The 229012-nt window shown below is 42.4% G+C and carries 238 protein-coding genes, 18 tRNA genes, 15 rRNA genes, 1 other RNA gene, 2 pseudogenes, 1 riboswitch and 3 other annotated features (1 of these 278 cut by a window edge); of the genes and pseudogenes, 19 read left to right on the top strand and 255 right to left on the bottom strand.

Annotated features, from left to right (window positions below; all coding sequences use genetic code 11):
• The 11 genes in view from NSQ64_RS01375 to NSQ64_RS01325 are tightly spaced (at most 29 nt apart) and all read right to left on the bottom strand, a layout consistent with a single transcriptional unit that may run on beyond the window.
• Positions 1 to 1010, bottom strand: partial view of a hypothetical protein gene (locus NSQ64_RS01375; protein ID WP_286108688.1) — the 5' portion only. The gene continues 115 nt to the left of window position 1, outside the view; 1010 of the gene's 1125 nt are visible here — the first part of the coding sequence; the start codon lies at positions 1008 to 1010; the stop codon falls past the left edge of the window.
• A gap of 17 nt (positions 1011 to 1027) precedes the next feature.
• Positions 1028 to 1411 carry a phage tail-collar fiber domain-containing protein gene (locus NSQ64_RS01370; protein WP_286108687.1) on the bottom strand — a complete coding sequence of 128 codons (384 nt, stop codon included), beginning with the start codon at positions 1409 to 1411 and terminating at the stop codon, positions 1028 to 1030.
• A 12-nt stretch (positions 1412 to 1423) separates the two neighbouring features.
• Entirely contained in the window at positions 1424 to 2347 is a 924-nt protein-coding gene (locus tag NSQ64_RS01365; protein ID WP_286108686.1) for a YmfQ family protein, read from the bottom strand.
• Complete coding sequence (locus tag NSQ64_RS01360; RefSeq protein ID WP_286108685.1) at positions 2334 to 3380, bottom strand: baseplate J/gp47 family protein; 1047 nt, start codon at positions 3378 to 3380, stop codon at positions 2334 to 2336. The genes NSQ64_RS01365 and NSQ64_RS01360 overlap by 14 nt, the downstream gene beginning before the upstream one ends.
• Positions 3373 to 3798, bottom strand: a complete 426-nt coding sequence (locus NSQ64_RS01355) for a DUF2634 domain-containing protein (protein ID WP_144484817.1) — start codon at positions 3796 to 3798, stop codon at positions 3373 to 3375. Before NSQ64_RS01355 ends, NSQ64_RS01360 begins: the two co-directional genes overlap by 8 nt.
• Positions 3798 to 4079 carry a DUF2577 family protein gene (locus NSQ64_RS01350; protein WP_144483247.1) on the bottom strand — a complete coding sequence of 94 codons (282 nt, stop codon included), beginning with the start codon at positions 4077 to 4079 and terminating at the stop codon, positions 3798 to 3800. Before NSQ64_RS01350 ends, NSQ64_RS01355 begins: the two co-directional genes overlap by 1 nt.
• Positions 4076 to 5167, bottom strand: a complete 1092-nt coding sequence (locus NSQ64_RS01345; RefSeq protein WP_286108684.1) for an XkdQ/YqbQ family protein — start codon at positions 5165 to 5167, stop codon at positions 4076 to 4078. Before NSQ64_RS01345 ends, NSQ64_RS01350 begins: the two co-directional genes overlap by 4 nt.
• 11 nt (positions 5168 to 5178) lie before the next feature.
• On the bottom strand, positions 5179 to 5841 hold the full coding sequence (locus NSQ64_RS01340) for a LysM peptidoglycan-binding domain-containing protein (protein ID WP_144491118.1): 663 nt from the start codon (positions 5839 to 5841) through the stop codon (positions 5179 to 5181).
• Positions 5834 to 10798, bottom strand: a complete 4965-nt coding sequence (locus tag NSQ64_RS01335; RefSeq protein ID WP_286108683.1) for a transglycosylase SLT domain-containing protein — start codon at positions 10796 to 10798, stop codon at positions 5834 to 5836. Before NSQ64_RS01335 ends, NSQ64_RS01340 begins: the two co-directional genes overlap by 8 nt.
• A gap of 3 nt (positions 10799 to 10801) precedes the next feature.
• Complete coding sequence (locus NSQ64_RS01330) at positions 10802 to 10948, bottom strand: hypothetical protein (protein ID WP_191098159.1); 147 nt, start codon at positions 10946 to 10948, stop codon at positions 10802 to 10804.
• A 29-nt stretch (positions 10949 to 10977) separates the two neighbouring features.
• Positions 10978 to 11427, bottom strand: coding sequence for a phage tail assembly chaperone (locus tag NSQ64_RS01325; protein ID WP_286108682.1), 450 nt, complete (start codon positions 11425 to 11427; stop codon positions 10978 to 10980).
• Between the two features lie 100 nt (positions 11428 to 11527).
• Here NSQ64_RS01325 and NSQ64_RS01320 point away from each other — a divergent pair, with 100 nt between their 5' ends.
• Positions 11528 to 11668, top strand: coding sequence for a putative holin-like toxin (locus NSQ64_RS01320; protein WP_341014652.1), 141 nt, complete (start codon positions 11528 to 11530; stop codon positions 11666 to 11668).
• A 264-nt stretch (positions 11669 to 11932) separates the two neighbouring features.
• On the opposite strand, the gene NSQ64_RS01315 is transcribed toward NSQ64_RS01320, so the two are convergent.
• The 20 genes from NSQ64_RS01315 to NSQ64_RS01220 all read right to left on the bottom strand — a co-directional run bounded on the left by NSQ64_RS01315 (position 11933) and on the right by NSQ64_RS01220 (position 26376).
• Complete coding sequence (locus NSQ64_RS01315) at positions 11933 to 12376, bottom strand: phage tail tube protein (protein ID WP_044139480.1); 444 nt, start codon at positions 12374 to 12376, stop codon at positions 11933 to 11935.
• A gap of 1 nt (position 12377) precedes the next feature.
• Positions 12378 to 13724, bottom strand: a complete 1347-nt coding sequence (locus NSQ64_RS01310) for a phage tail sheath family protein (protein WP_286108681.1) — start codon at positions 13722 to 13724, stop codon at positions 12378 to 12380.
• A 2-nt stretch (positions 13725 to 13726) separates the two neighbouring features.
• Positions 13727 to 13924: a hypothetical protein gene (locus tag NSQ64_RS01305; protein ID WP_187704580.1), complete on the bottom strand. Its 198-nt coding sequence runs from the start codon at positions 13922 to 13924 to the stop codon at positions 13727 to 13729.
• Between the two features lie 10 nt (positions 13925 to 13934).
• On the bottom strand, positions 13935 to 14390 hold the full coding sequence (locus NSQ64_RS01300) for a phage tail terminator family protein (RefSeq protein WP_286108680.1): 456 nt from the start codon (positions 14388 to 14390) through the stop codon (positions 13935 to 13937).
• A 4-nt stretch (positions 14391 to 14394) separates the two neighbouring features.
• Positions 14395 to 14901, bottom strand: a complete 507-nt coding sequence (locus NSQ64_RS01295; RefSeq protein WP_144469008.1) for an HK97 gp10 family phage protein — start codon at positions 14899 to 14901, stop codon at positions 14395 to 14397.
• Positions 14898 to 15254 carry a DUF3599 family protein gene (locus NSQ64_RS01290; protein ID WP_286108679.1) on the bottom strand — a complete coding sequence of 119 codons (357 nt, stop codon included), beginning with the start codon at positions 15252 to 15254 and terminating at the stop codon, positions 14898 to 14900. Before NSQ64_RS01290 ends, NSQ64_RS01295 begins: the two co-directional genes overlap by 4 nt.
• Complete coding sequence (gene yqbG / locus NSQ64_RS01285; protein WP_286108678.1) at positions 15251 to 15643, bottom strand: protein YqbG; 393 nt, start codon at positions 15641 to 15643, stop codon at positions 15251 to 15253. The genes NSQ64_RS01290 and yqbG overlap by 4 nt, the downstream gene beginning before the upstream one ends.
• A 5-nt stretch (positions 15644 to 15648) precedes the next feature.
• Positions 15649 to 16008: a YqbF domain-containing protein gene (locus NSQ64_RS01280; RefSeq protein WP_286108677.1), complete on the bottom strand. Its 360-nt coding sequence runs from the start codon at positions 16006 to 16008 to the stop codon at positions 15649 to 15651.
• Positions 16009 to 16013: 5 nt separating this feature from the next.
• Positions 16014 to 16937 carry a phage major capsid protein gene (locus NSQ64_RS01275; protein ID WP_008361939.1) on the bottom strand — a complete coding sequence of 308 codons (924 nt, stop codon included), beginning with the start codon at positions 16935 to 16937 and terminating at the stop codon, positions 16014 to 16016.
• A gap of 23 nt (positions 16938 to 16960) precedes the next feature.
• A complete protein-coding gene (locus tag NSQ64_RS01270; protein WP_286108676.1) occupies positions 16961 to 18118 on the bottom strand; it encodes an XkdF-like putative serine protease domain-containing protein in 1158 nt (385 codons plus the stop codon).
• A gap of 35 nt (positions 18119 to 18153) precedes the next feature.
• A complete protein-coding gene (locus NSQ64_RS01265; protein ID WP_034623542.1) occupies positions 18154 to 18783 on the bottom strand; it encodes a hypothetical protein in 630 nt (209 codons plus the stop codon).
• A gap of 41 nt (positions 18784 to 18824) precedes the next feature.
• Positions 18825 to 19742: a phage minor head protein gene (locus NSQ64_RS01260; protein WP_286108675.1), complete on the bottom strand. Its 918-nt coding sequence runs from the start codon at positions 19740 to 19742 to the stop codon at positions 18825 to 18827.
• Positions 19739 to 21268, bottom strand: a complete 1530-nt coding sequence (locus NSQ64_RS01255; protein ID WP_286108674.1) for a phage portal protein — start codon at positions 21266 to 21268, stop codon at positions 19739 to 19741. Before NSQ64_RS01255 ends, NSQ64_RS01260 begins: the two co-directional genes overlap by 4 nt.
• Complete coding sequence (locus NSQ64_RS01250) at positions 21265 to 22569, bottom strand: PBSX family phage terminase large subunit (RefSeq protein WP_286108897.1); 1305 nt, start codon at positions 22567 to 22569, stop codon at positions 21265 to 21267. Before NSQ64_RS01250 ends, NSQ64_RS01255 begins: the two co-directional genes overlap by 4 nt.
• A gap of 11 nt (positions 22570 to 22580) precedes the next feature.
• The gene (gene terS / locus NSQ64_RS01245; RefSeq protein ID WP_286108673.1) at positions 22581 to 23453 is read right to left on the bottom strand and encodes a phage terminase small subunit; all 873 of its coding nucleotides are present in this window, start codon (positions 23451 to 23453) and stop codon (positions 22581 to 22583) included.
• 47 nt (positions 23454 to 23500) lie between these two features.
• Complete coding sequence (locus NSQ64_RS01240; protein WP_286108672.1) at positions 23501 to 23749, bottom strand: hypothetical protein; 249 nt, start codon at positions 23747 to 23749, stop codon at positions 23501 to 23503.
• Positions 23750 to 23889: 140 nt separating this feature from the next.
• Positions 23890 to 25167, bottom strand: coding sequence for a site-specific DNA-methyltransferase (locus NSQ64_RS01235; protein WP_286108671.1), 1278 nt, complete (start codon positions 25165 to 25167; stop codon positions 23890 to 23892).
• Between the two features lie 52 nt (positions 25168 to 25219).
• On the bottom strand, positions 25220 to 25693 hold the full coding sequence (locus NSQ64_RS01230; RefSeq protein WP_286108670.1) for a hypothetical protein: 474 nt from the start codon (positions 25691 to 25693) through the stop codon (positions 25220 to 25222).
• Between the two features lie 67 nt (positions 25694 to 25760).
• Positions 25761 to 26105 (bottom strand): structural protein, encoded by a 345-nt coding sequence (locus NSQ64_RS01225; protein WP_286108669.1) that lies wholly within the window; start codon positions 26103 to 26105, stop codon positions 25761 to 25763.
• A gap of 91 nt (positions 26106 to 26196) precedes the next feature.
• Positions 26197 to 26376 (bottom strand): hypothetical protein, encoded by a 180-nt coding sequence (locus NSQ64_RS01220; protein ID WP_056702470.1) that lies wholly within the window; start codon positions 26374 to 26376, stop codon positions 26197 to 26199.
• A 513-nt stretch (positions 26377 to 26889) separates the two neighbouring features.
• Here NSQ64_RS01220 and NSQ64_RS01215 point away from each other — a divergent pair.
• On the top strand, positions 26890 to 28017 hold the full coding sequence (locus NSQ64_RS01215; RefSeq protein WP_341014639.1) for a collagen-like protein: 1128 nt from the start codon (positions 26890 to 26892) through the stop codon (positions 28015 to 28017).
• A 33-nt stretch (positions 28018 to 28050) separates the two neighbouring features.
• Complete coding sequence (locus NSQ64_RS01210; RefSeq protein ID WP_056702476.1) at positions 28051 to 28395, top strand: hypothetical protein; 345 nt, start codon at positions 28051 to 28053, stop codon at positions 28393 to 28395.
• 114 nt (positions 28396 to 28509) lie between these two features.
• On the opposite strand, the gene NSQ64_RS01205 is transcribed toward NSQ64_RS01210, so the two are convergent.
• The 27 genes from NSQ64_RS01205 to NSQ64_RS01075 all read right to left on the bottom strand — a co-directional run bounded on the left by NSQ64_RS01205 (position 28510) and on the right by NSQ64_RS01075 (position 42733).
• Complete coding sequence (locus NSQ64_RS01205) at positions 28510 to 28893, bottom strand: ArpU family phage packaging/lysis transcriptional regulator (RefSeq protein ID WP_056702479.1); 384 nt, start codon at positions 28891 to 28893, stop codon at positions 28510 to 28512.
• A 74-nt stretch (positions 28894 to 28967) separates the two neighbouring features.
• The gene (locus tag NSQ64_RS01200) at positions 28968 to 29312 is read right to left on the bottom strand and encodes a hypothetical protein (RefSeq protein ID WP_056702482.1); all 345 of its coding nucleotides are present in this window, start codon (positions 29310 to 29312) and stop codon (positions 28968 to 28970) included.
• Positions 29309 to 29719: a hypothetical protein gene (locus NSQ64_RS01195; RefSeq protein ID WP_056702485.1), complete on the bottom strand. Its 411-nt coding sequence runs from the start codon at positions 29717 to 29719 to the stop codon at positions 29309 to 29311. The genes NSQ64_RS01200 and NSQ64_RS01195 overlap by 4 nt, the downstream gene beginning before the upstream one ends.
• Entirely contained in the window at positions 29716 to 30321 is a 606-nt protein-coding gene (locus NSQ64_RS01190) for an HNH endonuclease signature motif containing protein (RefSeq protein WP_226650602.1), read from the bottom strand. The genes NSQ64_RS01195 and NSQ64_RS01190 overlap by 4 nt, the downstream gene beginning before the upstream one ends.
• Positions 30322 to 30323: 2 nt before the next feature.
• On the bottom strand, positions 30324 to 30554 hold the full coding sequence (locus NSQ64_RS01185) for a hypothetical protein (protein WP_008360821.1): 231 nt from the start codon (positions 30552 to 30554) through the stop codon (positions 30324 to 30326).
• Positions 30555 to 30556: 2 nt separating this feature from the next.
• Entirely contained in the window at positions 30557 to 30865 is a 309-nt protein-coding gene (locus tag NSQ64_RS01180) for a hypothetical protein (RefSeq protein ID WP_056702490.1), read from the bottom strand.
• Between the two features lie 234 nt (positions 30866 to 31099).
• Complete coding sequence (locus NSQ64_RS01175; protein WP_056702496.1) at positions 31100 to 31300, bottom strand: DUF6877 family protein; 201 nt, start codon at positions 31298 to 31300, stop codon at positions 31100 to 31102.
• Between the two features lie 208 nt (positions 31301 to 31508).
• Positions 31509 to 31733 carry a hypothetical protein gene (locus NSQ64_RS01170; RefSeq protein WP_286108667.1) on the bottom strand — a complete coding sequence of 75 codons (225 nt, stop codon included), beginning with the start codon at positions 31731 to 31733 and terminating at the stop codon, positions 31509 to 31511.
• A 32-nt stretch (positions 31734 to 31765) separates the two neighbouring features.
• Complete coding sequence (locus NSQ64_RS01165) at positions 31766 to 31969, bottom strand: XtrA/YqaO family protein (RefSeq protein WP_034282417.1); 204 nt, start codon at positions 31967 to 31969, stop codon at positions 31766 to 31768.
• Between the two features lie 73 nt (positions 31970 to 32042).
• Positions 32043 to 32324 (bottom strand): hypothetical protein, encoded by a 282-nt coding sequence (locus NSQ64_RS01160; RefSeq protein ID WP_286108666.1) that lies wholly within the window; start codon positions 32322 to 32324, stop codon positions 32043 to 32045.
• 285 nt (positions 32325 to 32609) lie between these two features.
• Positions 32610 to 33317, bottom strand: coding sequence for a hypothetical protein (locus NSQ64_RS01155; RefSeq protein ID WP_264432436.1), 708 nt, complete (start codon positions 33315 to 33317; stop codon positions 32610 to 32612).
• 31 nt (positions 33318 to 33348) lie between these two features.
• Complete coding sequence (locus tag NSQ64_RS01150) at positions 33349 to 33729, bottom strand: hypothetical protein (protein WP_046343227.1); 381 nt, start codon at positions 33727 to 33729, stop codon at positions 33349 to 33351.
• Positions 33708 to 34166, bottom strand: a complete 459-nt coding sequence (locus tag NSQ64_RS01145) for a RusA family crossover junction endodeoxyribonuclease (RefSeq protein WP_286108665.1) — start codon at positions 34164 to 34166, stop codon at positions 33708 to 33710. Before NSQ64_RS01145 ends, NSQ64_RS01150 begins: the two co-directional genes overlap by 22 nt.
• A 202-nt stretch (positions 34167 to 34368) precedes the next feature.
• Positions 34369 to 35661, bottom strand: a complete 1293-nt coding sequence (dnaB, locus tag NSQ64_RS01140; protein WP_286108664.1) for a replicative DNA helicase — start codon at positions 35659 to 35661, stop codon at positions 34369 to 34371.
• Positions 35633 to 35920 (bottom strand): replicative helicase loader/inhibitor, encoded by a 288-nt coding sequence (locus NSQ64_RS01135; RefSeq protein WP_286108663.1) that lies wholly within the window; start codon positions 35918 to 35920, stop codon positions 35633 to 35635. The genes dnaB and NSQ64_RS01135 overlap by 29 nt, the downstream gene beginning before the upstream one ends.
• On the bottom strand, positions 35917 to 36819 hold the full coding sequence (locus NSQ64_RS01130; RefSeq protein ID WP_286108662.1) for a hypothetical protein: 903 nt from the start codon (positions 36817 to 36819) through the stop codon (positions 35917 to 35919). The genes NSQ64_RS01135 and NSQ64_RS01130 overlap by 4 nt, the downstream gene beginning before the upstream one ends.
• 141 nt (positions 36820 to 36960) lie before the next feature.
• The gene (locus NSQ64_RS01125; protein ID WP_286108661.1) at positions 36961 to 37665 is read right to left on the bottom strand and encodes an MBL fold metallo-hydrolase; all 705 of its coding nucleotides are present in this window, start codon (positions 37663 to 37665) and stop codon (positions 36961 to 36963) included.
• Entirely contained in the window at positions 37662 to 38582 is a 921-nt protein-coding gene (locus NSQ64_RS01120; protein WP_286108660.1) for a recombinase RecT, read from the bottom strand. Before NSQ64_RS01120 ends, NSQ64_RS01125 begins: the two co-directional genes overlap by 4 nt.
• Entirely contained in the window at positions 38575 to 38820 is a 246-nt protein-coding gene (locus tag NSQ64_RS01115; protein WP_286108659.1) for a hypothetical protein, read from the bottom strand. Before NSQ64_RS01115 ends, NSQ64_RS01120 begins: the two co-directional genes overlap by 8 nt.
• A complete protein-coding gene (locus tag NSQ64_RS01110) occupies positions 38817 to 40799 on the bottom strand; it encodes an AAA family ATPase (protein ID WP_286108658.1) in 1983 nt (660 codons plus the stop codon). The genes NSQ64_RS01115 and NSQ64_RS01110 overlap by 4 nt, the downstream gene beginning before the upstream one ends.
• A 101-nt stretch (positions 40800 to 40900) precedes the next feature.
• Positions 40901 to 41119: a YqaI family protein gene (locus NSQ64_RS01105; RefSeq protein WP_286108657.1), complete on the bottom strand. Its 219-nt coding sequence runs from the start codon at positions 41117 to 41119 to the stop codon at positions 40901 to 40903.
• The gene (locus NSQ64_RS01100; RefSeq protein ID WP_277687309.1) at positions 41116 to 41313 is read right to left on the bottom strand and encodes a hypothetical protein; all 198 of its coding nucleotides are present in this window, start codon (positions 41311 to 41313) and stop codon (positions 41116 to 41118) included. Before NSQ64_RS01100 ends, NSQ64_RS01105 begins: the two co-directional genes overlap by 4 nt.
• Positions 41314 to 41491: 178 nt before the next feature.
• Positions 41492 to 41614, bottom strand: a complete 123-nt coding sequence (locus NSQ64_RS01095) for a hypothetical protein (protein ID WP_286108656.1) — start codon at positions 41612 to 41614, stop codon at positions 41492 to 41494.
• Between the two features lie 54 nt (positions 41615 to 41668).
• Positions 41669 to 41938 (bottom strand): hypothetical protein, encoded by a 270-nt coding sequence (locus tag NSQ64_RS01090; RefSeq protein WP_286108655.1) that lies wholly within the window; start codon positions 41936 to 41938, stop codon positions 41669 to 41671.
• 2 nt (positions 41939 to 41940) lie between these two features.
• Positions 41941 to 42186: a helix-turn-helix domain-containing protein gene (locus NSQ64_RS01085; protein ID WP_226650616.1), complete on the bottom strand. Its 246-nt coding sequence runs from the start codon at positions 42184 to 42186 to the stop codon at positions 41941 to 41943.
• Between the two features lie 103 nt (positions 42187 to 42289).
• Positions 42290 to 42493: a helix-turn-helix domain-containing protein gene (locus NSQ64_RS01080; protein WP_286108654.1), complete on the bottom strand. Its 204-nt coding sequence runs from the start codon at positions 42491 to 42493 to the stop codon at positions 42290 to 42292.
• Positions 42494 to 42535: 42 nt separating this feature from the next.
• Positions 42536 to 42733, bottom strand: coding sequence for a helix-turn-helix transcriptional regulator (locus tag NSQ64_RS01075; RefSeq protein WP_148942664.1), 198 nt, complete (start codon positions 42731 to 42733; stop codon positions 42536 to 42538).
• A gap of 133 nt (positions 42734 to 42866) precedes the next feature.
• Here NSQ64_RS01075 and NSQ64_RS01070 point away from each other — a divergent pair, with 133 nt between their 5' ends.
• The 5 genes from NSQ64_RS01070 (at position 42867) to NSQ64_RS01050 (ending at position 46137) form a co-directional block, all read left to right on the top strand.
• A complete protein-coding gene (locus NSQ64_RS01070; RefSeq protein ID WP_148942665.1) occupies positions 42867 to 43229 on the top strand; it encodes a helix-turn-helix domain-containing protein in 363 nt (120 codons plus the stop codon).
• 57 nt (positions 43230 to 43286) lie between these two features.
• On the top strand, positions 43287 to 43901 hold the full coding sequence (locus tag NSQ64_RS01065) for a DUF4352 domain-containing protein (protein ID WP_286108653.1): 615 nt from the start codon (positions 43287 to 43289) through the stop codon (positions 43899 to 43901).
• Between the two features lie 98 nt (positions 43902 to 43999).
• Complete coding sequence (locus NSQ64_RS01060; RefSeq protein ID WP_286108652.1) at positions 44000 to 44503, top strand: ImmA/IrrE family metallo-endopeptidase; 504 nt, start codon at positions 44000 to 44002, stop codon at positions 44501 to 44503.
• Positions 44504 to 44557: 54 nt separating this feature from the next.
• Positions 44558 to 44881 carry a helix-turn-helix domain-containing protein gene (locus NSQ64_RS01055; protein WP_286108651.1) on the top strand — a complete coding sequence of 108 codons (324 nt, stop codon included), beginning with the start codon at positions 44558 to 44560 and terminating at the stop codon, positions 44879 to 44881.
• A 62-nt stretch (positions 44882 to 44943) separates the two neighbouring features.
• On the top strand, positions 44944 to 46137 hold the full coding sequence (locus tag NSQ64_RS01050) for a tyrosine-type recombinase/integrase (RefSeq protein WP_047946018.1): 1194 nt from the start codon (positions 44944 to 44946) through the stop codon (positions 46135 to 46137).
• A gap of 93 nt (positions 46138 to 46230) precedes the next feature.
• Here NSQ64_RS01050 and NSQ64_RS01045 read toward each other — a convergent pair.
• The 5 genes from NSQ64_RS01045 to NSQ64_RS01025 all read right to left on the bottom strand — a co-directional run bounded on the left by NSQ64_RS01045 (position 46231) and on the right by NSQ64_RS01025 (position 51260).
• Positions 46231 to 46303, bottom strand: a tRNA-Thr gene (locus NSQ64_RS01045).
• A gap of 1 nt (position 46304) precedes the next feature.
• Positions 46305 to 46379 (bottom strand) — tRNA-Asn (locus NSQ64_RS01040).
• A 43-nt stretch (positions 46380 to 46422) separates the two neighbouring features.
• Positions 46423 to 46538: ribosomal RNA gene (gene rrf, locus NSQ64_RS01035) — 5S ribosomal RNA — on the bottom strand.
• 61 nt (positions 46539 to 46599) lie between these two features.
• Positions 46600 to 49530 (bottom strand): 23S ribosomal RNA (locus NSQ64_RS01030).
• Positions 49531 to 49711: 181 nt separating this feature from the next.
• Positions 49712 to 51260 (bottom strand): 16S ribosomal RNA (locus NSQ64_RS01025).
• Together the 16S, 23S and 5S rRNA genes with 2 tRNA genes alongside form the textbook arrangement of a ribosomal RNA operon.
• 376 nt (positions 51261 to 51636) lie before the next feature.
• Between NSQ64_RS01025 and pdaB the strand changes: the two genes are divergently transcribed.
• Positions 51637 to 52401 carry a polysaccharide deacetylase family sporulation protein PdaB gene (pdaB, locus tag NSQ64_RS01020; RefSeq protein WP_341014611.1) on the top strand — a complete coding sequence of 255 codons (765 nt, stop codon included), beginning with the start codon at positions 51637 to 51639 and terminating at the stop codon, positions 52399 to 52401.
• Here the strand turns inward: pdaB and NSQ64_RS01015 are convergent.
• Positions 52394 to 52996 (bottom strand): KinB-signaling pathway activation protein, encoded by a 603-nt coding sequence (locus tag NSQ64_RS01015; RefSeq protein ID WP_282746381.1) that lies wholly within the window; start codon positions 52994 to 52996, stop codon positions 52394 to 52396. The genes pdaB and NSQ64_RS01015 overlap by 8 nt on opposite strands.
• 90 nt (positions 52997 to 53086) lie before the next feature.
• On the opposite strand from NSQ64_RS01015, the gene gerD reads away from it, so the two are divergent.
• Positions 53087 to 53665 carry a spore germination lipoprotein GerD gene (gerD, locus tag NSQ64_RS01010; RefSeq protein WP_007496366.1) on the top strand — a complete coding sequence of 193 codons (579 nt, stop codon included), beginning with the start codon at positions 53087 to 53089 and terminating at the stop codon, positions 53663 to 53665.
• 38 nt (positions 53666 to 53703) lie between these two features.
• Here the strand turns inward: gerD and NSQ64_RS01005 are convergent, their stop codons facing one another.
• The 3 genes from NSQ64_RS01005 to NSQ64_RS00995 all read right to left on the bottom strand — a co-directional run bounded on the left by NSQ64_RS01005 (position 53704) and on the right by NSQ64_RS00995 (position 56081).
• The gene (locus NSQ64_RS01005; RefSeq protein ID WP_341014607.1) at positions 53704 to 54762 is read right to left on the bottom strand and encodes an Mrp/NBP35 family ATP-binding protein; all 1059 of its coding nucleotides are present in this window, start codon (positions 54760 to 54762) and stop codon (positions 53704 to 53706) included.
• Positions 54763 to 54865: 103 nt separating this feature from the next.
• Positions 54866 to 55579: an N-acetylmuramoyl-L-alanine amidase CwlD gene (gene cwlD, locus NSQ64_RS01000; protein WP_058337237.1), complete on the bottom strand. Its 714-nt coding sequence runs from the start codon at positions 55577 to 55579 to the stop codon at positions 54866 to 54868.
• Between the two features lie 58 nt (positions 55580 to 55637).
• Positions 55638 to 56081: a YbaK family protein gene (locus NSQ64_RS00995; protein ID WP_341014604.1), complete on the bottom strand. Its 444-nt coding sequence runs from the start codon at positions 56079 to 56081 to the stop codon at positions 55638 to 55640.
• 148 nt (positions 56082 to 56229) lie between these two features.
• Here NSQ64_RS00995 and NSQ64_RS00990 point away from each other — a divergent pair, with 148 nt between their 5' ends.
• Complete coding sequence (locus NSQ64_RS00990) at positions 56230 to 56799, top strand: DUF4825 domain-containing protein (protein ID WP_341014601.1); 570 nt, start codon at positions 56230 to 56232, stop codon at positions 56797 to 56799.
• Between the two features lie 57 nt (positions 56800 to 56856).
• Here NSQ64_RS00990 and NSQ64_RS00985 read toward each other — a convergent pair whose 3' ends face one another.
• From NSQ64_RS00985 to NSQ64_RS00970, 4 genes are all read right to left on the bottom strand, one after another.
• Complete coding sequence (locus NSQ64_RS00985; RefSeq protein ID WP_341014600.1) at positions 56857 to 57855, bottom strand: serine hydrolase; 999 nt, start codon at positions 57853 to 57855, stop codon at positions 56857 to 56859.
• Between the two features lie 110 nt (positions 57856 to 57965).
• Positions 57966 to 58439 carry a GNAT family N-acetyltransferase gene (locus NSQ64_RS00980; protein WP_268383196.1) on the bottom strand — a complete coding sequence of 158 codons (474 nt, stop codon included), beginning with the start codon at positions 58437 to 58439 and terminating at the stop codon, positions 57966 to 57968.
• A gap of 36 nt (positions 58440 to 58475) precedes the next feature.
• Complete coding sequence (locus NSQ64_RS00975) at positions 58476 to 59222, bottom strand: amidohydrolase family protein (RefSeq protein ID WP_268383199.1); 747 nt, start codon at positions 59220 to 59222, stop codon at positions 58476 to 58478.
• Positions 59223 to 59319: 97 nt separating this feature from the next.
• Positions 59320 to 59835, bottom strand: coding sequence for a GNAT family N-acetyltransferase (locus NSQ64_RS00970; RefSeq protein WP_159160141.1), 516 nt, complete (start codon positions 59833 to 59835; stop codon positions 59320 to 59322).
• A gap of 248 nt (positions 59836 to 60083) precedes the next feature.
• On the opposite strand from NSQ64_RS00970, the gene NSQ64_RS00965 reads away from it, so the two are divergent.
• On the top strand, positions 60084 to 60680 hold the full coding sequence (locus NSQ64_RS00965; RefSeq protein WP_268383200.1) for a restriction endonuclease: 597 nt from the start codon (positions 60084 to 60086) through the stop codon (positions 60678 to 60680).
• 440 nt (positions 60681 to 61120) lie between these two features.
• Here the strand turns inward: NSQ64_RS00965 and rpsI are convergent, their stop codons facing one another.
• The 130 genes and pseudogenes from rpsI to metG form a co-directional block, all read right to left on the bottom strand.
• Positions 61121 to 61513, bottom strand: a complete 393-nt coding sequence (gene rpsI / locus NSQ64_RS00955; RefSeq protein WP_007496354.1) for a 30S ribosomal protein S9 — start codon at positions 61511 to 61513, stop codon at positions 61121 to 61123.
• A 20-nt stretch (positions 61514 to 61533) separates the two neighbouring features.
• Positions 61534 to 61971, bottom strand: a complete 438-nt coding sequence (gene rplM, locus NSQ64_RS00950) for a 50S ribosomal protein L13 (protein ID WP_003217042.1) — start codon at positions 61969 to 61971, stop codon at positions 61534 to 61536.
• A gap of 164 nt (positions 61972 to 62135) precedes the next feature.
• Entirely contained in the window at positions 62136 to 62879 is a 744-nt protein-coding gene (gene truA / locus NSQ64_RS00945; RefSeq protein ID WP_341014593.1) for a tRNA pseudouridine(38-40) synthase TruA, read from the bottom strand.
• A gap of 11 nt (positions 62880 to 62890) precedes the next feature.
• The gene (locus NSQ64_RS00940) at positions 62891 to 63688 is read right to left on the bottom strand and encodes an energy-coupling factor transporter transmembrane component T family protein (protein ID WP_008345215.1); all 798 of its coding nucleotides are present in this window, start codon (positions 63686 to 63688) and stop codon (positions 62891 to 62893) included.
• The gene (locus tag NSQ64_RS00935) at positions 63685 to 64554 is read right to left on the bottom strand and encodes an energy-coupling factor ABC transporter ATP-binding protein (protein ID WP_341014591.1); all 870 of its coding nucleotides are present in this window, start codon (positions 64552 to 64554) and stop codon (positions 63685 to 63687) included. Before NSQ64_RS00935 ends, NSQ64_RS00940 begins: the two co-directional genes overlap by 4 nt.
• The gene (locus tag NSQ64_RS00930; protein WP_008345218.1) at positions 64530 to 65372 is read right to left on the bottom strand and encodes an energy-coupling factor ABC transporter ATP-binding protein; all 843 of its coding nucleotides are present in this window, start codon (positions 65370 to 65372) and stop codon (positions 64530 to 64532) included. Before NSQ64_RS00930 ends, NSQ64_RS00935 begins: the two co-directional genes overlap by 25 nt.
• Positions 65373 to 65496: 124 nt before the next feature.
• Complete coding sequence (gene rplQ / locus NSQ64_RS00925; protein ID WP_003216944.1) at positions 65497 to 65859, bottom strand: 50S ribosomal protein L17; 363 nt, start codon at positions 65857 to 65859, stop codon at positions 65497 to 65499.
• Positions 65860 to 65934: 75 nt separating this feature from the next.
• Positions 65935 to 66879, bottom strand: coding sequence for a DNA-directed RNA polymerase subunit alpha (locus NSQ64_RS00920; protein WP_003217009.1), 945 nt, complete (start codon positions 66877 to 66879; stop codon positions 65935 to 65937).
• A gap of 175 nt (positions 66880 to 67054) precedes the next feature.
• Positions 67055 to 67450, bottom strand: coding sequence for a 30S ribosomal protein S11 (rpsK, locus tag NSQ64_RS00915; protein WP_003217231.1), 396 nt, complete (start codon positions 67448 to 67450; stop codon positions 67055 to 67057).
• Between the two features lie 20 nt (positions 67451 to 67470).
• Positions 67471 to 67836, bottom strand: a complete 366-nt coding sequence (rpsM, locus tag NSQ64_RS00910) for a 30S ribosomal protein S13 (RefSeq protein ID WP_003217023.1) — start codon at positions 67834 to 67836, stop codon at positions 67471 to 67473.
• 21 nt (positions 67837 to 67857) lie between these two features.
• Complete coding sequence (rpmJ, locus tag NSQ64_RS00905) at positions 67858 to 67971, bottom strand: 50S ribosomal protein L36 (RefSeq protein ID WP_003156543.1); 114 nt, start codon at positions 67969 to 67971, stop codon at positions 67858 to 67860.
• A gap of 31 nt (positions 67972 to 68002) precedes the next feature.
• Positions 68003 to 68221: a translation initiation factor IF-1 gene (gene infA, locus NSQ64_RS00900; protein ID WP_003217190.1), complete on the bottom strand. Its 219-nt coding sequence runs from the start codon at positions 68219 to 68221 to the stop codon at positions 68003 to 68005.
• A gap of 310 nt (positions 68222 to 68531) precedes the next feature.
• The gene (gene map, locus NSQ64_RS00895; RefSeq protein ID WP_017359166.1) at positions 68532 to 69278 is read right to left on the bottom strand and encodes a type I methionyl aminopeptidase; all 747 of its coding nucleotides are present in this window, start codon (positions 69276 to 69278) and stop codon (positions 68532 to 68534) included.
• A complete protein-coding gene (locus tag NSQ64_RS00890; RefSeq protein ID WP_007496336.1) occupies positions 69275 to 69928 on the bottom strand; it encodes an adenylate kinase in 654 nt (217 codons plus the stop codon). The genes map and NSQ64_RS00890 overlap by 4 nt, the downstream gene beginning before the upstream one ends.
• 55 nt (positions 69929 to 69983) lie before the next feature.
• The gene (gene secY / locus NSQ64_RS00885) at positions 69984 to 71276 is read right to left on the bottom strand and encodes a preprotein translocase subunit SecY (RefSeq protein ID WP_007496334.1); all 1293 of its coding nucleotides are present in this window, start codon (positions 71274 to 71276) and stop codon (positions 69984 to 69986) included.
• Position 71277: 1 nt separating this feature from the next.
• Positions 71278 to 71718 (bottom strand): 50S ribosomal protein L15, encoded by a 441-nt coding sequence (rplO, locus tag NSQ64_RS00880; protein WP_003216888.1) that lies wholly within the window; start codon positions 71716 to 71718, stop codon positions 71278 to 71280.
• 30 nt (positions 71719 to 71748) lie between these two features.
• On the bottom strand, positions 71749 to 71931 hold the full coding sequence (rpmD, locus tag NSQ64_RS00875; RefSeq protein WP_003217067.1) for a 50S ribosomal protein L30: 183 nt from the start codon (positions 71929 to 71931) through the stop codon (positions 71749 to 71751).
• A 13-nt stretch (positions 71932 to 71944) separates the two neighbouring features.
• The gene (gene rpsE, locus NSQ64_RS00870) at positions 71945 to 72445 is read right to left on the bottom strand and encodes a 30S ribosomal protein S5 (RefSeq protein ID WP_007496332.1); all 501 of its coding nucleotides are present in this window, start codon (positions 72443 to 72445) and stop codon (positions 71945 to 71947) included.
• 24 nt (positions 72446 to 72469) lie between these two features.
• Positions 72470 to 72832 (bottom strand): 50S ribosomal protein L18, encoded by a 363-nt coding sequence (gene rplR / locus NSQ64_RS00865; RefSeq protein WP_003216951.1) that lies wholly within the window; start codon positions 72830 to 72832, stop codon positions 72470 to 72472.
• Positions 72833 to 72864: 32 nt separating this feature from the next.
• Positions 72865 to 73401, bottom strand: coding sequence for a 50S ribosomal protein L6 (gene rplF, locus NSQ64_RS00860; protein ID WP_268383247.1), 537 nt, complete (start codon positions 73399 to 73401; stop codon positions 72865 to 72867).
• A 31-nt stretch (positions 73402 to 73432) separates the two neighbouring features.
• On the bottom strand, positions 73433 to 73831 hold the full coding sequence (gene rpsH, locus NSQ64_RS00855; RefSeq protein ID WP_007496327.1) for a 30S ribosomal protein S8: 399 nt from the start codon (positions 73829 to 73831) through the stop codon (positions 73433 to 73435).
• Positions 73832 to 73862: 31 nt separating this feature from the next.
• A complete protein-coding gene (rpsN, locus tag NSQ64_RS00850) occupies positions 73863 to 74048 on the bottom strand; it encodes a 30S ribosomal protein S14 (protein ID WP_008356542.1) in 186 nt (61 codons plus the stop codon).
• A gap of 22 nt (positions 74049 to 74070) precedes the next feature.
• Positions 74071 to 74610: a 50S ribosomal protein L5 gene (gene rplE / locus NSQ64_RS00845; RefSeq protein ID WP_003217159.1), complete on the bottom strand. Its 540-nt coding sequence runs from the start codon at positions 74608 to 74610 to the stop codon at positions 74071 to 74073.
• Positions 74611 to 74635: 25 nt separating this feature from the next.
• Positions 74636 to 74947 carry a 50S ribosomal protein L24 gene (gene rplX, locus NSQ64_RS00840; RefSeq protein ID WP_007496325.1) on the bottom strand — a complete coding sequence of 104 codons (312 nt, stop codon included), beginning with the start codon at positions 74945 to 74947 and terminating at the stop codon, positions 74636 to 74638.
• A gap of 35 nt (positions 74948 to 74982) precedes the next feature.
• A complete protein-coding gene (rplN, locus tag NSQ64_RS00835) occupies positions 74983 to 75351 on the bottom strand; it encodes a 50S ribosomal protein L14 (protein ID WP_003216882.1) in 369 nt (122 codons plus the stop codon).
• Between the two features lie 39 nt (positions 75352 to 75390).
• Entirely contained in the window at positions 75391 to 75654 is a 264-nt protein-coding gene (gene rpsQ, locus NSQ64_RS00830) for a 30S ribosomal protein S17 (protein WP_003216906.1), read from the bottom strand.
• A 25-nt stretch (positions 75655 to 75679) separates the two neighbouring features.
• Entirely contained in the window at positions 75680 to 75880 is a 201-nt protein-coding gene (gene rpmC, locus NSQ64_RS00825; RefSeq protein ID WP_003217155.1) for a 50S ribosomal protein L29, read from the bottom strand.
• Positions 75870 to 76304, bottom strand: coding sequence for a 50S ribosomal protein L16 (gene rplP, locus NSQ64_RS00820; RefSeq protein WP_003225801.1), 435 nt, complete (start codon positions 76302 to 76304; stop codon positions 75870 to 75872). Before rplP ends, rpmC begins: the two co-directional genes overlap by 11 nt.
• Position 76305: 1 nt before the next feature.
• A complete protein-coding gene (gene rpsC / locus NSQ64_RS00815) occupies positions 76306 to 76962 on the bottom strand; it encodes a 30S ribosomal protein S3 (protein WP_003217241.1) in 657 nt (218 codons plus the stop codon).
• Positions 76963 to 76965: 3 nt separating this feature from the next.
• Complete coding sequence (gene rplV, locus NSQ64_RS00810) at positions 76966 to 77307, bottom strand: 50S ribosomal protein L22 (protein WP_007496316.1); 342 nt, start codon at positions 77305 to 77307, stop codon at positions 76966 to 76968.
• A gap of 17 nt (positions 77308 to 77324) precedes the next feature.
• A complete protein-coding gene (gene rpsS, locus NSQ64_RS00805) occupies positions 77325 to 77603 on the bottom strand; it encodes a 30S ribosomal protein S19 (protein ID WP_003216920.1) in 279 nt (92 codons plus the stop codon).
• A 57-nt stretch (positions 77604 to 77660) separates the two neighbouring features.
• Entirely contained in the window at positions 77661 to 78494 is an 834-nt protein-coding gene (gene rplB, locus NSQ64_RS00800) for a 50S ribosomal protein L2 (RefSeq protein ID WP_007496314.1), read from the bottom strand.
• A 28-nt stretch (positions 78495 to 78522) separates the two neighbouring features.
• Entirely contained in the window at positions 78523 to 78810 is a 288-nt protein-coding gene (gene rplW, locus NSQ64_RS00795; RefSeq protein WP_003217016.1) for a 50S ribosomal protein L23, read from the bottom strand.
• The gene (gene rplD, locus NSQ64_RS00790) at positions 78810 to 79433 is read right to left on the bottom strand and encodes a 50S ribosomal protein L4 (RefSeq protein ID WP_007496312.1); all 624 of its coding nucleotides are present in this window, start codon (positions 79431 to 79433) and stop codon (positions 78810 to 78812) included. Before rplD ends, rplW begins: the two co-directional genes overlap by 1 nt.
• A 27-nt stretch (positions 79434 to 79460) precedes the next feature.
• The gene (gene rplC / locus NSQ64_RS00785; RefSeq protein ID WP_007496311.1) at positions 79461 to 80090 is read right to left on the bottom strand and encodes a 50S ribosomal protein L3; all 630 of its coding nucleotides are present in this window, start codon (positions 80088 to 80090) and stop codon (positions 79461 to 79463) included.
• Between the two features lie 37 nt (positions 80091 to 80127).
• The gene (rpsJ, locus tag NSQ64_RS00780; RefSeq protein WP_003156464.1) at positions 80128 to 80436 is read right to left on the bottom strand and encodes a 30S ribosomal protein S10; all 309 of its coding nucleotides are present in this window, start codon (positions 80434 to 80436) and stop codon (positions 80128 to 80130) included.
• A gap of 218 nt (positions 80437 to 80654) precedes the next feature.
• Entirely contained in the window at positions 80655 to 81614 is a 960-nt protein-coding gene (locus NSQ64_RS00775) for an alpha/beta fold hydrolase (RefSeq protein WP_341014577.1), read from the bottom strand.
• Positions 81615 to 81722: 108 nt separating this feature from the next.
• Complete coding sequence (tuf, locus tag NSQ64_RS00770; RefSeq protein WP_007496302.1) at positions 81723 to 82913, bottom strand: elongation factor Tu; 1191 nt, start codon at positions 82911 to 82913, stop codon at positions 81723 to 81725.
• A 117-nt stretch (positions 82914 to 83030) separates the two neighbouring features.
• A complete protein-coding gene (fusA, locus tag NSQ64_RS00765) occupies positions 83031 to 85109 on the bottom strand; it encodes an elongation factor G (RefSeq protein WP_007496301.1) in 2079 nt (692 codons plus the stop codon).
• A 54-nt stretch (positions 85110 to 85163) separates the two neighbouring features.
• Entirely contained in the window at positions 85164 to 85634 is a 471-nt protein-coding gene (rpsG, locus tag NSQ64_RS00760) for a 30S ribosomal protein S7 (protein WP_003216884.1), read from the bottom strand.
• 121 nt (positions 85635 to 85755) lie between these two features.
• Positions 85756 to 86175 (bottom strand): 30S ribosomal protein S12, encoded by a 420-nt coding sequence (gene rpsL / locus NSQ64_RS00755; protein ID WP_003216962.1) that lies wholly within the window; start codon positions 86173 to 86175, stop codon positions 85756 to 85758.
• Positions 86176 to 86288: 113 nt separating this feature from the next.
• Positions 86289 to 86537 (bottom strand): 50S ribosomal protein L7ae-like protein, encoded by a 249-nt coding sequence (locus tag NSQ64_RS00750; protein ID WP_008345416.1) that lies wholly within the window; start codon positions 86535 to 86537, stop codon positions 86289 to 86291.
• Between the two features lie 146 nt (positions 86538 to 86683).
• Entirely contained in the window at positions 86684 to 90283 is a 3600-nt protein-coding gene (rpoC, locus tag NSQ64_RS00745) for a DNA-directed RNA polymerase subunit beta' (protein WP_007496298.1), read from the bottom strand.
• A gap of 61 nt (positions 90284 to 90344) precedes the next feature.
• Positions 90345 to 93926: a DNA-directed RNA polymerase subunit beta gene (gene rpoB / locus NSQ64_RS00740; protein ID WP_024718298.1), complete on the bottom strand. Its 3582-nt coding sequence runs from the start codon at positions 93924 to 93926 to the stop codon at positions 90345 to 90347.
• Between the two features lie 255 nt (positions 93927 to 94181).
• Positions 94182 to 94787 carry a class I SAM-dependent methyltransferase gene (locus NSQ64_RS00735; protein ID WP_007496296.1) on the bottom strand — a complete coding sequence of 202 codons (606 nt, stop codon included), beginning with the start codon at positions 94785 to 94787 and terminating at the stop codon, positions 94182 to 94184.
• Between the two features lie 96 nt (positions 94788 to 94883).
• Entirely contained in the window at positions 94884 to 95249 is a 366-nt protein-coding gene (rplL, locus tag NSQ64_RS00730; protein ID WP_008345418.1) for a 50S ribosomal protein L7/L12, read from the bottom strand.
• A 42-nt stretch (positions 95250 to 95291) separates the two neighbouring features.
• A complete protein-coding gene (gene rplJ, locus NSQ64_RS00725) occupies positions 95292 to 95792 on the bottom strand; it encodes a 50S ribosomal protein L10 (protein WP_003217048.1) in 501 nt (166 codons plus the stop codon).
• Positions 95793 to 95861: 69 nt separating this feature from the next.
• Positions 95862 to 96002, bottom strand: a sequence feature (ribosomal protein L10 leader region).
• 46 nt (positions 96003 to 96048) lie between these two features.
• Complete coding sequence (gene rplA, locus NSQ64_RS00720; protein ID WP_017359164.1) at positions 96049 to 96747, bottom strand: 50S ribosomal protein L1; 699 nt, start codon at positions 96745 to 96747, stop codon at positions 96049 to 96051.
• Between the two features lie 99 nt (positions 96748 to 96846).
• Positions 96847 to 97272, bottom strand: a complete 426-nt coding sequence (gene rplK, locus NSQ64_RS00715) for a 50S ribosomal protein L11 (RefSeq protein WP_003216956.1) — start codon at positions 97270 to 97272, stop codon at positions 96847 to 96849.
• 171 nt (positions 97273 to 97443) lie between these two features.
• Positions 97444 to 97977: a transcription termination/antitermination protein NusG gene (gene nusG, locus NSQ64_RS00710; protein WP_003217197.1), complete on the bottom strand. Its 534-nt coding sequence runs from the start codon at positions 97975 to 97977 to the stop codon at positions 97444 to 97446.
• A gap of 171 nt (positions 97978 to 98148) precedes the next feature.
• On the bottom strand, positions 98149 to 98325 hold the full coding sequence (gene secE / locus NSQ64_RS00705) for a preprotein translocase subunit SecE (RefSeq protein ID WP_008345422.1): 177 nt from the start codon (positions 98323 to 98325) through the stop codon (positions 98149 to 98151).
• A 34-nt stretch (positions 98326 to 98359) separates the two neighbouring features.
• Complete coding sequence (gene rpmG, locus NSQ64_RS00700) at positions 98360 to 98509, bottom strand: 50S ribosomal protein L33 (RefSeq protein ID WP_008356502.1); 150 nt, start codon at positions 98507 to 98509, stop codon at positions 98360 to 98362.
• Positions 98510 to 98585: 76 nt separating this feature from the next.
• Positions 98586 to 99242, bottom strand: coding sequence for an RNA polymerase sporulation sigma factor SigH (gene sigH / locus NSQ64_RS00695; protein WP_008345424.1), 657 nt, complete (start codon positions 99240 to 99242; stop codon positions 98586 to 98588).
• A gap of 63 nt (positions 99243 to 99305) precedes the next feature.
• Positions 99306 to 99818: a ribosome-dependent mRNA decay endonuclease Rae1/YacP gene (rae1, locus tag NSQ64_RS00690; RefSeq protein ID WP_007496285.1), complete on the bottom strand. Its 513-nt coding sequence runs from the start codon at positions 99816 to 99818 to the stop codon at positions 99306 to 99308.
• Positions 99819 to 99820: 2 nt separating this feature from the next.
• The gene (gene rlmB, locus NSQ64_RS00685) at positions 99821 to 100570 is read right to left on the bottom strand and encodes a 23S rRNA (guanosine(2251)-2'-O)-methyltransferase RlmB (protein WP_017359163.1); all 750 of its coding nucleotides are present in this window, start codon (positions 100568 to 100570) and stop codon (positions 99821 to 99823) included.
• Positions 100554 to 100985 (bottom strand): Mini-ribonuclease 3, encoded by a 432-nt coding sequence (locus tag NSQ64_RS00680; RefSeq protein WP_341014569.1) that lies wholly within the window; start codon positions 100983 to 100985, stop codon positions 100554 to 100556. Before NSQ64_RS00680 ends, rlmB begins: the two co-directional genes overlap by 17 nt.
• Before the next feature lie 3 nt (positions 100986 to 100988).
• Positions 100989 to 102389 carry a cysteine--tRNA ligase gene (gene cysS / locus NSQ64_RS00675; protein ID WP_024718297.1) on the bottom strand — a complete coding sequence of 467 codons (1401 nt, stop codon included), beginning with the start codon at positions 102387 to 102389 and terminating at the stop codon, positions 100989 to 100991.
• Positions 102386 to 103039 (bottom strand): serine O-acetyltransferase, encoded by a 654-nt coding sequence (cysE, locus tag NSQ64_RS00670; RefSeq protein WP_017366453.1) that lies wholly within the window; start codon positions 103037 to 103039, stop codon positions 102386 to 102388. The genes cysS and cysE overlap by 4 nt, the downstream gene beginning before the upstream one ends.
• An 81-nt stretch (positions 103040 to 103120) precedes the next feature.
• Positions 103121 to 103350 (bottom strand) — a binding site (T-box leader).
• Positions 103351 to 104802 carry a glutamate--tRNA ligase gene (gene gltX, locus NSQ64_RS00665; RefSeq protein ID WP_007496275.1) on the bottom strand — a complete coding sequence of 484 codons (1452 nt, stop codon included), beginning with the start codon at positions 104800 to 104802 and terminating at the stop codon, positions 103351 to 103353.
• Between the two features lie 94 nt (positions 104803 to 104896).
• The gene (gene ispF, locus NSQ64_RS00660) at positions 104897 to 105373 is read right to left on the bottom strand and encodes a 2-C-methyl-D-erythritol 2,4-cyclodiphosphate synthase (protein ID WP_007496273.1); all 477 of its coding nucleotides are present in this window, start codon (positions 105371 to 105373) and stop codon (positions 104897 to 104899) included.
• A gap of 3 nt (positions 105374 to 105376) precedes the next feature.
• Entirely contained in the window at positions 105377 to 106066 is a 690-nt protein-coding gene (gene ispD / locus NSQ64_RS00655) for a 2-C-methyl-D-erythritol 4-phosphate cytidylyltransferase (RefSeq protein ID WP_008345432.1), read from the bottom strand.
• A 13-nt stretch (positions 106067 to 106079) separates the two neighbouring features.
• On the bottom strand, positions 106080 to 107180 hold the full coding sequence (locus NSQ64_RS00650) for a PIN/TRAM domain-containing protein (protein ID WP_047946821.1): 1101 nt from the start codon (positions 107178 to 107180) through the stop codon (positions 106080 to 106082).
• 153 nt (positions 107181 to 107333) lie between these two features.
• Positions 107334 to 108413: a DNA integrity scanning diadenylate cyclase DisA gene (disA, locus tag NSQ64_RS00645; protein WP_007496267.1), complete on the bottom strand. Its 1080-nt coding sequence runs from the start codon at positions 108411 to 108413 to the stop codon at positions 107334 to 107336.
• A gap of 2 nt (positions 108414 to 108415) precedes the next feature.
• A complete protein-coding gene (gene radA, locus NSQ64_RS00640) occupies positions 108416 to 109795 on the bottom strand; it encodes a DNA repair protein RadA (RefSeq protein WP_017359160.1) in 1380 nt (459 codons plus the stop codon).
• A gap of 93 nt (positions 109796 to 109888) precedes the next feature.
• A complete protein-coding gene (gene clpC / locus NSQ64_RS00635) occupies positions 109889 to 112324 on the bottom strand; it encodes an ATP-dependent protease ATP-binding subunit ClpC (RefSeq protein WP_058337230.1) in 2436 nt (811 codons plus the stop codon).
• Positions 112321 to 113412 (bottom strand): protein arginine kinase, encoded by a 1092-nt coding sequence (locus tag NSQ64_RS00630; RefSeq protein ID WP_065459669.1) that lies wholly within the window; start codon positions 113410 to 113412, stop codon positions 112321 to 112323. The genes clpC and NSQ64_RS00630 overlap by 4 nt, the downstream gene beginning before the upstream one ends.
• A 4-nt stretch (positions 113413 to 113416) precedes the next feature.
• On the bottom strand, positions 113417 to 113974 hold the full coding sequence (locus tag NSQ64_RS00625) for a UvrB/UvrC motif-containing protein (protein ID WP_007496258.1): 558 nt from the start codon (positions 113972 to 113974) through the stop codon (positions 113417 to 113419).
• A gap of 14 nt (positions 113975 to 113988) precedes the next feature.
• Complete coding sequence (locus tag NSQ64_RS00620; protein WP_003217184.1) at positions 113989 to 114453, bottom strand: CtsR family transcriptional regulator; 465 nt, start codon at positions 114451 to 114453, stop codon at positions 113989 to 113991.
• A 177-nt stretch (positions 114454 to 114630) separates the two neighbouring features.
• Positions 114631 to 114746 (bottom strand): 5S ribosomal RNA (gene rrf / locus NSQ64_RS00615).
• 61 nt (positions 114747 to 114807) lie between these two features.
• A 23S ribosomal RNA gene (locus tag NSQ64_RS00610) occupies positions 114808 to 117738 on the bottom strand.
• 181 nt (positions 117739 to 117919) lie between these two features.
• Positions 117920 to 119468: ribosomal RNA gene (locus NSQ64_RS00605) — 16S ribosomal RNA — on the bottom strand.
• A gap of 126 nt (positions 119469 to 119594) precedes the next feature.
• Positions 119595 to 119670: transfer RNA gene (locus NSQ64_RS00600), tRNA-Ala, on the bottom strand.
• Between the two features lie 8 nt (positions 119671 to 119678).
• Positions 119679 to 119755, bottom strand: a tRNA-Pro gene (locus NSQ64_RS00595).
• A 7-nt stretch (positions 119756 to 119762) separates the two neighbouring features.
• Positions 119763 to 119839 (bottom strand) — tRNA-Arg (locus NSQ64_RS00590).
• An 11-nt stretch (positions 119840 to 119850) separates the two neighbouring features.
• Positions 119851 to 119936 (bottom strand) — tRNA-Leu (locus NSQ64_RS00585).
• A gap of 12 nt (positions 119937 to 119948) precedes the next feature.
• Positions 119949 to 120020 (bottom strand) — tRNA-Gly (locus NSQ64_RS00580).
• A gap of 30 nt (positions 120021 to 120050) precedes the next feature.
• Positions 120051 to 120133, bottom strand: a tRNA-Leu gene (locus tag NSQ64_RS00575).
• Positions 120134 to 120140: 7 nt separating this feature from the next.
• A tRNA-Lys gene (locus tag NSQ64_RS00570) sits at positions 120141 to 120216 on the bottom strand.
• Positions 120217 to 120253: 37 nt separating this feature from the next.
• A tRNA-Thr gene (locus NSQ64_RS00565) sits at positions 120254 to 120329 on the bottom strand.
• Between the two features lie 33 nt (positions 120330 to 120362).
• Positions 120363 to 120438: transfer RNA gene (locus NSQ64_RS00560), tRNA-Val, on the bottom strand.
• 782 nt (positions 120439 to 121220) lie between these two features.
• Positions 121221 to 121336, bottom strand: a 5S ribosomal RNA gene (rrf, locus tag NSQ64_RS00555).
• 61 nt (positions 121337 to 121397) lie between these two features.
• Positions 121398 to 124328: ribosomal RNA gene (locus NSQ64_RS00550) — 23S ribosomal RNA — on the bottom strand.
• A gap of 181 nt (positions 124329 to 124509) precedes the next feature.
• Positions 124510 to 126058 (bottom strand): 16S ribosomal RNA (locus NSQ64_RS00545).
• A 342-nt stretch (positions 126059 to 126400) separates the two neighbouring features.
• A complete protein-coding gene (gene lysS / locus NSQ64_RS00540; RefSeq protein ID WP_024719373.1) occupies positions 126401 to 127900 on the bottom strand; it encodes a lysine--tRNA ligase in 1500 nt (499 codons plus the stop codon).
• A gap of 90 nt (positions 127901 to 127990) precedes the next feature.
• Positions 127991 to 128992, bottom strand: a complete 1002-nt coding sequence (gene dusB / locus NSQ64_RS00535; protein WP_341014560.1) for a tRNA dihydrouridine synthase DusB — start codon at positions 128990 to 128992, stop codon at positions 127991 to 127993.
• On the bottom strand, positions 128985 to 129218 hold the full coding sequence (locus NSQ64_RS00530; RefSeq protein WP_008341798.1) for a helix-turn-helix domain-containing protein: 234 nt from the start codon (positions 129216 to 129218) through the stop codon (positions 128985 to 128987). Before NSQ64_RS00530 ends, dusB begins: the two co-directional genes overlap by 8 nt.
• Complete coding sequence (gene folK / locus NSQ64_RS00525; protein WP_007496156.1) at positions 129170 to 129673, bottom strand: 2-amino-4-hydroxy-6-hydroxymethyldihydropteridine diphosphokinase; 504 nt, start codon at positions 129671 to 129673, stop codon at positions 129170 to 129172. Before folK ends, NSQ64_RS00530 begins: the two co-directional genes overlap by 49 nt.
• Positions 129670 to 130032: a dihydroneopterin aldolase gene (folB, locus tag NSQ64_RS00520; RefSeq protein WP_024719372.1), complete on the bottom strand. Its 363-nt coding sequence runs from the start codon at positions 130030 to 130032 to the stop codon at positions 129670 to 129672. Before folB ends, folK begins: the two co-directional genes overlap by 4 nt.
• Positions 130025 to 130882: a dihydropteroate synthase gene (gene folP, locus NSQ64_RS00515; RefSeq protein ID WP_024719371.1), complete on the bottom strand. Its 858-nt coding sequence runs from the start codon at positions 130880 to 130882 to the stop codon at positions 130025 to 130027. The genes folB and folP overlap by 8 nt, the downstream gene beginning before the upstream one ends.
• A gap of 9 nt (positions 130883 to 130891) precedes the next feature.
• A complete protein-coding gene (gene pabC / locus NSQ64_RS00510) occupies positions 130892 to 131740 on the bottom strand; it encodes an aminodeoxychorismate lyase (RefSeq protein WP_125590996.1) in 849 nt (282 codons plus the stop codon).
• On the bottom strand, positions 131737 to 132330 hold the full coding sequence (gene pabA, locus NSQ64_RS00505; protein ID WP_008341810.1) for an aminodeoxychorismate/anthranilate synthase component II: 594 nt from the start codon (positions 132328 to 132330) through the stop codon (positions 131737 to 131739). The genes pabC and pabA overlap by 4 nt, the downstream gene beginning before the upstream one ends.
• A 13-nt stretch (positions 132331 to 132343) precedes the next feature.
• Positions 132344 to 133762 carry an anthranilate synthase component I family protein gene (locus tag NSQ64_RS00500; protein ID WP_024719369.1) on the bottom strand — a complete coding sequence of 473 codons (1419 nt, stop codon included), beginning with the start codon at positions 133760 to 133762 and terminating at the stop codon, positions 132344 to 132346.
• A 124-nt stretch (positions 133763 to 133886) separates the two neighbouring features.
• The gene (gene cysK / locus NSQ64_RS00495) at positions 133887 to 134810 is read right to left on the bottom strand and encodes a cysteine synthase A (RefSeq protein WP_008341814.1); all 924 of its coding nucleotides are present in this window, start codon (positions 134808 to 134810) and stop codon (positions 133887 to 133889) included.
• A gap of 77 nt (positions 134811 to 134887) precedes the next feature.
• Entirely contained in the window at positions 134888 to 135790 is a 903-nt protein-coding gene (locus NSQ64_RS00490) for a peptidyl-prolyl cis-trans isomerase (protein ID WP_025206605.1), read from the bottom strand.
• A 52-nt stretch (positions 135791 to 135842) separates the two neighbouring features.
• Positions 135843 to 136718, bottom strand: coding sequence for an Hsp33 family molecular chaperone HslO (gene hslO / locus NSQ64_RS00485; RefSeq protein WP_007496169.1), 876 nt, complete (start codon positions 136716 to 136718; stop codon positions 135843 to 135845).
• 15 nt (positions 136719 to 136733) lie between these two features.
• On the bottom strand, positions 136734 to 137510 hold the full coding sequence (locus NSQ64_RS00480) for a type III pantothenate kinase (protein ID WP_008341820.1): 777 nt from the start codon (positions 137508 to 137510) through the stop codon (positions 136734 to 136736).
• A 164-nt stretch (positions 137511 to 137674) separates the two neighbouring features.
• Positions 137675 to 139579: an ATP-dependent zinc metalloprotease FtsH gene (gene ftsH, locus NSQ64_RS00475; protein ID WP_024719367.1), complete on the bottom strand. Its 1905-nt coding sequence runs from the start codon at positions 139577 to 139579 to the stop codon at positions 137675 to 137677.
• A 95-nt stretch (positions 139580 to 139674) separates the two neighbouring features.
• Positions 139675 to 140214: a hypoxanthine phosphoribosyltransferase gene (hpt, locus tag NSQ64_RS00470; RefSeq protein WP_007496175.1), complete on the bottom strand. Its 540-nt coding sequence runs from the start codon at positions 140212 to 140214 to the stop codon at positions 139675 to 139677.
• A pseudogene (gene tilS / locus NSQ64_RS00465) lies at positions 140211 to 141633 on the bottom strand (tRNA lysidine(34) synthetase TilS). The gene hpt and the pseudogene tilS overlap by 4 nt, the downstream one beginning before the upstream one ends.
• A 96-nt stretch (positions 141634 to 141729) precedes the next feature.
• A complete protein-coding gene (locus tag NSQ64_RS00460) occupies positions 141730 to 142740 on the bottom strand; it encodes a protein kinase domain-containing protein (protein ID WP_341014550.1) in 1011 nt (336 codons plus the stop codon).
• The gene (locus NSQ64_RS00455; protein WP_341014547.1) at positions 142724 to 143458 is read right to left on the bottom strand and encodes a vWA domain-containing protein; all 735 of its coding nucleotides are present in this window, start codon (positions 143456 to 143458) and stop codon (positions 142724 to 142726) included. Before NSQ64_RS00455 ends, NSQ64_RS00460 begins: the two co-directional genes overlap by 17 nt.
• A 76-nt stretch (positions 143459 to 143534) precedes the next feature.
• Positions 143535 to 146018: a stage II sporulation protein E gene (spoIIE, locus tag NSQ64_RS00450; RefSeq protein ID WP_035391551.1), complete on the bottom strand. Its 2484-nt coding sequence runs from the start codon at positions 146016 to 146018 to the stop codon at positions 143535 to 143537.
• Between the two features lie 203 nt (positions 146019 to 146221).
• Positions 146222 to 146293: transfer RNA gene (locus tag NSQ64_RS00445), tRNA-Glu, on the bottom strand.
• A gap of 25 nt (positions 146294 to 146318) precedes the next feature.
• Positions 146319 to 146392, bottom strand: a tRNA-Met gene (locus NSQ64_RS00440).
• A gap of 179 nt (positions 146393 to 146571) precedes the next feature.
• Positions 146572 to 146967: a S1 domain-containing RNA-binding protein gene (locus NSQ64_RS00435; RefSeq protein WP_008357409.1), complete on the bottom strand. Its 396-nt coding sequence runs from the start codon at positions 146965 to 146967 to the stop codon at positions 146572 to 146574.
• An 82-nt stretch (positions 146968 to 147049) separates the two neighbouring features.
• Entirely contained in the window at positions 147050 to 147424 is a 375-nt protein-coding gene (locus NSQ64_RS00430; protein ID WP_007496186.1) for an FtsB family cell division protein, read from the bottom strand.
• An 18-nt stretch (positions 147425 to 147442) separates the two neighbouring features.
• The gene (gene yabQ, locus NSQ64_RS00425) at positions 147443 to 148081 is read right to left on the bottom strand and encodes a spore cortex biosynthesis protein YabQ (RefSeq protein WP_341014541.1); all 639 of its coding nucleotides are present in this window, start codon (positions 148079 to 148081) and stop codon (positions 147443 to 147445) included.
• A complete protein-coding gene (gene yabP, locus NSQ64_RS00420; RefSeq protein ID WP_007496190.1) occupies positions 148078 to 148386 on the bottom strand; it encodes a sporulation protein YabP in 309 nt (102 codons plus the stop codon). The genes yabQ and yabP overlap by 4 nt, the downstream gene beginning before the upstream one ends.
• A 74-nt stretch (positions 148387 to 148460) precedes the next feature.
• The gene (locus NSQ64_RS00415) at positions 148461 to 148721 is read right to left on the bottom strand and encodes an RNA-binding S4 domain-containing protein (RefSeq protein WP_008341839.1); all 261 of its coding nucleotides are present in this window, start codon (positions 148719 to 148721) and stop codon (positions 148461 to 148463) included.
• The gene (gene mazG, locus NSQ64_RS00410) at positions 148718 to 150202 is read right to left on the bottom strand and encodes a nucleoside triphosphate pyrophosphohydrolase (RefSeq protein WP_058337196.1); all 1485 of its coding nucleotides are present in this window, start codon (positions 150200 to 150202) and stop codon (positions 148718 to 148720) included. Before mazG ends, NSQ64_RS00415 begins: the two co-directional genes overlap by 4 nt.
• A gap of 1 nt (position 150203) precedes the next feature.
• Positions 150204 to 151796, bottom strand: coding sequence for a putative polysaccharide biosynthesis protein (locus NSQ64_RS00405; protein WP_341014536.1), 1593 nt, complete (start codon positions 151794 to 151796; stop codon positions 150204 to 150206).
• 204 nt (positions 151797 to 152000) lie between these two features.
• Positions 152001 to 152537, bottom strand: coding sequence for a stage V sporulation protein T (gene spoVT / locus NSQ64_RS00400; RefSeq protein WP_007496196.1), 537 nt, complete (start codon positions 152535 to 152537; stop codon positions 152001 to 152003).
• A gap of 139 nt (positions 152538 to 152676) precedes the next feature.
• A complete protein-coding gene (gene mfd, locus NSQ64_RS00395; RefSeq protein WP_019743557.1) occupies positions 152677 to 156210 on the bottom strand; it encodes a transcription-repair coupling factor in 3534 nt (1177 codons plus the stop codon).
• Positions 156211 to 156277: 67 nt separating this feature from the next.
• The gene (locus NSQ64_RS00390; protein WP_003217967.1) at positions 156278 to 156508 is read right to left on the bottom strand and encodes an anti-sigma-F factor Fin family protein; all 231 of its coding nucleotides are present in this window, start codon (positions 156506 to 156508) and stop codon (positions 156278 to 156280) included.
• Positions 156509 to 156563: 55 nt separating this feature from the next.
• Positions 156564 to 157130, bottom strand: a complete 567-nt coding sequence (pth, locus tag NSQ64_RS00385) for an aminoacyl-tRNA hydrolase (protein ID WP_007496201.1) — start codon at positions 157128 to 157130, stop codon at positions 156564 to 156566.
• A 140-nt stretch (positions 157131 to 157270) separates the two neighbouring features.
• A complete protein-coding gene (locus NSQ64_RS00380; RefSeq protein WP_008341853.1) occupies positions 157271 to 157897 on the bottom strand; it encodes a 50S ribosomal protein L25/general stress protein Ctc in 627 nt (208 codons plus the stop codon).
• Positions 157898 to 158035: 138 nt separating this feature from the next.
• Positions 158036 to 158989 (bottom strand): ribose-phosphate diphosphokinase, encoded by a 954-nt coding sequence (locus NSQ64_RS00375; RefSeq protein WP_003217907.1) that lies wholly within the window; start codon positions 158987 to 158989, stop codon positions 158036 to 158038.
• Positions 158990 to 159011: 22 nt separating this feature from the next.
• Positions 159012 to 160382, bottom strand: coding sequence for a bifunctional UDP-N-acetylglucosamine diphosphorylase/glucosamine-1-phosphate N-acetyltransferase GlmU (gene glmU / locus NSQ64_RS00370; RefSeq protein ID WP_045035090.1), 1371 nt, complete (start codon positions 160380 to 160382; stop codon positions 159012 to 159014).
• Between the two features lie 198 nt (positions 160383 to 160580).
• Positions 160581 to 160877 carry a septation regulator SpoVG gene (gene spoVG, locus NSQ64_RS00365; protein ID WP_008357439.1) on the bottom strand — a complete coding sequence of 99 codons (297 nt, stop codon included), beginning with the start codon at positions 160875 to 160877 and terminating at the stop codon, positions 160581 to 160583.
• A 224-nt stretch (positions 160878 to 161101) separates the two neighbouring features.
• Positions 161102 to 161479, bottom strand: coding sequence for a 2-iminobutanoate/2-iminopropanoate deaminase (gene ridA, locus NSQ64_RS00360; RefSeq protein WP_008341860.1), 378 nt, complete (start codon positions 161477 to 161479; stop codon positions 161102 to 161104).
• A gap of 38 nt (positions 161480 to 161517) precedes the next feature.
• Positions 161518 to 162351 carry a pur operon repressor gene (gene purR / locus NSQ64_RS00355; RefSeq protein WP_007496210.1) on the bottom strand — a complete coding sequence of 278 codons (834 nt, stop codon included), beginning with the start codon at positions 162349 to 162351 and terminating at the stop codon, positions 161518 to 161520.
• Between the two features lie 55 nt (positions 162352 to 162406).
• Positions 162407 to 163276: a 4-(cytidine 5'-diphospho)-2-C-methyl-D-erythritol kinase gene (ispE, locus tag NSQ64_RS00350; protein ID WP_017359321.1), complete on the bottom strand. Its 870-nt coding sequence runs from the start codon at positions 163274 to 163276 to the stop codon at positions 162407 to 162409.
• A 147-nt stretch (positions 163277 to 163423) separates the two neighbouring features.
• The gene (locus NSQ64_RS00345; protein ID WP_017366434.1) at positions 163424 to 163609 is read right to left on the bottom strand and encodes a small, acid-soluble spore protein, alpha/beta type; all 186 of its coding nucleotides are present in this window, start codon (positions 163607 to 163609) and stop codon (positions 163424 to 163426) included.
• A gap of 161 nt (positions 163610 to 163770) precedes the next feature.
• A complete protein-coding gene (gene veg, locus NSQ64_RS00340; RefSeq protein WP_003217979.1) occupies positions 163771 to 164028 on the bottom strand; it encodes a biofilm formation stimulator Veg in 258 nt (85 codons plus the stop codon).
• Between the two features lie 213 nt (positions 164029 to 164241).
• A complete protein-coding gene (yabG, locus tag NSQ64_RS00335; protein ID WP_007496216.1) occupies positions 164242 to 165126 on the bottom strand; it encodes a sporulation peptidase YabG in 885 nt (294 codons plus the stop codon).
• 134 nt (positions 165127 to 165260) lie between these two features.
• Positions 165261 to 166139: a 16S rRNA (adenine(1518)-N(6)/adenine(1519)-N(6))-dimethyltransferase RsmA gene (gene rsmA / locus NSQ64_RS00330; protein WP_024719357.1), complete on the bottom strand. Its 879-nt coding sequence runs from the start codon at positions 166137 to 166139 to the stop codon at positions 165261 to 165263.
• Positions 166132 to 166692 (bottom strand): ribonuclease M5, encoded by a 561-nt coding sequence (rnmV, locus tag NSQ64_RS00325; RefSeq protein ID WP_008341876.1) that lies wholly within the window; start codon positions 166690 to 166692, stop codon positions 166132 to 166134. The genes rsmA and rnmV overlap by 8 nt, the downstream gene beginning before the upstream one ends.
• A 160-nt stretch (positions 166693 to 166852) precedes the next feature.
• Positions 166853 to 168055, bottom strand: a complete 1203-nt coding sequence (locus tag NSQ64_RS00320; RefSeq protein WP_144668539.1) for a G5 and 3D domain-containing protein — start codon at positions 168053 to 168055, stop codon at positions 166853 to 166855.
• A gap of 244 nt (positions 168056 to 168299) precedes the next feature.
• Complete coding sequence (locus NSQ64_RS00315) at positions 168300 to 169067, bottom strand: TatD family hydrolase (RefSeq protein ID WP_017359325.1); 768 nt, start codon at positions 169065 to 169067, stop codon at positions 168300 to 168302.
• A gap of 81 nt (positions 169068 to 169148) precedes the next feature.
• Positions 169149 to 171149, bottom strand: a complete 2001-nt coding sequence (gene metG / locus NSQ64_RS00310; RefSeq protein ID WP_341014527.1) for a methionine--tRNA ligase — start codon at positions 171147 to 171149, stop codon at positions 169149 to 169151.
• Positions 171150 to 171668: 519 nt separating this feature from the next.
• On the opposite strand from metG, the gene NSQ64_RS00305 reads away from it, so the two are divergent.
• On the top strand, positions 171669 to 171959 hold the full coding sequence (locus NSQ64_RS00305) for an AbrB/MazE/SpoVT family DNA-binding domain-containing protein (RefSeq protein ID WP_087975202.1): 291 nt from the start codon (positions 171669 to 171671) through the stop codon (positions 171957 to 171959).
• Positions 171960 to 172003: 44 nt separating this feature from the next.
• Here NSQ64_RS00305 and rsmI read toward each other — a convergent pair whose 3' ends face one another.
• The 25 genes from rsmI to tadA form a co-directional block, all read right to left on the bottom strand.
• Complete coding sequence (gene rsmI, locus NSQ64_RS00300; protein ID WP_039170319.1) at positions 172004 to 172885, bottom strand: 16S rRNA (cytidine(1402)-2'-O)-methyltransferase; 882 nt, start codon at positions 172883 to 172885, stop codon at positions 172004 to 172006.
• Positions 172860 to 173159, bottom strand: coding sequence for a GIY-YIG nuclease family protein (locus NSQ64_RS00295; protein WP_019744059.1), 300 nt, complete (start codon positions 173157 to 173159; stop codon positions 172860 to 172862). The genes rsmI and NSQ64_RS00295 overlap by 26 nt, the downstream gene beginning before the upstream one ends.
• Positions 173146 to 173889, bottom strand: coding sequence for a tRNA1(Val) (adenine(37)-N6)-methyltransferase (locus NSQ64_RS00290; protein WP_341014524.1), 744 nt, complete (start codon positions 173887 to 173889; stop codon positions 173146 to 173148). The genes NSQ64_RS00295 and NSQ64_RS00290 overlap by 14 nt, the downstream gene beginning before the upstream one ends.
• A 55-nt stretch (positions 173890 to 173944) precedes the next feature.
• Complete coding sequence (yabA, locus tag NSQ64_RS00285) at positions 173945 to 174298, bottom strand: DNA replication initiation control protein YabA (protein WP_007496228.1); 354 nt, start codon at positions 174296 to 174298, stop codon at positions 173945 to 173947.
• Positions 174299 to 174312: 14 nt separating this feature from the next.
• Positions 174313 to 175140 carry a PSP1 domain-containing protein gene (locus tag NSQ64_RS00280; RefSeq protein WP_024719352.1) on the bottom strand — a complete coding sequence of 276 codons (828 nt, stop codon included), beginning with the start codon at positions 175138 to 175140 and terminating at the stop codon, positions 174313 to 174315.
• 2 nt (positions 175141 to 175142) lie between these two features.
• Positions 175143 to 176132: a DNA polymerase III subunit delta' gene (holB, locus tag NSQ64_RS00275; protein WP_041506542.1), complete on the bottom strand. Its 990-nt coding sequence runs from the start codon at positions 176130 to 176132 to the stop codon at positions 175143 to 175145.
• A gap of 11 nt (positions 176133 to 176143) precedes the next feature.
• On the bottom strand, positions 176144 to 176584 hold the full coding sequence (locus NSQ64_RS00270; protein ID WP_008341898.1) for a YaaR family protein: 441 nt from the start codon (positions 176582 to 176584) through the stop codon (positions 176144 to 176146).
• 12 nt (positions 176585 to 176596) lie between these two features.
• Complete coding sequence (locus NSQ64_RS00265) at positions 176597 to 176926, bottom strand: cyclic-di-AMP receptor (protein ID WP_012008640.1); 330 nt, start codon at positions 176924 to 176926, stop codon at positions 176597 to 176599.
• Positions 176927 to 177005: 79 nt separating this feature from the next.
• Positions 177006 to 177644, bottom strand: a complete 639-nt coding sequence (gene tmk, locus NSQ64_RS00260; RefSeq protein ID WP_007496237.1) for a dTMP kinase — start codon at positions 177642 to 177644, stop codon at positions 177006 to 177008.
• Entirely contained in the window at positions 177641 to 179047 is a 1407-nt protein-coding gene (locus tag NSQ64_RS00255; protein ID WP_341014520.1) for an aminotransferase class I/II-fold pyridoxal phosphate-dependent enzyme, read from the bottom strand. The genes tmk and NSQ64_RS00255 overlap by 4 nt, the downstream gene beginning before the upstream one ends.
• 77 nt (positions 179048 to 179124) lie before the next feature.
• Complete coding sequence (locus NSQ64_RS00250) at positions 179125 to 180186, bottom strand: toxic anion resistance protein (RefSeq protein ID WP_341014518.1); 1062 nt, start codon at positions 180184 to 180186, stop codon at positions 179125 to 179127.
• A 21-nt stretch (positions 180187 to 180207) separates the two neighbouring features.
• Positions 180208 to 180822, bottom strand: a complete 615-nt coding sequence (locus tag NSQ64_RS00245; protein ID WP_327862460.1) for a 5-bromo-4-chloroindolyl phosphate hydrolysis family protein — start codon at positions 180820 to 180822, stop codon at positions 180208 to 180210.
• Positions 180823 to 180950: 128 nt separating this feature from the next.
• Positions 180951 to 181142 (bottom strand): sigma factor G inhibitor Gin, encoded by a 192-nt coding sequence (locus tag NSQ64_RS00240; RefSeq protein ID WP_017359334.1) that lies wholly within the window; start codon positions 181140 to 181142, stop codon positions 180951 to 180953.
• A 170-nt stretch (positions 181143 to 181312) separates the two neighbouring features.
• Positions 181313 to 181428: ribosomal RNA gene (gene rrf / locus NSQ64_RS00235) — 5S ribosomal RNA — on the bottom strand.
• Between the two features lie 61 nt (positions 181429 to 181489).
• Positions 181490 to 184420, bottom strand: a 23S ribosomal RNA gene (locus tag NSQ64_RS00230).
• Between the two features lie 98 nt (positions 184421 to 184518).
• A tRNA-Ala gene (locus NSQ64_RS00225) sits at positions 184519 to 184594 on the bottom strand.
• A gap of 14 nt (positions 184595 to 184608) precedes the next feature.
• Positions 184609 to 184685, bottom strand: a tRNA-Ile gene (locus NSQ64_RS00220).
• Between the two features lie 96 nt (positions 184686 to 184781).
• Positions 184782 to 186330: ribosomal RNA gene (locus NSQ64_RS00215) — 16S ribosomal RNA — on the bottom strand.
• Positions 186331 to 186606: 276 nt separating this feature from the next.
• A complete protein-coding gene (locus NSQ64_RS00210; protein ID WP_012009068.1) occupies positions 186607 to 186870 on the bottom strand; it encodes a pro-sigmaK processing inhibitor BofA family protein in 264 nt (87 codons plus the stop codon).
• 66 nt (positions 186871 to 186936) lie between these two features.
• On the bottom strand, positions 186937 to 187161 hold the full coding sequence (locus NSQ64_RS00205) for a YaaL family protein (RefSeq protein WP_008342008.1): 225 nt from the start codon (positions 187159 to 187161) through the stop codon (positions 186937 to 186939).
• A gap of 18 nt (positions 187162 to 187179) precedes the next feature.
• Positions 187180 to 187776 carry a recombination protein RecR gene (gene recR / locus NSQ64_RS00200; RefSeq protein WP_003218094.1) on the bottom strand — a complete coding sequence of 199 codons (597 nt, stop codon included), beginning with the start codon at positions 187774 to 187776 and terminating at the stop codon, positions 187180 to 187182.
• Between the two features lie 15 nt (positions 187777 to 187791).
• Positions 187792 to 188115 carry a YbaB/EbfC family nucleoid-associated protein gene (locus NSQ64_RS00195; protein ID WP_341018209.1) on the bottom strand — a complete coding sequence of 108 codons (324 nt, stop codon included), beginning with the start codon at positions 188113 to 188115 and terminating at the stop codon, positions 187792 to 187794.
• A gap of 25 nt (positions 188116 to 188140) precedes the next feature.
• Positions 188141 to 189853, bottom strand: coding sequence for a DNA polymerase III subunit gamma/tau (dnaX, locus tag NSQ64_RS00190; protein WP_008342013.1), 1713 nt, complete (start codon positions 189851 to 189853; stop codon positions 188141 to 188143).
• Positions 189854 to 190183: 330 nt separating this feature from the next.
• Positions 190184 to 190448: signal recognition particle sRNA large type (gene ffs / locus NSQ64_RS00185), an RNA gene on the bottom strand.
• Between the two features lie 76 nt (positions 190449 to 190524).
• On the bottom strand, positions 190525 to 191001 hold the full coding sequence (tadA, locus tag NSQ64_RS00180) for a tRNA adenosine(34) deaminase TadA (RefSeq protein ID WP_008342015.1): 477 nt from the start codon (positions 190999 to 191001) through the stop codon (positions 190525 to 190527).
• 79 nt (positions 191002 to 191080) lie between these two features.
• Here tadA and NSQ64_RS00175 point away from each other — a divergent pair, with 79 nt between their 5' ends.
• From NSQ64_RS00175 to NSQ64_RS00160, 4 genes are all read left to right on the top strand, one after another.
• Positions 191081 to 191635, top strand: coding sequence for an isochorismatase family cysteine hydrolase (locus tag NSQ64_RS00175; RefSeq protein ID WP_041091587.1), 555 nt, complete (start codon positions 191081 to 191083; stop codon positions 191633 to 191635).
• A gap of 99 nt (positions 191636 to 191734) precedes the next feature.
• Positions 191735 to 192982 carry a glycoside hydrolase family 18 protein gene (locus tag NSQ64_RS00170; protein ID WP_234703937.1) on the top strand — a complete coding sequence of 416 codons (1248 nt, stop codon included), beginning with the start codon at positions 191735 to 191737 and terminating at the stop codon, positions 192980 to 192982.
• A gap of 79 nt (positions 192983 to 193061) precedes the next feature.
• The gene (locus tag NSQ64_RS00165; RefSeq protein WP_039170337.1) at positions 193062 to 193685 is read left to right on the top strand and encodes a deoxynucleoside kinase; all 624 of its coding nucleotides are present in this window, start codon (positions 193062 to 193064) and stop codon (positions 193683 to 193685) included.
• Positions 193682 to 194341 (top strand): deoxynucleoside kinase, encoded by a 660-nt coding sequence (locus NSQ64_RS00160; protein WP_281215977.1) that lies wholly within the window; start codon positions 193682 to 193684, stop codon positions 194339 to 194341. The genes NSQ64_RS00165 and NSQ64_RS00160 overlap by 4 nt, the downstream gene beginning before the upstream one ends.
• Before the next feature lie 84 nt (positions 194342 to 194425).
• Here the strand turns inward: NSQ64_RS00160 and NSQ64_RS00155 are convergent.
• From NSQ64_RS00155 to pdxS, 15 genes and pseudogenes are all read right to left on the bottom strand, one after another.
• Positions 194426 to 194518 (bottom strand) — tRNA-Ser (locus tag NSQ64_RS00155).
• A 146-nt stretch (positions 194519 to 194664) separates the two neighbouring features.
• Positions 194665 to 194976: an STAS domain-containing protein gene (locus NSQ64_RS00150; RefSeq protein WP_268418684.1), complete on the bottom strand. Its 312-nt coding sequence runs from the start codon at positions 194974 to 194976 to the stop codon at positions 194665 to 194667.
• 22 nt (positions 194977 to 194998) lie between these two features.
• Complete coding sequence (locus tag NSQ64_RS00145) at positions 194999 to 197089, bottom strand: FapA family protein (protein ID WP_341014509.1); 2091 nt, start codon at positions 197087 to 197089, stop codon at positions 194999 to 195001.
• A 14-nt stretch (positions 197090 to 197103) separates the two neighbouring features.
• A complete protein-coding gene (locus NSQ64_RS00140) occupies positions 197104 to 197940 on the bottom strand; it encodes a PP2C family protein-serine/threonine phosphatase (protein WP_341018207.1) in 837 nt (278 codons plus the stop codon).
• Between the two features lie 6 nt (positions 197941 to 197946).
• A complete protein-coding gene (locus NSQ64_RS00135; protein WP_341014507.1) occupies positions 197947 to 198267 on the bottom strand; it encodes an STAS domain-containing protein in 321 nt (106 codons plus the stop codon).
• The gene (locus NSQ64_RS00130) at positions 198248 to 199846 is read right to left on the bottom strand and encodes a methyl-accepting chemotaxis protein (protein WP_341014504.1); all 1599 of its coding nucleotides are present in this window, start codon (positions 199844 to 199846) and stop codon (positions 198248 to 198250) included. Before NSQ64_RS00130 ends, NSQ64_RS00135 begins: the two co-directional genes overlap by 20 nt.
• Positions 199846 to 200943 carry an alpha/beta hydrolase gene (locus NSQ64_RS00125; protein ID WP_341014502.1) on the bottom strand — a complete coding sequence of 366 codons (1098 nt, stop codon included), beginning with the start codon at positions 200941 to 200943 and terminating at the stop codon, positions 199846 to 199848. The genes NSQ64_RS00130 and NSQ64_RS00125 overlap by 1 nt, the downstream gene beginning before the upstream one ends.
• Before the next feature lie 45 nt (positions 200944 to 200988).
• Positions 200989 to 201927 (bottom strand): ATP-binding protein, encoded by a 939-nt coding sequence (locus tag NSQ64_RS00120; RefSeq protein ID WP_341014500.1) that lies wholly within the window; start codon positions 201925 to 201927, stop codon positions 200989 to 200991.
• 12 nt (positions 201928 to 201939) lie between these two features.
• Positions 201940 to 202641, bottom strand: coding sequence for an SDR family oxidoreductase (locus NSQ64_RS00115; RefSeq protein WP_341014498.1), 702 nt, complete (start codon positions 202639 to 202641; stop codon positions 201940 to 201942).
• Positions 202631 to 203464 carry a 6-carboxytetrahydropterin synthase gene (locus NSQ64_RS00110; protein WP_047947215.1) on the bottom strand — a complete coding sequence of 278 codons (834 nt, stop codon included), beginning with the start codon at positions 203462 to 203464 and terminating at the stop codon, positions 202631 to 202633. The genes NSQ64_RS00115 and NSQ64_RS00110 overlap by 11 nt, the downstream gene beginning before the upstream one ends.
• Positions 203465 to 203478: 14 nt before the next feature.
• Positions 203479 to 204048, bottom strand: a complete 570-nt coding sequence (gene folE / locus NSQ64_RS00105) for a GTP cyclohydrolase I FolE (RefSeq protein ID WP_341014496.1) — start codon at positions 204046 to 204048, stop codon at positions 203479 to 203481.
• 113 nt (positions 204049 to 204161) lie between these two features.
• Positions 204162 to 204246, bottom strand: a riboswitch (cyclic di-GMP riboswitch).
• A 399-nt stretch (positions 204247 to 204645) separates the two neighbouring features.
• Positions 204646 to 204981: pseudogene (locus NSQ64_RS20940) on the bottom strand (methyl-accepting chemotaxis protein); the annotation flags it as partial.
• A gap of 596 nt (positions 204982 to 205577) precedes the next feature.
• Complete coding sequence (serS, locus tag NSQ64_RS00095; RefSeq protein WP_008342028.1) at positions 205578 to 206852, bottom strand: serine--tRNA ligase; 1275 nt, start codon at positions 206850 to 206852, stop codon at positions 205578 to 205580.
• Positions 206853 to 206900: 48 nt separating this feature from the next.
• Positions 206901 to 207116: a binding site (T-box leader), on the bottom strand.
• A 53-nt stretch (positions 207117 to 207169) separates the two neighbouring features.
• Positions 207170 to 207760, bottom strand: coding sequence for a pyridoxal 5'-phosphate synthase glutaminase subunit PdxT (pdxT, locus tag NSQ64_RS00090; RefSeq protein ID WP_135009453.1), 591 nt, complete (start codon positions 207758 to 207760; stop codon positions 207170 to 207172).
• 20 nt (positions 207761 to 207780) lie between these two features.
• Entirely contained in the window at positions 207781 to 208665 is an 885-nt protein-coding gene (gene pdxS, locus NSQ64_RS00085) for a pyridoxal 5'-phosphate synthase lyase subunit PdxS (protein ID WP_024719576.1), read from the bottom strand.
• A 246-nt stretch (positions 208666 to 208911) separates the two neighbouring features.
• Here pdxS and pdxR point away from each other — a divergent pair, with 246 nt between their 5' ends.
• On the top strand, positions 208912 to 210390 hold the full coding sequence (gene pdxR / locus NSQ64_RS00080; protein WP_008342034.1) for a MocR-like pyridoxine biosynthesis transcription factor PdxR: 1479 nt from the start codon (positions 208912 to 208914) through the stop codon (positions 210388 to 210390).
• 43 nt (positions 210391 to 210433) lie between these two features.
• On the opposite strand, the gene NSQ64_RS00075 is transcribed toward pdxR, so the two are convergent.
• Positions 210434 to 211759, bottom strand: coding sequence for a D-alanyl-D-alanine carboxypeptidase family protein (locus NSQ64_RS00075; protein ID WP_024719575.1), 1326 nt, complete (start codon positions 211757 to 211759; stop codon positions 210434 to 210436).
• Positions 211760 to 211919: 160 nt separating this feature from the next.
• A complete protein-coding gene (gene guaB, locus NSQ64_RS00070; RefSeq protein ID WP_277519819.1) occupies positions 211920 to 213386 on the bottom strand; it encodes an IMP dehydrogenase in 1467 nt (488 codons plus the stop codon).
• Between the two features lie 121 nt (positions 213387 to 213507).
• Here guaB and NSQ64_RS00065 point away from each other — a divergent pair, with 121 nt between their 5' ends.
• Positions 213508 to 214476, top strand: coding sequence for a YaaC family protein (locus tag NSQ64_RS00065; RefSeq protein WP_017366697.1), 969 nt, complete (start codon positions 213508 to 213510; stop codon positions 214474 to 214476).
• Between the two features lie 11 nt (positions 214477 to 214487).
• Here NSQ64_RS00065 and rrf (NSQ64_RS00060) read toward each other — a convergent pair.
• The 12 genes from rrf (NSQ64_RS00060) to dnaA form a co-directional block, all read right to left on the bottom strand.
• Positions 214488 to 214603, bottom strand: a 5S ribosomal RNA gene (gene rrf / locus NSQ64_RS00060).
• Positions 214604 to 214664: 61 nt separating this feature from the next.
• A 23S ribosomal RNA gene (locus tag NSQ64_RS00055) occupies positions 214665 to 217595 on the bottom strand.
• Between the two features lie 98 nt (positions 217596 to 217693).
• Positions 217694 to 217769: transfer RNA gene (locus tag NSQ64_RS00050), tRNA-Ala, on the bottom strand.
• A gap of 14 nt (positions 217770 to 217783) precedes the next feature.
• Positions 217784 to 217860 (bottom strand) — tRNA-Ile (locus NSQ64_RS00045).
• Positions 217861 to 217956: 96 nt separating this feature from the next.
• A 16S ribosomal RNA gene (locus NSQ64_RS00040) occupies positions 217957 to 219505 on the bottom strand.
• A gap of 362 nt (positions 219506 to 219867) precedes the next feature.
• Positions 219868 to 222372, bottom strand: coding sequence for a DNA gyrase subunit A (gene gyrA / locus NSQ64_RS00035; protein WP_017359864.1), 2505 nt, complete (start codon positions 222370 to 222372; stop codon positions 219868 to 219870).
• 234 nt (positions 222373 to 222606) lie between these two features.
• Entirely contained in the window at positions 222607 to 224523 is a 1917-nt protein-coding gene (gene gyrB, locus NSQ64_RS00030; RefSeq protein ID WP_024718422.1) for a DNA topoisomerase (ATP-hydrolyzing) subunit B, read from the bottom strand.
• 57 nt (positions 224524 to 224580) lie between these two features.
• The gene (remB, locus tag NSQ64_RS00025) at positions 224581 to 224826 is read right to left on the bottom strand and encodes an extracellular matrix regulator RemB (RefSeq protein ID WP_024718423.1); all 246 of its coding nucleotides are present in this window, start codon (positions 224824 to 224826) and stop codon (positions 224581 to 224583) included.
• A 17-nt stretch (positions 224827 to 224843) separates the two neighbouring features.
• Positions 224844 to 225956 carry a DNA replication/repair protein RecF gene (gene recF, locus NSQ64_RS00020; RefSeq protein WP_341014483.1) on the bottom strand — a complete coding sequence of 371 codons (1113 nt, stop codon included), beginning with the start codon at positions 225954 to 225956 and terminating at the stop codon, positions 224844 to 224846.
• Positions 225957 to 225972: 16 nt separating this feature from the next.
• A complete protein-coding gene (gene yaaA, locus NSQ64_RS00015; RefSeq protein WP_008347598.1) occupies positions 225973 to 226188 on the bottom strand; it encodes a S4 domain-containing protein YaaA in 216 nt (71 codons plus the stop codon).
• A gap of 150 nt (positions 226189 to 226338) precedes the next feature.
• Entirely contained in the window at positions 226339 to 227475 is a 1137-nt protein-coding gene (gene dnaN / locus NSQ64_RS00010) for a DNA polymerase III subunit beta (RefSeq protein WP_008347596.1), read from the bottom strand.
• 196 nt (positions 227476 to 227671) lie between these two features.
• Positions 227672 to 229012 carry a chromosomal replication initiator protein DnaA gene (dnaA, locus tag NSQ64_RS00005; RefSeq protein WP_008347594.1) on the bottom strand — a complete coding sequence of 447 codons (1341 nt, stop codon included), beginning with the start codon at positions 229010 to 229012 and terminating at the stop codon, positions 227672 to 227674.

The following is a 229012-nucleotide window of genomic DNA, read 5'->3' as shown; positions in this document are numbered from 1 at the left end:
CCCTTAAAACCACCGGTACTAGAAGCGATCCCAACATTATAGAGAGGGAAAGGCGGCTCACATCCTTCTGGTAACGTAAAGGCAGGTACATCCCCAAGTGTGCCGCCTGCGATGGCTCCTGTAACATGAACAATTCCTAAAGCATCTTTTGCAACACGAACTCGGTAATCGTTATTAACTTCACTTTTATAAGTTTTCCAACCGTTTCCGATTGTGGGGAACTTCCAGTTGAGTTTTGCATCAACGTCAGTAATAATGCGTCTCCAGCCTTTGAAATCCCCATTAGTATGAACAGTTCCAAACCACATCCTATTATTGAAGCTCGCTACAGCTATGATCATTTTCCGTCCCGATCCACTTTCAGAAACATCATAATTAAACCACCCAGTATCAGATGGATCAGGATTATTTAAAAGTCTGTTGTTAATTCCATAATAAAACCCAGGTGATAAAGTGAGTAAATCTGTTCCATCAGCTATAAATTTACGAGTACCTGAATCTTGCGTCAGTTGATACAGTTGGCCACTGTTCCATTTATCTTTTTCATCTGCTGTCGGCAGCTGCGTCCAAGTGATAGATATATGGCTAGAATTATAGTAGAAGTAATAGGCATTACCTGACGTGTCTACCGCAAATCCGGTTCCGATGTTGTTTTGTCCCACCGTTTGTATGCCTCTTAAATAGGCGTTACTAGGCGCAGGGGAATCTTCTACACCTGGAGAAGCGATAAAAGTACAGGTTCCCTTGTCCTTGATCGCATCAAAAATATTTTTGTCAGCAGGAACAGAAATCAAGTATTTGCCGTCATCAGCTGTGATCTTATAAAGCTGCGATTCATTCCATTTCTTCTTCTCTGCTGCAGATGCATGTGGCTTGGTGTCATCAATATGGCCACCGAGTTGATCTAACAGTCCAGTATCATTTTCAAGTAATACCTTCACCATGTCATTGAACAGATCCGCATGAGCCTTGTCACTTGTTTCAAACACTTTAGGAGATTTAATGTCCATCGATGAGCACTCCTTTCCTAGTAAATATCATCAATCTCAAAAACAAATTCGATGTCGCCGTCTTTTTGCTTGTCTGTCATGGTGCGGATGGCCGTAAACTTTCCATCTTCATCAACAAGAGCCAATTCGTTGATGACTTCTCCAGCAAGCTCCCCTTCTGCGATGGTGCACGTGTACCGGATTTTCGCTGGCTCCATAAACTCATATGAATCAATTTCTTTTTGAACAAGTTCCTTTTTAAGTTCTTGTTCAGTGCCGTCTAGTGAGATCGGTTTCCCATCCTTCGTCCCACCATTCCCAAAAGCCATCTTAACCACTTTCGTGAGCTTCGTTCCCTCCGCTCTAGCCTTCGCCATTTGTTGCCGAGCATAAAGCGTTGTTACGGTTAATTGATCAGCCATAATGATCCTCCTTTATAAATCTATTTGTTTGGACGTGGCAGCTAGATATTTTGAACCGTCTAGCGGTACCGATCCATCAAGCGTCCAATATTTTTGCTTAATGATTACACTTCCGCTTTGCTCATTTGATACATGAGCAGCCATACGGAATGTCATTTTCTTTTTTTCTTTCCTAACATGATTGAAGCGAGATCGAAGTGTAAGAGCTGCTTGTTGATCCGTTTCGTGTTTGGCTCCTACCATGACATATCTTGTACGGCCAGAAACTTTCATTTCTTTTTTGAGCTTCATGGCCATCTTTAGAAATTGTCTGAAGCGTACTGGAATATCTGTCGAGTTACGCGATCCACTCAAATAAAAAGTGCCATTAAGTAAAAACTCTCCATTCAGCAGGATCGGGATGTGATCAAAAAAGCCCACTCTGCTGCGCAGTGTGAGCCGGTTATGATAGTCTTTTATTTCGTTAACGTCTGTGTGATGAACGCTTGTGAATTTGTAAGCCAAATGAGCTGGCTTCAAGTTTTCAAGCGTTTCTACAATATACCTGGTGTTTTGCAGGTCATCCAAATTAACACGAAGGGAGAAATGATATCGGCCAGTTGTTAGACGAACCACTGCACTAGGATTCTTCAGGAAGCGGTTGACTGCCCTCTCTAAAGAAGCATAAGTGATCGGTGGAATGTTTGACATGAGATTCAAAATACGTGCCCTTCTCAATTCAATCGAGTCACCTGATTCACGTTGCACCTTCAGCATTCTTTCCCATCGATTCAGACCCCATGTGGCAGTGATCGGAAAAAGTTGATCGGTCATATCAAAAATAGAATCGTCTAGCCTTTCCATTTCAGGAGCTTCTGATTTCATTAATTCATCAAATTCAGTGATCTCCGTTAGATAGGAGGGTAGATAGGCTTTCATATCATCATACTTGCTCATTGACGATCACCTGCCCTAGACGCGGGATTTCAATGTCTTGGAGGGGCAAGTTTTTGGCTTCACCGTTGATCAAGACATCCGCATAATCAGACACACTATCCGCATGATACAAAATGTCGTTGATCGCTGACATTCTGATCACATTCTCCTCGAAAGCAAGTGATTTTAGGAGAGCCTTGATCTTCTCCTCTATTTCTTGTTGAGCATCTTCAAGTGAATAGTCCATTTTAAGCTCCACTGATAGGGACACCTCAACATCTTTCCACTTAGCACTCTCGATGGTTGCGGTGGCTCCAATCGGCGCTTGGCCTTCCCCTTCGCCCGGAACCGGATCAATGTACTCCTGTACCTTATTGACAAGCAGGTCCGTCGCCACATCAAAATTCCCGTCTGTGATGACAACTTTTACTGTGCCTTCACCATTCCAAAGAGGAAAAACCTTTGCCCTGCCAACTCCTTCTACTTCTTCAGCCCACTTTTTATAATGTGCTTTATTAGCGCTGACAGCCTCCCGCCTCGCCCTCATCAAGTACCGTTCATACAGAGCTTCATCGTCTTCTTCTTCTTGACCAGGTATTTTCAGCTCCTCGAAAATGACTGATTCTAAACCTGGTATGTTATCGAGAGATAGGAGCGGCAGCTCTGCAAAATTCCCATTTCCTACAGCACCAGTCGTTTCACACTTCAGCGTGCCGTCAGATTGATACTGGAAGTAAAGATTGTCGATATAGAATCTTGATCCCGTTGGTATTCTGATAGTGTCAGGTGTCACACCGACAGACCATACAGCACTTGTGGCTGCTTTACGAGTGATCCCCACTTCAGCAGCTCGTCTATCTAAAAATTCTCCCTGCGCTGTATCCGCAAAGACAAGTTCGAATACCTGATCTAGCCATATATAAGATTGAGCAAGTTCCGCAGCTGCAGGAGCCAACGCATTCCATATCACGCTGTTTTCACGTTTATCAATATCATCAGGTATACGTTCCAACATGCGTTCCATGATGGCTTCATACGATTGTTCCTCAAACATCTCCGATTACCTCCTCAATCTCCAAGGTCCCTTCATCTGTCACCACGTTAAAGAGCACTTTAAAGGTTGCCCCTTCTTTTGTGACCTCAAAATCTTGCACACTTTCAATTCTCTCATCAACAAGAAGTGCTTCTTCTATTAGACGCGGAATCTCCATCTCCTTGTATTCGTCCGTTGATTCTTCATCAGACACAGCTTCTTGAACCTCACATCCTACGTCATGGCTATAAACAGCATGCGAATATCGTTCAGTTCTTAGGGCCATATATACAAATTGGCGAATGGCATCGAGACCATTAATCTTTTCATTGGTTAAACGGCCAGACTCAAAGTCGATTCGGTAGGTAGTCGAAGGTTCAACAATATCCTCTTCATCTTCCTCAAAATCTTCAATTTCTTCTTCTGGAGAGAGTGCCATCATGAACCACCTCCTACTACTTTATCTAAGATGTAAAACGTTTGGCCGCCTGTCATCGCAAGGACCATGACACTATCGCCTTCTTGTAGCTCATCATCTTCTCCCTCGTCTAAGCGGGCTGGCCAGATAAGAAGTTCTTCAGGAATGATGAGTTTGTCATTTTCGTTGAGCCTAACACTAAGAGGAGAAACAGACACAACATCACCGAGTATCAATTCCATTGGCGATTGTGCATCAACCGCATTGACGGCCAATCGCTTAATTGCATCGCTTAGTTTCATGACTGATTCCCCGTTGGAATTGTATTTTTTTCAACGACATCAATCGTCATGGTGTGTTTGGTTCCTTTAAATTCATGACTGTCTTGATCGATCCAGTACGTTTTTTTAATGCCGATATCAGGAATGATAATGCGTACTGGCATACCGCTTTGTAATCCAGGAATACCTAGAGCTTGAATGCTTTTCAGCTCTTTTTTTACGCCTTTCTTTTGAGCCAGTCGGACATCTGCTCTCTTTTGCAGCTGTGCTTGGTTGATCTCTCCTGACACTCTTTCAACGTGCTGCAGGATGCCGTATTTGCTTCTAGCAGCACTATCATTCGCCACAGCCAGCATCTCAATCTCTTTCTTTTGCGTGACCATCTTTGGCTTTGTTGGTTTGGCCGTTTTCTTATCTTTCTCTTTGTCTGTAGACTTTGATTTCTTTTTTTCCTTCTTTAAGACTTTGATTTTTTCAACACGCGTGGCTCTCATCTTCACACGTGTGGCCGTTTCTTCAATTGAGGTACTGTACTGATAATCAATGAGATTCACGCCTGATTCAATGACCCATACTTCGGACGGATCAGGCCAAGCTCTCAGCCCCATCTTGCCTTTAGCAGAATAAATTTGATAGTTACGCCCTGTTTGTTTCTTTGTTTCCCTTAGAGCCTGCAAGATGATGTCATAAAGGCTTGTATCGTTTTTGAATACAAGTGATTTAATGACATGGCCAGTGTTAGCGATCGACGTCATCGGGATCTGAAAATCTTGACCAAGCCGCTTCATTATCTGATCAGCTCTCTTATTGGAAAAGACATAGACATCCTGGTTCTTCACCAAATACTGAAGCATGTCGTAAGCAGTAAAAGTGAGCTTTTCATTCTTCGGCGTTCTTGCAAAGACTGTACCTCGAAAGAGTTCTTTTCCTTTCCACTTGAAAAGAACCGTGTCACCCTCTTTGATGCTGTAATATTTTTGTGAACCCTGTTTAGTCACGATAGTTGATTGTATTGAGCGAGGGGCCTGATACCTTTGCCCCCGAAGTGTCACGCTCTCTGTCACAAGCTCGTACATGGTGCCGCTTCTGATGGCAAAAAGCTCAATCAATGTCAGCCCCCCTATTGTGGTATTTTTAATTTTTGACCAGGGAAAATCCAATGCCCTGGTTGTCTAATATTGCGTCTACTTCGTTTGATCATCGCGGCTTTATTCGCATTCCAAATGCGGCGCCATTTTGTACTATCACCATAGAAGCGGCCAGAAATATCCCACAATGTATCACCCTTTTTAACGGTGTACACTTTTGGTGCGCCTTTTGAGCTGCGTTTTTTGCTGCTCTTTTTGGCTTTCCGTTTGATTTTTCTAGGTGATGCGGTTTTGTATTCTTTTAACTGCAGCGTGAATTCACGATCACCGACGTCATACGTACCTTCATTGTGATTGAAGCTTTCTATGCTGCATTGCATATTGATTTTGGTCCCTGTGACAATAAAGCGTACAGGCTTCTTTGAACGCATCATTCGTTCAATTTTGGCTATTGCATTCTCTGGTGATGGAATGCTTTTATATTCAGCGATCGGTGTATACTTCTTCGGAAAAAAAGCTGTAAATGAAATTTGACGAGCTCCTGGTACATCCAAGAATGTGAGCTCGCCAAATTTTGATACTTTGATAGATTCATTTTGTACGTTGTTATTGAGTTCTAATTTCTCAGGAAGAACAGGGAATCGCAGTTTGTCCTTCCCTTGCGAAATCCATAATTGATATTTTGATTTAGCCATCGATCACGACTCCCTTCGTTCCTGTGTTGATCTCGACTTCTAGTTCTTCAGCTATTGATCGTTTGATCTTTTCAACAAGTGAATCTTCATCTTGGCCGTTATGGAAGTGCTGATCACCATTAAAGTTAATGATGACCTGTTTTGATCCGCTGGAAGCAGACGGTGCATTTGCTGTGCCAGCTGTTACTGTTTGCACCTGCCCTTGTGAAAGCTCAGATGATGCAGCAGTGGCCGGATCGTATACGTCCATTCCTAAAGCCTGTGCAGCTTGAGCCAACAAGTAGCGACCACGTATGCCACGCTCTTCAGGAATAATCCATTCACGCTTGTTTCCTTCACCGACTCTGGCGATTTGCTCTTGCGTGATTAGACCACCGTTTGCATAACCCTTATATGGTCCGCCATTTCTGATACTTCTTAATCCAGGCGTATTATAGACACTTCCATATCTGCCTTTGATGTAGTTGATAGCAGCTGCAGCATTATGGATTGGGTTCCAGATGTCGTTCATGCCGTTGACTTTATTAGAGTTAAAGGTCGGATCAATGGTCTGCATCAATCCTTTAGACGGCGTTCCTCTCTTCGCATTAGAATCCCATAGGTTGATCGCTTTCGGGTTTCCACGTGACTCATTCTGCGCAATCGTCATCAAACCAGGTAGCCAGCTCATTGATGTGCCAGTTGCCATTAGAGCAGCCATGAGCCATTGTTGAACACTCAGGTTAGATGCACCCATTCCGCTAAACGCAGCGATTAAGGAACCCGCTTGATTCTCAGCGAATTTCTTCACGTCAACCGAATCAAGACCTTTAACGACACCGATTGATGCGAATTTCCCAAGGCTCATCATGACACGTGATGGAGAATGAATGTCTAATTCCTCTCTAAACGCCTGCTCTACTTTCTTGGCCATGTCCTTGGCCGCCTGTGTCACTTCACTTCCTTTGGAACGCATGCCGCTGTTAAATGCGTCAATTAGTCCAGCTCCCCATGTAGGTGACTCTTGTCGAGCATTCAAGAAAGGTTGTCTTACATTTTGATCTAAGAATTGACCTGTGCCAGTTGGTGTCATGTTTTGACCTGCAGCAAAGCCGGAGACAGTTTGTGCTCCATACTGCGGAGTCGCTGCCTGAATTTGAGTAAATGGCTGCTTGATATTAGCTTGTTTCCACTGTTCAAGTGAAACGACTTTGCTGTTTAACCCTTTTTCAAAGTCAGTGCTAAACTGTTCCCCGTATTTTGATGCGTTGGCCGCGTCTCCAATTGATATCGATCCACTTGCAGAAGTGGAAACTGATGAAGCAGCAGCCGGTCTCATTGGAGACGATGAGCTTGCTGGAGAGGTTGGTGATGCACCGTTTGGCACAACAGACATTCCAAGGTGAGAAGCAGCCTGAGCAAGTAGCATCTTTCCTCGACCTTTGTTGTTTTCAGTCGGGATGACAAACTCCTTGCCCGCCTCGCCGATCCATGAAAGTGTCGGCTTTGTGATATAACCACCGGTGGCGTTATTTGCTGCTTTCTCTTTCTTTTTCAGTCCTGTTTTTTCTTCTCCTTTTTTCTCAAAGATATGAAATGCCTTCCCACTAAATTCTTTAACTTTACCGACAACATTTCCAACAATGTCAAATAAGCCTTTCCATGTGCTTGTTAACTTTTCTGCATGATCTTTTAACGGGTTGAAAACATATTTTTCAAACCATCCACTTACTGTTTCCCATATACCCTTGATCGTTTTCCATGCTTCATCAAATTTTTCCCACACGAAGGTAATCGCTGGCTCCGCATATTTCTTATATGGCTGCCATACGTTTTCATAAAACCAAGTAGAGAGTTTTTCCCACGTAGTTTTAATCCAATTCCACGTGTTTCTAAATAGATTCCAAACGAATATAATGGCTGGTAAAGCGTAAGTTTTAAACGGCTGCCACACATACTCATCGAACCAAGCTGCAAGTATCACCCACGTGGTTTTAATCCAGTTCCATGTACCTTTGAATAGATTCCAGATAAACATGATAGCTGGAATGCCATATGTCTTAAATGGTGTCCACACATATTCATTAAACCACTCAGACAATACTCCCCATGTCTCTTTGATCCAATTCCATGTATCAACAAGTTTATTCCATACCACACCAATGGCTTCTACTGCATATTGACCATATGGTTTCCATACCTTTTCCATGAACCAAGTTGATGCAACACCCCATATGGTTTTAATAATGTTCCAAGCAACAACAAAAACACCAACAACAAAGTTGATGATTGGTACAACAAAGTTATAGATAGGTATGAATACTTTTTCCATGAACCAGTTAGAGACTTTCTCCCAAGTGGTTTTAATTTTTGTCCATGCTTTTTCAAAAAAACCACCAATTGGTTCAGCCACGTTGTCATTGAACCAAGTAGAAATATCTTTCCATGTATCTTTAATCCACTTGATTGCATCCTCTGACCATTTGACGATCTCATCCCATTTTTTCTTGATGGTTCCGTTGTCGAACATCTTTCCAATCCATTTGCCAAGATCACCGCCAAAGATGCTTCCTAAGATTCCACCGATAACGGTTCCGATACCAGGTGCGATCATTGTTCCGATTGCCGCACCACCGATACCGCCACCTAGATTTCCTGTGAACCCACCGATCTTCTCGCCTTTATTATCATTGTTCATACCGATTAACTCTGTTGCGGCAATCAGTGTACCGAGAATAGGAATGCGTTTTCCAATACTCTTTGCACCTTTACCGAGATTTCCTAAGAATCCACCGCCACGCCCTTGGTTTGGCGTTGTTGGACGTACCGGCTCCCCTCTATTGATCCAAGGCTGACGATATTCAGGAGGTCGTTGGTTCCTTGGCAGTCGCCCTGCTCCTCCAGAACCACCAATTACACCGCCGCTCGTTCCTGCTCCCATTCCTCCTCTTAAACCTTTGCCCCATTTGTAGGCAGCAAAGGCTCCTGAAAGAATGGATTTAAGCGGCTTTAATAAAGTGGCCACTTTTCCTAAGAACGCAAGCGCAAATGCATTGGCAATCAGTGCACCAGCAATTGAGCCTTCTCCAGTAAGGGCATTCCAGTTGATCTCACCTATCTTCTTGGCAATACGAATACCTAATTGCACAGGATCAAGAGCTTCTAAAAATGATTCAATGAATATCTTTCCTGCTTTGGCTCCTGCATCAGTGAAACTGTCCTCAGATGATTTGTCATCAATACCAAGCAGACCGTTGATCACGCCGTTTATGATGCCACCGTAAGTCTTCCCGACATTCTCGGCCATTTTGAAAAGACCAGGCTTTCCTGTCTTTTCCCACCATTGGCCAAAAACGTCTTTCGTATTATCAAGAACTAGCTTCCACCGAGTTTCAAAGTCCATTTTTCTGTATTTTTCTAGTTGTTCAAAGTGCTTCTTCAGCTTAGGGTTGTCCTTAAACTTGACCTTCAGTTCCTGTGTCTGTTTTTTGGTTAACTTCTCACCAGGAAACAAGATTTTGAACTGATCACCAATAAATCCGAAAACACTCTTTGTCGGATTCAGGAAGCTGTTAGCAAATTTCTTTCCTGCCTTTTCAGCTTTGTTTGATAGGTCAGTGAGTACAAAAGAATATTCCCCACGCCACGTTCTAAATGCTTCAAGAGCGGGTTGGAACGCAGCTGCAAGTCCTTTACCCCAAGGCATCAAAATAGAGTTGTTGATGAATGATTTGACACCAAGGAATAAGTTGGCCAAGTTGTCCGACATTTTGATCATCATGTCGTTGTATTTGCCAAACTCTTTTGTTACTTCCGGCCAAGTTTTATTTATGTCCTTGCCGCTCTTTGCAAGTTTTTCGAGCTTACCTCTGGCATCACCAGAGATCGCCCCCATTTCCTGAAGCGCTGCCGTTGCGTCACCGATAGGACGCCCCGATTTAATGCCGTCATATAAACGCCCCATCCATAGCGCAACTTCTGAGAATGGCCGCTGAACACCAGCAGCAACGTCACCGACTAGCTTCATGCCTTCAGTAGTCGATAGAGCGTTCCCTGTGAATACTTGAAGGACACGACTTGACTCGAAAATCTCATCACGAGTAAATGGCGTTTGACCAGCAAAGGCCGTCAGCTCGTCCAGACGTGCATCTGCTTTTCCTCTGCTGCCGAGCAGTGTTTCAAAAGCCGTGGTCATGTTCTGGCGATCCGCAACCATTTTGAGCGGCACAACTATACCGCCTGTTGCACCGGCACCGACTCCAAGCAACCCAAGTGTGCTGGTGACAGCTGACACGATCCCTCTCAATGGCTTTGTGATAAGATCAAGAACTTTGATTGTGGTTGTGTAAGTACGTCCCAAGTGGGTATTTGCAAATGAGACAGCTCCACGTACTGGAGCGGTGAAACGATCGATCGCATTAATCGCCACCCTGTATTCAGTCCCTAACGTGTTCCGAGTATAAGACGTTATACGACTGACAGTACGTCGGACCATATCAACGGCTCTAATGGTATAGCTGTATCCTCGACCAAGCTGACGCGCTGCATATGAAGCAATACGTCTGATTCCTGCGGTTGCCCGATCATGAACCGTTATGGCAAACCGTTCTACTTTGCCAAATTTCCGATCGATGTAACGACGCAGCCGGACAAGTCCTGGTGTTGCCTGATCTTTAATACGCATCAACACGCTATGAGTACGCGGCATCTTGCGTTGTAAGAAGCCATTGAACTTTCTCAATGCTTTTGTGGCCAGATCATTTACATCAAGCGTCAGCTGATAAGTTCTAGCAAGATCACGCAATATGAATCGCTGCACACGTCTTAATGCAATTGTGGCATTGTCCCGTACTCTCAATGTGATTGGCCGCTCTGATCTGCGGCGCAATCTATCAAGTCGTTCTAAGTCCCCTCTGATCAAACGCAATTTACGCGTGATCCGGTCTTGTAATTCAAACCGAGCGGTTAAACGAGCCATGTCTTATCCTCCTTTCTTCGATTCCTTTTCAAGCACTTCTAATTTGTGGGCTATTAACCCAAACAAAAAGGCCTTGAATCGCCTTGGCGCTTCATAGACCTCTAAGAGTTCAGACGGGGAGTAATGAAGCTCATGCATGCAGTAATACAGATACACAGCCTCTTTGTCCCCGTCTTTTATTAGTTTTTTGCTGCTTCTTCTAAATCTTCAATTTCATCTTCAAACCCGTTGACCTCAATGGCTTTGTTTAACCAGTTCGCATATTCACCGCCGACAGATAGGACACGCTTTGCCACTTCGACTGGATCTTGGGTGCCGTATGCTTCACGAAGTTCTTTTGATTTGAAGTCTGGGTAAATGGTTGATTCAACTGCGATACGTGCATAGAAACGTTGGGAATCCAAGTCTTTCACACGTCCACGACCTTTAACATTTTTGAAAGTCGTGTTTTCTTTCTCCAGTTCATCGATGCGCTCTGTTGTGATCGCTTTGAATACGAATGGAATCACTTTACCTTCTTTGTCAACGAAACGCTTTGAAATGAATGATTTAACTTCTTCCGCTTCTGTTGTTTGTCCTGGCATAAAGAATGAAAGATCATATACGTTGTTTGTTTGTTTTTCGCTCATGTTTAAAAACTCCCTTTGATTTGTTTTTTGAATGCAAAAAAGCACATCCATTTTTTGAATGTGCTTTCCAATCTTTTCATGTATAATATAAATCGTACATATGAACGGCTTGCTCAAGGGTGTCTGGCTCATCCCCGATAGGAAGGGGGTGATGCTCATGTCAACGTTCCAAGCGATTTCCCTAATGCTTTTATTCGGGATGTTTATCCTTGCTTTGTTGACGTATATAAACAAAAAATAGACTCCCCTTGAGCTTTGGACGGTTGAAGGGAAAGTCTATCCTTAAAACTATCTAATTGATAAGCCAGCCCCTTGAAGGGCCTCATTGTACATTGCCGGGATGTTGGAGCATCCTGGCTTCTTTTTATTTTATGCAAATTGCTTTGCATGTAAACATAATTTTGTATACTCGGAATGCTTTGGGAATGCTCTGAGCATTCTCTTTGCATTATAGCATATTCGGTTTTTATTTAGCTAATTAATTAGCTAATTTCCTCCACATTTCTTAGAAAGAATCCTTCAGCTTCTCAGGAAGATCAAAGTCCTCAAACGTGAAAGGAACCTCTTCTTCCAGTGCTTCTGAATCAACATCAAGCCCCGCGATCTTTGCAGAATCAAAGTTCACATCAAACAATGTGACACGCTCTGTGCCGCGGCCAGATGATTTGTCATCCAGTACAGCTTGAATGGTGAAGTATGGATCTTGTCCCTTCTTCACGTAATTTAACATCAACTGAACGAAACGTGATGTAACCTTATAGAAAGTCGCTGTGCCGGTCCCATTCGCACCGGTTGTCTTGTGACCGGTCATACGACGGCCCATGACATTGACCTCTGATTTATTCTTCTCCACGTTTGCCTCAAACGTTTTAATGAACGCCATTTCCTCACCATCGAGGAATAAGCGTCCTTCCTTACCCGAAATGGTATTCTGCGCTTTAAAAGCCATCTTATTTCACCTCTACATTGAAATAGAATTTTTCAGCTGCATCAACAGGTTGAACAGCTAGATCAATCAAGAAACCGTCACGATCTTCATTTAAAGCGATCGTGATATCCGTTTCAGAATCAAAGCCAGTGATTCCAGATCCATCTTGGAGCTGCGTGAGATATTGCGTGATGAGTGTTTTCACCAGCTGCAGACCATCATCCGATGCCGGAATGTCATTGCCATTTGCTTTGCGTAATTTAATTAAATCCTTCAATTCACGTGTGAGATCATTGTTGATCGCATCGAGCACACGAATGATCTTGTTTTTAGCGAATGTCTTGTTCTTCTCGGTTGTATAAGTCGTTAAGGAGTTAATGTCCTTCTCAACGCTCACTGTGCGATCTCTCGCATCAAACGTGAACAAGAATTCCCCTTGTGATAAGCGGTATTCCACTTGGTCATTATCAAGACGCTCTAACGTGTCCACAGCCCCTTCATATTCCACAAAGGTTAATGACTGATTGAAGTTTGCACCTGCAGATGCACCGGCAACCCATGCAGTTGCTTTGGCTGGCGTTATCTCTGTGCCATCTTCTAGCACGACACCGCTTGTAACATTGATAATTCCTTCATGATTAGCTTCATAATTCGGTAAAACACCTTGCACCTTACGGCCTTGATCATCACGCAAACGCTTGACGAAGGCCACAAATGTTGCTTTTAGTTGCGTACTAGTGTTATTAGGCAGCGCGATCACGTCAAAGTATTCTGTTTCAGCTTTTTCAAGGAATGCTGTGTAATCTGCCACGCTTGGAACACCATTTTTCCCACCGCTTAGTGTTACGCCAGCGGTGATTGTCACTTCTCCTTCACCAGAGAACGAAACATATTTGTTTTGCTTCAACTCTTTGACATCAGTGACAACCTGCTTATCAACAATGTCTGTACCAACGTAAGTCACCACATCACGCTTCGAGCTATCCAATACGTTTTCAGTAACTTGGATCGTGACCTCATTCCCTTTCTGTCCACCATAATTAGCAAGAACGTTGAAATTCTCGCTGATCTGAGCCTTTGCAGGTTCGCCTTCATTCAGGCGATAAAGCAAGACTGTTTGTGCTTTTTTCTTCGCTTCTCGGAAAAGAAGCAGTGATTTGTCATCGATGTTTAATCCGACTTTTTTATTTAAGTCCTCCATGCCAGAGATAGAGATGAACGTCTTAGGCTCTCCCCAACTCATTGTGATTGGGAGTGCAACGGTGCCGCGATCACCTAACGTGATACGCTGCTGTGCTGTGGTTTTAAAATTGAAGTAGATACCAGGACGCTTTTTCTCTGTACCTGGCGTGAAAGTACCTCCATTCATGCTTAAACCTCCTTAGACAAAAAAGCATCAATCTGCTTCTTTGCTTCTGTTTTTGTAATTGGTTGATCTTTGATATAAAAAAGAGCACCTTCAAGGATTTCAGGCTTTACGCCAAACAATTCCTTGCTGTGCTCTTTCAAGGCTTCAAATGAAAATGCTGCTTCTTTAGGAAGAACCGGAGCGGCTTTCTCTTCTTTCACCGGCTCGCTTTTATTCTTGGCCACTTTTTATCACCCCGTCTGAAAAATTTATGTCGTCTAGGCTTGGCTGCTCGTCTCGGTTGTACCAATAAGCACTATCCCATGTGAGGACAATCGTTGCCACGCCTTGATCTGCAATCCTAGTTTCTGCCCTCTTAATGCGAACATATTGATCGAGCAGTTCACCTTCCTCACTGACCATTTGAATGATGTTTCGATCAGCTGATAAGGCATCCACTATCGACTCCGCTGCATCATGAGCCTGCCCCGAATCCTTGTGAAACACTTTAATATGCAGCGTGTATGTTTTAAGGAACGTTGAAACAGTATCGTTTCTTGTATTGACCCATGCTGCAGGAAAGTACATTGAAGGAATCTGAAATTGTTCAGGAATCTTTTTTTCATATACTTTCACCGGAAACTGCTTGTAACAATAATTCATGATGGCGCCGACTTCTTGATTCATCTAATCACCGCCCAAATTGTTCATCGATCCATTGCTGCAGCTTGCGATCTAGTGATTGTTCAAACATCTGCCCGAAGATGCTTAGAGCATTATCCCAATAGCCGCTGCCCTCAACCCACTGGAACTTTAGAAGCATTCCTGTTTCAGCGTTTGGATCGTATTCAAACCGGTCACCAACCCATCTGCCAGGAACCCAACGTCTGTCCTGATTCTTGGAGGGATCAATGGTAAAGTGGCCATCGTTTGTGTATGATGCGTATTCTAAGTTGGTCCCAACATCCAACGTTAGACCGCCACTGCTCATTGAAAAGACGTTTTCTTGGTCTCCCTTTTGGAATGAGTTGAGCAAACGGCGAGCATCCACTGTTTTTGTACGGATGACTTCATCCTGAACAATATCAAGGAACTCATAGCCCATTCCTTCAAGCCACTCTTCATATTCTGCTTGCAAGCCGCCATTAACAGCTGCATTCAAATCCTCAATGAACTGATCTAAACCATCAATCCTCAAAGGCTTTCACTCCTCATCGCTACCACCTCAATATGGTGATTTTTGATTCGTCTGGGCTTTTGGAGTTTCAATGTCACACCTTCCCATTCCACTTTGTCATTCAGGCGAACATCGGCATTGATAGGAAAATGAACAAGGTACGATTGATGAATGGTTGCGTTTGGCTCCTGCTGTGTGATGGATTGGTTTTTCTCCGTAAAATAACATGGCTGCGCAACTTGATCAGGCTCATCAGGATATGAAAAGACCGGCTGCGCATCTTGGACAGGTATTCCATAGCGATCTTTTGACAGCTGCTCTGTTTGCAAGTGATATATATCGCATCGATCCGTTAATAACGATTGATAGCTCATAGCGATCTCAACCTTAATTTGATGCTGCCTGGATCTTCTGGCGGTTCTCCTGGCTCAATGAAATCTATCAACAGGTTATACACATCTGGCTTTGAAACGGCGTTACCATCTGCCAAGGTGTATGAATAGTCACCTATCTTTTCCGACTTGTACCCTTTTATGATTGATTCATCTCCGTTGATCAGTGCGAAGAACTGCGCCATTTTAATCAATGCGATCTTCGCCTTTTCAGGAAGCGGCTGATATTTTTCACTTATGAACTCATGACCTACGATCTTAAATACCTCAGCTTCAGCTTCGATGATGTCACTTTCCAATAGTTCATCCGAGCGGTTTTTCACGCTCTCGAATACGGTATACGCCCTAACATCTTCAGGAGAGATCAGCATCAGCCTTACTCTCCTGTTTTTTCTTGTTGCTGCTCAAGGATGAAGGCAATTCTTTCACTCTTATCTTTGAGCTGAGTCGGATCGCCGCCAAGATCAATAACAATGGCTTCTTGTTCAGTTTTGTTCATGCCCTTCAGTTCTGTTTCAGTGTAAATTTTTACTTCTTGTGCCGGTTCTTCTTCCTCATTCACCGGCTCATCCGTTTTTGGATCATCAGCAGGAGCTTTTACTTCCTTACAAGCAAAAAACTCATTGCCATCGAGATATTGAAATACCTTTTTCTCAATCTCTTTCTCCTGATTTAAATGAAAGACATGCCCCATCACAGAGTATGTCTTTCCTTTGATCAAAGCCGCTGTATACATGTTGATCACTCCTTGACCTTAATGATCTTAGCAACAGCATCCTCTTCCTCAAATTTGCTGTCCAGCTTCGCAGTCAACACAATGATGAATTTACGATTACGGATGTCTTTATCTACCTCAATACGGATATTACGAGAGAAGCCCAAGATGATGTTTTTTGGATGAGTCAATAAAATGTCTGAAACATCTGTGCCGTCCGCATCATACGGTTGCATATTTGCAATTCCTTTGACTGGAACACCAAATGCAGAAGAAAGCCCACCTTGTACTGCTGCATCTCCTAAATTTGTTTGACGATCGGCCACTTTGTCTTTCCATTCGACCTCTTGCCCTGGGGAAGAATAGAAACGGAACTCTTGTGGGACTCGCAAATATTTTGGTGGAACAGCTTTGTATCCTTGTTTGAATACTTGGCGTGTAAGTGGTTCACCAGCAACATCTACGATATGAGATGTCGCTTGCTTGCGGATACCATCAAGCTGCGCAAGGTAAGTATCAGATGACGATGTATCACCATTTAAGATCAATTCTTCAATATCTACTGCAGCTCGTTCAGCAAGCATTTGCATGATGGTGTTTTGCAAAGCATCGCCCTCGATGTTGTTTTCAAGTGTGTCATAAGTAATATTCACTTCTGCGATGACTTCTTTTGCATTAAGCTCCACAGTGCTTGTTGTTGGTGCAACTCGATCACTTGCTGGAACTGCTTTTCCTTCCACACCAGGACGAAGAATCCGCTGACCAAAACCGATTTTTTCGATTTTTTGTGCATCGCCATCCATCGGAATGACACGTGCATCTTGCAGCAATGTTGGTGCATTTTGCACCATACGAATAAATGTGCTAGATTGGGTTGGATTCATTAGACCGCCTGTTTTTAACGTCCCAAGCGTCACTTCCGCTTTGTTAATTACCTCTTGATTTCTCACTCTAGTTCCTCCTTTTTCTCGGCTTAAAGCAAGCCGCCCCATACCGTTTCAGATTTTTGTAAGTCTTGTTGTTGTTGATCTCCTACTCCATTACCTTGCGGACGTGCCTTTTCCAGTGCTTCGACTCTATCGACTACTGGAGCCAATGCCTTTTCTACAGCTGCGGCCATTTCTTTTGCGACCTTTTCATCAATTTGTTTTTCTTGTGGATCAGGCTGACCTTCACCTTCTCCCTTCTCAAGGTCATCCAGACGTTTTACGACTGGTGCAATTGTTTCATCTAGCATCTTTTGCAGATCTTCTTTGTTCACTTCTTCTTCCTCCTTCTCTTCCGCTTGACTCAACAAATTGTCGATAGCGGCTCTTGCATTTTTTAGCTCATTCAGATTAGCTGCTGAAAACTTTTTACCTGCTTTTGCGACAGCTTCAGGTGGATCAGTTTGAATCCCAGCCAAGTCATCAGTAAGCAAAATCTCTTGTGTGATTTCCACAAAATCTTGCAGTGCTTCCCTCACCTTTTCAGGATCAGTCTCCAAGTCTTCATCGTCGTAAGAATCCCATTTATACAAAACGGAATTCAGCGCATCTTGTGCAGCCCAAAACTCACGACGCATGCGGCCTTTGTCGTATCGATTCTTAACTTCTCCTTTAAGAAAGAAGTTTTTGAGCAAAGAAAAAAGCCCCTTCTCATCAGAAGCTGGCTCACGCTCTTGTTTTCCTATGTCTGCTGTACCGGCCATTGAATATCCGGTGATCTCACCCTTTTGAATCTGTTCCCAAATTTCATCGGAAGCCTTCGTGACAAGGACCCATGATCCTTTCTTGATAACTTCATCACCCATTTCAAAGTCAGAGGGAGCAATGTACGATTCAACGACTTCCCCGACACCGCCTTGGAAATCATGCTGTTTGTCGATCTCACGTGCATCTTTCAGGAACCCGTGAGCAGCTTTCTCAATTTCTTTTGGTGTCATATAATCCCCATGTGCATCAGCTACGTTTGGTTCGTATACAATACCGTATACAAGACGCTGCGCATCATCAGCCTTCGCAATGACCTTGATTTCCTTTTGAAAGTCATTTTCTTTTTCTGACTTCATAAAAAAGAACTGTTTTTGATTAGCAGCCTTGTCCACGTATGAAACGTGTGTGATTTTTGCATTTATCAATTCGCGTGGCAATTCATTCACCTCCTTTCAAAAGAAAAAACTGTCTTTTAATCAGACAGTTTTTCACCACTCATATAATAATCGCCAGTAATTTTTTGCAGCTGTTTAATTAACTTAATTACTGATGAACAGTATCTCATAGCTTCCTTATAATCAAGAAACACTGCATGTGGGTTTTTAACAATATCATTTCTTAGACTCCATAAGCCCAAAATGTTATTAGCCATATTCTGAGAAATATGTTCTTTGTACAGAAGATCTCTCACTATTTCAGGTATATCTCTTAAGTTATTCTCGCTTAATCTAACTACTACATACCTTAATTCTGCCTCAAGCTCCAGCCAAGCTGTATAAACAGCTTCCTCAGGAGACTTTTTTGCCAAACGCTCATAATGCTTTACATATCCAACATCCAGTCCGTTTGTTTCAGCATTATTATGACTATTTTTATTGGGGGCACTTTCATGTTGCTCATCTTCTTTTACATCTTCATTTTGCTCAATTTCATCTAAAGTTTTTGCAAAATCAAGATGAAGAATATCTTTATATTTAAAACTCAACAAATTACCAACTCTACTAAGAATTACTGTTATAGGTTGTTTTAAAATCAAAACCACTATAATAGTTGCTAACGAACCTGAAGTAAGTATTGAAGAAAAGAACTCAAGCCAACTCATATTTCCCCTCATTCCCAAAGTAATGAGGATATTATACTATTTCATTCCATGTTTTGTAAGACTCTTCTTCTAATCTCTTCTTTTTCCTCAGCTGACAATTCTAGAATAACAGGATCAACAACAGGACCAACCGCACAATGACAATTTACTCGCTCTTTTGGCGTGAGCTGTGTATCTCTCGGAAACATGCACCGCTCTCCGCTGCCTGGTATCTCAAATTCTTCATCCAAAGGGATGATAGTTCCATCCAGCTGCACATGGCTTTCTCTCGACTGATTCTTTTTCCCTCCACTGTGCTTCCACTTCTTCCCCGTTACCGCCGGGGATTGGACATAGGATTCATGTTGAGCGACGGAAGAAGCGGTCAACACTTCTGTGACCGCCGTTACACGTGCGCGCTTGCGGTTGAATTCAGGTAGGTCCTTCAGCTCCAATTCAATTTCTTGGATAGAGCGACCTTCTTTTATACCATTTTTCAAGGTTTGTTCAATAGCCGTATGAGTATTCAGCTTCATCAGCTGCGCCAACTCTTGCGACCATGATTCAATCCACTGTTCAGTTTTCTCAGAAAGCACCTTGAATGGAATATCTGCATCGATGGAATGCATGATTTTCTCGGCCAGCTGCGTGACGGTCAGTGTTAGAAAGACAGCCGTTTCTTTTCCAAACAGCTCCGCAAATTCATCAGCTGCAAACAAGTCATTTTGAAAGAACGCTAGAATTGATTCTAACGTTTCTGAATCGTCCTTGGATATAAAACCATTCAGAGCATTTAAAAACGTCCTGCGTTGCAATCTGAGAAGTTTTGCGGTGGTTTTCTCATACTCTTCCACCAAAGAGGGAACGTCCTTCAGTTCAGGGAAATCAGCTACAGCTTCTTCTAGTTGCTTGACCTCATCTGCCTCTGCTTTTTGCACAAAGGTATTGATGTTTTTTATCAGCTGATCGATCTTGCTCATTTGCGGATCTCCTCTAGTTCATCCCTAACATCTTTTAAGAGATGGATCAGATCTTCCTGGGAACCCGCAGATTTTTGAAGAATCGTATCAAACAAGTTAGTTGATACCTTTGACTTCGCTTCAATTGGTCGGTGGTATTCTTCCTCTGGCCATTCTTCTAATGTTTTTCCTAGAATACGGCCAGCCAGATCACGCAGGTCATTCGGTGAAACCGCTCCTGCTTGAATAAACGGTGTAAGAACCTTTGCAATTTCGAGCGGATCACGAAAGTCAGGACCATTTAATATGAGCCGCACATGCCAGAGATCAAGATCAGGAAGAAAGAGTGTATTGAGCTTGCCAGTGATGATCATTCGCTCTGGCTGAAATACCTGTTCCTCTGTCGTCTTTCGAGCGGTGTCAGCTGTGGCCTTGTTATAATCCTGTGATTCGCCAGTGTAGATCGGCGGCAGACGGAATGAGGAACGTATCTTGTTTCTCGTTTTCTCATCATATTCAAGGAACAGCGCATCCTCCTGGAGAATCTCGGCCAGTGATTTTATTTCAACTTTAACAGGTGCTGGGTCTTCATCATTGCTTACTTCGTCCTTTTTCTTTTTAGGAATCCCTTCGACTTCAAGCAAAAGGAATTTATGTGCATTGTCTGAACCTTCGATGCCATTCATGTACTCTTGCAGCTGTTCGTATGATGCTTCAGACAGCATGCCATTTTCCACTGTAATTGCAGCCGGCACATGCCGCCCTTGTTTAAAGTACAGATAGTTCAGCTCTTCAGCTTTACGCGCACCGTACATATTGACGATGTTACCAATCCAACGAGGAACACCATATGTACCGCTGCCAATCTTGAAGTGAATGACTTCGCTTGCTACAAGTTCAGGGGGAGTTTTTTCGCTATATTCTCCCGTAGAAGCGTTCATTGTCCTTGGATCTCCGTATTCCTTAAAGAAAACTTTTTTAGTGTTGACCTGCTGCACATACTTTCTGAACCGCTTCATTCTTTTGAGAGATTTGACTTGACCATGATCTGTATATTTAAAGTCGATCTCGACAGGATCACCTATCTTACATATTCGCATGTGTTGAGCATCTAAATATTCAATCCCTGCTGGTTGCCCTGTGCCATTACGTAACACTTCAAGAAAGCCATTCCCTGTCCGCTCCCGATCTTCTATCACATACCCTAGAACCACTTCGGCTGATTCATCATAGTTCATGTATCGGACAAGCTCCTCAAGCCTCGTCCATTCTTTTTCAGCAGCGGATTTTTTTGCTTCTGGTGCATCCTCAGCGTTAAAGTCGAAAGTGTATTCAACTCCCAATCCGAAACCAAGAATATTCGTTTTATACGCATCGATGCATTGCTGAAGAATGGTAGAATACTCAGCTATTTGTTTGAGCTCTGTGATATTGTACGGTGGCTCGATAACGTCATCAGCCTCATAATTAAAGCCATCATCATGAATTTGTTTAGTAGTTTGAGAGATGTCTGCTTTAAACACAGTAGCTTTCACGTGTTTTGTCATAGCCTTCTCATCGACCTCCTTTCTCTATTAGGGCGTTTCCGCTCTTTAGGCTGCTCTTTCAGATCGGTGACCTCATAATCATCTAACGCATACCAGATGGCTGAAAAAGTATGAGGGTCAATCTGAAACTCGTCCTCTATGATATTGCCGCGCTTGTCTGTCTTATACGTGAGCGGCTGAAGCTCATAGATCGTGTTTTTGCATGAGTCGGAACAAATGATTTTCTTAAACCGCTTGATCTTCTTGGTGTACTGCAAGCGTGAGCCTTGGAACTTATGAGCGGCCACCATGTTGTATCCCATCTTGCGGAAATATGCGATTGTCTTCTGCTCATTATCAGCCTTAATCAGCTCTTTTGTTTCGACGAACTCTTTCAAATCCTCAACCGTGACATCATCAGTCTTGCCACGATCGTAATACTCCCAATAGATATATAGATACTTCTTCTCGTGATCAACAGCCAACCTAACCACAGCGTTATATGAATCAACGAAACCAAAGTCCATGCCCGCTCTAAGCAAAGGGCGATTAATATTTGAGATGGCCAGCATCACATCTTCATGTGGCTGCACCTCGAATTGTGGCAGAACACGAATTCCGTTTATGCCAAAATGACCTTTTCGGGCAATTCGATAAAGGTCGGGATCGTATTCTTTTAGTTCGTCCAGCTGCTTGATATAGCTCACAGGTAGAAATAGGTTATCTTCTGCCGTCGAGTGGTGATAGTACGTATCGTTGATAGCAATCGTTCGCTCTTTATATAACCTTTCATCATCCAGGATAAATCGGTTGTTTTGATCATCCTTAAAGAAATGTCTGTACGTCCAATTATCCTGCCCGACAGGGTTCGTTGATAGTATCATGTGCAAATCCAAAGTCGGGTGACGCAAACGACCAAGCAGCTCCTTGAATCCCTCGTACTTCACTTCTGAACATTCTTCAATCCATATGATCGAGATGTTGTTGATCGACTTCAGCTTGGCTGGCATGTCCAAGCCTTTGAAAATGATCCGGCTGCCATTGTGAAATTTAAGCATGAGCGGTGATGTCCGGCACTGAATGACATGATCGAGTCCAAGATCATTCACGATCTCTTCAAATAAAGAGAAAGTGGAATCTCTATGTGTGTCATAGACTTCACGAATCACAAGGGCTGTTCTCTTTTCATCTAGTAGTTTCAGAATGAGCTTCAGGGCAATATGATAGCTTTTGGAAGAACCATAGCCGCCTACTAAAAACTGAAACTTCTGATCCCAATCAAAAAGAAAGTCCTCAAAATGTGGATTGACTTCCTTCTCCATCATTTGAACCATCAGCCATCACCTTTATTCTTCCGCTTAATTGTTATTTGTACAGAATCATCGACAGGTCGAGCGGTGATCCGCTCCAGCTCTGCCTCTCTCGTTCGGTTTGCAAGATCGAGACCACGAAGTCTCAATTCATATTCAGACATAGTTTTCATTATGTCGACTTTCTGCCTACTGGCTTTATCACGTTGTGCAGTCACACGTGTCAGAGCATCTTCTATACTCAATATCTTCTCTAGTAGCGGTGAGTCTGTCTCCTCAATCTGGACCACAGCCAGACGCTCATTAGTTATTGGTACTGATTTAATCAGGCCATTCTTATCTGGAGCCTGTACAACGTCTTTCATCTTCCGCATTTGCTGCAAGACTGTCCGCTGCTTATCAGTCAATCCATTCTCATACTTATTGATTAAGCGCATCATTCTTGTTTCACGAACGCTCAATAATCGTATTGATAGATCAATTTGGTACAAAGGATCAGTCTCAATCTCAGTAAAAAGCTTCTGCTCCTTTTCATCCATGTACTCAAACATGATCGTTTCATATTCACCCGTCTTGAATGAATTCTTGTTGCCTTTAGGAGCTGCGCCGCCCCTATTGCCTTTAGCATTTTGGTTACCAGGTGGCGCTTTACCACCTTTGTTTCCTTTGGCGTTTTTACTCCCTTTCGGAGCGCCAGGACGTTTAGGAGCGCTCCCTTTCGATTTAGGAGCGCTCCCTTTGAAATTATCATCCCATTTATCGTTCGCTTTCCATTTACGGACGGTGCTACTTGTCACACCCAACTCATCTGCAATGTCTTTGAGTAAGCGGGCTCCACCGCTCTCTTTCCAAAGACGGAAAGCTTCATCTCTTCTCGGATCACGCGGTCTAGCCATTACATATCACCCACCTCCGACCTGCTGAATTAAGTTTGAGTTTGTTTTCAAATATCGTCATGCTTCTGAAGTTCGATGTCGAGTTCTATGAGTTTCTTAAGATCTTCCACAGTAGACACTTTGATGTTTCCCGCTTTAAAATCTCTTACCCATTGAGAGATGCAAGCTTGAGCGATTTTACGATAATTTTCTTTTGATTTATCAATACCTTCAGCCTGTTCAGCTTGAAGGATCATAAGCATTTCTTTCTTTTCTTCGTCAGAAAGGGAACGTGTGTTTGTATTTTCTATTGTCATTCTCCCTAACCTCCATTACAATAGTGGGTGAGAGCGTGATATTTTCCCACAAACGCGGCCGCGTCTTGATCACGCTCTTAGGCAGGGAGGTTCTTTCTGTCTTTGAAGGGAGGGTGTTGTCAGCACCCTCTTTTTTTATTTTATAAAGAAGAAACCAACTCAGGTTCAATTCCCGTAAATTCAGCGAATCTCTTTTTAATTACATCGCAAAAATACGGATCGAGCTCCAAAAGAAGGGCCTCTCTATCAGTTTGCTCACATGTCATAAGAGTCGACCCGCTTCCCCCAAAGAAATCCACTACTCTATCACCTTTTTTACTGCTATTACTTAGGGGAATATTAATAAGATCAAGCGGCTTCTGTGTAGGATGAACATATTTTGTAGTATCACCGCGGGAAACTTCCCAAATTGTTGCTGGTTCTCCTTCTTCAGAGGTATCAGCTCTCCAAACAGTAACTTGTTTTCTATCTCCATACCAATTAGGTGAATAGCCTTTTTTGAATGCATAGAAAACCGGTTCGTGCATGTATTTATATTGCGCCCATCCGAATGTCGGTGAGTTTTTTACCCAAATACACTGTGATCTTATATCAATATCTGCGTGACGCATCTCATTCTCAAAAGCGCGTTGATATGAAGCAGCATGAAAAACATATATAGCTGCCTTTTCGTTCATGATTCTTGAATAATTCAGGAACACTTCTCTTAAAAATAAATCAAACTGACCATCATCCATAGAATCGTTTAATATTGATGCATGGCCATCATCATTTAACTTTTTACTATCACTTTTCACCGCTACATTATAAGGTGGATCAGTTATGACTAGATCTGCTTTATGGCCAGACATCAATCGGTCAACATCCTCTATCTTTGTCGCGTCTCCACACACTAGGGTATGCCGGCCAAGCCGCCAAACATCCCCATACTTTGTTTCTGGTTCTTTTATATTGTCTAGTGCCTCTTGCACATCAAAATTATCTTCCTCAACAATCACGATCTCATTTTCAATAGAAACACTGTCTAATAGATCTTCATATTCTTCTTCAGTAAATCCAATAGTTTCTAGATCAAGATTGTTATCCTTTAGTTCTGTTAGAAGTTTTTCAAGTTTGTTTTCATCCCAATGGCCACTGATTTTGTTTAATGCTACGTTTAGAGCCTTTTCATCCTGGTCATTTAAAGAAACCACTGATACCAGAATTTCAGACGGCTTATCTTCCATCAATACCTTGAAACGTTGATGACCTCCTACAAGATGGCCAGTTCGTTCATTCCATACTAAGGGATCAATGTATCCAAATTTTTTTATTGAGTTTTTCAGAGAGTCGTATTCTGGATCTCCTGGCTGCAGATCAATTCGGGGGTTATATGGTGCAGGGTTAATTTTATGTACGGGGATTGTTTTGATATTCATGATGTATCTCCTCCAATTAAAAAAACACCTTATATCCTAAGGTGTCCGGTACTTATTTAAAACTTCTATTTGGAATTTCATCTAAACATTCTTGTAGTAATCGTTTATATCTAATCAATAATTTGTACTCGTTTCTATCAACAAAGGATTGCATGCGCCAAATTCCCAAAGTTACAAAAGCAACATACAAGATCGTAAATGTAGGTGCATGTACACCTAATTTTTCAACCATTGTAATACCATGATTCAACATGCTTCCAAATAAAAAAGACATGATTGCAAAAAGAGCTGTAATGTAATGCTTATTAGATTTTTTATTCTCTATAATATCTTCAGTCCTACCCAAAAGCATTTGAATCTCTTTTCTATTATGCTGCTTTTTTATTTTCTCTTTAAATGCTATTTGTTGATTAATAGTTGCTTTATGCATCTTTTTCCCAAATTGTTTCAAATAAATTTCGATGTATTTACTCTGTTCAAATGATGTAAATTCGTTGGTTTCGTTGGTTTCGTTAATTTCATTCATAAGAAATCACCTCCTAAACATATATCGGAGGTGATTTGGAAATTTTCAGGCGTTCAGTGAATTGGTTCTATTTAACGTAAAATTCGCTAGTATAGAATGTTCCAAGGGTTGCAACATGATTGCCCTTTTTGTCGTAGCGTTCTACGTCCACTCTGAATCGATAAGTGCCTTTTTTGTTACCAAATGACTCTTTGATGTTAAATTCATCATATAGCTTTTCGCTTGGGTTAAGCGGGTTCGGGGAATTTGTTTTAATTGTCTCCCACTTGCCATTAACCTTTCTTTGAGGAATAAGGTTTGGCCCACAAATGTAATCATTGTGATTTTGAATCGCAACAACCACAACCTTGTCCTTTCCTAAAGTATGATTCGCTTTTTTTGGATTAGCAGATACACCAAATTTTGATGTCATGCTCATCATCTCCCTTTTTATATTTTTGCGCTCCTATCCCTCACCAAAGCACGTGCAGCCATACACCCAAAAGACGACTGTTCCCATTAGGTTATCGTTTCCTCCGGATACGGCCCCCTTGTCTTTGATACGTTTCGCGTCTCGTTCCCATGATTTCTTCCCAATCTCGCTTTGTTATCGGATCAGCATCGCTCTTCTTACTATTAGAACCAGGAGCAATGCTTTTAAATTGCTTTAATGTCTCTTTAGAAACAGAATCCCTGATCTTCATTTCACTCGCTCCTTGCCGAATAAGCACCACCTTACGCTATTCGCTTAAATAGATTTTGATTTTGCAATGATGACTACACTCCGAGAGGATGCCAAGTACAGTCAATCATCAATTAAAATGAAAAACTGTCCTCGATACGGCTGCCGCAGACCAGCTGCTATCCAGGCTCAGAATGTCCCTCTCGTATGGCCACATTCCTCAACACCTTTGTTCCGTATCCAGATACGCCATTGATAAGGGAAAGGCGCGTCTCCCAATAAAAAAAGCGGACACCAATCAAGGCACTTAGAGTGCTCAATGATCAGCGTCCGCAGGTTCTTCCTTCTGGACAAAATATTCACGTTCGTTTTGCTTGTCTCTATCATACGATGATCCACTTAGGAAAAAAGGTCCCCTTTTTATCCCCCTTTTTGTCGGTTTTTTCAAAAGATATTTAAGTACCAAAAAGCCCTTACATATTTCTCCTTATCTAATATTATGTCATGATTACAATTTTTTTAGGAGTGTGTTCAAATGAGCTATAGGCGATGTTGTCGTTGTGGAGAATGGTTAGATGTTTGTTGTTGTATAAAGACAGTTTGTGTTCCTGGAAGGCGTGGTCCTGCAGGAATACCTGGTAGACGAGGTGCTACTGGCCCTGCGGGTCCCCCTGGTCCTACTGGTGCTACTGGAGCTGCAGGGGCTCCTGGTGCTACTGGTGCCACTGGTCCTACTGGCCCTTCAGGGGCTACTGGCGCCACTGGGCCTACTGGCGCTACCGGTCCTACTGGTCCTTCAGGGGCTACTGGCGCTACCGGTCCTACTGGTCCTTCAGGGGCTACTGGCGCTACCGGTCCTACTGGTCCTTCAGGGGCTACTGGCGCCACCGGTCCTACTGGTCCTTCAGGGGCTACTGGCGCCACCGGTCCTACTGGTCCTTCAGGGGCTACTGGCGCCACTGGGCCTACTGGCGCTACAGGGGCTACGGGTGCTACCGGTCCTACTGGCGCTACAGGGGCAACAGGTGTTACTGGCCCTACTGGAGAAGCCTGCTGTCCATGTACAAATCTATTAGCTAACCCTGGATTTGATTTATCAGCTACTGGGGCACCACCCGCATCATGGACATCCGCTACAGCTACTGTAGTTGATTTCCCAGATGCTCATAGTGGTCGTTTTGTTGGAAGTCCTACAACTCCAACCATACAATCGGTTAGTATTCTAGGTTTAGACCCTAACCCTCCTGTTGGAACAGTAGCAACTCCTGGCTTTATCAACCAAATTGTTCCTGTTTCAGAAGGTTGCTGCTTTACTCTTACGTTTGCAGGTGATGTGCGAGCAGGAGGAGTATTAGTTGCATCGGTTTCCTTCCCACCTCAAACATGCCCACCATTAATCACTAATACGGGTACTGCTGAAGGAACAGTGACAACTAACCCAATATTTACAGAGGATATTCCGCATATTATAGCGGTATCTAACCAACCTCAAAGTGTCTTTCAAAATTATTCATTAACAGTTTGTGCACCACCAGGAGCGACTACGGCTTGTATCACTTTCCAAAATATAGGTAACCCTGCTCCAGGGAGTCAAGCTTTAGTCGACAATGTCGTCTTTAAAAATGCAGGTGGCCCATGCGATACGTGTGTTCAAAACTTTTAATATTAAAGAATTGGCAAAGGCATGTGAGTAAATATGGCTAGAAACTGCGGATGCGGAAGAAGAGTTTATAAAGAAGGAGATTTCATTGTTAAAACGAGCTGCCCTGAAATCACTTTAGAAATTATCCAAAAGGAAGATTTGTGTTTTCAAGTTAAAGGAAAAGTATCATGCAATACACTTCCTTTACAACATGTGAATGTAAATTTATCAAGTTCATCTGAAAGTATTTTAAAACCTCAAATATCTACTACTGATAAAGATGGAGGATTTTCATCAGAATTAAATTTATTAGAGAATTCAGCCAAGGAAGTTGAAGTTACAGCAACTGTGATATCTAATAAATCACCTGTAAAAAAGTCAATAACAATCAACTTTTAGTTTTAAAACTTTTTCTAAAGATTAATAAAAGATACACTAAGATTTCTTACAAAGAGAGGGGTTAATTTCACACTACCCCTACTCTTTTTCTTAAAGACTTTACTCTTGCAGTAATTAAATGATTCCAAGCGCTGTCGAAAGGTTAAACGTCGCTTGCTTTTTCAATTTGTAATACCGGTCCTTCTTCAGCCCCAACTCTTCACATACCTCTAAATCTTTTACGAATCGTGATGAGAGATACTTCATGCGGATGATGTCTTGCTCAATTTCATCTAGGCTGTTTTCTAGCGCTCTTTCTATCTGTCGAACCTTCAGTTCATTTAAAACTTCCTGGTTCCTGAGAGAAGGAAAAAGGCCTGTTGCGCCGTTTGCCTGCTGTTCCTTTCTGTTTTCCTCCTTCACCTTAAGGGCCCTATAGACCTTCAGCTCCTTGATTAGAGCATTTCTTACTTGTTTCTCATCGATACCTGGCAGTAGACACAATTGTTCAGCTCCCATGTTTCTCACCCTCCTTCTATAAACAATGAAAGACATAGACCAAGGCAATTTTGCACCGATCTATGTCGTATGATTTATTCTTCTAATTGCTGAAAAGCTGATTCAATCTTTTCAAGAATCCCTTTTTCGATTTCAGTTAGCTTATGGCCGTGCATTTTTGTGTGTAGAATGTTGTCCTTGATAGCAACAAGTTCTGATCTATCAAATTTGAAAAATCCTTTAAAGCAGTCAGGAAGAATATCTATTTCCACTTCGTCTCCAAAAACGTCTTCATGCAAGAAGAGAAACCATGTATCTTCGTGATGATGCTCCCCTCGTTCCAAAATGTCTTCTTTTGTTTCCGCGACTGTTTGGAGCAGAAAGCCGCTCTCGTTGATTAGTTTAGTTTCATCTGATAGGTTTGATAATTTAATTGTCATTTCCGCACCTCGAATGACGGCGTATAGATATGGCCTTTGACGCCTGTCCAATTTTTATATTTATAGATGGTCATCTTGATACGATGCGTACCGGATGTGTGATTGACTATATAAAATTCTTTTGCAGGTGTGGCGTTCTTAAATGATCCAACCAAGCTGAACCGCTGATCTTTCCATTTGCCACCTACTCGTTTTTGCAAAGTGAAACGATAATATACCGTTTCAGAACCCGTTTTACTTGCTGTGACATCAATACTCTTGGCTCGCGGCGTATATGAATTGGCATCCGTTGATACGCTGACTGTATGTCCTCCAATTGTTTTATATCCGCTCGTTACTGCCGCAGCAGACGGCGCACAAAGCACCGAAGCAACAATAATAGATAGTGTGATTAGTAGTTTCTTCATTGTTTACTCTCCCTTTTCAATTCGCCAATTTTAGAATATATAGCTGCCATCACTATGCCTGTTTTAGTGATTTCAGGATCATTAGCAATTAACTTGTTTTGATTTAACCTTACTAATTGCTGTCTGGTGATGAGTTGCAAATTGTCTAGTTTTACATTGAGCTTATTCCCGTCTAAAAAAATTAAACAATGGCCACTTGGGATCGGTCCGTTTTCTTCTTCCCAAAGCACCTTATGCTTATGTTTCCATCGTTCTTGCGAAGGCCCATCATCAGACACCTTGATCAATATATAACCGTCTCGATCAACTCTTTCATAACCTACAGGCTTGTAATTTGAAGGCCTGTGTCCTGGTTTGAAAGATGTTTTATTTCCGCCAACATTATAAATGCCTTTTGTACCTTTATTGAGCGGTGCATGCCCTTTGGGGAAATAACCGCTTAAACCGCTAGAGATTTTACGATTATGCTTCCAGGTCTTCACTTGTTGTCTAGTAACATTTAAACCAAATTTCTGGTTGATCAAATCTGCTAGTTCTTGATTGAGTAAACCTGCAGCATGTGAACGGATGAAAGATTCTTGTTCTTCAGTGAATAACCTCACCTTTATCCCTCCAGCATTTTCGGTTTCTCAAGATCTTTTGATTTGTACTCTGTATGAAATTTTTGCGCTTGTAATACTAGTGCTCCATTAGAAATTATGCGATTGGCCACATCAGTAACAGCTTTGGAACGTTCAATTTCTTCTTGAAGTTCCTCACCTTTTAAGTCTTCGTCACTCAACCGCTCCAGCTGCGCAAATAAATGGTTGTTCAAGTCTCCTAATGTATTTCTCATCTTCATTCATCCTCCTCATGTCTTGCCTTGATCCTTTCAAATTCTTCGGTTGTATAATCTACATGAACAGGATCGTAACAGTTAGTGAGATCATTAATATCAAGAGGAGCATTGTGTTGAGACACTAGGTTGTAAAAATCGGTTAAATCTTGATCACTTGGCTTCTCACGATCTTTTCTAATGAGACACAACGCATCTATAATTTCTTTTACATCTCCATTAGGATCAGTTAAATCCATAAAATCAGGTCCATAGCTTAGATAGCGTTCAGTTCGTTTGTTTTTAAATACAATCGCTGGCACAGTTTTCATATCAGAAGCCCTCCTGCAAATCTTGTATATCGCCTTGATAAAACGTCTGTTGCTTAATTACTACAAATGTAATAGGGGTACTTCCTAACTGTGTGTAGGACCCGAATTGTTTAAGTAGAGCTTGTTTCGTTTCTTCCGCCGTTGGGTAGTGATCCCACTTCCCACAAGTGAATCTATCTAACACTTTAAGAACAAAAATATTCTTTAATTCCACAATAATCTCCCTCTCTTTTTTCACTCTGCTCGCTTGGCCTGTTCATTAAATCGGCGCAGCAGCTCATCTTTAATTGTTTCAGCTTTTGTTCTTTGTCCTTTGATGTAAGGGCTATTGATGCGATCACCAGACAGCACCGCATCCCCTATTCGTCGTTTGATGTCTTTCAGAGCCATCCAAAGCCCTTCATATGACATGTTTTCAGGTGGTTTAAACTCCATATGATCCTCCCTCAGAACAGTGTCAGCTGTTCCTGGTGTTGTTCTTTTTGCTTTATTAAAAAATGCCTGGCTTCAAATGCTCCATAGTGTGAGCCAGGACTATCAAATTTTGATACATAATAATGAGCGGAACCGAGAGGAAAGAGAAAGTACTCTACGCCCTTATCTAGCGGTGTAAACTCATTAGTGAGACATATTCCCTTCAAGGTCATGCCACGATTTCCCATGGCAACCGTTCAACCCTTTTCATACTTCCAGCACAGCCGACTCTACCAAGGTTCCGACGTGCTGCTTGATAGGTAGGATATGTGTCATACTCGCTCCATTTAGCATCTGTTAATAGATCAGAACGCCAATATGCAACATATCCGCTTGCTGTATTGACGATACAAAATTCAGCGAATGGTGATTTTGAATACCAGATTTCTTTCATTTTGACTGCCTCCCTGCAGGAGGAAGCTCCTGCTATTTTATTTTGTGTGAACTGCTGTAATTCAAATTTGTGAATTGGCCGTCACGTGTAGTGATTTCCGTTTTTCCGTAAATAGGTGCTTCAGCTAAAAATGCTTCGTTGGAATGGCCGTCTAGGATAATGACTTTAACTTCTCCTTTTTCAAAAAGCTGATTAATTGAGATGTTAGAGTCTATATGTTTGTAAGGATTATTCATGCGCACAAGGCCTCCCATGTTATAATGAATTGTCGAGATTCATTAGAGCCGGAGCCTTGTGCTTTGGTTCTTTTTATTTGTCCAGAAAAACTTGCAGATCACGTACGCACATTCTAAAGAGATGTTCAACATTTAAGTCTAAGGACAAATCGATCAGAGCCTTTAATTCATCTTTAGTGATCGTTACATCCAAGTTTTTAGCCCAATGTTTAGGAACAGCTGTAGACTTACCCTTAAGCGGCTTCACTAAAATATTTTTGTCAGTAACTTTAATTACGTAACCAGATATATGAAACATTTTGCGTGCAACTTCACCCAAAGCTTCCACCCAATCGCCTTCTACAATCTGTTTCATTTCCTGAAGCTCCTTCCGCACTTCGAGCAGCAAGGACCATTAAAAACCCGAGTGCTAAAATCCAGCCAATAACCACGACGCACCGAAACTATGTTTATACATTTGAAGCAGAAGAAGTATTTATGTTTGAAGAAAAATTTGATTTTATTAATCATCTGACAATCCTCCATCCTTTCCTGATCCGACTGTGCAGTTCATATTTTTTAAGTGGTTCATAGAGGTGGACGCGCTGTCCATCCTCTTCGCGATAAAGCAAGAACCACCGTTTTGACCGTTTGCGTGCCATTACGCAATCACTTTAATTTTCTTCCTATGAATCTCTTCTTGCAGCGTTTGCACTAAGTATTTTCTAATAGATTCCATTGCTTTTAGCTTCCACGCACCACCATCTGCTTCAAAAAGGGCGCAAGCAGGACCGCTCTGCATACGAAAGACAAAATTTGATTCTGGCTGTTTCACTTCAACAAATGTTCTAAATGGAGCCAAAACTACTGGGTTAGGTACTTGTACATTTGCAACTGAAGCAGGGCCCGCTTTTGCGACAACTTGTTGAGATACACCGTCATCACCAATTGTTTGCACCGCTTCCTCTTTGATATTTCCAACAACTTTCAGCATGATGTCCCTGTCCTCATTCTGTACAAAAACTGATTGAAGTTTGATGTTAAATGTTTCAGGATCATAGAAACTATCAAACCTGAATGAAGGTATCATTGCTTCAGCTTTAATAAAAATCTTTCTTTCTGCATCTCGGTTTAATTGAGAATACACAGTTATTGATGTTGGAGATTCAACATGTACCATTAGCTGCCCTGGCTCATCAAAATTAGACTGTAGATATTCCACTAAACCAGACAAAGAATGTACATGAATTGAATTTGGGATAGGTTCCTTAATTCTTGATAATGTTTCAGTTGAATAAACTACATCCTCAACTTTCCAAATCTTTGTATTAGCCAATCCTGTAATATATTGAAGTGCTTCTTTAATCATTTTTCATTCCTCCAGTATTTATTTTTAATAATTAATTTGATTTCTTTTGTTGGTAATTGATGATTTTTTGGCCATCATGTTCTGCTATATCACCCGCATCATCAATGTATGTTTGACCTAGAATTCCAGATTTGAGTTCAGCTCCCGTGACATTCCCCTGCAAGTCGGTGTCCATAAATAATTTCGCTTCTACTTCTCTTCCTGGAGCAAGTTGAGATTTTGCTACCACATTTGTAAAGACAACATCTCGGCTTTCATCTCCATAAAGTGCTACTTGGATAGTTAGTTTTCTTTTTGCTTTTGGATCTGTATTTGGATCAGCAATATTTTCTAAAATACGTTGGAGTTCAATGTTGAATTGTTCCTTCAATGCACCTTCTGCAAAAGAATTCAGATTAATGTTTGTTGACATAACTTTTCCTCCTCATGGGTTGGTGTAAGAGTAGATACTTCGACTTCAATTCTTGGTGTGCTGCTGTAAAACTTGCTTACATGCAGATCAACAATTTGACTATCATCCTGCCAAATTACTTTATTCAGGCCATCTTTTATCCCTTTGATGTAGTTATCAACATCCGGCTTCTTAGCTGGACGCAATTCGCCTCTTTCGGCTGCTGCTGCTTTTTTCTTGCTGAAGCTTTTCAATAATGATTTATAGACTTTCACCTTCAATTCAAGAGGACCAGTCAGGAGTTGATCAGGTCGGTGATCGCTCGCAGCCAGCTTCACATAAGACTTAAAGTCTCTTGATTTTTTCGGATCATACAGCCTTGTCATGCCATTTACAGTCGTAGCCCGAGGTCTTCCCTGTGCTACTGGTTCTGCGTAAATGGTGAATGTTATTTTCATTCGAATGCCTCCATCCTCGCGTTATATGTTAAAACCTTATTTCCTCGCTCACTCTTTTTCGTGATTACTAGCATTTCGAGTTCATAGAGTGATAGTTTTTCGAGATTTTCATTCTCATTCGGTTTATATCCAATGCGCTTCAGTTCATTGAGAAGGAACTGTTTGCGTTGCTCGCTATTGATTGTCATGTTCATTCCTCATTTCACATTGCGGCTTCCATTTGCCGCGATAGATTTACAAATCTCCCGTACTCTTTCACGAATACTGCGTTTATTGTTCCTGTTGATCCATTCCGTTGTTTTGCAAAAATGATTTCAACAATGTTTTTAGCTTCGCTTTGTTTGTTGTAATAATCATCCCGATAAAGGAATGTCACTATATCAGCATCTTGCTCAATGCTCCCTGAATCTCGCAAATCAGACATCATAGGTCTTTTGTCATTTCGCGCTTCTACACCGCGTGAAAGCTGTGATAACAAGATGATGGGAACGTTGAAACTTCTGGCCATATTCTTAAGTTCTCTCGTGATCTCACCAACCTCATGGTTTTTGCTCTCGGATTTACCAATCGGGGTGATAAGCTGAAGATAATCAATAATGACCAAATGATCTTGATCAGGATGATCTTTCTTTGTTTTACGGATTTTAGAGCGAATGTCTGCGACGGTTTGAGTGGGGTGATCATGAATATAGATGTCTAATTTTTCGTATTCGCCCATCGCACTATGGGCACGATCATAATCATCCTCACTAAAATATCTCTTTGGATTCCTCCACTTCGTGCCTTCAATACTCCCTATGCTACTTAACATACGGTGTGTTAATTGTGTATCAGACATTTCCAGTGAAATTATGTCGGTTACTCCACCATTTAGTGCATTATTACGACCAAGGTTAAGAGCGAACGCTGTTTTACCCATCGATGGACGGGCAGCCACAATAATCAAATCACTCTTCTGCCAACCGCCTGTCATGGCATTAAGATCCGCAAGACCCGTGTTGACTCCAGTCAGATCACCATGATCTTCTTCCATGCTCATGTATATATCTGTTAGAACATCCATTTTCGTACGAGTCTCTTTGACACCAACCTCTTGAGCTTCAATTGTTTTTTGATAAAGCTCGGTGATGCCCTCATCAGTAGGGGAACTGGCAAATGCTAAAGCAGCACTTTGCAAATCTCTGAGTCTAAAAGCCTCGTAAATTAATGTTTCATAGGTTTCAAATGAATGAGTAGATGGAACAGCACTCGCTAGGTTGGTTAAGTATTCAAATCCACCAACTGCATTTAAAGTGTCCCCCATAGATGCAGCGATATTGGCCAATTCAACAGGCTTACCTAGCTTGTCCACTTCCCTCATCGCTTCAAAAATTTGCTTGTGACGCTCTTCAGCAAAATGTTTAGGCTCTAAGGCTGTTTCCTTGATTAGATCGCCTTCAAGGATGATACAGCCGAGCAAAAACTGTTCAGCCTCTACGTTTCGCAAATTTTGCATTCTTTTCCCACTCTTTCTGCTTCTCTAGAAACTCGTTTTTCTCTTGTTGATGTACTTGTATCTCCGCAATAGCAGGAGGGAAACGTTTTTCAGCAATATGTTGATCAACTTTTTTTGAAACTGCCTCATACGGCAGTGCAGTTAAATGCTCCAACCAAATCCTTATTCTTTCTTTTCCAACGGTGTCAGTAGTAAGTTCAAATCTCGGATACGCAGCTGCTATCCTGGTTAAGATGATCATCGCTTGTTCTTCAGTCATGCTAATCCTCCTCCAAATTTAATGCCTTTTTCTTTGGCATAAGCCTCTAATGCTGATAAGTTGTCTTGTTGTTTCTTAGGTTTAAATTCAGATACGTTGCTAGGTTGATTGTTTTTGGCATGCCATCGATCAAGGATACCTTTCTCCAGGTACGCAAATGATTTAATGCCGTCCGCTCTATGTCTTGGTCGGTATTGATCAAAAATCTCATCAATCCACACCAATATGTCTTCAAGGGGTATCTGCTCCTGAATGATCCTATCAATCGCCTGTGCATCATTAGGAGAGATCATCAATCCCCCACCTCTTCGTGATAGATATTTGTCTTCGATTTGTTGGAAAGGAGAATCATTTCCTCTTGGCGCTCTCTCTTCTTCCTCTTCATATACATTCTTTACATTCTTAACATTCTTGTTTGTGATCATTTGATGTTCAATTGATGATCTTTTGATGTTCATTTGATGTTCATTTTGGTGATCAACTTCGTTGTTTTCTTGTTGGTAAAGCGCCCATTTATTAATGGTTACAACAGAAAATTTGTTGCTCTTTTTGATGCTCAGAAAATTCATTTCCTCTAATTTTTCAAGCCACCGATACACTGTAACTTTTCCAGTTACTTGATCACTTTTCCTAAGCCCTTTGTTAAACATTTCAGCAATATCGTACCTACCAGTCACAAATTGACCAGGCTCTAATTCCACCACCTGATTACCTATCATCTGCTGATGATGTTTATGGCTCGCTTCAGTAAGACAGATGAGCCAAAGCCTAAGCAGGTTAGGATTATTGAATACTGGATTTTCTCGTAATTTCCGATGTAATTTGATCCACCCTCGCAAATGACTTCCTCCTTCCCAACTACTTGCGTTTGAGTCTACAAATAGCGTATTTGCCTTCAATTTTCACGACTTCAAGATGCGGTTCATGCTTAGCCATATACGTGCTTATGTACATGGCCAATACCTTTTTCCGCATATCTGGAGCTACTGATCTAGCCAAAGTAATAAAACAATAGGGATAAGCTGTTTTAAAAAGCTCGCTCATTTCGGAACATAGACAACCTTTCCTGTTTGTTTTGCTATTTCTTGTTTGAATAACCTCTCATGACTATTAGTGTCAGATAAGTGCAATAACCATATTTCCTGCACTTTTGACAAGTCGTTTGCATCTAGGAATATCTTTAAATTCTCAAGGCTGAAATGCGACTGTATGAGCCGGTTACGCATGCTTTTGTGGATTCTCCCACTCTCAATATTTGCATTGAGAATCGCTTCAGAGTAATTGCACTCAACCATGATGTGAGTGAGTCCAGGAAACTTGTATTTGATGTAATAGGTATCAGTGGCAAAGAGAAGCTTGTCTCCATCCTCATTAGCCAATAGGAAGCCATATGGCTCTGATACGTCGTGTTGAACATCAAAGGGCATAATAAGCCACGTGCCGATCCTAAATGTCTGTCGGGCTTTTACAAGATTGATTCTGTGATGATTTTCCACTCCAAGAGCTTTTGCCGTGCCAGGAGACATATAACAATCAATTCCGGCTCTCAAAACATCCTTTATAGCCTTGCAGTGATCACCATGCTCATGAGTGATGAGACAACCAGCAAAGCTCATATCGAAATCAAAAGCACGTTGCATCTCTTTGAAAGTGATACCGCACTCCAAAAGGAGCGGGGTTTTACCATCAGTTACCCGATAGCAATTCCCCTTACTGCTTGACGAGATAGCTTTGATCTCAATCAAAATGGTGGCTCCTCATTCAGTGCAGACGGCTTTTCAACATGTTCTTTTGATGGCTCAGGTTCTTCGCGTTGCTTTAATTCAGATTGTTTTGTTTCTTGATACTGCTCTGGATCTTTTTCTGGTTCTTTGAAACCAACATCAATAATTTCTGAATTAGCATTCTCACTAATTTCTTTTTTCACTTCATCCGGAGTAACATCCACCCGCTCATTGTCATACTCATTCTCGGTTGAATTATTGATGGCTTGGACAAGCAGATCACTGTCATCGCTTGTGTTTATATACCTTTTGGCAGCACGATTAATAACTGTTCTTTTGGCCATTTCCTGCGGAAACTTATTCTGAACTGCACTTGTTTTCGATTGACTCCAAGCAGTTTCGATTTCTTTCTTTGTCATCGGAGTTAATAACTCAATGTCATCAATGGTTTTTACTACTGCATAAGCTCCAATGATGTCTTTATCTCTGTTTTCAAGCTTCGTTTCATGTTTAATGAGTTTTTCTTGCCCTCCATCAATCTCATATTCAAAGACATCCCCTTCATAAATCACGTTTGCCCATATATCCTTGACATTGGTCAAACGTTTCAGCACTGCTTGTGTGCCAAAATACGAGCGGTTCATCTGCAATTTATTCCCGTACACAATGAAATAACATTGAGTTTTTGCAGGGCTTAAACCTTGAACGACCATATCTAACAAGGAATTGGCAATAGATTCTCTGGTGCAGACTTCTAAAGCGGGCCTCCCTGATTTATCCTTCACTTCTTGAAGTTTAAAAAATGCACTCTTTAATGCATTGCTAGCATTATAGTTTGATGGCAGGACTAACCCTTCATCTTGTAATCTGCCTAGACTATTGTTCACATCATCAGTAATGTTTTTTTGCACATGTACCAATTGATTCTGATTACTCATCCGTATCCTCCTCATATATAAATCTGACCTTTTTGCCTTTATGCTCTCTTAGGAAGGTCTCTAGCATTTCAGCAAAATCCGATGGACCTTTTAAGTCTCTTTCCAAGATTGCATCTTCAGGACATTCAGAAAGCGGACGAACTTCCATGACCTGTTTACCATCAATCAGAAGTTTTTCACGTTTGCAATCTTCCCAACCTATACCTGAAAGAACTTTCACCTCTACCACTTCACTCATGCGATCACCTCACAATCTACAGTCAGCAAGTTGTCATCAGTTTCAACTCGCAGCTGCTTGTCTGGTTTGGAAACTATCAAGCTGATAACTTGTGCATTGACTTCTATCAGATCAGTAACCGCCTCGCTGTTATCAACGAAGATCGGCGCAGAAATACCATAATGCTCATTTAACGTATTAATAATGTCTAAACCGACATTAATACGCGCCGCATTGTTTAGGCCTTTAGAGTAAGGTACGCCTTCATAAAGCGTTTCACAGGTTTCTGTTAAGCCGCCGTTGACTTGCTCTTCAAAGAGCTTGAAGCGGGCAAATTTGAATTTGCTGTTTATCCGTTCTTCCATAAGGTTCATTTTGGTTCTGATAAACTCTTCAATCAGGTATGACTCTTTCTCGATCTCATTGTAGTCATCAGCCATTTTACGTTCTTCTTCCTTTAGCTCCTCAATTCGGTTGAGGGCTTTTTGAGCTTGATCGATGCGAGAAAGATCATTGCGGATCAAGGTCATTTCCTGCTGTTTTTCCTTGATCTGTTCATTAATGGCTTGAACAGTTCCACTTGTCTCCTGCTCATCAGACTGGATCTCTTTATTGATCTCCTCAATCTCCTCGATCTTGGCTAGATAAATTGGATTGTTGGAGAGCGGAGCAATGGACGCTTCAGCTTGTTCCATATTTTCTTTCAGTTTTTCTAAATTTGAAGCCTTAAATTTCTCTTCCAAATTCAACTTTTGAATTTGCTCATCAACTTCATACAGCTCATTTTGCTTATTGTCATATTCAATTCCTAATTGCTTTCCCTTATCGGCTATGCGCTCAAGGGAGGCGCTTTTTTGTAAATTGAATTTTTCAATAGCAGCTTGAATTTTTTCTTCCGGCAATGCTTGTCCACATGTTGGACAATCTGTTTGATGATCCTCAAACGATTCTTCGTACTTTTTAGACCATTCTTCTCGTAACTCCAAACGTTCTTTATCAATTTGAGATAGAAAAGATGTTAAGTGCTCTTTCTTCGTGATCAAGTTAATGAGATCATTTTGGGTTTGAGTAAGACTGTTTTTCGCTAAGTAGTAGGCTTCTTTTTTCTCATTCACTACCTGAAATCTTTTTGAGTCATACTCATTCATAATTTGTTGCAGATCGCCTTCGAGCTGAAGCATACGCTTCTTACGATCTGCACCTGCATCCGCTCTGATAGAGCTGGCTTCCTTCTCCAGATCATCTATTGATGCCTGAAGCGCTTTTAAGTCTTCTTTCAATTGCTCCTGGTTAAGAGTAGATACATCCTCAATAGAACGATTGATTTCATCGATTCTGACAGGATATTGCTCCAGGAGTTTAGTGATCTTTTTACGTTTTTCAGCAAGGATGCGCTTTTGTTCATCAAGACTTCTTTCATCTAAGATCGATTGAAGTTTTGATAATGAACTGGCTTGCTTAATAACGTCATCATCTGTCACAGCTCCGCCAATTTCCATCAGTACGTTTAGGCGATCCTGCCACTTCATTTGTTCGTTGAAATAAGAAGGAGAAGTTATCAGCTTGAAAATGTCCTCTGAGATAATGTCATTGACCTTCTCAACAAACTCTTTTTTCTTAACTGGCACGTCATTGACGTAGTAGTCAGTGGTATGGCCAGAAAAGACTTGTTTTGCTGATCCCCGTTTCTTGGTCCATTTCTCTGAATAGACCTTTTTCAATTCGATAGGCTTTCCATCGATTAAGAGTACAGCCGATACCTCATGATCCACGCCACTTACTGCTTTGTTATCCTTTGAGAGCGTCTTGATCTCAAAGTCTTTTTTGTTTTGACTGTCTTTATCAAAGAGCAGCCACATAAAAGCATCAAATAAAGTTGTTTTGCCTGTAGCGTTATCACCATAGACCTTTGCACTTTCTCCACCTGTTTCAAGGGTGAATGATTTAACACCCTTGAAGTTTGATAGATGGAGTTCTGACAACCTGATATTTTTGGTCATGAACAAGCCTCCATTGATTTACAGTGCCAACCTGCTATAATAGGGGTTGACACTTTTATTTTCTTTTTTTGTAATTGGTTCACTTGTGGGAGTGAACCTTTTTATTTTGCATTCACAAAGGTAAAATCGAGTTGTTCCTTCAGATAGCGGTTCAAATTGTCTAAGAGAATCATTTCTCCAACATTCTCATCAATGACGTATTCATCACTGGAGAAAATCTCATCCCCGAAGTAGTCAGTTCCTACAACATCAACCACTTCAATTCCTTTTGGATAACCAGTAGCATTTATTTGCGTGATCATTGGATGTTCAATGTTCATGCTATTACCCCTACCTTTCTTCGGATCGCATCGGCTTTGAGCTTTTTGAATTCCTCAAAAGCCTCTTGATTAGGGAAATAGAAGTGCGGATTTCCATTGTTGTCCATGAGAATGGAGCCATTTACTTTAGATAGTCTTACTTGATCGCCAGTGTGATCACTGAATGGTTGTATAACCGCTTTTTCAAAAAACATAATCTTCGTCCTCCTATGATTTATTGATGCTTATTCGCATCGTCCGACTGCGGATGGTGCATGATTTGAGGGGATGGGGTGTGTGCGCATTGTCCATCCGCAAGCCGGACGACAAGAATAATACTTGTCGTGCTCTTTAAAGAGCGATATAATAAATTCGATCATTTCGATATTCGATTTAAGCAGTGAGTGTAGGAGCTTGCTGCTTTTTTCTTTGTCCTAAACCTAGTTGAGACTTTAAACGGGTTTCAGTTTGAAAATTAGAGATCTTCACAGCCTCGTCATCACGTAACTTACACATTTCCTTTACTTCCTTAGCCTTCATCAACTTGCTTGCAGTGAACATGTATTTCATTTAAATCAATCCTTTCAATTTGTTTTTTAATGTTTTTGGATATTCAACAGGCGTGATTTTAGCGGCTGCCTTCAACAATTTCACCGTTGATTGTTTTTCATATTGCTGAATTTGTTTTAATGATTTTGCAATATCTTTGTGAGCTGCTAATGCCGTATCTATATCCGCATGCTCTAATGCTTTCATTAATCTTTTTTGCAGTTGTTCAATACAGATCATTTCAGCTGTTATCCCTTCATGATCAATGCTCTTGAAAATCGCTTTTCTCATCTTCATCCTCCGAATAGGGCCATGATGGCCGTTATTTGCTGTGTGACTGCCAGTGGATCAATGCCGCATAATGTAGCAATCATTGCTTCTTTAGCGTTTGTGGCTTCCATCCACCGTACATATGTAGGTACATCAAGCACCTTCTGATCATTTTCGATCTTTGATATGCAGCTGCGAGAGCGGCTAAGCATTTCCGCTAACTTCTCTTGGGAAATGCCTGCCTGCACTCGGGCTTTACGAAGCACCACACCCAACTTCACAACCTCCCCACCCCCTTTCAATGTTCCTATCTGGAACATGTTCTAATTAAGAACAGGAAATCACCAAAAGATGTTGTACCCTATGAAGTGATTAGGCTTCTTCCTCATTAATTGGTTGAACACTTTCATTGATTTGCTTGTTGATCCACTCATTCAGTGAATCAACCCGAAAGTAAATTTTCTTTCCTACTCGGAAGTGAGGAAGTTGTTTGTTTCTACATCTGATATATACTGTTTCCTTATGAATCCCTAAGAACTCAGCTGCTTCAGATGGTGTTATTACGGTTCTTTGCATTTTGTCTACCTCCTAACTAAAATAAGACGATTCGTGAAGTTATCAATCAAAAAAAATTTCTTGTACTGTCTTGTTATAAAAGGCAGCAATCTTAATTTTTATTTCATCTCTTGGAGTCCTGTTTCCTGATTCATACATAGCCAAAGCACTCTCACTAATTCCAATAGCAGTAGCTATAATTGCTCTAGGCCTCTTGTTTCTGAGGTGTAATAATTTTTCGCCAATAAGCTTTTTATTCAACTTGAATACCTCCTTTACATATCGTGTTGTTGTACTTTTATATTAAAATGCACGAAACGTAAAGTCAAGACATTTCGTGAAGTTTATGCAAAAAAGTCACGAAACGTGATATTATTTCTTTTAGGTGATGAATATGAAATTTGGAGATCGTTTGCGTATTTTAAGGAAGAACAAAAAGCTCTCCCAAGAAAAATTGGGTAGTGTTTTTGGTCTTGCCGAAAGTACCATCAGTATGTATGAACGAAACAATAGAGAGCCAGATTATGCTACTCTGGTAAAATTCGCTGAATTTTTTAATGTTTCTATTGATTACTTACTAACAGGTAAAGATTATAGCCATAAAGCTGAACAATTACTTAAAAGTGGAGAAGCTGCCACAGCTGCTAGTGATGGTAATACAGATATAGAAAAGAGAATCGAAAGAATTGAAAGAGCACTCAGACTTCAGGAAGGTCGAAAACCAGGAGATACACAAAAAGAATTCGACGGTGATTAATGCAGGGCTCTTTAATTAATATTTGATACATGTATTTCAATAAAAGGGGTCATTACATTGAAAAGAATTATCTTTGTCTTACTTAATGTTTTATTAGCAATTGTTTTAACAGCTTGTAATTCACAAGGTTCTAATGTGGATGAAAAGAGTGAAAAACAGAAGTCTAGTGATTCATCACCAAAGAAAGAAGATAAAAAAGAAGCGGATGGAACAAGAACAGCTCCTATGCCTCTTCAAGAACCAATATATTTTAATGATTATATAAACACTCCAGATAACGAATACACCGCTGAATTAAAAATGAGTATTGAAAAGGTTATCCGAGGAGATAAAGCATATGAAAAGTTATATAAAAGAAACAGTACAGTTTCAACACCTAAAAAAGGATTTGAATGGGCACTTGTGAAAGTCAAAGTGAAGATGACAGATTCTGAAACAGACGATGAACCTCTACTATTCAGTCCAGTTCTTAACTTTGACTTTTTTAGTAGTGATGGTTCTCCTTATCCAGAGGAAATTGGTACTGTTGTACCAAAAGAATTTAAAGGAGAAGTATATAATGGCGGTTCACTGGAAGGTTATATTGTAAATCAAATAAAAAAAGATGATGATTTTTTAATAGCTTATAAAAGTATTTCCACAACAGGAAAACTTTTTTTTAAAACTCAATAACTGGCCCTTTTTTGGGGCTTTTCTTTTCAGCCTAAAACAGAACATACGTTTCTTAAAAATTCAGTTGAGTTCTAATTCTTGGAAAGGAGACAAGTGTTTTGAAATACACTAATAGTCACTTGGAAGATTGGATTGAGTCATTCCTTATCAATATAGGTATTACTGAACCTGCACAAATGGATCGATATAGGATTGCTAATAGTCTTGATATTTGGATTTATTATGTAAACGACAAAAGTCATTATGTAGAGATTAATAAGTTATATAGTATCTTTCTAAATAAAAACTTAACAAAAGAAGAACAATGGCAAGATTTTGCTCATGAGCTCTGCCATATTGTAAGGCTATCTAGTAAATATACAGATTTTCATTTAACCAAAACATTATGGAACATGTTTCAGGAGAAACAAGCAAATTATTTTGCATATCATTTTTGTATTCCAACTTTTATGTTAAGGCGAATAGACATATCCTCTGATCCTAAGAGTGCTATTTTTCAACTTTCTAGAATATTTAAGGTAACTCCAGAATTCGCAAAACATCGTTTAAATCTTTACTACCAAAAAAAATTCTCGCAAATGAGATATGTCGTAAATGGCTAGTAAGAAGAAGTGATCCGGATTACATACATCTGTTAAGGTGGTGAGACGTTTTTTATGATGTCTTTTGGTGGCAGATTGAAAATGGCCCGTATAAAAAAACAATATACCCAAAGTGATATGGCACGTTTTTTGGGTATCACAGCTCAAGGTTATGGAAAATATGAAATTGGAAAATCTGAACCTGATATAGCTACTCTGATTAGAATCAGCAATTTATTAGATGTATCTATAGATTATCTTGCCAAAGGTGCTGAAGCAGATCACATTGAGTATCTGTTAAAAGACCCAGTGGCATTATTGACTAGCCGAGTCAACAATATAACGAGAGAAGAAGCTAAAATGCTTCTCAATTGGGTGATAGAACAAGATTTGAAATGAACTTAGTAAGCATTTCCTTTGAATTTAAATTTAATAGAAAATAAATAAGGAGCCTATAGATTATGCCTAGTATCGAAAAAAGAGGAGAAAAGTCATTCCGTCTTATTTTAGAAGTAGGAACAAAAGGAAATAGAAAAAAAGAATACAAACCTATCAAGGTTGAAGATCCTAAAATACTAAAGTCAAAAAGAAAGCTAAGTGCATACTTAGAAGATGAATGGTATAAATTCAAAAGGGAGTATGAGGCAGGTGCCTATATAAAACCTGAAAAAAGAACTTTTAAAATGTTTCTCACTGATTGGGAAGAAAAATATGCTGTTAAGTCATTAGATGAGGGAACACTTGAAACTTACGACTATATAGTTAACAAGGAAATTCTTGAATACTTTGGGGAAATGGAGCTTGAGAAGGTTCAACCAATTCATATTCTCAACTTTCTTGATGATTACACTAAGAAAAATCCAGATGCATCAAGTTCTAGCGTCCACTCTCGTTATAGAATTTTAAGAGATATTTTTGGCAAAGCTGCTGATTGGCGTTTGATAAATGAAAATCCTGTGGCAGCTGTGAAGCGACCAAAAGTAACATATAAAGAGTACGACATATACACCGAGGAAGAAATCAAAGACCTTTTTAAATTATTGGATGAGGAAGCATCTTTATTCCACCGAGTAGCCATCAAATTTGCTCTTACCGGTGGTTTCAGACGCGGTGAACTAATTGCAATTGATGAAAGTGATCTCTCATTTGAAACGAATGAAGTACGTATTGATGAGAGCCTACAATATACTAAAAAGTATGGATACCGCTTTAAAGAGCCTAAATCTAAATCAAATCGCACCGTCTCATTGCCAGCGGAAGTAATGAAAGAAGCAGCGATCTTATTAAGAGAAGTAAAGAAGAACAGATTGATGTTAGGCGAGTTGTGGGAAGGTTGTCCAGGAGATAAAGATAAGCTTTTACTATTTGGTGGTGATCGCGGCAAACCGCTTTATCCTACTTCTTTAAATACATGGTGGGATCGATTTGCAAAAAGGCACGATATTAAGAGAATTCGTTTGCATGATATGCGCCATACTCATGCAACTATGTTAATAAATCAAATCGGCAAAATACCTGGGTTTAATATCAAATCGGTCTCTCAGCGTATGGGACATGCAAATGTTAAAACAACTCTTGATACTTACACACATGCGGTCAGAGAAGCAGACACCTTGGTGGCGGATGCTATATCAAACTTATTGCAAATTCGATAATGCGTCCCCATTGCGTCCCCAAGCAATTAAAAAAGACATAAAAAAAAGCCTTCTCATCATCGAGAAACCTTGTCAGAACAATATTTAGAGGAAAGCTTCCAAGCGGGCTCGAACCGCTGACCTCTTCCTTACCATGGAAGTGCTCTACCTACTGAGCTATGGAAGCATGGCTCCGCAGGTAGGACTCGAACCTACGACCGATCGGTTAACAGCCGATAGCTCTACCACTGAGCTACTGCGGAATGGATAAAGTAACTTCTTCCATTGGAAGGATATAAACAAAAAGCTTGGCGGCGTCCTACTCTCACAGGGGGAAACCCCCAACTACCATCGGCGCTGAAGAGCTTAACTTCCGTGTTCGGTATGGGAACGGGTGTGACCTCTTCGCTATCGCCACCAAACCTGATGGAGAGAATGTTCTCTCAAAACTAGATAACAATGTTCATTTTTCACATTAGAATATAGGTTAAGTCCTCGATCTATTAGTATCTGTCAGCTCCACGTGTCACCACGCTTCCACCTCAGACCTATCAACCTGATCATCTTTCAGGGATCTTACTTCCTTGCGGAATGGGAAATCTCATCTTGAGGGGGGCTTCATGCTTAGATGCTTTCAGCACTTATCCCGTCCGCACATAGCTACCCAGCGATGCCCTTGGCAGAACAACTGGTACACCAGCGGTGCGTCCATCCCGGTCCTCTCGTACTAAGGACAGCTCCTCTCAAATTTCCTGCGCCCGCGACGGATAGGGACCGAACTGTCTCACGACGTTCTGAACCCAGCTCGCGTACCGCTTTAATGGGCGAACAGCCCAACCCTTGGGACCGACTACAGCCCCAGGATGCGATGAGCCGACATCGAGGTGCCAAACCTCCCCGTCGATGTGGACTCTTGGGGGAGATAAGCCTGTTATCCCCGGGGTAGCTTTTATCCGTTGAGCGATGGCCCTTCCATGCGGAACCACCGGATCACTAAGCCCGACTTTCGTCCCTGCTCGACTTGTAGGTCTCGCAGTCAAGCTCCCTTGTGCCTTTACACTCTGCGAATGATTTCCAACCATTCTGAGGGAACCTTTGGGCGCCTCCGTTACATTTTAGGAGGCGACCGCCCCAGTCAAACTGCCCACCTGACACTGTCTCCCTGCCCGATAAGGGCAGCGGGTTAGAAGGTCAATACAGCCAGGGTAGTATCCCACCGATGCCTCCACCGAAGCTAGCGCTCCGGTTTCCAAGGCTCCTACCTATCCTGTACAAGCTGTACCAACATTCAATATCAGGCTGCAGTAAAGCTCCACGGGGTCTTTCCGTCCTGTCGCGGGTAACCTGCATCTTCACAGGTACTATAATTTCACCGAGTCTCTCGTTGAGACAGTGCCCAGATCGTTGCGCCTTTCGTGCGGGTCGGAACTTACCCGACAAGGAATTTCGCTACCTTAGGACCGTTATAGTTACGGCCGCCGTTTACTGGGGCTTCAATTCGCACCTTCGCTTACGCTAAGCGCTCCTCTTAACCTTCCAGCACCGGGCAGGCGTCAGCCCCTATACTTCGCCTTACGGCTTCGCAGAGACCTGTGTTTTTGCTAAACAGTCGCCTGGGCCTATTCACTGCGGCTTCTCGGGGCTTTAACACCCTAAGAAGCACCCCTTCTCCCGAAGTTACGGGGTCATTTTGCCGAGTTCCTTAACGAGAGTTCTCTCGATCACCTTAGGATTCTCTCCTCGCCTACCTGTGTCGGTTTGCGGTACGGGCACCTCTCACCTCGCTAGAGGCTTTTCTTGGCAGTGTGGAATCAGGAACTTCGCTACTAAATTTCGCTCGCCATCACAGCTCAGCCTTCACGGGAAACGGATTTGCCTATTTCCCAGCCTAACTGCTTGGACGCGGATATCCAATACCGCGCTTACCCTATCCTCCTGCGTCCCCCCATTGCTCAAATGGTGAGGAGGTGGTACAGGAATATCAACCTGTTGTCCATCGCCTACGCCTTTCGGCCTCGGCTTAGGTCCCGACTAACCCTGAGCGGACGAGCCTTCCTCAGGAAACCTTAGGCATTCGGTGGACGGGATTCTCACCCGTCTTTCGCTACTCATACCGGCATTCTCACTTCTAAGCGCTCCACCAGTCCTTCCGGTCTGACTTCACTGCACTTAGAACGCTCTCCTACCACTGTTCGTAAGAACAGTCCGCAGCTTCGGTGATACGTTTAGCCCCGGTACATTTTCGGCGCAGAGTCACTCGACCAGTGAGCTATTACGCACTCTTTAAATGGTGGCTGCTTCTAAGCCAACATCCTGGTTGTCTAAGCAACTCCACATCCTTTTCCACTTAACGTATACTTTGGGACCTTAGCTGGCGGTCTGGGCTGTTTCCCTTTCGACTACGGATCTTATCACTCGCAGTCTGACTCCCAAGGATAAGTCATCGGCATTCGGAGTTTGACTGAATTCGGTAACCCGGTAGGGGCCCCTAGTCCAATCAGTGCTCTACCTCCGAGACTCTTACCTTGAGGCTAGCCCTAAAGCTATTTCGGAGAGAACCAGCTATCTCCAGGTTCGATTGGCATTTCACCCCTACCCACACCTCATCCCCGCACTTTTCAACGTGCGTGGGTTCGGGCCTCCATTCAGTGTTACCTGAACTTCACCCTGGACATGGGTAGATCACCTGGTTTCGGGTCTACGACCACGTACTCATGCGCCCTATTCAGACTCGCTTTCGCTGCGGCTCCGCATCTTCTGCTTAACCTTGCACGGGATCGTAACTCGCCGGTTCATTCTACAAAAGGCACGCCATCACCCGTTAACGGGCTCTGACTACTTGTAGGCACACGGTTTCAGGATCTATTTCACTCCCCTTCCGGGGTGCTTTTCACCTTTCCCTCACGGTACTGGTTCACTATCGGTCACTAGGGAGTATTTAGCCTTGGGAGATGGTCCTCCCGGATTCCGACGGAATTTCACGTGTTCCGCCGTACTCAGGATCCACTCTGGAGAGAACAACATTTCAGTTACAGGGCTGTTACCTTCTTTGGCGGGCCTTTCCAGACCTCTTCGCTTATATCGTTCCTTTGTAACTCCGTATAGAGTGTCCTACAACCCCAAGAGGCAAGCCTCTTGGTTTGGGCTGTTCCCGTTTCGCTCGCCGCTACTCAGGGAATCGCATTTGCTTTCTCTTCCTCCGGGTACTTAGATGTTTCAGTTCCCCGGGTATGCCTTCTCATACTCTATGTATTCAAGTATGGATACTACTCCATTACGAGCAGTGGGTTTCCCCATTCGGAAATCTCCGGATCAAAGCTTGCTTACAGCTCCCCGAAGCATATCGGTGTTCGTCCCGTCCTTCATCGGCTCCTAGTGCCAAGGCATCCACCGTGCGCCCTTTCTAACTTAACCATTTCTTACTTTAGAAAGAATCACTATGTGTGATGAACTTTGCATTGCATTCAATGTGAATGTATTACTTATTGTTATCTAGTTTTCAAAGAACAATCCTGTCTCGCTAGAGACATGTTTGAAGGAATGATCCTTCAAAACTAAACAAGACGAAAACGCACACTGCTCCATATATCCTTAGAAAGGAGGTGATCCAGCCGCACCTTCCGATACGGCTACCTTGTTACGACTTCACCCCAATCATCTGCCCCACCTTCGGCGGCTGGCTCCATAAAGGTTACCTCACCGACTTCGGGTGTTGCAAACTCTCGTGGTGTGACGGGCGGTGTGTACAAGGCCCGGGAACGTATTCACCGCGGCATGCTGATCCGCGATTACTAGCGATTCCAGCTTCACGCAGTCGAGTTGCAGACTGCGATCCGAACTGAGAACAGATTTGTGGGATTGGCTAAACCTTGCGGTCTCGCAGCCCTTTGTTCTGTCCATTGTAGCACGTGTGTAGCCCAGGTCATAAGGGGCATGATGATTTGACGTCATCCCCACCTTCCTCCGGTTTGTCACCGGCAGTCACCTTAGAGTGCCCAACTGAATGCTGGCAACTAAGATCAAGGGTTGCGCTCGTTGCGGGACTTAACCCAACATCTCACGACACGAGCTGACGACAACCATGCACCACCTGTCACTCTGTCCCCGAAGGGAAAGCCCTATCTCTAGGGTTGTCAGAGGATGTCAAGACCTGGTAAGGTTCTTCGCGTTGCTTCGAATTAAACCACATGCTCCACCGCTTGTGCGGGCCCCCGTCAATTCCTTTGAGTTTCAGTCTTGCGACCGTACTCCCCAGGCGGAGTGCTTAATGCGTTAGCTGCAGCACTAAGGGGCGGAAACCCCCTAACACTTAGCACTCATCGTTTACGGCGTGGACTACCAGGGTATCTAATCCTGTTCGCTCCCCACGCTTTCGCTCCTCAGCGTCAGTTACAGACCAGAGAGTCGCCTTCGCCACTGGTGTTCCTCCACATCTCTACGCATTTCACCGCTACACGTGGAATTCCACTCTCCTCTTCTGCACTCAAGTTTCCCAGTTTCCAATGACCCTCCCCGGTTGAGCCGGGGGCTTTCACATCAGACTTAAGAAACCGCCTGCGAGCCCTTTACGCCCAATAATTCCGGACAACGCTTGCCACCTACGTATTACCGCGGCTGCTGGCACGTAGTTAGCCGTGGCTTTCTGGTTAGGTACCGTCAAGGTGCAAGCAGTTACTCTTGCACTTGTTCTTCCCTAACAACAGAGCTTTACGATCCGAAAACCTTCATCACTCACGCGGCGTTGCTCCGTCAGACTTTCGTCCATTGCGGAAGATTCCCTACTGCTGCCTCCCGTAGGAGTCTGGGCCGTGTCTCAGTCCCAGTGTGGCCGATCACCCTCTCAGGTCGGCTACGCATCGTCGCCTTGGTGAGCCGTTACCTCACCAACTAGCTAATGCGCCGCGGGTCCATCTGTAAGTGACAGCCGAAACCGTCTTTCATCCTTGAACCATGCGGTTCAAGGAACTATCCGGTATTAGCTCCGGTTTCCCGGAGTTATCCCAGTCTTACAGGCAGGTTACCCACGTGTTACTCACCCGTCCGCCGCTAACATCCGGGAGCAAGCTCCCTTCTGTCCGCTCGACTTGCATGTATTAGGCACGCCGCCAGCGTTCGTCCTGAGCCAGGATCAAACTCTCCGAAAAAGTACAAAACCGAAGTTTTGTTTTTCGTCAGCGTTTGACTGACTACCTATGATGTATCATAGGATTTTTTATAAAAACTCGAATTAACAGGTACGTTTTGTCTTGTTTAGTTTTCAAAGATCATCTTCGCCGTTCTTAGCGGCTTTAATAATATAACATTTAGCTTCATCTTATGTCAACAACTTTTTTCAAGTTTATTTCCCGAAGCGTTTGTGTTTGTCACTGTGTGTCAGCGACGATTAATAATATATCACGAAAACATTCTGTTGGTCAACGCCTTTTCATAACTTTTTTTAAAATAGTTTTATCGTGCATGTTAAACCCTTGTCCTGCATACAATCAAGTAACAATCTTGGACAAGGCAGGAGTGTTTGAATTGAGTCGATTATATGTGTTGCCTATTAAACGGCTGAAGCAAGTAGTCATTATTCTTGTAGCAGCCCTTGCAGCTGCAACCTTTTTTTATGTACAAAAGGCACCGCCGCTGTCGGTATTTAAAACAGAACAAGGACCCCGAGCAATTTATAAAGGAGAGACCTCATCAAAACACGCATCCCTTACGTTTAATATTGGCTGGGGAGACGAGAAGGCTGTTCCTATTTTAAATGTCCTCCGAGAGTACGATATAAAGAACGCCACTTTCTTTCTGTCTGCTTCTTGGGCTGAGCGTCACCCGGATATTGTGAAAAGGATTAAAGAAGACGGCCATCAAATCGGCAGCCTTGGCTATGCATATAAAAATTATAGCCAGCTTGAAGATAACGAAATTAAGCGAGATCTTGTCCGTGCACAAAATACATTCCAAAAGCTTGGACTGGAAGACATTCAATTATTAAGACCGCCAACTGGGCAATTTAATGAAACGGTATTGAAAATTGCAACACAGTATGGCTATACCGTTGTCCATTACAGCATCAATTCTCAAGATTGGCTGAACCCGGGCGTCGACCAGATTGTTCATAATGTAAATGATCGAATGAAAAGCGGAGACATCATTCTCCTTCACGCCTCAGATTCAGCCACCCAAACCGCTCAAGCCTTACCAGCCATTTTAAAACACTTAAAAGACAAGAATTTAAGAAACGTCACGGTTGGCGAGCTTATCTCTAATACAAAAACAAAGTCAACTGAGGTTAAATAGCTTTTGCTTTTGAAAACCGCGGCATAGCTAATAACTGAAACGCATTACAACCTAATAGCGGGAATAGCATTAAATACAGCCAGTCCTCTTCATTGACTCTAAGCGCCGGAAACCATTCTAACGACGTGATCACGACCATGAGAAACATTGCAGAAATAAATGTTTTCTTAGAGGACTGCTGCTGTTTAAAATAAGACACGATCAATGCAAACACACCGATAAAAACAGGCAGCCACAAGTATGGAAGAAATGATTCATTCTCCCCGAAAAACAAAAACCGCAAATAAGCTAAATCAAACAGCACGAAAATCACAAGAAATAACTGAATGGTATTCCATAAAGAATGCGACCTGAAAATCTCCAGCGCAAACCGGTGCACTGTCAAAAAGACAACAAACCCCATCTGACTGATTACACTAAAGATCATCCCCACACCAATAAACCAAAATAACACAGACGCAATCTCTAAAATCTCAAACGATACAAACAGCTTCTGATATTTCCCCCACTCCAGCGCAAAACCTACCACGCTTGTAATGACCGCTCCAACCGCCAGCACAGAGAAGAAAAAACGAACTAAATCCCGACTTTTCATTGAAATGACCCAACCCCTATTTTTGTTATGTATAAATTCATGTGAAACATTCATATTAAAAGTAAGACATGTAACGAAAGGAGCCACAGTATGTCAAAAGGCATCTTGCGTATAATGAGCTGTTTTCTTCTTTTATCTCTAACAGCTTGTGCTCCCAAAACCCAATCCTCATCTAATATGGACTATGACGAAACGAAAAAAATGGTCGTCGATATTTTGAAAACAGATGACGGTAAAAAGGCCATTCAACAGTTATTAAATGACGAGGCAATGAATGAAGCTTTGGTAATGGATGAACAAACTGTGAAAAAAACAATAGAGAAAACACTGACTTCTGATAAAGGCAAAGAGTTCTGGAAGAAGGTCTTTGAGGATTCTAAATTTGCCGAGACTTTCGCAAAATCCATGCAGCAACAGCATGAAAAGATGTTAAAACAATTGATGAAGGACCCTGACTATCAACAAATGATGATGGATATTCTCAAGGATCCTGAAATGGAAAAGAAATACGGTGAACTGGTCAAAAGCAAAGAGTTCCGAAAGCACTTAGAAAAAGTCATCACAGAAACATTGAGCAGCCCTCTCTATAAGAAGAAGTTCGAAGATGAGCTAAAAAAAGCAGTCTCTGAAAGCAGCAATGATTCCGGTTCACAAGGAAGCGGCAGTTAAACATCACCCGAGTGGCACAAGGTCCACTCGGGCTTTCATTATGCTTTCACTGTTAATTGTTCTATGACTTTATTGGCAATGTGTTGATACACTTCCCCTGTCGGATGACTCGCATCATAGACAGAAGGTGCAAAATCGTCCTCATTCCAATCAGGCTGTCTTAAAGGGATTTGACCAAGAACTGATACACGCAGCTCCTCCGCCAGCTTGTCCCCGCCGCCCTTTCCAAAGACATATTCCTTCTCACCTGTTTTTTTGCTTTCATAGTAACTCATATTCTCAACGACCCCTAGCACCTCGTGATCTGTTTGCAGTGCCATTGCGCCTGCTCTAGCAGCAACGAAAGCCGCTGTTGGATGCGGTGTCGTCACAATGATTTCTTTACAGCTCGGAAGCATCGTATGAATATCAAGTGCCACATCACCTGTTCCAGGCGGAAGGTCTAATAGTAAGTAATCTAATTCTCCCCACTCTACTTCGTGGAAGAAGTTATTTAGCATTTTACCAAGCATCGGTCCTCTCCAAATGACCGGTGCGTTTTCTTCAACAAAAAAGCCCATTGAAATCACTTTGACGCCAAAGCGTTCCACAGGAATAATTTTTTCCCCTTTAACTGTCGGTCTGAAGGTGATTCCCATCATATCCGGTACGCTAAAGCCGTAAATATCAGCATCGATCAGTCCCACTTTTTTCCCTAGACGAGCCAGTGCCACAGCCAGGTTAACGGAAACAGTTGATTTCCCAACTCCTCCTTTTCCACTCGCAATCGCTAAGAACACAGGTGGATTTTTAGAGTTGAGCAAATTTTCTTCCTCATCCTGTGACGGCATAAACTTTTCAAGCGTTTCTTGAGGCAGTTCTTCAAAACGAAGTCCTACAGTGTTCGCGCCGGCTGCTTTTAAAGCTTGTACGATGTCTTGCTGCAGCTTCATCTGCTCAGCAGTGCCTGTTTTGGCAATCGCCACTTTTAAGCTCACATGCTCTTTTTCAGGCTTTAGGCTGATTTCCTTGATGGCATCCAGCTCACCAAGCGGTATATGAAGGAAAGGTTCGTCCATCTTCCCAACTAGTTTTCTCACATCATCTTGTCCGATCATAGCAGAACCTCACCCTTTATTGAATTCGTTTACAATCCAAGTATATCATACATATCCTTACAATGTCTGTCCTCTTTGCCTGCGATAAACAGGAAAAAGCCCCTTATTCAGGCGGCTCTTTTTGCTCTGTTAAATATCTTAAAATGCCTTTATAAATCGAAGCAGCAATTTGATCCTGATATTTAGGAGTCGCCAGCTGACCAGCCTCTTTTGGATTCGATAAAAATCCGATTTCGACAAGCGCTCCTGGCTTCGTGACATTTTGCATTAAATAAATCCCGTTGATTCGCTTCGCCTTGCGATCTGTGTTTTCAAGGTTGTTTCGCAATTCATCTTGAATGAACTTCGCTGCTTTTTCATTCTCTTCATACTTTCCGTAAAAGAACGTCTGTGCTCCGCTCCATTTGTTCGATGGAATCGCATTTAAATGAATGCTTAAATAGAGATCCGCTTCAGATTCATTGATGACTTTCACACGGTTTCTCAAATCCTCCGCTTTCTTTCGGGCATAACCCTTTGTATTCTTTGATGATAAATCAGTGTCATCCTCCCGGGTCATGAGAACAAGCGCTCCCTGCTCCTGCAAATAGTCTCTTATCTTCATGGACACATCCAGTGCAATCTCTTTTTCGAGCAACTCGCCGCCAACAGCACCACCATCTGGACCGCCGTGACCCGGATCTAAATAGATGATCTTGCCGCTCAAAGGCAAGTTCCACGATTTCCACGAATCATCATTTAGAAACTGAAATCTGAATAAGAATAAGAGGACAATAAACCCGATTAAAAACCCTGTCCATTTCAGCTTTCTTTTCATCCCTGTCCCTCCCATACACCATTATTTTATAGATATGGGACAAGGGCTGGAAATATGCTTAGTGCAGGCGAAGCTTATGCCTTTTTTCTGATTCCCGAAAGCCTTCCTGCCACCACTTACTTAAAAATTCCTTCGCAAATGGATACAGACACGACATCTTACGCTCCATTCGGAACATATTCCCCCACGATTGCAAACACCCTGCTAGCTCCTCAACCAGCTCATCTTCTTCATGAACTGACCGCTTTTTTATATCATCGAATGATTCACCATACTTACTAGCCTCACCGTATCTCCCACCTGCTAAAAAAGCCTCAATGGCGAAATCAATACAGCCATCACTCATAATCCCAGCTGGATCATCTGCAAATGGGAACAGCTTCCTCGTGAATTTCTCGGAAGCGACCGTCACCTGTTGAAGAGACAATGTACGCAACAGTTTCTTTTCAAGCGTGACATCTCGTTTTGTTTTCAATTGATAAAATGAAAGAACTTCTGCCATGGACTGAACTCCTTTTTTCTTTGTATTGTTCGTTGGTTTGAACAAAACATGCAGTTCAGTAAATGGAAATGATGAAATAAGTGGTTTAAATGGGATCTTGTGATAAAATGGGTTTTTATATAGAAAGAATGATAAAGGGGCAAAATAAATGAAAAAGTGGATGTATATCCTACTACTAATGACAGCCATTCTATCCGCTTGCAGTAGTCAAGCCAGCGAGAAAGAGAGTGACATCAAAGGAATAGAAGACATTTCTTTAAAACAGCTTTCTAAGCACAAAAATTCTTATATTGGAGACAACGGAGCAGTCGGCGCTATTTTATCAGATCTTCCAGGTAACGTGATTCGCGAGTATGAAATCGTAGATGAAAAAGCGCTAAAAGTGACATACGGCGTGAAAGAAAATACCAATGATACAGAAGAACAATTTGATTCATTTTGGTTTGATAAGAAGAATACCATTGAAAAAAACTACTTATATAATGCATTGGCACTTTTTATTCTTATCGATAATGTGGAGCAAGTGACACTCAAGATGAACGCTAAAGACGAGCCATCCGTCACGTTTAAAAGAAAACAGCTAGAAAAAAAGCTGCCTCACTCTTTTAAAGTGTACAAAGACGATACAGCGCTTTGGCAAAAGGAACTGGTTGATGGAGTTGTGAAGTCAAAAGATAAACGTCAAGATGTATACAAAACGTTTCCCATCAAGAAATAATAAAAACAGAGGGGCGTCACCCTCTGTTTTTTGATAATTATCTCTGTTTTTTGATAATTATGTAGTAAAAGCTTGAATCAATCGTTGTCGAAAGTTTTGATCTGCTACTACGGTAAGTATAAATTCATCGAACACTTCCCCCATCCAGTGAAAATTCTCCGCTTTCAGGCCATTGATGAATAGAGAAATCGATATAGTTGATGTATCCGTTTTTCGATATAAGGCAGCAGTGACAACAAACAACGTCGATCCCCCTTTATACCAAATATATTGATCTGTTTCCGTCTTCAATGTTTCTCCCAGCACAATTTGGCTAAAAAGACGCTTTTCTTCTGTTGTTAACAGCTCATCCTGTAGACGTTTCATAAAATGTGCATATTGATTCGTTGTAGACCTTGTCATCTTTTGCGTCAGTAAAGATTGAATACGCAAGCTTAACAAGTTCTTTTTCATCAATTTTTCTTCTAACGCCTTTTTATGCTCCGGGTCATTTTTCATGATATGAAAAATCTCAATCATCAGAGATTTGTATTGTTCATCAGTTACATCGCTTATTTGCTTTAATGCATCCTGCTCATGATCAGATACATAGGCTGGCCACAACACCTTGGGTGTCAGTGGCATGAGTTCATCATGTTCTGTAAGACCTGCTTGTTTCATCTGATTATTGATCTTCTCTAAGCCCAGCAGGTCAATCAAATAATCAGTACAAGCATTCGAACTGAATTGCATCATCCCTTTGGCCACAGCTAATAAAGTTGCATGCTCAGAAAAATCATTGACCTCCAGCCAGTATGTGTGAGCACCGCCATCGGTTCTATCAATATAAAACCGCTCTATATCAGACAATGTCACTTTTTCATCTAACTTGATTTCATCGCTGGATACAGCTTTAACAAAATGAAACAAAACCATTAATTTCATCGTACTTGCAAGTGGTGTTTTTTGATCACCATTCCAATCTAATACCACATCTTCATTTTCAATAATTGTTACTGCTACGTCCTTTTTGTTTTTCGTGACAAATGCCAAAAGATCCTCTTTTGTTTTCTTCAAATGTTTCTCCTTTCCAAACCACTATAGATTCTCGTCTCCAATATAACAAATATTTGAAACAAAGGCACAAAAAAGCAAAGAGCAGTGAATACCTTTGCTTCTTGGTGTGTTTATTTACGAAGAAGATGCAGTTTCATTCCATCATGCGCAGCTTCAAATCCCAACTTTTCGTAAAGACGGCGTGCTTCTGGCCTCTGTTTGTCAGTTGTCAGTTGAATCATATGACACCCGCGGTCACTTGAGCGTTGAATAGCCCGTTTGATCAACAATGTGCCAATTCCTCTTCCTCTATGAGTCGAGGCTGTACGAACTCCTTCTATTGAAGCTCTCCATCCTCCTTGATACGTTAGAAATGGAGTCATTGTTAATTGGAGAACACCGACTACCTCTTCCCGATCACAAGCGACGATTAGTTCAATATTGGGATCCGCTTCGATCAAATGAAAGGCATTGAGGTAGCTTTCTAATAATGGACGAGTGTAGCGTTCTCTCTTTTGGCCTAATTTGTCATCTGAAAGCATCAAAACGATGTTGTCGAGGTCTCCTTGGACGGCTTCTCTAAACGTCAATTGATTCAGATTCAATGAACACACCTCCTATCACGGAATGGAAGCCTTTATTCATTTGCCAAAATACCAATTGATAGCGTTCTCATATAAAATTTTATCCGCCGCTTCCTCATCAAACATCTGTTGAATCAATTCAACATCACCGTATTCAAATGGCCGTTTCGCCCTTGTAGAGGGAAGATCTGTACCAAACATCAGTGCATCAGGATTCGTTTGATAAATAGACGTCAATGCATGTTCGACCTTTAAATCAACACGCCCAAAGCCAGTCGCTTTCACACGAACCCCTTTATCAACCAGCTTGAGCAAATGCGGCAAACCTTCTTCCGATAAGCCTAAATGATCAATCGAAACGGCCGGCAGCTGTTCAAGCGTTGATGAGATGTCAGGGAGATGCTTAGCGTCTATGTAAATCTCACTATGCCACCCAGCCAGCTCATACACCCTTCTCGCAAAATAGTCGAGCTTTGAAATATCCTCCGAACCGCCCCGCTTCACATTAAAACGTAAAGCCTTTACCCCTTGTTGATTCAATTGAACAATCTCATCATCATTTGCTGTAAAAGGTAATTGAGTCACACCGCAAAAAGCCGGTCCCATTTCATCTAGTGATTTCAACAAATAGCCTTGATCAAAGCCCTGAAATGACCCTGATACAATCGCTCCACCTACAATCCCTAAATCAGCCGTCTCTCTCCTATAATCATTCACCACATAACTCGGCGGTGTATATCCTTGGTTTTCTTGAATCGGAAAATCAAAATCAATGATATGAAAATGTGCATCAAAGATCCTCATGCCCGCGCCCCTCTTCTACTTATTTGACCTGATTATATCAATAGAGAAAGCCAAGGGATATTTGGAATGACGAATTACTTCATATCATGAAAACTTATCAAGTTTTCCATTCCTCTCGTAAGATGGCATAATAAAACTCATCCCACCACTCATTTCCTTGTGGTATACATTTTTTAAAATAGCCCTCTCTCCTCATCCCCATTTTCTCCATCACTCTCCATGACGGCACATTTTCAGGCTGACAAGTGGCAATGATTCGATGTAAATTCATTGTGTGAAAACCATGATGTAGGACAGCAAAAGCCGCTTCAGAAGCAAAGCCTTTGTTTTGATATGCAGAATTGAAGACCCAGCCAATTTCATATGTGTGCTCACCAAAGTAAGGATGAAACACGATATGCCCAATGCATGTATGATCTTCTTTTAATAGAACAGCAAAATTCTTGCCCATCTTAAGACGATTATTTTTGACAAATTCCTGCGCCTCTTCTTTAGAAAAAACACCTTCTGGCATATACTTCATCACCACCGGATCAGATGTATATGCATAGACATCCTGCCAATCATCCTCAATAAACGGTCGAATGAGACATCTTTCTGTTGTTAGATTCATATGACACCCTCCATCTTTTAAACAGAAAACTTCTATACTCATATTTTATACGTATTCAAGAGAAAGATGCTAGTCATGGTCTATCCACTTACTAAAGCACCAGCAAATGCTAATGCTTTTTGTAATATGGTTTGTCTATAACAAACCTTTGTAAAACATCCACAATAAATCTTTATTGACACATGTGACGAATATGTGTTTAAATATGTTCATCACATGTGATAACAAATTTAACAGGAGTGATATATATGAATAAACATTATTGGCTATTAAGACCCTTACCACATGGCACAGATCACCTTGAAAATTTTTTAAAAAATGATTTTATTGCAGTGGGCTATCCTGTAGGTGAAGATTTATCTAACTTTAGTTTTAACGATATGCGTACCATTTTAAGTAAGAATGATATGGAAGAAGGAATCGGTAATCTACATTCTTTAGTAAAGGGAATGAAAGTTGGAGACGTAGTAGTCGTTCCTTCTACAAATAAAAAGGATATCTATTTTGCAGAGGTTGAATCAGACTATATCTACGACAAAACTGTCGATAAAAACATAGAAGGGTTAGGCTACCCTCATCAACGTAAAGTAAAGTGGCTGTTAAATAAACAATCCATTCTCCGCTCAGACTTACCTGACGAGTTAAGAGGCTCACTAAGATATCCGGGAGCTGTTGCTGATTTAACTAAACATGCCCATTTAATCGAACAACTAATCAATGGGACAATTACAGAAGCCACAGCACTAGAAGCGAATGCCATTGGGGTTATTAAAGAATTATTAAATAGCGAAGATCATTCAATTCGCTTAAAAGCTGCTGAACTGATTTTAAAGTTTAAGCTCTAAAACCTCCTTCATTACTTGCAGCTAAAATCGCCCCATTCAATTGAATGGGGCGATTTGTTACCCCCACTTTCATATGGGGAAATTAATCAACTTCATCTTTTATACTCTAAAATCTTTAAATACTTATTAAAATTTTAATCGTTAACATTTCTTGATATCCCTCCAATAATAAACCATCTAAAATTAGCGGAGACATTGAAGAAATTAGATATTAATAAAACAACGTATCACGGTTTAAGAGATATTCATGCATCATTTCTATTTTCTCAAGACATAGATATTGCATAAGTATCCAAACGATTCGGACATAAATATTTAAATCACACAGAACATTTATCTGGAATCAATGCCAGAAAAAAAGCACCAGCAGGATGCTGATGCTTTTAAATAGGGTTTGTCTGTACAAACCTTTGTAAAACGTCCATACAATATAAAATTGATTAACGTTTTGAGAACTGAGGTGCGCGACGTGCGCCTTTAAGACCGTATTTCTTACGCTCTTTCATACGAGAGTCACGAGTAAGAAGTCCAGCACGTTTAAGTGGTGTACGGTACTCAGGGTCTACTTCTAGAAGAGCACGAGAGATACCGTGACGAATTGCTCCAGCTTGACCAGAGAATCCACCACCGTGAACATTTACAAGAACATCGTAGCTGTTAGCTGTTTCTGTGATGTTCAAAGGCTGTTTCACGTCTTCGATTAAAGCAGCGAATGGAATGTATTCAGTAATTTCACGATTATTAACGACGATACGGCCTTCACCTGGAACTAAGCGAACGCGCGCTACAGAACTTTTACGACGACCTGTACCGTAATATTGAACCTGTGCCAAATTGTTAACCTCCCTTATAATTAACCGCGAAGTTCGTAAACTTCAGGTTGTTGTGCTTGATGTGGATGCTCAGAACCACGGTACACATTTAATTTTTTGAACATTTGACGACCTAGTGGACCCTTTGGAAGCATACCTTTGATAGCAAGCTCCAACATTTTTTCAGGGTAGTTTGTACGCATCTCAAGAGCAGTTCTTTGTTTCAAACCACCTGGGTGCATCGTATGACGGTAGTAAATTTTGTCCGTCAATTTCTTACCAGTTAATTCGATTTTCTCAGCATTGATGATGATCACGTGATCACCTGTATCAACGTGTGGTGTATAAGTTGGTTTGTGCTTACCGCGCAAAAGTGATGCTACTTCAGTAGAAAGACGACCTAGAGTCTTGCCTGCCGCATCAACCACTAGCCATTTGCGCTCAATTGTGCTTGCGTTCGCCATTGGTGTTGTACGCATGAGTTTCCCTCCTAAATAAATCAATGAATTTTCCTGAATCAAATGCTACGTTCTATTTCAAAACACAGATAAGTCTTCCGGGGCTTATTTGTGGGGTTGAAATACATACCATATGATATCTTATAACTTTCTGCTTCCTGTGTCAAGAACATGTTACACCTGGTTTAGTTGTCATAGAAAACTTCCCATAAATACAGTCCGTGACTGGGCGCAGTCTTGCCTGCCGCTTCGCGATTTCGGGCGGCAAGCATGGCTTTTATCTCCTCAGGGTGAAATTTACCAGAACCAATTTCAAGTAACGTGCCGGCTATAATTCGCACCATGTTATATAAAAAACCATTCCCTCTCACACGCATTTCAAGCCCGCCTGAGACGTTTTTCCACTCAAGGGTGTAAATCTCTCTCACCTTGTCTTGAACCTCTGTATTGGCCGCACAAAAGCTTGTGAAATCGTGTATGCCAATGAGGTGCCCAGCAGCTTCTCTCATTTTGTCTGCATCCAGCCGGTAAGGAAAGTGGCAGGCATACTGTCTCGTGAACACATTCTGGTGCGTTTCCGTTGAGACCTTATAACGGTACTCCTTCGAAACGACACTAAAACGTGCATGAAACGATTCATCCACTTCCTCAGCCTTTAGAACTCTGATGTCATCAGGCAGGAGACTATTGAGGGCAAAAGGCCATCTTTCCATCGGGATGGCAAGCGGGGTGTCAAAATGGATGACCTGCCCCTTTGCGTGAACGCCACTGTCTGTCCGGCCAGAAGCCACAATCGGAATCAGTTCATCTTGTTTATGCATTCTAGCAAGAGCAGATTCAATCTCCGTTTGTACAGTACGCTGTCCTGGTTGCACTTGATACCCTTTAAAATGTGTCCCATCGTATGATACGGTACATTTTACTTTCATCTAGGCATCACCTAATTTCTAAGCAGCACAAGGAGTGCTGTTAACAGGATGAATAGAAGCAGCGTGAACGTGTCTTTCATTCCCCAGACAAGCTGACGGTATTTCGTACGCCCTTCTCCCCCGCGGTAGCCTCTCGCTTCCATAGCGGTCGCCAATTCCTCCGCACGCTTAAACGCACTGACGAAAAGCGGGACAAGCAACGGAACAATCGCTTTTAAACGATCTTTCACGGGTCCGCTTGTAAAATCAACACCTCTTGCCATTTGGGCTTTCATGATTTTGTCTGTTTCTTCGAGTAAAGTCGGAATAAATCGAAGAGAGATAGACATCATAAGAGCAAGCTCATGAACAGGTAGCTTGATTTTACGGAAAGGATGCAGCAGCTTCTCCATACCGTCTGTCACTTCAATAGGCGTTGTGGTCAACGTCAGAAGTGTTGTCATCATGATGAGATAGACAAAACGGAGTGAAATGAAAATCCCCTGTTTTAGACCTTCTTCATAAATATTCAGAAAACCAAAGTGAAAGAGCAAAGCGCCATCCTTTGTCATGAAGATATGCAGGATAAAGGTAAACAGAACAATCCAAAGGATGGGTTTCATTCCTTTGAGAATAAAGTACAGCGGCACCTGAGACACCATCACCACAAGGATCGTAAAGACCCCTAAAAGCCCGTAAGTGATATAGTTATTCGCAAAAAAGACAATAAAGACAAAAAAGAAAATTGATAACAGCTTTGTCCTTGGATCAAGACGATGGACAAAGGATGTACCTGGCACATATTTGCCGATAATCATACTATCCATCATGATGTCGTGTCCTCCTGATATAAAGCTGTTAAGGCTTCTGCCATTTCATCCATGGTCAGAAGCGGTCTTGGAAACGTCATCCCTAGCTTTTCTTCGACAGCCTGCTGGAATTTGATCGTTTCCGGGAGGTCCAGTCCGAAAGAAGACATGTCAGTACGATTGGCAAATAGCTCCCTCGGCGTACCTGTCGCCTTTACTGTTCCTTTGTGCATCACAATCATTTGATCCGCATAATGAGCGGCATCTTCCATACTGTGTGTCACAAGGATCGTCGTCAGGTTGGCTTTTTGATGAAGCTCATAGAACATGTCCATGATTTCTTTACGTCCGCGTGGATCTAATCCCGCAGTCGGCTCATCAAGCACAAGCACTTCTGGCTCCATCGCTAGAACACCTGCAATCGCCACACGTCTCATTTGACCACCGCTTAATTCAAAGGGTGATCGAGATAACAAGGATTCAGGAAGGCCTACAAGCTTCAGCATCTCTTTAGCCTTGGCTTCTGCCTTTTCTTTTGGAACGCCGAAATTCATCGGACCAAAGCAGATATCCTTTAGAATCGTCTCCTCAAAGAGCTGATGTTCAGGAAACTGAAACACGATGCCGACCTTTTTTCGAAGGGGTTTCATATCCTTCTGTTTTTTATTGGCTTGTAAGACCGTATTTCCAAGCGCAATGCTCCCCTTTGTTGGTTTGAGCAGTCCATTTAAGTGCTGTAGCAACGTCGACTTGCCAGAACCCGTATGACCGATGATAGCCACATAGCTGCCTTCTTTGATAGAAGCATTGACATCATACAAAGCGAGACGCTCAAACGGCGTTTTCATTTGATAACGATGCTCTAATTCTTTGATCGTAATGTCCATAGCTCTTTCACCAATCCTTCTTGTGTCAAATGGGCATTTGCAAGCGGCACACCTTGCTGCTTCAATTGCTTACTCAACCGGTAGGAAAATGGCAGATCAAGTCCAATCTGAACCAGCTGTTCATCTAGTTCAAATACTTCCTCTGGTGTTCCCTCGGCAAATTTCTTCCCGCCATTCATCACAATAACGCGGTCTGCCTTCGCAGCCTCGTCTAAATCATGTGTGATGGAAATGACCGTGACCGTTCCTTGTTCCTTCAGCAGTCTGACGGTTTCTAACACTTCTTCACGGCCAATCGGATCAAGCATTGATGTTGCTTCATCCAAGATCATGATGTCAGGGCTTGCGGCAAGTACACCTGCGATTGCTACTCTCTGCTTTTGCCCGCCTGATAGATGGTGCGGCTCTTGATCAAGAAACTCCTGCATATTGACCTGTTTGACAGCCCAATCTACACGCTCTATCATCAATTCCCGCTCAACCCCGTTATTTTCTAAACCAAAAGCCACATCATCACGAACCGTTGAGCCAACGAATTGGTTGTCTGGGTTTTGAAAGACCATGCCGACCTTTTTGCGAATATCCCAAACACTTTCTTCTTTCAGCTCAATCTCACCAACCTTGACCGTTCCTGCATCCGGTAAAATGAGCCCATTCAGTACTCGGGCAAGTGTGGATTTACCTGAACCGTTGTGGCCAACAATGGCAAGCCATTCATTTTGATTCACATGCAATGACACTTGGTCTAAAGCGGGCTTGTCCGCATCTTTGTGATAACGAAATACAATGTCTTTTACGTCAATTAATGTCTTCTCCATCTCTACCGGACCTCCTCTCAGCTCAACCTCTACTTTGCCTATTGATAAAAAGCCGTAGTATCTAAAAAAGGGCATAGATCCAGTTATGAACTGTCCCGCCCTTTCTTAGATACACGATATGTGATTAAACTAATTCAATGACAGCCATTGGTGCGCCATCGCCGCGACGAGGTCCAAGCTTCATGATACGAGTGTATCCACCTTGGCGATCTTCGTAGCGAGTTGCAACGTCAGCGAATAATTTTTGAAGTGCATCTTGGTTTGTTTCAGCGTTAGCTACTTCGTTACGAATGTAAGCTGCAGCTTGACGGCGAGCATGAAGATCTCCGCGTTTGCCAAGAGTGATCATTTTTTCAACTACAGAGCGAAGTTCTTTCGCACGTGTTTCAGTTGTTTCGATGCGTTCGTTGATGATCAAATCAGTCGTTAGGTCACGAAGCATTGCTTTACGTTGTGCACTAGTGCGTCCTAGCTTTCTGTATGCCATGTGATGTCCCCTCCTTAATTAGAGATGCTGTATGAATAAAAAACACACGAAAATCCTAGTTCACAATGAAACTAGTCAATCGTCTTTACGAAGACCCAGTCCAAGTTCTTCTAGTTTCGCTTTCACTTCTTCAAGAGATTTACGTCCAAGGTTACGAACTTTCATCATATCCTCTTCTGTCTTGTTAGCAAGCTCTTGAACAGTGTTAATACCCGCACGCTTCAAACAGTTGTAAGAACGAACAGAAAGATCAAGCTCTTCAATTGTCATTTCAAGCACTTTTTCTTTTTGGTCTTCTTCTTTTTCAACCATGATTTCTGCATGCTGAGCTTCGTCAGTTAACCCAACGAAAATATTTAGGTGTTCAGTTAAAATCTTAGAACCTAGAGCGATCGCTTCTTTCGGTCCTGTGCTTCCATCAGTCCATACATCTAGTGTTAATTTATCATAGTTTGTGATTTGCCCAACACGGGTGTTCTCCACTTGATAAGTTACACGAGATACAGGTGTATAGATTGAGTCGATCGGAATCACGCCGATAGGCTGATCGTCTCTTTTGTTTGCATCAGCAGGATTATACCCGCGACCTCTTTGTGCAGTCAAACGAACACGGAAGCTCGCATTTTTGCCAAGAGTTGCGATGTGAAGATCTGGATTTAAGATTTCAATATCGCTGTCGTGTGTAATATCAGCAGCTGTTACAGTTCCTTCATCTTGTACATCAATTTCAAGCGTCTTCTCTTCTTCAGAGTAGATTTTGAGTGCAAGCTTTTTAATGTTTAAGATAATCGTTGTAACATCTTCAACCACGCCTTCGATCGTTGAGAATTCGTGTAAGACACCATCTATCTGGATCGATGTTACAGCTGCACCAGGAAGTGAGGATAAAAGGATACGACGAAGGGAGTTCCCTAAAGTGGTACCATATCCACGCTCAAGTGGCTCTACGACAAACTTGCCATACTTGGCATCGTCGCTGATTTCAACCGTTTCGATTTTTGGTTTTTCAATTTCGATCATCTAATAAAACCCTCCTTCAAAACGTCGAAACCTCGAATAGAATCATATGAGATTCCATCCGAAATTCCTCATTGTTTAGTCCCGTATGTGCTCAGGCAACGAGTCGTGTATTCGTCTCATAAATAACTGTATCATAACCCATTATTGACAGGGACACAAAATCTATACAAACAAATTACACGCGGCGACGTTTTGGTGGACGGCATCCGTTATGAGGAACTGGAGTTACGTCTCTGATTGCAGTAACTTCAAGACCTGCAGCTTGAAGCGCACGAATTGCAGCTTCACGACCAGAACCAGGACCTTTAACAGTTACTTCAAGTGTTTTAAGACCATGTTCGATAGAACCTTTAGCAGCAGTTTCAGCAGCCATTTGTGCAGCGAAAGGAGTAGATTTACGAGAACCTCTGAATCCTAATGCACCAGCACTTGACCAAGAAATTGCGTTTCCATGAACATCAGTAATCGTTACAATCGTGTTGTTGAAAGTGGAACGGATATGAGCGATTCCAGCTTCAATATTCTTTTTCACGCGACGTTTACGCGTATTTTGTTTACGAGCAGCAGCCATTCTTTAACTACCTCCTTTACTTATTTTTTCTTGTTAGCTACAGTACGACGCGGACCTTTACGAGTACGCGCGTTGTTTTTTGTGTTTTGTCCACGAACAGGAAGTCCTCTACGATGACGGATTCCGCGGTAGCTTCCGATTTCAATTAGACGTTTAATGTTAAGTGAAACTTCACGACGAAGGTCACCTTCTACTTTAAGTTTGTCAATGATATCACGGATTTTACCTAGTTCGTCTTCAGTTAGATCGCGAACGCGAGTGTCTTCAGAAACACCTGCTTCTTTAAGGACTTGTTGAGCCGTCGTACGACCAATTCCAAAAACATATGTTAAAGAAATGACAACACGCTTATCACGTGGAATATCTACACCAGCAATACGAGCCATGATTTGGGCACCTCCTTGTTATTAGCCTTGTTTTTGTTTATGTTTTGGGTTTTCACAGATCACCATTACTTTTCCTTTTCTGCGAATCACTTTACATTTTTCACAGATAGGTTTAACAGATGGTCTCACTTTCATGTGTTTCCAACCTCCTTCTTCCGGAGTTGCTTTATTTGTAACGGTACGTAATTCTACCACGAGTTAAGTCATATGGAGATAATTCTACCGTAACTTTGTCTCCAGGTAAAATGCGAATGAAGTGCATACGGATTTTTCCTGATACATGAGCCAAAACTGTATGACCATTCTCTAGTTCAACTTTGAACATTGCATTTGGCAAAGTTTCTGCTACAGTACCTTCCACTTCAATTACATCGTCTTTCGCCATTCAAGTGTTCTCCCTTCTTCAAATCAGTAACTTGCTCTCTGATAAATGTCCAAATGAGATGTTCTCAATTGTCCATCTATCACCCGACCTGTTTTGAATATACTGTTCTGAACTTCCGGAGATACGCAATCATAAAAGGTTAAATGATTGATATTTTTTCTTAGGAGAATGAATTTACGCTTTTCTCCGTCTGCGATTAGTACATGGCAGCCATCGAACACGCCGATGACAACTGTATACTGATCTTGTTCTTTCCTTGGACTATACAGACAACCTGCCCGATTTGGGCCTGAAAGGCTTCAGTGAAGACCTAAATCTTAGTCAGTATATCAAAACCTGTATCTGTAATCGCAATCGTATGCTCAAAGTGAGCACACTTTTTCCCATCAACCGTTACAACCGTCCAGTTATCAGCCAGTGTTTTCACATATCGGCTGCCTGCGTTCACCATCGGTTCGATGGCCAACACCATTCCAGGTTTGAGCCGTGGGCCTTTGTTCGGCGGACCATAATGAGGAATTTGAGGGTCCTCATGAAGATCCTGTCCGACCCCATGTCCAACATATTCTCTAACAACTGAGAAATTCTCATCTTCAACATACGTTTGTATGGCATGGGAAATGTTTGACAGACGTTCACCTGGCTTTGCTTCCTGTAAGCCCTTATATAGAGATTCCTCTGTGACTTCCAGTAGTTTGCGGTCCTCATCACTGATTACCCCAACTGGATAAGTCCAAGCAGAGTCACCATGATAGCCATTTAACTTTGCGCCGATATCGATACTAATGATGTCTCCATCACGTAAAACCCGTTTACCAGGAATACCGTGAACGAGTTCTTCATTCACCGAAACGCAAATGCTCCCGCGAAAACCATTATACCCTTTAAAAGATGGGATTGCACCCTGCTTTGTAATAAAACGTTCGGCAATTTGATCCAATTCTTTTGTCGAAATACCTGGTTTTATATGTTTCTTCAGCTCTTCATGAGTCAGTGCGACAATGCGTCCAGCTTCTCTCATAATCTCAAGCTCGCGAGGAGTTTTACAGATAATCATTTATTTAATCCCCCAAGCAGGTCCTTGATATCAGCGTAAACATCGTTAATGTGCTTCGCACCATCAATGTTTGCAAGATATCCTTTTTCTGAATAGAAGTTCAGTAAAGGTTCAGTCTGCTTTAAGTTCACTTCAAGTCTTGTCGAAACGGTTTCTGCATTATCATCTGCACGTTGATAAAGCTCGCCTCCACACTTGTCACAAACATTTTCTTTCGCAGGTGGATTGAATACTAAATGATATGTTGCTCCGCAATCTTTGCAAATTCTTCGGCCAGTCAGACGCTCCATCAAAGCATCTTTATCGACTTTAATATTAATGACATAATCAATCGTTCTGCCAAGGTCCTTTAGAATGTCTTCTAAAGCTTCAGCCTGAGCGACTGTTCGCGGAAATCCGTCCAGAAGAAAACCTTGTTCACAATCATTCTTGCCAAGTCTTTCTCTAACAATACCGATTGTGACCTCATCAGGAACAAGCTCTCCTTTATCGATAAAGGATTTTGCTTCGAGTCCAAGTTGTGTCTCCTCTTTCATAGCAGCACGGAACATATCTCCTGTTGAGATATGAGGGATCCCATAATCATCAACAATTCGTTCTGCCTGAGTGCCTTTACCAGCACCCGGAAGCCCCATTAAGACTAAGTTCATTTCGGATTTCCCCTTCCTTACTTAGAGAGGTTGGGCAGGAGCCCAGCCCTCTGTTTTATTTCATAAATCCACGGTAGTTTCGTTTCACTAATTGGCTTTCAAGCTGTTTCATTGTTTCAAGTGCAACACCTACAACAATGAGAAGACTTGTGCCACCAATTTGTGCAGCGGAAGGTAATCCAGCGAATTGAATGAAAAAGATAGGAAGTATTGAAATCACGGCTAAGAAAATGGCGCCCACAAACGTGAGTCGGTACAAAATGCTCGTAATTCTATCTTGAGTCATTTTCCCTGGACGAACTCCCGGGATATAGCCACCCTGCTTTTGCAGATTTTCAGCCATTTGTTCAGGGTTTACTTGGACAAAGGCATAAAAATATGTGAAAGCAACAATCAGTGCTACATAAATCGTCATACCGATTGGCTTAGTATAGTCAAAGTTGTTAGTTATCCAGGTTGTCACATTATTTGTTCCGAAGAACGATGCGATCGTCTGCGGAGTAATAATGAACGAAACGGCAAAGATGACTGGAATCACCCCTGCTGGATTCACTTTCAATGGAAGGTGCGTTGCTTGACTAGCAGACATTTGTGCACGGCCAGTTCCCTTTGAATACTGAATCGCAATCTTTCTCACTGCCATTTGAATGTAAATAACACCGATAACAATGACAAGAATAGCAATCACAATAAGGGCAATTTTCAGGATTTGCATGAACAGCTGTCCATCTCCACCTACAAATTGCTGAGCGTACACTTGCTTTAATGTTTGAGGGATACCTGCGATGATACCGGCAAAGATAATAATCGAAATACCGTTACCAACACCGTGAGCAGTAATCTGCTCTCCCAGCCACATTAAAAATGCTGTCCCCGCAGTGAGTACGACCGCAATTAAGAGATACGTTGAAACACCTGGGTTTTCAATCAGCATGCCTCCTGCCATATTGTTAAATCCATATGACATTCCTAACGCCTGGATAAATCCTAGAACAATTGTAAAATACCTTGTGAATTGTGCTAATTTTCGGCGGCCAACCTCTCCTTGCTTTGACCACTCAGTAAACTTCGGTACAACATCCATCTGCAAGAGCTGGATGATGATCGAAGCAGTGATATACGGCATAATCCCCATTGCAAGAATGGAGAATTGGAAAAGTGCCCCGCCCCCAAACGTGTTGAGGATTCCGAAAACACTCATTTGATCCTGTGCCTGGAGAACTTCGGCGTTCACATTAGGCACAGGGATGAAAGCACCTATACGAAAGACGACTAACATTAAAAGTGTAAATATAATCTTATTCCGTATATCTTTCACGCGCATAAAATTGGAGATTGTCTTAAACAAGTTAGATCACCTCGGCTGTACCGCCAGCAGCTTCAATCGCTTCTTTAGCAGAAGCAGAGAATTTATTGGCTTTTACAGTTAATTTTTTTTCTAATTTACCGTTGCCAAGAATTTTTACTCCTGCTTTTAACTTGCTTATTGCACCAGTCTCTAGAAGAAGTTCAGGAGTGACTTCCGTTCCTTCGTCAAAACTGTTTAATCTGTCTAAGTTGATTACCGCGTAATCTTTACGGTTGATGTTTGTAAAACCACGTTTTGGAAGGCGTTGGAATAAAGGCATTTGACCACCTTCGAATCCAGGGCGTACACCGCCGCCAGAACGAGCGTTTTGACCTTTATGACCTTTACCAGAAGTTTTACCGTTACCTGATCCAATACCACGACCAACACGGTTGCGTACTTTACGTGAACCTTCTGAAGGCTTCAATTCATGAAGTTTCATTTGGGCACCTCCTTATCGATTAAAAATGTTTTATTGTTCTTTAACAGAAACTAAATGAGACACCTTGTTAATCATGCCGCGGATCGCTGCATTGTCTTCATGTACGACTGTTTGGTTTGTTTTCTTTAGACCAAGAGTACGAACAGTGACACGCTGATCTTCCGGACGACCGATTACACTGCGTTTGAGGGTAATTTCTAATTTATTTGCCATTATTGTTCCCTCCTTATCCTAACAGGTCTTCTACAGATTTTCCACGAAGCTTCGCTACATCTTCAGCACGTTTAAGTTCACTTAAACCTTGAAGTGTTGCGCGGATCATGTTGATCGGTGTATTAGAACCTAGAGATTTAGAAAGGATATCAGCTAGACCAGCAAGCTCAAGTACCGCACGCACTGGGCCTCCAGCGATAACTCCTGTACCTTCTGAAGCAGGCTTCAATAGAACGTTTCCTGCACCGAATCGACCGATGATTTCATGTGGAATTGTAGTTCCAACCATTGGTACTTCAATTAAATTCTTTTTCGCGTCTTCAACAGCTTTGCGGATCGCTTCTGGTACTTCTTGTGCTTTACCAGTACCGAATCCTACATGACCGTTTTTGTCACCGACAACAACTAAAGCTGCAAAACGGAAACGACGTCCACCTTTAACAACTTTCGCTACCCGGTTAACCGTAACTAAGCGTTCTTCTAACTCTAATTTGCTTGGGTCAATACGACTCATTCGGATGTGTCCCTCCTTCTTTTATTAAAATTTAAGTCCAGCCTCACGAGCAGCTTCAGCTAGAGCTTTTACACGTCCATGATATAAGTATCCTCCGCGGTCAAATACCACGTTAGAGATGCCTTTTTCAACAGCACGTTTTGCAACAAGTTCGCCAACTTTAGTAGCAGCTGCAGCGTCAGAACTATTCTCGATCTTTAACTCTTTATCAAGAGTAGAAGCACTTACAAGTGTTACACCGTTAACATCATCAATTACTTGAGCGTAGATGTTCTTGTTAGAACGGAAAACGTTAAGGCGAGGTCTTTCAGCAGTACCTGAAAGTTTCGCACGAACACGAGCGTGTCTTTTAAGACGAGTAGCGTTTTTGCTAGTTTTCGTAATCATCCGAGTCACTCCTTTCTTCACATTAAGCGATCTTACTTACCAGTTTTTCCTTCTTTACGGCGAACGAATTCACCTTCGTAACGAATTCCTTTACCTTTGTAAGGCTCTGGAGCACGGACAGCGCGGATGTTAGAAGCTAGAGCTCCTACACGCTCTTTATCGATACCTTTAACGATTACTTTCGTTTGAGATGGAACTTCTACTTCAACTCCAGCCTCAGGAACGATTTCAACTGGGTGAGAGTATCCAACGTTAAGAACAAGTTTGTTTCCAGATTTAGCTGCACGGTAACCGACACCGATTAGTTCTAAACCTCTTTCGAAACCTTTAGATACACCTTCAACCATGTTTGCAATTAAGCTACGTGTTGTACCATGTAATGCACGGTGTTCTTTATGATCAGACGGACGGCTTACAGTTAAGACGTTGTCCTCAATTTTAATTTCCATATCAGGGTGAAATGCACGAGTTAGTTCACCTTTTGGTCCCTTTACTGTCACTGTGTTATCGTTGTTTGTCACAGTTACTCCTGAAGGGATCTCGATTAGCTTTTTACCTATACGAGACATACCAAGCACCTCCATTCATCTTAAACTTTTTTTACCATACGTAAGCAAGTACTTCTCCACCAGCTTGTTTAGCACGGGCTTCTTTGTCCGATAAAACACCTTGTGATGTAGAAATAATTGCGATTCCAAGTCCGTTAAGTACACGTGGTACTTCATTTGATTTCGCATATACGCGTAAACCAGGTTTACTGATTCTTTTAAGACCAGTGATAACACGTTCGTTGTTTTGGCCGTATTTAAGGAACAAACGGATAATTCCTTGTTTGCTGTCTTCGACGTACTCAACGTCACGGATAAAACCTTCACGCTTTAAAATTTCAGCAATTTCTCTTTTGATTTTTGAAGCCGGTACTTCTAGCTTCTCATGACGTACCATGTTCGCATTGCGAATACGAGTCAGCAAATCTGCAATCGGATCTGTCATAACCATTATTTAATAACCTCCTTCCCATTTATGGGGATTACCAGCTGGCTTTTTTAACGCCAGGAATTTGTCCTTTATATGCAAGTTCGCGGAAACAAATACGGCAAAGTTTAAACTTGCGAATTACTGAATGTGGACGTCCACAACGTTCGCAGCGCGTATACTCTTGAACTTTAAACTTTTGTTTGCGTTGTTGTTTCGCAATCATAGACTTTTTAGCCACGATTTCGCCTCCCTTTCATTGATTATTTCTGGAACGGCATACCTACTTGAGTTAATAACTCACGTGCTTCTTCATCCGTGTTGGCAGTCGTAACGATAACGATATCCATACCGCGGACTTTTGTTACTTTATCGTAATCAATTTCTGGGAAGATTAACTGTTCTTTAATACCAAGCGTGTAGTTTCCACGACCGTCGAAAGATTTCTTAGAAATCCCGCGGAAGTCACGTACACGTGGTAAAGATACAGAAATAAGTTTATCAAGGAAATCGTACATGCGCTCTCCGCGAAGTGTTACTTTCGCACCGATTGGCATTCCTTCACGTAGACGGAATCCAGCAATAGACTTCTTCGCACGAGTAACGACAGGTTTTTGACCAGCGATAAACGTTAATTCTTCAACAGCAGTATCGATTGCTTTAGCGTTTTGAACGGCGTCACCAACACCCATGTTGATCACGATTTTTTCGATTTTTGGCACTTGCATTACTGATTTGTATTCAAACTTAGAAACTAATGCAGGTGTAATTTCTTTTACATACTTTTCTTTAAGGCGGTTCATGAGAAAGACCTCCCTTCCTTATTTACTATTTATCTAGAACTTGCCCAGATTTTTTCGCTACACGGACTTTCTTTCCGTCCTCAACTTTATATCCAATACGTGTCACTTCACCCGTTTTAGGATCAAGCGGCATTACGTTTGATACGTGGATCGGCGCTTCTTGTTCAGAAATTCCGCCTTGAGGGTTAGCTTGGGTTGGTTTAGAGTGTTTTTTCACAAGGTTAATACCTTCTACTAAAACACGGTCCTTTTTAGGGAAAGCAGCAAGGATGACACCTTGTTTACCTTTATCTTTACCAGAGATAACCACTACTTTATCGCCCTTTTTAACATGCATTTAATCGCACCTCCTTGAGTCGCGGATTGTATTCATTAAAGTACTTCTGGTGCTAAAGAAACAATTTTCATATAGTTGTTTTCACGAAGTTCACGTGCTACTGGTCCGAAGATACGAGTTCCACGTGGGCTCTTGTCGTCACGGATGATGACACATGCATTTTCATCAAAACTGATGTAAGATCCATCGTTTCTGCGAGCTCCGCTCTTAGTACGAACGATAACTGCTTTCACAACTTCACCTTTTTTGACAACGCCTCCTGGTGTTGCTTGTTTAACCGTACAAACAATGACATCACCGATGTTAGCCGTCTTACGTCCAGAGCCACCAAGAACTTTAATCGTTAGTACTTCGCGTGCGCCAGAGTTGTCAGCTACTTTTAAACGAGTCTCCTGTTGAATCATTAATGTTACCTCCCTTCGGAAAAAGAAATCCGAACTTTATTAGATAATAACAGCTTCTTCGACAACTTCAACTAGACGAAAGCGTTTAGTCGCAGATAATGGACGAGTTTCCATGACCTTTACGATGTCTCCGATTTTTGCTTGGTTGTTTTCATCATGTGCTTTGAACTTTTTAGAGTATCTTACACGTTTGCCATAAAGTGAATGCTTTTTGTATGTTTCAACTACAACAGTGATGGTTTTATCCATTTTGTCAGAAACAACACGACCTTGATACACTTTACGTTGGTTACGTTCGCTCATGTTTGCGGGGCCTCCCCTCTAATTATTATTTATTAGCAGCGATTTCTCTTTGACGAATCACAGTTTTCATGCGTGCGATTGATTTACGCACTTCACGAATGCGAGCAGTGTTTTCAAGCTGCCCAGTCGCTAATTGGAAACGAAGATTGAAAAGTTCTTCTTTAAGAGACTTTACTTTTTGTTCAATTTCAGCAGTGGTAAGGTCACGAATTTCATTAGCTTTCATTTGATTCACCACCAATTTCTTCACGTTTTACGAACTTCGTTTTAATTGGCAATTTGTGAGATGCAAGACGAAGAGCTTCACGAGCAACTTCTTCAGACACACCAGAAATTTCAAATAAAACTTTGCCCGGTTTTACTACAGCGACCCAGCCTTCTGGAGCACCTTTACCGGAACCCATGCGGACCTCTAGAGGTTTAGCTGTGTATGGCTTAGAAGGGAAAATTTTGATCCAAACTTTACCGCCACGTTTCATGTAACGAGTCATAGCAATACGAGCAGCTTCGATTTGACGGTTAGTGATCCAAGAAGCTTCAAGAGCTTGGATACCGAACTCACCGAAATGTACTTCAGTGCCGCCTTTTGCACGACCACGCATTTTTCCACGATGTTCTCTGCGATACTTCACGCGTTTTGGCAATAACATATTATTTTCCTCCTTCCGCAGTATTCTTCTTAGTTGGAAGGACTTCTCCACGATAGATCCATACTTTTACGCCAAGCTTACCATAAGTAGTATCAGCTTCAGCAGTAGCATAGTCGATGTCAGCACGAAGTGTGTGCAATGGAACAGTACCTTCACTGTAATATTCAGAACGAGCAATATCTGCACCGCCAAGACGACCAGAAACCATTGTTTTGATTCCTTGTGCTCCAGCACGCATTGTGCGTTGGATTGTTTGTTTTTGTGCACGACGGAATGAAATACGATTTTCAAGTTGACGAGCGATGTTTTCAGCAACTAGCTGAGCATCAAGATCTGCTCTCTTGATTTCAAGAATGTTGATGTGTACACGTTTGCCAGTTAGGCTGTTAAGAGCTTTACGAAGTGCTTCAACTTCAGATCCGCCTTTACCAATTACCATACCTGGTTTAGCCGTGTGGATTGTGATATTTACGCGGTTTGCAGCACGTTCGATTTCTACTTTAGAAACAGACGCGTCAGACAAACGCTTGCTGATGAATTCACGGATTTTCAAGTCTTCATGTAAGAAGTCAGCGTAATCTTTTCCTGCGAACCATTTAGATTCCCAATCACGAATGACGCCAATACGAAGACCTACTGGATTTACCTTTTGACCCACGGATTATCCCTCCTTCTTTTCTGATACAACGATTGTAATGTGGCTAGTACGTTTGTTAATTGCGCTCGCACGACCCATAGCACGTGGACGGAATCTCTTAAGTGTTGGACCTTCGTCAACGAATGCTTGAGTAATCACTAGGCTGTTAGCGTCCAACTCGTAGTTGTGCTCAGCATTTGCGATAGCAGATTTTAATACTTTTTCAATAATTGGTGAAGCAGCCTTAGGCGTAAGGTTTAAGATAGAAACTGCTTCTCCTACTTGCTTACCTCGGATCAGGTCCATTACTAGACGTGCTTTACGAGGAGCAATACGGACTGTTCTTGCGACAGCTTTAGCTTGCATTTAAAAGCCTCCTCTCATTAGCGTCTTGTTTTTTTATCGTCACTAGCATGACCTTTGTAAGTACGGCTTGGTGCGAATTCGCCCAATTTGTGACCTACCATATCTTCAGAAATGAAAACAGGTACATGTTTGCGTCCGTCATAGACAGCGATTGTGTGACCGATGAATTGTGGGAAAATTGTAGAACGACGAGACCAAGTTTTTACGACTTGCTTTTTGTCAGTTTCATTCAATTTCTCGACTTTAGCCATCAAATGATCATCAACAAATGGTCCTTTTTTTAAGCTGCGAGCCATTGTGGAACCTCCCTTCGTGATTGAACTACGGTCCTAAATGAACCGTAGACAACCCCGTTACTTGTTTTTACGACGACGTACAATGAATTTATCAGACTTGTTGGTTTTCTTACGAGTCTTGAATCCAAGAGTCGGTTTACCCCATGGAGACATTGGTGATTTACGTCCGATTGGAGCGCGTCCTTCACCACCGCCGTGTGGGTGATCGTTAGGGTTCATTACAGAACCACGAACTGTTGGGCGTACGCCTTTCCAGCGAGAACGTCCAGCTTTACCGATGTTGATTAGTTCGTGTTGTTCGTTTCCAACTTGACCGATAGTCGCACGGCAAGCAGAAAGGATCATGCGTACTTCACCAGAGTTCAAACGTACAAGAACGTATTTACCTTCTTTACCTAGAACTTGAGCAGAAGTACCAGCAGAACGAACTAATTGTCCACCTTTACCTGGTTTTAATTCAATGTTATGCACAACTGTACCAACTGGGATGTTGATAAGTGGAAGAGCATTACCTGGTTTGATGTCAGCTTCTGGTCCAGAAGTAACTTCAGTACCAACTTGGATTCCTTTCGGAGCAAGAATGTAACGTTTCTCACCATCTGCATAGTTTACAAGAGCGATGTTCGCTGAACGGTTTGGATCATACTCGATTGTAGCAACGCGTCCAGGTATACCGTCTTTATCACGCTTAAAGTCGATGATACGGTATTGACGTTTGTGACCGCCACCTTGATGACGAACAGTCAATCTACCTTGGTTGTTACGTCCGCCTTTTCTGTGAAGCGGTGCAAGCAACGATTTTTCTGGTTTGTCAGTCGTGATTTCAGCAAAATCTGAAGTAGTCATGCCACGACGACCATTACTGGTTGGTTTATACTTTTTAATCGCCATTTTGAATTTCCCTCCTTCTTTTTAAGATTTACGCTTCAAAAATTTCGATTTCTTTGCTGTCAGCAGTTAATTTCACGATCGCTTTTCTGCGACGGCTAGTCATACCAGTGTAGCGTCCAACGCGTTTTGATTTACCTTTGTAGTTTTGAACGTTGACTTTCTCAACTTTCACTCCAAAGATTTCTTCAACAGCGTCTTTCACTTCTGTCTTGTTAGCTCTGACATCAACTTCGAACGTGTACTTCTTCTCTGTCATTAGATCAGCAGAACGTTCAGTAATGATAGGGCGCTTTAGAACATCACGAGGATCTTTCATTATGCAAGTCCCTCCTCTACTTTTTCAACCGCTGCTTTAGTGATCAGAAGTTTGTCGTGGTTGACAACGTCAAGAACGTTGATACCGTTAGCTTCAACAACTGTTACTCCAGGGATGTTACGAGCAGATAAAGCAACTGTTTCGTTTGCATCCGCAGTGACGATCAACGCTTTCTTCTCAACAGATAACCCTTTAAGGATGCCTGCGAATTCTTTCGTTTTCACTGCATCAAGAGTAAGATCTTCAAGAACGATGATGTTGTTGTCGATTACTTTAGAAGACAATACTGACTTGATAGCCAAGCGGCGAACTTTTTTAGGTAATTTATAAGAATAGCTGCGTGGTGTTGGACCGAATACGATACCGCCTCCGCGCCATTGTGGTGAACGGATAGAACCTTGACGAGCACGACCTGTACCCTTCTGTCTCCAAGGTTTACGACCTCCGCCACGTACTTCAGAACGAGTTTTTACTTTGTGAGTTCCTTGACGTAAGGAAGCTCTTTGCATAAGAATAGCATCGAATACTACGCTTTCGTTTGGCTCAATTCCAAACACAGAAGCGTTTAATTCGATTTCACCGTTAGTAGAACCGTTTTGGTTAAATAATGCTACTTTTGGCATGACTTGTTTCCTCCTTTCCTAAGAGAGTTATTTAGTTTTAACTGCACTCTTTACAGTTACTAGAGATTTTTTAGCTCCTGGTACGTTACCTTTGATCAAAAGAAGATTGCGTTCTGCATCAACTTTAACGATCTCAAGATTTTGGACAGTGATTTGCTCTCCGCCCATACGTCCTGGAAGAAGTTTACCTTTGAATACTCGGTTTGGATCAACAGGTCCCATTGAACCAGGACGACGGTGGTAACGTGAACCGTGAGTCATTGGTCCGCGTGATTGTCCGTGGCGTTTGATAGCCCCTTGGAATCCTTTACCTTTTGATGTTCCTGTTACATCTACGATATCTCCATTTGCGAAAATATCAACTTTGACTTCCTGACCAACTTCATACGCATCTAACTCCACACCGCGTAATTCTTTTACGAAGCGCTTAGGAGCAGTTTCCGCTTTAGCAACGTGGCCTTTCTCTGGTTTGTTAGAAAGCTTCTCACGTTTGTCATCAAAACCGATTTGGATTGCTTCATAGCCATCCGTGTCAGTAGTCTTCTTCTGAAGAACAACGTTAGCAGCAGCCTCAACAACAGTTACAGGGATAAGATCACCGTTTTCTGCGAATACTTGCGTCATACCAATTTTTCTACCTAAGATTCCTTTGGTCATTCGTCACACCTCCTATAATATGTGTTTTCTATTTGAATTAAAGTTTGATTTCGATATCTACACCGGATGGTAAATCTAAACGCATAAGTGCATCAACTGTTTGCGGAGTTGGATTCACGATGTCGATTAGACGTTTGTGAGTACGCATCTCGAATTGCTCACGAGAATCTTTGTACTTATGCACCGCACGAAGGATTGTGTAAACTGATTTTTCAGTTGGAAGCGGGATTGGACCAGATACACTAGCACCAGAACGCTTAGCCGTTTCAACAATCTTCTCAGCAGATTGATCAAGAATTCTATGATCATATGCTTTTAAACGAATACGAATTTTTTGTTTTGCCATTATTTTCCCTCCTTTTCGCCTACTTACGTTAGACAGTTCTCCGTGAGAAAAACCTGATCACCTTGCCATGGCAAAGCGGCCGGGTGTGTCAGCAACCTCTCACTTCATCGCAGTCAAAGACCAACATGCACTATTGTAACAAATTGGCCTGCGTGTTGCAATAATAAATCGGATAAATTTATGATTTGCACACTTTTCATATTATACAGGGGTTCAGCCTATAAATCAAGCTTTCCCTGAAGATGATGTGTAGCTGTCTTCCTGACGATACGAATAAATTCTTCTGGCTCTTCAATATGCGGAGAATGCGCAGATTCTTTAAAAGTAAACCACTCTTTTATTGGTGCTGTAAGTTGATCAACATATGGTTTTGATACAGCAGCTGGTGTAATCATGTCATGTTCCCCGATGATAAAGTAGCAGGGTATTAATATAGAAGAAACTCGGTATTGAATGCTTTCGTTCATCAGCTCGTCCCACAGCATATCCTGGCTATACTTCTGTCCCATAAGGAATTTCCACTTATCTTTTAGCTGATAATGCTTACTAACGAGAAATGCATACAGCATTTGAAAAAGTGGCTTCCACCTATGCGTGAGCCCTACTTTTGCGAACTCTTTGTATAGAGAGAACAAAGCATGAGCAGAGGTGCGTTTCCAAGGGGGTGGTGTCAGCAATCTTAGACACCTAGTGAAGAAATGCTTGCCTTGATATTTTTTTAGAAGAAGTTCGTACGATACAATATCCTCTTTTAATACATCAACCACCTGACTAATTCCATAATAGGCATGATACAAATCTGGTCGTTTATGTACAGCTTGTATCGCAATTAATGATCCCCATGAATAACCCGCAATGTATATTTTCGTTTGATCATTATAAGAAAGCAGTTTTTCTGTAAGCTCAATCGTATCCTCTACGAATTGCCCAATGGTCATAGAAGACTCAGGAATGTTTTTTTGATAAGACAGTCCTGCACCGCGCTGGTCCCAATGAACAACAGTGAAGTCTTGATCAAGTTCCTTATGAAAGGAATCGATATAACTCATTTGAGCTGAGCCTGGGCCACCGTGTAAAAATAATAAAACAGGTTTTGTTTTTTCTGCTTGATCTTCTTTTATCATAATCCATTGATCAAGCCCGCCAATCGGCCACTTTTTCAACATTGTCTTCGCCATTCCAGTGATCCTCTCGGTTCCATTTAGATTCTATAGCTTATAGTAGCCGTTATGCACTGGAAAAGCAAAAAAAGAGACCCTTTTGCAAGGAGTCTCTTTTAACTGTTATTACTTAATGATAGTAGAAACGACGCCAGAACCTACAGTACGTCCACCCTCACGGATAGAGAAACGAGTTCCTTCTTCGATAGCGATAGTAGAGATAAGTTCAACTTCCATCTCAGTGTTATCGCCAGGCATTACCATTTCAGTACCTTCTGGAAGATGTACGATACCAGTTACGTCAGTTGTACGGAAGTAGAACTGCGGACGGTAGTTAGTGAAGAATGGAGTATGACGTCCACCCTCTTCTTTAGAAAGTACATAAACTTCAGCTTTGAAACGGCTATGTGGAGTGATTGTACCTGGTTTAGCAAGTACTTGACCACGTTGGATATCTTCACGAGATACACCACGAAGTAGTGCACCGATGTTGTCACCAGCTTCAGCATAGTCAAGAAGTTTACGGAACATTTCAACACCTGTAACAGTTGTTTTACCGTTTTCTTCTTGAAGACCGATGATTTCAACTTCGTCACCGACTTTAACTTGTCCACGCTCAACACGACCAGTAGCAACTGTTCCACGACCAGTGATTGAGAATACGTCCTCAACTGGCATCATGAATGGCTTCTCAGTGTCACGCTCTGGAGTTGGGATGTACTCATCAACCGCATCCATAAGTTCGAAGATTTTTGCTTCGTAATCAGCATCACCTTCAAGAGCTTTAAGAGCAGAACCTTTGATAACTGGTACATCGTCACCAGGGAAGTCATAGTCAGAAAGAAGGTCACGAACTTCCATTTCAACAAGTTCAAGTAACTCTTCATCGTCAACCATGTCACATTTGTTAAGGAATACTACGATGTAAGGAACACCTACGTTACGAGAAAGTAGGATGTGCTCACGTGTTTGTGGCATTGGACCATCAGCAGCAGATACTACTAAGATCGCGCCGTCCATTTGAGCAGCACCAGTGATCATGTTTTTAACATAGTCAGCGTGTCCTGGGCAGTCTACGTGTGCATAGTGACGAGTTTCAGTTTCATACTCAACGTGTGCAGTTGAGATTGTGATTCCACGCTCGCGCTCTTCTGGAGCACCATCGATTTGGTCATAAGCCATAGCTGTACCTTTACCAGATTTCTTATGAAGAACTGTTGAGATAGCAGCAGTTAGAGTTGTTTTACCATGGTCAACGTGTCCAATTGTACCAATGTTAGCATGCGATTTGGAACGGTCGAATTTTTCTTTAGCCATTCTAAAAATCCTCCTTAAAGGTTCATTGTATTTGGTATGAGTGATAGAAAGTGAAGAGTTACCTCTCACTTTCTGATCTTCAATAGTAGTTATACTTTAGTTTAAAGGCAAAATCAATTATTCACCTTTATTTTTTTTGATGATTTCTTCACTGATGCTCTTAGGCACTTCTTCGTAGTGATCCATGTGCATAGTGAAAGTACCGCGTCCTTGTGTGTTAGAACGGAGTGCAGTTGCATATCCGAACATTTCAGAAAGTGGAACCATAGCGCGAACAACTTGAGCGTTACCGCGAGCTTCCATACCTTCTACACGTCCACGACGAGATGTGATATCACCCATGATGTCTCCCATGTATTCTTCTGGGATAACGACTTCTACTTTCATCATTGGCTCAAGTAGAACTGGGTTACATTTGCTGACAGCATTTTTCAATGCCATAGATGCAGCAATTTTAAACGCCATTTCGTTAGAGTCAACATCGTGGTAAGATCCATCGAATAATTTTGCTTTGATATCGATTAATGGGAATCCAGCTAATACACCATTTTCTAGTGAATCTTCAAGACCTGCTTGAATTGCTGGAATGTATTCACGTGGAACAACCCCACCGACGATTGCATTTGTGAATTCGAAGCCTGCTCCTTCTTCGTTTGGTTCGAATTCGATCCAAACGTGTCCGAACTGACCGCGTCCACCAGACTGACGTACGAATTTACCTTCAACTTTTGCACTAGAACGGAATGTTTCACGGTACGCAACTTGAGGAGCTCCTACGTTAGCTTCAACCTTGAACTCACGCTTCATACGGTCAACAATGATATCAAGGTGAAGCTCACCCATACCAGAGATGATCGTTTGACCAGTTTCAGTGTTTGTTTGTGTACGGAATGTTGGATCCTCTTCAGCTAGTTTAGCTAAAGCGATACCCATTTTATCTTGGTCAGCCTTAGATTTAGGCTCGATAGCTACATCAATAACTGGCTCTGGGAATTCCATAGACTCAAGGATAACAAGATTTTTCTCGTCACAAAGAGTATCACCAGTAGATGTATCTTTAAGACCAACAGCTGCTGCGATATCCCCTGCATATACAGTAGAGATTTCTTCACGGCTGTTTGCGTGCATTTGAAGGATACGTCCAACACGCTCACGCTTGTTCTTAGAAGAGTTCTTCACGTAAGAACCAGAATCAAGTGTTCCAGAGTATACGCGGAAGAAAGTTAGTTTCCCAACATAAGGGTCAGTCATAACTTTAAATGCAAGAGCTGCGAATGGTGCGTCATCAGTAGACTCACGTACAACCTCTTCATTTGTATCTGGCAATGTACCTTTGATTGCAGCAACATCAGTTGGTGCAGGAAGGTAGTCAAGCACAGCGTCAAGTACAAGCTGAACACCTTTGTTTTTGAAAGCAGATCCAACAAGAACTGGGTAGAATTCAACATTCAAAGTTCCTTTACGGATTGCAGCTTTCAATTCAGGAATTGTGATTTCTTCACCCTCAAGGTATTTTTCCATAAGCTCTTCATCAAGCTCAGCGACAGCTTCAATCAAGCTGCTGCGAAGCTCTTCAGCTTTGTCTTTATACTCAGCAGGGATTTCTTGTGCATCAGAGCGAGTTCCAAGGTCATCTTCGTAGAAGTATGCTACGTTTTCTACAAGGTCGATGATTCCTTCGAATTGATCTTCAGCGCCGATCGGCAATTGAATTGCATGAGCGTTCGCTTGAAGACGATCTCTTAATGTGCTTACAGAATAAAGGAAGTCCGCACCGGTTTTATCCATTTTGTTAACGAATACGATACGAGGTACTCCGTAAGTTGTTGCTTGGCGCCAAACTGTTTCAGTTTGAGGCTCTACACCTGATTGTGCATCAAGAACAGCAACCGCACCATCAAGTACACGTAAAGAACGTTCAACTTCAACAGTGAAGTCTACGTGTCCTGGTGTATCAATGATGTTTACACGGTAACCTTTCCATTGTGCTGTAGTAGCAGCAGAAGTGATTGTAATACCACGTTCTTGCTCCTGCTCCATCCAGTCCATTTGTGAAGCTCCTTCGTGAGTTTCACCAATTTTATGGATACGACCAGTGTAGTACAAGATACGCTCAGTCGTTGTCGTTTTACCGGCATCGATGTGAGCCATGATACCAATATTACGAGTTTTGTCTAAGGAGAACTCTCTTGCCATTGGGTAATTTCTCCTTCCTTATTAGGGAATAGTTTTTTTAGTTTGGTATAAATCCTACCAGCGGTAGTGAGCGAATGCTTTGTTCGCTTCTGCCATTTTGTGTGTATCTTCACGTTTCTTAACAGCAGCACCAGTGTTGTTAGCTGCGTCAAGGATTTCGTTAGCAAGACGCTCTTCCATCGTTTTTTCTCCACGAAGACGAGCGTAGTTTACTAACCAGCGAAGACCTAAAGTCGTACGACGATCTGGGCGAACTTCTACAGGAACTTGGTAGTTAGCTCCACCTACACGACGTGCTTTAACTTCAAGAACTGGCATGATGTTTTTCAAGGCTTGTTCGAAAACCTCCATCGCTTCATTACCAGTACGTTCTTTGATGATATCAAATGACTTGTAGAGAATAGTTTGTGACTTTCCTCTTTTACCGTCGATCATCATTTTGTTGATCAAACGAGATACAAGTTTAGAATTGTAAATTGGATCTGGCAAAACGTCTCTTTTTGCTACAGGACCTTTACGTGGCATCTGAATAGCCTCCCTTCTCTTTTAAAAGGATTTCTATCTGTCTTTCATCTCAATTTCATTGCCAGCTGCCTGACTCCACTGATCTGAACTCAACTTCTAAAAACCCTTATGTTTGTTTATATTATTTGCTTTGTTTAGGGCGTTTTGTTCCGTATTTAGAACGTCCTTGCATACGACCGTCAACTCCGGCAGTATCAAGCGCACCACGAACGATGTGGTAACGTACACCCGGTAAGTCTTTTACACGTCCGCCACGGATAAGTACTACACTGTGCTCTTGTAGGTTATGTCCGATACCAGGAATGTAAGCTGTTACCTCAATCAGGTTAGACAAACGTACACGAGCATATTTACGTAGTGCTGAGTTTGGTTTTTTCGGTGTCATTGTACCGACACGAGTACAAACCCCGCGCTTCTGTGGAGATGTTACGTTAGTGTGCTCTTTTTTGAAACTGTTGTATCCTTTGTTAAGTGCAGGAGACTTTGAGTTTTCAACTTTACTCACGCGTCCTTTGCGTATTAGCTGATTAATTGTAGGCATGTTGTTATTCCTCCCTTCATTACTTTTTTTATAACCCACATACCCAGGTGGTTCATCAAAAGGCAAAAAACAATGCTTTTGCATTTTAAGCATGCAAAAACAAAACAAGTACGCTATAACATAATGGCAACAGCTGCTGCCCCAACTTCAATTCCGCAGGCCTTGCCGAGCTTTTTCATGGAATCTACCACTAAAATGTCTACACCCTTCTCTTGCGCTAGTTTCATTACACTAGCGGTTAAAGCAGGATCAGCATCTTTCGCTACGACGATTTCCTTCACTGAATCTCGTTTCAGAGCTTTTACTGTTTGCTTCGTACCAATAATAATGGATTGAGCCTGTGATACTTTATCATAAGACATCGAATATCCTCCAAAGTAACAGGTTTTATTTTGAGCACCTTGGTTATATTATCATCATGGCAGAAGGATGTCAATATCGTTTGACAGATAATCTTGACATCCTTCACTATTTTTTGATGATTTTTATAGAAATCTTAAGAGAAAGATTACTCTACAGGAACCATATCGTCAGACGGCTGCACTTGTGAAACCGGCTTAACTTTACGGTAGTTTGGCATTCCAGTTCCAGCAGGAACAAGTTTACCAATGATGACATTCTCTTTCAAGCCAAGCAGTTCATCACGTTTTCCTTTGATCGCCGCATCTGTTAGGACACGAGTCGTTTCTTGGAAGGATGCTGCAGACAAGAATGAGTCTGTTTCAAGCGATGCTTTTGTAATACCAAGAAGAACTGGACGGCCTGTTGCAGGACGTTTGCCTTCGAATAGTACTTTTTTGTTCGCTTCTGTGAATTGGTGTACATCAAGAAGTGTGCCTGGTAATACATCTGTATCCCCTGCATCAGCGACACGCACTTTACGAAGCATTTGGCGAACCATTACTTCTACGTGCTTATCTCCGATTTCTACCCCTTGCATACGGTATACTTTTTGTACTTCATGAAGCAGATATTCTTGAACAGCTGTCATGTCAGTCACTTTAAGAAGTTCTTTCGGATCGATTGAACCTTCTGTCAGTACTTGACCACGAGTGACTTTGTCACCTTCAACAACTTTCAGACGTGCATTGTAAGGAGCTGTGTAAGAGCGAGTTTCAACTTCGCCTTGAACCACAATTTCCTGTTGCTTGTCACGAACATCGTTAATTTCAGCAACGACACCATCAATTTCAGAAATGGTTGCCTGCCCTTTCGGATTACGCGCTTCAAATAACTCTTGGATACGAGGTAAACCTTGAGTGATATCGTCTCCTGCTACCCCACCGGTGTGGAACGTACGCATTGTAAGCTGTGTTCCTGGCTCACCGATCGATTGTGCAGCGATGATTCCAACTGCTTCACCGACTTCAACGTCAGTACCAGTTGCAAGGTTACGGCCGTAGCATCGTTTACATACACCATGAGGCGTGTTACATGTAAATGCAGAACGGATCCATACTTCCTCGATTCCTGCTTCAACTACTTCAAGTGCTTTATCTTCATCAATTAGTTCGTTTTCGCCAACAATGACTTCGCCCGTTTCAGGATGAACAATTGGTTTTCTTGCAAAACGTCCGATAAGACGTTCTTCAAGTTTCTCAATAATTTCATTTCCTTCTTTAATGGACTTCGCCAAGATTCCACGGTCTGTACCGCAATCTGTTTCACGGATGATAACATCCTGCGCAACGTCAACGAGACGACGCGTGAGGTAACCTGAGTCAGCTGTTTTAAGAGCTGTATCGGCAAGACCTTTACGCGCTCCGTGAGTAGAAATAAAGTATTCCAATACGGTTAAACCTTCACGGAAACTAGATTTGATCGGAAGTTCAATGATACGTCCAGCCGGGTTGGCCATCAGACCACGCATACCAGCCAGCTGAGTGAAGTTAGATGCGTTACCACGCGCTCCAGAGTCACTCATCATGTAGATAGGGTTGACTTCATCAAGGGACTTCATCAGTTTACCTTGGATGACATCTTTAGAAGAACTCCAGATCGAAATGACTCTCTCGTAACGCTCTTCTTCAGTAATCAAACCACGTCTGAATTGCTTCATGACGTTATCTACTTTTGCTTGCGCTTCTTCGAGGATCTTCTGTTTATCATCTAATACGACGATATCAGACACCCCAACCGTAATACCCGCTTTAGTAGAGTATTTGAAACCAAGATTTTTCATGCGGTCAAGCATTTTAGATGTCTCAGTGATATGGAATCTCTTAAAGATTTCCGCAATGATTTTACCTAAAATACCTTTTTTGAACGGCGCATTGATTTCTTGTTTCTCGATCGCAGCTTTGACATCTTCTCCTTTTTCAAGGAAGAAGCGGTCAGGCGTTTTTTCTTCAATATTGCTCTTTGTCGGCTCATTCATGTAAGGGAATGATTCCGGTAAGATTTCGTTAAAGATTAGTTTTCCAACTGTTGTAATCAACAATTTAGAACGCTGTTCATCAGTGAATGTCACATTCTTCAACGAGTTAGCTGCAACAGCTACACGTGTATGAAGATGCACATACCCATTTTGATAAGCTAGAAGGGCTTCGTTCGTATCTTTGAAGACCATACCTTCTCCGATAGCACCTTTACGCTCAAGTGTAAGGTAGTAGTTACCTAGCACCATATCCTGAGATGGCGTAACAACAGGTTTTCCATCTTTCGGGTTCAAAATGTTTTGAGCAGCAAGCATTAAGATACGAGCTTCAGCTTGAGCTTCAGCAGATAATGGTACGTGAACCGCCATTTGGTCACCATCAAAGTCAGCGTTGTAGGCAGTACATACAAGTGGATGCAGACGAATTGCGCGTCCTTCCACAAGTGTAGGTTCAAACGCTTGAATACCAAGTCTGTGAAGAGTTGGTGCACGGTTTAGTAAGACTGGATGCTCACGAATCACTGATTCTAAAACATCCCAAACTTCCGGCTGCACGCGCTCAATCTTACGTTTCGCGCTCTTAATGTTGTGAGCTAATCCTTTTTCAACAAGCTCCTTCATCACGAATGGTTTGAATAGTTCAAGAGCCATTTCTTTCGGAAGTCCACACTGATACATTTTCAAATGTGGTCCAACGACGATAACGGAACGTCCAGAATAGTCAACACGTTTACCAAGCAAGTTTTGACGGAAACGCCCTTGTTTCCCTTTCAGCATGTGAGAAAGAGATTTCAATGGTCTATTTCCTGGTCCTGTTACTGGTCGGCCTCTACGTCCATTATCAATCAAGGCATCGACAGCTTCTTGAAGCATACGCTTCTCGTTCTGAACGATGATGCTTGGCGCGCCAAGATCTAATAAACGTTTCAGACGATTGTTACGGTTGATGACACGACGATAAAGGTCGTTCAAGTCAGAAGTAGCAAAACGTCCGCCATCAAGCTGAACCATCGGACGTAATTCTGGTGGAATAACCGGAAGTACATCAAGGATCATCCAAGACGGTTTGTTTCCTGAGTTACGGAAAGCTTCCAACACTTCAAGGCGTTTGATCGCACGTGTACGACGCTGTCCTTGAGCTGTTTTCAGCTCTTCTTTGAGTGTATCTACTTCTTTCACAAGATCGATATCTTGAAGAAGTTTGTTAATTGCTTCTGCACCCATAGCTGCTTGGAAGGTGTTACCGTATTTATCTAAATAAGCACGGAATTCTTTCTCAGAAAGAAGTTGTTTCTTCTCAAGCGGTGTGTTGCCCGGATCAGTCACGACGTAAGAAGCGAAGTAAATCACTTCTTCTAACGCACGTGGTGACATATCTAGAACAAGACCCATACGGCTTGGGATACCTTTGAAATACCAAATGTGGGAAACTGGGGCAGCCAGTTCGATATGCCCCATTCTCTCACGACGGACTTTTGCCCGTGTTACTTCTACACCACAACGGTCACATACAACACCCTTATAACGAACGCGTTTATACTTTCCACAATGACATTCCCAGTCTTTTTGCGGTCCGAAGATACGTTCACAAAAGAGACCATCTTTTTCCGGTTTCAGTGTACGATAGTTAATCGTTTCAGGCTTTTTCACTTCACCAAAAGACCAAGAACGGATTTTATCAGGTGATGCGAGACCGATGTTCATATACTCAAAATTGTTCACATCTAGCAAGGGGCCTACCTCCCTTTTAATCTTCGGGTTATACCCTAGTCACTTGCTCTAATCGTTTCTGCTATTCTTTTGTGACTGCGTCACGTTCAAGATCGACAGGTGCGAGGTCTGCAGCATCTTCGTCATTAGATAACGCTAATCCGTCTGCTTTCTTCGTTTCCTCATCGTCTTCTAAATCTCTCATTTCTATCTCTTCTTCATCGCCAGATAGGATTTTCACATCCATACCTAAACTTTGAAGTTCTTTAATTAATACTTTGAATGATTCAGGGACACCTGGTTCAGGTACGTTATCCCCTTTGACGATCGCTTCGTATGTTTTCACACGACCCACAACGTCATCCGATTTTACAGTTAAGATTTCTTGAAGTGTATATGCTGCACCGTAAGCTTCAAGTGCCCATACTTCCATCTCTCCGAAACGCTGTCCACCAAACTGTGCTTTACCGCCCAGTGGCTGCTGCGTAACAAGTGAGTATGGTCCAGTTGAACGAGCGTGAAGTTTATCGTCAACCATGTGAGCCAGTTTGATCATGTACATGATTCCGACTGATACACGGTTATCGAATGGTTCACCAGTTCGACCGTCATAAAGGACTGTTTTCGCATCACGGGACATACCTGCTTCTTCAAGCGTTTCCCAAACATCTTCCTCACGCGCACCATCAAATACTGGTGACGCAATGTGGATGCCTAGGTAACGTGCAGCCATACCCATATGAAGCTCAAGTACCTGACCGATGTTCATACGAGATGGTACCCCTAGAGGGTTTAACATGATATCAATCGGTGTTCCATCTGGAAGATACGGCATATCTTCTTCTGGAAGAATCTTAGAGATAACACCCTTGTTACCATGTCGTCCGGCCATTTTGTCACCTTCAGAAATTTTACGCTTCTGAACGATGTATACACGGACTAACTGGTTAACACCTGGTGGTAATTCATCTCCATCTTCACGGTTAAAGACTTTGACATCGTGGATGATTCCGCCGCCGCCGTGTGGTACACGTAGAGACGTATCACGTACTTCACGAGCCTTTTCACCGAAGATTGCATGTAATAGACGTTCTTCAGCTGTTAGTTCTGTTACACCTTTAGGCGTTACTTTCCCGACAAGAAGATCTCCGTCTTTTACTTCTGCACCAATACGGATGATTCCACGCTCGTCAAGGTTGCGTAAAGCATCTTCCCCAACGTTTGGAATATCACGCGTAATTTCTTCTGGTCCAAGCTTTGTATCACGAGCTTCTGATTCATATTCTTCAATATGAATAGAAGTGTAGACGTCATCTTTTACAAGGCGCTCACTCATAATGATCGCATCCTCATAGTTGTAACCGTCCCAAGTCATGAAGCCGACCATGACGTTACGTCCTAGAGCCAATTCACCTTTTTCCATAGAAGGACCGTCTGCAAGGATTTCTCCTTTGACGACTTCATCTCCAACACTTACAATTGGGCGCTGGTTGTAGCAAGTCCCTTGGTTAGAGCGGACAAATTTCAGCAAGCTGTATTTGTCTAGGTTTCCTTTGACTTGTTGTCCGTCAACGTCTTCATAACGGCGAACCCAAATATTCTTCGCTTCAACACGTTCTACAACACCTGGGTAACGACAGATCACAGCAGCACCAGAGTCTTTACCTGATACATACTCCATACCTGTACCAACAATCGGTGATTCCGGCTGCATCAAAGGCACAGCCTGACGTTGCATGTTCGCTCCCATTAGAGCACGGTTAGAGTCATCGTTTTCTAAGAATGGGATACATGCTGTCGCTGCAGAAACAACCTGCTTCGGCGAAACGTCCATGTAGTCAACGCGGTTTCGAGGAACAACGGTGTTTTCCCCTCTGAAACGAGCGATAATGTTATCATCGATAAACGAACCATCATCAGCTAGCAGAGCGTTCGCTTGTGCTACAACGTAGTTATCCTCTTCATCAGCGGTTAAGTAATCGATTCTCGGCGTCACTTTACCTGTTTCAGGATCAACCCGACGGTAAGGTGTTTCGATAAATCCGAAGCGGTTCACTTTCGCAAATGAAGATAGAGAGTTGATCAAACCAATGTTTGGACCCTCTGGTGTTTCAATCGGACACATACGACCATAGTGAGAATAGTGAACGTCACGAACTTCCATTCCTGCACGCTCACGTGTCAAACCACCCGGTCCAAGCGCTGATAGACGACGTTTGTGTGTCAATTCAGCAAGCGGGTTTGTTTGATCCATGAACTGAGAAAGCTGAGAGCTACCAAAGAACTCTTTGATAGAAGCGATCACAGGACGGATGTTGATCAGCTGCTGAGGTGTGATCGTGTTCGTGTCTTGAATCGACATTCTTTCACGAACAACACGCTCCATTCTGCTTAAACCAATACGGAATTGGTTTTGCAGAAGTTCACCTACAGAACGCAGACGACGGTTACCAAGGTGATCGATATCATCTGTGTCACCTACTCCATGAAGCAGGTTAAAGAAGTAACTGATTGAAGCAATGATGTCAGAAGGCGTGATGTTCTTCACAGCTTCCTCTACATATGCATTACCAATCACGTTGATCACTTGCTCGCCTTCTTGATCAGTTGGTGCATAAATCTTGATAGATTGAAGTTCTACTTCATCCTCTACTACGCCACCGTTTGGATAAAGCTTTCTAAATCCGATGCCGTTTTCTAAGTATGGAAGAACTTTATCAAGCACTCTTCTATCTAAAATTTGACCTTTTTCTGCTAGGATTTCACCTGTTTCAGGATCAACTAGCGTTTCAGCCAATTTTTGATTGAATAGTCTATTTTTAATATGAAGCTTCTTATTAATCTTGTAGCGTCCAACATTTGCTAAGTCATATCTCTTCGGATCAAAGAAGCGAGAGTCTAGCAAGCTTTTCGCATTTTCAACAGTTGGCGGCTCTCCGGGACGAAGACGCTCGTAGATTTCGAGAAGTGCTTTATCGGCATTCTCTGTATTGTCTTTTTCCAACGTGTTGCGTAAGTATTCATTCTCGCCAATGAGGTCAAGAATCTCTTGATCAGAGCTGAAGCCGAGAGCACGCAAAAGAACCGTAACCGGCAACTTACGTGTGCGATCGATGCGTACATAGACTACATCCTTCGCATCAGTTTCGTATTCTAACCATGCGCCACGGTTTGGAATGACAGTCGCAGTAAAACCTTTTTTACCGTTTTTGTCTACTTTACCACTGAAATATACACTTGGAGAACGTACTAACTGAGAAACGATTACACGTTCCGCACCATTAATGATAAAAGTACCTGTGTCTGTCATGATTGGGAAATCACCCATAAACACATCTTGGTCTTTTACTTCTCCAGTTTCTTTGTTAATTAAACGAACTTTTACTCTTAGTGGAGCAGAGTAAGTTACATCACGTTCTTTTGATTCTGCTACAGGATACTTAGGATCCCCTAGGCTGTAATCAATGAATTCAAGAGAAAGGTTACCAGTAAAATCCTCAATTGGGGATATATCTTGAAACATCTCTCTAAGACCCTCATCAAGAAACCACTGATAAGAAGAGGTTTGAATTTCAATGAGATTTGGTAATTCTAACACTTCGCTTATGCGTGCGTAGCTTCTGCGCTGGCGGTGTCGTCCATACTGAACTAGTTGACCTGTCAACTGATTCACCCCTCAAATCATGCGTATTATATGTGTAAAAAGTATTTCTGTCTTTCAAATGTCAGTAAAGAAATACTTTTACAAGACAAAAGAAAAAAGGGTTTCTAAAATAAGAAAACCACATCCAAAAACAAATACCGATTTTATTAGTTTTCCCAAGTATGCATAATTTATACAAAATAGTTGTTTTTTAAGCCTATCAAGCAAAATATACACATTGGCATTTTATAATGTTAACACAGCTAGGAAACTGCGTCAAACTTTTTTAGCTTTGATAATATAGTAGCCCTTTTTTTTCATAACGACCGTCACTTCTCCAAAAAGCTGCTCTAATTTCTCAATCGCAGATGGTCCACCTTGTTTTTTCTGAATAACCACCCACAACTCACCTTCCGGCAATAAATGATCAGCACTTTTTTCAAAGATCGCATGTACTACTTTCTTCCCTGCCCGTATTGGGGGATTGGTCAGTATAGAGGCAAAAGCAGCTGATGAATGAACATTCGAGAACAAATCACTTTGATAGATGCGGACATTATCAATGCGATTATGCTTAGCGTTTTCCTTTGAAAGTTCGACTGCTCTTTCGTTCACATCAATCATATGAATGGTGCGGCCTGTCATTTCGTTTGCTAACGATAAGCCGATCGGTCCATAACCGCAACCGACATCTAAGACGTCGCCATCCAAGTCAGGTTCTTCAAAAGCTTCAATTAAAAGCCTCGAACCATAGTCGACTTCTTTCTTAGAAAACACTCCACTGTCACTTGTAAAAGTAAAGCTACGGTTTCTCAAGGTGAAGTCCCATGTCTGTTTATTGCTTTTCACTGATGGCTTTTCCGTATAATAGTGGTCACTCATGGTGAATGGACCTCCTCTGGATTCAATCGTTTCAGGAGATAAGAAAAGAAAAAGCCCGCCAGTAAAAGCGAGCTTTCCCAAAAGATTAGGCGAAGATTACTTAACTTCTACAGAAGCGCCAACTTCTTCAAGCTTAGCTTTAAGTTCTTCAGCTTCTTCTTTAGCAATACCTTCTTTAAGTGGTTTTGGAGTGTTGTCAACAAGTTCTTTAGCTTCTTTCAAGCCAAGACCAGTGATTTCACGAACCACTTTGATAACTTTGATTTTTTGGTCTCCAGCACCAGCAAGTACTAGATCAAAATCAGTTTTTTCTTCAGCAGCAGCACCGCCACCAGCAGCTACAGCTACAGGAGCAGCAGCAGTTACGCCAAATTCTTCTTCGATTGCTTTTACTAAGTCGTTTAACTCAAGTACAGTTGCTTCTTTAACTGAAGCAATGATTTCTTCGATATTTAAAGCCATTTGTAATTCCTCCATTTTAAGTTTTTTTACGTCAAGTACGCATTAAGCGCCTTGTTCTTCTTTTTGATCTGCAACTGCTTTAGTAGCAAGAGCAAGGTTACGAACTGGAGCTTGAAGAACGCTAAGCAACATAGAAAGTAAGCCTTCGCGAGACGGAAGTTCCGCAAGAGCCTTCACTTCTTCTACAGTCGCTACGTTTCCTTCGATAACACCAGCTTTGATTTCTAAAGCTTCGTGGCTTTTCGCAAATTCGTTGATGATTTTCGCAGGTGCGATAACATCTTCGTTACTGAATGCGATAGCGTTTGGACCTGTTAAGAAATCGTTTAAACCCGTTAGTTCAACTTGTTCAACTGCACGGCGAGTCAAAGTATTTTTGTAAACTTTGAATTCTACGCCAGCATCACGAAGCTGTTTACGAAGTTCAGTCACTTCAGAAACTGAAAGACCGCGGTAATCTACGATTACAGTAGACATACTGTCTTTAAATTTAGAAGTAATTTCATCAACGACAACTTTTTTAGTATCGATTGCATTGCTCATGGTTACACCTCCTGTACATTCTTTGTGTAACACTTATACCGATCAGGCCATCACGTTCCTAACGAACGGTTCTCCATATAAAAAGCCTCCATTAAGACATGGAGGCTGTATATACAAGCATACGTTAACGTAAGACTGTGACATATACACCTCGGCGGGTTAATTAAGCCATAAGGCCCCTGCTGTCTACGGTATAAATGATTATTCTATTTTACAACATTTTGATATTATCAAAACGGTTGTGATAAGTCAAGAATTATTTTGCAGAGAAAGAAGATGGGTCCACTTTCACGCCAGGGCCCATAGTAGATGTAACAGAAACGTTTTTCACGTATACACCTTTAGCCGCTGCAGGTTTTGCTTTAAGGATTGTGTCATAGATTGTTGCAAAGTTCTCAACAAGCTTTTCGTCCTCGAAAGAAACCTTTCCGATTGGCGCGTGGATGTTACCAGCTTTATCAACGCGGTATTCTACTTTACCAGCTTTGATTTCATTGATTGCTTTTTCTACTTCGAAAGTTACAGTTCCTGTTTTAGGGTTTGGCATAAGACCTTTTGGTCCAAGTACACGACCGATCTTACCAACTTCACCCATCATGTCAGGTGTCGCAACGATTACATCGAATTCGAACCAGCCTTGTTGGATTTTAGTGATGTAATCAGAATCTCCAACGTAGTCTGCTCCAGCAGCTTCTGCTTCTTTTGCTTTTTCGCCTTTAGCGAACACAAGAACGCGTTGAGTTTTACCAGTTCCGTTAGGAAGTACAACTGCACCGCGGATTTGTTGATCGTTTTTACGAGGGTCTACGCCCAAACGAAAAGCAACTTCTACAGTCGCATCAAATTTCGCTGTATTTGCTTTTTTTGTAAGAGAAACAGCTTCAGCAACATCATACGCTTTTGTACGATCGATTAGCTTAGCAGCTTCTACATACTTTTTACCTTTTTTAGCCATTATAAAAATCCTCCTTATGTGGTTTTAGCGGAATAACCTCCCACGAATAAGGGTTGCGAACTTGTCAAAACCAAACTCGCAACCCAACAAGACAAAAAATTAATCTTCGATGACAATACCCATACTGCGTGCAGTACCTTCAACCATGCGCATAGCTGATTCAACGCTAGCAGCGTTTAAGTCAGGCATTTTTGTTTCCGCGATTTCGCGTACTTTATCACGCTTAACAGTTGCCACTTTATTACGGTTAGGTTCACCAGAACCAGACTCAATACCAGCTGCTTTTTTAAGTAATACTGCAGCAGGTGGAGTTTTAGTAATAAATGTAAATGAACGGTCTTCAAAAACCGAAATTTCAACAGGAATGATAAGACCAGCTTGGTCAGCTGTACGAGCGTTAAACTCCTTACAGAATCCCATGATATTAACACCGGCTTGACCTAGTGCAGGTCCAACTGGTGGAGCTGGGTTAGCTTTTCCAGCAGGAATTTGCAATTTAACAACTTTTACTACTTTTTTAGCCACGAGACACACCTCCTTAAAGTCCGTGATGTGGTAATAGGGGAATCCCCCTCCCACTCAACAACTTCATTCTTTATATGAATGACGAAATAACTAGCTAGCGATCTTGAGCGAACTCAAGACGTACCTTTGCTATATTACCACTTCTATACACTCATTTCAAGCTCTTTTAAATTACAATTTATCGATCTGTGTGAACTCAAGTTCCACAGGAGTTTCTCTACCAAACATATTAACGAATACTTTGACTTTGCTTTTATCATAATCAATCTCTTCGATAGAGCCTGTGAAGTTAGCAAATGGTCCATCGATGACCTTGACTGTTTCTTTTAGTTCAAAGTCGATTTCTGTCTTGCGCTCTTCAAGTCCCATTCTCTTCAGAATGGTTTCCGCTTCGCCAGGTAATAACGCTGTCGGCTTAGAGCCTGATCCAGCTGATCCAACGAATCCTGTCACACCTGGTGTATTACGAACGACATACCAAGAATCGTCAGTCATGACGATTTCTACTAGCACATATCCAGGGAATACTTTCTTTTTCACTACTTTTTTCTTACCGTTTTTAATGTCCGTTTCTTCTTCTTCTGGTACAACAACGCGGAAAATTTTATCCTGCATGCCCATTGATTCAACACGCTTTTCCAAGTTCGCTTTCACTTTGTTCTCATAGCCAGAGTACGTATGCACAACATACCAATTCTTTTCCATTTTCGTTCAGGACTATTTAGTCCTTCCCTCCCCACATTTCGTAATGTCTATTTGACGAATCTCGAGTACCGGTAAATATTTTCAAGCAATTGAAAAAACCCGTAAAACGGGTTTTTTGGCAAGTCATATTATGATCTATTATAGCACGTTCAGCAGACCATTATTCAAGTATTAATGAATTAATTCGATTAATTGTGAGATTCCTATATCAAGAAAAGAGAAAAAGATGGCAAAAAATACGACTGTTAAAATAACAGTGATCGTGTAGCGGACCATTTCGTTTTTCTTTGGCCAGCTGACCTTTTTCATTTCTTTCCCGACACTTTTTAAGAAACTGATAATACGCATGTAAAAGACCTCCACAGATTAAAGAACGCAAATCCTACTTCGTTTCTAAATGTGTTTTATGTGAATTACAAGTCTTGCAATATTTCTTAACTTCTAATCTTTCAGCTGCTGAAGCAACACTTTTCATTGTCGTATAATTGCGGCTTCCGCAGTCTTTACAGGCTAGAGTAATCTTTTTCCTCATATTTACACCTATTTTCTCGACATCATTTCCTTAGTACCTTATCACAGTGTCGAAAAAGCTGTCAATATAGGTTTGATTAGAGACTGATCTCGCGCAGCTCTAAATATTTCTCTAATTTTCTCTTTACTCTTTGGAGTGCGTTATCAATTGATTTCACATGACGGTTTAAATCTTCAGAAATCTCCTGATAGGACCTGCCATCAAGATAAAGCACAAGTACCTTTCTTTCCAGCTCGCTTAGTAATTCACCCATTTTCATTTCAATATCATCAAATTCTTCTTTGCTAATGATTAAATCTTCTGGGTTAAGCGCTTTAGCACCGGAAATGACGTCCAATAATGTTCTGTCCGATTCTTCATCGTATATCGGCTTGTCTAATGATACATAGGAATTTAACGGGATATGTTTTTGGCGAGTAGCTGTTTTAATTGCGGTGATAATTTGGCGGGTAATACATAATTCTGCAAAAGCCTTAAATGAAGTTAGCTTGTCCTCTCTGAAATCGCGGATAGACTTATAAAGTCCGATCATCCCCTCTTGGACAATGTCCTCTCGATCCGCTCCAATCAAGAAATAAGATCTTGCTTTCGCACGTACAAAATTGCGGTATTTCGTTATTAAATAATCTAGCGCATCACTATCTCCGACATGAACCCTTTCAATGACTTGTTCATCTTCCAACTGGCAAAATTGCTCTCTGATGGACTTACCCTTGCTGTTGTTTAGATTCACTTCGATCCCCCCGACCGCACCTAGATAGAAATATTATACAATAATGGTTGAAATATCGTCAAGCTATTCCAAGTTTCCCCGCCGCCATTTTTCAAACGTTTTCAATACATCTTCTGACAATTCAATTTTGGATGCTGGTTTATCAGAAGTAATCTTTTTGACACGTGTTTCAATCTTTCGTTCAATCACTTCTATCTCTCTTAAGAGCTCTCGTGCTGACTTACGAAGTGCACCCTGTCCAAAAATCGCCCATTGTTCTGTATAATCAGAGGTCGCCACATGAATTTGCGTCCGAATGTTATTTAAGTCTTGTGCCAGTTTTTCAATCCGCTCATCAGCCGTTTCATTTTCTCTTGTAAAGATGACCTCTACTCGGTGGTTTGTCCGCTTCTTTTCGATTCCTTTGACCATATGGGCATCGAATACGACAATGACTCGATACCCTGTATATGCTTGATATTCTGCTAAATGTTGAATCAGCACGTCTCTGGCTTCTTCAAAGCTGTTTTCTTTTAAGTGCTGCAAACGAGGCCATGCACCTATCATGTTGTATCCATCGACTAAGAGGATGTCCATCTCTATTCTCCTAACGGATAACGTTTTCGATACACTTCATACATCAATAGACTAGCGGCAACTGATGCATTTAATGAAGTGACCTTCCCGGCCATTGGCAATTTAATCAAGAAATCACATTTTTCCTTAATCAATCGGCCAATACCTTTTCCTTCACTGCCGATGACAAGAGCGAGAGGCATCGTGCCATCAAATTGTCTGTAGTCCTGCTTCGCAGATGCATCTGTTCCTGCGACCCAGATTCCTCTTTCTTTCATTTCATCAAGAGCTCTGGAAAGATTGGTTACTTTTGCGACCGGGATATGTTCAATGGCTCCAGTAGATGCTTTCGCAACAGTTGTCGTCAAGCCTACCGCTCGTCGTTTTGGAATGACGATTCCATGTGCACCAACAGCATCGGCCGTACGCATGATCGACCCTAAATTGTGCGGATCTTCAATTTCATCTAAGATGATGAAAAATGGTTGTTCATTCCGCTTTTCAGCAATTTGATACAAATCGTCCAATTCTGCATATTCATATGCTGCTACTTGTGCAACGATTCCCTGGTGCTGACCTGTTACCATCTGATCAAGCTTTTTCCTCGGAACATACTGAATGGTGATATTTTGCTTTTTCGCGAGTTCAATGACCTGCTGGGCTTGTCCTTTTACAGTGTTTTCTGCCATCCAGAGCTTGTATAACTCCCGATCTGACTTCAGTGTTTCAATCACTGCATTTTTCCCAATCACATAATCATGTTGCTGACTCATTTGTCTTCCTCCCTGACGTTCCGATTTCAATCGCCTGACTAATCAACTCTTCTAAGCGTTCGTCCTGCTTCTCAATAAATAAATAACCCATGAGCGCTTCAAACGCTGTACTATAACGATACGTTTGAACGTCTGTGTTTTTAGGCACTGTGCCTGATTTTGCATTTCTTCCTCTTTTCAGCACCGCTTCTTCCGCTTCTGTGAAAAAGCCCTTCTGCTGAAGCACAAATAAAATAGCGGCCTGAGATTTAGCTGAAACGATTTTACTTGCACGTTTATGAAGCTCATTTGGTTTGGTCGCCCCCGTTTGGAGGAGGTGATGCCTCACGTATACTTCAAAAATGGCATCACCCATATAAGCAAGTGCAAGTCCGTTCAACTGTTTTCCGTCTTTCAGCTTTTCAAAATTCAACATGACCTATTCTCCTCTTTTCCAGCGCGTACCTTGAGGAGTGTCCTCCAATACAATATTCATGCTCTTTAACTGGTCACGAATTTGATCAGACAATGCGAAGTCACGATTCCTTCTAGCTTCATTCCGCTTCTCAATTAATGCTTCTACCTCTTCGTCAAGCGTGTGCTTTTCTTCTAGTGAGAAGCCGAGGACGGATGTGATTTCTTGGAACAAGCCAATAAATGCCTTGATCACTTCCTCGGAAGTATGATCATTTTCCATATAGTAATTCGCTTGTTTCGCTAGTTCAAATAAAACAGAGATGGCATTTGCCGTATTGAAGTCATCATTCATTTCAGAAATAAATGTCGCTCGCTGCTCTTCAATCTTTGTCAACCATTCAGTGTTATCTTCTGTGATATTCGTGCTGCTTTCAAGGCGATGATGTAAATTAGCATACGACGTTTTGAGTCGGTTAAACGCACTCTTTGTACTCTCTAGTAAGTCCATTGAGTAGTTAATTGGATGACGGTAGTGAACCGACAACATAAAGAATCGAAGGACGTCAGGATCTTGTTCTTTCACAATGTCATGCACGAGCACAAAGTTGCCTAGTGATTTTGACATTTTTTCATTCTCAATATTAATATATCCGTTATGCATCCAATACTTTGCAAAAGGTTTGCCTGTCAAAGCCTCAGATTGAGCGATCTCATTCTCGTGATGAGGGAACGTTAAATCCTGTCCGCCAGCATGAATGTCAATCGTATCGCCTAAATACTTTTTGACCATCGCAGAACACTCGATGTGCCAGCCTGGACGCCCTTCGCCCCACGGGCTATCCCAAGAAATCTCCTGATCCTTTGCGGCCTTCCATAATGCAAAGTCGAGTGCATCCCTTTTCTTTTCACCTACACGAATACGGGCACCTGTCTTTAATTCATCAATCGATTGGTGAGACAGTTTTCCGTAGCCTTCAAATGAGCGTGTGCTGTAATACACGTCACCATCTGCCTCATAGGCGTAGCCTTTTTCAATCAATGTGGCGATAAACGCAATGATATCATCCATATTTTCTGTCACTCGTGGGTGAAGGTCTGCTTTTTTGCAGCCTAATGCACTGACGTCCTCAAAGTATGCTTGGATAAATCGATCAGCAATCGTTGGGACATCTTCGCCTAATTCATTTGCTGCTTTGATGAGTTTATCATCCACATCAGTAAAGTTGGATACGAAATTCACATCATAGCCGCTATATTCTAAATACTTACGTACCGTGTCATATACAATGGCCGGTCTTGCATTCCCGATATGAATGTAGTTATACACGGTTGGTCCGCATACATACATTTTGACCTTTCCTGGTTCAAGTGGGACAAACTCTTCCTTCTTACGTGTCAATGTATTATAAATATTGATTGTCATGATTGTTCTTCCTTTCTGCTCAATGAAGCCAGCTCACGTTTTAGCTTTTCCATTTCTCGCTCCAATTCTTTGAAACGATCAGAAACTGGATCTGGCAAATCTTGATGATTGAGATCACGATTGATTTTCTTTCCATTTTGAACGACCACTCGCCCAGGTATACCTACAACAGTGGAATGGTCTGGTACGTCTTTTAACACAACAGACCCCGCACCAATCTTGGACCCTTTTCCAACGGTAATGGAACCGAGCACCTTAGCACCAGTCGCAATCAAGGCATCGTCCAAAATGGTTGGATGCCGCTTTCCCTTTTCTTTCCCTGTTCCCCCTAATGTCACGCCTTGGAAAACAGTGACGTTATCGCCAATTTCACATGTTTCCCCAATCACGACGCCCATGCCGTGATCAATAAAGAACCGCCGGCCGATGGTTGCTGCTGGGTGAATCTCAACCCCTGTGAAAAACCGGCTGACCTGAGAAATGATCCGCGCAAGAAAATACAGCTTACGCTTGTAAAATGCATGCGCAACACGATGAGCCCAAATCGCATGAAGCCCTGAATAGGTTAGCACTACTTCAAGATAGCTTCTAGCAGCAGGATCTTGATCAAACACAGTATCAATATCTTCTTTCAGCATTTTGAAAAACACATGCTCCCCCCGTTCTTCCCCATCAATCTCTCTTAGGACTTGCTCTCTTTTTTGGACAAATAAAAAACGCCTCTGCCATATGACAGAGACGTTTTGAAAACGCGGTTCCACTCTGTTTAGAAAGCCCTCGTTTCGCAGCCTTCTCAACTTCATCCCATAACGGAGGGTACCGCCCTTGCATACTAACATACGTGTTCCTCAAGGGTCTTGAGGGTGCATTTCCAACGTCTGCCCATAAGTCTCTTTCAGCCGGTGAAGACTCTTTCTGTGATGGACGATAACATTGTACTTCTCCCTCGCAACGATTTTCCTTATATTTGTTTAATGCGGTTTAATACCGTCTCTTTACCTAGTAGTTCAATACTTTGCGGAAGCTCTGGGCCATGCGTTTGTCCAGTGACAGCCACACGAATTGGCATGAATAGTTTCTTACCTTTATGCCCTGTTTCTTTTTGTACCGCTTTAATGGCAGCTTTGATTTCATCTGGTGTGAAAGACTCAAGACGTTCAAGCTGACCTGCAAACGAAGCCATCACTTCTGGTACTTGCTCTTCTGCAAGAACTTCCTTTGCCTCTTGATTATACTCAATTTGTTCCTTAAAGAACAACTCTGTTAACTCAACAATTTCTGCTCCGTAGCTCAATTGCTCGTGGTATAGAGAAATGAGTTTGCGCACCCACGTGTTTTCTTCTTCTGTCAGCTGCTCGCTTACCTTGCCTGCCTTTTGAAGATGTGGAAGTGTAAGTGCCACAACTTGATCAAGATCAAGTGCTTTCACGTATTGGTTATTCACCCATTTTAGTTTATGCATATCGAAGAGAGCTGGTGACTTAGAAAGTCGATTGACATCGAAAATATCGATGAACTGCTCTTTTGTAAATAGTTCCTCTTCACCAACTGGAGACCATCCAAGCAGTGCAATGAAGTTAAACAAAGCTTCTGGTAAATAGCCCAAGTTCTTATACTGTTCGATGAACTGGATAATTGATTCATCACGCTTGCTTAATTTCTTGCGGTTCTCGTTTACAATCAGCGTCATATGTCCGAACAGCGGAACATCCCAGCCAAATGCATTGAAGACCATAATTTGTTTAGGTGTATTCGAGATGTGATCCTCACCGCGAAGAATGTGAGTCATTTTCATCAAATGATCATCCACCGCTACAGCGAAGTTATACGTTGGCGTACCATCTTTCTTCACAATAACAAAGTCACCGATGCCGTCTGTTTCAAATGAAATCTCGCCTTTGACCATATCGTCAAATTTGATGATTTCTCCTTTAGGCACTCGGAAGCGGATGCTTGGCTCTCTTCCTTCAGCAATCAGCTTGTCCTCTTCTTCTTTTGATAAATGACTGCATTTACCAGAATATCGAGGCATTTCACTGCGGGCAATTTGTGCTTCACGCTCTTCTTCTAATTCTTCAGCCGTACAATAGCACTTATATGCCAAATCTTTCTCTAGCAGCTCGTCATAATATTTTTTGTAAATATCATTACGCTCTGATTGTCTGTAAGGACCGTAGCCGCCATCTTTATCAATGCTCTCGTCCCAATCAATCCCGAGCCATTGCAGGTGGCGAAGCTGGCTTTCTTCTCCGCCTTCTACATTACGCTTTTGATCCGTATCCTCGATTCGAATAATAAATTTGCCGCCTTGGCTGCGTGCGAACAAATAGTTGAAAAGAGCCGTTCTAGCATTCCCAATATGTAAATGACCAGTTGGACTCGGTGCATAACGAACACGCACTTCATTTCCCATTAGTTTAACTTCCTTTCATCTGCATCATGTTGTCTGACACCAATTTTTTATAAACGTATTTTATCATCAAAACCCATTCTCATCAAAACGGATTTTACTTTTTCTGAAGAAGTACGGTTGCTTGAGAGGCAATTCCTTCGCCTCTTCCTGTAAATCCAAGTTTCTCTGTCGTTGTTGCTTTGACATTCACCTGTGTGACATCTGCCTCAAGAGCTTCTGCGATTTTCTCACACATTGGCTGAATGTATGGTGCCATCTTTGGTTTTTGCGCCATGATCGTGCAATCGATATTCACCAGTGTATAGCCTTTTTCTTTTACAAGTGCCCACACGTGCTGAAGTAATTTAAAAGAGTCTGCATCTTTAAACTCCGGATCCGTGTCTGGGAAATGTCTGCCGATATCTCCTTCTGCAATCGCACCTAGGCAGGCATCCGCCACAGTATGAAGCAGTACATCCGCATCTGAATGCCCAAGTAGACCCTTTTCATAAGGGATCGTCACACCGCCAATAATAAGAGGTCTTCCCTCTGTTAATTGATGCACATCAAAACCTTGTCCTATTCTAAACATGTTCTAGTACCCTCTTTCCGCATCCATAATTGCCTTAGCAACCAATAAATCATCCGGTGTTGTCAGTTTAATATTGGTATAGTCTCCTTGGACAATATACACACTCTCACCGTGTAATTGTTCCACAAGACTGGCGTCATCTGTTCCAAGAAAGCCTGTCCGCTCCGCATGTTCATGCGCTTCTTTTAAAATAGAATGACGAAAAGCTTGTGGGGTCTGGACTGCCCACAAGCTCTGACGTTCAATGGTTTGTTCCACTTTGCCTTCTTGAACGCGTTTGATTGTGTCTTTCACTGGTACCGCTACGACTGCGGAGCCTTTTTCAATCGCTGCTTTAACGAGCAAGTCAATCTGTGTATGCTTAATAAAAGGCCTTGCGCCATCATGAACAAGCACGATGTCCGCATCTTGCACAGCCTTCAATCCTTCGTATACACTTTGCTGCCGTTCTTCACCGCCAGTGACAAGTGAAACAGGCGTTTGAAAAGCGTGTACCTTCAGTAGCCTTTCAAAGTCACGACGCTCTTCTTCATTGATCGCTAAGATCATGCGTCTGCATTGTGAATGAGCGTCAAACACCTTCAGTGTGTGGATGATGACCGGCATTCTTTTCAATTCAATAAAAAGTTTATTGCGGCCGGCCTTCATTCGCTTCCCCTGCCCCGCAGCCGGAATAACTACTTCATAATACATGTTCGTTCTCCCTTTAGAGCGCCTTCTCCAGAAGTTTTGGCTTCGCAAAAATCATTCTTCCAGCAGCAGTTTGCAGCACACTCGTGACGAGCACATCAATGTCTTTTCCAATATAATTGCGTCCTTCTTCGACCACAATCATCGTACCGTCATCTAAGTAAGCAACACCTTGGTTATGCTCTTTCCCATCTTTAATGACCTGTACCTTCATTTCTTCCCCAGGCAGCACAACCGGTTTGACTGCATTGGCTAGATCATTGATGTTTAACACTGCTACTTTTTGAAGTTCGCATACTTTATTTAAATTAAAATCATTTGTCACAACAACACCTGAAGTTAACTTAGCGAGTTTCACAAGCTTGCTGTCAACCTCTTGAATATCTTCAAAGTCACCTTCGTAAATTTCAACTTTAATATCCAGTTCTTTTTGGATACGATTTAAAATATCAAGACCTCTTCGGCCTCTATTTCTCTTTAATACATCAGAAGAGTCTGCAATATGCTGTAATTCCTCGAGTACAAATTGAGGAATGACCATCACACCTTCTAGGAATCCAGTTTGACAAATATCTGCGATTCTTCCATCAATGATAACACTTGTGTCTAAAATTTTCAGCTTTTTATCTTCTATTTCAGGTTCATCATCAGCTGCTCCTTTTTTCTTTGTGACCTTTGCAGATCGAGAGAACAGCCCCATCATTTCATCCTTCTTCTTAAACCCTACCTGAAATCCAAGGTATCCTAAAAAGAAAGCCAGGAAAATCGGAATAATGGTACCAAAAATATGATATGGGATATTGTTTAGCGGGATCACGTTTACAATAAGATATGCTAGAATAAGTCCAAATACTAAACCGAAACTTCCAGATATAAGATCAGGAAGAGGCGCCTTCAATAGAGAATCCTCGATCCATTTCACCCAATTAACCACATAGCCTGTGCACCATTTACCAATGATAAAGAACACAGCGGCTCCTATTAGTGCTGAAGAGTAAGCATTTGTTATGAAAGGTATGTCCTTCAAATTTAACAGCAGAAATAACTCTGGAATGATAAAAATCCCTACAACTGCACCGAAAATGATAAAAAACGCCTGAACGATTCTTTTTAACATACCTTCACCTCCTTTATTTTTCATCTGTCAATCCACCTTCATCTGACATTGATATATGCTTAAGTTTCCTATCATCATGAACAGAAAACAAAACCATCATTAATATACCCATATTCATCCATTTTTAACCGTATTTAAGAAAAATTTCTCTTTTTATAGCTGACGGTCGATATAATGTTTTTCTTGCAGTCTTTTTAATCCTTTTTTTATCTTTTTCGCTCTTACTTCTCCAATTCCTTCTACTTCATCCAAATCTTGTACATCTGCTTCCATAATTCGATCTAGCACACCAAATGCTTCGACCACGTTTTCAACGATTGGCATAGGCAGTCTAGGGATTTTATGAAGTAATCTGTATCCTCTAGTGTACACATATTCGTCAATATTTGTAGATGCTGGATAGCCAAGTAACTTGTACAAAATTGAGTCATCTAAAAGTTCAAAGCTCGACATATCTTGGAGCTGTTTCAGCAGCACATATGGATCTTTGATCTTTTCTTTCACGTAATCTTTAATAAATAACGCCGCTTCCTGCTCCATATCTGTAATCAGCTCATTGACTTGCAGACGGATCAAGTGTCCTTCTGTCCCAAGCTCTTTGATATACATATTGATTTCATTTTTGATTCTAAGTACCATTTCATAACGATGTAGCACGGATAATACATCACCAAAGGTCACAAGCTCTTCAAATTCTAAGGCGCTTAACGCAGAAATGGCGTGGTCTAAAATGGTTTTATATTTCTCAAGTGTTTGTATCGCTTGGTTGGCCTTCGTCAAAATAAAACCAATATCTTTCAACGTATATCGTCGGTTCCCTTGGTATAAGGTAATGACGTTCCGACGTTCAGAAATGGCAATGATTAAGCAACCTGTCTGCTTTGCTACACGTTCAGCCGTTCGGTGTCTCATGCCTGTTTCTGATGAATGAATGGTTGCATCCGGCATGAGCTGTGTATTCGCATACAAGATTTTTTGACCAGAGTCACTTAAAATAATCGCCCCATCCATTTTCGCCAATTCATATAAATGTGCTGGGGAGAAAGCAGAATTAATATGAAATCCTCCATCTACCACACTTTTCACTTTATCGTTATAACCAACAACAATGAGCCCTCCAGTATTGGCTCTTAGGACGTTTTCAATCCCTGCCCGCAGGGGTGTCCCCGGTGCCACAAACTGGACAATATCTAAGAGATCGACTTCTCTCGCTCCTTTTTTCTCTTTTTCCATTTCTATGATCCCCCTAGTGAAATACGAAGTGCCTCTGCTACATTTTCTACACCGACTAACTCAATCCCTCTCGGTTTTTTCCATCCATCTATATTCGCCTGAGGAATAAACATTCGTTTAAATCCTAGTTTAGCAGCTTCCTGCACACGCTGTTCAATTCTTGATACTCTTCTGACTTCTCCCGTCAGACCCACTTCTCCTATAAAGCAATCTGCTTGATGCGGCGCTGCATCTTTAAAGCTTGATGCAATACTGACGGCAATAGCCAAGTCAATCGCTGGTTCATCAAGTTTCACACCACCTGCGACCTTTAAATAGGCATCTTGGTTTTGCAGTAGCAGCCCTACCCGTTTTTCTAAAACGGCCATAAGCAATGACACTCGGTTATGATCAAGGCCAGTAGCCATTCTCCGTGGATTCCCAAAGCTCGTCGGTGAAATAAGTGCTTGTATCTCCACTAGAACAGGTCTTGTTCCTTCCATTGAGGCAACAACACACGATCCAGATACACCTGCTGACCGCTCTTCTAAGAAGATTTCTGATGGGTTTAATACCTCTGTGAGCCCTTCCTCTCTCATTTCAAAAATTCCTAATTCATTCGTTGAACCAAAACGGTTTTTCACTGCCCGTAAAATACGAAACGTATGATGGCGCTCCCCTTCAAAATAAAGAACTGTATCTACCATATGCTCTAAAAGGCGCGGCCCAGCAATCGAGCCCTCCTTCGTCACGTGACCAACGATAAAAATAGGAATACCATTCGTCTTGGCAATTTTCATCAGCTGGGCAGTGCATTCCCTCACCTGAGAAACAGATCCAGGAGCTGACGTGATATCGCTTTGATAAACGGTTTGAATTGAATCGACCACAACAAAAGCGGGTTTCATCTCTTGTATAGCAGACGTTATATACTCCATATCGGTTTCAGCCAAAACATGTAAAGAGGCACTTTCAATACCGAGACGGTCCGCCCTAAGCTTCGTTTGTTTGATTGATTCCTCACCAGATATGTATAACACATTCTGATTTTGATCTGATAGCTGTGCTGAAACTTGTAATAATAGTGTGGACTTCCCAATCCCAGGATCACCGCCAATAAGAACGAGTGAACCTTTGACAATTCCACTTCCTAATACTCGGTTAAATTCTTCTAAATTCGTTTTAATTCGGGGTTCTTCGGATGTTTCAATTGCAGATATAGGTGAAGGTTTTTGAATGGTTTGAACAGAATGATTAAACGCACTTCGACGATTTGCCGGCTCTTTACGAACGACCTCTTCTGTCATACTGTTCCAAGTGCCGCAGCCGGGACATTTCCCCATCCATTTGGCTGACTCATAACCGCACGATTGGCATATAAATTTTGATTTTGACTTAGCCATAGATTGAAGAATACAACTCCTTATACTGGTCAGAAAATAAGTAAAGGGAGGCATCCAACTTTCTGGTATGCCTCACACTTTTTTCTTACTATATTAGTTCGTAGCAGCCGTTGCTTTTACGACAATTTCTCCATCTTCTACATCTAATACGATATGTTGGCCCTTTTCAATATTGCCTTTCAGCAATTCCTCAGAAAGTCGATCCTCGACGTGCTTTTGAATCGCTCTTCTTAACGGACGAGCACCATACTCAAGATCTACACCTTCGTCGGCAATCTTGGCTTTTGCTGCTTCCGTCAATTCAATTGAAAGGTCCTGCTCTTTTAGTCGTTTTGTCAATTGATCAGACATGAGAGACACAATCTCTTTTAGATGTTTCTTTTCGAGTGAGTGGAAGACAATGATTTCATCAATACGGTTGATGAACTCTGGTCTAAACGCACGTTTCAGCTCACCCATTACTTTGCCTTTCATATCTTTGTAATTTTGACTTTCATCCTGCACGTTAAAGCCAACATATTTATTGCGCTTCAGCTCACTAGCTCCAACGTTTGAAGTCATAATCAAAATCGTATTTCTAAAGTCAACAGTACGACCTTTAGAATCAGTGAGACGACCATCTTCTAACACTTGAAGTAAGATGTTAAACACATCAGGGTGCGCCTTTTCAATCTCATCTAGAAGCACGACAGAATACGGCTTTCTTCTCACTTTTTCAGTCAGCTGACCGCCCTCATCATAGCCCACATAGCCTGGAGGTGATCCAACAAGTCTTGAAGTCGAGTGTTTTTCCATGTACTCAGACATATCAATACGAATCATCGCTTCTTCATCACCGAAGATAGACTCAGCGAGTGCTCTTGCAAGCTCAGTCTTACCAACACCTGTTGGCCCTAAGAAAATAAAGGAGCCAATCGGACGTTTCGGATCTTTTAGTCCAGCACGGGCACGTCTTACAGCTTTTGCAACAGCAACAACTGCTTCATCCTGTCCAATGACGCGAGAGTGGAGCAATTGTTCCATGTTTAGAAGCTTATCTGTTTCTGTTTGAGCAATTTTTGAAACAGGTACTCCCGTCCAGCTAGAAACAACCATTGCGATATCATCCACAGAAACCTCTGAATTCTCTTGTCCCTGCTTTTCTTTCCAAGATTTCTTCGTCACTTCTACCTTTTCACGCAAACGTTGCTCCGTATCACGAAGAGAAGCGGCTTTTTCAAATTCTTGACTTTGAACAGCTGCATCCTTTTCCTTGCGTACTTCATCCAGCTTTTGCTCAAGTTCCTTTAGATTAGGCGGTGTTGTGAAAGAACGTAAGCGAACTTTTGAACCCGCCTCATCAATTAAGTCGATCGCCTTATCTGGAAGGAAACGATCGGAGATATAACGATCAGAAAGCTTTACCGCCGCCTCAATGGCTTCATCTGTAATAGACACACGGTGATGTGCTTCATAACGGTCTCTAAGCCCTCTTAAAATTTGAATACTTTCATCAACAGATGGCTGGTCCACTTGAATTGGCTGGAATCGACGTTCAAGTGCAGCATCTTTTTCAATATATTTACGGTACTCATCTAACGTTGTTGCCCCGATACATTGAAGCTCACCACGTGCTAAAGATGGTTTTAGAATATTAGAGGCATCAATCGCACCCTCTGCTCCACCTGCACCAATCAGTGTATGAAGTTCATCAATGAAGAGAATGATATTTCCAGCCTGACGGATTTCGTCCATGACTTTTTTCAAACGATCCTCGAATTCACCACGATATTTCGTTCCCGCTACAACGGTTCCCATATCAAGTGTCATGACTCGTTTATCACGCAGAATTTCAGGCACTTCGTTGTGAATAATTTGCTGTGCGAGGCCTTCTGCGATCGCTGTTTTACCAACACCAGGCTCCCCAATCAAGACAGGGTTATTCTTTGTTCTTCTACTTAGGACCTCAATGACACGCTGAATTTCTTTGCTGCGGCCAATCACAGGGTCCAAGCTGTCCTCTTTCGCAATAGCCGTTAAGTCTCTTGCCAAGCTATCTAAAGTTGGTGTATTGGCATTGCTATTAGATCCTGACGCAGATGCACCCGTTTCATTGCTGCCTAGAAGCTGCAATACTTGCTGGCGTGCTTTATTTAAGCTCACTCCGAGGTTATTTAAGACACGGGCAGCTACACCCTCTCCCTCACGAATAAGACCTAAAAGAATATGTTCTGTCCCTACATAGGAATGACCAAGCTTTCTCGCTTCATCCATAGAAAGCTCCGTAACCTTCTTCGCTCTAGGTGTGTAATGAGGAATAGCTTGAGACACCTCTTGCCCTCTTCCAATCAAGCTCTCGACTTCTTTTTGGATTTTATCTGAAACAAGGCCCAGTGCTTCTAATGCTTTTGCGGCGATGCCCTCACCTTCACGTACAAGACCAAGTAAAATATGCTCTGTTCCGATGTTCTTATGGCCTAGGCGAATGGCTTCTTCTTGTGCAAGTGCTAATACCTTTTGAGCTCTTTCAGTGAATCTTCCAAACATCATATCGTTTCATCCTCCTGTCCATTCCTATGCATTTCTAAGCGCAGCCTTTCTCTGATAATTGCTGCTCGTTTTATATCTCTTTCATTTGGTTCCAAGGCTCCTCCTGAATATTGCTGAAGGAAGCCAGGCTGTGTCAAAATCATGAGTTCATTCAGTATATTACTTGAAAGCCCCTTAATGATACCTAAATCAATTCCAAGTCGCACATCTGACAAACACTTAGCCGTTTCCTTAGATTCAATCATGCGACAATTAGCCAAAATCCCCAAGGAACGGTACACTCTGTCTTCAAGTTCAATTTTAGACGTCTGATATAATGCCTTACGTGCAGATCGCTCTTGTTCAATGAGCTGCGCCGTCACACTATTCAAGTCATCTACAATATCTTCTTCTGATTGACCCAGTGTCATTTGATTTGAAATTTGAAAGATGTTTCCTATTGCTTCGCTACCCTCACCATAAATTCCTCTGACCACAAGACCTAATTGATTAATTGCAGGAATAATGCGATTCATTTGTCTTGTCAGGGCTAATGCTGGTAAGTGCATCATGACTGAAGCCCTAATACCTGTACCTACATTGGTCGGACAGCTCGTTAAGTATCCTCGCTTTTCTGAAAACGCATAATCCACTTGCTCTTCAATCCAGTCATCTATTTGGTTAGCTGCTTTTAGTGCATTAGCCAGCTGAAATCCTGGGAACAAGCATTGAATACGAATATGGTCTTCCTCATTCAGCATGACACTGATTTCTTCATTTTCTGAAAGCAAACAGCCGCCAAATCTTGATTCTGCTAAATTGGGGCTAATCAAATGCTTTTCAACAAGTACCCTTTTAGCCAAAGGCTGCGTTTCATTCATTCGAATCAGAACAAAGTTTCCAATTTCCTTCACTTCCTGGCTCGCAAACTTTTGCTCGAATTGCTGAAGAACAGCTTCAGCCTCCTCTTGAGAAAACTGAGTTGGGAAACGAACATGCTCTAGATTGCGTGCCAGCCGAATACGACTGCTTAGAACAATGTCACTTTCTGGTCCTTTCTGTTTCATCCATTGACTTAATGCGTCTTGAATAAAATGCTGGAGCGACATGTCGTTAATCTCCCTCCCTCTGCTGAGATTGCTCATGCTCTAATGCACGAATTTGATCTCGAACTTCCGCTGCTTTTTCAAACTCTTCCTGTTCAATCAGCTGCTTCAGTTCTTGCTGCATTAACTCAAGTTTCCGGCGAACATGCAGACTGCCGGCAATCCGTTTAGGGACTTTTCCATTATGGACTGTATTTCCACTATGGACTTTCCTTAAAACAGGATTTAAATACTGATCAAAGGTTCGATAACATTCTGCACAGCCAAAACGGCCTGTTTTCCTGAATTGCTGAAAAGTTAAGCCACACTTAGGACATTGATCCACTTCTCTTGCCTCTTGAAAAATAGATGATCCTTTATTCGCACTTGTGGTAAAGCTAGGATCAATATTCAATAAGCCTGATAATAAGTTGTGAATCGAGAAACCTTGGTTTCCACTCATAGCATATGAATCACTGTTTTCTTTTGCACATTGTTCACATATGTGCATTTCTTGTTTTTCTCCATTTATTACTTTCGTAAAGTGAAAAGTGGCTGGTCTCTCATTGCATTCTTGACAAATCAATCTTTTCACCCGCTTTACTTTAATTTCAAAGCATTTAACATCGCTTTCATCATCCGAGCCCGCAGTTCATCTCGTTCAGGTAAATCAATGTGTAAAACAGAACGGTCCATGACACTAATCATCATCTTTGCTTCTCTTTCGGATAAAATGTTGTTCTCAACAAGACGCATAATGATATGATCAGATGCAGCCTGTGATAAACGATGATATATTTGGGAAATAATGTTGTTCAATAAATCGACTTCATCATTCATTTTGACTTTAATGATACGGATATAGCCACCGCCGCCACGCTTACTTTCGACGATATAACCTCTTTCGCTCGTAAAGCGTGTATTGATAACATAGTTAATTTGTGAAGGTACGCATTGAAACTTATCTGCAATTTCATTGCGTTTAATTTCTAATATTTCTCGACCATTCTGATCCAAGACTTCCTTCAAATACTGCTCGATGATATCAGAAATATTTTGTGCCACTCCGCCTCCTCCTCCATTGACTTTGACTATATTTGACTTTAATCTTACTATAAATTTTTTCGATCGATTTTTCAAGATAATCGCTCAACTAACAATATTATTTCCACATTTATCTGGTGCCAAACGTCCCAAAAACACAAAAAAGACCAGTTCCGACTGGAACTGATCCTTTGAAAAGCTTGGCGGCGTCCTACTCTCACAGGGGGAAACCCCCAACTACCATCGGCGCTGAAGAGCTTAACTTCCGTGTTCGGTATGGGAACGGGTGTGACCTCTTCGCTATCGCCACCAAACCTGATGGAGAGAATGTTCTCTCAAAACTAGATAACAATGTTCATTTTTCACATTAGAATATAGGTTAAGTCCTCGATCTATTAGTATCTGTCAGCTCCACGTGTCACCACGCTTCCACCTCAGACCTATCAACCTGATCATCTTTCAGGGATCTTACTTCCTTGCGGAATGGGAAATCTCATCTTGAGGGGGGCTTCATGCTTAGATGCTTTCAGCACTTATCCCGTCCGCACATAGCTACCCAGCGATGCCCTTGGCAGAACAACTGGTACACCAGCGGTGCGTCCATCCCGGTCCTCTCGTACTAAGGACAGCTCCTCTCAAATTTCCTGCGCCCGCGACGGATAGGGACCGAACTGTCTCACGACGTTCTGAACCCAGCTCGCGTACCGCTTTAATGGGCGAACAGCCCAACCCTTGGGACCGACTACAGCCCCAGGATGCGATGAGCCGACATCGAGGTGCCAAACCTCCCCGTCGATGTGGACTCTTGGGGGAGATAAGCCTGTTATCCCCGGGGTAGCTTTTATCCGTTGAGCGATGGCCCTTCCATGCGGAACCACCGGATCACTAAGCCCGACTTTCGTCCCTGCTCGACTTGTAGGTCTCGCAGTCAAGCTCCCTTGTGCCTTTACACTCTGCGAATGATTTCCAACCATTCTGAGGGAACCTTTGGGCGCCTCCGTTACATTTTAGGAGGCGACCGCCCCAGTCAAACTGCCCACCTGACACTGTCTCCCTGCCCGATAAGGGCAGCGGGTTAGAAGGTCAATACAGCCAGGGTAGTATCCCACCGATGCCTCCACCGAAGCTAGCGCTCCGGTTTCCAAGGCTCCTACCTATCCTGTACAAGCTGTACCAACATTCAATATCAGGCTGCAGTAAAGCTCCACGGGGTCTTTCCGTCCTGTCGCGGGTAACCTGCATCTTCACAGGTACTATAATTTCACCGAGTCTCTCGTTGAGACAGTGCCCAGATCGTTGCGCCTTTCGTGCGGGTCGGAACTTACCCGACAAGGAATTTCGCTACCTTAGGACCGTTATAGTTACGGCCGCCGTTTACTGGGGCTTCAATTCGCACCTTCGCTTACGCTAAGCGCTCCTCTTAACCTTCCAGCACCGGGCAGGCGTCAGCCCCTATACTTCGCCTTACGGCTTCGCAGAGACCTGTGTTTTTGCTAAACAGTCGCCTGGGCCTATTCACTGCGGCTTCTCGGGGCTTTAACACCCTAAGAAGCACCCCTTCTCCCGAAGTTACGGGGTCATTTTGCCGAGTTCCTTAACGAGAGTTCTCTCGATCACCTTAGGATTCTCTCCTCGCCTACCTGTGTCGGTTTGCGGTACGGGCACCTCTCACCTCGCTAGAGGCTTTTCTTGGCAGTGTGGAATCAGGAACTTCGCTACTAAATTTCGCTCGCCATCACAGCTCAGCCTTCACGGGAAACGGATTTGCCTATTTCCCAGCCTAACTGCTTGGACGCGGATATCCAATACCGCGCTTACCCTATCCTCCTGCGTCCCCCCATTGCTCAAATGGTGAGGAGGTGGTACAGGAATATCAACCTGTTGTCCATCGCCTACGCCTTTCGGCCTCGGCTTAGGTCCCGACTAACCCTGAGCGGACGAGCCTTCCTCAGGAAACCTTAGGCATTCGGTGGACGGGATTCTCACCCGTCTTTCGCTACTCATACCGGCATTCTCACTTCTAAGCGCTCCACCAGTCCTTCCGGTCTGACTTCACTGCACTTAGAACGCTCTCCTACCACTGTTCGTAAGAACAGTCCGCAGCTTCGGTGATACGTTTAGCCCCGGTACATTTTCGGCGCAGAGTCACTCGACCAGTGAGCTATTACGCACTCTTTAAATGGTGGCTGCTTCTAAGCCAACATCCTGGTTGTCTAAGCAACTCCACATCCTTTTCCACTTAACGTATACTTTGGGACCTTAGCTGGCGGTCTGGGCTGTTTCCCTTTCGACTACGGATCTTATCACTCGCAGTCTGACTCCCAAGGATAAGTCATCGGCATTCGGAGTTTGACTGAATTCGGTAACCCGGTAGGGGCCCCTAGTCCAATCAGTGCTCTACCTCCGAGACTCTTACCTTGAGGCTAGCCCTAAAGCTATTTCGGAGAGAACCAGCTATCTCCAGGTTCGATTGGCATTTCACCCCTACCCACACCTCATCCCCGCACTTTTCAACGTGCGTGGGTTCGGGCCTCCATTCAGTGTTACCTGAACTTCACCCTGGACATGGGTAGATCACCTGGTTTCGGGTCTACGACCACGTACTCATGCGCCCTATTCAGACTCGCTTTCGCTGCGGCTCCGCATCTTCTGCTTAACCTTGCACGGGATCGTAACTCGCCGGTTCATTCTACAAAAGGCACGCCATCACCCGTTAACGGGCTCTGACTACTTGTAGGCACACGGTTTCAGGATCTATTTCACTCCCCTTCCGGGGTGCTTTTCACCTTTCCCTCACGGTACTGGTTCACTATCGGTCACTAGGGAGTATTTAGCCTTGGGAGATGGTCCTCCCGGATTCCGACGGAATTTCACGTGTTCCGCCGTACTCAGGATCCACTCTGGAGAGAACAACATTTCAGTTACAGGGCTGTTACCTTCTTTGGCGGGCCTTTCCAGACCTCTTCGCTTATATCGTTCCTTTGTAACTCCGTATAGAGTGTCCTACAACCCCAAGAGGCAAGCCTCTTGGTTTGGGCTGTTCCCGTTTCGCTCGCCGCTACTCAGGGAATCGCATTTGCTTTCTCTTCCTCCGGGTACTTAGATGTTTCAGTTCCCCGGGTATGCCTTCTCATACTCTATGTATTCAAGTATGGATACTACTCCATTACGAGCAGTGGGTTTCCCCATTCGGAAATCTCCGGATCAAAGCTTGCTTACAGCTCCCCGAAGCATATCGGTGTTCGTCCCGTCCTTCATCGGCTCCTAGTGCCAAGGCATCCACCGTGCGCCCTTTCTAACTTAACCATTTCTTACTTTAGAAAGAATCACTATGTGTGATGAACTTTGCATTGCATTCAATGTGAATGTATTACTTATTGTTATCTAGTTTTCAAAGAACAATCCTGTCTCGCTAGAGACATGTTTGAAGGAATGATCCTTCAAAACTAAACAAGACGAAAACGCACACTGCTCCATATATCCTTAGAAAGGAGGTGATCCAGCCGCACCTTCCGATACGGCTACCTTGTTACGACTTCACCCCAATCATCTGCCCCACCTTCGGCGGCTGGCTCCATAAAGGTTACCTCACCGACTTCGGGTGTTGCAAACTCTCGTGGTGTGACGGGCGGTGTGTACAAGGCCCGGGAACGTATTCACCGCGGCATGCTGATCCGCGATTACTAGCGATTCCAGCTTCACGCAGTCGAGTTGCAGACTGCGATCCGAACTGAGAACAGATTTGTGGGATTGGCTAAACCTTGCGGTCTCGCAGCCCTTTGTTCTGTCCATTGTAGCACGTGTGTAGCCCAGGTCATAAGGGGCATGATGATTTGACGTCATCCCCACCTTCCTCCGGTTTGTCACCGGCAGTCACCTTAGAGTGCCCAACTGAATGCTGGCAACTAAGATCAAGGGTTGCGCTCGTTGCGGGACTTAACCCAACATCTCACGACACGAGCTGACGACAACCATGCACCACCTGTCACTCTGTCCCCGAAGGGAAAGCCCTATCTCTAGGGTTGTCAGAGGATGTCAAGACCTGGTAAGGTTCTTCGCGTTGCTTCGAATTAAACCACATGCTCCACCGCTTGTGCGGGCCCCCGTCAATTCCTTTGAGTTTCAGTCTTGCGACCGTACTCCCCAGGCGGAGTGCTTAATGCGTTAGCTGCAGCACTAAGGGGCGGAAACCCCCTAACACTTAGCACTCATCGTTTACGGCGTGGACTACCAGGGTATCTAATCCTGTTCGCTCCCCACGCTTTCGCTCCTCAGCGTCAGTTACAGACCAGAGAGTCGCCTTCGCCACTGGTGTTCCTCCACATCTCTACGCATTTCACCGCTACACGTGGAATTCCACTCTCCTCTTCTGCACTCAAGTTTCCCAGTTTCCAATGACCCTCCCCGGTTGAGCCGGGGGCTTTCACATCAGACTTAAGAAACCGCCTGCGAGCCCTTTACGCCCAATAATTCCGGACAACGCTTGCCACCTACGTATTACCGCGGCTGCTGGCACGTAGTTAGCCGTGGCTTTCTGGTTAGGTACCGTCAAGGTGCAAGCAGTTACTCTTGCACTTGTTCTTCCCTAACAACAGAGCTTTACGATCCGAAAACCTTCATCACTCACGCGGCGTTGCTCCGTCAGACTTTCGTCCATTGCGGAAGATTCCCTACTGCTGCCTCCCGTAGGAGTCTGGGCCGTGTCTCAGTCCCAGTGTGGCCGATCACCCTCTCAGGTCGGCTACGCATCGTCGCCTTGGTGAGCCGTTACCTCACCAACTAGCTAATGCGCCGCGGGTCCATCTGTAAGTGACAGCCGAAACCGTCTTTCATCCTTGAACCATGCGGTTCAAGGAACTATCCGGTATTAGCTCCGGTTTCCCGGAGTTATCCCAGTCTTACAGGCAGGTTACCCACGTGTTACTCACCCGTCCGCCGCTAACATCCGGGAGCAAGCTCCCTTCTGTCCGCTCGACTTGCATGTATTAGGCACGCCGCCAGCGTTCGTCCTGAGCCAGGATCAAACTCTCCGAAAAAGTACAAAACCGAAGTTTTGTTTTTCGTCAGTGTTTGACTGACTACCTATGATGTATCATAGAATTTTTTATAAAAACTCGAATTAACAGGTACGTTTTGTCTTGTTTAGTTTTCAAAGATCATATTGGTGGAGCCTAGCGGGATCGAACCGCTGACCTCCTGCGTGCAAGGCAGGCGCTCTCCCAGCTGAGCTAAGGCCCCATAAAAGATGGTCGGGAAGACAGGATTCGAACCTGCGACCCCTTGGTCCCAAACCAAGTGCTCTACCAAGCTGAGCTACTTCCCGATCTTAATGGCGCGCCCGAGAGGAGTCGAACCCCTAACCTTTTGATCCGTAGTCAAACGCTCTATCCAATTGAGCTACGGGCGCTTATTTTATAATGCCGAGGGCCGGACTTGAACCGGCACGGTAGTCACCTACCGCAGGATTTTAAGTCCTGTGTGTCTGCCAATTCCACCACCCCGGCGTGGATGGTATAAGCGGAAGACGGGATTCGAACCCGCGACCCCCACCTTGGCAAGGTGGTGTTCTACCACTGAACTACTTCCGCATTACAGGATTTCTTTATGTTGTTTGGCAATGCGGGTGAAGGGACTTGAACCCCCACGTCATAAAGACACTAGATCCTAAGTCTAGCGCGTCTGCCAATTCCGCCACACCCGCATGAAAATGGTGAGCCATGAAGGACTCGAACCTTCGACCCTCTGATTAAAAGTCAGATGCTCTACCAACTGAGCTAATGGCTCGCTTTTAAAGCGACTTGTCTATCTTACCATATGAAAGTGGTGCCGGCAAGAGGACTTGAACCCCCAACCTACTGATTACAAGTCAGTTGCTCTACCAGTTGAGCTACACCGGCTTTATCTATCCTAACATTATGTAAGAATAAATATGGTGGAGGATGACGGGCTCGAACCGCCGACCCTCTGCTTGTAAGGCAGATGCTCTCCCAGCTGAGCTAATCCTCCATATTATGTCGTTTCGAATGTCTCTCGATCTGACAAATAGTATTATATAACGATAAGATATTGTTTGTAAAGACTTTTTTAAAATAATTTTTGAATTTATTTTAAAGCTATTTTTTCACATCTTTTCGTTAAGGCACCTAAAGAAGTTTACCACTTGTCTCTTCATTTTAAAAGTCTTTTTTTCATTTTTTTATGTTTTTTTGTTAAAAAGGGCATTAATAGCGCTTTTTCAATGTAAAAACAGCTCTTTTAAAGCTGAAAAATGTTTGTTTCATTCCTTAAATCCTCAGATAGCGTGCATATAGAAACGAATTTTTTTATTATTTTATTTTTCCGAGAAACCATTTTGTATATTTGCTTTATATTAAATTGATCCTGGTCATTTTCCAAAAATTCGTCTCAATGTTCCCTTGCCTCATCAAACATTGTGGTGCTTAACTCAAATCTTCCTCCCCTCTCTCATTAGCAAACCAAGATGCCCTTTGCTCTCTTATGTAGGTTTCAATGATCTAGCAGCAAGCGCAGTTCACTACATATGGTTGCCAGAAGAGAAGATCCTTTTTAGACATGTTTACTCTTTCGATGTTGACTCTTAGCAAGATGAGCGAGCGACGAGATTGGATGATAAGAATTTTATAGAATGTCTAGAATTCCAGTGAAGGGGATGAAATGAATGAGTTATTGAGAATGTAGTAAAAGACCACTATTTTCAATATAAATAGATATATCATTTATTAAAACACAAAAAAGACCAGTTCCGACTGGAACTGATCCTTTGAAAAGCTTGGCGGCGTCCTACTCTCACAGGGGGAAACCCCCAACTACCATCGGCGCTGAAGAGCTTAACTTCCGTGTTCGGTATGGGAACGGGTGTGACCTCTTCGCTATCGCCACCAAACCTGATGGAGAGAATGTTCTCTCAAAACTAGATAACAATGTTCATTTTTCACATTAGAATATAGGTTAAGTCCTCGATCTATTAGTATCTGTCAGCTCCACGTGTCACCACGCTTCCACCTCAGACCTATCAACCTGATCATCTTTCAGGGATCTTACTTCCTTGCGGAATGGGAAATCTCATCTTGAGGGGGGCTTCATGCTTAGATGCTTTCAGCACTTATCCCGTCCGCACATAGCTACCCAGCGATGCCCTTGGCAGAACAACTGGTACACCAGCGGTGCGTCCATCCCGGTCCTCTCGTACTAAGGACAGCTCCTCTCAAATTTCCTGCGCCCGCGACGGATAGGGACCGAACTGTCTCACGACGTTCTGAACCCAGCTCGCGTACCGCTTTAATGGGCGAACAGCCCAACCCTTGGGACCGACTACAGCCCCAGGATGCGATGAGCCGACATCGAGGTGCCAAACCTCCCCGTCGATGTGGACTCTTGGGGGAGATAAGCCTGTTATCCCCGGGGTAGCTTTTATCCGTTGAGCGATGGCCCTTCCATGCGGAACCACCGGATCACTAAGCCCGACTTTCGTCCCTGCTCGACTTGTAGGTCTCGCAGTCAAGCTCCCTTGTGCCTTTACACTCTGCGAATGATTTCCAACCATTCTGAGGGAACCTTTGGGCGCCTCCGTTACATTTTAGGAGGCGACCGCCCCAGTCAAACTGCCCACCTGACACTGTCTCCCTGCCCGATAAGGGCAGCGGGTTAGAAGGTCAATACAGCCAGGGTAGTATCCCACCGATGCCTCCACCGAAGCTAGCGCTCCGGTTTCCAAGGCTCCTACCTATCCTGTACAAGCTGTACCAACATTCAATATCAGGCTGCAGTAAAGCTCCACGGGGTCTTTCCGTCCTGTCGCGGGTAACCTGCATCTTCACAGGTACTATAATTTCACCGAGTCTCTCGTTGAGACAGTGCCCAGATCGTTGCGCCTTTCGTGCGGGTCGGAACTTACCCGACAAGGAATTTCGCTACCTTAGGACCGTTATAGTTACGGCCGCCGTTTACTGGGGCTTCAATTCGCACCTTCGCTTACGCTAAGCGCTCCTCTTAACCTTCCAGCACCGGGCAGGCGTCAGCCCCTATACTTCGCCTTACGGCTTCGCAGAGACCTGTGTTTTTGCTAAACAGTCGCCTGGGCCTATTCACTGCGGCTTCTCGGGGCTTTAACACCCTAAGAAGCACCCCTTCTCCCGAAGTTACGGGGTCATTTTGCCGAGTTCCTTAACGAGAGTTCTCTCGATCACCTTAGGATTCTCTCCTCGCCTACCTGTGTCGGTTTGCGGTACGGGCACCTCTCACCTCGCTAGAGGCTTTTCTTGGCAGTGTGGAATCAGGAACTTCGCTACTAAATTTCGCTCGCCATCACAGCTCAGCCTTCACGGGAAACGGATTTGCCTATTTCCCAGCCTAACTGCTTGGACGCGGATATCCAATACCGCGCTTACCCTATCCTCCTGCGTCCCCCCATTGCTCAAATGGTGAGGAGGTGGTACAGGAATATCAACCTGTTGTCCATCGCCTACGCCTTTCGGCCTCGGCTTAGGTCCCGACTAACCCTGAGCGGACGAGCCTTCCTCAGGAAACCTTAGGCATTCGGTGGACGGGATTCTCACCCGTCTTTCGCTACTCATACCGGCATTCTCACTTCTAAGCGCTCCACCAGTCCTTCCGGTCTGACTTCACTGCACTTAGAACGCTCTCCTACCACTGTTCGTAAGAACAGTCCGCAGCTTCGGTGATACGTTTAGCCCCGGTACATTTTCGGCGCAGAGTCACTCGACCAGTGAGCTATTACGCACTCTTTAAATGGTGGCTGCTTCTAAGCCAACATCCTGGTTGTCTAAGCAACTCCACATCCTTTTCCACTTAACGTATACTTTGGGACCTTAGCTGGCGGTCTGGGCTGTTTCCCTTTCGACTACGGATCTTATCACTCGCAGTCTGACTCCCAAGGATAAGTCATCGGCATTCGGAGTTTGACTGAATTCGGTAACCCGGTAGGGGCCCCTAGTCCAATCAGTGCTCTACCTCCGAGACTCTTACCTTGAGGCTAGCCCTAAAGCTATTTCGGAGAGAACCAGCTATCTCCAGGTTCGATTGGCATTTCACCCCTACCCACACCTCATCCCCGCACTTTTCAACGTGCGTGGGTTCGGGCCTCCATTCAGTGTTACCTGAACTTCACCCTGGACATGGGTAGATCACCTGGTTTCGGGTCTACGACCACGTACTCATGCGCCCTATTCAGACTCGCTTTCGCTGCGGCTCCGCATCTTCTGCTTAACCTTGCACGGGATCGTAACTCGCCGGTTCATTCTACAAAAGGCACGCCATCACCCGTTAACGGGCTCTGACTACTTGTAGGCACACGGTTTCAGGATCTATTTCACTCCCCTTCCGGGGTGCTTTTCACCTTTCCCTCACGGTACTGGTTCACTATCGGTCACTAGGGAGTATTTAGCCTTGGGAGATGGTCCTCCCGGATTCCGACGGAATTTCACGTGTTCCGCCGTACTCAGGATCCACTCTGGAGAGAACAACATTTCAGTTACAGGGCTGTTACCTTCTTTGGCGGGCCTTTCCAGACCTCTTCGCTTATATCGTTCCTTTGTAACTCCGTATAGAGTGTCCTACAACCCCAAGAGGCAAGCCTCTTGGTTTGGGCTGTTCCCGTTTCGCTCGCCGCTACTCAGGGAATCGCATTTGCTTTCTCTTCCTCCGGGTACTTAGATGTTTCAGTTCCCCGGGTATGCCTTCTCATACTCTATGTATTCAAGTATGGATACTACTCCATTACGAGCAGTGGGTTTCCCCATTCGGAAATCTCCGGATCAAAGCTTGCTTACAGCTCCCCGAAGCATATCGGTGTTCGTCCCGTCCTTCATCGGCTCCTAGTGCCAAGGCATCCACCGTGCGCCCTTTCTAACTTAACCATTTCTTACTTTAGAAAGAATCACTATGTGTGATGAACTTTGCATTGCATTCAATGTGAATGTATTACTTATTGTTATCTAGTTTTCAAAGAACAATCCTGTCTCGCTAGAGACATGTTTGAAGGAATGATCCTTCAAAACTAAACAAGACGAAAACGCACACTGCTCCATATATCCTTAGAAAGGAGGTGATCCAGCCGCACCTTCCGATACGGCTACCTTGTTACGACTTCACCCCAATCATCTGCCCCACCTTCGGCGGCTGGCTCCATAAAGGTTACCTCACCGACTTCGGGTGTTGCAAACTCTCGTGGTGTGACGGGCGGTGTGTACAAGGCCCGGGAACGTATTCACCGCGGCATGCTGATCCGCGATTACTAGCGATTCCAGCTTCACGCAGTCGAGTTGCAGACTGCGATCCGAACTGAGAACAGATTTGTGGGATTGGCTAAACCTTGCGGTCTCGCAGCCCTTTGTTCTGTCCATTGTAGCACGTGTGTAGCCCAGGTCATAAGGGGCATGATGATTTGACGTCATCCCCACCTTCCTCCGGTTTGTCACCGGCAGTCACCTTAGAGTGCCCAACTGAATGCTGGCAACTAAGATCAAGGGTTGCGCTCGTTGCGGGACTTAACCCAACATCTCACGACACGAGCTGACGACAACCATGCACCACCTGTCACTCTGTCCCCGAAGGGAAAGCCCTATCTCTAGGGTTGTCAGAGGATGTCAAGACCTGGTAAGGTTCTTCGCGTTGCTTCGAATTAAACCACATGCTCCACCGCTTGTGCGGGCCCCCGTCAATTCCTTTGAGTTTCAGTCTTGCGACCGTACTCCCCAGGCGGAGTGCTTAATGCGTTAGCTGCAGCACTAAGGGGCGGAAACCCCCTAACACTTAGCACTCATCGTTTACGGCGTGGACTACCAGGGTATCTAATCCTGTTCGCTCCCCACGCTTTCGCTCCTCAGCGTCAGTTACAGACCAGAGAGTCGCCTTCGCCACTGGTGTTCCTCCACATCTCTACGCATTTCACCGCTACACGTGGAATTCCACTCTCCTCTTCTGCACTCAAGTTTCCCAGTTTCCAATGACCCTCCCCGGTTGAGCCGGGGGCTTTCACATCAGACTTAAGAAACCGCCTGCGAGCCCTTTACGCCCAATAATTCCGGACAACGCTTGCCACCTACGTATTACCGCGGCTGCTGGCACGTAGTTAGCCGTGGCTTTCTGGTTAGGTACCGTCAAGGTGCAAGCAGTTACTCTTGCACTTGTTCTTCCCTAACAACAGAGCTTTACGATCCGAAAACCTTCATCACTCACGCGGCGTTGCTCCGTCAGACTTTCGTCCATTGCGGAAGATTCCCTACTGCTGCCTCCCGTAGGAGTCTGGGCCGTGTCTCAGTCCCAGTGTGGCCGATCACCCTCTCAGGTCGGCTACGCATCGTCGCCTTGGTGAGCCGTTACCTCACCAACTAGCTAATGCGCCGCGGGTCCATCTGTAAGTGACAGCCGAAACCGTCTTTCATCCTTGAACCATGCGGTTCAAGGAACTATCCGGTATTAGCTCCGGTTTCCCGGAGTTATCCCAGTCTTACAGGCAGGTTACCCACGTGTTACTCACCCGTCCGCCGCTAACATCCGGGAGCAAGCTCCCTTCTGTCCGCTCGACTTGCATGTATTAGGCACGCCGCCAGCGTTCGTCCTGAGCCAGGATCAAACTCTCCGAAAAAGTACAAAACCGAAGTTTTGTTTTTCGTCAGCGTTTGACTGACTACCTATGATGTATCATAGGATTTTTTATAAAAACTCGAATTAACAGGTACGTTTTGTCTTGTTTAGTTTTCAAAGATCATCTTCGTTATCGCTCGTAAGCGACTTTAATATCTTAACATTTCGCTTTGGTTGAAGTCAAGAACTTTTTTCATTTTCTTTTTTCAACCTCGTTGCTGTTTTGCGGCAACGAATAATAATATACCATCTGGATTCTTTTCTTGCAATAGTTTTTTTGAAAAAAGTTCATTTTATGAAAAATAAAAAGCGCCACAGATCAAATGGCGCTTTTGTTGATATATTAACGGTTTCTCATTTGCGGGAAAAGCAGTACATCTCTGATTGATGGAGAATTTGTTAGCAGCATGATTAATCGGTCGATACCGATTCCTAGTCCGCCTGTTGGCGGCATGCCATATTCTAATGCTTCAACAAAATCGTCATCCATGAGATGCGCTTCGTCATTTCCTTCTTCACGTTCTTTTAATTGAGCTTCAAAACGTTCTCTTTGGTCGATTGGATCATTCAGCTCGGTGAATGCATTTGCATGCTCGCGACGCACGATGAATAGCTCAAAGCGGTCCGTGAAGCGCGGGTCTTCAGGATTTTTCTTAGCTAATGGAGAAATCTCAACTGGGTGCCCGTAAATAAAAGTAGGCTGAACCAGTGTTTCTTCTACTTTTTGCTCGAAGAACTCATTGATAATATGACCTACTGTCATGTTTTTTGTGATTTCAACATCGTGATCAGCAGCATGCTGTTTTGCTTCTTCTACAGACATCTCCTGCCAGAAGTCTACACCTGTTGCTTCTTTGACTGCTTCAACCATATGGAGTCTCTTCCATTCAGGTTTTAGATCAATTTGATCTTCTCCATATTGAATTGTTGTTGTTCCCAGCACCTCTTGGGCAATATGAGCAATCAAGTTTTCCGTTAGGTTCATGATGTCTTTATAGTCTGCATATGCTTCATACAGCTCAATCATAGTAAATTCCGGGTTATGACGAGTTGAGACTCCTTCATTACGGAATACGCGACCAATCTCGTATACTTTCTCTAGACCACCGACAATTAGACGTTTTAAATGCAGCTCGATCGCAATACGCATATAAAGTGGCATATCAAGTGCATTGTGATGAGTAATGAAAGGACGAGCTGATGCACCACCAGGGATGCTATGCATTGTTGGTGTTTCAACTTCTAGGTATCCTTTTGAATCTAAGTATCTTCTCATTGATTGAATGATTTTGCTTCGCATGATGAACGTCTGCTTACTTTCTGGATTGACAATCAGGTCAAGGTAACGCTGACGATAGCGTTGTTCTACATCTTTTAGTCCGTGATATTTATCAGGGAGCGGGCGAAGTGCTTTTGTAAGAACCTCAAAGCTAGTCGCTTTAATTGAAAGTTCTCCTACATTCGTTTTAAATACGGTTCCAGTCACACCGATAATATCGCCTAGGTCCGAGCTTTTGAATAATTCGTAAGCTTCTTCTCCTACACTATCTTTACGTACATAGATTTGAATTTGTCCTTCTAAGTCTTGAATGTGCGCAAAGCCAGCTTTCCCTTTTCCGCGTTTTGTCATCATACGGCCAGCAATTGTTACTTGAGCTGCTTTTTCTTCTAAGTCTTCTTTTGAAAACTCGTCATATTCAGCAATAATTTGTGCGGATTGATGAGAACGGTCATATCGTTCACCGAATGGATCGATACCCTCTTCTCTCATTTTATTCATTTTGTCACGTCTTACTTGGAATTGATCATTTAATTCTTCGTTATTAAGCCCTTCATTACTCATTTATATCACTCCAATAATGTATTTTGCAGAGAAAAGCAGAAAAACTGCCAGTACGTGCACTAGCAGTGAGCTACAAAAAGAAAGATAGTCTTATCCTACTTTTATTCTTTGAAGCTCTTTTGCCTCGGCTTCGATCGTAAAGTCATCTAGAACTTTTACAAGCTCCGCTCTCGTTTCACTTTGATTGATTTGGTTTCTTACATCTGCATTGCCTCGGACACCTTTTAAGTACCATGCTGCATGTTTTCTCATTTCTCTGACAGCCACATGCTCACCTTTCAGGTCTATGAGTCTGTCTAAGTGAAGTTTGCACACAGACATTTTCTCACGCACATTAGGCTCTTCTTTTAGTTCACCCGTTTCTAAATAATGAACCGTCCGGTAAATCATCCACGGGTTTCCTAGTGCGGCTCTTCCGATCATGACAGCATCTGCACCCGTTTCATCAAGCATACGTTTTGCATCTTGAGGGGTTTTGACATCTCCATTGCCGATGACTGGAATGGAAACAGATTGTTTGACCTCTTTTATAATATCCCAATTCGCTGTTCCTTCGTACATCTGCACACGTGTCCGTCCGTGAAGCGCAACCGCTTGTCCACCTGCTCGTTCAACAGCACGGGCATTGTCGATAGCGAAGATATGTTCTTCGTCCCAGCCCATTCTCATTTTCACAGTAACAGGTTTATCTACAGCTTCTACGACTGCGGATACCATTTCGTAAATCTTGTTTGGATCCAGCAGCCATTTCGCTCCTGCGTCACATTTCGTGATCTTTGGTACAGGACATCCCATATTAATATCAATAATGTCCGCCGTTGTATTCTGGTCTACAAACTTGGCCGCTTCTACGAGCGTGTCCTTTTCTCCCCCAAATATCTGAAGGCTCAACGGTTTTTCACGCTCATCAATGTACAGCATGCCCATCGTTCTGGCATTATTAATCAAGATCGCTTTGTCACTGACCATTTCAGCGCAGACTAAGCCCGCTCCAAACTCTTTCACAGTGAGTCTGAAAGCAGAGTTACACACACCAGCCATTGGTGCGAGCACTACTTTGTTTTTAATTTCGATATCTCCGATTTTAAACATCATGTCCCCTCCTTTCTTCTTCAAGAATTGGTGAAAGTTCTTCCACCGTTATATTTAAAGCATCTGCTATTTGACCAACCATTTGGTTTGTTGGTAATCGATTGCCTCGCTCAATTTCCCCTAAGACAGAGACAGAGATGCCCAGTCTTTTGGCGAACCCTTCCTGAGTATACCCTTTTAGCTTTCGGTATGCACGAATTCTTCTACCCCACATGTCTTTTTCCATATGCTTACACCTTCTTGGTCTGTTACGGCGTTTATCTGGGCTTCGCCGATTTCTGGGCAAATCTCACTCATCGGAACAAGAACGAATAAACGTTCGTACATTCTAGGATGCGGCACTACAAGTTGTTCTGTTTCAATATTTTCACGATTATAAAGTAAAATGTCAAGGTCAGCTGTCCGTGGACCCCACCTCACTTCTCTTGTTCTGCCTAACTCCTGCTCAATGTTCTGAGTCAGTGATAGAAGTTCTTCGGGACGAAGCGAGGTGGAAATCTTCACAGCCATGTTCAAGAAGTCATCCTGATTCTCGTAGCCTACAGGTGTTGTCTCATATATAGATGAAATGGATTCAACTTGAACACCTGGATGTTCGTGAAGTTTTTTGACAGCTTCTTTTAAGTAGGTTTCCTTTTTTCCTATGTTTGAGCCTAAAGCGATATATGCTGTATTGTTCATGCGCGTGATCTCGTCATTTCAATGGCAACGGACTGATAGTGTCCTGGAATTGGCGGATCTGGTTTGATTACTTTTACTGTACATTCTTGAACTGTCGGAAAGTCCTTTAACACTTGGTTTGCAATTCTTTCTGTCAGCGTTTCAACGAGGTTCACTGGGTCCCCTTCTACAATATTTTTGCAGATGTTGTAGAGCTCAGCATAGTTGATGGTCTCATTTAGGTCATCCGTTTGTCCTGCCTTACTTAAATCAAGTGAAGCTGTTAGGTCCACACGAAAGCGCTGGCCTAGTTTATTCTCTTCTGCAAATACACCGTGATAGCCGTAAAATTCCATTCCGTTTACATATACTTTATCGATGATAAGCGCCTCCTTTATTCAGCATGGCATCCATCATTTTTGCCATTCTTGCGATTTCTTTTACATCGTGCACTCGGACCATCGCGCTGCCCTTTTGAATCCCAAGACAGACCGTTGCACCCGTTCCTTCAGTACGTTCTTCAGGCGGCAGGTCTAAAACTGCACCGATGAATCGTTTGCGGGATGTTGCTAGAAGCAGCGGATACCCTAGGTGGCAAAAATGTTCAAGTTCATTCATGACCATGAGGTTGTCAGTTTTATTTTTCGCAAATCCTACACCAGGGTCTAATATAATCATGTCATCACGGACACCCGCTTGTTTTACAATTTGAACACTTTCTTTCAGATCTGCAATCATATCTGAAATCAGATGGGTGTAATTCCGCTCTGGTCGATTGTGCATTAAGATGATTGGCACGTTGTGCTTCGCTGCCACATGCGCCATTTGAGGATCAGCTTTCGCCCCCCATACATCATTAATGATTGAGGCTCCCGCTTTCACTGCCTCATCTGCGACATGGGCTTTATACGTATCAATAGAAATAGGTATGTCCAATTCTTTTGTGATCTTCTCAATGACAGGAATGACCCTTGAAAGCTCCTCTTGCTCTGAGACAAGTGCCGCCCCCGGCCGAGTCGATTCACCGCCAATATCAATAATATGCGCCCCATCTTCTATGAGCTGCGTTGCATGAGCCAGCGCTTTATCAATTTGATTGAATTTTCCTCCATCTGAAAAAGAGTCCGGTGTGACATTTAAAATGCCCATAACCAATGTCTTCTCTTCATAACTAAGGGTATGGTGCTTGGCTTGTATGATTTTAGGCTGTTTTATCAATTGTTGTGTCATTGTGTCCACCTACTCTTTATGTTCTAGACGTTCTTTTGTATATTCTGTTCTCAGCTTGGTCGAAATCGTTCGGTTGTGGTTTTGCAGGACGGTGTCTCCGATATTTTTAAAAGGCACAATTCCCTGAACCGAATTGGTCATCCACGCCTCATCAGCTGAGAGCAAGTGTGAGAGTGGATATCTTCCTTCTATTAGTGGAATCCCCGAAGCTTGCAGCGTTTCGATACAATATCGACGGGTAACCCCGTTTAAAATGCCGGTATCAAGTGAAGGTGTATAGATCACATCTTTTTTTCGCCAAAATAGATTTGACGTAATTCCTTCTGCCACATCGTCTTCTTTTGTTAAAAAGATCCCTTCTACAGACGGATCGTTCCCTACTTCTCTTTTCGCCAGCAGGTTGTTCATGTAATGATGCGACTTGAGCCGTCTTGGACCTTCCGGTGTGTTTCTTCTTGTATCAAGAATGATTCCCTGTTTTTCATCTACTATTGATTCTGGCCGGAATGGGGAGATCATCACAAAAACAACAGGCTCCTCATAAGGGTCTGCAGAAAATCCATTGCCTCTGCCCGCAGAAACATTGAAGCGGATCCTCGCATGACCGTCCGTTATTTGGTTTTGATTGAATAATGTTTGAATGATGTCGAGTACAAATGGTTTCTCTATTGTGGATTCGATGCAAAGGTCACGCAATGATTGATTGAGCCTTTCAAGATGCCAGTCTAACAAGAAGACTTGTCCTGCTAGAGAGGTAAATGTTTCGAATACACCGATGCCATATAGAAAACCATGATCAAAAGGAGAAAGAGTCGCGTCTTTCTCCTCTATATACTGACCGTTCAGGTAAATGATCATGCGTTTACTTCATTCCCCTTTTTACGATAGGTTTCAATGAAATTTCTGAGCATTTCTTTACCGAAGGACGTCATAATCGATTCTGGATGGAATTGAACACTTTCAATCGGAAGTTCTTTATGGCGAATGGCCATGAGTTCGCCTTCCTTTGTGCTCGCTGTTCTGACAAAGCACTCCGGTAGCGTCTCGTCTTTAACAATTAATGAATGATATCTCGTTGCGACGAGCGGATTTTGGAGTCCCGTGAAGACACCTTTGCCGTCATGTTCAATCTCTGATGTTTTCCCATGCATTAACCGCTCCGCACGAATGACATCTCCACCAAATACTTGTGCAATGGATTGATGACCTAGACAGACACCGAAGATCGGAATCTTCCCAGCAAAATGTTTGATCGCTTCCATACTAATTCCTGCTTCATCCGGACTGCAAGGTCCTGGAGAAATCATCAGAAAGTCTGGCTTGAGCTCTTCGATTTCTTGAATAGTGACTTGATCGTTTCGTTTTACAATCAGTTCTTCCCCAAGCTCACCTAAATACTGAACCAGGTTGTACGTAAATGAATCGTAATTATCAATCATTAATATCATACTCTGCTCACCTCTAACTCAAAATAGTCTCTTCTTTGCTCAACTGTAATGCTTTTTTCACTGCATAGGCTTTTTTAATCGATTCTTTGTATTCGTGCTTTGGTACAGAATCGATGACAATGCCTGCACCTGACTGCATGAAGGCTCTGCCCCCTGTACAATAAGCCGTGCGAATGACGATATTAAAATGCATATCTTGATTGAATCCAAACCAGCCTATAGATCCAGTATAAAGCCCACGCCTTGTCGGCTCAAGCTCTTCTATGATTTCCATTGTTCTCACTTTTGGCGCACCTGTAATTGTGCCGCCTGGGAACACAGCTCTCATGACATCTACTGCATCACAATCATCACGCAGCTCCCCTTGGACATTTGATACAATGTGCATCACGTGTGAATATTTCTCAATGGCCATAAACTCGTTCACCTTGACTGAGCCATAAGTAGACACTCGTCCAAGATCATTCCGCTCAAGATCAACGAGCATCACATGTTCTGCGCGTTCTTTTTCATCTTCAATGAGTTCTTTTGCCAGCGCTTGATCTTCCGCATCATCCTTGCCTCTTGATCTTGTGCCAGCGATCGGTCTTGTTTCGAGCTGAATGCCTTTTTTCTTAATAAGCAGTTCTGGAGATCCACAGACAATTTGGAAATCTGGCGTGTGCAGATATGACATATATGGAGATGGATTCACGTGACGTAATGTTTTGTATAAATGATATGGGTGGGTATGAAGCTGTTCATCTTGTCTAATCGATAGGTTCACTTGGAACACGTCACCGCTGGCGATATATTGTTTAATCGTTTCTACAGCTTCCCCGAAAGCTTCTTCAGTAAAAGGTGCAGCAGGTACACATTCCGAAGAAGACACATTGACAGGTGAATGTGCTGATTCTTCTGATGTGCTTGTCCAGCTGTGCTTTAATTCTTCGAGTCTTTGATGAACTTCACTGACAGGTTCGTCTCCTTCTGTATGAGTCATCAGCCAGAGGACGTCTTTATTATGATCAAAGACAGCGACATCATTGAATACGAGGAAATACAAATCAGGCGTCTTCAAATCATCGATGGACAGCATTTTAAAATGCTCGATATATCTTGCGTAATCATAGCTTAAAAATCCAATCGCTCCACCTTGGAAGTCAGGGTATTCGTCGTTCGTTTCGGTTTGTAGGGTTTGAAACCAATCAGCAAATGCCCTAAAAGGATCTCCCTCTTTGAACAACACCTCATTCTGATAATGGATGGTGGTCATCCCGTCCTTCCCTTTCGCTTTAGCGATCGGATGAATGCCAGCAATACTGTATTCTCCGCCACGTGCACTTTCAAGAAGGACGTGATGTGATTCATGAGCCGTTAATTGTTCGTATCGTTTCAAGAATGCATCTTTCGTAAAAGGAATTTTGATGCCCATCGGCCTACGTTGTGTCATGTTATCATCCTTTTTCATTTTCATTAATCTTATTGTAATGCAATCCATTTTAATTAGAAAATAGTATTTGCTTTCCATCTTCAGAATTCATAAAAAAACCCCAGCAAATGCTGGGGTGTATTGTTTAATCAAATTGATAAAGCGGCGTACTAAGGTAACGTTCACCGTTACTTGGAATAATCGCTAGAACCTTTTTCCCTTTACCAAGCTTCTTCGCTGTTTGTAGCGCTGCATAAATGGCTGCTCCTGAAGATATACCACCAAGGATTCCTTCTTCTTTCGCTGCCTTTCTTGCAAGTTCAAATGCATCTTCGTTTTTCACTTGGATAATGCCGTCATATACTTCTGTGTTCAAGATAGATGGAACAAAGCCTGCTCCGATGCCTTGAATTTTATGCGGACCTGGTTTACCGCCTGATAGTACAGGAGAATCTGTTGGTTCTACCGCATAAAGCTGAATAGATGGAATGGCTTCTTTCAGGACTTCACCAGCACCTGTAATCGTACCACCCGTACCAACTCCTGCAATAAATGCATCAAGGTCGCCGTCAAACTGTTCAAGAATCTCTTTCCCTGTTGTGCGGCGGTGAATCTCAGCATTGGCTTCATTGCTGAACTGCTGAGGCATGAAGTATCCGTGCTCTTCTGCTAATTCTTCTGCTTTTTTGATGGCACCTTTCATTCCTTCTGCACCCGGTGTTAATACAAGCTCTGCACCGTAAGCGCGTAAAAGGTTGCGGCGCTCCTGACTCATTGTATCCGGCATAACTAAAATCGCATTGATTCCTTTTGCAGCTGCGACCATCGCAAGACCGATTCCTGTGTTTCCACTTGTAGGCTCAATGAGTGTGTCACCAGCTTTTAATGTACCTTTTGCTTCAGCATCTTCGATCATCGCTAACGCAATACGATCTTTTACACTGCTGCCTGGGTTCATATATTCAAGTTTCAAGTAGACATCCGCACTGTCTTCATCTACTAAACGGTTTAATTTAACGACTGGTGTATTTCCTATTAGTTCAAAAACTGAATTTGCAATACGAGCCATCACTAACACCTCTATCTCCGAGTAATTTTATTGTATTAATATTAAATTATCAATTTCGAAAAATTTTGTCAATGCTTTTAGTCCTGCTCTCCATCGTAAAACCATGTGACTTTTGCTTCTTTCCACAGGGTTTTGACATTCGCCTTTTCACCCAGATCTTCCATGGCGATCTGCCTTTTGATCTGATCTTTGACTTCTTCATAAGAGAAGGAGCGGCCATTTAATTTTTCTTTTAATTGTATGATGGCATAACCGTTTTTGATCTCGATCGGCTCTTTCGTCCATTCATCTGGCTGAAGCTTTTGGGCTTCTTGTATGTATAGGGCTGGAATGCTTTCTTGCTCTTCTGTGACAAATCCAAGATCTCCGCCGTAAGGAGAGGTATATCGATCGGTGGATCGCTCAGCTGCTACAGCTTCGAAACTAGATCCGCCCTTTAAATCTTTTAATACACTTTGTGCCTCGTCTTTTGTTTTCACAACAATGTGGCGAATTCGGTATGAGTCATCATATTGATACAAGTCTTTGTTTTTTTCATAAAAGGATTTGGCTTCTTTTTCAGAAACGACCGCATCTCTCGTTAGAAGCTGTTCTAATAAAATTTGATAACGAATCTGCTCTTTCCATTCCTTTTCACTTGTATGACCGTCTTCGTAGAAATTATTAGATACCGCTTTCAGCATCAGCAGCTCACGATTGATCTCCTTTGAAGATACCTCCAGCTTGTTTTCTTTCGCAAGCTGATTGACTACCTTCTGATTAATCATTTGTTCAAGTGTTGCCTTTCCGTAGCGGTCTTCCATTTTCTTTAACCATTCTTGACGTGTGACTTTCTCTTTCCCAATAGAAGCAATTTCTTCACCGCTCTTCCCATTTGAAGAAGCCTGCGACATTTGTGACTTTGTTAATACATATGCAATGACAACGGCATTAATCATGAGCAGAACGAGGATAAATGTCCATACCACTCTTGCTTTCAGTCTCATCTTTCGTCTCCTTTCCATTCTAAAAAGAAAACCCGCTGCTTAGAGCTTAGCGGGTTATTTCTTCACGTAGCTCTTCTAGCTCTTCTTTTGTAAATACATACGTTTCGTTACAAAAATGGCATTGAGCTTCTGCTTGTCCGTCTTGTTCAATCATATCCTCAATTTCGGCTTTCCCTAGGCTGATAATACCGTTGGCAAACCGTTCTTTTGAGCAGTTACAAGAAAATTCGACAGGTACAGTTTCTAAGATTTGAGGTTTTTCACCGAGCACTTCTTCTAAAATTTCTTCAGGAGTCATCCCTTTTTCAATCAGTTTAGAGATCGGTTCAATGGTTGATAATCTCTTTTCGAGTCTTTCGATGACTGCATCTTCTGTTCCAGGCAGCAATTGAATGATGAAACCGCCTGCTGCAAGGATCGAGTTGTCTGGATTGACAAGAACACCCACACCTACAGAGGATGGCACTTGTTCAGAGGAGACCAGGTAATAAGTAAAGTCATCTCCAATTTCACCTGAGACAATTTCCGTTTGCCCTGTAAAGTGGTCTTTCAGTCCGATATCTTTGACAACACTTAACGTTCCAGATGTTCCAACAGCACGTCTAACGTCCAGCTTCCCATGTTCATTTAAATCAAAGTGAACTTGTGGGTTTGAGACATATCCGCGCACCTGACCTTTTGCGTTTCCATCTGCAATGATGGCTCCGATCGGCCCACCGCCTTCAATTTTGACAGTTAATTTATTCTCGCCTTTCAGCATGGCTCCCATCATGACAGTCGCTGTCATTGTTCTGCCGATTGCAGCTGAAGCAGTTGGCCACGTATGGTGTCTTCTCTGCGCTTCGTTGATTGTATCTGTTGTGTTCGCAGCATACGCACGGACTTTCCCGTCATATGCTAACGCTTTAACTAAATAATCCATTTTGATTAAACCCTCCTATAATACACCGACACGATTGCGTTCATAAATTAATTGAAGTCCTTTTAATGTGAGGAACGGATCGACAATATCAATACAGTCTGATTCATTTCCAATCAATGTAGACAAACCGCCTGTTGCAATGACTTTCGGTGTTTGTTTGGCTTGCTGCTTCATCCGTTTCACTATGCCCTCGACTTGACCAACATATCCATAAAGGATGCCGGATTGCATCGCACTGATGGTATTTTTTCCAACAATGTGATCTGGACGGACAATTTCAATTCTCGGCAGTTTTGCCGCTCTTGTATATAAAGCCTCTGTTGAGATGGTAATACCCGGTGCAATCGCCCCACCCATGTATTGTTTTTGTTCATTGATATAGCAGTAGGTTGTGGCTGTTCCAAAGTCTACCACAATGAGAGGCGCCCCATACAGGTGAATGGCCGCCACTGCGTTCACAATTCGATCAGCACCGACTTCCTTTGGATTATCACACATAATGTTTAATCCAGTCTTCATGCCAGGCCCAACGATTTGAGGAGTAATGTGAAAATACTTTTCGCACATTCTTTCCAGAGCAAACATCATTGGCGGGACAACAGAAGAAATGATAATCCCTTCTATCTGGTCAAACATCAGCCCTACATAGTCAAATAAGGATCGTATTGCCATACCAAATTCATCTTCTGTTTTATGACGGCTTGTTTCAATCCGCCAATGGTAGTTCAAATCACCATTATGATAAACACCTAAAACGGTATTTGTGTTTCCTACATCTATCACGAGTAACAACTTCATCACCACTTTGAATAGTGTCTCAAAAAGAGCATTTTTCGACTTTCTATCATACCATACACGAATTGAGTTCCATTTGTAAACAATTCGAAACCGATCCATTCATGAATCGAAATAAAAAAAAGCTGCCGGTGAGCCCGACAGCTTTTTATAGAAGGAGATTAGATCTCCTCGTCTTCTTCTTTTTTCTTGATGTTCACTTTCACATCATCGTTTTTCTCTTCGTCATCTGCGTATACACGCTCTGGAAGCTTTCCAGTTTCGTAAAGAGATTTAATTTGTTCAGCATCTAATGTTTCCACTTCTAGAAGAGCTTGTGCGATGATTTCTAGCTTATCTTTATTCTCAGTGAGAATTTGTTTCGCACGTTCGTAGCTTTCTTTGATGAAGCGCTGAACTTCTTGGTCAATTTCATAAGCGATCGCTTCACTATAATTCGGCTCGTTGTTGAAATCACGGCCAAGGAATACTTGACCTCCTTGTGCTTGACCGAATTGAAGTGGACCAAGTTTATCAGACATACCGAATTCTGTCACCATTCTTCTTGCAATACCTGTTGCACGCTGGAAGTCGTTGTGTGCGCCTGTACTTACTTCACCAAACGTAATTTCCTCTGCAACACGGCCGCCGAGCAAGCCGACGATTTTATCAAGAAGCTCTGGCTTCGTTTGGAAATAACGGTCTTCTCTTGGAAGCATGACCGCATATCCGCCTGCCTGACCACGAGGAACGATCGTTACTTTATGCACCATATCCGCTTCGTCTAGGATAAGCCCAATGACGGTATGACCTGCTTCATGGTACGCCACGATATTACGTTCTTTCTTCGAAATGACACGGCTTTTCTTAGCCGGTCCAGCAATGACACGGTCAGTCGCTTCGTCGATATCACGCATATCAATTTTCTTTTTGTTTTGACGGGCAGCAACAAGTGCTGCTTCGTTTAGTAAGTTCTCAAGATCTGCCCCAGAGAACCCTGGTGTTCTGCTTGCAATGGCTTTCAAGTTGACTGTATCATCAAGCGGTTTGTTTTTCGCATGAACCTTCAGTACTTCTTCACGACCAATGACATCTGGGCGGTCAACCGTAATTTGACGGTCAAAACGTCCCGGACGTAGCAATGCAGGATCTAGGATATCTGCACGGTTCGTTGCAGCAATGATAATAATCCCTTCGTTGGCACTAAAACCATCCATTTCAACAAGAAGCTGGTTAAGCGTTTGTTCACGCTCATCATGACCACCGCCAAGACCTGCTCCACGCTGACGACCCACTGCATCAATCTCATCAATAAAGATTAAGCAAGGTGCATTCTTTTTCGCATTTTCAAACAAATCACGTACACGTGATGCACCGACACCGACGAACATCTCGACGAAGTCAGAACCACTGATGCTGAAGAAAGGAACGCCTGCTTCTCCTGCAGATGCTCTCGCAAGCAATGTTTTACCTGTACCTGGAGGTCCTACTAGTAAAACCCCTTTAGGGATTCTTGCGCCAAGCTCCGCAAATTTACGTGGATCTTTTAAGAATTCAACCACTTCTACGAGCTCTTGTTTTTCTTCATCCGCACCGGCAACATCTTTAAATTTCACACGTTTCTTCTCTTCTGTGTAAAGCTTTGCCTTACTCTTACCAAAGTTCATGACACGGCTTCCACCGCCTTGAGCTTGGTTCAATAAGAAGAAGAACAGGATAAAGATGATGATGAATGGAATGATGGTTGTCAGAACTTGCAGCCATCCATTTGTTTCAGGTGCTGGTTCTACTTTTACATCTGTATTCTTCAGTGCACTGTAAATTTGGTCAACTCCTTGACCGTCTGGAACGTGGGTAATGAAGTATTCATCTTTCTTCGCGCCATCTAATTGACCACGAATTTCATAAACCCCTCTTACAGGCTGTATGGAGATACTCTCCACTTTTCCCGCACTTAAATTTTGCGAAAATTTGCTGTAAGACATGTTCTCAGGCTTTTGATTAGGGGATCCTAACCAACTGACAACCCCTATCACAAGTAATAAAATAAGTATATAAAAAATCGTATTACGAAAAACCCGATTCATTCCTTACCTCCTCCCACAGTAAGCACAACTATGTTCAATAGTATCATAGAAAATCATTCCAACACAACCAATAACCTCATGTAAACGTGTGCTCATTAGCCTTCGTAAACAGATGGTTTTAACACTCCAATATACGGGAGGTTTCGGTAACGTTCGGCAAAATCCAATCCATAGCCAACAACAAATGCATCTGGTACTTCAAACCCAACATAATCTGCTTTGATGTCTGCTTTGCGGCCGCTTGGTTTATCAAGCAATGTCACAATTTTAATGGAGTTTGCTTTACGGTATCGGAAAAGCTCTACCAGATAACTCAAAGTTAACCCACTGTCGATGATATCTTCCATAATTAGAATATCTCTTCCTTCAACAGAAGTATCTAGATCTTTGATGATCTTCACTTCTCCAGAAGATACGGTAGACTTTCCGTAGCTAGATACATCCATAAAATCAAGCTCTAAATATGTATCAATGTGTTTGATCAGGTCTGCCATGAATGGAAGAGCCCCTTTCAAAACACCAATAGCCAGGGGAAATTTACCATCATAATCGCTGGTTAATGTTGCACCCAGTTCCTTCACTTTTAGCTGGATCTCTTCTTCTGAGATCAAAATCTTTTCAATATCTTGTTTCATGCTTTTGCTTGCCCCCTACAAATTTTCGTGCTGTCTATATTGTAATACAATGAGATCGCTGTTTGTCATATCAATTTCTTCAAAAACGGATTTTTTCAGACCTGGGATCCAGATGATTTGATGATCCGAGTCAGTGACGATCGGCCAGCTGTCTCTTTCTGCAAGAGGCACTTTTTTATCAATAAATATATCTTTCACCTTTTTTGATCCATTCATCCCTTTAAGTTTGATTCGATCACCGTTTTTTCGTGAGCGAATGATCAAAGGAAGACGAACATGATCTTTTTGAAGCAAGAAAAAATGGTTTCCGTTCCGTGCATCCTTCGGAACATGATTTGATACCAAGATAGACTGTCCATTCGGGAGAAAAAGTTCCTCGCCAAGCTCACCTTTTAAATGATGAGTATATGACTGATCTATGACAAGCGATCGTTCAAAGGTAAACATACAGTGATCATAAGATTTGACAGCTTGTAAACCTTTTGGCAAATCTAATGATCCAGACGGTTGATCAGTATGAGATAACCAGTCCAAAGTCCCTAGAATATGCTGGTTTGAAAACGCTGATTGAGTGTTTTCATAAAGATAGTTTAATATTAGTTGAATGCCTCTTCTTTGTAAAGGCAAAGGCAGGTCAAGCAAAGGCTTCGTTTTGATCTCAATTTGCTTAGGCGTTTGATTCGTAATGACTTGATGCATTTGATCCTTTGTTAATGCCTGCAAGTACTGCTCATCCTCAGTCAGCATGTCACTTACAAACTGAAAGCTTTCATGCACATGAGGTGCCTCTTCTTTTAACACGGGAAGAACGTGTCTTCTGATCCGGTTTCTCAAGTAGTCATCGGTGTGATTGCTTTGATCAATGACATAAGGAACTTGTTCTTTTTCGCAAGCAGTGAGTACATCATCCTTAGAATATCCAATCAGCGGACGAATCAGCCACCCTTCTTGAAAAGGGCGCTTTGTTTGCATACCTGCGAGTCCTATTCCAACAGTCCCTCTTGTCAGCCTCATCACCATTGTTTCTACTTGATCGTCTCCATGATGTGCAAGCGCTATAAATTGAGCGTTGTACTGTTCCATCAATTGACGAAAGAAAGCATATCTGCACTCTCTTGCAGCTGCCTGTTTGTTTAAGCGGTTTTCTTTTGCATATTGGGTGACCTGTATACGAGCCGATTCAAAAAGGATCTCATGCTCTTTACAGTACGCTTCAACAAATGCCAAATCAGCAAAGGATTCTTCTCCTCTGAACATGTGATCTACATGGGCTGCAATCAGCTGAAAGGAACCTTTTCGACGTTTGTTTAGTTCATGCAGCAAGAGCATAGAATCTGGTCCGCCAGAAACCCCGACAATGACTGTCGTATTTTCAAGGAAAACATCATGTTTTTTCAAAAAAGATTCAATTCTATTCACAACTTCCTCCTCACAAAGAGCAGGTAATTTAAAGATATACATATCCTATCACTTTCATTAGCTCCAAGCAAAGAAGAAGCCTGCTCTTTTACAGCTCTATAATAGGAATAAAACCACATAGGCACAGTAAAGAGCGAGCACACTGCATAAGATGAGAATGGTTTCAAAAAGACCGCCTGATTTTTTGCGTACTGATGTTCTTTTCGCAGCAGCAGCTCTTGATCGTGAAGGTGCGGCCTGTTGATGTTGGGGAACAGCTGGCTTTTGCCTATTTTGCTGTGATGGCTTCTTTTGTCGTGATTTTCTTGAAGCAAGCAATTGTCCTTCTTTCAACATCGCGCTTTTCATGTCTGCCGCTGATTGATATTTGCCTTGGAGAGCCGCTTTTAACACCCTCTCATATCGCTTTAATAAAGGATGTCCTTCAATCGCTCGATCAAGCTGCTTTTCTGGTTCTGCCCCTTTTTTAAATTCTTTTTTATAGGCACAGTTCACCATGACCATACTTAAGGCAAATAGATCATAAGAAGGTTCTGCTTTTCTTGTACCGAAGCCCCAGTAGCCGCGGTCAAAAAACTCGGTGTATTCCTTAATCGCCCTTCCTGCCTTCGTTGTTCCTCCAACATCAATACATCGAATCGTAGCTGGGGGGCCTGAAACGATGAGATTATCAGGCTTCAAGTCACCGAAGATCCAACCTTCCTTATGTAAGTGAGCAAGGTTAGATAACAGTTGAATCATGAGAACGACGATCCATTCATCGCCTTTTTGCTTCACAAATTCAAGCAGCAATGGACCTCTGACATACTCCATGACATAAAACGACCGTTTCTCTGACATTCCAGGATAAAGAGCATCATCCATATCATAAAAAGAAGGCCCCATGGTTTTCACAGGAGCCTTTGAAAAGGATTTTAATACATTGACTTCAGATGCAATGAGCATACTGTCATCACTCACTTTAAGGGCCACTTGTCCCTTTGGCGATTCGGCCAGATAAACCACACCGTTCGCCCCTTTTCCCAGCTCTTTTACAATGCGGTAATGTTGGTGATGCCACTTTCCCTTTATCATTGTACCTAATGGGATGTTAGAAGCCGAATTCATCATGTTCTTCCTTCGCTTCAAGCAGCCCTTTTCGTGAACGAACTGATTTGAAATGCTGGAGTGCTTCTCGAAGCGCTGGTCCAGTTGGAGTGATTCCTCCTGTGGTCAGTTTCGGAAAAATAGATGATAGTGAATCGAATCGAGGCGTCCAATTCAACACAATTTCAGCTTCTGAGTTTTTCCCGGGAAATATACACATCCCAAACTGATTTTCACCAATTCTCGAATTTAGACTAATAGAGAGATCGATGAGTGCTTCTTTGACCGTTGGCAACTTCGGTTTCATACTTGCACTCGTATCCACAAGCACAAGCACTTGAAGATGAACCGTTTCACCGAGCTCGTCCACAACCTCCATCACTTCTCCACGCTTATCTGGGGGAAGTTCTTCAATTTCAGTATCTTTGCCAAGAATTTGCTGCAATTCTTTATTCACAACACCTTGTAACGTTTGCGTCATCGCCTTTTTTGTAACCATTTGTACGGTTTGAGACAATTGCTGAACGTAGACAACCTGATGAATGCCTCCGCCTGCTAGAGCAATCCCCTCTACTTCTTTCATCGCTTCATGATCGTGTCTGTTCTCTTCCATAATGCCAATGACATTGACTGTGATTCCTTGCTCCTTTGCCAATGCGGCAATCGCAAGTGGGTCTTCCCCATGATTTGAGCAGCCATCTGTAATCAGTAAGATTTGGTTTACGTGACCTTTTCGCATCTTCATTCCTCCTGGGATTGTAACTGAATGCTTATATCCCCATCATCGCCAGAAGAAATTCATATTATACGATATTTCAAGAAATCTCTTGTTTCTGGAGATAGAATGTACCGGTCGGAATGGATGCCCATTTTGGTGTATTGTGGTCGAGCCTAATAACGACAACCGTCATATCGTCATCGATTTGACCTGCTCTTGTGCGAATGACCTCCTCCATTAATAAATCAGCAATCTCTTGCGGATCTTCTGTTTTAAAGCTCTTCATTTTTCGTTTGACCCACAAATCATGATTTTCGATATGCTTTGGTCCTTCAAAGATACCGTCGCTCATCATGATAAGGAGATCTCCTGCCTTCATCTGTTCACTCACCACTTCTACTTCAAATTCATCAATAATGCCAATAGGCAAGTTGCTGGCCTGTACCTTCATCACTTGATCACCACGTTTAATAAAACTTGGGGTGGAGCCAATCTTGAGGAACTTACAGCTCGCATCCTGTAAATCAATGATGGATAAGTCTAATGTGGAATAGACTTCATCTGTTGTCCGTAAAGATAAAATGCTATTAATCGTTTTAATCGCTACTTTTTCATCAATACCAGACGCCAAGATTTTTTCTAACAGCTTGATCGTTTCGTTGCTTTCAAAATGGGCTCTTGCTCCATTTCCCATCCCATCACTAATAGCTGCGGCATATTTACCTGCACCCAGCTCCATCATGCTGTAGCTGTCTCCTGATACTAATCCTCCGCCTTTCGCTGCATGTGCTACACCTGTAGACACTCGATACGATTTTGCAGAACCGAATACAACATGACAATAACCTGTTGGATGCTCCGCACACTGCTCTGCTTTGACTAAAACTTGTTCTTCTAAAATATCCGAGAGCATTGGAGCAATGATTTTTTCGCATTCCCCATGACCTTGGCAATAGGGAATTCTCATCTCTATATCAACATTTCCCTGTTCTAAGCTATAAATTTCAACTTGCTGAATTTCAATTCCAAAGTTCTGAAGTGCTTCTATCATCTGCTCTTCCTGAATAAAATGCTGCTCTCTTTCTCGTTTTATTTCCCGGGAAAAATCCTCCATGACTTGTGAGACACCCATCAGTTGTTCGGCGACAAGGCGCCTGCTGTCTTGGACCTTTTTCTTTAAGGTCTGATTTGCTTTATAGTAAGCTATCTCCTCTTCAATCAATTCTTCTACATGCTTTGATTTTGAGCAGTGCTGACTGAATTTCTTTTTCAACTTCCGGTTATGCTCGTACGTTTTTTCATCAGATTCATGCATAACTTGTTTCATGAGTTCATAGGTTGTATCAAAGTTCTGCACCCAGCATTTATTTTTCTTATAGCACGTTTGACAGGAACGTTCTGTGATCGTACTTAAAAAAAGATCTACATCCTCTTCCTGCTTCTTCTCCTCAGGAATGGATTCGTAAAATGTCGCAAAACTCTCAGACAGCGCATGAAATACATTAGAGAATTGATCTACCTTTTTTGCTGTCACGTCTCGTACTTTTCTGGCATATTGCTGCTGTTCCTGTACATGCTCTACCGTACCAGGAATATATTTTGCCACCTTGGACGTTACTGACTGTGGCGTGAGCAAAAACAGTGCAACTGCGATGAGTGATTCATATAGCGTGGTCATCAGCCCTGCTGACCCTTCACCGTAGAGGGAGATTAGTAAAGAACCCACAATCAAGCCGATGGCGGCTCCTGCTTTTTTCCCCTCTTTTAGTAATCCGCCTAATAAGCCCGAAAAGGCAAGCAGACTCATCTGATAAAGGTTGCCGATGTTGGCGAGACCAAGAATTAATCCAGTTACAACACCCACTGTACAACCAATACTCGCTCCTCCAATAAAGGCAAAGCTCAGCACTACATATCGTGACAAAATATGCTCTGCCTGCATTCCTTGAAATGTGATCCCAGCCAGACCTGTTAAAACTGAAGCAATTAATATCATAAAGCAAATAATTTCTTCAACCTTTAAGGAGTGTTTGATTTTCCTGACTGTAAAAATCGGCAAACTTTGAAGAAAAATCAGTGTCAAAATGAAGGCAAGTCCAGCTTCAACCCCTGCCATCACATAGTCATAGCTTTGAACCGCACCCTGCTCGAGGTATACAAAAGCTCCCCTGGTTATCAGCATTGAGAGCACAATCACAACCGGTAAAGTTTTCACTGGGTCTTTGATGATAAATGAAACGACCTTTGACATGAGGAGGAACACGATCAATGACGCAAACACGAATAATGCATTTTGAGGTGATATCGTCATCGCTCCAGCGAGTAAAGCAAGACAAGCAAGCATCGCTTTATCCCTTTTAATGAGCAGCATGGACCCAAAGAAAGGTAATGCAAACGGCATAATTTCAGATAAGATAAAGGCTCGTCCCAATAAAAAGCCCAGAACAACATAAATAAACCCTTTATAGAAAAAAAGAGAATGCGTATGATGAAGAAACAGGTTTTTCATCTTTTTTAACCCTGCACTGATTCTTTCAAACCCGGCTCCCGTTAAATCAGTTCTTCTTTCTAGTTTTTCCATCTTTTCATCCCCCACCTGATATTCGTTGCTTGTCATTATAGCGAAGGTGAAAAAGAAATTTTGTCAAAAGAAGTTGTCGTTTCCATAAAACGTTCGACGCTTTATTTGCCAAAAAGGCATACTTTCTTGAAAGTCGATGTCTTTCATCAGAATTTTACGAAAGCACAAAAAAACAGCTTTCCTATAGAAAGCTGTTTGGAAGATGACCCGTACGGGATTCGAACCCGTGTTACCGCCGTGAAAGGGCGGTGTCTTAACCGCTTGACCAACGGGCCTTGCTTATCGTTCTTTTTAAAAGGATAGCGGCGGAGGGGATCGAACCCCCGACCTCACGGGTATGAACCGTACGCTCTAGCCAGCTGAGCTACACCGCCATAATATAAAATGCGCTAAGAAGCACAAGAACTATAATACAAAGGATTCGCTTGTCCGTCAATAGAAAGTTTTAAATTAAATGGCGAAATCACAAAAAACGTTGAATTTGTATTGAAAAAAAGCACCCGCTAAACAGCAGGTACTTTGTTGTGAAAGATATATAGAAAGCAGCAACAAGTTAACCTCTTCTTGCTCCGCGTCCCCCACGTTTTGATTCCGTGTTACGTTTTAAAGATGTTAAGCGGTCTTCACTATCTTTTAAGAATTTGTTCATTTTTTGCTCAAACGATTCCTTCGGACGGAAATCATTTCTGCTCGGTCTTGATTGTTGTTGAGGACGATCTTTTGCTTTTTTAATGGACAAGCCGATTTTACCGTCTTTTTCAACGTTAATCACTTTCACTTCAACTTGTTCACCGACTTTTAAATGCTCATTAATATCTTTTACATAGTTATCGGCTACCTCACTGATATGAACGAGACCAGTTGAACCGCCTGGCAACTCCACAAAAGCTCCAAAATTTGTAATGCCCGTAACTTTCCCTTGTAACTTGCTGCCAACTTCAATCGACATAAAAAAAGTGCTCCTCCTTAGACTTATAAAAAAATCTCATTTGTTCAATTATACATAAACTGAATTTTAAGTGTCAACAAGGCTAATCGCTCTTATTGCCCACATCAAAGATTTTTTCGCCTTTTTTGGACATATAATAGTCCCGTCGTGCCAGTTCGAGTACGTATTCCTTGCTTTTCAGCTTTTTAATTTCATCAGAAATATCTTCCTGCTTTGTTTGTAATTGCTTCAATTCTTTTTCAAGCGCAACCTTCTTCTCTTCTTTTTCTTTCAATGCAGACGATTGCGACCAGAGGGCACTTGTTACCAAAACAGCAAACATGAGCACAATGACTCCAAACACGGTAAGCCTTCTAAGGAGTCCCCGGCGTTTGCGTTTTAGGCGCTGCGCTTGCTGTTCCATTTGTTTTTGATAATCATTTTGAATTTGTGCGATATTTCTTTTTCTCTCGTTCAAGGATGAAGGCCTCCTCTCTTACTTTGTCCAGAATTGTTTCCATTTCGTTTTCATGGTACGAGATACTTTCTTGATCCCTTGTAAAATTCCTGCTCCTTTTGAGAAAAACAACCTCATTGATGTTCGCCATTTTTCGGGAATTCGATGAATAATGGTTATATTGAGTAACCAAATAAGCGGATAACAAACAATATACAGCACCTTCCACACGAGTCGAAACGCAAAACGAACAAGGCGTAAGAGCAAGTGGAACAAGAACAGAAGAGCACTTATGATCAAACCAACGATCCAGCGAATGGGCTGGAAAACCATCGACATGATCAGCCTTTTCAGGACGAGAACAGTCTGATAAATACACCTCATCACAAACTTGAGGATGTTCATATACAGCTGTTTCATCAATGCCTGGTACATCGAGAAACCTAAAGCAACAGCTAGAAAAATATAAAGCCTGAATTCTCCCTCATTGGTCAGCAGCAGGACATAAAAGAATAAGAGACCCTGCACCACCCAAAAAAGGAGGTCGTGAATGGCCAGCAGCCATTTTGCTGTTTTTTCCCGGTTCACAAACAGCTTGTACGTATCCAGCGATGCGCCCAGCCAGATGCCCATCGCCGCCATCGAAAGCATCGTATAAAACTGGACCGTCAGTGTCATTTAAACAGCTTGCTAAAAAATCCTTTAGCTTTCTCCCCGTGCTGCTCATCTACATAGATTAAGTCAAAGACACGCCCTTTAATGGACACAACACCCTTTTCTACATCTAAGTTTTTCATTTGCAGATTTTCTCCGCGAATGGCGAGGACTCCCATGACAGTCTCAAGCAGAAATTCTTCATTATCAAAGCTCTCGACTTGTTTGACCCCGGTAATATCTAAATGCTTTCTGTTGCGCATTGTGACATGATGCTCGGCTTCTGATGACAACTTCGTGCCTTGAGGTTGATTATAATATTGATTCATTTATACATCCCCCATATCTCATACTTGCATTGTTACTGCATTGTATGTGACAGGCGGGACATTTAGAACAAGCCCTACTCTGCTGTTTTCTCTTCTTTTAGCACGGTATACATGCCAGCAGCTTCTTCTTTTTTCGTTGTGTCTTTTAACTCGTTGACTTGAACGGTCACAAGCTTTTGGCCGAAGCGGATTTGAAGCTCGTCTCCTTCTTTCACGTCAGAGCTGGCTTTCGCCTGAGTGCCATTAATGGAAATTCTCCCTTGATCGGCTACTTCTTTTGCCAATGTTCTTCTTTTGATTAAACGAGACACTTTTAAGAATTTATCTAGTCTCATGTATGTTCACCTCTTTCTATGCGTTTGGCATCGTTCCACAGATCGTCCATTTCTTCTAGGGTCAAGTCCTCTAGTGAACGCCCTATGTCCTTTGCTTTTTGTTCAATATGCTGAAAGCGCCGCATAAATTTTGTGTTTGCAGAAGAGAGGGCGGTTTCAGGCTCTAGGTGATAAAATCTGCCGATGTTGACGAGAACAAATAAAAGATCCCCAAATTCATCCTTCATCTGCTTTGTTGCACCTTCATCCGTTTTCTCTGCCACTTCCACAAGGAATTCCTGCTTTTCCTCTTCGTATTTGTTCCAAATATCCTCTACTTCTGTCCAATCGAAGCCCACTTTCGCTGCTTTCTTTTGGAGCTTATAGGCTTTTGTTAAAGCTGGAAGAGTCGTTGGAATGGATTGCAAAATAGATGCTGCACGCTCCGGTTTTTCCTGCTGCTTGATTTTTTCCCAGTTGGCGACGACATCTGATGCTTCAGACACATCCGTATCACCAAACACATGCGGATGTCGTCGAATCATTTTTTCTGTGACATGCTGGATGACGTCATCCATTGAGAAGTAACCATCATCTTCACCAATTTGAGCATGGAGTAAAACTTGAAGCAGTACATCTCCGAGTTCTTCAACCATATGATCTGGATCGTCTTCATCTATGGCTTCCAGCAGCTCATAACATTCTTCAATTAAATATGGTTTGAGCGACTCATTCGTTTGTTTTTGATCCCAAGGACAACCGCCAGGACCTCTTAATGTACGAATGACTTCACGGAAAGTGTCAAATTGTTGATAGAGTAGCTTTTCATCTTGGATTGGAGGCACATAAACACTCGTTAAGTTATTTATCGACACATCTCGATCAAGTTCAAATAAAGGAACACCTGTAATCTGTTCCTGACTGCTTCCAGCTGCCGTTACGATAAAGACTTCATAATCGTCAGGTAGCTTTTCCATGAGGGTCAGCTTCACATTCGAGGCTGTCATCTGATCATATACTTGACAGATCAGCACATGCTGGGTCAACTTTAGATCATCCGCTCTCATATCCCCTGCGTCAACGAATTGCAGCCCTTCAATTGGGTCAATCTGTAAGGAATTAAACGTCGCATCCAAAAAGCTTTGTCCACCAGCCACGTACACCTCAACCCCGCGCTCCTTCTGTTGTGAAACAAGAAGCTGCACTGTCTTTTCCGCTACAAACGGGTGACCTGGTACTGCATAAACAATATCTTTCTCCTCAGCCTCTCGGAAGAGAATGTCTGTGATTTCCTCATACACTGCATCAAACTGATCATGCTTTTCATATATCTCATCAAAAAAGGTCAGAGACGGGACTTCCTGCATCAATTCTGCGGTGAGTGGATGATCCTGCGTTCTCATGTATACTTCTTTCGCCTGCTTCAGCTGCTTATATACACCGAGCGTCAGCTGATCCATGTCGCCTGCCCCAAGACCAACGACTGTAATCTTACCTGCCATTTCAATTCCCTCTCATCTGTTTAAAATATAAAATCTTTTCTCCTAATGGAATGAGTCTCCATTCCTCTTCCGTAAATACGTCTAGCTTAAGAATACTATATAAAAAGGCGAAACCACCAATAAAAACTGAAGTCAGGCTCTCTAAAACAGAAAACGGACGTTTCTCAAAGGGAATGACCCAAGAAAACAATGCCTGATATCCAATTAAAACGACAGCCATGAATGCTGCTGATAAAAGAATTTTCACTGGGAATAGCTCTCTTATTGAAATCCACCCTTTATGCTTCAAATACACCGCATTGAGCGCAGCGGCGGCGAGAAACCCACAAACAGTCGACCATGCGGCTCCATAAATGCCGAATAACGGGACAAGAGCCAGCGTCAGCCCCCATTTCACCAGTACACTGATCAGGACCACAATAGCCGGGTACACGGTATGTCCCAGACCCTGAAGTAAAGCGGTTTGCGTAATCGCCATTGATGTAAAGGCAATGGATATGCAAAATATTTGCAGCGTATCTGTCCCTAAGTCATTACGAAAAAGCATAATGTTTACAGACGATAAAATACATATAAGCCCGACAGCTGAACCAATCCCCAGCACCGATGTTGCCTTAAACGATGTACGTACTTTTTCACGAATTGCTTCATGCTGCCCTTTTCTTAAGGCCGACGACAAAAACGGAACAAGAGACGTCCCGATACTAATTGCAAACACCGTCCCGAGCTGCAGGAACGGCTGACCTCGGTCATATACGCCTTTTGCCGCCTTTGCAGCTGCTTCACTCAGTCCCTCACTGCGCAGTAGCGCATACAAGTGAAAAGCATCGATCATTTGCATCCATAGGATCAGCAATCCACTCACACAAATCGTCAATGTATACAGCACCAAACTCTTCAGCACATCTTTTTTCCGCAGTGTAGCCTGTTTTAATGTCTTGCTCGCTGACAACCGCTTCCGATAGGTCAGCCAAAGGAAAAGAAGCAAAAGGAGTGAAGCAGCACTTCCAGCTATAGAAGAGAACACCGCACCCGCTCCTGTTTCATAAAGCGAATAGCCATGTCTCACAAAATAGAAAGATAAAACAAGCAGGACGCCTACTCTGATGAGCTGCTCAGCCAATTGAGAGACCGCAGTGGGGAGCATCAGCCCATCACTCTGAAAAACACCCCTCAGCATCACGGTAAGCGGCAGAAATAGAAACACAAACGAACTCATCTGGATGAGAAGCATTAATTGACTGTCTGCCATGAGATTCGCAATTGTGCCTGCTCCTATATATAAACAAAGAAATAAGACCAAGCTCAGCAAAGTGATATACACCAAGGATACCTTTGTAATGATTCGGCGATTCTCCGCACCATGCTCGCTCAGGAGCTTGGACACCATCACAGGAAAACCAGTGGTGCCGAGCATGATCGCAATGCCAAGAAAGGGATAGACCTGCTGATAAATATAAAAACCTGTGTCTCCTACGATATTTTGAAAAGGGACACGATATACGGCACTCAGTACCTTTGATAACAAGCCTGCGATGGTTAAAATCACCGCACCTTGGAAAAGCCAATGCGGCTGATTCACAGCATTTTTCATGGGTGACTCCTTTATGTTCAATCAAAAAATATACCTGCATTTAAACGCACTCATTATATCATATGTGACTGGCAAGCCGTTTCTTTCTAAGGAGTAGACGATACATTCATTATTTTGTTTCATCCCATATAAAAAACGCCGACAAAATCAGATGATTTCATCGGCATTCTTTCTTTTTATCAAGATGATATAGAATTATTAGACCTAATGTTCCATTTGACGGGCTAAGAAGCCAGCTGCCGTTTCTGCCGCTTTATGCTCCACTTCTCCCATTGAACGCTCTTTAGAAAATAAAACGACGGCGCCAATTGGATCTCCGTTTGCAACAATAGGTGCAATGGTATAAGCTGATACATCATCATCAATACCATCCACAAGCTGAATTTCTTTCTTGCTGTCCTCTAATACAGAATTACGCTGATCCATTGTTCGTTCAAGTAAATCACTAATGGATTTGTTTAAGTACTCTTTTTTTGAACTGCCGGATACAGCAATATACGTATCACGATCACAGATGAGGATAGAATGACCCAAACTGTCGAATAAAGCATCAGCATATTCCTTCGCAAAGTCTCCTAGCTCACTAATCGGTGAATACTTCTTCAAAATGACTTCTCCATCGCGGTCGACAAAAATCTCAAGTGGATCTCCTTCCCGGATGCGCAATGTTCTGCGAATCTCCTTCGGTATAACCACTCTACCTAGATCATCGATGCGGCGTACAATTCCAGTTGCTTTCATTCACTGCTGCCTCTCTTTCGTTTGATGATGTGTTGGGTGAATGGAACAAAAGCGTCCACTTTATGCAACATTCACCACTTGACCCTGAGATTAGTATCTGTCACATCAAACGTAATATACACGAGAGACCAACAAAATTTTATGAAGATGGAATGGTTTCTTTTTTCACATCTTGAAGACCTCGAAGCATACGAAGAACGACTTCAAGCCACTCCTCCGTTTTCTTGCCTTTTGTTTGGACAGAAATAATCAGCTTGCTGCCTTCCATGCCAAGACCGATATCACGTCCATATTGACTGCCAAGCTCAAATAATTTTTGACCATCGATGTCGCTGCTTGCTTTTTCATCGAGAGTGAGTCTGACAATGCCTTTCTCCATCTTGATCAACTCGACACGTTCCTGCACAGCGTACACCTTCATCGTCGCAATCGTGAACAAATCAGCCACTTCTTGCGGATATTCTCCGAATCGGTCAATCATTTCATCTTGAAGCTCTTTCCGCTCTTCTATTGATCCAATCGCTCTAAACTGTTTATACATCTCGATCTTTTGTTTGCCATCAGAAATATAGCTATCTGGAATGTAGGCATCAATTTGGAGATCAATTTCCGGCTCAAATTTTTCTTGAGCAGTCGTATCGCCTCTTCTTTCTTCAATGGCTTCTTTCAGCATTTGAGAGTAAAGGTCGAATCCAACAGAATCAATAAATCCATGTTGCTGTGCACCAAGTAAGTTCCCTGCTCCTCGAATCGTTAAGTCACGCATCGCAATTTTAAAGCCTGACCCAAGCTCGGTGAATTCTTTAATAGCTTGAAGTCTTTTCTCAGCTACTTCAGAAAGCACTTTATCTTTTCGATAAGTGAAATAAGCATAGGCCACACGATTCGAGCGCCCAACTCGTCCTCTTAACTGGTACAGCTGCGAAAGTCCCATTTTATCAGCATCGTGAACAATGAGCGTGTTCACATTTGGTATGTCTACGCCCGTTTCGATAATGGTTGTACTGACGAGTACATCCGATTCACCTTCTAGGAAATTAATCATCACGGATTCCAGCTCGTTCTCACTCATTTTCCCGTGTGCGTAGCTTACTTTTGCGTCTGGAACAAGCATCGAGATTTCATCTGCTTTTCGTTCAATATCCTCCACTCGGTTATAAAGGAAGTACACTTGACCGCCTCTTGCCAGTTCTCGCTCAATGGCTTCTCTAACTAACGCACCATTGTACTCGACAACATAGGTTTGAACTGGGAAACGGTTCTCAGGTGGCGTTTCAATAACAGATAAGTCACGTACGCCAAGCATCGACATATGAAGAGTACGAGGAATTGGCGTTGCCGTTAACGTCAGCACATCAATATTGGCTTTCATTTGTTTAATTTTCTCTTTATGCGTCACACCGAAGCGCTGCTCTTCATCGATAATTAACAGTCCTAAATCCTTGTACACAATGTCTTTTGAAAGAAGACGGTGCGTCCCAATGACCATATCAATCGTTCCGTTTTTCAGCCCTTTTAAGGTTTCTGTTGTTTCTTTTCGTGTACGGAAGCGGCTAAGCTGAGCGATTTTAACAGGATAGTCTTGGAATCTGTCCATAATCGTGTCAAAATGCTGCTGCGCTAAGATCGTTGTTGGTACAAGCAGTGCCACCTGCTTCCCGTCAGCAATGGCTTTGAAGGCCGCTCGAATCGCCACCTCTGTTTTTCCATAGCCCACATCTCCACAAAGCAGACGATCCATCGGGCGCTCCCGCTCCATGTCTTGCTTGATTTCATGAATCGAGCGAATTTGATCGTCTGTTTCTTGGTAAGGGAATGCAGATTCAAACTGGCGCTGCATCTCATGGTCAGGCGAGAAGGCATACCCTTTGCTTGCTTCACGTTCTGCGTACAGCTTAATTAGATCATCTGCAATGTCCTGCACAGATGATTCTACTTTTTTCTTCACACGCTTCCAGTCGCTACCGCCTAGTTTGTATAGCTTTGGTTCTTTTCCTTCTGACCCAACATACTTCTGCACCTGATCAATTTGTTCAACAGGGACATAAAGCTTATCGCTTCCTTGATAATGAATATTTAAATAATCTTTATGAATGCCGCCAATTTCAAGCGTTTCAATTCCTAAATACTTACCGATCCCGTGGTTAATGTGCACCACGTAATCGCCCACTTGCAACTCTGAATAGCTTTTGATTCGCTCTGCGTTCGTCAGCTTTTGCTTACGTGCCTGCTTCTTCACACGTTTCTTGAAAAGTTCACCCTCTGTAATGACAGCAATTTTGGATAAAGGCAGTTCAAAACCGGTTTGCAGTTCACCTTGTAAAATATATACTTGCCCGCTGACAAGCTCAGCATCAGGTTTAGCAAGAGCTGCTTCAATGTCATAATCATGCAAGACAGATGACAGCTTCTCTGTCCGCTCTTCATCCGCACCTAAAAAGACAACCGTATAATTCTGCTTTTTGTAGCGTTCAATTTCACTTGCAAGCACATTCATCTGCCCATGGAAATTCTGCATTTGCTTACTAGATACATTGACGATATTTTGCGGATTGGTCTGCTGAACATGTCTCAAAAATAAGGAATAGTACAGAATCGATCTCGATTGCTGATTGAACAGCTCTTGAAATGGGAAGGAAAGGGCTAGATCATGCAGGATATTTCCTTCTTCCAGCAGACTAATTGTCCAATCTGCTTCTTCCTGTTCAAGCTGTTCTTCCATCTCCTGAATTCTGCTGATTTCATCTAGAATGATAATCGTATCCTGCGATGTATAATCTAGCAAACTAGCAGGCTTTTCATAGAAATAGGACAGATACTTCGTCATTTCTTGTGTCACAATACCTTCTAGCAGCTTCTCACGATCAGCAGAAATATTCTGATGGAGCAGTTCTTTTTGTTTATCCGAGTTGAATTTCTTTAAGCTACTGGCAAGACCTTCGTCAAGCTGTTCAATCGCTCTCACTCGTTCAGGCCCTCTTACAATCAGCTCTTTCGCCGGGCCAATCTTGATTTCTTGAAGTGTTTCCAATGAACGCTGCGTGTCAGAGTGGAAGGACCGAATAGAATCCACTTCTGTATCAAACAGCTCAATACGGATCGGGTGGTCTTCCGTTAACGCATAAATGTCAATGATTCCTCCGCGCACACTAAAGTCTCCGGGCGCAGCGACCATGGACGTCCGGTCATAACCGATTTGCACGAGTTGTTTTGAAAACGCCTCCAAATCAATTTCTTCACCAACCTTTAAATGGATCTGACTCTCCTTCCAGAGCTCAACAGGAGGAAGCATTCTACGCACTGCAGCTGCTGGGGTCACGACAATCGGATTTTCTCCATTCGCGAGACGATTCAATACATCAAGACGCTGCGCTCTAAGCTCCGGGCTTGCCACAGCAATTTCAGATGCAATGAGTTCATTGACAGGATAAAGAAGGACCGAGCGATCTGGCATCACACTTGCTAGATCATCTGTGACCTTCTGCGCTTGATATAAGTTGTGTGTCACAATAAACATCGGCCGCTTTAATTCGTCTGATATGGCGGCTGTAAATAAAGATCTGACGGAGCCTGATAGTCCGGCGAGCAGTTGTTCTTTTAAACCTTCCTTTAGCCCATTAAAAATGGACTGAAAATCATCACTTTGTTTGATAAATGATTGTATATTTTTCATTTGGCTCCTCCTCCCTGCTTGTTTAAAACAGAAAAACGCTTTGGTCTATTATCTACACCAAAGCTTTTTATTGAATAAAGGTATGATACTGATGGTAATCAGGATTTCTTTCGAGCGCCTCTTGGCAATCCTCACAAATGGTTTGTACATGTAAATCACCATTTTCCCTATAAGAAATCATATCGTTTCTTTCCTCATTTGTTAAGTGATGAAATCCAAGTGCTTCACTTTGGACAGCGGATTCATCTAGACTGCCAACCTTTACACCACAGTGCCGGCAGTAATAGTGCAAAGCCATACGTGATCCTCCCATGCTGAGATTTTATGATCAGTATGTGCTTTGCTTATCATTCTTATACCTTCTTGTTAAAATCATTCATCACTTCTAAAAATGGCTTTGTTAAAGCCGCTTCACAAGCTTCAACAGATGCTTGAATAGCAGATGAGATATCAGGCTGTTCTTCCTCTGAGAAGCGTCCTAGTACGTAATCGACGACCTTCATGCCGTTTTGTGGACGGCCGATGCCGATACGGAATCGGTCAAACTCTGGTGAACCTAAATGCTGAATCAACGATTTGATTCCGTTATGTCCGCCTGCACTTCCTTTAGTACGCAAACGAATCCGGCCCGTTGGCAAATCAAGATCATCATAGATGACCTTCAAATGTTCAAGGGGAATATCATAGTAATCCATCAGCGGACGCACACATTCCCCTGATAAGTTCATATATGTAAGAGGCTTCACAAGTAGAACCTTTTGCCCCGAAACAAACCCAGTTCCATATTGTCCATGGAATTTTGATTGATTTAATGGGATGTCCCATTTTTTTGATAGTTCATCTATTGTCATAAACCCGACGTTATGTCTTGTTTTTTCATATTCTTTTCCTGGATTACCCAATCCAACGAACGCAATCATGAAACCAATAACCTCCTTTGTCGCACATGCACACGCCTAAAAAATGAGCCAATGTGATTGCCTCATGCAAAACGTATGAATTCTTTTCATTCTAGCACAAAAGACGTAACCGCGGGAGGGTTACGTCTCTAATTGACCAGTTATTCTTCGCTGTCATCTTTTTCTTTAATGGCCTCAGGCTCTTGCGTTTCCTCTTCACTATCTGGCTCTGGAACCTCTGATTGCTGAGGCGGTAAGATCGAAGCAACAACTTCTTCTGGATCATTATTAATTTGATACGTAGACTGAACAGACAGATCACCAACTGTTAGTACGTCATTTACTTCTAAGTTTGTAATATCAGCTTCAATATTTTGCGGGATATCCTTTGGTTTCGCTGTAATGGATAGCTCAAATAGTGGCTGCTGAAGCACACCGCCATCCTTTACACCTTTGGATTCGCCAATGAGTTGTACAGGTACATCTGCGTCAATTTCTCGCTGTAAGTCGACCACTTGGAAATCAGCGTGGACAAGCTCATTTTTCAACGGATCTGTTTGCAATTCTGTTACCATCACAGATTTTGTTTCACCGCCAACGTCTAATGTGATGATTGTGTTTTTTCCTTCATCACGTAATGTCTTTAATAAATCAATACTGTCTAATGAAACAGCCAGGTTGTCTGTATTTTTTCCGTATATGACACCAGGAACGTGTCCTGAATGACGGATTTTTTGCAGTGTGGAACGTTTGAAATCAGTTCTTTTATTTGCTTTTAAAGTTGCCATATTCAGCACCATCCTATTTCTTTTTTGTCACTACTTTCATAAATACCCATAACTGAATCATTTTAAACATGTTTGCCTTTCATTTATCACAGCAAAAAGACCCCAAGCTGATGCCTAGGGCCTTTTTCAATCAGAAAATTAGCTGAAAAGGTAGCTCACAGATTCTTCTTCATGTACACGGATGATGGCTTCTGCAAGCAAAGGCCCAACTGAAAGCGGAATGAATTTTCCAACTTTCTTGTCATCTGTTAAGTGAATACTGTTTGTCACAACTAATTCTTTAATTTTAGAGTTTGTAATACGTTCTACTGCTGGTCCAGACAATACTGGGTGAGTACAACAAGCATAGACTTCAGCCGCTCCATTTTCCACAAGTGCATTTGCAGCAAGTGTAATCGTACCAGCTGTATCAATGATATCATCGATGAGAATCGCCGTTTTGCCTTCAATGTTCCCAATGATGTTCATCACTTCAGCCACGTTCGGCTTCGGACGACGTTTGTCGATAATTGCGATTGGTGCTTTCAGGCGGTCCGCCATTTTGCGCGCACGCGTAACACCACCGTGGTCAGGAGACACAACAACGATATCATTCAAATTTTTCTGTTCAAAATAGTTTGTTAAGATTGGCACAGCCATTAAGTTATCGATTGGAATATCAAAGAAACCTTGGATTTGCGGCGCATGAAGGTCAAGTGCAATGACACGTGTAGCACCTGCTGTTTCAAGTAAGTTCGCAAAAAGCTTCGCCGTGATTGGCTCACGAGGTTTCGCCTTACGATCTTGACGTGCATATCCGTAATAAGGGATGACAATATTGACCGTTTTCGCAGAAGCGCGTTTTAGTGCATCTACCATAATGAGTAGCTCCATAATGTGCTCATTGACTGGCGCACTAGTAGATTGAATAACATAACAATCACAGCCACGGATACTTTCTTCAATATTGATTTGGACTTCACCGTCACTAAAACGTTTAACAGAGCTCTTTCCTACATCAACTCCGATACGATCGGCAATTTCTTTGGCAAGTTCAGGGTTTGAATTCAAAGAGAATATCTTTAAATTCGCATCAGCATAACGATTAGACATGGTAAACCTCCGGGTATTTGGATTATTTTTTATGAATATTTTTCACATAATCTTCTTTATTGACTTGTCTTGCTCTAGCAATAGACAATGCATCCTGCGGTACATCTTCTGTAACCGTTGAACCGGCTGCAACATATGCCCCTTTTCCGACAGTGACTGGTGCAACGAGATTTGAATTACAGCCAATAAATGCGCCATCTTCAATCTTCGTTAAGAATTTGTTCTTCCCATCATAATTAACTGTAATAGATCCACAACCAAGGTTTACATCCGCTCCGACCTCTGCATCTCCAATATAGCTGAGATGAGACGCTTTGCTTCGGTCACCGAAAACTGTTTTCTTGATTTCGACAAAATTTCCGATCTTCACTTCATCGCCAATTTTCGACAACGGGCGAATATGAGCAAACGGTCCAATTGTCACATCTACCCCAACTTCACTATCGCAGACAACAGACTGCTTAATGACTGTCCGATCTCCAATTACGCTATCAACAATTTCAGTGTTCGGACCGATTGTGGCATCTGCACCAATCTTTACATTCCCTTTGATGACCGTCCCAGGATAAATCATTGTATCTTCACCGATGACTGCATCTGGCGAGATATACGTGTTCTCAGGATCAATCAAGGTTACACCATTCTTCATATGCTGATGATTAATACGTCGCTTCATGAATTGCTCTGCTTGTGATAGAGCGATACGATCATTGACTCCAAGTGTTTCTTCAAAATGCGGTGTTTGATACGCTGCAACCGTCTGTCCTTCATTCTTTAGAATTTCAATGACATCCGGCAAATAGTATTCACCTTGTGCATTTTCATTTGACACTTGCTCAATCACACGGAAGAGATCTTCATTTGAAAAGCAATAGGTTCCAGTATTAATTTCATTCACTTGACGTTCAGCATCATTTGCATCTTTATGCTCGACGATTTTTACTACAGCACCTGTTTCATCACGAATAATACGTCCATAACCTGTTGGATCATCCGCGTGTGCTGTCAAAATCGTCACTTTCGCTTGTTGTTTTTGATGCTCGCTTAACATGGCTTCCATTGTTTCCGCTGTCAATAATGGTGTATCTCCACAAATGACAATGGTTGTTCCCTTTTCCTGCGCGAGGAACGATTTAGCTTGTTTGACGGCATGTGCTGTTCCCAGCTGTTCTTCTTGAAGTGCATATTCACTTCTGTCCCCAAGCTGCTTCTTGACGTCCTCTGCTCCATGACCGACAATCGTCACAAGCTTGGCTAAAGATAGCTTTAACGCTTGATCTGCCACATGCTCGACCATTGGCTTTCCGCAAACTGGATGAAGTACTTTGTATAACTTTGACTTCATTCTTGTTCCTTTTCCCGCTGCTAAAATCACTGCGAACCGCTTATCCATTGATTGGCCTCCAATATCCCTATTATCCATAGAAAAATATATCCTAAATAAGGACTGATTTCAAGGATACAAGAGGAAGTGCATTAATTTTCTAATGAACGGGAGACATAAGGAACAAGAGAAAAAACGCAAAAAAGACAGCATTTAAAAGAAAACATTCATTTTCTCTTAAAGCTGTCTTTTTAGGTTCACATATCTTTAAGAAGCTCCAGCTTCTTCATATTCAATTGTCTCTTCCTCTTCGCCTAAGCGATGATACTCATTTAAAACAGCATCTTGGATTTTACCCCGAGTGCTTGAATTAATTGGATGTGCAATGTCGCGAAACTCTCCATCAGGCGTACGTTTGCTAGGCATTGCAACAAACAAGCCATTGTTTCCATCAATCACACGAATATCATGAACAACAAATTCGTGGTCCAGCGTGATGGATGCAATCGCCCTCATGCGACCATCGGTATTCACGCGGCGTAATCTTACGTCAGTAACTTCCACAGTAGTTCACCACCTTTTCCCAATATAAAAGCATTAATTAGGTATTCAACGATTGTGGTGATTCTCCTGCTCTTTTTTTAAACTTTTTTTGAAATATCGGGATATTTATACATTTTTTGTCATTTTAATGACGACGCTTACATCGGTTGCGTGAAAAAAGACATCATGACGATGCCTTTTCATACATATAATGAAACCAAACGGTCTCCAAAGAGATGGCCTGTTTATTTCACTAATGCCACAACTTCAATTTCTACAAGTGCATCTTTTGGAAGTCTGGCTACTTCTACACATGAACGAGCTGGCTTATGTGTATGGAAGTATTCACCGTACACTTCATTCACTTCAGCGAATTGTTCCATATCTTTAATGAAAACCGTTGCTTTCACGACTGTTTCAAAGGAAGCACCCGCTGCTTCAAGGACGGCTTTAAGATTATGAAACACTTGATGTGTTTGTTCTTTAATATCTCCATTCACAAAATCTCCAGCTGGCGTTAACGGAATCTGCCCTGAGCTGTAAAACATGTTATTGACGATAATCCCTTGAGAGTAAGGTCCAATGGCTGCTGGCGCGTTTTTGGTTTGAACAACTTTTGTCATATCAATCTCTCCCATTCAAATACATGTTTGATCAAAGCTTAAGCTTTCGAATGAAAAAACTCGTGGAAATTGCCTTCATTAATCTCAATGATTTTCTGCTTCATATCAATGGTTGAAAGCTTTAAAAGTGATACATATTCATCGACAAGACGTTCATCTACGCCTTCATCTTCTAATAAAACACCGATCCCTGCAACATTTGCATTAAATTCCTCTAGAAGATTCATCATGCCATTAATGGTTCCGCCTGCTTTCATAAAGTCATCAATAATCAACACATTGGATCCTTTATCTAAGCTCCGCTTTGCAAGTGACATGGTTTGAATTCGGTTAGAAGAACCTGATGCATAATTAATACTCACAGTTGATCCTTCAGTTACCTTATTATCTTTTCTAACGATCACAACAGGCACATTTAAATAACCTGCAACAGAATAGGCAATCGGAATACCTTTCGTCGCAACAGTCATGACAACATCAATCGGTCGATCCGAAAAAATGGTCGCAAAAAGCTTACCGATTTTCGCAAGAATCGATGGATTGCCTAAAACATCAGTTAAATATAAATAACCGCCAGGAAGCACACGTTCAGGAGTTGATAATGCCTCTCCGATATCGTTGACGACTTCGTCTGCTTCTTTTAGATGAATCTTTGGAATATATTTCACTCCGCCAGCAGCGCCAGGTACAGTAAGTAAAGTCCCTATTCCCTGCTGTTCGAAGGTCTGTTTGATAATCGTTAAGTCTTCACTAATAGAGGACTTCGCAGATTGATATCGCTCTGCAAAAAAAGTTAAAGGTACTAGTACGTGCGGGTGGGTTAACAAATAATTTGTTAAGTCCACCAATCTGCCGCTTCGACGAAACTTCATGAACTTACCCCCAGAACCCGAATAATTTATGAATAATATAACTTAATATACGGATTTAATCAAGGGTATTTTGTTCGCCGATCATGCGGACAGCGTAAACCTGATCACAAAATCCTCTCAGTCCGTTATATATTCTTTGTACCTTCGATTCATATTGAATCAAGCCAAATACAGTTGGCCCGCTGCCGCTCATTAATACAGCATCTGCTCCGAAACGCTTCATCTGTCTCTTAATCATATCGACTTCTGGATACATCTTTAATGTCACAGATTCCAACACGTTACCGAGTGAGCCGCACATCTCTTTATAATCTTTCGCTTCAATTGCTTCAATCATACGCTGTACATTTGGGTGTTCTACTTTGCTTGCGTCATATTGTCTGTAGACCTCAGCTGTAGATACCCCAATCACCGGCTTCGCTAAAATCACCCAGCAATGCGGCGGTGTCGCAATATGCTTTAGTTTCTCTCCACGTCCTGTCGCTAGCGCTGTCCCTCCGTGTACACAAAAAGAGACATCTGAGCCGATCTCCGCTCCAAGCTCAGCTAGTTCATCTAACGTGAGATTTAACTTCCACAAACGGTTTAAGCCGCGAAGCGCTGCTGCGGCATCACTGCTGCCTCCAGCTAAACCTGCTGCGACGGGAATTGCTTTTGTGATGACAATCGATACGCCTTTTTGAATACCGAATCTTGTTTTTAATAATTTAGCTGCCTGATAAGCCAAATTCCGTTGATCATCTGGCACAAAACGATTATGAGATGATACACGGATTTCGTCTTTGTCCAGCTCCGTCAGCTCTAGTCGATCTGCAAGATCTATTGTTGTCATCACCATCTCCACTTCGTGATATCCATCCGGTCTTTTTCCATGAACATCAAGTGAGAGATTAATTTTTGCCGGTGCTTTTTCTAAAATACGCAAACATTTCACCTACTTCTCCATCTAAACATAAGTATCAATATTGTATCACATTTGATGGATCTGATGAATATTGGCTTTTGCCCCCAGCACACTCACTTTTTCAAGCAAAAAAGACCAGAGACACCCGAGGTATCCCTGATCATTTCTTTATCGTTGATTCTCTTCTTGAGCCATGTGCTGTTGAGCTAATTCAATGGCACGTTTGACCATATTTCCTGCGTCACGCGCACGAATCTCTCCCCAGCCTCCATTTTTGACGGTATCATAAAATCCAAGATCCTTCGCCAGCTCGTATTTGAACTCATCTGACATAATGCCTCGGCGTCTACCCAAACGAAACAGCCCCTTTGGTCGAGAATTCGAATCATCGCCACTCATTTGTGGCTTTCTTATTTTGCATCGATTCCTGCCTTTTACCCCTTTCAAATAATGGACAGCCTCCCATACAGAAAAAAGGCAAAACAAAAAGCAGTAAACAAAAAGTTCACTGCCCATTAATAGGCGACTGAGCTAGCGGTATCATCGAACGTTAATTCGACCGTCTCAGTCAGTATATCTGCATAACTGTAAGAAACTCTTTCAAACGAATTCTCATCTTGATCTAATTGAATCACAAAAACAGAAGGGTACGTTTCAGCTAAAATGCCCGAACGCTCAATTGTTTTTCGGCGGCCTCCGTTAGCCTTTAACGTCAAACGTTTACCTAAGTTACCATCAAGCGATCTTTTGATGTCGGACAAAGTCTTCGCCATTGCATCCACCTCACTGAGATAATTATACAACAACGGCCCATTTTTGTCAAATAAAAATTAAATTATATCAACCAACACGAGCCATTGTCAACAAAATATTTTTGACAAACTTCTACCTTTTCTCCTCCCTATTTTTCTCAAATTCCGGTGAATTATGTATTCATATGAAATTTCTTTTTGAGCATAAAAAAAACCAGACTGAAATCAGTCGGGTTATGTCGATTCATGGTCTCTTTTATATGGCATACCTACCCTTAAAACACCCCTTGTTTCAATCCCTCCGAGACCTTTTTCTCTCGTCAGCGTATTTCGGAGCACATCCCACACGTTGATTCGATCTACAAATGGAGTGAAGCTGATCTTGGCAACAATATAGACGGGGTCAAGTGCATGAATGTTGACACGTGAGGGTGAGCTTGCAAAATTAGCACCTGCTTGAATTAATGATTCAAAATGAGATTGGCAGGCACCTGCAAAGATCACGAGCTGATCTAAATGCGGAACCTTCCTTCTTGCCTTTTGAACCGTTTCAACGAAATGACGAGAATGACGATATGCACCGATATCGTGTACACCGCCCTTTTGTTTAGAATACGCATCATGTCCTGTGATGACCAAAATATCAGGCCGGTATTGATCAATTAATGAATCAATCATGCTTGGCATTTTCTTCTCGTGGCAATGCACACCATACACAGGTACACCGATTCTTTCATATACATCTAAGCATTTCTTTAAGTATGAAGCATCTCCATCTAAATGCAGAACCTTTCCGGGCATATGAAAATACTGCTCCTGATGCTGATATTGTCCAGACGTATAATACTCTTGTTTTTCACGAAGCAGCTGATAATCTTGCCTGAGTAAGTCGAGCGATTCGTTAATTTTCCGTTCATCGTCCTTCTCTCTTGTCAGCTGCTCCTCTTTTTGAATCAAGACCAAATCTGACATCTTCGCATCGGCGATCAGCCTCACTTCATTCCCATGCAAAATGGCGGTGGCTTCGTGCTGGTCTGTCTCATCAATTCGAATGATACGAAACATAATATCCATCTGATAGGATGCCCTCGTCACCATATCTCCTATTTGAAATTGCATGCTTTTCACTCCACAATCAGGCTCTTATCCTGTTGGTATCGTCTTACGCTACACTTGTTCTTCTTTCAGGTGTGTTGTTCTTTCTAGCCTATGCCTGAACAGGTGAAGTGGTGAAAACCAAAAGAAAAAAGCCCTTATGAAAGGGCTTTGTGTAAAACATTGGACAAACGGGCAAATTCATCGATTGACAATGATTCACCGCGGCGTTTCCCATCAACCTCAGCTGTTACAAGGGCTTCTTCAATGATGGCTTTATGTTTCTTACCATCTGGCAGATTGTTCATCAAGTTATTCATCAATGTCTTCCGGCGCTGGCCAAAACTCGCACGAATCAGTTGAAAGAAAAACGTATCATTGTCTACTGAGACCGCAGGTGTTTCACGAACAGTTAGTTTGATCACCGCTGAATCCACATTTGGTTGTGGGACGAAAACCGTTTTCGGCACAACCATGACCGTCTTCGCTTCTGTATAAAATTGCACTGCAATCGACAAAGAGTTGTATTCTTTTGATGAAGGAGCAGCGGCCATGCGATCTGCTACTTCTTTTTGCAGCATGACAACGATTCCTTTCAATGGAAGGTTTTCTTCAAGCAATTTCATAATAATTGGTGTCGTCACATAATAAGGAAGGTTTGCTACGACCATTACTTCTTTACAGTCAGCAAATTGTTCTTCAATCACCTTTCTTACATCTGCTTTTAATACGTCTTGATGAATAATGGTCACATTATCATATGGAGAAAGCGTATCGTTTAAAATCGGCAATAGGCGCTGGTCGATTTCAAAAGCCGTGACTTTCTTTGCCCGTTTGGCGAGCTGTTCAGTCAACGCACCGATACCAGGGCCAATTTCAATCACACCGGTCTCATCCGTTATCTCTGCATGATCGACAATGCGATCTAAAATATTCGTATCAATTAAAAAGTTTTGCCCTAAGCTCTTTTTAAAAGAGAAACCGTACTTCTTCAGTATTTCCTTCGTTCTGATGGGCGTCGCAATATCTTTATTCATCGGCTTCCTCCTGCATGACGGTCTTTAAGGCCGCAATAAAATCCTCTTTCGTTATTTGGAACATGTGAAGACGCTTTTGCAGCTGCTTCGCATTTGTATATCCTATATTTAAAAGCACACCTAATCGTTCGCGGCGGCGTTTTGATGCTTCGCCTCCGATAAGGCCTGCGTCAAATAAATCGTCTAACGTAATCTCGCTTTCTGATTCTTCCATTTCCTCATGGACATGTGCAAGGCATTCTCGAATACTATCCAAGGAAGCATGCTCGACACCAATTCCTTTGTCCCGCTTCGCTTTCGCAAGGTGTTTTGGTAAAAAGGCGTGCTTACAGCCAGGGACAGCCTCTGCGATGGTTTTACGGATCTTTTCCCCAGGGAAATCAGGATCAGTTAAAATGATAACCCCCCTCGTCTCCTGAGCAAGACGCACTTGTTGAATGACTGTATCGCCAATGGCAGATCCATTCGTTTCAATCGTATCTGCATCAACTGCCATTTTTACTCTAGCAGTGTCGTCACGCCCCTCCACCACAATGATTTCTTTGATTTTCATGTATTCCTCCGCTTGCAAAAACAATCTACATTTTTTTGTCAAAAAATGAAACCTTCCATGCTGTTTTTGCGTCTAATTAATTAGAAAACAGTGCTTCTATTATAACCAAAAAAACAGAGGGTGCGCAAAGCCCTCTGTTCATATAAATGATTTGATGTGTTTATTTGAGCACTCTAATTTTCACTCGTTTATTTCCCCATTGATAAGCTGCCGACTTACTTGGGACGAACACATCAATTTTATTCCCTTTTATAGCAGATCCAGTGTCTGATGCAACGGCATACCCATAGCCTTCCACATACACTTTAGAGCCCAGCGGAATGACACTCGGATCTACTGCTATGACCTTTGCACCCGGATTTGCTTTTAAATTAAAGCCTGTAGACGTTCTACCCGTACATCCAGCACAGCCCGCTGTATAGGCTGTGGACGTCACATAGAACTCTTTTCCTGACGATTCATTACTTCTTGAAACCGCAGGGGACGCTTTAGGTTCTTTCTTGGACACTTGTGTACCAACGGCCACTAAACGATCCTTACTGTCTTTTGCAGTAACCTCTTTAATTAATTCTTTAGATACCACTTTGCCGTTTTCTTTCACAATGGCATAGTGCTTCTTTAATTTACCTTCTTCACCTTTTTCAAGCACCTTCTCTTTTCCTTTTTCAAGAGATCGATCCTTTTTATGTTTGGTATCAAAAGCAATTTTCTCTTCCACTACATCGGTGACTTTTTCCACCCGAGTGATCTTCACATCTGCGCTTTTTTTAGAAAGGTGACTATGTAACGCAGGTTTGATCTTATCGTGCTTCTTGAGCTTCAGCTCTTGTTGCTTTAAAAAGTCAGCGACCGTAGTCGAAGTGGTCCACACTTTCTTATCCTTTCCTCCATCGTTTAAGCTGACCTGGAAGGCCTGCTGAACCACAAGATCCATATTCTTTTTAATCTTGTCATTCTTTCCTGGAGTTACTTGATCGTGCTTCCCAATATCTATCTTCTCATTCTTCAATAATGCTCCAACCGTCTGATCTGTTGTCCATATCGTTTTCTCTTTCCCATCTAGGGTGAGATGAACCGGTATAGCCGCATCATACACAATGTTCATGTTGTCTTGAATCTTTGTATTTAGACTTGGAGAGATTTGATCCTCCGCCCTGGTCCTTATTCCAAGGTCTGAAAGCAGCTGTGCTACTGTCTCTTCATGTGTACGAATTGTCTTCTCTTTGCCATTGATTGAAATGGTAATAGACTGCTTAGTGAGCTCATGCGCACCGTAAGCCGTCCCAGTTCCAGCTAAAAGCAAGCAAGCGACTAGAAATAAAACCTTGCCTTTTCCTAGCTTGACAGAAAACAGATTTTTCATTTTTTGTACGATGAAAAACGCCTCCTTCTCCTCGGAGAGATTATATAGAGTATCTCAAAACCTGTCAACCCTTCCACCCACTGTACAAAAATGCTCGATTGTAAACCTATTATGGGAGATTTTTGGAAGGAAGGGAAGAAAGACTTATCGACAACTTATCCTATGAGGAGGCGCAAACGTGTAGAACTTTTTCGTTATGTTTCACAATTGGACAAGCTTAAACAAGGATTGACATCATATACTGTCAGTTTATACGGAAAACTTTTTTCGCATTTTCTGTTGTCAATGCAGCAAGCTCTTCAAAGCTTATTTCTCGCAATTCAGCAATTTGTTCTGCGATATATTTCACATAGCTCGGCTCATTTCGTTTCCCTCTAAATGGCGCTGGAGTTAAATACGGGCAGTCTGTCTCAATTAGAAGACGATCACTTGGAATATCCTTTACAACTTCTTTCGGTTTTTTCGCATTTTTAAATGTCACAGGTCCACCGAATGAGATATAAAAGTTCATTTCCATACATGCTTTTGCAATTTCGAGGCTGCCAGTAAAGCAGTGCATAATTCCTCCGACTTCTGCCGCTCCTTCTTCTTTTAAGATCGTCACTACATCTTCCGTAGCGTCACGGTTATGAATGATAATTGGCAGATTCACTTCTTTTGCAAGAGCAATTTGACGTCTAAAGACTTCTTTTTGCACATCTTTTGGCGACTTGTCCCAATAGTAATCTAGACCCATTTCTCCAATGGCAACAACCTTTTCATGCTGAGATAATTCTTTGATCCAAGCCAAATCTTCATCTGTCATATCAATGGCATCAACAGGATGCCAGCCGATGGCTGCATACATAAAATCATATGCTTCAATTAGCTCCATCGCTCTCGTAATGGTTGGACGATCAAACCCGACCACCACAATCTTCTCTACCTTTTCACTTTTGGCTCTTTCAATCACCTGCTCTAAGTCTTCATTATATTGTTCAGCATTTAAGTGGGCATGTGTGTCAAATAACATGGTTGATTGCTCCTTTCGACAATTCTTCTGAAAAACAAAAGGTGTTCGACGAAATGTTACACGTGGAACACCTTTGTTAAATTATAAAATTTTCGTTCCATTTGCTAAAGATTGATCTACTTCAAGAACCTGCAATTTACCACCAGTTTCTCCAGTTAAAATCATTCCCTGGGAAATTTCCCCTCTTAGTTTAACTGGTGTGAGATTCGCTACGCACACGAGCTTCTTCCCTACCAATTCTTCTGGTTGATAATGCTTGGCAATCCCTGAGACAATTTGTCTCTTTTCAAATCCAAAATCAAGCTGAAGCTTTAAGAGACGGTCAGCTTTTTTCACTGGTGCTGCTTCCAATACTTGTGCTACACGAAGGTCAACTTTCGAAAAATCATCGAAGGCAATTTCGGCACCCAGTTCAGGTAATTCAGTTTCTTCTATTTCAACTGACTCTTCTTCTACCTTAGGCGCACTTCCTTGCATCTTCTCTTTAATGTATGCCACTTCTTCTTCAACCTCTAAACGAGGGAACAATGGCTCACCTTTTTGTACCGTCGCTTTTTGAATCGCACCGAAAGAAAGAATGCTTTCCCAGCTTTTGAGTTTCTCTTCTTCAATTCCAAGCTGGAAGAAGATTTTCTCAGGTGTTTTTGTTAAGAATGGTGTTAACAATACAGCTGTGATTCGAAGTGATTCTGCTAAATGGTACATCACAGAATGCAGTTCTTTTCGTTTTGTTTCATCCTTCGCTAATACCCAAGGAGCTGTTTGATCAATATATTTATTCGTTCTGCTGATTAATGTCCAAACATTTGAAAGAGCCACCGAGAATTCGAGGTTCTCCATCGCTTCTTCATAAGCTTTCACCGTTTGTTCAGCTACAGCTTTTAGTTCCTCATCAAACTCATTGACTGGACCCTTATAGCTGCTTAATGTACCGTCGAAGTATTTTTGCACCATCGCCACTGTACGGTTAAGTAAGTTCCCTAAATCATTGGCAAGGTCATAGTTTACACGTTCCACGAATCCTTCTGGTGTAAACACACCGTCTGCACCAAATGGTACTTCGCGTAGCAGGTAATAACGAAGAGCATCAAGACCATAGCGATCAATTAACGTAACAGGATCTACTACGTTCCCTTTTGATTTAGACATTTTGCCATCTTTCATGAGCAGCCAGCCATGTGCAAAAATTTGTTTTGGCAACGGCAGATCAAGTGCCATCAGCATAATTGGCCAGTAAATTGTATGGAATCGTACAATTTCTTTCCCAACTAGGTGTACGTTGGCAGGCCAATATTTTTTATATTTTTCATCTTGATCGGTTCCGTAGCCAATCGCTGTTAAGTAGTTGAATAACGCATCAATCCATACATAGATGACGTGCTTCGGATTATTAGGTACTTTAATGCCCCAATCAAAGGTTGTTCTTGATACAGCTAAATCCTCTAACCCCGGTTTAATGAAGTTATTAATCATCTCATTCTTTCTTGATTCAGGCTGAATGAACGATGGGTTCTTTTCGTAATAGTCTAGTAAGCGATCTGCATACTTACTCATACGGAAGAAATATGATTCCTCTTTAATCAATTCAACAGGGTGTCCACTGTCCGGGCTTTTCCCTCCAATGACTTCCCCTTTCTCATTTCGCTCAACATCAACAAGCTGTGTTTCCGTATAGAATGTTTCATCAGGAATACTGTACCAGCCCTCATATTGATCTAAATAAATATCTCCTTGATCAAGCAACTTTTGGAAGACTTGCTCAATGATTTTCGTATGTCTTTTTTCCGTTGTACGAATGAAATCATCGTTTGAAATGTCGAGTTTCTTCCATAATGTTTTAATGTCAGCAACGACCGGATCTAAATACTCAATCGGTGTAATATTTTGTTCTTCAGCTTTTTGCTGAATTTTTTGTCCGTGCTCATCTGTACCCGTTAAATACATCACATCATAGCCTTGCAGACGTTTATATCGAGCCATGGCATCCCCTGCCACTGTCGTATAAGCATGTCCAATATGTAATTTTCCGCTCGGATAGTAAATTGGTGTAGTCAGATAAAACGTTTTTTTCTTTTCCGGCATGTCGGAACCTCCTGCTTGTGTGTAAATGTCAAAAACTCCCGCCCAATGGACGAGAGCGGTCATCATACTTCATTAAAATGTGTCAGATCATTTCATTATGTTTTGCACTTGTGCTTTCTCTATGATACCATCTTAGCCTTTAAGATCAAGCATATATACATAGAACAGATTGAAATGAACGAAAAAGATGAGTTTTTCGAAAAAAACGACAAACCGCTCGACATTTTGTCGAATATTGTCGTATGAAATCTATTTCCAGATTTACAATTGGCTAAATTAGGGCAAAAGTCTTGTTAATCTGTTATCGTCATTTTTCATATTTTTATAGATAAATTCTGAAAAATCCTTATACACCGGTAGTTTCAAGGTCCTTTGACTTTAAGAGTCATATTTTACAAACAATAGTAAACAAAATGATTGACGATTTATGGAAACCTTGTTATGCTAGGAATGTAAGGAATTTGTCGAATAATGACGAAGATAATATTATATTAAGAATAAGAACTTTTTGGGAGGAGAATGAAGATGAAATCTACAGGTATTGTACGTAAAGTTGACGAATTAGGACGCGTGGTGATTCCAATCGAGCTTCGCCGTACGTTAGGAATCGCAGAAAAAGACGCTTTGGAAATTTATGTTGATGATGAAAAAATTATCCTAAAAAAATATAAACCAAACATGACTTGCCAAGTAACAGGTGAAGTATCAGACGATAACCTTAAACTTGCTAATGGTAAATTAGTTCTTAGCCGTGAAGGTGCAGAGCAAATCATTAACGAAATCCAAAACCAACTTCAATCACAAAAATAAGTTTTATATAAAAAGGTTCTTGCACCGTTTGCAAGAACCTTTCTTTATTGTTCAATATGATACGCATCATAGATCGTCCGCTTTGGCACACCACGTTCAACCGCAGTACGTTTAATAGCCTCTTTTGACGTTAACCCTTCCTCTATGTAATGGATCACGTGCTCTTTTTCAGATAAAGAATTCCACCAAGCTTCTTCATTCAGTTCTTCTTCATCCTGATCATTTCCTTGTACGACGAGACAGAACTCACCACGGATTTGTTGTTCTGTCACCCAAGTCAGCGCATATTCTAAATCTCCACGAATAAACTCTTCAAATTTCTTTGTCAGTTCTCTCGTAATGGCAATATTCCGGTTCCCCCACACTTCTTTCATCACAGTCAGAGTTTCTTTTAACCGATGGGGCGCTTCATAGAAAACAATTGTTTCTTGGCGTTTCTTCAATGCTTCCAGCTGTTTTTTCTTTTCCTTTTTTTGACGATCAAGAAAACCGTAAAAGAAAAATGGCTGAGGTGCGATTCCTGACGCAATGAGCGCCGTAAGTGCTGCATTTGCACCAGGTAACGGAATGACATAGCCTCCGATGTTCGTAAAGTCGCGAACCACTTCGGCTCCTGGATCAGAGATCGTCGGTAAACCGGCATCGCTCACGAGTGCAATGTTCTTTCCTTCTTTTAACCATTCGATTAACTTATGACCACTGCTATCTTTGTTATGTTCATGATAACTCGTTAATGGGGTATCAATTTCATAGACATGACAAAGCTTTTTCGTTTGTCTCGTATCTTCTGCGGCAATATAGTCTACATCTTTTAACGTTTGTATCGCTCGAAACGTCATATCTTCTAAGTTTCCAATCGGGGTTGGTACGAGATAAAGAATCCCCATTTCTGATTGACCATCAAAGCTTTTCTGTGTCTTTTTCATGTGCCGCCTCCTTTTTGATTCGCTTTTCTTCTATATACATGTCCTTTTTTCGACGTGTCCACGTTTTGAAACGATATTCCTGTTGCATGGCTTCTCTTTTGGTTAAAAAGCATTCGTGGTAATAGAGTTCCACCGGCCGTCTAGCTCTCGTATACTTTGCACCCTTCCCACTATTATGGGCAGTCAGCCTTTTCTGTAAGTCATTTGTATACCCAGCGTACAAACTGCCATCTGCACATTTCAATACATAGAAATAATGACTATGCTTCTCCATACAGTATCGTCCTGATTTCTTTTGTATACTCTTGGTCTTCTCCATAAACAAAAAGCGGCGGGAGGATTTTCAAATCCAGTTTTCCATCTTTCATCCCTTCCACTAAAATGGTATTCGCTTCTTTTCCCTGTTTCGGATATACAAATTGAATTCGTTTTGGCTCAATTCGATATTTCTTCATCATTTCAACAATCTCAAGCAGCCGTCCAGGGCGATGAACCATTGCCAGTTTGCCTCCTTGCTTTAGCAAAGTGGAAGAAACACGAATGACATCTTCTAATGTACAATGAATCTCATGACGTGCAATCGCCAAATACTCATTTTCATTGATTTCATCTTTAGAAGGAGTCTTAAAATATGGCGGATTACAAGTAATCACGTCTACTTTGTGGTTTCCGTACCGTTTAGGCATATCATTTAAATCACCATGGATCAACTCAATCTGCTGCTCCAGTTGATTATGCGCCACACTTCTCTTTGCCATATCAAACAGACGTTCTTGAATTTCAACCCCTGTAATAGAGGCTTTAGATCTCGTCGAAAGCAGCAATGGAACGATGCCATTTCCCGTACAAAGATCAATAATCTCCCCTTTTTGAATCGGCACATACGCAAATTTTGCTAATAACACTGCATCCAATGAAAAGGCGAACACCGTTTTACTTTGAATAATTTTCATATCTTCTGCAAGCAAGTAGTCTAAACGTTCATCTTCTCTTAACGAAACCATGATGTATCCTTTCTTTTCCTGTGAAAAAGGCTCCCGATTCAGCGGAAGCCTTTTCTCATTTTTTATTTAAAAATGACAGACAGAACAAACAGTCTCCCTCTTTCCGAATGCTCCCATAATGTACATTACAAATATGGAAGCCCTCCTGATATAAACGAGCTAGGTTATCATGACCTTCTCCTATATCAGAATGACTTGGCTTCTGGGCAGAATCATGCTCTGCCTCAGACGATTTATCTCGATCGGATTGATCCAGACGTTCACGCAAGTGCTGATTCTCCATCTGCAACTGATGATTTTCTTCAATCACTTCACCGATATGATTTTTCAAATCACCTAGCTGGCGATAAAGAGAACCGATTTGTTCTTCTAAATTAATCACCGTATCAAATAGTTCCTTTTTATCCAAGGTGGCACACCTCGTTACTCAGTTGTTTGTGCAGATACAACGCCTTCTTGTATTAATTCTTCCCAAGTATATTCTATCACTTTTTCTTGCCCGGTTAATTCAACTTGCAAAATTCGTTCTAAAATATTAAGCCCTACTACCTTTGCAGAGCCATTAGACGTCTGAATCGTTTCACCGATGTCCGGTAATTGTTCTTTTGCTGTTTCGTACTCATCATTCTCATATTTCAAGCAGCACATCAAACGACCGCAAAGCCCTGAAATTTTGGTAGGGTTTAACGAGAGGTTTTGATCTTTTGCCATTTTAATGGACACAGGTTCAAAATCTCCTAAGAAAGTTGAACAGCAAAGCATACGTCCACACGGACCAATGCCGCCTAGCATTTTTGCCTCGTCTCTTACACCGATTTGACGAAGTTCAATTCTCGTCTTAAAAATAGATGCAAGATCCTTGACCAGCTCACGGAAATCTACTCTGCCGTCCGCTGTAAAATAGAAGATGACCTTGTTGCGGTCGAATGTAAATTCGACATCGACCAGCTTCATTTCTAGGCCGTGTTCACTTACTTTCTGAAGACATGTGTCAAAGGCTGCCATCGCTGCTTCTTTGTTCTCCTCAACGATGAGCCGGTCACGTTCATCTGCGACGCGAATCACCTTACGTAAAGGGAGAACCACATCGTGTTCATCTACTTTTTTATTGGCGATGACCACTTGCCCGTACTCAACACCTCTAACCGTTTCTACAATGACACAACTATCATTTTCTATATGAAATCCATTAGGATCGAAATAATAGATTTTGCCCGCTTTTTTAAAGCGAACACCAATTACGTTGTACAAGCTTATCCCTCCTGCAACATCAACACCAATTGCTCCATTAGCCCTTGGGCATTCACGTTGGATTGAAGTCTCTTTTTCGCTTCTAATACAGCAAGGATCTGATTCGTCACCATTTGCTGTGTGGAATGCAGCGCGTGCTGCTTCATTGTCTGGAATAAGTCTTGATAAATGACTTTATCTTCATTTCCTATTTGAATCGACAATACATCACGATATATAAATAAAAGCATATCAAGACCAGTTTCTTGAAGGTCTTTCTCTTTGAAAAAAGGCATCCATTGATCTTGTATATAAAAAAATGCATGTTCTTTTCGCTGGTGTAAGACTTCATACAATTTTATCACTTTCGCTCTAGACTCTGCAAACTGATCATTTCGACTTAATTCGAGTGCTTCTGCTAAATTATTGGTTAAATTCGACAAAAGCCTTGCGAGATCCTGAGACACGCCTTCTTGTAAAAGCTGCTGCTCCAAAGATTGCGGCTGCAGCGGCTGAAAGCTAAGCATCTGACATCTTGAAATAATCGTATCCAGCATTTTATGCGATTGTTCAGTGATTAAAATTGCCATCGTTTCCCGGTTGGGCTCCTCTAGGAACTTTAATAAACTGTTCGCAGCATTGACCGTCATTTTGTCCGCATGGAGAATGATATACATTTTCCGATGCGATTCTACGCCTGCTTTTGTAAATTCCTCCTGCAAAGCCTGCACTTGCGCCTTCTTAATTGATTGACCGTCAGGCTGCACTAGATGTAAATCTGGATGGTTGCCAGACTGAATTCTTTTGCAGTTTTGACAGGACTCGCATGGTTTCACTCCTGCTTCCAAACAAAAAAAGCTCTTCGCTAAAAGCATCGCAGCATCTAGCTTTCCTGTCCCTTTTTTTCCTTCAAATAAGTAAGCATGAGCCAGTCGGTCTTTATCAATACTATTAAAAATCAGCCGCATGACGCGCGGCTGTAGATCATTCATGTCATCCCAGCTAATTGCCATGTTATCACTCTCTATGTGTAAAGGTTAATCAATAAACCTTTTATTTCTCCAATACGTTCAAGCAAATCAATCGAGGGTTTCTCTTGATTCATCATATCCTCTGTTAACTCAATCAGCTTTTCATCTAATGCTTTGACTAAAGCGAGTGTTCGTGTGTTGCCATAAATGTCAAAGCTCCTTGATGTCTCTATATTTAATCCATTATCGACTGTTTCTTTTACAAAGCGTTTCACAAGTCCTTTAAACCTAGCCAAATCTTTAAGGTTTCGTGACTTTGTCAGTTTCTTGCCGAAGACTTCGATATCGCTCAGCATGACTGTCAGCTGCTCTAAACGCATTTTACCGCTTTGTGTCTCCATCGATGATTTAAACGATGCTGAAGTTTGGCTTCCTTTCATCGCTTGAAGTTCACGCTTTTCTAAAAGCAGCCGCATATCTTGATTAATTTTCACAGCAACCCATCCTTAAAATTGATGAAATTGTTCAACTGGCAGAATAAAGACGGTAGCTCCACCAACTTCAACCTCAACAGGGTATGGTACATATGAATCTGCATTTCCACCCATTGGTGATACAGGCGCGATCATTTGATCACGTTTACGGCAATTTTCCTTGATTAGCTGTAACGCTTTATCCACTCGGACATCATCACAACCAATGATAAAAGTCGTATTCCCAGACTTTAGAAATCCACCAGTCGAAGCTAATTTTGTCACGCCGAATTGATGTTCGGTCAATATTTTCAATAACTTGCTGCTATCTTGATCCTGTACAACGGCAACAATTAATTTCATTTGATTGGCCTCCTTCATTTTAGGCACAGGTGACATGCCGATGTCTTCCTCTATATTATAACAACGATTGGGAATGAGGTCATATTTGATTTTTCTTTAATGTGTCCTGAATCAGCTGAAACACTTCATTAAAGACATCCTGAACAGGCTGAGACGCATCTACTACACGGAATCGTTCTGGTGATTGCGCAATCAGCAGCTCATATCCTTCTCTGACCATTTGATGAAAATTCAGTGTTTCCATGTCTAATCGATTTTTTTCTCTTCCTTGATTGGCATCAATTCGCTTTAGACCTTCCTCTGGTGTAATGGAAAAGTAAATGGTCATTTGCGGCATCGTGCCATCAATGGCAAAATCATTAATGGATTTGACTTCTTCAATCCCAAGCCCTCTCGCATAGCCCTGATAAGCAAGGGAGCTGTCGACAAAACGATCACATAAAACAGTTTCCCCCCGCTTCAATGCCGGTTCTACTTTTTCAGCCAAATGCTGCCTTCTAGCTGCTGCATAAAGCAATGCCTCTGTTTTTGCGTCCATTTTTGTATTTTTTTCATTTAAAATGACTTCACGAATTTGCTCTGCAATGTCGATGCCTCCAGGCTCACGTGTCGCCATCACTGCATATCCTTGACGTTCCATTTCTTCGTACACTTTTCGAATCACTGTCGTTTTTCCAGCACCCTCCGGTCCTTCAAACGTAATAAACATACCGCTCATAGTGTCTCCTCTTCTATATAAACATATAATTTTCTCTGGTGAATCACCTGACTTGCTTGCACATGAACTTGATGCCCAAGTAAACGGCTTAACGTCGCAATTTGATCTGATTCAATCGGTTCTCCTTTAATCATCAAAGGAATGCCAGGCGGATAGGGAATGACCGATTCTGCACTAATCCGGCCAACTGCTTTTTCGAATGGAACAGCTTCTACATCTCGCTTTTGCTGATCGTCCTCTAAGAAGAGCGATCCCGTTCGAGGCTCTTTTTTTACAAGCAATGAATCACTTTGCTGAAGAGCCTGCTCTATAGCTGTAAAAGGAATGTCCTTTGTCTGCCTTAGACCAAAAACGAGTAAGACTTGATGTTCATCCGCAAGTTCTGGGTGAACCTCCACCGACTCAAGCACCTTTTTGAGTTCATAGCCTGTCAGCCCTTTTGTTGAACGAATGACACATTTTAATGGATCCATAGGTAAAGAGTCAGACTCAACCACTTCGAGATTGGAGATCATATTGAACTGTGCTTTCAGCTTTGCCAAGTCTCTCATGATTTCGTCCATTAACCCTTTTCCCTTCAACTCCTCCACATAAGCTCTCGCCACATCTAACGAAGCCATAATTGGATAGGAAGGTGAACTGCTTTGAAGCATCGTTAATAACGTCTTTATCCGCTTCACATCAATTCGGTCTCCTTGAAGATGGAGATAAGACCCCATCGTCATTGCCGGAAGGGTTTTATGTGCTGATTGTACCACCACGTCTGCTCCATAGGAAAGGGCAGATGGAGGAAAGGCACCGCCTAATACAAAATGAGCACCATGTGCCTCATCAACTAATACAATGATGCCAGCTTCATGACACATTTGAATGAGCCCTGATAAATCAGCTGCATGTCCGTAGTAGTTCGGATATGTCAAAACGATTGCCCGGCAGTTAGGATGTGTCGCCATAGCTTGTTTGACTGTTTCCTCCGTCACATGAGTTGGGACGTGCAAGTGCGGATCACTCTCAGTTTCTAACATAATAGGCGTCGCTCCCGCAAGCTCAATCGCATGGAACACAGACTTATGACAATTTCGCTGAACGAAAATGCCCTCCCCAGCCTGACACGCAGACATCACCATCGCCAAATTGCCAACGGTTGTGCCATTCACAAGGAAAAAACTTTGTTTAGCTCCATATAGCTTTGCCAATAAATCCTCTGCCTCTTGAATCACCCCAGTCGGATGGTGAAGATCATCTAGACCTTCAAGTTCTGTCACATCCAGCTGAAGAATGGATGCATAATAGGACCGTGCCTCATCAAAAAAGACATCTCCATTGTGATGTCCCGGAACGTGAAAAGAATAGGGCTTCTTTTCCGCATGTTGTGATAATGCTGTATATAAAGGTGTTTTCAAACAAATCGACCCTTTTCACTTAAACGATATCTTATATCTATTATAACGTTCAAACAAGTGAACTGAAAGATGGATTCTCATTCCTTTATTGGTTTATGATTCACCAGCTTCTGCTCTGCCTCCTGCATGCTACTTTTTAATTGAGCTCGTTCTTGGCTCCCATGTTCTTTTACCTGCAACGTTTCCTGCAATGTTTCGGCCAATTGGTGCTGAACCTTTTTCAACGTATCTATAGGCGTTAAGGATGCATCTTCAAGCAGCTGTCCTTGCTGCTTCGATACCTGTTCATATGTTTGCTGGATACGCTGCTCAAGCGCTGAATTGGCTCGCTGCTGAATATGATTGAACGCAATCGACATTTGGTTAATCCATAAAGGAATTGATGCGGAAACAGTTGATTGAATATGATTGGCTAATGTATGGTTTGTATGCTGAATCATTCGAATTTGGGCATTACATTGCAGTGCGATTTGACGGCTCAACAGCAAATCATACTTCCGTTCTTTTAATCTCTCCATATATTCATCTTCATCGACTTCCCGACTCATCAATTGTTCCTCTAATGTCCGATCATGTGGCTGTGATTCTGTTAGGGCATGTTGCTCTAACAGCGTCAATTTTGCTTCAACTGCTGCAACCTGTAACGTCATCTCTTGAAAGTATGATTGATTTTCTTCAAATAAACGCTCCAATAACTTATGGTCCGAAATTAACACGCCTCTTGCGTAACGAAGCCTTGCTGACAATCTCTCTATCTGTGCTTCTGCTTGTTTAAAACGAGATATGATCTCCTGAGTAGAACGCTTTTCTCGCTGAAATAACCTTAAAAAAAAGCCTCGCTTCTTTGGCAATAAATCCTCTGGCTCCACTAAATGCAGTTGCTGTAAAAAAGCTTCTAGAACGTCTCCGATTTGGTCAATATCTTTTTTCTCCACATATTGCATCATTTGTTTTGATTGTTCTAACAATCGTTCCTGCACACGTGTGCCATAGAAAAGCAGTTTTTGTGGATGGTCAGGGATCTTCTCAGCTCGCTGTAGCGCCTCCTGCTTTTCCTCATCAGATAAGGTATCAAACACCCGAAACGGAAGATCTGTAGTAGATGGGGCTGGTGGTATGACTGGATCTTCTGGTTTCATCGAGTTTGACTCCTTTCATATCTATTTTTTAATCATTTTATCGGCCACTTCAAGTTCAATATGAAGTGCTTCTATATCTCTTCCTAAAACTTGCTGTAAATCATTCGTTAATTGCTTTTGCAGTTCAGTCAGCGTGACTCGAGTTTGGCTTAATGTCATTTCAAGCTCATGGCTACGATTCGGCTGATTATACAGCAGTGCATATTTCTCAGTTAATTCAACAACAGAATCCAAACTCTCAAAATAAAACCGCTGTGCATCATAAAACCGGTTCGGTTCCTTTTTTGTTATCGTATAGATGCGTCGTGCAAGCCGAAGAATTTCAAAATTATGCTTGATCGTCTGTACGTTCTTCACAGCAAATAAAGCTTTCTTCAAACGAACCAGCTTTTGCCCAGCTTCTTTTAAGTGCTGTTTAATATATACATAATCACTGCGAGACAGTCCGTGTTTCTTCAAAAACAACTGGAAGGCAGCCCATCGGCTTCCTGCAAACATCACACCCCACCCAATCATCGCATACAGTATCGACAATCCAACATGATGATGGAAAACACCAATACTGACAGTTAAAATCACCAGCGAAAAAAGAGTAGAGAGAACGGCCCATGCAAATGTGTAAAAAATTGATTTCATGTTCATCGACTCCTATGAATAATCAGGCTCTCTGTTTATCTTATTATTTATTACGGTTGATGTCCAAACTAAGTTCCAAAAAACAGGCCCAATCCCCGATTGCCCATAAAAAAAGACCATCTAATGGTCTATGAATACAAAGGCGGCGTATGAAGATTTTTAAGCTTTCTTACATAATCAGCATAACTAGGATCCGAGGTTGATGTAGAAATTAACTTCCGTTCACAATCTCGGCATAAAAACTGATGATATAAATAAATTCCCTTTGTTTTTTTCTCTTCACAAATCAAACAAATTGCTTCTCGCTCTTTTTTGCTCATTGTGACACCTCCACTTATAGCTTCAGTATGCCCTAGCGCTTTCAATTGTATACAAAATTAAGAATGTTTTAGATGATAGTTTAGTATATGTATCCATGCCAGATCGAGTGTTTGTTCCTTTTTTAAAATACAAAAAAGACCAGTTCCGATTGGAACTGATCCTTTGAAAAGCTTGGCGGCGTCCTACTCTCACAGGGGGAAACCCCCAACTACCATCGGCGCTGAAGAGCTTAACTTCCGTGTTCGGTATGGGAACGGGTGTGACCTCTTCGCTATCGCCACCAAACCTGATGGAGAGAATGTTCTCTCAAAACTAGATAACAATGTTCATTTTTCACATTAGAATATAGGTTAAGTCCTCGATCTATTAGTATCTGTCAGCTCCACGTGTCACCACGCTTCCACCTCAGACCTATCAACCTGATCATCTTTCAGGGATCTTACTTCCTTGCGGAATGGGAAATCTCATCTTGAGGGGGGCTTCATGCTTAGATGCTTTCAGCACTTATCCCGTCCGCACATAGCTACCCAGCGATGCCCTTGGCAGAACAACTGGTACACCAGCGGTGCGTCCATCCCGGTCCTCTCGTACTAAGGACAGCTCCTCTCAAATTTCCTGCGCCCGCGACGGATAGGGACCGAACTGTCTCACGACGTTCTGAACCCAGCTCGCGTACCGCTTTAATGGGCGAACAGCCCAACCCTTGGGACCGACTACAGCCCCAGGATGCGATGAGCCGACATCGAGGTGCCAAACCTCCCCGTCGATGTGGACTCTTGGGGGAGATAAGCCTGTTATCCCCGGGGTAGCTTTTATCCGTTGAGCGATGGCCCTTCCATGCGGAACCACCGGATCACTAAGCCCGACTTTCGTCCCTGCTCGACTTGTAGGTCTCGCAGTCAAGCTCCCTTGTGCCTTTACACTCTGCGAATGATTTCCAACCATTCTGAGGGAACCTTTGGGCGCCTCCGTTACATTTTAGGAGGCGACCGCCCCAGTCAAACTGCCCACCTGACACTGTCTCCCTGCCCGATAAGGGCAGCGGGTTAGAAGGTCAATACAGCCAGGGTAGTATCCCACCGATGCCTCCACCGAAGCTAGCGCTCCGGTTTCCAAGGCTCCTACCTATCCTGTACAAGCTGTACCAACATTCAATATCAGGCTGCAGTAAAGCTCCACGGGGTCTTTCCGTCCTGTCGCGGGTAACCTGCATCTTCACAGGTACTATAATTTCACCGAGTCTCTCGTTGAGACAGTGCCCAGATCGTTGCGCCTTTCGTGCGGGTCGGAACTTACCCGACAAGGAATTTCGCTACCTTAGGACCGTTATAGTTACGGCCGCCGTTTACTGGGGCTTCAATTCGCACCTTCGCTTACGCTAAGCGCTCCTCTTAACCTTCCAGCACCGGGCAGGCGTCAGCCCCTATACTTCGCCTTACGGCTTCGCAGAGACCTGTGTTTTTGCTAAACAGTCGCCTGGGCCTATTCACTGCGGCTTCTCGGGGCTTTAACACCCTAAGAAGCACCCCTTCTCCCGAAGTTACGGGGTCATTTTGCCGAGTTCCTTAACGAGAGTTCTCTCGATCACCTTAGGATTCTCTCCTCGCCTACCTGTGTCGGTTTGCGGTACGGGCACCTCTCACCTCGCTAGAGGCTTTTCTTGGCAGTGTGGAATCAGGAACTTCGCTACTAAATTTCGCTCGCCATCACAGCTCAGCCTTCACGGGAAACGGATTTGCCTATTTCCCAGCCTAACTGCTTGGACGCGGATATCCAATACCGCGCTTACCCTATCCTCCTGCGTCCCCCCATTGCTCAAATGGTGAGGAGGTGGTACAGGAATATCAACCTGTTGTCCATCGCCTACGCCTTTCGGCCTCGGCTTAGGTCCCGACTAACCCTGAGCGGACGAGCCTTCCTCAGGAAACCTTAGGCATTCGGTGGACGGGATTCTCACCCGTCTTTCGCTACTCATACCGGCATTCTCACTTCTAAGCGCTCCACCAGTCCTTCCGGTCTGACTTCACTGCACTTAGAACGCTCTCCTACCACTGTTCGTAAGAACAGTCCGCAGCTTCGGTGATACGTTTAGCCCCGGTACATTTTCGGCGCAGAGTCACTCGACCAGTGAGCTATTACGCACTCTTTAAATGGTGGCTGCTTCTAAGCCAACATCCTGGTTGTCTAAGCAACTCCACATCCTTTTCCACTTAACGTATACTTTGGGACCTTAGCTGGCGGTCTGGGCTGTTTCCCTTTCGACTACGGATCTTATCACTCGCAGTCTGACTCCCAAGGATAAGTCATCGGCATTCGGAGTTTGACTGAATTCGGTAACCCGGTAGGGGCCCCTAGTCCAATCAGTGCTCTACCTCCGAGACTCTTACCTTGAGGCTAGCCCTAAAGCTATTTCGGAGAGAACCAGCTATCTCCAGGTTCGATTGGCATTTCACCCCTACCCACACCTCATCCCCGCACTTTTCAACGTGCGTGGGTTCGGGCCTCCATTCAGTGTTACCTGAACTTCACCCTGGACATGGGTAGATCACCTGGTTTCGGGTCTACGACCACGTACTCATGCGCCCTATTCAGACTCGCTTTCGCTGCGGCTCCGCATCTTCTGCTTAACCTTGCACGGGATCGTAACTCGCCGGTTCATTCTACAAAAGGCACGCCATCACCCGTTAACGGGCTCTGACTACTTGTAGGCACACGGTTTCAGGATCTATTTCACTCCCCTTCCGGGGTGCTTTTCACCTTTCCCTCACGGTACTGGTTCACTATCGGTCACTAGGGAGTATTTAGCCTTGGGAGATGGTCCTCCCGGATTCCGACGGAATTTCACGTGTTCCGCCGTACTCAGGATCCACTCTGGAGAGAACAACATTTCAGTTACAGGGCTGTTACCTTCTTTGGCGGGCCTTTCCAGACCTCTTCGCTTATATCGTTCCTTTGTAACTCCGTATAGAGTGTCCTACAACCCCAAGAGGCAAGCCTCTTGGTTTGGGCTGTTCCCGTTTCGCTCGCCGCTACTCAGGGAATCGCATTTGCTTTCTCTTCCTCCGGGTACTTAGATGTTTCAGTTCCCCGGGTATGCCTTCTCATACTCTATGTATTCAAGTATGGATACTACTCCATTACGAGCAGTGGGTTTCCCCATTCGGAAATCTCCGGATCAAAGCTTGCTTACAGCTCCCCGAAGCATATCGGTGTTCGTCCCGTCCTTCATCGGCTCCTAGTGCCAAGGCATCCACCGTGCGCCCTTTCTAACTTAACCATTTCTTACTTTAGAAAGAATCACTATGTGTGATGAACTTTGCATTGCATTCAATGTGAATGTATTACTTATTGTTATCTAGTTTTCAAAGAACACGTTGGTGGAGCCTAGCGGGATCGAACCGCTGACCTCCTGCGTGCAAGGCAGGCGCTCTCCCAGCTGAGCTAAGGCCCCGTTTTAATAGAAGATGGTGGGCCTGAGTGGACTCGAACCACCGACCTCACGCTTATCAGGCGTGCGCTCTAACCAGCTGAGCTACAGGCCCATCTTTCATATCGAAGATATGATGTTGTAGGATCTTTTGCAAGTTCCTTCAAAACTAAACAAGACGAAAAACGTACGCTGCTCCATATATCCTTAGAAAGGAGGTGATCCAGCCGCACCTTCCGATACGGCTACCTTGTTACGACTTCACCCCAATCATCTGCCCCACCTTCGGCGGCTGGCTCCATAAAGGTTACCTCACCGACTTCGGGTGTTGCAAACTCTCGTGGTGTGACGGGCGGTGTGTACAAGGCCCGGGAACGTATTCACCGCGGCATGCTGATCCGCGATTACTAGCGATTCCAGCTTCACGCAGTCGAGTTGCAGACTGCGATCCGAACTGAGAACAGATTTGTGGGATTGGCTAAACCTTGCGGTCTCGCAGCCCTTTGTTCTGTCCATTGTAGCACGTGTGTAGCCCAGGTCATAAGGGGCATGATGATTTGACGTCATCCCCACCTTCCTCCGGTTTGTCACCGGCAGTCACCTTAGAGTGCCCAACTGAATGCTGGCAACTAAGATCAAGGGTTGCGCTCGTTGCGGGACTTAACCCAACATCTCACGACACGAGCTGACGACAACCATGCACCACCTGTCACTCTGTCCCCGAAGGGAAAGCCCTATCTCTAGGGTTGTCAGAGGATGTCAAGACCTGGTAAGGTTCTTCGCGTTGCTTCGAATTAAACCACATGCTCCACCGCTTGTGCGGGCCCCCGTCAATTCCTTTGAGTTTCAGTCTTGCGACCGTACTCCCCAGGCGGAGTGCTTAATGCGTTAGCTGCAGCACTAAGGGGCGGAAACCCCCTAACACTTAGCACTCATCGTTTACGGCGTGGACTACCAGGGTATCTAATCCTGTTCGCTCCCCACGCTTTCGCTCCTCAGCGTCAGTTACAGACCAGAGAGTCGCCTTCGCCACTGGTGTTCCTCCACATCTCTACGCATTTCACCGCTACACGTGGAATTCCACTCTCCTCTTCTGCACTCAAGTTTCCCAGTTTCCAATGACCCTCCCCGGTTGAGCCGGGGGCTTTCACATCAGACTTAAGAAACCGCCTGCGAGCCCTTTACGCCCAATAATTCCGGACAACGCTTGCCACCTACGTATTACCGCGGCTGCTGGCACGTAGTTAGCCGTGGCTTTCTGGTTAGGTACCGTCAAGGTGCAAGCAGTTACTCTTGCACTTGTTCTTCCCTAACAACAGAGCTTTACGATCCGAAAACCTTCATCACTCACGCGGCGTTGCTCCGTCAGACTTTCGTCCATTGCGGAAGATTCCCTACTGCTGCCTCCCGTAGGAGTCTGGGCCGTGTCTCAGTCCCAGTGTGGCCGATCACCCTCTCAGGTCGGCTACGCATCGTCGCCTTGGTGAGCCGTTACCTCACCAACTAGCTAATGCGCCGCGGGTCCATCTGTAAGTGACAGCCGAAACCGTCTTTCATCCTTGAACCATGCGGTTCAAGGAACTATCCGGTATTAGCTCCGGTTTCCCGGAGTTATCCCAGTCTTACAGGCAGGTTACCCACGTGTTACTCACCCGTCCGCCGCTAACATCCGGGAGCAAGCTCCCTTCTGTCCGCTCGACTTGCATGTATTAGGCACGCCGCCAGCGTTCGTCCTGAGCCAGGATCAAACTCTCCGAAAAAGTACAAAACCGAAGTTTTGTTTTTCGTCAGCGTTTGACTGACTACCTATGATGTATCATAGGATTTTTTTATAAAAACTCGAATTAACAGGTACGTTTTGTCTTGTTTAGTTTTCAAAGAACTTGTTTACCGCTTCAGAAGCGACTAGAACATCTTATCACATCCAAGTTGTTAGTGTCAACAACTTTTTTGCTATTATGTTTTTTCGTTTCTTCGTCATCAGCGACGTATATTAATTTACCACCATATATAATCAAAGTCAACAATATTTTGCATTAAATAATAAACTTTTCAATTACGACTAAAGCTGCTACACCTGGAATGCCCAACAAACCACTAATTCCGCTCGTTACAGGGTTAATGGAAACATGAAGCCCTAAACTCTCGCCGAATAAATTGAGACAAAATAAAAAAAGAGCGCCTGCGACAAATTTTATTCCGATAAGCCCTAACCATTTGAATGGATTTGCTTGAACACCCGACATAAACAACAATAAAACAGCTAACAAAATTGAACCAATCACAATAACAGGTTCCATAATCCTCTCATCTCCTCTTCATATGAATAGTACAAGCATATGAGAGGATTATGGAAAATAGACCTGCTATCTCCAGTTGTTTAAACGTAAATTTCTCTTTTTCGCTTCTCTCAGATAGAAAAAGTACTTCGCTTGAGCAAGCTTTAATTCGAATAGAATGTCCGGTGAAGGCTCAACGCTATTTGCGACAAGCTTTTTTTGTCTGTTCCATTCTTCCTTTTGCTTAAAAAGCTGTTGAATTAATATCTCATCGAATTCTTTTCGAATTGATTTTCTGCGAAGAAAACCCATGTACCGTACTTCTCCTTCCTACATCTCACGTCTGCCTTCTAGAGCCTTAGAAAGTGTGACTTCATCCGCATACTCTAAATCTCCACCTACTGGGAGTCCGTGAGCAATGCGAGAGAGTTTAATTCCTGATGGTTTCAACAATCTAGAGATATACATGGCTGTCGCTTCTCCCTCAATGTTTGGGTTGGTTGCAAGAATGACCTCTGTGACTTGATCGTCTTGCAATCTTTTTAATAGGTCAGGAATTTTAATATCCTCTGGCCCAATTCCGTCCATTGGTGAAATAGCACCATGAAGCACATGATATAAGCCGTTGTATTCTTTCATTTTTTCCATTGCGATCACATCTTTTGGATCCTGCACGACACAGATCACAGATTGATCTCTTCTTGTATCTTCACAAATATAGCAAGGATCCTGATCGGTGATATGTCCGCAAACAGAACAATAAGTTAAATTACGCTTTGCATTAACAAGTGCCTTCGCAAAATCCAGCACGACATCTTCTTGCATACTAAGAACAAAAAAAGCCAGACGGACCGCAGTTTTAGGTCCGATTCCTGGCAATTTCATAAAGCTATCAATCAGCTTTGATATTGGTTCAGGATATTGCATCTTCAGTTATTCCTCCTAGAATAAACCTGGCATGTTCATTCCTTTTGCGAATTGACCCATTGTTTCATTCGTTAGTTCATCAACTTTTTTCAATGCATCATTTGTTGCTGCAAGTACAAGGTCTTGAAGCATATCGATGTCTTCAGGATCAACAACTTCTTCATTAATCGCCACATCAACGACTTCTTTTTGTCCATTTACTTTTACAGTGACCATGCCGCCACCTGCCGTACCTTCAAGGACTTTTTCTGCAAGCTCTTCTTGAGCCTTAGCCATATCCTTCTGCATTTTTTGCATTTGTTTCATCATTTTTTGCATATTTCCCATTCCACCGCGCATATGAACACCACTCTCTTTCAAATTGTTAATCTTTAATTTCAATTAAATCGGTTCCTACTAACTTCTTTGCTTCTGCAATTAATGGATCTTCTTCAGCAGAAGCTGCCTGACCATCTGCTTGTTCTTCAGGCTGATGATCTCTTAAAAATTCTTCTCTTATTTTACCCCATTGAGCGTCAGGAACGCCAACTAATTCCACTCTTTTTCCTAGCATAGATTCTAGCAGTTGCTCAAGATTGGTTCGAACACCACTTTTATCTTCGGCCACCATCTTACAATGTATTTCAAATTTGAATTTTAAAACAAAGGCATGAGTTGCCGCCGCAACTGGTTCACTATCTGTTAATAGCGCAGCGTGAGATACCTTATTTTGCTGTTTTAATTGGGCAAGAAGCTCTCCCCATTTGCCTTTTATTTTTTCTAGCTCCGGCCGCTTCGCTTCTTTTAAAATCTCATGAATTCGACCGACAGGTGCACGATAACCATTTTTATTACTCGTTTGAGGTCGAGGTGCTTCCGTTTTTGCTTGAGGACTCTGAGACTGAGTCATTGGAACACCCTCAGCTTTTAGCCTAGATAGCTCCTGTTCCAGCCTGTCTATTTTATTCGTTAACGCTGTTAGGTCGGAATCAGCCGGAGATGATACAGCACCAGCCGTTGACTGACAGAGCTTAACCACAGCTACTTCAAAGAAAATTCTAGGATGGTTTGTCCATTTCATTTCCTGATGGCTTTTATTCAGCACTTCAATCGTTTCATAAAGAAACTGAGGTGCCACACGTTCTGAAAGAGCCACAAACTTATCGTCGACTTTGACTTTTTCAAGGACACCTTCAAGATCCGGTGCTGTTTTGTAAAGAAGCATATCTCTAAAGTAGAAGATCATATCCTCTATTAATTTCGCGGCATCTTTCCCCTGTTGAAGCAATTCATTTAACGTATCCAGCGCTATCGCAATATTTTGCTCAAAAATGGCTTCAGCAAGCTGACTAATGAAATGCTGAGATACAGCACCTGTAATGAGCAGTGCATCATCAATTGTGAGCTGTTCACCACTAAATGAGATCGCTTGGTCAAGGAGACTGAGTGCGTCACGCATGCCTCCATCTGCCGCACTAGCAATAATCTCGAGTGAACCCTCTTGTATATTTAGGCTTTCTGCATCTACAATTTTCTCCATTCGTCCAACAATATCTTTTGTCGTGATCCGTTTAAAATCAAATCTCTGACATCTTGATATGATGGTAAGAGGAATCTTATGAGGCTCTGTGGTAGCCAAAATAAAGATACAATGAGCAGGTGGTTCCTCTAGCGTTTTAAGAAGTGCATTAAATGCCCCGATAGAGAGCATATGTACCTCATCTATAATATAAACCTTATATGTAACCGCTGAAGGAGCAAATTTCACTTTATCACGTATATCCCGAATTTCATCTACCCCGTTATTTGAGGCAGCATCTATTTCAATCACGTCTGAAATCGAACCGGTCGTAATCCCTCTACAGGCATCACACTCATTACACGGCTCACTAACAGGTGACTTTTCACAGTTCACTGCTTTCGCAAAAATCTTGGCAGCACTTGTTTTACCTGTTCCTCTAGGACCTGAAAATAAGTAAGCATGAGAAAACTTTTTCTGCAAAAGGGCATTTTGCAACGTTTTTGTGATGTGTTCTTGTCCAACAACATCCTCAAAAACTTGAGGTCTGAACACTCGGTATAAAGCTTGATAACTCACAAATACGCCCTCCTCCATTTATCATCATGTTCATTATACATGATGCAACGATCAATTCAAAAGTACACCTTTATTTTCTAATAAACGAAAAAGAGCATTTCCTTTAAAGACTTTTTACTTTTCTTGATTAAAAAACGTGTTTTCTTGCTTTCTGAAAATGTCTGTCAGATCAACAAGAACATTCGTTCCCTCTATGGATTGCTTCAAAAAACCTCACCCTGAAAATGGCTTTTTTGCTATTTGTATAAACAAAACAACTGATATATTCTTTCAATAGCAACAAAAAACTCACCTAGATAAACTAGATGAGTTACATTTAATATTGATTTACCGTGCACCTTCTGTCGATTCGCTACCCCAAGCGTTACTTAAACAGTTAGCTCGGCCCAGGCAACCCTGCGGCACATGAGAGGTTTCACTTAATGCTGCTTCCTTCCGGACCTGACATGGTTCATGAATTCCCATTGCGCAGGACCCAGACGTCAACACCACTTATTTAAGGCAGACCTTGAAGTAAACGAACCTTGAGAAGGGATTCGGCCTCGCTAGAGCGGATTGCGAGTACAGGGCACCGCTACCTCCCCGCTTAGCACGGCAAAATGAATATTAAATTGTTGGTGACGCAGACATAAGTATACCTTCTAAGTGATAAAATTGCAAACGACATCCATTCATTTACTTTTCGCCTGCTTCTTACGCTGACGGAGGTCTCGAAAGAACTGACTTAACAGCTCACCACACTCATTTTCAAGCACACCACCAATGACTTCAGACTGATGATTGAACCGCTCATCGTCCAATAAATTCATTAAAGTACCAGCACAACCACCTTTAGGATCATAGGCACCAAAAACGACCTTTTTCACTCTTGAAAGTACAATAGCGCCTGCACACATTGGGCACGGTTCGAGTGTAACATAAAGTACAGCATCTTCTAAACGCCAGCTACCAGTCATTTTACACGCTTCATCAATAGCAAGTAATTCCGCATGAGCAATTGATCGCTGTTCACTTTCCCTTAAATTGTGAGCACGGCTTACAATTTGATCATCAACAACGATGACGGCACCGATTGGAACTTCTCCTATTTGTTTTGCTTTCAAAGCTTCAGAAATAGCTTCTTGCATAAACTGTTCATCTTTCGTCATAGCACGGCTCTCTTTTCATGTTTTTTTAAAGGATATTGAGGTTAACATATTATCACAATCTTTTAAAGGGGGTCTTGATTTGCCAAAACAACAAAAGGCACTGCTTATTATTGACATGATCAATAATTTTGATTTCGAAATGGGACATGTGCTCGCTGAAAAAACAGAGCAAATGACCAATAAAATTTTAGCCCTTAAACAACACGCTTTCAAGAAAAATTGGCCAATTATCTATATCAACGACCACTATGGACTCTGGAAGGCTGATATCAAAGCTGTTATGGAAACATGTAAAAACGAAAGAAGTGCCCCTATTTTAGAGCAAATGGCACCATCTAAAGATGATTACTTCTTAATTAAACCTAAGCACTCTGCCTTTTACGGAACAGCACTAGAGACACTCCTAAATGAATTAGGTGTGCAAGAACTTATTTTAACTGGAATTGCCGGAAACATCTGTGTCCTGTTCACTGCAAATGACGCTTACATGCGAGAGTACAACCTCACTGTACCTAAAGATTGTATTGCTTCAAATGATGATAGGGACAACGAGTACGCTTTAACGATGATGGAGAACGTTCTTCTCGCCAAAATCACAACCACTAAAGAGATCACGGATGAAAATCAAACATGATTTATCCATCACCCTCATAAATTGTTAGCAATAACAAAGGGGGCGTTGACCATTCAAATTTATGTTGTCAAAAGAGGAGATACGTTAAATGAGATTGCCATGCGTTTTAAAACAACGGTAAATGAAATCATTCGGACCAACGACATCGAAACACCAAATCAACTAGTCGTTGGACAAACAATTGTCATCCCTATTAGAGGTCAATTTTATGAGGTCAAACAAAATGATACACTTTATCAAATTGGAAGAAGATTTCAAATTTCGGTAGAAGAATTGGCACGTGTGAATCGGATTCGTCCTGAAGCCATATTGCCTGTTCGTTTTTTGCTTTATATTCCACAAAGACCGAAAAGAAATATTAATTCTAATGCTTATATAGAACCACGCGGAAACCAAGTCAGCGAAAATTTAAAGCAAGCAGCCAGAGAGGCATCTCCATACTTAACACATCTCGGCGCTTTTAGTTTTCAAGCGCAAAGAGACGGAACACTTCGCGAGCCACCATTAGATCAATTGCCTCAGATTGCCGCTCAAAGCAGAACGGTTTTATCCATGGTAGTCACAAATCTAGAGAATGATAAATTTAGTGATGAACTCGGGCGAATCCTTTTAACAAATCAATCTGTCAAAACGACATTATTAAATGAAATCGTCCGCGTTGCTCAAAAGTATCAATTAAAAGAAATCCATTTTGACTTTGAATATTTACGCCCTGTTGATAAAGAAGCCTACCTTCAATTTTTAAGAGAAGCAACAACTCGTTTTCATCAACAGGGTTGGACTATTTCTGTGGCACTCGCTCCTAAAACAAGCAGTGAACAGAAAGGAAAATGGTATGAGGCGCATGACTATGAAGCAATTGGAAAGATTGTTGATCATGTTGTGCTAATGACTTATGAGTGGGGCTACAGCGGCGGGCCTGCACAAGCCGTCTCTCCGATCGGCCCTGTCCGCCAAGTCATTGAATATGCACTGACTGTCATACCTGCCAATAAAATTGTGATGGGGCAGAATTTATATGGATATGATTGGACACTCCCTTATGTTCAAGGAGGCCCTATCGCCAAAGCCGTCAGCCCTCAACAAGCGATCGCCATTGCTAGAGAGAATAATGTATCCATTTTATATGACGAAACAGCACAAGCACCTTATTTCCGTTATACAGATGCTAACAACAAAGAACACGAGGTTTGGTTTGAAGATGCAAGATCTATTCAAGCCAAATTTAATCTCATTAAAGAGTTAAACCTAAATGGAATTGCTTACTGGAAATTAGGTCTATCCTTCCCACAAAACTGGTTGTTGTTATCAGATCAATTTAATATTGAAAAAAGAACGACATCGTAATTCATACGCTCTATCTCTCAGAAGGGGTATGGTACAATATACATTGGTTTGACAACTTTATAGATAGAGGAGAACGCCTATGTATCCTGCCCCTTTTATTGCAGTGGAAGGCCCAATTGGAGCCGGAAAAACAACCTTGGCTACAATGCTTTCAAAGGAATTTCAATTTCCTTTAGTAAAAGAAATTGTAGAAGAAAATCCATTCTTAGATAAATTTTATGCAGATATGGAACAATGGAGCTTTCAGCTTGAGATGTTCTTTCTATGCAATCGGTTTAAACAGTTAGAATCTATTGAAGAGAACTATGTCAAAAAACAGCAGCCGATTGTCACTGATTATCATGTCTATAAAAATATGATCTTTGCAGAAAGAACCTTATCTAAAAAGCACATGGATAAATACAGAAAGATCTATCACTTGCTGACAGATGATCTTCCTAAACCAAATGCCATGATCTATATAAAAGCCAGCCTTCCCACCTTACTTGATAGAATAAAGATGAGAGGCCGATCTTTTGAAGAAGACATTGATCCAGCTTATTTAAAAACCCTGATTGAAGATTATGAGTTGGCCATCGAGCATTTAAAACAAACTGACCCAGGTCTTCCTATCATTACAATTGAAGGCGATCATACAGACTTCGTTTCCTCACAGCAAGATTACCAGCAAATTGTACAGAACATAAAGGAGCAAGTACTATGAAAAATATTGAAATACCAAAGGATGCTGTCATTACAATTGCAGGGACAGTTGGTGTCGGAAAATCGACCATGACGAAAACAATAGCGGACAAGCTAGGGTTTCAAACTTCTCTCGAAAAAGTAGATGATAATCCATACTTAGAGCCTTTTTATTCAGATTTCCAAAGATGGAGCTTTCATTTACAGGTCTATTTTCTAGCTGAACGTTTTAAGGAGCAGAAACGAATCTTCGAGTCTGGTGGAGGTTATGTACAAGATCGGTCCATTTATGAGGACACTGGTATTTTTGCTAAAATGCACGCAGACAAAGGTACCATGTCAGAGGTAGACTATGAAACGTATACGAGTCTATTTGAGGCGATGGTGATGACACCTTACTTCCCTCACCCAGATGTCCTTATCTACTTACATGGGGATTTAGATCATATATTACATCGTATTGAAGAGCGCGGGAGAGAGATGGAAACTCAAACCGATCGAGCATATTGGGAAGAAATGTACACTCGATATACAGAATGGATCGAACAATTTAATCTGTGCCCTGTGATTAAAATTAATATTGAAGATTATGACTTACTTCATGATGAAAGCTCACTTGATCCAATTCTTCATGAAATTGCTTCTGTTATTCAAAAAAATCGCTCTAACACAAAATAAAAAAAACCGCTGCATTTCTCGAATGCAGCGGTTTGACAATTTCCAATTTTTATGCGTTTCAATTCAACTAAGGTAAAATCAATATGGCGGAGGAAGAGGGATTCGAACCCCCGCGGGCTTTGACACCCCTGTCGGTTTTCAAGACCGATCCCTTCAGCCGGACTTGGGTATTCCTCCGTATCGACAAGAATTAATATATCATATCATCTTATTTTAAGTCAACATCTTTTCGAAAAAAAATTCAAAAGCCATTCTGGCTCGATTAATACGCTAAAAAAGCAACCATATAAAGGCTGCTTTTTCATTTTCTACGTATCCATTTATTATAAAACGACACCATCACCAAAAATATCTGGAATTTGAAGAAGTTCGAAGATATCTTTCACTTCTTTCTGAACATGAGAAATGGTAACCTTTGTCCCTTTCTCTCCAAGTGATTGGACTGTATTCATTAAAAGTCCAATACCAGATGAGTCAACGAAAGGTACTTGCTCGAAGTTTAAGTTAACTGTTTGGTAATTTTCTAAAAGCGGGAGAAGTTGTTCATCAAAGATTTCGGTACTATCAATGTCAAGATCCCCCTGAATTTTAACTTCAAGATCCCCATTTTTTTCTTCTGTTGAATATAAAATCATGACGCATTCCTCCAAGAACGAATTAATAATGTAGTATGAGCATTCCATCTCGATCAAGTCGAGCACAAACGTTGTCAGTTGTTTGATTAAAAATGTGCTTTATGGTTCCGAGTTGAATGATGGTTCCTTCCATGGCCTTTTTGATGATGATTGTTTGATCGTCTGGAACAGAAATAAGAGTTGGTCTTCCACTTTCTGCACCGACTTCATTCACTTCTACTCCCAATCTTCCATAGGCTTCCCCTCCACGAATATTGCCGCTGATCATCAATTTGCCTCCTGAATGGATTTTGGAGTTCACCGTTCCTTGTCCATGTATCATGATGTTGCCGCTACAATATAATTGGCTGTTTAAAACATTAGGAATCGCAATATACGTGTTAGAATCTACTGTGGCCTGACTTTGTTCGTACAGTTCTTTCATTTTTACTGTTAAATCTTTTATTCTATCTATAGATATCACTTCTTTGGTGATTGACAGAAATAACTGTGTTACTGCTAAAGATACCTCTTTCCATTCATCATCGAACAGATCATGTTCATTTTGGCGAACCATCTCGACATAATTTTTTGCTCTCACCTGGAAATTATTAAACTTCTTTTCGAGCAGTATCCGAATCAATGGCTGCAATCCACCTCTTGCGAAATCACTCGATTTGAATCCAGGTGATAAGGTTAGTTGCTTGATGACAGAAATAATCTGTTCTGTATCCCGATAAAGAATTCCTAGCAGATCGCCTAGCTCGACCACTAAAAGATTGTTCTTGCCCGCTGAAACTTCGGAACTAATGATGTTACTATAAGTGACGATCGCTCCAGCGGAAGTGATTGTAGCGTTTGTGATGGTCTTATGAACTGTCACGTCCCCTTCTGCTTTCACAACCATCCGTTCATCCACTTCACCAAAAATTTCAACGTCTCCTTTAAACCGGATATTCCCTGATGCCAAATCAACATTTCCTTTATGAATCAGTTTTGGAAGAATAGCTACTCGAACCAATTTACCCCGTTTTTCTAACAGAGGCCGTCCAGATGAAGTCGCGACAATTTTGTCATCTACCACGTTTATACCATCACCCGCACGCACGGTAATTGGATGTGTCTGTTTTGCCGGAAGCGGTTCATTGGTAACGGTATAACCCATTTTTCCAGGTTCAGGAGGATGGATGATAGCCACCACTTGTCCACGTTCCACACTTGAAAGCGTCTTGGTTTCACGAAAATCTACTCGGCCGCCTGTTGTCTCCTTAGGTCCTTCAGCTATATCGTCTACATTCACTATTAACTCAACCCAACCATCTTTTCCTGGCTGTGCTTTTATCCCTTCAGCAATGAGAAATGTTCCTTCAGTATTTGTCTGAGTTGCTTTAATGATTTCATCTTGATAAAAACCATGGATTACTCGCAGTTCTTCAAGCTTCATCATAATGTCGGCATATTGTAAAGTGTTGACAATCTCTTTCTTTTCTTCTACCTTAAGCTCAATATGTTGTTCGGGGGCAGTATCTTGAATTGATCTTCTAAGCGTATATCCTGGATCTACCTTCAATTCTACTTTTAATTTACTTGCATCCATCTTGATGGACCAGCGGGTTTCTCTCACTTCATCTTCCACTTTCACCGCATAGTTGTGCGCTTCTGAAACAATGAGTGTTTTGTCTTTTACAAGTTGATTATCTTTCATTAATTGAATACCTTCACCAATTGTAACCATTGGAAAATTGTTAGGGGAAGATTTGCATTTAAGTTTACCGTCTTCTACCCATACTTTTCCTGATAATTCTTCCATTTGCAGTTTTCTCATTCTATATATTTCAAGCTCAGATAATAGAGATGATTCCTCCTCACTTACCTTCTCAAATTCCGGTAAAGGGGACTGCTCGTCTTCAATCATTTTTTCAAACTCATCCAACACATTCAGCTCAGGTTGCGGATTTTTTGCGGTCATTCGTGTCAATTTGACAACAGCTTGTTTTCCTAAAATACCCATGAATCCCTTCGTCTCTTGCTGAAGTATTTCAATATTCACTTCTTGTTTTGTCGCATCCATCAGTTCGAGTCCAATAGAGATGGCTTCTTTTATATTTTTCCCTTTTGATATGATGTTTTGCACAAAATCACCCCCATTTATTTCATACATTTAGATGAATCCAGACTGGGATTGTCTGATTGTTCTCTCTCAACTTTTAAAATGACCATCGTGATATCATCTTTCTGCTGCGTACCATCCGTAAATTGATGTATTGAATTCATCACGCATTTCTCTATCTCAACCACAGGCTTTTCCTGATTCTCAGTTAACGTTTCAATCAATCGTTCGATCTGAAACTGCTCACTGCTACCATTTTGGGCTTCTACAATTCCATCTGTATAAAAGAAGATCGTATCGTGGTTGCCAAGTTTTATAGATTCTTCTTGATACACTTGATTCGGTAGACCTCCAACCATTATTCCTTTTGTTCTCGGAAGTTCAGAGACCTTTTTTGTTTTAGCACTTATCCATAACGGAATATTATGACCGGCATTCGCATACGTCAGTGTCCCCGTGTTCGGATTCCAATCTGCACAAAATAACGTAACAAATGACTTAAGAGCACGTAAATCCTTATAAATTGCCTGATTCATCGCCGTAAGATTATCACCTGGTCCTTTAGTTCTTTCGGCAGCACTTCTAAAAGCACCACGAGTTAAAATCATGAGCATTGCTGCGGGGATGCCTTTTCCCATCACATCTCCAATCACAATTCTTATTTTCCCATTCAAGAGCGGATAAAAATCATAATAATCACCGCCTATTAGCCGTGCAGGTACCGTTGAACCAACTACTTTTCCTCCTGCGAAAGAAGGAACCTCCCCATTGAGGAGAGTCGATTGAATGTTTCTCGCCATATTAATTTCACGCTGAAGCGTTCGCTCTTCGGCCTCTTGCTCTTTTTTCTCATGGAAGTTTTTTAGTTTATTCATATACAACTAAACAACCTCCCCATTGAGGGCTTCTAGAATCTGATACAGCCCGACCATTTCAAACACTTGATGTGTGAGTTCATCAACACCTTGCAGGCGCAAAGTAAAATCTTTTTCTTGTGAAAGATAAATTGCATTCATGATTGAACCTATTCCAGTCGAATCAATGAAATCTAGTCCACTGAAATCAATCACTAGCCGTTTAACCATTGTCATATCCTCTAAGAAAGGGTCAATCGAACCTGTCGTAGAGATATCCAAAATGCCGTGTAAATACAAAGTAGTCGTCGTTTCATGCACTTCTTTTTTAATCTGTAATCCGGTCACCAGTCTCTCCTCCTTGTAATTTAAATTTGCCCATATAATCAAGTAGTGATCTAGAAATATCTGATAACTCACTCGCCTGTTCATGGAGTGATTGAATAAGGTCAGAAAGTGTAATGGTCATGTCTGTTGTGGCTGCCGTTTTATCTTTTGCAATTTTCTTAAGCGCGTCTACTTTACCTAGTATCTCTTCTACATTTTCTTGTTGAGGCGCATTTTTCATAAAGGTTCCTATTTCATCAAGAAAATTCATGATTTCATTTAGCTGTTCTCTAGATTTAATCGTTGATTCCGTTGATAATGTATACATTTTTTCTACAGAATTAGATGCTTCCGATTCAAGCATCACAGATAGTCGTTGCGTCTTGTTAGCTTGTTCTTGGGTGTCAGTGATCAGTTTATTAAGTTTATCTACCATTCGATTCGTGCTTTTAGATAAAACCTCTAGTTCACTGCCGTCTTTGATCTCACTCTTCACCGTCAAATCGCCTTCTTTAAGTGAGGCAATCTGCTTTTCAATCTTTTGAATATTTTCATATATTCGGTTAAAGAATCTAGCCGTTAAAAGGAAGAGCACAACAAGTGAGGCAAGACCAGAAATAATAAGAATGATTGAATAACGGTAAAGCGGTCCACTCATTTTGTTATAGTCGAGTGCAATATAAATAACACGATTTTCATTCAAAGGGATAAACATTTTATACAACTTTTTATCTTTCACAGTCTCAATTAAAGTTTGCGTTTTCAAATTGGATTGTGTCAGCATTTGCGTATCTTTTTCAGTGGCAAATTTAAAATTCCCGGCTTCGATTTTTTTTAATGGAGGATATATTTGCTTTTCAAGAGAAGGGTTGGCGATTACTTTTGGATTCAAGACTCCAATTTCTTCAACAAATTCACTGTCTTTCACCAATTTCTTGATTTCTGTTTCAGGCCCCACATTCTCCATGTAGTGATTGACTTCGTTCGCTTCAATAAATGGGTTAATAATAAAATCAGTTCCCTCTTCATAGTAATACGCATATTTGAAAAACTTTGATTGATCCGTGTGAGAAGCTGATTTGGCAATTGGCAATACAAGTGTATATGGATTGGTATACGTAGCTCCCGGTACTTTAGGTAATTTACCGCTCATTAAGAGCTTGCCAACTTCGAAGTATCCATATTCTTTAAAACTAAAGCCAATCTCTGCTTTCTGCGTCGATTGAATGGCAACAAAATCGTCTGGTGTTTCTTTTAAAATGGAAATTCCAGCTAACCCTAGCTTTTTTTTGATTCGATTTAATTCATCTTGTTTGATTTCTGTTGCCTTTTTTCCCTTTAAAAGAGTACCGATATGACTCGCATAAGAAACCAACTTTGAATCAATCTGGTTTTCAATTGTAGATGTTGCCAAGTCCGTTTGTTCTAACCCTCTTATCATCGTATTTGCCACTGCTGTTGCCTGAATATGTGACTGTTTGACGATTTGCTCTTTCATATAGTAAAGTTGCGCTACTCCAGATATGATGGCGATGATAAACAAAATGGAAAGCACTTTTATTAGGAATTGTTTCCTTAAGGTGATCTTTTTACCTTTCATCATTGCTCCTCTTTCATGTTGAATTCTCCTGAAAACCAGCTACAGGCAATGTCTCTTATTTCTTTTAACTTGTGATTACATACATGTCCTTCTTCTTTATATTCAATCAACAATTTTTCAGACGAAATATTTTCATATAGTCTGCTAAACTCATTTTTGGTTATCATCATATCCTGACTTCCGTAAAAAACAAGTACAGGCGCTCGATACTTGATGTCATCGAATTTTGGAATCGACCTTTCTGTTTCCTCTTCGTCTTTGTCATCTACTATGCATGAACATTCCATACGTTTCATGAAATAACTCGGCATATTCATCCGCTCTAGTTCGACCGCTGGGCTAACAGCTACAACTTTATCTACATTTTTATTTGAGCTCCCATATAGCACCCATGATGCTGCCAGGCTTATTCCAAATAAATAGATAGGCAGATGAGGATAGGTTTTCTTAGCATCATCAATCACTTGATGAACAAAACGTTCCCACCTGGCTCTTGTTCCGATTACACCATTCACCATAAACGTCTCTCCCTGTCCAGGACCATCAAAACTCATAGTGATAAACCCCTTTTGCAAGAAATCCATTTCATACAAATAAAGCTCTTCCTTGGTTGAGTCGATAGGGTTTACAATGATGATGACGCCTTTTGGGTTTTTCGGAACCCTAATTCGGCCCGAACAGGTGATATGATTTTTCAATAACAGTTTCGGATACACTGTCGTTGTATCCGAAAGAGAATCTGCTTTCCTCATAAAATCTAAACTTTTTTGATACCAACCCATTTTAGCGTCTGAGTAAGAGGGATCGATCCAATAGTTTAGAATGTAATAAAGTGCTGCTTGGCGGTAAGTCTTTTCCGCTTCCCTATAGTTTTGTAGCACTTCCAATTCTCTTCCTCTTTTTTCTTTATCTTCTGCAAGCTTTGACCATGTCCTATACCATCCTTCTAAAGAATGGATATTGGGTCTGGCCCCTTGCAGGTCGTTCTCCTCTAGACCATGCACGAGCCATCTTTCCCAAAAAACATCAAATAATCTTGCTGTTTTCAATGTTCGATGAATGGTTTTTGAAATGACAACAGAATCCATCTTTTTCATTCATCTTCACTCCTTTTAAAATATGATAGGGATAGGCAGTGTGCTCTATCCCTTTACTTTTACATCCCCTGGAAATTCTTCTCTATTAAAAGTTAGAATGATCGTTGAGCCTTCAGATGTCGTATACAAAGAAACTTGTTTTGACATTTTCATCATTAATGTAAAGCCTTGTCCCATTGACTTCTTAGTAGAATAACCAGCAAGTAACGTCATCTTAGGAAGTTCTTTTAGTGAAAATCCGGGTCCGCGATCTTCAATAATGAACCGAATTTCATTTTGATCTTTATCCTCTATAAGTGTCATCTTTCCTTCTTCACCGTGCTTAATTGTATTGGTAATGGCTTCAGAGAGAACAAGAAGCCATCCCATCGTCGTAGAATTTTTATACCCCATGGCTTCAAGACTATCCCGAGCCCTATGGCGACAGTTCGGAATGTCAGACAGCTGTTTGATTTCTCCTTCACAAAATATCCTGCCTTTTTTAAAACCTACGAGTTCCTCTTCTGAAGCCAGAAGAAATTTCCCTTGAGTTGAAGCCAAGATAACATCTCTGTACACTTTCCACTCTTCCCATTTCGAGGACTGTGGTGCTACTCCACTTTTTTCAGGTGCTAACAAATCTTCTTTAAATATTTCATAGGCCTTTAACATCGCATTCTGAAAGTTGGTCTTGACGTTCATTCTCAAAATGTTCTCTCGTATGTTATGCTCTTTCTCCTTTGCCCACGTAAGCATCTGTTCACTCATAAAAAGAAAGTATTCTTGTCCATCGCTTTTTTCATCACAGACAGAACATACAAGAGATCTATAAAATACATCCTCACCATCTGCTACCTTTGTCCCTGTGTAGTAACAGAGTTTTCTGGCGAGAAACCCCCTCTTCGTACGATACTCAACCTCTTTATATGAAAGATCGAGGGGGAGAGACTGGAATCCTCTGTCAACCGTGTGATCTTTGAAAACTTTATCTATCAGCCGCCTCATAAAGCTCCCTCCCTATAGAATGCCTAGTGGTGGCATAATCGTGATTTCATCAACGTATGCACCTGGAGGCTGAGTAATTAAGCCGAGTAGATAGGCTGCCACCGTTTCAGTCGGAATCATAGCATCGAGATCTGGTTTTGGTTCAATGTTTTCCCAAAAATCACTACTGACAGCACCGGGAATGATGGCCGTTACCTGCACGCCATGCTTCCTCCATTCAGCTTGCATCACTTTCGTTAAACCGAGCAAACCAAATTTAGAAGAGGAATAGCCTCCGCAGTTTTGAAGAGCCGTTGTACCTGCTACAGATACAAGATTGATGATATGACCATTTTTTCTCTCTACCATATGTTTTCCTATACATTTGGACGTGAGAAAAGATCCTCGTAAATTGGTTGATATCATTTGATCAAATGCTTCAATGGACGTATCAAGAACGCTCTCAAACACACCCAATCCCGCACTATTAATCAGGACATCAATACAACCAAATTCATCAATAGCCCTTGCTGCAAATTCTTGAACAGACTGTTCATCCCTTACATCAAGCGGGAGTTCGAGTACATTTCCCCTGCGTTTTTCTTGATAATTACGGCATCCAAGTACAAGATTTGCTCCTTCATTTTCAAAGAGAAGAGCCGTTTTCTGTCCTATTCCTTTACTAGCACCTGTGATTAAAATTGTTTTACCTTTTAATCGTTCATCATGCGCCATACTTCATATCCTCTTGTGGGCCGCAATATTCAAAGTAATTCTTTTCTGTTTCATAAAGACCAATCTTAAATAAGTTAGGCAGGTGCGGAGATAACAGATCCCAGATGACGACAGCTACATTCTCAGACGTCGGGTTCAGGTCTTTAAATTCTTCCGTATCTAAATTCAAATGTTTATGATCAAATTTCTCCATGATCTCTTTCTCTACTACACTGTCGATGTCGCTTAAATTGGCGATCATCCCTGTCATTGGATCAGGCTCCCCATTTACAGTGACTTCTAAATAATAGTTATGACCGTGTCCATATGGATTGTTGCACTTCCCAAAGAGTTCCTGATTTTCCTCTTCGCTAAGTTGTTCACTATGCAAACGGTGTGCTGTACAGAAATGATATTTACGTGTTAATCGGACCATTTGTCCATCCTCCTTTTCGGCATATAAAAAGTTGTTTTCATGAAGGCGAATCTTATGAATCTGACAGTGATCGATTTTCCCGTCTAACGATTCCCAAAGATAGGTGGCAATATTTTCAGTTGTAGGGATGTGATGTTTAAAATAATCGTTCTCCATGTTCAGAAATTTCCCATCTAGATTTTCTGCTACAAATGATTTAACTACCTTATCAATATCCGTGATATTCACGACAATCCCGGATTGTCGATTAAGTTTCCCTTTGACCATTACTTCAAGTGTATAATCATGACCGTGGCCATTTGGGTTACTGCAAGGGCCAAATACTTGCTGATTATATTCATCACTCCATTCTTGCACCCTATAGGAATGAAGTGATGAGAAATACATCTTTCTAGATAAATAAAGCATGTGATACCCTCCTTTTAATCTCTTATCAAAGCCTGTTCAAACTCATGAACCAAAGATTGTTGTTCTTTGAATAAACCTTTTTTAATAGTTGTGACTGTGGAACTGCCAGGTTTTTTCACACCCCTAGCGCACATACATAGATGTTGTCCTTCCACACTTACGATGACGCCTTCTGGCTGCAAGACGTTCATAATGGCATTCGCCATTTGTTGTGTCATACGCTCCTGAACTTGCGGACGCTTTGAAATCAATTCGACCAGCCGTGCAAATTTGCTTAATCCTACGACTCTCCCTTTTGGAATATAGCCAATATGCGCCTTCCCAAAGAACGGTATAAGATGGTGCTCACAAAATGTGTAATAATTGATGTCTTTGACAACTACCATCCCTTCATATTCTTCTTCAAACGTTGTCGTTAAAGCCGTTTCAGGATCGACTCCGATTCCTTCAAACACTTCTTTATACATTTTTGCTACTCGCTTCGGTGTATCACGTAAACCTTCTCGAGTTGGATCTTCCCCGAGCAATTCCAGTATGTTTCGAATCTGATCCTCCAATAGTCCTGATTTCAATTCATTACTCATAGTACTTTCCTCCTATTTTTTACGCACAAAAAAGACCCGATCAAAAGGTTGTCGAGTCTCTCTGAAGAGGAGTAGCAATTTATCATGCTATTCCTCTCACTTCTCAATCCTTTTTCGGTAACCCGGCGATCGTAGCTTTTCAGCCTTAGACCCGTAGCTTTGCGTCCTTATCTTTCAACAAGTTTGCCATTATCGAAGGTTTTCTTCTCTAATATTTTTTTATTTATTATTTTTATAGAGACGTTAGAGCATATCTTTCCATGCAATCGCTCTTTCTCCCCTGACTCGGAAATCATCAACTACTCACACAACATCAACAATAAATAGGTATAACATCCTGTTAAACTCCATTTATAAAATAGGCCTATATTCCTATTATCCAATGACTTATAGAAATAATCAACAAAAAATTGATTTTTTTAGTTTTTTCTTCAAAAATACAGAAAAATTGGTTTGATATTCATTTTTCTTTATATTTTGCCTTTCCCTTCATTTTAAGACAAAAAAAGATCGTCAAATCAATGACGATCTTTTCAATAGGAACTTATGTTCATACTCATTATATTCGGTTGCCGAGATTCTCTCGTGATTGTTCATCTATTTCGTATCCTGTCTAATTTCGTCAATAAAAAGATTCATCTCTTCTTTAAAATCATTTAATGACTCAATAATCTTTGTAAAGTCTGTCACTTGTTTAGCTTGTTCGTTTGTTGAACTGCTGATTTGTGAGATATTTTCAGATAAAGTGCCAATGCTGTCTTGGATTTCTTTTAAAAATGCATTAATGGTTTCAGCTGCTTCCTTTGATCCATCTGATAACTTACGTACCTCGTCTGCAACAACAGCAAAGCCTTTTCCATTTTCACCTGCTCTTGCCGCTTCAATTGCAGCATTGAGTCCTAACAGGTTTGTTTGTCTCGCAATACCGCCAATGGTTTTGACGACTTCTTCAATGTTTGCCGATTTCTCTTCTGCTCTTCCGGCCTGCTCACTAATTTCTAAGCTTGTCGCAGCCAGTTCTTGAGAATGAGCAGCAATTTGCTCGATTCCACCTTGTAATTCTTTCGCTACTTTATTGATATGTTCCATATAGCCGCTTAATTTCTTCTCACGATGATGTGAAAAAGCCACTAAAAAAGAGCCAATCACTTTTCTATCTTCATCAAAAATCGGATAACCTTTTACAGCAATTTCATAACCATATAAAGACTCTGGCAAATGCCCATCATATTCTTGTCCTCTTAATGTCGTCGCCACGTTTTGGTCCTCTGGGTTTAAAGCGTCCCCTACTTTAATGCCAAAATCTACTGTGGTCGATGGATAATAGCAAAGTACCTTTTCTGTATCAGTGATGCCGAAAAGGACACTTTCATCTAGAACTTTTCTGAGTAATTGAGCCATTTCAACATAATAGTCAAGCCTATTCAAGGTTATTCCTTCTTTCCTAGATGCTTTTAGTTCTTTTATCGGCTTATTTTAGAAAAGCTGTAGAAGTTTAGGTAAAAAGAATAAGATGCCATGACGGCATCTTATTTTATCACTTCTTTATTTCCCATATAAGGACGTAACACCTCAGGGATGATCACTGTTCCATCCTCTTGTTGATAGTTTTCTAAAATGGCTGCAACAGTTCTTCCTACTGCTAAACCAGATCCATTTAATGTGTGCACATGTTCTGGCTTGGCTTTAGGCTCAGGGCGGAAACGAATGTTTGCTCGTCTCGCTTGGAACGCTTCAAAGTTACTGCAAGAAGAAATTTCACGATACGTATTTTGGCTTGGAATCCATACTTCGATATCGTATTTCTTCGCAGCCGTAAAGCCTAAATCTCCTGTACACATGCTCATGACACGGTATGGCAGGTTCAATAATTGAAGAACTTTTTCTGCTTGGTTTGTTAGTTTTTCTAATTCTTCATAAGAATCTTCTGGTCTGACAAATTTCACAAGCTCTACTTTGTTAAATTGGTGCTGACGGATGAGTCCGCGCGTATCTCTGCCAGCAGAACCAGCTTCTGATCTAAAGCAAGCACTAAATGCTGCATAATTGATTGGCAGCTGCTCTCCTTCAAGAATTTCATCACGGTGCATGTTCGTAATTGGCACTTCAGCCGTTGGAATGAGGAAATAATCTTCTTCTCGAATTTTAAAAGCATCCTCTTCAAACTTTGGAAGCTGTCCAGTTCCTGTCATGCTTGCTCTGTTGACCATATAAGGTGGTAGTACTTCAGTAAAACCAAATTCATCTACGTGTAAATCCAGCATAAAGTTATAAAGTGCACGCTCTAACCGTGCGCCTAGCCCTTTATAAAAAACGAAACGGCTTCCTGTCACTTTTCCTGCACGTTCAAAATCCAAAATTTTCAGCTCATCGGCTACATCCCAATGCGGCTTTGGTTCAAATGAGAAGGCTGGCTGTTCGCCCCATTTTCTCACTTCAATGTTGTCATCTTCTGTTTCACCGACTGGTACAGAGTCATGAGGGATGTTTGGAATTGAGAATAGGATGGTTTGCAGGCTTTCCTCTACTGTTCTTAATTCATCATCTAACTTCTTAATCTCATCGCCTACCTCACGCATTTCTTGAATAATGTGATCGGCGTCTTTCTTTTCTCTTTTTAGAACAGCCACTTGCTGTGATACTTCATTTCTTCGGCTCTTTAATACTTCTGTTTTGCCGATTAATTCTCTTCTTTTTTGATCCAGTTCACCAAACTTATCAAAATCCGCTAAATCTTCGCCTCGATGGGCTAATTTTTCTTTGATTTGATCAAAATCCGTGCGCAGTTGTTTAATATCCAGCATGTGTAACACTCCTTTTTTATCGAAAAATAAAAAGAGCCCTCATCCCATGAAAGGGACGAGAGCTCTCGCGTTGCCACCCTGATTGAAAACACGCCAAAAGCATGCTTTCCTCTTTCCTCTGTAACGGCATCACCGTAAATGCTTACTTCGTGTTTCAGCATTTCGCTCAAGGATGGATTCAGAATGCATCTTTCACCGATTCTCACCAACCATCGGCTCTCTGAGAAAGAGGGGCTTCTTACTATTTCCCGTCAACGCTTTTTCGATCTTTGATTGTGATTTTAATGTACTATAAGTTTTATCTCTTTTCAACCGTTTTATACAGCAAGCTTCGTTTTATAGGACTCCACCATCTCAACAAACAGCTGTGTTAACCGATGGTCGTCTGTCAGCTCTGGATGAAAAGAACAACCTAAGATATTGTTTTCTTTCGCCATCACAATCCTGCCGTCATACTCAGCCATGACCTCTACGCTCTCATCTGCGCTGATGATATGAGGCGCACGGATGAACACTCCTGTAAACGGCGCATCCAGTCCTTTCACTTCTACATCTGCTTCAAAGCTGTCTACCTGTCTGCCAAACGAATTACGTGCAACAGATACATTTAACAGTCCAAGATGAGCATCTTCTCGATCTTCTATATGCTTTGCCAGCATAATCAAACCGGCACAAGTCCCAAATATCGGTTTACCTTGAGCAGCGAACGCTTTAATCGGTTCAATGAATTGGTACGTATCCATGAGTCTTCTCATCGTCGTACTTTCACCACCAGGGATAATGAGACCGTCAACAATTTCTAACTCATCTACCCGCTTGATGATCTTTCCCTCTGCGCCACAAGCTTCAATCGATTGAATATGCTCTCTCACCGCTCCTTGAAGCCCTAGTACACCAATTGTTAGCATGTTCGTTTGCGCTCCCTTAATTACCAGCCACGCTCTTGCATACGCTCTTCTGGCAATAGATTTGAAATTTCAATTCCTTTCATCGCTGTTCCAAGCTCTTTAGAAAGCTCTGCAATTAGACGGTAATCTGTGAAATGAGTCGTTGCTTCTACAATTGCTTTTGCAAACTTAGCTGGATTGTCTGATTTGAAGATACCAGAGCCGACAAATACACCATCTGCTCCAAGCTGCATCATTAGTGCTGCATCTGCTGGTGTTGCAACACCTCCAGCAGCAAAGTTTACAACCGGTAATTTGCCTTCTTTTTTAATTTGAAGCAATAATTCATAAGGTGCGCCTAGATTCTTGGCTTCTGTCATCAATTCATCTTCACTCATTGCGACAACTTTACGAATTTGAGCATTGACCTTTCTCATATGACGAACAGCTTCTACAATATTTCCTGTACCAGGCTCACCTTTTGTACGCAACATAGATGCACCTTCTGCAATACGACGAGTCGCCTCACCTAAATCACGGCAGCCACATACGAAAGGAACCGTGTATTCATTTTTATTTAAATGGAATTCCTCATCTGCGGGCGTCAGCACTTCACTCTCATCAATATAATCAACACCAAGTGCTTCAAGAACACGAGCTTCCACGATGTGGCCGATACGTGCTTTTGCCATGACTGGAATCGTTACTGCATTTTGTACTTCTTCCACGATTCTTGGGTCTGCCATACGGGCAACACCGCCTGCTGCACGGATATCAGCTGGTACCCGTTCTAGTGCCATCACTGCCACTGCGCCTGCTTCTTCTGCGATTTTTGCCTGCTCAGCATTGACGACATCCATAATGACGCCACCTTTTTGCATTTCTGCCATTCCACGTTTTACTCGTTCAGTTCCCTTATTGCTCACAATTGTTTCCTCCCATTTGTCTATTCGATTGATTCAACACCTTTATCATACAAGCGATAGAGTATAACAATAAAGAGAATAGTATAACAATTCAATTAGCTCATAAAAAAGAAGGAACCCTTATATATCAAGGTTTCATAGTTAAAAAGGCATCATTCCCTCTTTTAAGTGTTATTAACATGTTATAATGCATCTATAACAATTCGAAACCATCTATAACAATTCCACACCCATTGGAGGATTTTCATGCATATTGATATCCATCGACATTCAGATACATCTCTTTCGAATCAGATTTACTTTTCCATCGTTGATCACATTCAATCAGGTCTGCTTCAGCAAGGCGATAAGCTGCCGACTGTACGTGATCTAGCGAAACAGCTAAATGTAAGTCTTGTCACAGCGGCAAAAGCATATACACGGCTTAAGGACGACGGATTTTTAACGACTGTACAAGGGAAAGGTACGTTTGTGAATGAGCAGCATGAGCAAACTGACATCCCGGTTCAATCATCTACTTCTTTCGATTGGCAGTTATCGATCCCTGATTATTTACCAAGGTCTCAATTCGCTCAGTATCACTATGTCGAAGAAGCCATTAATCTTTCTTCCTCTATGATTGATCCTGGTCTTTTACCTAACCGGTATTTAGAAAAAGAAATGCAGCATGTCCTAGCCCGGCATCCTCAAATCATGTCAAAATACGGTGAAATACAAGGTGACCTTCAGCTTCGTCAGGTCATTCAATCATTTCTAGAAAAATTAGATGTTCCTTCTACTCCTGAAAATATCCTTGTCACTAGCGGTTCTCAGCAAGGGCTTGATTTAGTAGCACGTACATTTATCGGGCCAGATGATGTAGTTGTCATGGAGGCGCCCACTTATCCAGGCGCAATTGATGTCTTTATGGGGAGGGGGGCACGAATTATTACGGTTCCTGTCGATCATGAAGGAATGAACATGAAACAGCTTCAAAGCATTTGTGATAAATATAAACCAAAGCTCATCTATACCATTCCTACTTTTCACAGTCCTACAGGTGCTAGTATGTCGATGAAACGAAGAAAACAGCTGCTTTTACTGGCACAAAGCATTGATTGTCTCATTGTAGAGGATGATCCTTATCGTGAGCTTTATTTTGAAAAGAAGCCGCCGGCACCCATTAAAAGCCTAGATCACGATGGACACGTCATTTATTTACGAGGATTAAGCAAGACACTGGCTCCAGGATGCAGAATTGGAATTATTACAGCGTCAGGCTCTATATTTAACCGTTTATTAGCTGCAAAAGCCAATAATGATTTAGGGAGCCCGCTTCTCACCCAAAAGGCGATCTTACCGTTTCTCACTTCCAAGAAAATGATCGATCATACGAAAAAATTAAGAACTGCCTTGAAGGTGAGACGCGATTTGATGATGGATGTGTTGACAAAGCATGCGCCAAAGGACGTCACGTGGCAAATCCCACAGGGCGGGCTCAATTTGTGGCTTAGCTTTCCTTCCTGGGTCGATACACGTGCCCTATTACATGAGGCACGGAAGCAGCAAATCACCTTCCTGCCTGGCTCTGTCTGCTATCCTGGGGAGCCGAAGCAGAATTATATACGCCTTAGCTTTTCTTATGTGAATGAAAAGGCACTGACGGAAGGTATGGAAAAGTTATGTGGTATTTTTCAGCAGGCCTTGTCTACACCTCAAAACCACAAACAATCTCTTTTCTTTTAACGATAAAAAAAACTGCTCTCACATATAGAGAGCAGTTTTTTTATTAGAACCAACCTTTTACTGTGTCGACGATTCCTCCCCAAATGCCAGCGAAGAATCCACCTACACCACGCATTGCAAGGATGAACCAGTTTGCTTTTTCATCACCTGTTTTCGTCACAAGCTCAACACCTGATTGGTCTTTACTCAAATAGCCGTAGTCCTTCTCATCACCAGAATAAGAAGTCGTCAGCATGCCAACCTTTGTTCCTTTTTTAATAGGAGCTTCTAGGTTCTTTTTATCAATATTTACTTTCGCTTTATAGCTCTTCTCGTCACCATTTTTAACCGGTACAGAGAAAGCTTCTTTCGTCACGATGGGTACTTCTTTATCTTTCCCTTTATCGACTTCGATGTTTTCATGTCCCTTGATTTGTTGGCCTTTTTTGTACATTTCTTTCATCGTGAAGTTTTTAAAGGCATAATCGAACAATTTTTTCGCCACATCAAAACGAGCTGTATGAAGATTTCCTTTAGCATTCAGGACAACTGCGATCACACGCATGTCACCACGTTTTGCTGTACCTGTGAAGCTAGAACCAGCTGAATCAGTAGAGCCCGTTTTCAGACCGTCTACGCCTTCATATTCTTTCACAAGTCCTTTAAGCATAAAGTTCCAGTTTGGCATGTCCATTTCGTCATCTGTGCCTTCTCTGAACTTTGTTTTCGCGATGCTTGCTGTTTCAAGAATTTCTGGATGATCTTTGATGAGATGCTGTGCAAGCAAAGCCATATCCTTTGCGGAAACTTCGCTTTCTTCATCAGGTCCCGTACCTTTTGGCTGTTTGCCATGTAAGTCTTTATTTTCTAATCCAGTTGCATTCACGAATTTGTAATTGGTTAAACCAAGTTCTTTTGCTTTTGCATTCATTTTTTCAACAAACTTTGATTCTGATCCAGCGATTACCTCTGCTAGACCAATTGCTGCTGCATTTGCTGAATAAATAGCCGTTGCTTGATAAAGTTCTTTGACAGTATACGAACCATCTTTTCTCAATGGAACATTGGATAAACTGCGGTCCTGAGAAATTTCGTACACGTAATCATCTGGCGTATATGTTTGATCCCATTTCACTTTGCCTTCAGCAATCGCTTCTAGTAATAGATACTCTGTCATCATCTTTGCCATACTTGCAATAGGCAGTCTTTGTTCTGCGTTTTTACTATAAAGAATTTTACCTGTAGAAGCTTCAATAAGGATGGCTGCTTTCGCATTCACATTGAATGGATCTTCAGCCGCTTTTGCTTTAGACATTGGGGTAAATGCAGTAACAATCAATGCCAATGCAAGGATAGAGACCATAAGCTGTTTCAACATCTTGCTGTTCAATCGTCATACCTCCGTATTCATCTTTTTTCGACGTTTTTCATATATATTTAATCCACAAGGGCTTATTTCGACACAACAGTATAAATTTTATCACAATAAAGACAAAAAAAATAGACAGAGTCATAGACCCTGTCAAATGTAATTTGATTGTCACAATTTATCAAGAAATTGTGTAGTTTGGTGATTCTTTTGTAATTTGTACATCATGTGGATGGCTCTCACGAAGACCTGCACCTGTCATGCGAATGAATTGTGCTTCTTCTCTAAGAGTACGTAAGTCCTGTGTTCCACAGTAGCCCATACCAGAGCGAATACCGCCAACAAGTTGGTAAACAGTGTCAACAACTGGTCCTTTATACGGTGTACGTCCTTCGATACCTTCTGGAACGAATTTTTTATTATCTTCTTGGAAGTAACGATCTTTACTTCCTTTTTCCATTGCAGCAACAGAACCCATACCACGATATACTTTGAAACGTCTGCCTTGGAAAATTTCTGTTTCTCCTGGGCTTTCAGATGTACCAGCAAGAAGGCTTCCCAGCATAACAGCATGTCCACCAGAAGCTAATGCTTTCACGATATCACCTGAATATTTAATTCCACCATCTGCAATAATAGATTTACCATGCTTTCTTGCTTCTGTTGCACAGTCATAAATCGCTGTGATTTGTGGTACACCGACCCCTGCAACAACACGTGTTGTACAAATCGATCCTGGTCCAATACCCACTTTTGCAATATCTGCTCCAGCTTCAAACAATGCTTTTGTTGCTTCAGCTGTTGCAACGTTACCAGCAATGATGTTAAGAGAAGGATACGTTTCACGGATTTTCGATACAGTGTCTAGAACACCTTGAGAATGACCGTGTGCTGTATCAATGACGATCACATCAACATTGGCTTCTACTAATTTTTTCACACGAGTCATTGTATCGCCAGTGACACCTACAGCGGCACCAACAATTAAACGGCCATGTGCATCTTTAGAGGAGTTAGGGAATTCAATCACTTTTTCAATATCTTTGATGGTGATGAGACCTTTTAATGTTCCTTCGTCATCTAAAAGAGGTAATTTTTCAATTTTATATTGCTGAAGGATTTTTTCAGCTTCTTCTAATGTTGTTCCAACAGAAGCTGTCACAAGTTCCTCTTTTGTCATCACGTCGCTAATCTTCATTGAATAATCCGAAATAAAACGAAGGTCACGGTTCGTAATAATCCCAACAAGCTTTTGATCTTGTTCGTTATTAACAATCGGTACACCAGAAATACGATATTTACCCATTAAATGTTCTGCATCGAATACTTGATGATCTGGTGTTAAGAAAAATGGATTTGTAATAACGCCACGCTCTGAACGTTTTACCTTGTCCACTTGTTCAGCTTGCTGCTCAATAGACATGTTCTTATGGATGATTCCAAGACCACCTTGACGTGCCATTGCAATCGCCATTTGCGATTCCGTCACAGTATCCATTCCTGCACTAATAATTGGAATGTTCAGCTTTAAAGTGCTTGTTAACTCAACTGATAAATTGACATCACGCGGAAGCACCTCAGACTTTGCTGGAACAAGCAACACATCGTCAAACGTCAAACCTTCTTTTGAAAATTTACTTTCCCACATTAGTAAATCCCCCTCTTTTCGGCAAAATATTATATGTAGATTATCAACTAGGAAACAGCATGTCAAGGAAGCAACAAACAGTTGCAATTTTTAGAAAATATAAAGAGAGTTGAGGAAGAAGATGAAAAGTTCAGGATGGAAGGATTTAAAACGTTTTTATTCACTTGAAACTTCCCAAAAGTTTCTATTTCAACAGTACGAGAAACGGAACATTCAGGAGGCAAACCAGCAAGCCTATAAAAACTGTGAACGATTTATTTACTTTTTAAAGCACGGTCATACATTTTATGACCAAGCCGCATCAGCTCCGCTTGAACTAAAACCGATTTTATTGTTTTATGGAATGGCACAGCTGTTAAAGGCATGTTTGCTGACAGTGGATCCCGACTATCCTTCTCAAACCTCTGTCTTAGCTCATGGCGTCACCTCAAGAAAAAGAAAGAAGCAGCATTATCGTTTTAGTGAGGATGAAGTCAAGATTCAGCGAAACGGATTATGTATGCATGTATTAAAGCACTTATTTCATTTAAATGGTCTTGAAGATGAACGATTTACGATGATCAATCTCCTTTCAAAAATACCTGAAATGGGTCATATTCTGGAGTTTCAAAAACAACCCTCTACTTTAGTGAAAGTAGAACAAGCAAATGGCATGTTGATTCAAGATCATATTCCCTTGCTCTATAATATGTCTGCCGAACGTTTTATTGAATATTTTGAGTTCCATACAACTTGGAAGCTTAAGCAACGAGAGGCTAAAAAACTAACATTTGATGTATTTTCAGAAGAAAACCCTGCTCTTGCTACTCATCTTCATTATGATTTAGAAATGAATCAATGGTTCATTCCATCAACGCGAGATGCCTTTTTAGGGATTCCTGAGATCATCAGCCATTACTTGTTAATGTATAACCTCAGTATGATTGCCCGCTACGAAACAGAATGGTGGTACGAGCTTTTATCTCAATACATTAGTGATGATTATGTCATGATTGAACGTTATATGGAGATTGCAGAGGATAAGTTTCCAGCTTATATCATGATGCTGCTAGAAGAAAACACAAAAAAGACCAGTTCCGACTGGAACTGATCCTTTGAAAAGCTTGGCGGCGTCCTACTCTCACAGGGGGAAACCCCCAACTACCATCGGCGCTGAAGAGCTTAACTTCCGTGTTCGGTATGGGAACGGGTGTGACCTCTTCGCTATCGCCACCAAACCTGATGGAGAGAATGTTCTCTCAAAACTAGATAACAATGTTCATTTTTCACATTAGAATATAGGTTAAGTCCTCGATCTATTAGTATCTGTCAGCTCCACGTGTCACCACGCTTCCACCTCAGACCTATCAACCTGATCATCTTTCAGGGATCTTACTTCCTTGCGGAATGGGAAATCTCATCTTGAGGGGGGCTTCATGCTTAGATGCTTTCAGCACTTATCCCGTCCGCACATAGCTACCCAGCGATGCCCTTGGCAGAACAACTGGTACACCAGCGGTGCGTCCATCCCGGTCCTCTCGTACTAAGGACAGCTCCTCTCAAATTTCCTGCGCCCGCGACGGATAGGGACCGAACTGTCTCACGACGTTCTGAACCCAGCTCGCGTACCGCTTTAATGGGCGAACAGCCCAACCCTTGGGACCGACTACAGCCCCAGGATGCGATGAGCCGACATCGAGGTGCCAAACCTCCCCGTCGATGTGGACTCTTGGGGGAGATAAGCCTGTTATCCCCGGGGTAGCTTTTATCCGTTGAGCGATGGCCCTTCCATGCGGAACCACCGGATCACTAAGCCCGACTTTCGTCCCTGCTCGACTTGTAGGTCTCGCAGTCAAGCTCCCTTGTGCCTTTACACTCTGCGAATGATTTCCAACCATTCTGAGGGAACCTTTGGGCGCCTCCGTTACATTTTAGGAGGCGACCGCCCCAGTCAAACTGCCCACCTGACACTGTCTCCCTGCCCGATAAGGGCAGCGGGTTAGAAGGTCAATACAGCCAGGGTAGTATCCCACCGATGCCTCCACCGAAGCTAGCGCTCCGGTTTCCAAGGCTCCTACCTATCCTGTACAAGCTGTACCAACATTCAATATCAGGCTGCAGTAAAGCTCCACGGGGTCTTTCCGTCCTGTCGCGGGTAACCTGCATCTTCACAGGTACTATAATTTCACCGAGTCTCTCGTTGAGACAGTGCCCAGATCGTTGCGCCTTTCGTGCGGGTCGGAACTTACCCGACAAGGAATTTCGCTACCTTAGGACCGTTATAGTTACGGCCGCCGTTTACTGGGGCTTCAATTCGCACCTTCGCTTACGCTAAGCGCTCCTCTTAACCTTCCAGCACCGGGCAGGCGTCAGCCCCTATACTTCGCCTTACGGCTTCGCAGAGACCTGTGTTTTTGCTAAACAGTCGCCTGGGCCTATTCACTGCGGCTTCTCGGGGCTTTAACACCCTAAGAAGCACCCCTTCTCCCGAAGTTACGGGGTCATTTTGCCGAGTTCCTTAACGAGAGTTCTCTCGATCACCTTAGGATTCTCTCCTCGCCTACCTGTGTCGGTTTGCGGTACGGGCACCTCTCACCTCGCTAGAGGCTTTTCTTGGCAGTGTGGAATCAGGAACTTCGCTACTAAATTTCGCTCGCCATCACAGCTCAGCCTTCACGGGAAACGGATTTGCCTATTTCCCAGCCTAACTGCTTGGACGCGGATATCCAATACCGCGCTTACCCTATCCTCCTGCGTCCCCCCATTGCTCAAATGGTGAGGAGGTGGTACAGGAATATCAACCTGTTGTCCATCGCCTACGCCTTTCGGCCTCGGCTTAGGTCCCGACTAACCCTGAGCGGACGAGCCTTCCTCAGGAAACCTTAGGCATTCGGTGGACGGGATTCTCACCCGTCTTTCGCTACTCATACCGGCATTCTCACTTCTAAGCGCTCCACCAGTCCTTCCGGTCTGACTTCACTGCACTTAGAACGCTCTCCTACCACTGTTCGTAAGAACAGTCCGCAGCTTCGGTGATACGTTTAGCCCCGGTACATTTTCGGCGCAGAGTCACTCGACCAGTGAGCTATTACGCACTCTTTAAATGGTGGCTGCTTCTAAGCCAACATCCTGGTTGTCTAAGCAACTCCACATCCTTTTCCACTTAACGTATACTTTGGGACCTTAGCTGGCGGTCTGGGCTGTTTCCCTTTCGACTACGGATCTTATCACTCGCAGTCTGACTCCCAAGGATAAGTCATCGGCATTCGGAGTTTGACTGAATTCGGTAACCCGGTAGGGGCCCCTAGTCCAATCAGTGCTCTACCTCCGAGACTCTTACCTTGAGGCTAGCCCTAAAGCTATTTCGGAGAGAACCAGCTATCTCCAGGTTCGATTGGCATTTCACCCCTACCCACACCTCATCCCCGCACTTTTCAACGTGCGTGGGTTCGGGCCTCCATTCAGTGTTACCTGAACTTCACCCTGGACATGGGTAGATCACCTGGTTTCGGGTCTACGACCACGTACTCATGCGCCCTATTCAGACTCGCTTTCGCTGCGGCTCCGCATCTTCTGCTTAACCTTGCACGGGATCGTAACTCGCCGGTTCATTCTACAAAAGGCACGCCATCACCCGTTAACGGGCTCTGACTACTTGTAGGCACACGGTTTCAGGATCTATTTCACTCCCCTTCCGGGGTGCTTTTCACCTTTCCCTCACGGTACTGGTTCACTATCGGTCACTAGGGAGTATTTAGCCTTGGGAGATGGTCCTCCCGGATTCCGACGGAATTTCACGTGTTCCGCCGTACTCAGGATCCACTCTGGAGAGAACAACATTTCAGTTACAGGGCTGTTACCTTCTTTGGCGGGCCTTTCCAGACCTCTTCGCTTATATCGTTCCTTTGTAACTCCGTATAGAGTGTCCTACAACCCCAAGAGGCAAGCCTCTTGGTTTGGGCTGTTCCCGTTTCGCTCGCCGCTACTCAGGGAATCGCATTTGCTTTCTCTTCCTCCGGGTACTTAGATGTTTCAGTTCCCCGGGTATGCCTTCTCATACTCTATGTATTCAAGTATGGATACTACTCCATTACGAGCAGTGGGTTTCCCCATTCGGAAATCTCCGGATCAAAGCTTGCTTACAGCTCCCCGAAGCATATCGGTGTTCGTCCCGTCCTTCATCGGCTCCTAGTGCCAAGGCATCCACCGTGCGCCCTTTCTAACTTAACCATTTCTTACTTTAGAAAGAATCACTATGTGTGATGAACTTTGCATTGCATTCAATGTGAATGTATTACTTATTGTTATCTAGTTTTCAAAGAACACGTTGGTGGAGCCTAGCGGGATCGAACCGCTGACCTCCTGCGTGCAAGGCAGGCGCTCTCCCAGCTGAGCTAAGGCCCCGTTTTAATAGAAGATGGTGGGCCTGAGTGGACTCGAACCACCGACCTCACGCTTATCAGGCGTGCGCTCTAACCAGCTGAGCTACAGGCCCATCTTTCATATCGAAGATATGATGTTGTAGGATCTTTTGCAAGTTCCTTCAAAACTAAACAAGACGAAAAACGTACGCTGCTCCATATATCCTTAGAAAGGAGGTGATCCAGCCGCACCTTCCGATACGGCTACCTTGTTACGACTTCACCCCAATCATCTGCCCCACCTTCGGCGGCTGGCTCCATAAAGGTTACCTCACCGACTTCGGGTGTTGCAAACTCTCGTGGTGTGACGGGCGGTGTGTACAAGGCCCGGGAACGTATTCACCGCGGCATGCTGATCCGCGATTACTAGCGATTCCAGCTTCACGCAGTCGAGTTGCAGACTGCGATCCGAACTGAGAACAGATTTGTGGGATTGGCTAAACCTTGCGGTCTCGCAGCCCTTTGTTCTGTCCATTGTAGCACGTGTGTAGCCCAGGTCATAAGGGGCATGATGATTTGACGTCATCCCCACCTTCCTCCGGTTTGTCACCGGCAGTCACCTTAGAGTGCCCAACTGAATGCTGGCAACTAAGATCAAGGGTTGCGCTCGTTGCGGGACTTAACCCAACATCTCACGACACGAGCTGACGACAACCATGCACCACCTGTCACTCTGTCCCCGAAGGGAAAGCCCTATCTCTAGGGTTGTCAGAGGATGTCAAGACCTGGTAAGGTTCTTCGCGTTGCTTCGAATTAAACCACATGCTCCACCGCTTGTGCGGGCCCCCGTCAATTCCTTTGAGTTTCAGTCTTGCGACCGTACTCCCCAGGCGGAGTGCTTAATGCGTTAGCTGCAGCACTAAGGGGCGGAAACCCCCTAACACTTAGCACTCATCGTTTACGGCGTGGACTACCAGGGTATCTAATCCTGTTCGCTCCCCACGCTTTCGCTCCTCAGCGTCAGTTACAGACCAGAGAGTCGCCTTCGCCACTGGTGTTCCTCCACATCTCTACGCATTTCACCGCTACACGTGGAATTCCACTCTCCTCTTCTGCACTCAAGTTTCCCAGTTTCCAATGACCCTCCCCGGTTGAGCCGGGGGCTTTCACATCAGACTTAAGAAACCGCCTGCGAGCCCTTTACGCCCAATAATTCCGGACAACGCTTGCCACCTACGTATTACCGCGGCTGCTGGCACGTAGTTAGCCGTGGCTTTCTGGTTAGGTACCGTCAAGGTGCAAGCAGTTACTCTTGCACTTGTTCTTCCCTAACAACAGAGCTTTACGATCCGAAAACCTTCATCACTCACGCGGCGTTGCTCCGTCAGACTTTCGTCCATTGCGGAAGATTCCCTACTGCTGCCTCCCGTAGGAGTCTGGGCCGTGTCTCAGTCCCAGTGTGGCCGATCACCCTCTCAGGTCGGCTACGCATCGTCGCCTTGGTGAGCCGTTACCTCACCAACTAGCTAATGCGCCGCGGGTCCATCTGTAAGTGACAGCCGAAACCGTCTTTCATCCTTGAACCATGCGGTTCAAGGAACTATCCGGTATTAGCTCCGGTTTCCCGGAGTTATCCCAGTCTTACAGGCAGGTTACCCACGTGTTACTCACCCGTCCGCCGCTAACATCCGGGAGCAAGCTCCCTTCTGTCCGCTCGACTTGCATGTATTAGGCACGCCGCCAGCGTTCGTCCTGAGCCAGGATCAAACTCTCCGAAAAAGTACAAAACCGAAGTTTTGCTTTTCGCCAGTTTGACTGACTACCTATGATGTATCATAGGATTTTTTATAAAAACTCGAATTAACAGGTACGTTTTGTCTTGTTTAGTTTTCAAAGAACTTGTTTGTCACTCTCTCAAAGCGACCACTTAAATATATCATATATCTCTATCAACAGTCAACATTTTTCTTGAAAAACATTTTATTTTTTTAAGAAGTTTTTGTTATGAAAGAGATAAAAAATAGAGCCTCTTTTTGCTCCTTTGAAAGATTAACACATATCTATGAAAAAAGCATTATAAACTTCAAAAAAAATCATGTTTTTTCAAAAAAAATAAAGCCGGTGAAAAACCGGCTTTATCTTTACTCAGATTGCTCTTGATCTGACTCTACATTTTCTACGTTTTCTTCACTATTCTCTTCATCGTCTTCTGGTGATTGTTCTACTAATGCCACTGTAGCGACATGTTCATCATCACCTAGACGGATCAGGCGGACACCTTGAGTGACTCGGCCTGTTGTGGAGATATCTGAAACGGCCATACGGATGATGACACCACTGCCTGTGATAATCATCAAGTCTTCTTCAGCTTCAGCGTTAGTCGCCTTCACTGCAACAAGCGGACCGTTGTTGTCAGTGATCTTGCAAGTTTTCAGACCTTTACCACCACGGCTTTGGACACGATATTCTTTTTCAGGCGTTAATTTACCATAACCTTTTTCAGTTACGATCAATACGTTTGCATCTGGCTCAAGGATTTCCATTCCAACGACGATGTCATCCTCAGAAAGTGTGATCCCTTTAACTCCAGCTGCTGTACGTCCCATTTCACGAACATCTGTCTCGTCGAAACGAATGAGCATTCCTTTTTTCGTTCCGATGATGATTTGTTTTTCACCATTGGTTAAACGAACAGCCATCAATTCATCTTCATCACGCAGGCTGAGTGCAATCAAACCGTTGTTACGGATGTTTGCAAATTGAGACAATGACGTTCGTTTCGATACACCGTGTCTTGTTGTAAAGAAGAGATACGAATCTTCATCAAATTCGCTGACTGGAATAATGGCGTTTATCCACTCTCCCTTTTCTACTTCAAGAAGGTTAATAATCGGAATCCCTTTCGCTGTTCGTCCGAATTCAGGGATCTCATAGCCCTTCGCTCGATAGACCTTCCCTTTATTAGAGAAGAAGAGAATCGTATCGTGCGTAGATGTTGAGATCAGCTGTTCAACGAAATCATCTTCGTTGGTTCCCATTCCTTGTACACCTTTACCGCCTCTTTTTTGACTGCGGTATGTTGATGCAGGCAGGCGCTTAATATAACCATTATGAGTCAGTGTGATCACAATATTTTCAACAGGAATCAAATCTTCGTCTTCGATTGTTTCTATACCCGCTGTCACAATTTCTGTGCGGCGCGTATCATTGAAGCGTTCTTTGATTTCTGTTAATTCTTCTCTAATGATTTCTAGAACTTTCTCATTGTCTGCTAGAATGGCTTTCAATTCAGCAATCAATTCAACAAGCCCTTTGTATTCATCTTCTATTTTCTCTCTTTCTAAACCAGTCAAACGCTGGAGTCGCATATCGAGAATGGCCTGTGCTTGTTTTTCAGACAAGCTATAGTTTTCCATCAAACCATTTCTTGCAATTTCAGCAGTTTGAGAGCCTCTAATTAAGGCAATGACCTCATCTAAGTGATCAAGCGCAATTCTTAAGCCTTCTAAAATATGAGCTCTTGCTTCCGCTTTACGCAATTCATACGCCGTTCTTCGACGAATGATCACTTTCTGATGCTCAAGGTAATATTCAAGACATTGTTTGAGAGACAACACTTTCGGCTGTCCATCAACAAGTGCAAGCAAGTTAATACCGAAGGACGTTTGAAGTGTCGTTTGTTTATAAAGATTGTTTAATAGAACATGGACGTTTGCGTCTCTTCGTAGTTCAATGACAATTCTCATTCCATTACGGTCAGATTCATCACGAAGATCTGTAATGCCATCAATCTTTTTATCACGGACAAGATCAGCGATTTTTTCGATCAAACGAGCTTTGTTAACCTGGTAAGGAATCTCATTGATGATAATGCGCTGCTTACCACTAGATGTTTCTTCGATATTTGACTTTGCACGTAATGTAATAGAGCCGCGTCCTGTTTCATACGCTTTACGAATACCGCTTCGGCCAATGATTTGTCCCGCAGTTGGGAAGTCTGGACCTGGAATGATGTCCATTAGTTCCTGTGTCGTCATTTCAGGATTTTGACTAATTGCCAATACCCCATCAATCACTTCACCTAGTTGGTGAGGCGGGATATTCGTTGCCATCCCTACAGCGATTCCAGTTGCCCCGTTCACTAATAAGTTCGGGAACCTAGCAGGCATAACGACTGGCTCTCTTTCACTGCCATCATAGTTATCTTGATAATCAATGGTGTCCTTTGTGATATCACGCAGGATCTCCATCGAAATTTTAGAAAGACGTGCCTCGGTATATCGCATGGCTGCTGCACCGTCTCCATCGACAGACCCAAAGTTCCCGTGCCCTTCAACTAGCATATTACGATAGTTGAAATCTTGCGCCATCCGAACCATCGCTTCATATACAGCGCTATCACCGTGAGGGTGGTACTTACCGATAACTTCCCCAACGATACGTGCAGATTTCTTAAATGGTTTATCACTTGTCATACCTAGGTCATTCATCGCATACAAAATTCTTCGATGCACGGGCTTCAATCCGTCTCGCACATCTGGTAATGCACGCGAAACAATAACACTCATTGCATAATCTAAAAAGGACGTACGCATTTCATGGCTAATATTCACTTCGCGTACATTTGGTGTATGTTGTTCACTCACTATAAGAACCTCCCTTTACGTATCACATGAAATAAATTATGTGGGAGTAAAATATGTATTTATCTTCACAAGACTATTCTCCATTATATCAATAATCTTGCCTTTATACACATTTATTTACTAGAAAATCAACGAAACGCAGAAAACCAGGACATTCGTTTCACGCCCCTGTTTCTTGAAAAACAACCTTATTCCAAACAAGAAATAAGGTTGCTCTCAAGGGGGGATACCTATCTAAATATCAAGATTTTTTACGTATTGTGCATTTTCTTCGATAAAGTTACGTCTCGGCTCTACTTTATCTCCCATTAGCATTTCAAAAGTCTCATCAGCATCGATTGCATCCTCAAGTGTAACTTGAAGAAGTGTTCTCGCATCAGGATCCATTGTTGTTTCCCAAAGCTGAGTAGCATTCATCTCTCCAAGACCTTTATAACGCTGAAGTCCAGGTTTCGGTGTTTGAGGCAGTGTTTTTAACAGTTCATCTAGCTGTTTATCGTTATACACGTATTCAACACGCTTCCCTTGCTGCACTTTATATAAAGGCGGCTGTGCAATATACACATAACCGTTTTCAATGATTTCACGCATGTAGCGATAGAAGAATGTTAGGAGTAGCGTCCGAATATGCGCTCCATCAACATCAGCATCAGTCATGATCACAATTTTGTGATAACGTGCTTTCTCTAAAGTGAAGTCTTCTCCGATTCCAGTCCCTAGCGCTGTAATCATTGAACGAACCTCGTTGTTGGATAAAATTTTATCTAGTCGGGCTTTTTCAACGTTTAGGATCTTCCCTCTTAACGGTAAGATCGCTTGGAAATGTCGATCACGACCTTGCTTAGCAGATCCGCCCGCAGAATCTCCCTCTACGATATAAAGCTCAGAGATGGAAGGATCTTTAGAAGAACAGTCTGCCAGTTTCCCAGGCAAGCTAGAGACTTCCAGTGCACTTTTACGTCTTGTCAGCTCACGTGCCTTTTTGGCAGCCATTCTTGCACGAGCTGCCATCACACCTTTCTCCACAATTTTCTTTGCAGCATCAGGGTTCTCTAAGAGGAATTTCTCAAGTGCTTCGGAGAAGAGGGAGTCGGTAATGGTTCTTGCTTCTGAGTTACCGAGCTTTGTCTTCGTTTGTCCTTCGAATTGAGGGTCTGGATGTTTGATAGAGATAATGGCTGTTAAGCCTTCTCGTACATCTTCACCGCTCAAATTCGAGTCACCATCTTTGAATACGCCATTTTTACGAGCATAATCATTGATCACACGCGTCAGACCTGTTTTAAAGCCTGCTTCGTGTGTTCCGCCTTCATACGTGTTGATATTGTTGGCGAAGGAATAGATGTTGCTTGTATAGGAATCGTTATATTGTAATGCCACTTCAACGGTGATTCCGTCTTTTTCACCCTCGATGTAAACAGGTTCTTCATGAACGACTTCCTTCGAGCGATTCAAATGTTCTACATAGCTCTTAATACCGCCTTCATAGCAGTATTCGTTTCTTCGCTCTTTACCTTCGCGTAAGTCTTCAATGATGATGTTGACGCCTTTTGTTAAGAAAGCTAACTCACGTACACGGTTAGCAAGTGTGTCGTAATCAAATTCAATGGTTTCAGTGAAAATTTCTGGATCTGGCACAAAATGAGTGGTTGTCCCTGTTACATCTGTTTCACCAATGATCTCTAAATCTCCAACTGGAACACCGCGTTTGAATTGTTGATAATGAATTTTCCCATCACGATATACAGTCACGTCTAAGGTCGTAGATAACGCATTAACAACAGATGCCCCTACGCCATGCAAACCGCCAGATACTTTATAACCGCTGCCGTCAAATTTACCACCAGCGTGAAGAACCGTCATAATCACTTCTACAGCAGGACGTCCCATTTTTTCGTGAATCCCAACAGGAATTCCGCGGCCGTTATCTTTCACTGTGATGCTATTATCTTTTTCAATTTGCACTGTAATGTCTGTACAATAACCAGCTAAAGCCTCATCAATACTGTTGTCGACAATTTCCCATACAAGATGGTGAAGTCCTTTTGCACTGGTTGACCCAATGTACATTCCTGGACGTTTTCTAACCGCTTCTAGTCCTTCGAGCACCTGTATCTGATTTTCATCATAACTATTATGTTGCTGTTCCATTGCCACGTACATTCACCTACACTTTTCTTAAACGATATATTTATATGAATTGAGCTTTTAGACTTCAATTTCAATCACAAATGAAGCACGTTTTTTGAGCGTGCTTGAGGAAAGAGGAGAGTAATAAACAGATTTAGTTGTGACGACGATGGATTTGGGTGTCCCCTGTGACAACGAAATGATTTGTTCTTCTTGTTTTTGAAGAAATTCCTCTACAACAGAAGATGACCTCATTTTGTAATCAACAATTGCGACAATCTCTCGTGTAGAAACAACACAATCATCACCTAAATGAATATACAAGACCCACACCTCATTTATCAGTCAATTACTTTTCCACTGGCTACTCTGAAAATTTCCGCTTCTTTCAAGGTGGCGTGATCGATGCCTTCAACACTTGTTGTGGTGACGAAGGTCTGTACACGTCCCTGAATGGTATGGAGCAAATGAGACTGTCTGTAATCATCAAGTTCAGATAAAACATCATCGAGTAGAAGAATTGGGTATTCACCGATTTCTTCATGAATCAGATCAATTTCTGCCAGCTTTAGTGAAAGAGCTGTTGTTCTTTGCTGCCCTTGAGAGCCATATGTCTGAACATCCCGACCATTCACAAAGAAAAGAAGATCATCTCTGTGAGGCCCCCATAGCGTCACCCCTCGGTCTATTTCTCTGTCTCTTAGTTTCTGAAACGATTCTTCATAGCTATTTTTTATTTTCGACAAGTCTGACGCTTCTGATACCTCTATGGCCGTCTGGTATTGGAGCGTGAGCGTTTCCAGCTTTCTTGAAATCCCAAAATGCAGCGGCTGCGCCCATTTTTCGAGCTGTTTCGTAAAAGTCAGTCGTCTTTTGACAACCTTCGCTGCCGCATCAATCAACTGCTCTGTTAAAATCTCCAGCATCGCTTGATCCGTTTGCTTTCTTGTTTGCAATTGTTTCAAGTAATGATTTCGCTGAGTGAGGATTTTTTGATAGAGCGATAAATCATGCAAGTAGACAGCAGACACTTGTCCAATCTCCATGTCGAGGAATCTTCTGCGGATTTGCGGGCTACCTTTCACAAGGCTGAGATCCTCTGGTGCAAACATGATGGTGTTCAAGGCACCAACATAATGACTGAGCTTCTGTTGTTCAATGTGATTGACCTTGCCCTTTTTTCCTTTTTTTGAGATCACGAGCTGCATGGGGAGTGGACCATTTTTTTTGATGACTCTACCTTCTATTTTAGCATAGTCTTCGTCCCATCGGATAAGTTCTTTATCATTTGACGTACGATGAGACTTTGCCATCGACAATACATAGATCGCTTCCATCAGGTTCGTTTTACCTTGGGCGTTCTCACCAATCATCACATTCACCTTATTGTCGAATTGAAGCTCGGTGTGTTCATAGTTTCGGTATGAAGTTAACGCCAGACTTTGAATGTACATGTATTGTCACCCGTTTCTAATTCACAACTTGAAATGTGCCGTGACCTTCTATCTCGACAACATCACCTGGGTATAATTTGCGTCCCCGTCTATTATCTGGCTCTTGATTGATGAACACCTCATGTTCACTTAAAAACCACTTCGCCATTCCACCAGATTGAATGACTTCGGCTAATTTCAAAAACTGCCCTAATGTAATCATTTCTGTTTCAATCGTTATCAGATTAGGCATTGTATCGACCTCTTTCAATATCACTAATATCTAATTGTACTAAAAAACAAGACAAGAAGGAAAGGGGGAAAGCGAACTGGGACGAAAGAAAGCTGAGGAAACGAGGAAAAAAGCTGCTGTGCGCTCACACAGCAGCCATTTTAGACCAAATTAATACGTTCTAACTGGAAGAATCAATTGCAAAATGGAATCATCATTTGGCGTGCGTAATAGGAATGGTCTCATTGCGCCAGTGAAACTGACATGAATCTCTGTTCCCTCTAATACTTTTAAAGCATCAAGCATATATTTCGGACTGAAAGAGATTTTGAGATCCTCCCCTTTAATGTCATCTGCTTGCACCGTTTCAACTACTTTACCGATTTCAGGCGAATTAGAAGAGATTTCAAGGCTTTGCGCAGGATCAGCAGAAAGCTTCACAACGTTGTTACGCCCTTCTCTTGCTAAAAGTGACGCACGATCAATCGCTTGAAGGAATTCTTTCGTATTCACTACTACATCCGTTTTACTTTCTTGCGGAATGAGGCGAGCTGTATCTGGATAATTACCATCCAGCAACCTTGAGAAGAATAGCACGTTCTGTGCTTTAAAGAGAACCTGCGTCTCCGTAATGACGATGCTCACAAGATCTTGTCCATCATCAAGAATTTTACTTAGCTCTGTTAAACTCTTTCCTGGAATGACCACATTGTACGAGCTTTCCTCGTTAATATCCAACTTCGCTTTTCTTAAAGCAAGACGATGGCTATCCGTTGCTGTGCATATTAATTCACCTTTTTCAACCTTCCAGTTTACACCTGTCAAGATAGGTCGTGTTTCTGAGGTGGACACTGCGAAAACCGTTTGACGGATAAGGTTTTTAAGCAAATCTGTTGGAATTTGAAAAGCATGATGCTCTTCAATTTGTGGCAGATGCGGATATTCTTCAGCATCTAAGCCGTTTAAATTAAATTCTGCTGAACCAGAGCGGATGATGGTCAGATGATTTTGTTCTACTTCAATTTCGACTGTAGACATAGGCAGTTTCTTAACGATTTCGCTAAAGAAGCGGGCTTGCAGCACAATACTTCCTGGTCGATCAATTGTAATGACTTCTAAATCTCCATCTCTTTGAGGAATAAAAGATTCGATTGAGATATCAGAATCGCTCCCTGTGAGAGAAACCCCTTCATCAGATGCAACAATTTTAATCCCTGTCAAAATAGGAATCGTTGTTCTAGAGGATACGGCCTTTAATACATCTTGGACACTTTCAACAAGACGATCTTTTTGAATCGTGAATTTCATAGTGGTCCTCCTAATTTTTCTTAATGACATGTATATATATTTATTTAATAAAAATCGTAGAAGTACTAGTAGGGCTTGTGAATATGTGGATAAGTCAGTAGAAAGAAAGGAAAGACAGCCTATCCACATGTGGACAGACTGTGTATGACTATGCTCTAGTTATTCACATTTTCCCGTACTTATCTTATCAGCTTGATTATTTTAGTTGTTCTTTGATCTCTTTGACATGCTGCTGAAGCTGTTCATCTTCAACGATTAATTTTGAAATTTTCTCATGAGCATGAATGACGGTCGTATGATCTCGTCCACCAAATTCTTCTCCGATTTTAGGTAGAGAGGAATCGGTCATTTCTCTAGAGAGATACATCGCAATTTGTCTTGGATAAGCAACTGATTTCGTACGTTTCTTCGCTTTGAAATCTTCTAATCGAATATTAAATTGCTGCCCTACAATTCTTTGAATATCTTTAATTGTAATCACCTTAGGTTTTGATGAAGGAATGATGTCCTTTAGGGCTTCAGCTGCTAGATCAGCATTGATGTCTTTATTGATTAAAGAAGAGTAAGCAACAACACGAATCAAAGCACCTTCCAGTTCCCGAATGTTGCTGTCGATTTGATTGGCAATATAAAGCATGACTTCATTCGGAATGTCTAAACCTTCTGCTTTTGCTTTTTTACGTAAGATCGCAATACGCGTTTCTAGATCTGGCGGGGTAATGTCTGTAATTAAGCCCCATTCGAATCGAGAGCGTAATCTGTCTTCAAGTGTCGGAATTTCCTTTGGCGGCCGGTCACTAGAAATGACGATTTGCTTACTTTCTTCGTGAAGTGTGTTGAATGTATGGAAAAACTCTTCTTGTGTTTGTTCTTTTCCTGCTAAAAATTGAATATCATCTATCAAAAGCACATCTACATTCCGATAGCGATTACGGAAATCGACTGCTTTGTTGTCACGGATTGAGTTGATAAATTCATTTGTAAATTTTTCAGATGATAGATAGACCACTTTGGCTGATGGATTATGGTCGATGACGTAATGACCGATCGCATGCATTAAGTGAGTCTTTCCTAAACCAACGCCCCCATAAATAAAAAGCGGGTTATATGCTTTTGCTGGTGCTTCTGCGACTGCAAGTGAAGCTGCATGAGCAAAACGGTTGCCTGAACCAATAACAAAAGTATCAAATGTATATTTTGGATTCAGCATATTTTGTGGAATTTCAACGGGTTCTTCTTTCGACATTTTTTTGATTGGAGATTTTGGCATGGCTTCCTCTTCGTCCTGATTTTGAGGAATGATAAATTTGATGCTGAGCTCTTCACCTGTCAGTTCATAGATGGTATCTGCAATTAAGTGAAGGTATCTTGACTCGAGCCAGTCTCTTGCAAATTCATTAGGTGCAGTAATAGTCAGCGTATCTCCTTGAAGAGAATGGGCTTTAGTGGACTTCATCCATGTTTCAAAACTAGGTTTGCTCAATTTTGTCTCTATTTTTTGAAGTGCTTTATTCCACAGATCCAAAATATTTTCCAT

Source organism: Bacillus sp. FSL W8-0183 (assembly GCF_038006825.1).
GTDB classification, from domain to species: domain Bacteria; phylum Bacillota; class Bacilli; order Bacillales; family Bacillaceae; genus Bacillus; species Bacillus altitudinis.
This window is presented reverse-complemented; position numbering and strand designations above follow the sequence as displayed.

What these genes read in the sequence shown, in the direction of transcription:
- NSQ64_RS01370 (WP_286108687.1), bottom strand. Translation starts at nt 1,411, where the DNA reads ATGGCTGATCAATTAACCGTAACAACGCTTTATGCTCGGCAACAAATG.
- NSQ64_RS01365 (WP_286108686.1), bottom strand. Translation starts at nt 2,347, where the DNA reads ATGAGCAAGTATGATGATATGAAAGCCTATCTACCCTCCTATCTAACG.
- NSQ64_RS01360 (WP_286108685.1), bottom strand. Translation starts at nt 3,380, where the DNA reads ATGTTTGAGGAACAATCGTATGAAGCCATCATGGAACGCATGTTGGAA.
- NSQ64_RS01355 (WP_144484817.1), bottom strand. Translation starts at nt 3,798, where the DNA reads ATGGCACTCTCTCCAGAAGAAGAAATTGAAGATTTTGAGGAAGATGAA.
- NSQ64_RS01350 (WP_144483247.1), bottom strand. Translation starts at nt 4,079, where the DNA reads ATGAAACTAAGCGATGCAATTAAGCGATTGGCCGTCAATGCGGTTGAT.
- NSQ64_RS01340 (WP_144491118.1), bottom strand. Translation starts at nt 5,841, where the DNA reads ATGGCTAAATCAAAATATCAATTATGGATTTCGCAAGGGAAGGACAAA.
- NSQ64_RS01335 (WP_286108683.1), bottom strand. Translation starts at nt 10,798, where the DNA reads ATGGCTCGTTTAACCGCTCGGTTTGAATTACAAGACCGGATCACGCGT.
- NSQ64_RS01325 (WP_286108682.1), bottom strand. Translation starts at nt 11,427, where the DNA reads ATGAGCGAAAAACAAACAAACAACGTATATGATCTTTCATTCTTTATG.
- NSQ64_RS01320 (WP_341014652.1), top strand. Translation starts at nt 11,528, where the DNA reads ATGAACGGCTTGCTCAAGGGTGTCTGGCTCATCCCCGATAGGAAGGGG.
- NSQ64_RS01315 (WP_044139480.1), bottom strand. Translation starts at nt 12,376, where the DNA reads ATGGCTTTTAAAGCGCAGAATACCATTTCGGGTAAGGAAGGACGCTTA.
- NSQ64_RS01310 (WP_286108681.1), bottom strand. Translation starts at nt 13,724, where the DNA reads ATGAATGGAGGTACTTTCACGCCAGGTACAGAGAAAAAGCGTCCTGGT.
- NSQ64_RS01300 (WP_286108680.1), bottom strand. Translation starts at nt 14,390, where the DNA reads ATGAATCAAGAAGTCGGCGCCATCATGAATTATTGTTACAAGCAGTTT.
- NSQ64_RS01290 (WP_286108679.1), bottom strand. Translation starts at nt 15,254, where the DNA reads ATGAGCTATCAATCGTTATTAACGGATCGATGCGATATATATCACTTG.
- yqbG (WP_286108678.1), bottom strand. Translation starts at nt 15,643, where the DNA reads ATGCTGATCTCTCCTGAAGATGTTAGGGCGTATACCGTATTCGAGAGC.
- NSQ64_RS01280 (WP_286108677.1), bottom strand. Translation starts at nt 16,008, where the DNA reads ATGTATACAGCGGCTTTGATCAAAGGAAAGACATACTCTGTGATGGGG.
- NSQ64_RS01265 (WP_034623542.1), bottom strand. Translation starts at nt 18,783, where the DNA reads ATGAGTTGGCTTGAGTTCTTTTCTTCAATACTTACTTCAGGTTCGTTA.
- NSQ64_RS01260 (WP_286108675.1), bottom strand. Translation starts at nt 19,742, where the DNA reads ATGAGCAAGATCGATCAGCTGATAAAAAACATCAATACCTTTGTGCAA.
- NSQ64_RS01255 (WP_286108674.1), bottom strand. Translation starts at nt 21,268, where the DNA reads ATGACAAAACACGTGAAAGCTACTGTGTTTAAAGCAGACATCTCTCAA.
- NSQ64_RS01250 (WP_286108897.1), bottom strand. Translation starts at nt 22,569, where the DNA reads ATGGAGAAGGAAGTCAATCCACATTTTGAGGACTTTCTTTTTGATTGG.
- terS (WP_286108673.1), bottom strand. Translation starts at nt 23,453, where the DNA reads ATGGCTAGACCGCGTGATCCGAGAAGAGATGAAGCTTTCCGTCTTTGG.
- NSQ64_RS01240 (WP_286108672.1), bottom strand. Translation starts at nt 23,749, where the DNA reads ATGACAATAGAAAATACAAACACACGTTCCCTTTCTGACGAAGAAAAG.
- NSQ64_RS01235 (WP_286108671.1), bottom strand. Translation starts at nt 25,167, where the DNA reads ATGAATATCAAAACAATCCCCGTACATAAAATTAACCCTGCACCATAT.
- NSQ64_RS01230 (WP_286108670.1), bottom strand. Translation starts at nt 25,693, where the DNA reads ATGAATGAAATTAACGAAACCAACGAAACCAACGAATTTACATCATTT.
- NSQ64_RS01225 (WP_286108669.1), bottom strand. Translation starts at nt 26,105, where the DNA reads ATGACATCAAAATTTGGTGTATCTGCTAATCCAAAAAAAGCGAATCAT.
- NSQ64_RS01220 (WP_056702470.1), bottom strand. Translation starts at nt 26,376, where the DNA reads ATGAAGATCAGGGATTCTGTTTCTAAAGAGACATTAAAGCAATTTAAA.
- NSQ64_RS01215 (WP_341014639.1), top strand. Translation starts at nt 26,890, where the DNA reads ATGAGCTATAGGCGATGTTGTCGTTGTGGAGAATGGTTAGATGTTTGT.
- NSQ64_RS01210 (WP_056702476.1), top strand. Translation starts at nt 28,051, where the DNA reads ATGGCTAGAAACTGCGGATGCGGAAGAAGAGTTTATAAAGAAGGAGAT.
- NSQ64_RS01205 (WP_056702479.1), bottom strand. Translation starts at nt 28,893, where the DNA reads ATGGGAGCTGAACAATTGTGTCTACTGCCAGGTATCGATGAGAAACAA.
- NSQ64_RS01200 (WP_056702482.1), bottom strand. Translation starts at nt 29,312, where the DNA reads ATGACAATTAAATTATCAAACCTATCAGATGAAACTAAACTAATCAAC.
- NSQ64_RS01195 (WP_056702485.1), bottom strand. Translation starts at nt 29,719, where the DNA reads ATGAAGAAACTACTAATCACACTATCTATTATTGTTGCTTCGGTGCTT.
- NSQ64_RS01185 (WP_008360821.1), bottom strand. Translation starts at nt 30,554, where the DNA reads ATGAGAAATACATTAGGAGACTTGAACAACCATTTATTTGCGCAGCTG.
- NSQ64_RS01180 (WP_056702490.1), bottom strand. Translation starts at nt 30,865, where the DNA reads ATGAAAACTGTGCCAGCGATTGTATTTAAAAACAAACGAACTGAACGC.
- NSQ64_RS01175 (WP_056702496.1), bottom strand. Translation starts at nt 31,300, where the DNA reads ATGGAGTTTAAACCACCTGAAAACATGTCATATGAAGGGCTTTGGATG.
- NSQ64_RS01170 (WP_286108667.1), bottom strand. Translation starts at nt 31,733, where the DNA reads ATGAAAGAAATCTGGTATTCAAAATCACCATTCGCTGAATTTTGTATC.
- NSQ64_RS01165 (WP_034282417.1), bottom strand. Translation starts at nt 31,969, where the DNA reads ATGAATAATCCTTACAAACATATAGACTCTAACATCTCAATTAATCAG.
- NSQ64_RS01160 (WP_286108666.1), bottom strand. Translation starts at nt 32,324, where the DNA reads ATGAAACAGATTGTAGAAGGCGATTGGGTGGAAGCTTTGGGTGAAGTT.
- NSQ64_RS01155 (WP_264432436.1), bottom strand. Translation starts at nt 33,317, where the DNA reads ATGATTAAAGAAGCACTTCAATATATTACAGGATTGGCTAATACAAAG.
- NSQ64_RS01150 (WP_046343227.1), bottom strand. Translation starts at nt 33,729, where the DNA reads ATGTCAACAAACATTAATCTGAATTCTTTTGCAGAAGGTGCATTGAAG.
- NSQ64_RS01145 (WP_286108665.1), bottom strand. Translation starts at nt 34,166, where the DNA reads ATGAAAATAACATTCACCATTTACGCAGAACCAGTAGCACAGGGAAGA.
- dnaB (WP_286108664.1), bottom strand. Translation starts at nt 35,661, where the DNA reads ATGCAAAATTTGCGAAACGTAGAGGCTGAACAGTTTTTGCTCGGCTGT.
- NSQ64_RS01135 (WP_286108663.1), bottom strand. Translation starts at nt 35,920, where the DNA reads ATGACTGAAGAACAAGCGATGATCATCTTAACCAGGATAGCAGCTGCG.
- NSQ64_RS01120 (WP_286108660.1), bottom strand. Translation starts at nt 38,582, where the DNA reads ATGAGTAATCAGAATCAATTGGTACATGTGCAAAAAAACATTACTGAT.
- NSQ64_RS01115 (WP_286108659.1), bottom strand. Translation starts at nt 38,820, where the DNA reads ATGAGTGAAGTGGTAGAGGTGAAAGTTCTTTCAGGTATAGGTTGGGAA.
- NSQ64_RS01110 (WP_286108658.1), bottom strand. Translation starts at nt 40,799, where the DNA reads ATGACCAAAAATATCAGGTTGTCAGAACTCCATCTATCAAACTTCAAG.
- NSQ64_RS01105 (WP_286108657.1), bottom strand. Translation starts at nt 41,119, where the DNA reads ATGAACATTGAACATCCAATGATCACGCAAATAAATGCTACTGGTTAT.
- NSQ64_RS01100 (WP_277687309.1), bottom strand. Translation starts at nt 41,313, where the DNA reads ATGTTTTTTGAAAAAGCGGTTATACAACCATTCAGTGATCACACTGGC.
- NSQ64_RS01095 (WP_286108656.1), bottom strand. Translation starts at nt 41,614, where the DNA reads ATGTGTAAGTTACGTGATGACGAGGCTGTGAAGATCTCTAATTTTCAA.
- NSQ64_RS01090 (WP_286108655.1), bottom strand. Translation starts at nt 41,938, where the DNA reads ATGAGAAAAGCGATTTTCAAGAGCATTGATCATGAAGGGATAACAGCT.
- NSQ64_RS01080 (WP_286108654.1), bottom strand. Translation starts at nt 42,493, where the DNA reads ATGCAAAGAACCGTAATAACACCATCTGAAGCAGCTGAGTTCTTAGGG.
- NSQ64_RS01070 (WP_148942665.1), top strand. Translation starts at nt 42,867, where the DNA reads ATGAAATTTGGAGATCGTTTGCGTATTTTAAGGAAGAACAAAAAGCTC.
- NSQ64_RS01055 (WP_286108651.1), top strand. Translation starts at nt 44,558, where the DNA reads ATGATGTCTTTTGGTGGCAGATTGAAAATGGCCCGTATAAAAAAACAA.
- NSQ64_RS01050 (WP_047946018.1), top strand. Translation starts at nt 44,944, where the DNA reads ATGCCTAGTATCGAAAAAAGAGGAGAAAAGTCATTCCGTCTTATTTTA.
- NSQ64_RS01015 (WP_282746381.1), bottom strand. Translation starts at nt 52,996, where the DNA reads ATGAAAAGTCGGGATTTAGTTCGTTTTTTCTTCTCTGTGCTGGCGGTT.
- gerD (WP_007496366.1), top strand. Translation starts at nt 53,087, where the DNA reads ATGTCAAAAGGCATCTTGCGTATAATGAGCTGTTTTCTTCTTTTATCT.
- NSQ64_RS01005 (WP_341014607.1), bottom strand. Translation starts at nt 54,762, where the DNA reads ATGATCGGACAAGATGATGTGAGAAAACTAGTTGGGAAGATGGACGAA.
- cwlD (WP_058337237.1), bottom strand. Translation starts at nt 55,579, where the DNA reads ATGAAAAGAAAGCTGAAATGGACAGGGTTTTTAATCGGGTTTATTGTC.
- NSQ64_RS00995 (WP_341014604.1), bottom strand. Translation starts at nt 56,081, where the DNA reads ATGGCAGAAGTTCTTTCATTTTATCAATTGAAAACAAAACGAGATGTC.
- NSQ64_RS00990 (WP_341014601.1), top strand. Translation starts at nt 56,230, where the DNA reads ATGAAAAAGTGGATGTATATCCTACTACTAATGACAGCCATTCTATCC.
- NSQ64_RS00975 (WP_268383199.1), bottom strand. Translation starts at nt 59,222, where the DNA reads ATGAGGATCTTTGATGCACATTTTCATATCATTGATTTTGATTTTCCG.
- NSQ64_RS00970 (WP_159160141.1), bottom strand. Translation starts at nt 59,835, where the DNA reads ATGAATCTAACAACAGAAAGATGTCTCATTCGACCGTTTATTGAGGAT.
- NSQ64_RS00965 (WP_268383200.1), top strand. Translation starts at nt 60,084, where the DNA reads ATGAATAAACATTATTGGCTATTAAGACCCTTACCACATGGCACAGAT.
- rplM (WP_003217042.1), bottom strand. Translation starts at nt 61,971, where the DNA reads ATGCGTACAACACCAATGGCGAACGCAAGCACAATTGAGCGCAAATGG.
- truA (WP_341014593.1), bottom strand. Translation starts at nt 62,879, where the DNA reads ATGAAAGTAAAATGTACCGTATCATACGATGGGACACATTTTAAAGGG.
- NSQ64_RS00940 (WP_008345215.1), bottom strand. Translation starts at nt 63,688, where the DNA reads ATGATGGATAGTATGATTATCGGCAAATATGTGCCAGGTACATCCTTT.
- NSQ64_RS00935 (WP_341014591.1), bottom strand. Translation starts at nt 64,554, where the DNA reads ATGGACATTACGATCAAAGAATTAGAGCATCGTTATCAAATGAAAACG.
- NSQ64_RS00930 (WP_008345218.1), bottom strand. Translation starts at nt 65,372, where the DNA reads ATGGAGAAGACATTAATTGACGTAAAAGACATTGTATTTCGTTATCAC.
- rplQ (WP_003216944.1), bottom strand. Translation starts at nt 65,859, where the DNA reads ATGGCATACAGAAAGCTAGGACGCACTAGTGCACAACGTAAAGCAATG.
- NSQ64_RS00920 (WP_003217009.1), bottom strand. Translation starts at nt 66,879, where the DNA reads ATGATCGAAATTGAAAAACCAAAAATCGAAACGGTTGAAATCAGCGAC.
- rpsK (WP_003217231.1), bottom strand. Translation starts at nt 67,450, where the DNA reads ATGGCTGCTGCTCGTAAACAAAATACGCGTAAACGTCGCGTGAAAAAG.
- rpsM (WP_003217023.1), bottom strand. Translation starts at nt 67,836, where the DNA reads ATGGCTCGTATTGCTGGTGTAGATATTCCACGTGATAAGCGTGTTGTC.
- rpmJ (WP_003156543.1), bottom strand. Translation starts at nt 67,971, where the DNA reads ATGAAAGTGAGACCATCTGTTAAACCTATCTGTGAAAAATGTAAAGTG.
- infA (WP_003217190.1), bottom strand. Translation starts at nt 68,221, where the DNA reads ATGGCGAAAGACGATGTAATTGAAGTGGAAGGTACTGTAGCAGAAACT.
- map (WP_017359166.1), bottom strand. Translation starts at nt 69,278, where the DNA reads ATGATTATCTGTAAAACTCCTCGCGAGCTTGAGATTATGAGAGAAGCT.
- NSQ64_RS00890 (WP_007496336.1), bottom strand. Translation starts at nt 69,928, where the DNA reads ATGAACTTAGTCTTAATGGGGCTTCCGGGTGCTGGTAAAGGCACTCAG.
- rplO (WP_003216888.1), bottom strand. Translation starts at nt 71,718, where the DNA reads ATGAAACTTCATGAATTGAAGCCTTCAGAAGGTTCACGTAAAGTACGC.
- rpmD (WP_003217067.1), bottom strand. Translation starts at nt 71,931, where the DNA reads ATGGCAAATAAATTAGAAATTACCCTCAAACGCAGTGTAATCGGTCGT.
- rpsE (WP_007496332.1), bottom strand. Translation starts at nt 72,445, where the DNA reads ATGAGTCGTATTGACCCAAGCAAATTAGAGTTAGAAGAACGCTTAGTT.
- rplR (WP_003216951.1), bottom strand. Translation starts at nt 72,832, where the DNA reads ATGATTACGAAAACTAGCAAAAACGCTACTCGTCTTAAAAGACACGCT.
- rplF (WP_268383247.1), bottom strand. Translation starts at nt 73,401, where the DNA reads ATGTCTCGTATAGGTAAAAAGCTAATCGAGATCCCTTCAGGAGTAACT.
- rpsH (WP_007496327.1), bottom strand. Translation starts at nt 73,831, where the DNA reads ATGGTTATGACAGATCCGATTGCAGATTTGCTGACTCGTATTCGCAAT.
- rplE (WP_003217159.1), bottom strand. Translation starts at nt 74,610, where the DNA reads ATGAACCGCCTTAAAGAAAAGTATGTAAAAGAAATTACACCTGCATTA.
- rplX (WP_007496325.1), bottom strand. Translation starts at nt 74,947, where the DNA reads ATGCATGTTAAAAAGGGCGATAAAGTAGTGGTTATCTCTGGTAAAGAT.
- rplN (WP_003216882.1), bottom strand. Translation starts at nt 75,351, where the DNA reads ATGATTCAACAGGAGACTCGTTTAAAAGTAGCTGACAACTCTGGCGCA.
- rpsQ (WP_003216906.1), bottom strand. Translation starts at nt 75,654, where the DNA reads ATGAGCGAACGTAACCAACGTAAAGTGTATCAAGGTCGTGTTGTTTCT.
- rpmC (WP_003217155.1), bottom strand. Translation starts at nt 75,880, where the DNA reads ATGAAAGCTAATGAAATTCGTGACCTTACCACTGCTGAAATTGAACAA.
- rplP (WP_003225801.1), bottom strand. Translation starts at nt 76,304, where the DNA reads ATGTTATTGCCAAAACGCGTGAAGTATCGCAGAGAACATCGTGGAAAA.
- rplV (WP_007496316.1), bottom strand. Translation starts at nt 77,307, where the DNA reads ATGCAAGCTAAAGCTGTCGCAAGAACAGTCCGTATTGCTCCTCGTAAA.
- rpsS (WP_003216920.1), bottom strand. Translation starts at nt 77,603, where the DNA reads ATGGCTCGCAGCTTAAAAAAAGGACCATTTGTTGATGATCATTTGATG.
- rplB (WP_007496314.1), bottom strand. Translation starts at nt 78,494, where the DNA reads ATGGCGATTAAAAAGTATAAACCAACCAGTAATGGTCGTCGTGGCATG.
- rplW (WP_003217016.1), bottom strand. Translation starts at nt 78,810, where the DNA reads ATGAAAGATCCTCGTGATGTTCTAAAGCGCCCTATCATTACTGAACGT.
- rplD (WP_007496312.1), bottom strand. Translation starts at nt 79,433, where the DNA reads ATGCCAAAAGTAGCATTATTTAACCAAAACGGTTCTACTAACGGTGAA.
- rplC (WP_007496311.1), bottom strand. Translation starts at nt 80,090, where the DNA reads ATGACCAAAGGAATCTTAGGTAGAAAAATTGGTATGACGCAAGTATTC.
- rpsJ (WP_003156464.1), bottom strand. Translation starts at nt 80,436, where the DNA reads ATGGCAAAACAAAAAATTCGTATTCGTTTAAAAGCATATGATCATAGA.
- NSQ64_RS00775 (WP_341014577.1), bottom strand. Translation starts at nt 81,614, where the DNA reads ATGGCGAAGACAATGTTGAAAAAGTGGCCGATTGGCGGGCTTGATCAA.
- tuf (WP_007496302.1), bottom strand. Translation starts at nt 82,913, where the DNA reads ATGGCTAAAGAAAAATTCGACCGTTCCAAATCGCATGCTAACATTGGT.
- fusA (WP_007496301.1), bottom strand. Translation starts at nt 85,109, where the DNA reads ATGGCAAGAGAGTTCTCCTTAGACAAAACTCGTAATATTGGTATCATG.
- rpsG (WP_003216884.1), bottom strand. Translation starts at nt 85,634, where the DNA reads ATGCCACGTAAAGGTCCTGTAGCAAAAAGAGACGTTTTGCCAGATCCA.
- rpsL (WP_003216962.1), bottom strand. Translation starts at nt 86,175, where the DNA reads ATGCCTACAATTAATCAGCTAATACGCAAAGGACGCGTGAGTAAAGTT.
- NSQ64_RS00750 (WP_008345416.1), bottom strand. Translation starts at nt 86,537, where the DNA reads ATGTCTTATGATAAAGTATCACAGGCTCAATCCATTATTATTGGTACG.
- NSQ64_RS00735 (WP_007496296.1), bottom strand. Translation starts at nt 94,787, where the DNA reads ATGAGTGACCACTATTATACGGAAAAGCCATCAGTGAAAAGCAATAAA.
- rplL (WP_008345418.1), bottom strand. Translation starts at nt 95,249, where the DNA reads ATGGCTTTAAATATCGAAGAAATCATTGCTTCAGTTAAAGAAGCAACT.
- rplJ (WP_003217048.1), bottom strand. Translation starts at nt 95,792, where the DNA reads ATGAGCAATGCAATCGATACTAAAAAAGTTGTCGTTGATGAAATTACT.
- rplA (WP_017359164.1), bottom strand. Translation starts at nt 96,747, where the DNA reads ATGGCTAAAAAAGGTAAAAAGTATGTAGAAGCTGCTAAGCTAATCGAT.
- nusG (WP_003217197.1), bottom strand. Translation starts at nt 97,977, where the DNA reads ATGGAAAAGAATTGGTATGTTGTGCATACGTACTCTGGCTATGAGAAC.
- secE (WP_008345422.1), bottom strand. Translation starts at nt 98,325, where the DNA reads ATGCGTATTATCAGTTTCTTAAAAAGTGTCGGGAAAGAAATGAAAAAG.
- rpmG (WP_008356502.1), bottom strand. Translation starts at nt 98,509, where the DNA reads ATGAGGAAAAAGATTACTCTAGCCTGTAAAGACTGCGGAAGCCGCAAT.
- rae1 (WP_007496285.1), bottom strand. Translation starts at nt 99,818, where the DNA reads ATGGACATCCTCTTAGTCGATGGATACAACATGATAGGTGCATGGCCT.
- rlmB (WP_017359163.1), bottom strand. Translation starts at nt 100,570, where the DNA reads ATGAGTCAGCAACATGATTATGTGATTGGGAAAAATGCAGTGATTGAA.
- NSQ64_RS00680 (WP_341014569.1), bottom strand. Translation starts at nt 100,985, where the DNA reads ATGTTGAATTTTGAAAAGCTGAAAGACGGAAAACAGTTGAACGGACTT.
- cysS (WP_024718297.1), bottom strand. Translation starts at nt 102,389, where the DNA reads ATGACAATCAATATTTATAATACATTGACACGTAAGAAGGAAGAGTTT.
- gltX (WP_007496275.1), bottom strand. Translation starts at nt 104,802, where the DNA reads ATGGGAAATGAAGTGCGTGTTCGTTATGCACCGAGTCCAACTGGTCAT.
- ispF (WP_007496273.1), bottom strand. Translation starts at nt 105,373, where the DNA reads ATGTTTAGAATAGGACAAGGTTTTGATGTGCATCAATTAACAGAGGGA.
- ispD (WP_008345432.1), bottom strand. Translation starts at nt 106,066, where the DNA reads ATGTATTATGAAGTAGTTATTCCGGCTGCGGGGCAGGGGAAGCGAATG.
- NSQ64_RS00650 (WP_047946821.1), bottom strand. Translation starts at nt 107,180, where the DNA reads ATGTTAAAAAGAATCGTTCAGGCGTTTTTTATCATTTTCGGTGCAGTT.
- disA (WP_007496267.1), bottom strand. Translation starts at nt 108,413, where the DNA reads ATGGAAAAAGAGAAAAAAGGAGCGAGAGAAGTCGATCTCTTAGATATT.
- radA (WP_017359160.1), bottom strand. Translation starts at nt 109,795, where the DNA reads ATGGCTAAGTCAAAATCAAAATTTATATGCCAATCGTGCGGTTATGAG.
- clpC (WP_058337230.1), bottom strand. Translation starts at nt 112,324, where the DNA reads ATGATGTTTGGAAGATTCACTGAAAGAGCTCAAAAGGTATTAGCACTT.
- NSQ64_RS00630 (WP_065459669.1), bottom strand. Translation starts at nt 113,412, where the DNA reads ATGTCGCTCCAGCATTTTATTCAAGACGCATTAAGTCAATGGATGAAA.
- lysS (WP_024719373.1), bottom strand. Translation starts at nt 127,900, where the DNA reads ATGAGTAATGAAGGGCTTAATAACGAAGAATTAAATGATCAATTCCAA.
- dusB (WP_341014560.1), bottom strand. Translation starts at nt 128,992, where the DNA reads ATGTTTAAAATCGGAGATATCGAAATTAAAAACAAAGTAGTGCTCGCA.
- NSQ64_RS00530 (WP_008341798.1), bottom strand. Translation starts at nt 129,218, where the DNA reads ATGGAAAAAGACATGTGGGGTAGAAGAATTCGTGCATACCGAAAGCTA.
- folK (WP_007496156.1), bottom strand. Translation starts at nt 129,673, where the DNA reads ATGAACAATACAGCATATATCGCTTTAGGCTCAAACATAGGAAAAAAG.
- folP (WP_024719371.1), bottom strand. Translation starts at nt 130,882, where the DNA reads ATGACACAACAATTGATAAAACAGCCTAAAATCATACAAGCCAAGCAC.
- pabC (WP_125590996.1), bottom strand. Translation starts at nt 131,740, where the DNA reads ATGATCATTTACCTGAACGGTCAGTATATAGAGGAGAAAGACGCGACT.
- pabA (WP_008341810.1), bottom strand. Translation starts at nt 132,330, where the DNA reads ATGATATTAATGATTGATAATTACGATTCATTTACGTACAACCTGGTT.
- NSQ64_RS00500 (WP_024719369.1), bottom strand. Translation starts at nt 133,762, where the DNA reads ATGACACAACGTAGGCCGATGGGCATCAAAATTCCTTTTACGAAAGAT.
- cysK (WP_008341814.1), bottom strand. Translation starts at nt 134,810, where the DNA reads ATGGCTCGTATTGCAAATTCAGTTTTTGAACTAATAGGAAATACACCA.
- hslO (WP_007496169.1), bottom strand. Translation starts at nt 136,718, where the DNA reads ATGGATTATTTAGTTAAAGCGTTAGCATATGACGGGAAAGTCCGTGCG.
- ftsH (WP_024719367.1), bottom strand. Translation starts at nt 139,579, where the DNA reads ATGAATCGGGTTTTTCGTAATACGATTTTTTATATACTTATTTTATTA.
- hpt (WP_007496175.1), bottom strand. Translation starts at nt 140,214, where the DNA reads ATGAAACAAGATATTGAAAAGATTTTGATCTCAGAAGAAGAGATCCAG.
- NSQ64_RS00460 (WP_341014550.1), bottom strand. Translation starts at nt 142,740, where the DNA reads ATGAATTCGGCTTCTAACATCCCATTAGGTACAATGATAAAGGGAAAG.
- NSQ64_RS00455 (WP_341014547.1), bottom strand. Translation starts at nt 143,458, where the DNA reads ATGCGAAAAGGTCACGTAAACCAAATCTTACTGATTACAGATGGCTGC.
- spoIIE (WP_035391551.1), bottom strand. Translation starts at nt 146,018, where the DNA reads ATGGAAAAACTAGAAAGAAGAACTGATTTAACGGGAGCCGGGTTTGAA.
- NSQ64_RS00435 (WP_008357409.1), bottom strand. Translation starts at nt 146,967, where the DNA reads ATGTCGATTGAAGTTGGCAGCAAGTTACAAGGGAAAGTTACGGGCATT.
- yabQ (WP_341014541.1), bottom strand. Translation starts at nt 148,081, where the DNA reads ATGACACTGACGGTCCAGTTTTATACGATGCTTTCGATGGCGGCGATG.
- yabP (WP_007496190.1), bottom strand. Translation starts at nt 148,386, where the DNA reads ATGAATCAATATTATAATCAACCTCAAGGCACGAAGTTGTCATCAGAA.
- NSQ64_RS00415 (WP_008341839.1), bottom strand. Translation starts at nt 148,721, where the DNA reads ATGAGACTAGATAAATTCTTAAAAGTGTCTCGTTTAATCAAAAGAAGA.
- mazG (WP_058337196.1), bottom strand. Translation starts at nt 150,202, where the DNA reads ATGGCAGGTAAGATTACAGTCGTTGGTCTTGGGGCAGGCGACATGGAT.
- NSQ64_RS00405 (WP_341014536.1), bottom strand. Translation starts at nt 151,796, where the DNA reads ATGAAAAATGCTGTGAATCAGCCGCATTGGCTTTTCCAAGGTGCGGTG.
- spoVT (WP_007496196.1), bottom strand. Translation starts at nt 152,537, where the DNA reads ATGAAAGCAACTGGAATTGTACGCCGCATCGATGATCTAGGTAGAGTG.
- mfd (WP_019743557.1), bottom strand. Translation starts at nt 156,210, where the DNA reads ATGAAAAATATACAATCATTTATCAAACAAAGTGATGATTTTCAGTCC.
- NSQ64_RS00390 (WP_003217967.1), bottom strand. Translation starts at nt 156,508, where the DNA reads ATGGCTTTGCACTATTACTGCCGGCACTGTGGTGTAAAGGTTGGCAGT.
- pth (WP_007496201.1), bottom strand. Translation starts at nt 157,130, where the DNA reads ATGATTGCGTTCGTTGGATTGGGTAATCCAGGAAAAGAATATGAAAAA.
- NSQ64_RS00380 (WP_008341853.1), bottom strand. Translation starts at nt 157,897, where the DNA reads ATGGCAACTTTAAAAGCAAATAAAAGAACTGATTTCAAACGTTCCACA.
- NSQ64_RS00375 (WP_003217907.1), bottom strand. Translation starts at nt 158,989, where the DNA reads ATGTCTAATCGTTATGCTGATGCGAATTTAAAGATATTCTCTTTGAAT.
- glmU (WP_045035090.1), bottom strand. Translation starts at nt 160,382, where the DNA reads ATGGATAAGCGGTTCGCAGTGATTTTAGCAGCGGGAAAAGGAACAAGA.
- ridA (WP_008341860.1), bottom strand. Translation starts at nt 161,479, where the DNA reads ATGACAAAAGTTGTTCAAACCAAAAACGCGCCAGCAGCCATTGGACCT.
- purR (WP_007496210.1), bottom strand. Translation starts at nt 162,351, where the DNA reads ATGAAGTTTCGTCGAAGCGGCAGATTGGTGGACTTAACAAATTATTTG.
- veg (WP_003217979.1), bottom strand. Translation starts at nt 164,028, where the DNA reads ATGGCGAAGACTTTGTCCGACATCAAAAGATCGCTTGATGGTAACTTA.
- yabG (WP_007496216.1), bottom strand. Translation starts at nt 165,126, where the DNA reads ATGCAATTTCAAATAGGAGATATGGTGACGAGGGCATCCTATCAGATG.
- rsmA (WP_024719357.1), bottom strand. Translation starts at nt 166,139, where the DNA reads ATGAATAAAGATATTGCGACGCCCATCAGAACGAAGGAAATACTGAAG.
- rnmV (WP_008341876.1), bottom strand. Translation starts at nt 166,692, where the DNA reads ATGAAAATCAAAGAAATCATTGTGGTGGAGGGGCGTGACGACACTGCT.
- NSQ64_RS00320 (WP_144668539.1), bottom strand. Translation starts at nt 168,055, where the DNA reads ATGAAAAATCTGTTTTCTGTCAAGCTAGGAAAAGGCAAGGTTTTATTT.
- NSQ64_RS00315 (WP_017359325.1), bottom strand. Translation starts at nt 169,067, where the DNA reads ATGTTATTTGACACACATGCCCACTTAAATGCTGAACAATATAATGAA.
- metG (WP_341014527.1), bottom strand. Translation starts at nt 171,149, where the DNA reads ATGCCGGAAAAGAAAAAAACGTTTTATCTGACTACACCAATTTACTAT.
- NSQ64_RS00305 (WP_087975202.1), top strand. Translation starts at nt 171,669, where the DNA reads ATGAAGATGAAATCTACAGGTATTGTACGTAAAGTTGACGAATTAGGA.
- rsmI (WP_039170319.1), bottom strand. Translation starts at nt 172,885, where the DNA reads ATGAAAAAGACACAGAAAAGCTTTGATGGTCAATCAGAAATGGGGATT.
- NSQ64_RS00295 (WP_019744059.1), bottom strand. Translation starts at nt 173,159, where the DNA reads ATGGAGAAGCATAGTCATTATTTCTATGTATTGAAATGTGCAGATGGC.
- NSQ64_RS00290 (WP_341014524.1), bottom strand. Translation starts at nt 173,889, where the DNA reads ATGGTTTCGTTAAGAGAAGATGAACGTTTAGACTACTTGCTTGCAGAA.
- holB (WP_041506542.1), bottom strand. Translation starts at nt 176,132, where the DNA reads ATGGCAATTAGCTGGGATGACATGAATGATCTACAGCCGCGCGTCATG.
- NSQ64_RS00265 (WP_012008640.1), bottom strand. Translation starts at nt 176,926, where the DNA reads ATGAAATTAATTGTTGCCGTTGTACAGGATCAAGATAGCAGCAAGTTA.
- tmk (WP_007496237.1), bottom strand. Translation starts at nt 177,644, where the DNA reads ATGAGCGGTATGTTTATTACGTTTGAAGGACCGGAGGGTGCTGGAAAA.
- NSQ64_RS00250 (WP_341014518.1), bottom strand. Translation starts at nt 180,186, where the DNA reads ATGAAACCAGAAGATCCAGTCATACCACCAGCCCCATCTACTACAGAT.
- NSQ64_RS00245 (WP_327862460.1), bottom strand. Translation starts at nt 180,822, where the DNA reads ATGAAATCAATTTTTTACACATTTGCATGGGCCGTTCTCTCTACTCTT.
- NSQ64_RS00240 (WP_017359334.1), bottom strand. Translation starts at nt 181,142, where the DNA reads ATGAGCAAAAAAGAGCGAGAAGCAATTTGTTTGATTTGTGAAGAGAAA.
- NSQ64_RS00210 (WP_012009068.1), bottom strand. Translation starts at nt 186,870, where the DNA reads ATGGAACCTGTTATTGTGATTGGTTCAATTTTGTTAGCTGTTTTATTG.
- NSQ64_RS00205 (WP_008342008.1), bottom strand. Translation starts at nt 187,161, where the DNA reads ATGGGTTTTCTTCGCAGAAAATCAATTCGAAAAGAATTCGATGAGATA.
- recR (WP_003218094.1), bottom strand. Translation starts at nt 187,776, where the DNA reads ATGCAATATCCTGAACCAATATCAAAGCTGATTGATAGCTTTATGAAA.
- NSQ64_RS00195 (WP_341018209.1), bottom strand. Translation starts at nt 188,115, where the DNA reads ATGCGCGGTGGAATGGGAAATATGCAAAAAATGATGAAACAAATGCAA.
- tadA (WP_008342015.1), bottom strand. Translation starts at nt 191,001, where the DNA reads ATGACGAAAGATGAACAGTTTATGCAAGAAGCTATTTCTGAAGCTTTG.
- NSQ64_RS00170 (WP_234703937.1), top strand. Translation starts at nt 191,735, where the DNA reads ATGCGTTTTAAAACAACGGTAAATGAAATCATTCGGACCAACGACATC.
- NSQ64_RS00165 (WP_039170337.1), top strand. Translation starts at nt 193,062, where the DNA reads ATGTATCCTGCCCCTTTTATTGCAGTGGAAGGCCCAATTGGAGCCGGA.
- NSQ64_RS00160 (WP_281215977.1), top strand. Translation starts at nt 193,682, where the DNA reads ATGAAAAATATTGAAATACCAAAGGATGCTGTCATTACAATTGCAGGG.
- NSQ64_RS00150 (WP_268418684.1), bottom strand. Translation starts at nt 194,976, where the DNA reads ATGATTTTATATTCAACAGAAGAAAAAAATGGGGATCTTGAAGTTAAA.
- NSQ64_RS00140 (WP_341018207.1), bottom strand. Translation starts at nt 197,940, where the DNA reads ATGAATAAACTAAAAAACTTCCATGAGAAAAAAGAGCAAGAGGCCGAA.
- NSQ64_RS00130 (WP_341014504.1), bottom strand. Translation starts at nt 199,846, where the DNA reads ATGAAAGGTAAAAAGATCACCTTAAGGAAACAATTCCTAATAAAAGTG.
- NSQ64_RS00125 (WP_341014502.1), bottom strand. Translation starts at nt 200,943, where the DNA reads ATGAAAAAGATGGATTCTGTTGTCATTTCAAAAACCATTCATCGAACA.
- NSQ64_RS00120 (WP_341014500.1), bottom strand. Translation starts at nt 201,927, where the DNA reads ATGAGGCGGCTGATAGATAAAGTTTTCAAAGATCACACGGTTGACAGA.
- NSQ64_RS00115 (WP_341014498.1), bottom strand. Translation starts at nt 202,641, where the DNA reads ATGGCGCATGATGAACGATTAAAAGGTAAAACAATTTTAATCACAGGT.
- NSQ64_RS00110 (WP_047947215.1), bottom strand. Translation starts at nt 203,464, where the DNA reads ATGCTTTATTTATCTAGAAAGATGTATTTCTCATCACTTCATTCCTAT.
- folE (WP_341014496.1), bottom strand. Translation starts at nt 204,048, where the DNA reads ATGAGTAATGAATTGAAATCAGGACTATTGGAGGATCAGATTCGAAAC.
- serS (WP_008342028.1), bottom strand. Translation starts at nt 206,852, where the DNA reads ATGCTGGATATTAAACAACTGCGCACGGATTTTGATCAAATCAAAGAA.
- pdxT (WP_135009453.1), bottom strand. Translation starts at nt 207,760, where the DNA reads ATGCTAACAATTGGTGTACTAGGGCTTCAAGGAGCGGTGAGAGAGCAT.
- pdxR (WP_008342034.1), top strand. Translation starts at nt 208,912, where the DNA reads ATGCATATTGATATCCATCGACATTCAGATACATCTCTTTCGAATCAG.
- guaB (WP_277519819.1), bottom strand. Translation starts at nt 213,386, where the DNA reads ATGTGGGAAAGTAAATTTTCAAAAGAAGGTTTGACGTTTGACGATGTG.
- NSQ64_RS00065 (WP_017366697.1), top strand. Translation starts at nt 213,508, where the DNA reads ATGAAAAGTTCAGGATGGAAGGATTTAAAACGTTTTTATTCACTTGAA.
- gyrB (WP_024718422.1), bottom strand. Translation starts at nt 224,523, where the DNA reads ATGGAACAGCAACATAATAGTTATGATGAAAATCAGATACAGGTGCTC.
- recF (WP_341014483.1), bottom strand. Translation starts at nt 225,956, where the DNA reads ATGTACATTCAAAGTCTGGCGTTAACTTCATACCGAAACTATGAACAC.
- yaaA (WP_008347598.1), bottom strand. Translation starts at nt 226,188, where the DNA reads ATGCCTAATCTGATAACGATTGAAACAGAAATGATTACATTAGGGCAG.
- dnaN (WP_008347596.1), bottom strand. Translation starts at nt 227,475, where the DNA reads ATGAAATTCACGATTCAAAAAGATCGTCTTGTTGAAAGTGTCCAAGAT.
- dnaA (WP_008347594.1), bottom strand. Translation starts at nt 229,012, where the DNA reads ATGGAAAATATTTTGGATCTGTGGAATAAAGCACTTCAAAAAATAGAG.